Origin of the sequence: Haloferax mediterranei ATCC 33500, assembly GCF_000306765.2 — an archaeon.
Taxonomy (GTDB): domain Archaea; phylum Halobacteriota; class Halobacteria; order Halobacteriales; family Haloferacaceae; genus Haloferax; species Haloferax mediterranei.
In genome coordinates, this window is sequence record NC_017941.2 from 1,560,604 (window position 1) to 1,786,279 (window position 225,676).

General features: G+C 60.5%; 219 protein-coding genes, 5 tRNA genes, 3 rRNA genes and 3 pseudogenes (1 of these 230 cut by a window edge). 103 read left to right on the plus strand and 127 right to left on the minus strand.

Features of this window, described 5'->3' with window-relative positions:
* Positions 1–9: 9 nt before the first annotated feature.
* A complete protein-coding gene (locus tag HFX_RS08010) occupies positions 10–930 on the minus strand; it encodes an NAD-dependent epimerase/dehydratase family protein (RefSeq protein WP_004056787.1) in 921 nt (306 codons plus the stop codon).
* A gap of 165 nt (positions 931–1,095) precedes the next feature.
* Here HFX_RS08010 and HFX_RS08015 point away from each other — a divergent pair, with 165 nt between their 5' ends.
* Positions 1,096–1,629 carry an Rrf2 family transcriptional regulator gene (locus HFX_RS08015; protein WP_004056785.1) on the plus strand — a complete coding sequence of 178 codons (534 nt, stop codon included), beginning with the start codon at positions 1,096–1,098 and terminating at the stop codon, positions 1,627–1,629.
* A gap of 220 nt (positions 1,630–1,849) precedes the next feature.
* Here the strand turns inward: HFX_RS08015 and HFX_RS08020 are convergent, their stop codons facing one another.
* The 3 genes from HFX_RS08020 to cdd all read right to left on the minus strand — a co-directional run bounded on the left by HFX_RS08020 (position 1,850) and on the right by cdd (position 4,477).
* Complete coding sequence (locus HFX_RS08020) at positions 1,850–3,043, minus strand: NAD(P)/FAD-dependent oxidoreductase (RefSeq protein WP_004056783.1); 1,194 nt, start codon at positions 3,041–3,043, stop codon at positions 1,850–1,852.
* Between the two features lie 114 nt (positions 3,044–3,157).
* Positions 3,158–3,976, minus strand: a complete 819-nt coding sequence (locus HFX_RS08025) for a nucleoside phosphorylase (protein ID WP_004056780.1) — start codon at positions 3,974–3,976, stop codon at positions 3,158–3,160.
* 78 nt (positions 3,977–4,054) lie between these two features.
* Positions 4,055–4,477, minus strand: a complete 423-nt coding sequence (gene cdd / locus HFX_RS08030) for a cytidine deaminase (RefSeq protein ID WP_004056777.1) — start codon at positions 4,475–4,477, stop codon at positions 4,055–4,057.
* 126 nt (positions 4,478–4,603) lie between these two features.
* Here cdd and HFX_RS08035 point away from each other — a divergent pair, with 126 nt between their 5' ends.
* A complete protein-coding gene (locus HFX_RS08035; protein WP_179955335.1) occupies positions 4,604–4,855 on the plus strand; it encodes a DUF7520 family protein in 252 nt (83 codons plus the stop codon).
* 76 nt (positions 4,856–4,931) lie between these two features.
* The gene (locus tag HFX_RS08040; RefSeq protein WP_004056773.1) at positions 4,932–5,198 is read left to right on the plus strand and encodes a hypothetical protein; all 267 of its coding nucleotides are present in this window, start codon (positions 4,932–4,934) and stop codon (positions 5,196–5,198) included.
* Between the two features lie 23 nt (positions 5,199–5,221).
* Here the strand turns inward: HFX_RS08040 and HFX_RS08045 are convergent, their stop codons facing one another.
* Entirely contained in the window at positions 5,222–5,803 is a 582-nt protein-coding gene (locus HFX_RS08045) for a GNAT family N-acetyltransferase (protein ID WP_004056770.1), read from the minus strand.
* Positions 5,804–5,927: 124 nt separating this feature from the next.
* Here HFX_RS08045 and HFX_RS08050 point away from each other — a divergent pair, with 124 nt between their 5' ends.
* Positions 5,928–7,922: an AMP-binding protein gene (locus tag HFX_RS08050; protein ID WP_004056768.1), complete on the plus strand. Its 1,995-nt coding sequence runs from the start codon at positions 5,928–5,930 to the stop codon at positions 7,920–7,922.
* 27 nt (positions 7,923–7,949) lie between these two features.
* On the opposite strand, the gene HFX_RS08055 is transcribed toward HFX_RS08050, so the two are convergent.
* The 8 genes from HFX_RS08055 to HFX_RS08090 all read right to left on the minus strand — a co-directional run bounded on the left by HFX_RS08055 (position 7,950) and on the right by HFX_RS08090 (position 16,540).
* Positions 7,950–9,257 (minus strand): dicarboxylate/amino acid:cation symporter, encoded by a 1,308-nt coding sequence (locus HFX_RS08055; protein ID WP_014732331.1) that lies wholly within the window; start codon positions 9,255–9,257, stop codon positions 7,950–7,952.
* Between the two features lie 138 nt (positions 9,258–9,395).
* Positions 9,396–10,109 (minus strand): acyl-CoA synthetase family protein, encoded by a 714-nt coding sequence (locus HFX_RS08060; RefSeq protein WP_004056760.1) that lies wholly within the window; start codon positions 10,107–10,109, stop codon positions 9,396–9,398.
* Positions 10,110–10,205: 96 nt separating this feature from the next.
* Complete coding sequence (locus HFX_RS08065; protein WP_004056758.1) at positions 10,206–10,526, minus strand: cupin domain-containing protein; 321 nt, start codon at positions 10,524–10,526, stop codon at positions 10,206–10,208.
* Positions 10,527–10,605: 79 nt separating this feature from the next.
* On the minus strand, positions 10,606–11,760 hold the full coding sequence (gene dnaJ / locus HFX_RS08070) for a molecular chaperone DnaJ (protein WP_004056757.1): 1,155 nt from the start codon (positions 11,758–11,760) through the stop codon (positions 10,606–10,608).
* A 143-nt stretch (positions 11,761–11,903) separates the two neighbouring features.
* Positions 11,904–13,781, minus strand: coding sequence for a molecular chaperone DnaK (gene dnaK, locus HFX_RS08075; RefSeq protein ID WP_004056756.1), 1,878 nt, complete (start codon positions 13,779–13,781; stop codon positions 11,904–11,906).
* 213 nt (positions 13,782–13,994) lie between these two features.
* Positions 13,995–14,777, minus strand: a complete 783-nt coding sequence (locus HFX_RS08080; RefSeq protein WP_004056754.1) for an alpha/beta fold hydrolase — start codon at positions 14,775–14,777, stop codon at positions 13,995–13,997.
* Positions 14,778–14,916: 139 nt separating this feature from the next.
* Entirely contained in the window at positions 14,917–15,645 is a 729-nt protein-coding gene (gene grpE / locus HFX_RS08085) for a nucleotide exchange factor GrpE (RefSeq protein WP_004056753.1), read from the minus strand.
* Positions 15,646–15,793: 148 nt separating this feature from the next.
* Positions 15,794–16,540: a proteasome assembly chaperone family protein gene (locus HFX_RS08090; RefSeq protein ID WP_004056751.1), complete on the minus strand. Its 747-nt coding sequence runs from the start codon at positions 16,538–16,540 to the stop codon at positions 15,794–15,796.
* Between the two features lie 157 nt (positions 16,541–16,697).
* On the opposite strand from HFX_RS08090, the gene HFX_RS08095 reads away from it, so the two are divergent.
* The gene (locus HFX_RS08095; protein ID WP_004056749.1) at positions 16,698–17,639 is read left to right on the plus strand and encodes an RsmB/NOP family class I SAM-dependent RNA methyltransferase; all 942 of its coding nucleotides are present in this window, start codon (positions 16,698–16,700) and stop codon (positions 17,637–17,639) included.
* A complete protein-coding gene (locus HFX_RS08100; RefSeq protein WP_004056748.1) occupies positions 17,636–18,172 on the plus strand; it encodes a DUF7122 family protein in 537 nt (178 codons plus the stop codon). The genes HFX_RS08095 and HFX_RS08100 overlap by 4 nt, the downstream gene beginning before the upstream one ends.
* Positions 18,173–18,212: 40 nt before the next feature.
* Here the strand turns inward: HFX_RS08100 and HFX_RS08105 are convergent, their stop codons facing one another.
* Entirely contained in the window at positions 18,213–19,715 is a 1,503-nt protein-coding gene (locus HFX_RS08105; protein ID WP_004056745.1) for a DUF790 family protein, read from the minus strand.
* Between the two features lie 135 nt (positions 19,716–19,850).
* Between HFX_RS08105 and HFX_RS08110 the strand changes: the two genes are divergently transcribed.
* Positions 19,851–20,243 carry a hypothetical protein gene (locus HFX_RS08110; protein WP_004056744.1) on the plus strand — a complete coding sequence of 131 codons (393 nt, stop codon included), beginning with the start codon at positions 19,851–19,853 and terminating at the stop codon, positions 20,241–20,243.
* Between the two features lie 6 nt (positions 20,244–20,249).
* Here the strand turns inward: HFX_RS08110 and HFX_RS08115 are convergent, their stop codons facing one another.
* The gene (locus HFX_RS08115; protein WP_004056743.1) at positions 20,250–21,608 is read right to left on the minus strand and encodes a DEAD/DEAH box helicase family protein; all 1,359 of its coding nucleotides are present in this window, start codon (positions 21,606–21,608) and stop codon (positions 20,250–20,252) included.
* A 143-nt stretch (positions 21,609–21,751) separates the two neighbouring features.
* Between HFX_RS08115 and HFX_RS20020 the strand changes: the two genes are divergently transcribed.
* From HFX_RS20020 to HFX_RS08130, 3 genes are all read left to right on the plus strand, one after another.
* Positions 21,752–21,901: a hypothetical protein gene (locus HFX_RS20020; RefSeq protein WP_014732335.1), complete on the plus strand. Its 150-nt coding sequence runs from the start codon at positions 21,752–21,754 to the stop codon at positions 21,899–21,901.
* Between the two features lie 139 nt (positions 21,902–22,040).
* On the plus strand, positions 22,041–23,162 hold the full coding sequence (locus HFX_RS08125) for a pyridoxal phosphate-dependent aminotransferase (protein WP_004056741.1): 1,122 nt from the start codon (positions 22,041–22,043) through the stop codon (positions 23,160–23,162).
* 130 nt (positions 23,163–23,292) lie between these two features.
* Positions 23,293–24,858, plus strand: a complete 1,566-nt coding sequence (locus HFX_RS08130) for a Na+/H+ antiporter NhaC family protein (RefSeq protein WP_004056740.1) — start codon at positions 23,293–23,295, stop codon at positions 24,856–24,858.
* A 28-nt stretch (positions 24,859–24,886) separates the two neighbouring features.
* Here HFX_RS08130 and HFX_RS08135 read toward each other — a convergent pair whose 3' ends face one another.
* The 3 genes from HFX_RS08135 to HFX_RS08145 form a co-directional block, all read right to left on the minus strand.
* Positions 24,887–25,648, minus strand: a complete 762-nt coding sequence (locus HFX_RS08135) for an Lrp/AsnC family transcriptional regulator (protein WP_004056739.1) — start codon at positions 25,646–25,648, stop codon at positions 24,887–24,889.
* Between the two features lie 76 nt (positions 25,649–25,724).
* Positions 25,725–26,138: a DUF5367 family protein gene (locus HFX_RS08140; RefSeq protein WP_004056738.1), complete on the minus strand. Its 414-nt coding sequence runs from the start codon at positions 26,136–26,138 to the stop codon at positions 25,725–25,727.
* Positions 26,139–26,207: 69 nt separating this feature from the next.
* Positions 26,208–27,224, minus strand: a complete 1,017-nt coding sequence (locus tag HFX_RS08145) for a CapA family protein (protein ID WP_004056737.1) — start codon at positions 27,222–27,224, stop codon at positions 26,208–26,210.
* A gap of 171 nt (positions 27,225–27,395) precedes the next feature.
* Between HFX_RS08145 and HFX_RS08150 the strand changes: the two genes are divergently transcribed.
* The 3 genes from HFX_RS08150 (at position 27,396) to HFX_RS19655 (ending at position 29,371) form a co-directional block, all read left to right on the plus strand.
* Positions 27,396–28,595: an ABC transporter substrate-binding protein gene (locus HFX_RS08150; protein ID WP_004056736.1), complete on the plus strand. Its 1,200-nt coding sequence runs from the start codon at positions 27,396–27,398 to the stop codon at positions 28,593–28,595.
* A gap of 165 nt (positions 28,596–28,760) precedes the next feature.
* Positions 28,761–29,189: an ester cyclase gene (locus tag HFX_RS08155; RefSeq protein ID WP_014732338.1), complete on the plus strand. Its 429-nt coding sequence runs from the start codon at positions 28,761–28,763 to the stop codon at positions 29,187–29,189.
* Between the two features lie 38 nt (positions 29,190–29,227).
* On the plus strand, positions 29,228–29,371 hold the full coding sequence (locus tag HFX_RS19655; RefSeq protein WP_155844681.1) for a hypothetical protein: 144 nt from the start codon (positions 29,228–29,230) through the stop codon (positions 29,369–29,371).
* Positions 29,372–29,615: 244 nt separating this feature from the next.
* Here the strand turns inward: HFX_RS19655 and HFX_RS08160 are convergent, their stop codons facing one another.
* The 3 genes from HFX_RS08160 to HFX_RS08170 form a co-directional block, all read right to left on the minus strand.
* On the minus strand, positions 29,616–30,791 hold the full coding sequence (locus HFX_RS08160) for a redox-regulated ATPase YchF (RefSeq protein ID WP_004056734.1): 1,176 nt from the start codon (positions 30,789–30,791) through the stop codon (positions 29,616–29,618).
* A 93-nt stretch (positions 30,792–30,884) separates the two neighbouring features.
* Positions 30,885–31,754, minus strand: a complete 870-nt coding sequence (locus HFX_RS08165) for a DUF4349 domain-containing protein (protein WP_004056733.1) — start codon at positions 31,752–31,754, stop codon at positions 30,885–30,887.
* Positions 31,755–31,874: 120 nt separating this feature from the next.
* Positions 31,875–32,726: a polymer-forming cytoskeletal protein gene (locus HFX_RS08170; protein ID WP_014732339.1), complete on the minus strand. Its 852-nt coding sequence runs from the start codon at positions 32,724–32,726 to the stop codon at positions 31,875–31,877.
* 121 nt (positions 32,727–32,847) lie between these two features.
* Between HFX_RS08170 and HFX_RS08175 the strand changes: the two genes are divergently transcribed.
* Positions 32,848–33,051, plus strand: a complete 204-nt coding sequence (locus HFX_RS08175; RefSeq protein WP_004056731.1) for a DUF5800 family protein — start codon at positions 32,848–32,850, stop codon at positions 33,049–33,051.
* Positions 33,052–33,157: 106 nt separating this feature from the next.
* Here HFX_RS08175 and HFX_RS08180 read toward each other — a convergent pair whose 3' ends face one another.
* The 5 genes from HFX_RS08180 to HFX_RS08200 all read right to left on the minus strand — a co-directional run bounded on the left by HFX_RS08180 (position 33,158) and on the right by HFX_RS08200 (position 37,254).
* On the minus strand, positions 33,158–33,955 hold the full coding sequence (locus HFX_RS08180; RefSeq protein WP_004056730.1) for a hypothetical protein: 798 nt from the start codon (positions 33,953–33,955) through the stop codon (positions 33,158–33,160).
* 71 nt (positions 33,956–34,026) lie between these two features.
* Positions 34,027–35,157: a DUF3179 domain-containing protein gene (locus HFX_RS08185; protein ID WP_049917404.1), complete on the minus strand. Its 1,131-nt coding sequence runs from the start codon at positions 35,155–35,157 to the stop codon at positions 34,027–34,029.
* A 114-nt stretch (positions 35,158–35,271) separates the two neighbouring features.
* The gene (locus tag HFX_RS08190; protein ID WP_004056728.1) at positions 35,272–35,958 is read right to left on the minus strand and encodes a dolichyl-phosphate hexose transferase; all 687 of its coding nucleotides are present in this window, start codon (positions 35,956–35,958) and stop codon (positions 35,272–35,274) included.
* A gap of 129 nt (positions 35,959–36,087) precedes the next feature.
* Positions 36,088–36,420 (minus strand): hypothetical protein, encoded by a 333-nt coding sequence (locus HFX_RS08195; RefSeq protein WP_004056727.1) that lies wholly within the window; start codon positions 36,418–36,420, stop codon positions 36,088–36,090.
* A gap of 78 nt (positions 36,421–36,498) precedes the next feature.
* Positions 36,499–37,254 carry a ribonuclease H-like domain-containing protein gene (locus tag HFX_RS08200; RefSeq protein ID WP_004056726.1) on the minus strand — a complete coding sequence of 252 codons (756 nt, stop codon included), beginning with the start codon at positions 37,252–37,254 and terminating at the stop codon, positions 36,499–36,501.
* Positions 37,255–37,366: 112 nt separating this feature from the next.
* Here HFX_RS08200 and HFX_RS08205 point away from each other — a divergent pair, with 112 nt between their 5' ends.
* The 9 genes from HFX_RS08205 (at position 37,367) to HFX_RS08240 (ending at position 46,760) form a co-directional block, all read left to right on the plus strand.
* Entirely contained in the window at positions 37,367–38,071 is a 705-nt protein-coding gene (locus HFX_RS08205; RefSeq protein WP_004056725.1) for an SOS response-associated peptidase, read from the plus strand.
* Positions 38,072–38,275: 204 nt separating this feature from the next.
* Complete coding sequence (locus HFX_RS08210) at positions 38,276–39,862, plus strand: SGNH/GDSL hydrolase family protein (RefSeq protein ID WP_137685671.1); 1,587 nt, start codon at positions 38,276–38,278, stop codon at positions 39,860–39,862.
* Positions 39,863–39,923: 61 nt separating this feature from the next.
* Positions 39,924–41,120 carry a hypothetical protein gene (locus tag HFX_RS08215; protein ID WP_004056723.1) on the plus strand — a complete coding sequence of 399 codons (1,197 nt, stop codon included), beginning with the start codon at positions 39,924–39,926 and terminating at the stop codon, positions 41,118–41,120.
* Between the two features lie 135 nt (positions 41,121–41,255).
* Positions 41,256–42,770: a hypothetical protein gene (locus tag HFX_RS08220; RefSeq protein WP_004056722.1), complete on the plus strand. Its 1,515-nt coding sequence runs from the start codon at positions 41,256–41,258 to the stop codon at positions 42,768–42,770.
* 59 nt (positions 42,771–42,829) lie between these two features.
* Entirely contained in the window at positions 42,830–43,030 is a 201-nt protein-coding gene (locus HFX_RS08225; protein WP_004056721.1) for a hypothetical protein, read from the plus strand.
* 1,446 nt (positions 43,031–44,476) lie between these two features.
* Positions 44,477–44,923: a DUF5805 domain-containing protein gene (locus HFX_RS08230; RefSeq protein ID WP_004056720.1), complete on the plus strand. Its 447-nt coding sequence runs from the start codon at positions 44,477–44,479 to the stop codon at positions 44,921–44,923.
* Positions 44,913–45,962 carry a tyrosine-type recombinase/integrase gene (locus tag HFX_RS08235; protein ID WP_004056719.1) on the plus strand — a complete coding sequence of 350 codons (1,050 nt, stop codon included), beginning with the start codon at positions 44,913–44,915 and terminating at the stop codon, positions 45,960–45,962. Before HFX_RS08230 ends, HFX_RS08235 begins: the two co-directional genes overlap by 11 nt.
* 298 nt (positions 45,963–46,260) lie before the next feature.
* Positions 46,261–46,428 carry a hypothetical protein gene (locus HFX_RS20025; RefSeq protein WP_014732343.1) on the plus strand — a complete coding sequence of 56 codons (168 nt, stop codon included), beginning with the start codon at positions 46,261–46,263 and terminating at the stop codon, positions 46,426–46,428.
* A 14-nt stretch (positions 46,429–46,442) separates the two neighbouring features.
* Complete coding sequence (locus tag HFX_RS08240) at positions 46,443–46,760, plus strand: amphi-Trp domain-containing protein (RefSeq protein ID WP_004056718.1); 318 nt, start codon at positions 46,443–46,445, stop codon at positions 46,758–46,760.
* Between the two features lie 13 nt (positions 46,761–46,773).
* Here the strand turns inward: HFX_RS08240 and dpsA are convergent, their stop codons facing one another.
* The 3 genes from dpsA to HFX_RS08255 all read right to left on the minus strand — a co-directional run bounded on the left by dpsA (position 46,774) and on the right by HFX_RS08255 (position 50,024).
* Positions 46,774–47,319, minus strand: a complete 546-nt coding sequence (gene dpsA / locus HFX_RS08245; protein ID WP_004056717.1) for a DNA starvation/stationary phase protection protein DpsA — start codon at positions 47,317–47,319, stop codon at positions 46,774–46,776.
* Positions 47,320–47,466: 147 nt separating this feature from the next.
* Entirely contained in the window at positions 47,467–48,807 is a 1,341-nt protein-coding gene (gene glnA2 / locus HFX_RS08250; protein ID WP_004056716.1) for a gamma-glutamylputrescine synthetase, read from the minus strand.
* A 2-nt stretch (positions 48,808–48,809) separates the two neighbouring features.
* Positions 48,810–50,024 carry an ABC transporter substrate-binding protein gene (locus HFX_RS08255; protein ID WP_004056715.1) on the minus strand — a complete coding sequence of 405 codons (1,215 nt, stop codon included), beginning with the start codon at positions 50,022–50,024 and terminating at the stop codon, positions 48,810–48,812.
* 345 nt (positions 50,025–50,369) lie between these two features.
* On the opposite strand from HFX_RS08255, the gene glnA2 (HFX_RS08260) reads away from it, so the two are divergent.
* Positions 50,370–51,710: a gamma-glutamylputrescine synthetase gene (gene glnA2 / locus HFX_RS08260; RefSeq protein ID WP_004056714.1), complete on the plus strand. Its 1,341-nt coding sequence runs from the start codon at positions 50,370–50,372 to the stop codon at positions 51,708–51,710.
* A gap of 100 nt (positions 51,711–51,810) precedes the next feature.
* On the opposite strand, the gene HFX_RS08265 is transcribed toward glnA2 (HFX_RS08260), so the two are convergent.
* The 8 genes from HFX_RS08265 to gvpA all read right to left on the minus strand — a co-directional run bounded on the left by HFX_RS08265 (position 51,811) and on the right by gvpA (position 59,382).
* Positions 51,811–53,241 carry an MATE family efflux transporter gene (locus HFX_RS08265; RefSeq protein ID WP_004056713.1) on the minus strand — a complete coding sequence of 477 codons (1,431 nt, stop codon included), beginning with the start codon at positions 53,239–53,241 and terminating at the stop codon, positions 51,811–51,813.
* 17 nt (positions 53,242–53,258) lie between these two features.
* The gene (locus HFX_RS08270; RefSeq protein WP_004056712.1) at positions 53,259–54,092 is read right to left on the minus strand and encodes a polysaccharide deacetylase family protein; all 834 of its coding nucleotides are present in this window, start codon (positions 54,090–54,092) and stop codon (positions 53,259–53,261) included.
* Positions 54,093–54,343: 251 nt separating this feature from the next.
* Complete coding sequence (locus HFX_RS08275) at positions 54,344–55,015, minus strand: RraA family protein (RefSeq protein WP_004056711.1); 672 nt, start codon at positions 55,013–55,015, stop codon at positions 54,344–54,346.
* 99 nt (positions 55,016–55,114) lie between these two features.
* Positions 55,115–56,302, minus strand: coding sequence for an ABC transporter substrate-binding protein (locus HFX_RS08280; RefSeq protein ID WP_004056710.1), 1,188 nt, complete (start codon positions 56,300–56,302; stop codon positions 55,115–55,117).
* 134 nt (positions 56,303–56,436) lie between these two features.
* Entirely contained in the window at positions 56,437–56,859 is a 423-nt protein-coding gene (locus tag HFX_RS08285) for a gas vesicle protein GvpO (RefSeq protein WP_004056709.1), read from the minus strand.
* Positions 56,860–56,883: 24 nt separating this feature from the next.
* Positions 56,884–57,927 carry a gas vesicle protein GvpN gene (gene gvpN, locus HFX_RS08290; protein ID WP_004056708.1) on the minus strand — a complete coding sequence of 348 codons (1,044 nt, stop codon included), beginning with the start codon at positions 57,925–57,927 and terminating at the stop codon, positions 56,884–56,886.
* The gene (locus tag HFX_RS08295) at positions 57,924–59,069 is read right to left on the minus strand and encodes a MucR family transcriptional regulator (RefSeq protein WP_004056707.1); all 1,146 of its coding nucleotides are present in this window, start codon (positions 59,067–59,069) and stop codon (positions 57,924–57,926) included. The genes gvpN and HFX_RS08295 overlap by 4 nt, the downstream gene beginning before the upstream one ends.
* Positions 59,070–59,145: 76 nt before the next feature.
* Positions 59,146–59,382, minus strand: a complete 237-nt coding sequence (gene gvpA, locus HFX_RS08300) for a gas vesicle protein GvpA (protein WP_004056706.1) — start codon at positions 59,380–59,382, stop codon at positions 59,146–59,148.
* Positions 59,383–59,593: 211 nt separating this feature from the next.
* Between gvpA and HFX_RS08305 the strand changes: the two genes are divergently transcribed.
* The 10 genes from HFX_RS08305 to gvpM are packed head-to-tail and all read left to right on the plus strand — an operon-like array spanning position 59,594 to position 65,758.
* Positions 59,594–61,231 (plus strand): gas vesicle protein GvpD basic region 2 domain-containing protein, encoded by a 1,638-nt coding sequence (locus HFX_RS08305; protein WP_014732346.1) that lies wholly within the window; start codon positions 59,594–59,596, stop codon positions 61,229–61,231.
* 3 nt (positions 61,232–61,234) lie between these two features.
* Positions 61,235–61,813 (plus strand): PadR family transcriptional regulator, encoded by a 579-nt coding sequence (locus HFX_RS08310; protein WP_004056704.1) that lies wholly within the window; start codon positions 61,235–61,237, stop codon positions 61,811–61,813.
* Complete coding sequence (gene gvpF, locus HFX_RS08315) at positions 61,803–62,444, plus strand: gas vesicle protein GvpF (RefSeq protein WP_004056703.1); 642 nt, start codon at positions 61,803–61,805, stop codon at positions 62,442–62,444. Before HFX_RS08310 ends, gvpF begins: the two co-directional genes overlap by 11 nt.
* A gap of 3 nt (positions 62,445–62,447) precedes the next feature.
* A complete protein-coding gene (gene gvpG, locus HFX_RS08320; protein WP_004056702.1) occupies positions 62,448–62,699 on the plus strand; it encodes a gas vesicle protein GvpG in 252 nt (83 codons plus the stop codon).
* Entirely contained in the window at positions 62,699–63,349 is a 651-nt protein-coding gene (gene gvpH, locus HFX_RS08325) for a gas vesicle protein GvpH (RefSeq protein ID WP_014732347.1), read from the plus strand. Before gvpG ends, gvpH begins: the two co-directional genes overlap by 1 nt.
* Positions 63,346–63,834: a protein gvpI gene (locus tag HFX_RS08330; RefSeq protein ID WP_004056700.1), complete on the plus strand. Its 489-nt coding sequence runs from the start codon at positions 63,346–63,348 to the stop codon at positions 63,832–63,834. The genes gvpH and HFX_RS08330 overlap by 4 nt, the downstream gene beginning before the upstream one ends.
* Positions 63,831–64,175, plus strand: coding sequence for a gas vesicle protein GvpJ (gvpJ, locus tag HFX_RS08335; RefSeq protein WP_004056699.1), 345 nt, complete (start codon positions 63,831–63,833; stop codon positions 64,173–64,175). The genes HFX_RS08330 and gvpJ overlap by 4 nt, the downstream gene beginning before the upstream one ends.
* Before the next feature lies 1 nt (position 64,176).
* Positions 64,177–64,530: a gas vesicle protein K gene (locus HFX_RS08340; protein WP_004056698.1), complete on the plus strand. Its 354-nt coding sequence runs from the start codon at positions 64,177–64,179 to the stop codon at positions 64,528–64,530.
* On the plus strand, positions 64,523–65,491 hold the full coding sequence (gene gvpL / locus HFX_RS08345; protein ID WP_004056697.1) for a gas vesicle protein GvpL: 969 nt from the start codon (positions 64,523–64,525) through the stop codon (positions 65,489–65,491). The genes HFX_RS08340 and gvpL overlap by 8 nt, the downstream gene beginning before the upstream one ends.
* 6 nt (positions 65,492–65,497) lie before the next feature.
* On the plus strand, positions 65,498–65,758 hold the full coding sequence (gene gvpM, locus HFX_RS08350) for a gas vesicle protein GvpM (RefSeq protein ID WP_004056696.1): 261 nt from the start codon (positions 65,498–65,500) through the stop codon (positions 65,756–65,758).
* A gap of 3 nt (positions 65,759–65,761) precedes the next feature.
* Here gvpM and HFX_RS08355 read toward each other — a convergent pair whose 3' ends face one another.
* On the minus strand, positions 65,762–66,487 hold the full coding sequence (locus tag HFX_RS08355) for a hypothetical protein (RefSeq protein WP_004056695.1): 726 nt from the start codon (positions 66,485–66,487) through the stop codon (positions 65,762–65,764).
* A gap of 209 nt (positions 66,488–66,696) precedes the next feature.
* On the opposite strand from HFX_RS08355, the gene HFX_RS08360 reads away from it, so the two are divergent.
* The 4 genes from HFX_RS08360 to HFX_RS08375 all read left to right on the plus strand — a co-directional run bounded on the left by HFX_RS08360 (position 66,697) and on the right by HFX_RS08375 (position 70,129).
* Positions 66,697–67,308 carry an ArsR/SmtB family transcription factor gene (locus tag HFX_RS08360; RefSeq protein ID WP_004056694.1) on the plus strand — a complete coding sequence of 204 codons (612 nt, stop codon included), beginning with the start codon at positions 66,697–66,699 and terminating at the stop codon, positions 67,306–67,308.
* A 42-nt stretch (positions 67,309–67,350) separates the two neighbouring features.
* The gene (locus HFX_RS08365; RefSeq protein WP_004056693.1) at positions 67,351–68,355 is read left to right on the plus strand and encodes a hypothetical protein; all 1,005 of its coding nucleotides are present in this window, start codon (positions 67,351–67,353) and stop codon (positions 68,353–68,355) included.
* 398 nt (positions 68,356–68,753) lie between these two features.
* Entirely contained in the window at positions 68,754–69,713 is a 960-nt protein-coding gene (locus tag HFX_RS08370; RefSeq protein WP_014732349.1) for a hypothetical protein, read from the plus strand.
* Positions 69,714–69,739: 26 nt separating this feature from the next.
* Positions 69,740–70,129: a hypothetical protein gene (locus HFX_RS08375; RefSeq protein WP_004056691.1), complete on the plus strand. Its 390-nt coding sequence runs from the start codon at positions 69,740–69,742 to the stop codon at positions 70,127–70,129.
* Positions 70,130–70,159: 30 nt separating this feature from the next.
* On the opposite strand, the gene HFX_RS08380 is transcribed toward HFX_RS08375, so the two are convergent.
* The 3 genes from HFX_RS08380 to HFX_RS08390 all read right to left on the minus strand — a co-directional run bounded on the left by HFX_RS08380 (position 70,160) and on the right by HFX_RS08390 (position 74,269).
* Entirely contained in the window at positions 70,160–71,056 is an 897-nt protein-coding gene (locus HFX_RS08380; protein ID WP_004056690.1) for a hypothetical protein, read from the minus strand.
* Between the two features lie 81 nt (positions 71,057–71,137).
* A complete protein-coding gene (locus tag HFX_RS08385; RefSeq protein ID WP_004056689.1) occupies positions 71,138–73,225 on the minus strand; it encodes a coiled-coil domain-containing protein in 2,088 nt (695 codons plus the stop codon).
* Between the two features lie 210 nt (positions 73,226–73,435).
* The gene (locus tag HFX_RS08390; protein WP_004056688.1) at positions 73,436–74,269 is read right to left on the minus strand and encodes an MBL fold metallo-hydrolase; all 834 of its coding nucleotides are present in this window, start codon (positions 74,267–74,269) and stop codon (positions 73,436–73,438) included.
* A gap of 186 nt (positions 74,270–74,455) precedes the next feature.
* On the opposite strand from HFX_RS08390, the gene HFX_RS20495 reads away from it, so the two are divergent.
* Both HFX_RS20495 and HFX_RS08395 read left to right on the plus strand, forming a co-directional pair.
* Positions 74,456–74,578, plus strand: coding sequence for a hypothetical protein (locus HFX_RS20495; RefSeq protein ID WP_274520004.1), 123 nt, complete (start codon positions 74,456–74,458; stop codon positions 74,576–74,578).
* A gap of 123 nt (positions 74,579–74,701) precedes the next feature.
* Positions 74,702–75,151 carry a TIGR00725 family protein gene (locus tag HFX_RS08395; RefSeq protein ID WP_004056687.1) on the plus strand — a complete coding sequence of 150 codons (450 nt, stop codon included), beginning with the start codon at positions 74,702–74,704 and terminating at the stop codon, positions 75,149–75,151.
* On the opposite strand, the gene HFX_RS08400 is transcribed toward HFX_RS08395, so the two are convergent.
* The 3 genes from HFX_RS08400 to dph2 form a co-directional block, all read right to left on the minus strand.
* On the minus strand, positions 75,152–76,732 hold the full coding sequence (locus HFX_RS08400; RefSeq protein WP_004056686.1) for a DUF6293 family protein: 1,581 nt from the start codon (positions 76,730–76,732) through the stop codon (positions 75,152–75,154).
* A gap of 80 nt (positions 76,733–76,812) precedes the next feature.
* Positions 76,813–77,379 carry a hypothetical protein gene (locus HFX_RS08405; RefSeq protein ID WP_004056685.1) on the minus strand — a complete coding sequence of 189 codons (567 nt, stop codon included), beginning with the start codon at positions 77,377–77,379 and terminating at the stop codon, positions 76,813–76,815.
* Between the two features lie 104 nt (positions 77,380–77,483).
* Complete coding sequence (dph2, locus tag HFX_RS08410; RefSeq protein ID WP_014732352.1) at positions 77,484–78,518, minus strand: diphthamide biosynthesis enzyme Dph2; 1,035 nt, start codon at positions 78,516–78,518, stop codon at positions 77,484–77,486.
* A 214-nt stretch (positions 78,519–78,732) separates the two neighbouring features.
* Between dph2 and HFX_RS08415 the strand changes: the two genes are divergently transcribed.
* From HFX_RS08415 to HFX_RS08435, 5 genes are all read left to right on the plus strand, one after another.
* Entirely contained in the window at positions 78,733–79,008 is a 276-nt protein-coding gene (locus HFX_RS08415; RefSeq protein WP_004056683.1) for a hypothetical protein, read from the plus strand.
* A gap of 102 nt (positions 79,009–79,110) precedes the next feature.
* The gene (locus tag HFX_RS08420; RefSeq protein ID WP_004056682.1) at positions 79,111–79,764 is read left to right on the plus strand and encodes an alpha/beta hydrolase; all 654 of its coding nucleotides are present in this window, start codon (positions 79,111–79,113) and stop codon (positions 79,762–79,764) included.
* 81 nt (positions 79,765–79,845) lie between these two features.
* Positions 79,846–80,220: a YlbF family regulator gene (locus HFX_RS08425; RefSeq protein ID WP_004056681.1), complete on the plus strand. Its 375-nt coding sequence runs from the start codon at positions 79,846–79,848 to the stop codon at positions 80,218–80,220.
* 159 nt (positions 80,221–80,379) lie between these two features.
* Positions 80,380–80,997 (plus strand): MinD/ParA family ATP-binding protein, encoded by a 618-nt coding sequence (locus HFX_RS08430; protein ID WP_004056680.1) that lies wholly within the window; start codon positions 80,380–80,382, stop codon positions 80,995–80,997.
* Between the two features lie 26 nt (positions 80,998–81,023).
* Positions 81,024–81,647: an RAD55 family ATPase gene (locus HFX_RS08435; protein ID WP_004056679.1), complete on the plus strand. Its 624-nt coding sequence runs from the start codon at positions 81,024–81,026 to the stop codon at positions 81,645–81,647.
* A gap of 61 nt (positions 81,648–81,708) precedes the next feature.
* Here HFX_RS08435 and HFX_RS08440 read toward each other — a convergent pair whose 3' ends face one another.
* Both HFX_RS08440 and HFX_RS08445 read right to left on the minus strand, forming a co-directional pair.
* The gene (locus tag HFX_RS08440) at positions 81,709–81,975 is read right to left on the minus strand and encodes a hypothetical protein (RefSeq protein WP_004056678.1); all 267 of its coding nucleotides are present in this window, start codon (positions 81,973–81,975) and stop codon (positions 81,709–81,711) included.
* Positions 81,976–82,044: 69 nt separating this feature from the next.
* Positions 82,045–82,980 (minus strand): FKBP-type peptidyl-prolyl cis-trans isomerase, encoded by a 936-nt coding sequence (locus HFX_RS08445; protein WP_049917402.1) that lies wholly within the window; start codon positions 82,978–82,980, stop codon positions 82,045–82,047.
* A 153-nt stretch (positions 82,981–83,133) separates the two neighbouring features.
* Between HFX_RS08445 and HFX_RS08450 the strand changes: the two genes are divergently transcribed.
* The 4 genes from HFX_RS08450 to HFX_RS08465 are packed head-to-tail and all read left to right on the plus strand — an operon-like array spanning position 83,134 to position 86,036.
* Entirely contained in the window at positions 83,134–83,577 is a 444-nt protein-coding gene (locus tag HFX_RS08450; RefSeq protein WP_004056676.1) for a hypothetical protein, read from the plus strand.
* Between the two features lies 1 nt (position 83,578).
* Complete coding sequence (locus HFX_RS08455; protein WP_004056675.1) at positions 83,579–84,295, plus strand: DUF7546 family protein; 717 nt, start codon at positions 83,579–83,581, stop codon at positions 84,293–84,295.
* On the plus strand, positions 84,292–85,722 hold the full coding sequence (locus HFX_RS08460) for a hypothetical protein (protein ID WP_231512887.1): 1,431 nt from the start codon (positions 84,292–84,294) through the stop codon (positions 85,720–85,722). Before HFX_RS08455 ends, HFX_RS08460 begins: the two co-directional genes overlap by 4 nt.
* Positions 85,719–86,036 carry a DUF7410 domain-containing protein gene (locus HFX_RS08465; protein ID WP_004056673.1) on the plus strand — a complete coding sequence of 106 codons (318 nt, stop codon included), beginning with the start codon at positions 85,719–85,721 and terminating at the stop codon, positions 86,034–86,036. Before HFX_RS08460 ends, HFX_RS08465 begins: the two co-directional genes overlap by 4 nt.
* 20 nt (positions 86,037–86,056) lie before the next feature.
* Here HFX_RS08465 and HFX_RS08470 read toward each other — a convergent pair whose 3' ends face one another.
* The 7 genes and pseudogenes from HFX_RS08470 to HFX_RS19120 all read right to left on the minus strand — a co-directional run bounded on the left by HFX_RS08470 (position 86,057) and on the right by HFX_RS19120 (position 92,014).
* A complete protein-coding gene (locus HFX_RS08470; protein WP_004056672.1) occupies positions 86,057–86,287 on the minus strand; it encodes a hypothetical protein in 231 nt (76 codons plus the stop codon).
* 81 nt (positions 86,288–86,368) lie between these two features.
* Complete coding sequence (locus HFX_RS08475) at positions 86,369–86,599, minus strand: hypothetical protein (protein ID WP_004056671.1); 231 nt, start codon at positions 86,597–86,599, stop codon at positions 86,369–86,371.
* 17 nt (positions 86,600–86,616) lie between these two features.
* Entirely contained in the window at positions 86,617–86,877 is a 261-nt protein-coding gene (locus tag HFX_RS08480; protein ID WP_004056669.1) for a cytochrome C oxidase subunit IV family protein, read from the minus strand.
* 11 nt (positions 86,878–86,888) lie between these two features.
* Entirely contained in the window at positions 86,889–89,504 is a 2,616-nt protein-coding gene (locus tag HFX_RS08485) for a cbb3-type cytochrome c oxidase subunit I (RefSeq protein ID WP_004056667.1), read from the minus strand.
* A complete protein-coding gene (gene coxB, locus HFX_RS08490; RefSeq protein ID WP_004056665.1) occupies positions 89,501–90,328 on the minus strand; it encodes a cytochrome c oxidase subunit II in 828 nt (275 codons plus the stop codon). Before coxB ends, HFX_RS08485 begins: the two co-directional genes overlap by 4 nt.
* A gap of 203 nt (positions 90,329–90,531) precedes the next feature.
* Positions 90,532–91,862 (minus strand): annotated as a pseudogene (locus tag HFX_RS08495) (RNA-guided endonuclease InsQ/TnpB family protein).
* Positions 91,859–92,014 carry a DUF2080 family transposase-associated protein gene (locus HFX_RS19120; RefSeq protein WP_004056662.1) on the minus strand — a complete coding sequence of 52 codons (156 nt, stop codon included), beginning with the start codon at positions 92,012–92,014 and terminating at the stop codon, positions 91,859–91,861. The pseudogene HFX_RS08495 and the gene HFX_RS19120 overlap by 4 nt, the downstream one beginning before the upstream one ends.
* A 53-nt stretch (positions 92,015–92,067) precedes the next feature.
* Between HFX_RS19120 and HFX_RS19125 the strand changes: the two are divergent.
* A pseudogene (locus tag HFX_RS19125) lies at positions 92,068–92,224 on the plus strand (IS200/IS605 family transposase); the annotation flags it as partial.
* Between the two features lie 565 nt (positions 92,225–92,789).
* Here the strand turns inward: HFX_RS19125 and HFX_RS08500 are convergent.
* On the minus strand, positions 92,790–93,305 hold the full coding sequence (locus HFX_RS08500; protein WP_004056657.1) for a DUF6789 family protein: 516 nt from the start codon (positions 93,303–93,305) through the stop codon (positions 92,790–92,792).
* Between the two features lie 178 nt (positions 93,306–93,483).
* On the opposite strand from HFX_RS08500, the gene cyaB reads away from it, so the two are divergent.
* Both cyaB and HFX_RS08510 read left to right on the plus strand, forming a co-directional pair.
* Positions 93,484–94,041, plus strand: a complete 558-nt coding sequence (gene cyaB, locus HFX_RS08505) for a class IV adenylate cyclase (RefSeq protein ID WP_004056655.1) — start codon at positions 93,484–93,486, stop codon at positions 94,039–94,041.
* Between the two features lie 194 nt (positions 94,042–94,235).
* A complete protein-coding gene (locus tag HFX_RS08510) occupies positions 94,236–95,444 on the plus strand; it encodes a methionine adenosyltransferase (protein ID WP_004056654.1) in 1,209 nt (402 codons plus the stop codon).
* A 17-nt stretch (positions 95,445–95,461) separates the two neighbouring features.
* Here HFX_RS08510 and ppk1 read toward each other — a convergent pair whose 3' ends face one another.
* Positions 95,462–97,969 carry a polyphosphate kinase 1 gene (gene ppk1, locus HFX_RS08515; RefSeq protein WP_004056653.1) on the minus strand — a complete coding sequence of 836 codons (2,508 nt, stop codon included), beginning with the start codon at positions 97,967–97,969 and terminating at the stop codon, positions 95,462–95,464.
* Positions 97,970–98,199: 230 nt separating this feature from the next.
* Here ppk1 and thiI point away from each other — a divergent pair, with 230 nt between their 5' ends.
* The 3 genes from thiI to HFX_RS08530 all read left to right on the plus strand — a co-directional run bounded on the left by thiI (position 98,200) and on the right by HFX_RS08530 (position 100,238).
* Entirely contained in the window at positions 98,200–99,381 is a 1,182-nt protein-coding gene (gene thiI / locus HFX_RS08520; RefSeq protein WP_004056652.1) for a tRNA uracil 4-sulfurtransferase ThiI, read from the plus strand.
* 107 nt (positions 99,382–99,488) lie between these two features.
* Positions 99,489–99,743, plus strand: a complete 255-nt coding sequence (locus tag HFX_RS19135) for a hypothetical protein (RefSeq protein WP_014732357.1) — start codon at positions 99,489–99,491, stop codon at positions 99,741–99,743.
* 42 nt (positions 99,744–99,785) lie between these two features.
* Complete coding sequence (locus tag HFX_RS08530; RefSeq protein ID WP_004056651.1) at positions 99,786–100,238, plus strand: DUF5804 family protein; 453 nt, start codon at positions 99,786–99,788, stop codon at positions 100,236–100,238.
* 31 nt (positions 100,239–100,269) lie between these two features.
* Here HFX_RS08530 and HFX_RS08535 read toward each other — a convergent pair whose 3' ends face one another.
* A complete protein-coding gene (locus HFX_RS08535; protein ID WP_004056649.1) occupies positions 100,270–101,190 on the minus strand; it encodes a PLP-dependent cysteine synthase family protein in 921 nt (306 codons plus the stop codon).
* A gap of 159 nt (positions 101,191–101,349) precedes the next feature.
* Between HFX_RS08535 and HFX_RS08540 the strand changes: the two genes are divergently transcribed.
* Positions 101,350–101,730 (plus strand): thioredoxin, encoded by a 381-nt coding sequence (locus tag HFX_RS08540; RefSeq protein WP_004056647.1) that lies wholly within the window; start codon positions 101,350–101,352, stop codon positions 101,728–101,730.
* A 136-nt stretch (positions 101,731–101,866) separates the two neighbouring features.
* On the plus strand, positions 101,867–102,595 hold the full coding sequence (locus HFX_RS08545) for a hypothetical protein (protein ID WP_004056645.1): 729 nt from the start codon (positions 101,867–101,869) through the stop codon (positions 102,593–102,595).
* Positions 102,596–102,651: 56 nt separating this feature from the next.
* Here the strand turns inward: HFX_RS08545 and HFX_RS08550 are convergent, their stop codons facing one another.
* On the minus strand, positions 102,652–104,763 hold the full coding sequence (locus HFX_RS08550; RefSeq protein ID WP_004056637.1) for a thioredoxin domain-containing protein: 2,112 nt from the start codon (positions 104,761–104,763) through the stop codon (positions 102,652–102,654).
* A gap of 178 nt (positions 104,764–104,941) precedes the next feature.
* On the opposite strand from HFX_RS08550, the gene purD reads away from it, so the two are divergent.
* A complete protein-coding gene (gene purD, locus HFX_RS08555) occupies positions 104,942–106,228 on the plus strand; it encodes a phosphoribosylamine--glycine ligase (protein ID WP_004056636.1) in 1,287 nt (428 codons plus the stop codon).
* 82 nt (positions 106,229–106,310) lie between these two features.
* A complete protein-coding gene (locus tag HFX_RS08560) occupies positions 106,311–106,841 on the plus strand; it encodes an acyltransferase (protein ID WP_004056635.1) in 531 nt (176 codons plus the stop codon).
* A gap of 20 nt (positions 106,842–106,861) precedes the next feature.
* On the opposite strand, the gene HFX_RS08565 is transcribed toward HFX_RS08560, so the two are convergent.
* The 6 genes from HFX_RS08565 to HFX_RS08590 form a co-directional block, all read right to left on the minus strand.
* On the minus strand, positions 106,862–107,887 hold the full coding sequence (locus HFX_RS08565) for an ATP-binding protein (RefSeq protein ID WP_004056634.1): 1,026 nt from the start codon (positions 107,885–107,887) through the stop codon (positions 106,862–106,864).
* Positions 107,888–107,956: 69 nt separating this feature from the next.
* The gene (locus tag HFX_RS08570) at positions 107,957–108,571 is read right to left on the minus strand and encodes a hypothetical protein (protein ID WP_004056633.1); all 615 of its coding nucleotides are present in this window, start codon (positions 108,569–108,571) and stop codon (positions 107,957–107,959) included.
* Between the two features lie 201 nt (positions 108,572–108,772).
* The gene (locus HFX_RS08575; protein WP_394295036.1) at positions 108,773–109,570 is read right to left on the minus strand and encodes a mechanosensitive ion channel domain-containing protein; all 798 of its coding nucleotides are present in this window, start codon (positions 109,568–109,570) and stop codon (positions 108,773–108,775) included.
* A gap of 55 nt (positions 109,571–109,625) precedes the next feature.
* The gene (gene dacZ, locus HFX_RS08580; RefSeq protein ID WP_004056629.1) at positions 109,626–110,435 is read right to left on the minus strand and encodes a diadenylate cyclase; all 810 of its coding nucleotides are present in this window, start codon (positions 110,433–110,435) and stop codon (positions 109,626–109,628) included.
* 199 nt (positions 110,436–110,634) lie between these two features.
* Positions 110,635–110,997, minus strand: a complete 363-nt coding sequence (locus HFX_RS08585; protein WP_004056628.1) for a group I truncated hemoglobin — start codon at positions 110,995–110,997, stop codon at positions 110,635–110,637.
* Between the two features lie 724 nt (positions 110,998–111,721).
* Positions 111,722–111,804: transfer RNA gene (locus HFX_RS08590), tRNA-Leu, on the minus strand.
* A 116-nt stretch (positions 111,805–111,920) separates the two neighbouring features.
* Here HFX_RS08590 and HFX_RS08595 point away from each other — a divergent pair.
* Positions 111,921–112,229, plus strand: a complete 309-nt coding sequence (locus HFX_RS08595; protein WP_004056626.1) for a transcription initiation factor IIB family protein — start codon at positions 111,921–111,923, stop codon at positions 112,227–112,229.
* A gap of 10 nt (positions 112,230–112,239) precedes the next feature.
* Here HFX_RS08595 and HFX_RS08600 read toward each other — a convergent pair whose 3' ends face one another.
* The 6 genes from HFX_RS08600 to HFX_RS08625 form a co-directional block, all read right to left on the minus strand.
* Positions 112,240–112,449, minus strand: a complete 210-nt coding sequence (locus HFX_RS08600; protein ID WP_004056624.1) for a hypothetical protein — start codon at positions 112,447–112,449, stop codon at positions 112,240–112,242.
* A 29-nt stretch (positions 112,450–112,478) separates the two neighbouring features.
* Positions 112,479–112,982: a phosphopantetheine adenylyltransferase gene (locus HFX_RS08605; protein ID WP_004056622.1), complete on the minus strand. Its 504-nt coding sequence runs from the start codon at positions 112,980–112,982 to the stop codon at positions 112,479–112,481.
* An 87-nt stretch (positions 112,983–113,069) separates the two neighbouring features.
* Complete coding sequence (locus HFX_RS08610; protein ID WP_004056621.1) at positions 113,070–113,531, minus strand: winged helix-turn-helix domain-containing protein; 462 nt, start codon at positions 113,529–113,531, stop codon at positions 113,070–113,072.
* Between the two features lie 91 nt (positions 113,532–113,622).
* On the minus strand, positions 113,623–114,699 hold the full coding sequence (locus HFX_RS08615) for a glutamate--cysteine ligase (RefSeq protein ID WP_004056619.1): 1,077 nt from the start codon (positions 114,697–114,699) through the stop codon (positions 113,623–113,625).
* A 136-nt stretch (positions 114,700–114,835) separates the two neighbouring features.
* Positions 114,836–115,486 carry a fibrillarin-like rRNA/tRNA 2'-O-methyltransferase gene (locus HFX_RS08620; RefSeq protein ID WP_004056617.1) on the minus strand — a complete coding sequence of 217 codons (651 nt, stop codon included), beginning with the start codon at positions 115,484–115,486 and terminating at the stop codon, positions 114,836–114,838.
* On the minus strand, positions 115,483–116,322 hold the full coding sequence (locus tag HFX_RS08625) for an NOP5/NOP56 family protein (protein WP_004056615.1): 840 nt from the start codon (positions 116,320–116,322) through the stop codon (positions 115,483–115,485). The genes HFX_RS08620 and HFX_RS08625 overlap by 4 nt, the downstream gene beginning before the upstream one ends.
* 108 nt (positions 116,323–116,430) lie before the next feature.
* On the opposite strand from HFX_RS08625, the gene HFX_RS20615 reads away from it, so the two are divergent.
* The 8 genes from HFX_RS20615 (at position 116,431) to HFX_RS08655 (ending at position 120,856) form a co-directional block, all read left to right on the plus strand.
* Complete coding sequence (locus HFX_RS20615; protein WP_137685672.1) at positions 116,431–116,565, plus strand: rubrerythrin-like domain-containing protein; 135 nt, start codon at positions 116,431–116,433, stop codon at positions 116,563–116,565.
* A complete protein-coding gene (locus HFX_RS08630; RefSeq protein ID WP_004056612.1) occupies positions 116,562–116,984 on the plus strand; it encodes a hypothetical protein in 423 nt (140 codons plus the stop codon). Before HFX_RS20615 ends, HFX_RS08630 begins: the two co-directional genes overlap by 4 nt.
* 84 nt (positions 116,985–117,068) lie before the next feature.
* Positions 117,069–117,440: a hypothetical protein gene (locus tag HFX_RS08635; protein WP_004056610.1), complete on the plus strand. Its 372-nt coding sequence runs from the start codon at positions 117,069–117,071 to the stop codon at positions 117,438–117,440.
* 101 nt (positions 117,441–117,541) lie between these two features.
* Complete coding sequence (locus HFX_RS08640; protein ID WP_004056608.1) at positions 117,542–118,192, plus strand: DUF6517 family protein; 651 nt, start codon at positions 117,542–117,544, stop codon at positions 118,190–118,192.
* Between the two features lie 42 nt (positions 118,193–118,234).
* A complete protein-coding gene (locus HFX_RS20030; protein ID WP_004056606.1) occupies positions 118,235–118,387 on the plus strand; it encodes a hypothetical protein in 153 nt (50 codons plus the stop codon).
* Positions 118,384–119,367, plus strand: coding sequence for a magnesium/cobalt transporter CorA (gene corA, locus HFX_RS08645; protein ID WP_004056604.1), 984 nt, complete (start codon positions 118,384–118,386; stop codon positions 119,365–119,367). Before HFX_RS20030 ends, corA begins: the two co-directional genes overlap by 4 nt.
* A 223-nt stretch (positions 119,368–119,590) precedes the next feature.
* Positions 119,591–120,586 (plus strand): transcription initiation factor IIB, encoded by a 996-nt coding sequence (locus HFX_RS08650; protein ID WP_004056601.1) that lies wholly within the window; start codon positions 119,591–119,593, stop codon positions 120,584–120,586.
* A 90-nt stretch (positions 120,587–120,676) separates the two neighbouring features.
* Positions 120,677–120,856, plus strand: a complete 180-nt coding sequence (locus tag HFX_RS08655; RefSeq protein ID WP_004056599.1) for a DUF7836 family putative zinc-binding protein — start codon at positions 120,677–120,679, stop codon at positions 120,854–120,856.
* 43 nt (positions 120,857–120,899) lie between these two features.
* On the opposite strand, the gene HFX_RS08660 is transcribed toward HFX_RS08655, so the two are convergent.
* Positions 120,900–121,307 (minus strand): translation initiation factor IF-2 subunit beta, encoded by a 408-nt coding sequence (locus HFX_RS08660; protein ID WP_004056596.1) that lies wholly within the window; start codon positions 121,305–121,307, stop codon positions 120,900–120,902.
* Between the two features lie 251 nt (positions 121,308–121,558).
* Between HFX_RS08660 and HFX_RS08665 the strand changes: the two genes are divergently transcribed.
* Positions 121,559–121,795 carry a UPF0058 family protein gene (locus HFX_RS08665; RefSeq protein WP_004056595.1) on the plus strand — a complete coding sequence of 79 codons (237 nt, stop codon included), beginning with the start codon at positions 121,559–121,561 and terminating at the stop codon, positions 121,793–121,795.
* Positions 121,796–122,013: 218 nt separating this feature from the next.
* Here the strand turns inward: HFX_RS08665 and HFX_RS08670 are convergent, their stop codons facing one another.
* From HFX_RS08670 to malQ, 3 genes are all read right to left on the minus strand, one after another.
* Positions 122,014–122,424 carry a DUF555 domain-containing protein gene (locus HFX_RS08670; RefSeq protein WP_004056594.1) on the minus strand — a complete coding sequence of 137 codons (411 nt, stop codon included), beginning with the start codon at positions 122,422–122,424 and terminating at the stop codon, positions 122,014–122,016.
* Between the two features lie 87 nt (positions 122,425–122,511).
* On the minus strand, positions 122,512–123,426 hold the full coding sequence (locus HFX_RS08675) for a DNA-3-methyladenine glycosylase family protein (RefSeq protein WP_004056591.1): 915 nt from the start codon (positions 123,424–123,426) through the stop codon (positions 122,512–122,514).
* Between the two features lie 188 nt (positions 123,427–123,614).
* Complete coding sequence (malQ, locus tag HFX_RS08680) at positions 123,615–125,105, minus strand: 4-alpha-glucanotransferase (RefSeq protein WP_049917401.1); 1,491 nt, start codon at positions 125,103–125,105, stop codon at positions 123,615–123,617.
* 179 nt (positions 125,106–125,284) lie between these two features.
* Between malQ and thrS the strand changes: the two genes are divergently transcribed.
* Positions 125,285–127,213 carry a threonine--tRNA ligase gene (gene thrS, locus HFX_RS08685; RefSeq protein WP_004056587.1) on the plus strand — a complete coding sequence of 643 codons (1,929 nt, stop codon included), beginning with the start codon at positions 125,285–125,287 and terminating at the stop codon, positions 127,211–127,213.
* Positions 127,214–127,230: 17 nt separating this feature from the next.
* Here the strand turns inward: thrS and HFX_RS08690 are convergent, their stop codons facing one another.
* The 5 genes from HFX_RS08690 to HFX_RS08710 form a co-directional block, all read right to left on the minus strand.
* The gene (locus tag HFX_RS08690; RefSeq protein ID WP_004056585.1) at positions 127,231–128,664 is read right to left on the minus strand and encodes an alpha/beta hydrolase family protein; all 1,434 of its coding nucleotides are present in this window, start codon (positions 128,662–128,664) and stop codon (positions 127,231–127,233) included.
* 220 nt (positions 128,665–128,884) lie between these two features.
* Positions 128,885–129,310 carry a DUF2267 domain-containing protein gene (locus tag HFX_RS08695; RefSeq protein ID WP_004056584.1) on the minus strand — a complete coding sequence of 142 codons (426 nt, stop codon included), beginning with the start codon at positions 129,308–129,310 and terminating at the stop codon, positions 128,885–128,887.
* Positions 129,311–129,589: 279 nt separating this feature from the next.
* Positions 129,590–129,820 carry a hypothetical protein gene (locus HFX_RS08700; protein WP_004056582.1) on the minus strand — a complete coding sequence of 77 codons (231 nt, stop codon included), beginning with the start codon at positions 129,818–129,820 and terminating at the stop codon, positions 129,590–129,592.
* 1,038 nt (positions 129,821–130,858) lie between these two features.
* On the minus strand, positions 130,859–131,428 hold the full coding sequence (locus HFX_RS08705; protein WP_004056576.1) for a GNAT family N-acetyltransferase: 570 nt from the start codon (positions 131,426–131,428) through the stop codon (positions 130,859–130,861).
* Positions 131,429–131,859: 431 nt separating this feature from the next.
* Positions 131,860–131,933 (minus strand) — tRNA-Lys (locus HFX_RS08710).
* A gap of 132 nt (positions 131,934–132,065) precedes the next feature.
* On the opposite strand from HFX_RS08710, the gene HFX_RS08715 reads away from it, so the two are divergent.
* Complete coding sequence (locus HFX_RS08715) at positions 132,066–133,523, plus strand: DHH family phosphoesterase (RefSeq protein ID WP_004056574.1); 1,458 nt, start codon at positions 132,066–132,068, stop codon at positions 133,521–133,523.
* A 4-nt stretch (positions 133,524–133,527) separates the two neighbouring features.
* On the opposite strand, the gene HFX_RS08720 is transcribed toward HFX_RS08715, so the two are convergent.
* The 5 genes from HFX_RS08720 to HFX_RS08740 form a co-directional block, all read right to left on the minus strand.
* On the minus strand, positions 133,528–133,821 hold the full coding sequence (locus HFX_RS08720) for a PRC-barrel domain-containing protein (protein WP_004056572.1): 294 nt from the start codon (positions 133,819–133,821) through the stop codon (positions 133,528–133,530).
* Positions 133,822–134,025: 204 nt separating this feature from the next.
* Complete coding sequence (locus HFX_RS08725; RefSeq protein ID WP_004056570.1) at positions 134,026–136,227, minus strand: LUD domain-containing protein; 2,202 nt, start codon at positions 136,225–136,227, stop codon at positions 134,026–134,028.
* Entirely contained in the window at positions 136,220–136,723 is a 504-nt protein-coding gene (locus tag HFX_RS08730; protein ID WP_004056568.1) for a LutC/YkgG family protein, read from the minus strand. The genes HFX_RS08725 and HFX_RS08730 overlap by 8 nt, the downstream gene beginning before the upstream one ends.
* 80 nt (positions 136,724–136,803) lie before the next feature.
* Positions 136,804–138,648, minus strand: coding sequence for an Nramp family divalent metal transporter (locus HFX_RS08735; protein ID WP_004056566.1), 1,845 nt, complete (start codon positions 138,646–138,648; stop codon positions 136,804–136,806).
* 123 nt (positions 138,649–138,771) lie between these two features.
* On the minus strand, positions 138,772–139,410 hold the full coding sequence (locus tag HFX_RS08740) for a helix-turn-helix domain-containing protein (RefSeq protein WP_004056563.1): 639 nt from the start codon (positions 139,408–139,410) through the stop codon (positions 138,772–138,774).
* Positions 139,411–139,782: 372 nt separating this feature from the next.
* Between HFX_RS08740 and HFX_RS08745 the strand changes: the two genes are divergently transcribed.
* A complete protein-coding gene (locus tag HFX_RS08745) occupies positions 139,783–141,495 on the plus strand; it encodes an L-lactate permease (RefSeq protein ID WP_014732363.1) in 1,713 nt (570 codons plus the stop codon).
* Between the two features lie 107 nt (positions 141,496–141,602).
* Positions 141,603–144,683: an FAD-binding and (Fe-S)-binding domain-containing protein gene (locus HFX_RS08750; protein WP_004056559.1), complete on the plus strand. Its 3,081-nt coding sequence runs from the start codon at positions 141,603–141,605 to the stop codon at positions 144,681–144,683.
* A gap of 155 nt (positions 144,684–144,838) precedes the next feature.
* On the opposite strand, the gene HFX_RS08755 is transcribed toward HFX_RS08750, so the two are convergent.
* The 4 genes from HFX_RS08755 to HFX_RS08765 all read right to left on the minus strand — a co-directional run bounded on the left by HFX_RS08755 (position 144,839) and on the right by HFX_RS08765 (position 147,382).
* Positions 144,839–145,987 (minus strand): pyridoxal phosphate-dependent aminotransferase, encoded by a 1,149-nt coding sequence (locus HFX_RS08755; protein WP_014732364.1) that lies wholly within the window; start codon positions 145,985–145,987, stop codon positions 144,839–144,841.
* Positions 145,988–146,060: 73 nt separating this feature from the next.
* A complete protein-coding gene (locus tag HFX_RS19665) occupies positions 146,061–146,198 on the minus strand; it encodes a hypothetical protein (protein ID WP_155844680.1) in 138 nt (45 codons plus the stop codon).
* Between the two features lie 239 nt (positions 146,199–146,437).
* Positions 146,438–146,935 carry a GIY-YIG nuclease family protein gene (locus tag HFX_RS08760; RefSeq protein WP_004056555.1) on the minus strand — a complete coding sequence of 166 codons (498 nt, stop codon included), beginning with the start codon at positions 146,933–146,935 and terminating at the stop codon, positions 146,438–146,440.
* A 21-nt stretch (positions 146,936–146,956) separates the two neighbouring features.
* Positions 146,957–147,382, minus strand: a complete 426-nt coding sequence (locus tag HFX_RS08765) for a DCC1-like thiol-disulfide oxidoreductase family protein (RefSeq protein ID WP_004056553.1) — start codon at positions 147,380–147,382, stop codon at positions 146,957–146,959.
* 108 nt (positions 147,383–147,490) lie between these two features.
* Here HFX_RS08765 and HFX_RS08770 point away from each other — a divergent pair, with 108 nt between their 5' ends.
* From HFX_RS08770 to HFX_RS08800, 8 genes are all read left to right on the plus strand, one after another.
* Positions 147,491–149,842 (plus strand): DEAD/DEAH box helicase, encoded by a 2,352-nt coding sequence (locus tag HFX_RS08770; protein ID WP_004056551.1) that lies wholly within the window; start codon positions 147,491–147,493, stop codon positions 149,840–149,842.
* 137 nt (positions 149,843–149,979) lie between these two features.
* A complete protein-coding gene (locus HFX_RS08775) occupies positions 149,980–151,182 on the plus strand; it encodes a hypothetical protein (RefSeq protein WP_004056549.1) in 1,203 nt (400 codons plus the stop codon).
* Positions 151,183–151,261: 79 nt separating this feature from the next.
* Positions 151,262–152,425 carry an iron ABC transporter substrate-binding protein gene (locus HFX_RS08780; RefSeq protein ID WP_004056547.1) on the plus strand — a complete coding sequence of 388 codons (1,164 nt, stop codon included), beginning with the start codon at positions 151,262–151,264 and terminating at the stop codon, positions 152,423–152,425.
* A 12-nt stretch (positions 152,426–152,437) separates the two neighbouring features.
* A complete protein-coding gene (locus HFX_RS08785; RefSeq protein ID WP_004056531.1) occupies positions 152,438–154,033 on the plus strand; it encodes an ABC transporter permease in 1,596 nt (531 codons plus the stop codon).
* On the plus strand, positions 154,023–155,204 hold the full coding sequence (locus tag HFX_RS08790) for an ABC transporter ATP-binding protein (protein ID WP_014732365.1): 1,182 nt from the start codon (positions 154,023–154,025) through the stop codon (positions 155,202–155,204). Before HFX_RS08785 ends, HFX_RS08790 begins: the two co-directional genes overlap by 11 nt.
* Before the next feature lie 2 nt (positions 155,205–155,206).
* Positions 155,207–157,540 carry an ArnT family glycosyltransferase gene (locus tag HFX_RS08795; RefSeq protein ID WP_004056526.1) on the plus strand — a complete coding sequence of 778 codons (2,334 nt, stop codon included), beginning with the start codon at positions 155,207–155,209 and terminating at the stop codon, positions 157,538–157,540.
* Positions 157,537–157,704 (plus strand): hypothetical protein, encoded by a 168-nt coding sequence (locus tag HFX_RS19670; protein WP_155844679.1) that lies wholly within the window; start codon positions 157,537–157,539, stop codon positions 157,702–157,704. The genes HFX_RS08795 and HFX_RS19670 overlap by 4 nt, the downstream gene beginning before the upstream one ends.
* A gap of 91 nt (positions 157,705–157,795) precedes the next feature.
* Positions 157,796–158,224 carry a DoxX family protein gene (locus HFX_RS08800; RefSeq protein ID WP_004056525.1) on the plus strand — a complete coding sequence of 143 codons (429 nt, stop codon included), beginning with the start codon at positions 157,796–157,798 and terminating at the stop codon, positions 158,222–158,224.
* Between the two features lie 22 nt (positions 158,225–158,246).
* Here the strand turns inward: HFX_RS08800 and gghA are convergent, their stop codons facing one another.
* Positions 158,247–160,886 carry a glucosylglycerol hydrolase gene (gene gghA / locus HFX_RS08805; protein WP_004056523.1) on the minus strand — a complete coding sequence of 880 codons (2,640 nt, stop codon included), beginning with the start codon at positions 160,884–160,886 and terminating at the stop codon, positions 158,247–158,249.
* 77 nt (positions 160,887–160,963) lie between these two features.
* The gene (gene malA, locus HFX_RS08810; protein ID WP_004056521.1) at positions 160,964–163,060 is read right to left on the minus strand and encodes an alpha-amylase MalA; all 2,097 of its coding nucleotides are present in this window, start codon (positions 163,058–163,060) and stop codon (positions 160,964–160,966) included.
* 201 nt (positions 163,061–163,261) lie between these two features.
* Here malA and HFX_RS08815 point away from each other — a divergent pair, with 201 nt between their 5' ends.
* A complete protein-coding gene (locus HFX_RS08815) occupies positions 163,262–167,797 on the plus strand; it encodes a glycoside hydrolase family 15 protein (protein WP_004056519.1) in 4,536 nt (1,511 codons plus the stop codon).
* A gap of 572 nt (positions 167,798–168,369) precedes the next feature.
* Positions 168,370–168,849: an SRPBCC family protein gene (locus HFX_RS08820; protein WP_004056517.1), complete on the plus strand. Its 480-nt coding sequence runs from the start codon at positions 168,370–168,372 to the stop codon at positions 168,847–168,849.
* A 76-nt stretch (positions 168,850–168,925) separates the two neighbouring features.
* On the opposite strand, the gene HFX_RS08825 is transcribed toward HFX_RS08820, so the two are convergent.
* The 12 genes from HFX_RS08825 to HFX_RS08880 all read right to left on the minus strand — a co-directional run bounded on the left by HFX_RS08825 (position 168,926) and on the right by HFX_RS08880 (position 180,257).
* Positions 168,926–171,031 (minus strand): hybrid sensor histidine kinase/response regulator, encoded by a 2,106-nt coding sequence (locus HFX_RS08825; protein ID WP_004056516.1) that lies wholly within the window; start codon positions 171,029–171,031, stop codon positions 168,926–168,928.
* A 139-nt stretch (positions 171,032–171,170) separates the two neighbouring features.
* Positions 171,171–172,052: a DMT family transporter gene (locus HFX_RS08830; RefSeq protein ID WP_004056515.1), complete on the minus strand. Its 882-nt coding sequence runs from the start codon at positions 172,050–172,052 to the stop codon at positions 171,171–171,173.
* Positions 172,053–172,300: 248 nt separating this feature from the next.
* Positions 172,301–172,855, minus strand: a complete 555-nt coding sequence (locus tag HFX_RS08835; protein WP_004056514.1) for an FAD-dependent oxidoreductase — start codon at positions 172,853–172,855, stop codon at positions 172,301–172,303.
* 84 nt (positions 172,856–172,939) lie between these two features.
* Positions 172,940–173,692 carry a class I SAM-dependent methyltransferase gene (locus tag HFX_RS08840; RefSeq protein ID WP_004056512.1) on the minus strand — a complete coding sequence of 251 codons (753 nt, stop codon included), beginning with the start codon at positions 173,690–173,692 and terminating at the stop codon, positions 172,940–172,942.
* 150 nt (positions 173,693–173,842) lie between these two features.
* Positions 173,843–174,556, minus strand: a complete 714-nt coding sequence (gene queC, locus HFX_RS08845; RefSeq protein WP_004056510.1) for a 7-cyano-7-deazaguanine synthase QueC — start codon at positions 174,554–174,556, stop codon at positions 173,843–173,845.
* 79 nt (positions 174,557–174,635) lie between these two features.
* A complete protein-coding gene (locus HFX_RS08850) occupies positions 174,636–175,409 on the minus strand; it encodes a 7-carboxy-7-deazaguanine synthase QueE (protein ID WP_004056508.1) in 774 nt (257 codons plus the stop codon).
* The gene (locus HFX_RS08855; protein ID WP_004056500.1) at positions 175,409–175,885 is read right to left on the minus strand and encodes a 6-pyruvoyl trahydropterin synthase family protein; all 477 of its coding nucleotides are present in this window, start codon (positions 175,883–175,885) and stop codon (positions 175,409–175,411) included. The genes HFX_RS08850 and HFX_RS08855 overlap by 1 nt, the downstream gene beginning before the upstream one ends.
* Before the next feature lie 172 nt (positions 175,886–176,057).
* Positions 176,058–176,441: an acyl-CoA thioesterase gene (locus HFX_RS08860; RefSeq protein WP_004056498.1), complete on the minus strand. Its 384-nt coding sequence runs from the start codon at positions 176,439–176,441 to the stop codon at positions 176,058–176,060.
* 98 nt (positions 176,442–176,539) lie between these two features.
* The gene (locus HFX_RS08865; RefSeq protein WP_004056496.1) at positions 176,540–176,818 is read right to left on the minus strand and encodes a hypothetical protein; all 279 of its coding nucleotides are present in this window, start codon (positions 176,816–176,818) and stop codon (positions 176,540–176,542) included.
* A gap of 378 nt (positions 176,819–177,196) precedes the next feature.
* A tRNA-Tyr gene (locus tag HFX_RS08870) sits at positions 177,197–177,270 on the minus strand.
* A 139-nt stretch (positions 177,271–177,409) separates the two neighbouring features.
* Positions 177,410–179,566: a DEAD/DEAH box helicase gene (locus HFX_RS08875; protein WP_004056494.1), complete on the minus strand. Its 2,157-nt coding sequence runs from the start codon at positions 179,564–179,566 to the stop codon at positions 177,410–177,412.
* A 208-nt stretch (positions 179,567–179,774) separates the two neighbouring features.
* Positions 179,775–180,257, minus strand: a complete 483-nt coding sequence (locus tag HFX_RS08880) for a hypothetical protein (protein WP_004056491.1) — start codon at positions 180,255–180,257, stop codon at positions 179,775–179,777.
* Between the two features lie 1,502 nt (positions 180,258–181,759).
* Here HFX_RS08880 and HFX_RS08885 point away from each other — a divergent pair.
* On the plus strand, positions 181,760–182,962 hold the full coding sequence (locus HFX_RS08885) for a Cdc6/Cdc18 family protein (RefSeq protein ID WP_004056489.1): 1,203 nt from the start codon (positions 181,760–181,762) through the stop codon (positions 182,960–182,962).
* A gap of 193 nt (positions 182,963–183,155) precedes the next feature.
* Here HFX_RS08885 and HFX_RS08890 read toward each other — a convergent pair whose 3' ends face one another.
* Together HFX_RS08890 and HFX_RS08895 are read right to left on the minus strand one after the other, a co-directional pair.
* A complete protein-coding gene (locus HFX_RS08890; protein WP_445236886.1) occupies positions 183,156–183,995 on the minus strand; it encodes a helix-turn-helix transcriptional regulator in 840 nt (279 codons plus the stop codon).
* Positions 183,996–184,034: 39 nt separating this feature from the next.
* Positions 184,035–184,595 (minus strand): TATA-box-binding protein, encoded by a 561-nt coding sequence (locus HFX_RS08895; RefSeq protein ID WP_004056487.1) that lies wholly within the window; start codon positions 184,593–184,595, stop codon positions 184,035–184,037.
* Positions 184,596–185,271: 676 nt separating this feature from the next.
* Here HFX_RS08895 and HFX_RS08900 point away from each other — a divergent pair.
* The 5 genes from HFX_RS08900 to HFX_RS08920 all read left to right on the plus strand — a co-directional run bounded on the left by HFX_RS08900 (position 185,272) and on the right by HFX_RS08920 (position 191,880).
* Positions 185,272–186,744: ribosomal RNA gene (locus HFX_RS08900) — 16S ribosomal RNA — on the plus strand.
* A 97-nt stretch (positions 186,745–186,841) separates the two neighbouring features.
* Positions 186,842–186,913 (plus strand) — tRNA-Ala (locus HFX_RS08905).
* Positions 186,914–187,129: 216 nt separating this feature from the next.
* A 23S ribosomal RNA gene (locus tag HFX_RS08910) occupies positions 187,130–190,043 on the plus strand.
* 117 nt (positions 190,044–190,160) lie between these two features.
* Positions 190,161–190,282 (plus strand): 5S ribosomal RNA (rrf, locus tag HFX_RS08915).
* The 16S, 23S and 5S rRNA genes sit together here with 1 tRNA gene alongside, the layout of an rRNA operon.
* Before the next feature lie 380 nt (positions 190,283–190,662).
* Complete coding sequence (locus HFX_RS08920; RefSeq protein ID WP_004060431.1) at positions 190,663–191,880, plus strand: autotransporter outer membrane beta-barrel domain-containing protein; 1,218 nt, start codon at positions 190,663–190,665, stop codon at positions 191,878–191,880.
* A gap of 117 nt (positions 191,881–191,997) precedes the next feature.
* Here the strand turns inward: HFX_RS08920 and HFX_RS08925 are convergent, their stop codons facing one another.
* Together HFX_RS08925 and HFX_RS08930 are read right to left on the minus strand one after the other, a co-directional pair.
* On the minus strand, positions 191,998–192,411 hold the full coding sequence (locus HFX_RS08925; RefSeq protein ID WP_004060430.1) for a hypothetical protein: 414 nt from the start codon (positions 192,409–192,411) through the stop codon (positions 191,998–192,000).
* Positions 192,412–192,448: 37 nt separating this feature from the next.
* Positions 192,449–192,787: a hypothetical protein gene (locus HFX_RS08930; RefSeq protein WP_004060429.1), complete on the minus strand. Its 339-nt coding sequence runs from the start codon at positions 192,785–192,787 to the stop codon at positions 192,449–192,451.
* Between the two features lie 381 nt (positions 192,788–193,168).
* On the opposite strand from HFX_RS08930, the gene HFX_RS08935 reads away from it, so the two are divergent.
* Both HFX_RS08935 and HFX_RS08940 read left to right on the plus strand, forming a co-directional pair.
* A complete protein-coding gene (locus HFX_RS08935; protein WP_004060428.1) occupies positions 193,169–194,359 on the plus strand; it encodes a redox-regulated ATPase YchF in 1,191 nt (396 codons plus the stop codon).
* A 54-nt stretch (positions 194,360–194,413) separates the two neighbouring features.
* Positions 194,414–194,821: a hypothetical protein gene (locus HFX_RS08940; RefSeq protein ID WP_004060427.1), complete on the plus strand. Its 408-nt coding sequence runs from the start codon at positions 194,414–194,416 to the stop codon at positions 194,819–194,821.
* A 26-nt stretch (positions 194,822–194,847) separates the two neighbouring features.
* Here HFX_RS08940 and HFX_RS08945 read toward each other — a convergent pair whose 3' ends face one another.
* The 10 genes from HFX_RS08945 to thyA all read right to left on the minus strand — a co-directional run bounded on the left by HFX_RS08945 (position 194,848) and on the right by thyA (position 202,247).
* Entirely contained in the window at positions 194,848–195,453 is a 606-nt protein-coding gene (locus HFX_RS08945; protein ID WP_004060426.1) for a GNAT family N-acetyltransferase, read from the minus strand.
* A gap of 83 nt (positions 195,454–195,536) precedes the next feature.
* Entirely contained in the window at positions 195,537–196,850 is a 1,314-nt protein-coding gene (locus HFX_RS08950; RefSeq protein WP_004060425.1) for a 5'-deoxyadenosine deaminase, read from the minus strand.
* 127 nt (positions 196,851–196,977) lie between these two features.
* Positions 196,978–197,052: transfer RNA gene (locus HFX_RS08955), tRNA-Glu, on the minus strand.
* A gap of 84 nt (positions 197,053–197,136) precedes the next feature.
* Entirely contained in the window at positions 197,137–198,294 is a 1,158-nt protein-coding gene (locus HFX_RS08960; protein ID WP_004060424.1) for a metal-dependent hydrolase family protein, read from the minus strand.
* A gap of 143 nt (positions 198,295–198,437) precedes the next feature.
* A complete protein-coding gene (locus HFX_RS08965; RefSeq protein WP_004060423.1) occupies positions 198,438–199,265 on the minus strand; it encodes an MOSC domain-containing protein in 828 nt (275 codons plus the stop codon).
* A complete protein-coding gene (gene psmA2 / locus HFX_RS08970; protein ID WP_004060422.1) occupies positions 199,266–200,000 on the minus strand; it encodes a proteasome subunit alpha in 735 nt (244 codons plus the stop codon).
* Between the two features lie 192 nt (positions 200,001–200,192).
* Positions 200,193–200,372 carry an HVO_2922 family protein gene (locus HFX_RS08975; RefSeq protein ID WP_004060421.1) on the minus strand — a complete coding sequence of 60 codons (180 nt, stop codon included), beginning with the start codon at positions 200,370–200,372 and terminating at the stop codon, positions 200,193–200,195.
* Between the two features lie 104 nt (positions 200,373–200,476).
* Positions 200,477–200,683 carry a DUF4177 domain-containing protein gene (locus HFX_RS08980; protein ID WP_004060420.1) on the minus strand — a complete coding sequence of 69 codons (207 nt, stop codon included), beginning with the start codon at positions 200,681–200,683 and terminating at the stop codon, positions 200,477–200,479.
* Positions 200,680–201,240, minus strand: a complete 561-nt coding sequence (locus HFX_RS08985; protein ID WP_004060419.1) for a dihydrofolate reductase — start codon at positions 201,238–201,240, stop codon at positions 200,680–200,682. The genes HFX_RS08980 and HFX_RS08985 overlap by 4 nt, the downstream gene beginning before the upstream one ends.
* Positions 201,237–202,247, minus strand: a complete 1,011-nt coding sequence (thyA, locus tag HFX_RS08990) for a thymidylate synthase (RefSeq protein ID WP_004060418.1) — start codon at positions 202,245–202,247, stop codon at positions 201,237–201,239. The genes HFX_RS08985 and thyA overlap by 4 nt, the downstream gene beginning before the upstream one ends.
* A gap of 137 nt (positions 202,248–202,384) precedes the next feature.
* Between thyA and HFX_RS08995 the strand changes: the two genes are divergently transcribed.
* Positions 202,385–202,966: an MBL fold metallo-hydrolase gene (locus HFX_RS08995; RefSeq protein WP_004060417.1), complete on the plus strand. Its 582-nt coding sequence runs from the start codon at positions 202,385–202,387 to the stop codon at positions 202,964–202,966.
* A 120-nt stretch (positions 202,967–203,086) separates the two neighbouring features.
* On the opposite strand, the pseudogene HFX_RS09000 reads toward HFX_RS08995, so the two are convergent.
* Positions 203,087–203,371 (minus strand): annotated as a pseudogene (locus HFX_RS09000) (DUF5827 family protein); the annotation flags it as partial.
* 136 nt (positions 203,372–203,507) lie between these two features.
* On the opposite strand from HFX_RS09000, the gene HFX_RS09005 reads away from it, so the two are divergent.
* Positions 203,508–203,918, plus strand: coding sequence for a DUF7522 family protein (locus tag HFX_RS09005; protein ID WP_004060415.1), 411 nt, complete (start codon positions 203,508–203,510; stop codon positions 203,916–203,918).
* Positions 203,919–204,022: 104 nt separating this feature from the next.
* Here the strand turns inward: HFX_RS09005 and sod are convergent, their stop codons facing one another.
* The 3 genes from sod to HFX_RS09020 all read right to left on the minus strand — a co-directional run bounded on the left by sod (position 204,023) and on the right by HFX_RS09020 (position 206,868).
* Positions 204,023–204,622: a superoxide dismutase gene (gene sod / locus HFX_RS09010; RefSeq protein ID WP_004060414.1), complete on the minus strand. Its 600-nt coding sequence runs from the start codon at positions 204,620–204,622 to the stop codon at positions 204,023–204,025.
* Between the two features lie 132 nt (positions 204,623–204,754).
* Positions 204,755–205,363 (minus strand): DJ-1/PfpI family protein, encoded by a 609-nt coding sequence (locus tag HFX_RS09015; RefSeq protein WP_004060413.1) that lies wholly within the window; start codon positions 205,361–205,363, stop codon positions 204,755–204,757.
* A 56-nt stretch (positions 205,364–205,419) separates the two neighbouring features.
* The gene (locus HFX_RS09020; RefSeq protein ID WP_004060412.1) at positions 205,420–206,868 is read right to left on the minus strand and encodes a cryptochrome/photolyase family protein; all 1,449 of its coding nucleotides are present in this window, start codon (positions 206,866–206,868) and stop codon (positions 205,420–205,422) included.
* Between the two features lie 325 nt (positions 206,869–207,193).
* Here HFX_RS09020 and HFX_RS09025 point away from each other — a divergent pair, with 325 nt between their 5' ends.
* Positions 207,194–208,015, plus strand: coding sequence for a hypothetical protein (locus tag HFX_RS09025; RefSeq protein ID WP_004060411.1), 822 nt, complete (start codon positions 207,194–207,196; stop codon positions 208,013–208,015).
* Between the two features lie 45 nt (positions 208,016–208,060).
* Here HFX_RS09025 and HFX_RS09030 read toward each other — a convergent pair whose 3' ends face one another.
* Positions 208,061–208,738 carry a 6-hydroxymethylpterin diphosphokinase MptE-like protein gene (locus HFX_RS09030; RefSeq protein ID WP_004060410.1) on the minus strand — a complete coding sequence of 226 codons (678 nt, stop codon included), beginning with the start codon at positions 208,736–208,738 and terminating at the stop codon, positions 208,061–208,063.
* A gap of 188 nt (positions 208,739–208,926) precedes the next feature.
* Complete coding sequence (gene folP / locus HFX_RS09035; protein WP_004060409.1) at positions 208,927–210,075, minus strand: dihydropteroate synthase; 1,149 nt, start codon at positions 210,073–210,075, stop codon at positions 208,927–208,929.
* 192 nt (positions 210,076–210,267) lie between these two features.
* Here folP and HFX_RS09040 point away from each other — a divergent pair, with 192 nt between their 5' ends.
* Positions 210,268–210,849, plus strand: coding sequence for a hypothetical protein (locus HFX_RS09040; RefSeq protein ID WP_004060408.1), 582 nt, complete (start codon positions 210,268–210,270; stop codon positions 210,847–210,849).
* The gene (locus tag HFX_RS09045; protein ID WP_004060407.1) at positions 210,846–211,718 is read left to right on the plus strand and encodes an RNA methyltransferase; all 873 of its coding nucleotides are present in this window, start codon (positions 210,846–210,848) and stop codon (positions 211,716–211,718) included. The genes HFX_RS09040 and HFX_RS09045 overlap by 4 nt, the downstream gene beginning before the upstream one ends.
* A 33-nt stretch (positions 211,719–211,751) precedes the next feature.
* Here the strand turns inward: HFX_RS09045 and HFX_RS09050 are convergent, their stop codons facing one another.
* Complete coding sequence (locus HFX_RS09050; RefSeq protein WP_004060406.1) at positions 211,752–212,207, minus strand: MaoC family dehydratase; 456 nt, start codon at positions 212,205–212,207, stop codon at positions 211,752–211,754.
* 66 nt (positions 212,208–212,273) lie between these two features.
* Entirely contained in the window at positions 212,274–212,648 is a 375-nt protein-coding gene (locus HFX_RS09055; RefSeq protein ID WP_014732574.1) for a hypothetical protein, read from the minus strand.
* A gap of 163 nt (positions 212,649–212,811) precedes the next feature.
* Here HFX_RS09055 and HFX_RS09060 point away from each other — a divergent pair, with 163 nt between their 5' ends.
* A complete protein-coding gene (locus HFX_RS09060) occupies positions 212,812–213,732 on the plus strand; it encodes a M48 family metallopeptidase (RefSeq protein WP_004060404.1) in 921 nt (306 codons plus the stop codon).
* 1 nt (position 213,733) lies between these two features.
* Positions 213,734–214,264, plus strand: coding sequence for a hypothetical protein (locus HFX_RS09065; protein WP_004060403.1), 531 nt, complete (start codon positions 213,734–213,736; stop codon positions 214,262–214,264).
* A 28-nt stretch (positions 214,265–214,292) separates the two neighbouring features.
* Here HFX_RS09065 and gatE read toward each other — a convergent pair whose 3' ends face one another.
* The 3 genes from gatE to HFX_RS09075 all read right to left on the minus strand — a co-directional run bounded on the left by gatE (position 214,293) and on the right by HFX_RS09075 (position 218,018).
* Entirely contained in the window at positions 214,293–216,167 is a 1,875-nt protein-coding gene (gatE, locus tag HFX_RS09070; protein WP_004060402.1) for a Glu-tRNA(Gln) amidotransferase subunit GatE, read from the minus strand.
* Between the two features lie 47 nt (positions 216,168–216,214).
* The gene (locus HFX_RS20560; protein WP_081603731.1) at positions 216,215–216,490 is read right to left on the minus strand and encodes an HVO_2901 family zinc finger protein; all 276 of its coding nucleotides are present in this window, start codon (positions 216,488–216,490) and stop codon (positions 216,215–216,217) included.
* A gap of 118 nt (positions 216,491–216,608) precedes the next feature.
* Positions 216,609–218,018: a class II fumarate hydratase gene (locus tag HFX_RS09075; RefSeq protein WP_049917523.1), complete on the minus strand. Its 1,410-nt coding sequence runs from the start codon at positions 218,016–218,018 to the stop codon at positions 216,609–216,611.
* Positions 218,019–218,261: 243 nt separating this feature from the next.
* Here HFX_RS09075 and HFX_RS09080 point away from each other — a divergent pair, with 243 nt between their 5' ends.
* From HFX_RS09080 to HFX_RS09095, 4 genes are all read left to right on the plus strand, one after another.
* Positions 218,262–219,626 carry an ABC transporter substrate-binding protein gene (locus HFX_RS09080; protein WP_004060400.1) on the plus strand — a complete coding sequence of 455 codons (1,365 nt, stop codon included), beginning with the start codon at positions 218,262–218,264 and terminating at the stop codon, positions 219,624–219,626.
* Positions 219,627–219,651: 25 nt separating this feature from the next.
* Positions 219,652–220,725, plus strand: coding sequence for a carbohydrate ABC transporter permease (locus tag HFX_RS09085; RefSeq protein WP_004060399.1), 1,074 nt, complete (start codon positions 219,652–219,654; stop codon positions 220,723–220,725).
* Positions 220,722–221,681 carry a carbohydrate ABC transporter permease gene (locus HFX_RS09090; protein WP_004060398.1) on the plus strand — a complete coding sequence of 320 codons (960 nt, stop codon included), beginning with the start codon at positions 220,722–220,724 and terminating at the stop codon, positions 221,679–221,681. The genes HFX_RS09085 and HFX_RS09090 overlap by 4 nt, the downstream gene beginning before the upstream one ends.
* A gap of 63 nt (positions 221,682–221,744) precedes the next feature.
* Positions 221,745–222,884, plus strand: a complete 1,140-nt coding sequence (locus tag HFX_RS09095; protein ID WP_004060397.1) for an ABC transporter ATP-binding protein — start codon at positions 221,745–221,747, stop codon at positions 222,882–222,884.
* Between the two features lie 32 nt (positions 222,885–222,916).
* Here HFX_RS09095 and HFX_RS09100 read toward each other — a convergent pair whose 3' ends face one another.
* The gene (locus HFX_RS09100) at positions 222,917–223,180 is read right to left on the minus strand and encodes a BolA/IbaG family iron-sulfur metabolism protein (protein ID WP_004060396.1); all 264 of its coding nucleotides are present in this window, start codon (positions 223,178–223,180) and stop codon (positions 222,917–222,919) included.
* Positions 223,181–223,408: 228 nt separating this feature from the next.
* Between HFX_RS09100 and HFX_RS09105 the strand changes: the two genes are divergently transcribed.
* On the plus strand, positions 223,409–225,676 hold the 5' portion of the coding sequence (locus tag HFX_RS09105) for a methyl-accepting chemotaxis protein (RefSeq protein WP_014732573.1). The gene runs 36 nt beyond the window's last position; 2,268 of the gene's 2,304 nt are visible here — the first part of the coding sequence; it begins with the start codon at positions 223,409–223,411; the stop codon falls past the right edge of the window.

The following is a 225,676-nucleotide window of genomic DNA, read 5'->3' on the forward strand; positions in this document are numbered from 1 at the left end:
TTCTATCAATCAGTCGTCGAGGTACGGCTTACAGACGCGCTGGACGCCTTCCTCGAATGTAATTTCGGGTTCCCAGCCGGTTTCCTCGTGAATCTTCGTGCAGTCGGCCATCGTGTCGTGGACGTAGACTTCGAGGGGGTTTTCGATGTACTCCGGTTCGACATCGGTCCCGAGAACTTCGTTTATCATCTCGACCATCTCGTTGAACGAATAGCTCTCGCCCGTCCCGAGGTTGTAGATACCCTGTAGCCGGTGGTCCGCAGCGAGTTCGATACCGCGAACGATATCGTCGACGTGCGTGAAGTCGCGGGTTTGGGAGCCGTCGCCGAAGAGTTCCGGTGCCTCGCCGTTTGCGATTTTGTCGGCGAACTGTGCGATGGTGTTCGCGAACTCACCTTTGTGTTCTTCTGCGCCGCCGAAGCCCTGATACACCGAGAAGAATCGGAGACCGGCGAGTTGCATGTCGTAGTGGTTGTGGAAATACTCCGCATAGCGCTCGCGGGCGAGTTTCGACGCTTCGTAGCCAGTTCTGGCCTCGACCGGCATGTCTTCGGGAGAGGGTTCCGTCCGGGAACCGTAAATGGAGGACGTGGAGGCGTAGACGACGGTGTCACAGCCGTCGTTTCGTGCCTGTTCGACCGTGTTCACGAACCCCTCGACGTTGACGCGAGCACCCTTCGTGGGGTTTTCTTCGTGCATTTTGTACGACGACAGCGCTGCGAGGTGGAACACTACGTCCACATCCTCGGTCGGCAGGTCGTCGTCGAGGACGCTCATATCGTGGAACTCCACGGCATCATCGAGATTCTCGGGCGTCCCGAGGTAGAGGTCGTCGACCGCAACCACGTCGTTATCCGCAGCGAGGTGGTTTGCGAGGTTCGAGCCGATGAATCCGGCACCGCCGGTGACGAGGACTCGTTTCCCGTTCATATTCGACCGCACTCCCGTGAGGTGTATAGTGCTATCGACCGCATCCTGACCAAATAGCGGTCCAAAATGAACATTCATGAGTGGTTATTCGTCACAAAGTAGACGAACGACAGATTCGAGGCGTCATCCATCGGATTTAAGGACGTATGTAGCCAACCATTCTCCATGTCATCAATCGAGCTCACTTCGAGTCAGAAAACTATCCTTACCGCACTCATCAACCTCTACCGAGAATCTGAAGATGCGGTGAAAGGTGAAGACATCGCAGAAGAAGTCAACCGCAACCCCGGTACCATCCGCAACCAGATGCAGAGCCTGAAGGCACTCCAGCTTGTCGAGGGTGTACCGGGACCGAAGGGTGGCTACAAGCCAACCGCGAACGCCTACGAAGCGCTCGATGTTGACAAGATGGACGAGCCTGCGTCGGTTCCGCTGTTCCACAACGACGAACAGGTCGACGGCGTCAACGTCGACGGAATCGACCTCTCCAGCGTCCACCACCCCGAACTGTGCCGTGCCGAGATTCACGTGCAGGGCTCGGTCCGTGACTTCCACGAGGGCGACAAGATTCGTGTCGGCCCCACGCCGCTTTCGAAGCTCGTCATCGACGGCACGCTCGACGGTAAAGACGACACGAGCAACATTCTCATCCTGCGCATTGACGATATGCAGGCACCCATCGGCGAACCGCAGCACTGAACGCGCCGATATTCTCTCTCTCTTTTCTCTCTGAGCGACTGCTTCTTCGAGAGCGTCTCGGTGCCGTCCATATCGTCCGTCAGGACGGTATCGTCGTGTCACCGGAGAGAGCAACATAGCGCATACTCGCTGGGGAAATCAACTTGTGCGGGCAGTCAGGAAACGAGAAGAAACCGAGGAGAAAGAACGTAGAACCTGCGACAGTGAGCGTTTCGCTCGCTTACAGGTCGTTCCAGGCGGAGAGCGCGCGCTTCGGCGAGGTCACGTCGGAAATCCAGTTCGCGGCGATACCCTTCTTCAGCATCCGAGCGAGCGGACCGCCGAAGACGTTGACCGGGAACTCGCCGACGACGGGGAACTTCACGCCGTGAGCGACGGCGTCCTCACCGATGGAGATGACCGTCCCTTTGTCGGTGAACGTCCAGCGCTTGAGTGGTTTTCCGGCGATAGCGCGAGCGATGTTCTCGCCAGCAACGTCCGCGGCGTCCCAGGCGGCCTGCGCCGTCGGCGGGGCAACGTTGTCGGGGCCCTGCTCGACGAGGGCACAGTCACCGACCGCGAAGACGCGCTCGTCGCTCGTCTGGAAGTCCTCTTCGGCGAAGAAGCGGTGGGAACGCTCGTCCTGTTCGAGTTCGAGGTCCCGTGCTTCGGGCTGGCCGGTGATACCGCCGGTCCAGACGAGCACGTCGTAGGGGAGTTCCTCGGGTTCGACGTCCTCGCCGCCGCCGAGGAAGACCGTCTCCTCGTCGACCTTCGAGATGAAGTCGCCGGTCAGGATTTCGATGTCGAGTTCTTCGAGGCGGCGACGGAGTGCACCCTGCAGTTCAGGGTCGTTGCCGGGGAAGATTTCGTCCATCCCTTCGACGACCTGAATGTCGATAGGCGCACGGTTCATGTCGCGGTACTCTGCGACTTCGGCGGCGGTCTGGATACCGGAGAGACCAGCACCGCCGATAACGACCTTCGCGGGGTCGTCGCGGGAAGCGTCTTTGGCCGCCTGCTTGATGTCCTGGTGAATCTCGCGGGCGTCGTCGAGACCCTTGAGCTGGTGGGCGAACTCTTTGAGGCCCTCGATGCCGAAGAATGCGGTCGAAGACCCGATAGCGACAAGCAGGTAATCGTAGTCGACAGTGTCGCCGCCTTCGAGTTCGACGACGCGCTCGTCGACATCGACGTCCGTCGCGCGGCCCTTGACGAACTCCGTTTCGTTGGATTTGACTTCGTCGACGGGAATCGCGATGCTCGACTCGACGCTCGGGTCACGGATGCATCGGTGGACCTCGTGGAGGACGAGGTGGTAGTCGTGTTCGGCGACCCACGTCAGTTGTGCGTCGTAACCGAGTTCTTCTTCGAGGCGTTTTACTGCGCCGGCCCCGGCATACCCTGAGCCGAGAACGACGACCTGCGTGCTCATGTGGTCGTCTGTGCAGTCATCGGATAAAGGGGCTTTGAAACTCGCTCCCAATGCCGGGGGATTTGGGGGCTATACGCTCCGACGCGTCGAAATTCGGGTTCGACGGTTGTCGGATTATTCGAGGGTGAGACCGGCGTGCCAGCGGTCAACGCCGGCCTCGCGTTTGACCTCGTCCATCTTGGCGAGGAGATGGACCGCGAGGCTCGCCACTTCGGCCGCCCGCGACTCGCCTTCGGTGCGGAACTCGCCGGTGACGCGGTTCGCGTAGACCGAACAGACGGCACCGGCCCGAAGGCCGTAGACGTTCGCGATAGTCAGGAGCGCCGACGCCTCCATCTCGATGTTCTTGACGTTCGCGTTCTGGAGTTCCTCGACGAGCGATTCGGAGCCAGCAGCGCGGAACTCCTCGAATCCGGGTCGGCCCTGACCGGCGTAGAACGAGTCCGCGCTCATCGTCAGGCCGACGTGGTAGTCGTAGCCGAGTCGCTCCGCGGCGGCGACGAGGGCGGAGACGACCTCGTGGTCGGCCACGGCGGGGTAGTCCTCGCGGACGTACTCCTTCGAGGTCCCTTCCTGTCGGACCGCACCCGAGGTGATGACGAGGTCGCCGACGTTCATCTCCGGTTGGATAGCGCCGCACGAACCGACGCGGATGAAGGTATCGACGCCCACGCGGGCGAGTTCTTCGACGGCGATTGCCGCCGACGGACTGCCGATTCCCGTCGAGGTGACGGAGATGGGCGTCCCGTCGTACGTTCCCGTTGCGGTTCGGTACTCGCGGTGGTACGCTTTCTCCTCGTGGTCCTCCCACAGCGCGGTGACTTTGTCGACGCGCTCTGGATTTCCAGGGAGCAACACGGCGTCCGCGAGGTCCTCGGGACCGACTTCGAGGTGGTACTGAACCTCGTCGTTCGGGTCCTCACTATCGTTCATGCACGTACTCTCAGCGGAGCGGTAGAAATTCTTGCGTTCTTCGGAGCCGACGAGAACTGCGCCAGCGAAAGACGGAACTTACTCGTCGCGGTCGCGCTTTTCCGCGGCCGCTTCGAGCGTGTCGAGTGAAATCGTATCCGGCAGAAGTTCGCCCAACGTGTACTCGGCTGTCTCATCGCCACCGAGGTCGCAGATGACGGGAAGGTCTTCGTCGCAGAACTCCGCGAGCGTCTGACGGCACATTCCGCACGGGGTCACACCGTCGCGGGCACCCGAGGTGACCACGAGACGGGTGAACTCGGTGTGGCCGTTCTTGACCGCTTCGGCGATAGCGACCTCCTCGGCGTGGAGACTGTTCGAGTAGTTCGCGTTCTCGATGTTGCACCCGACGTACACCTCGCTGTCCGGTGTTTCGAGCGCCGCACCGACGGTGTACTCCGAATAGGGAACGTAGGCGTTGTCGAGCGCTTCGCGGGCGCGTTCGACGAGTGGTTCGGGCATGTGTCGCCGTGATTCGTGTGGGGTGGCTTAGTTCGTTCGTCTCTCGTATCCGGGGCCGTATCACCGCACCCTTTCGGCTCGTGTCGTCCCGCAAGCGACTATACCGTCCGGTTCCAACGCGCCGTCGTGAACGACAAATTGGGTGGACGACGGGTTCTACTCCTCATCGGCGTGAGCACCGTGCTCATTTCGGGGATTCTCGGCGTCTTCATCGGCGAGAGCGGCGGCCAAGTCGCCGCCGAGATATCGCTGTTCGGCCTCCTTTCGCTGCCGACGACGCCGCTTGCGTTCAGCGTCTACGGCATGGTCCTCTCCGTGGTCATCCTCGCGGTGCTGTTCGGTCTCGTCGAGTTCGCCTCTCGGATGGAACAGGCCTAATTTCGGTGTGCGACCGAGCGTGTAATCGCGGCCGAAAGGCGGACCGTTTTTGCTCGTCGGGACCGGACAGCCATCTATGGATGCGCCCTCGTCGACTACGGCATCGTCTTCGGCCGGTAACCCGTCGCCCGGGCCGCTCCCGGAAGAAGAGGGTGGCAAAAACCGGAAGCGCGCCGCGTTAGCCACTGCACCGTTTCTGGCGCTCGGCCTCGCCGACGTGGTGCTTATCTTGCTGCAGGGACTCCAACCCCTCTGGGGATTCGCCATCCTGCCGCCGATTCTCTTCTGTAGCGTGCTGTCGTGGATCGTCTTCAGTACAGACTTCCTCGACGACCGGACCTGAACCGACCGACCGTTTCGGACCGTTCAGCGACGCAGATTCGTGGAGTACTTCGTCGGCGTCTCCTCGTCGTAGCCGAAGTCTTCGGCCGTTAACTCCGGTTCTGCTGCCCCGGCAGATTTCGGGGCCGCGACCTTGAACCGCTCGCGGAGTCGCTCCGGCATCATGAACTTCCCGGGGTCGAGTCGGAGTGCAATCGCGTCGGGGTCGGCTTCTCTGACCTGTTCGAGTCGGCTTCGAAGCACTTCGGGGAGGTCGTCGGCGTCCAAGGCCTCGAAGCCGAACTGCGTACAGTAGCGGTGTGCCGACGAGAATCCGTACACGGTGTCGAATCCCTCGGCGCTGGCGCGGTCGACGAGTCGCTCGACGACGTGTGCGCCGACACCCTGTCTGCGCCACCGCTCCGGGACGCCGACGCAGGTAATCTCGCAAAACGGGGTGTCACCCTTGTGGACCCGAATGCGACCGAACCCGGCCTTTTCGTTCGACTCCTCGTCAAGCGCGATGACGTAGTCGCGGGAGCGGAAGGAGCCATCGTCAAGCCCGAGTTCCTCCAGCGAATCGAGCAACCAGACTTCGTCTCGGTTCTTGGCATCCCGGACGTACATACGTGAACATACCGCTTCGGGAGACAAAAACACCCCGGGCCAGTCCGTCGATTCCCGTCTCGCTTAGGGAACCAAAATGAAAGAACAGTAAAGATTGATGGTTATAGTCACAGTACGTCGATTCATGGACGTACCCGACACCGATACCGTGGTGCACGAACCGGACTCGGCGTTCGTCGAAGATGCCAACGTGACTCGATTCATGCGGGAACACGACATCGAGGACTACGACGAACTCATCGAACGGACGACGACCGAGGTGCCGGGTGTGAGCGCCTCCGGCGTCGACTGGTTTTGGGACGAACTCGTCGACTATCTCGATATCGAGTTCTACGATGACTACGACGAAGTACGTGACAATTCGGACGGCCCGCAGTTCACTCGCTGGTACCCCGGCGGCGAACTCAACATCGCCCACAACGTGCTGGACCGACACGCCGCCGTCGACTCCCCGAACCGAAACCGCGTCGCCTGTATCTGGGAGGGTGAAGACGGCGAGGTCGTCCAGCGGACCTTCCACGACCTGTATCAGGAGGCGAACCGCGTCGCCAACGTCCTCGAATCCTACGGCGTCGGCACCGGCGACACCGTCGGTCTCTACATGCCGATGGTCCCCGAAGTCATCTCCATCCTCTACGGCTGTTTCAAAGTCGGCGCAACCGCCGTCCCCATCTTCTCCGGGTTCGGCGTCGACGCCACCGCGACCCGTCTCGAAGACCCCGAGTGCTCGGTGTTGTTCACCGCCGACGGCTTCTACCGCCGCGGGTCGGAAGTCCGACTGAAGCCGACAGCAGACGAGGCCATCGAAGAAGCCGGATGCGTCGAACACGTCGTCGTCTACCAGCGGTTCGAGGATAGTAACGAGGACGTCCCGTGGACCGACGGCCGCGACGAGTTGTGGGCGAACACCGTCGACGAGGCCGACTCCGAATACGAGACGAAACACCTCCCCTCGGACGCAGAGTCGATGCTGCTCTACTCGTCGGGGACGACGGGGAAGCCGAAAGGAATCGTCCACACCCACGCCGGCGTGCAGGCTCAGACGGCCAAGGAGATTCACTTCGGCTTCGACCAGAAGCCCGAAGACCGCTTCTTCTGGGTCTCCGACATCGGCTGGATGATGGGACCGTGGACGCTCATCGGGAACCACACCTTCGCTGGAACCATCTTCATGTACGAAGGTGCGCCGGACCACCCGGAACCCGACCGGTTCTGGGACATGATAGAACGCCACCGTATCACCACCTTCGGCATCTCGCCGACCGCCATCCGCGCCCTGCGGAAGTACGGCGACGAAGCGGTCGACAAACACGACCTGTCGAGTCTGCGCCTCCTCGGGTCGACCGGCGAGCCGTGGGACCCCGAGTCGTGGATGTGGTTCTACGAGCACGTCGGCGGCGGCGAGGCACCGATTATCAACATCTCCGGCGGCACCGAAATCTGCGGCTGTTTCCTCATGCCGATGCCAACCCAACCACTCAAACCGTGCAGTCTCGGCGGCCCCGGACTCGGTATGGACATCGACATCGTGGACTCCGCGGGAGAATCTATCGCCGACACCCACGAGCGCGGCTTCCTCGTCGCCCGCGACTCCTGTCCGGCGATGACGAAAAGCCTCTGGTCCGGCGACGAGCGCTACCTCGACACCTACTGGTCGTCGTGGGAGAACCTCTGGGACCACGGCGACTGGGCGCAGAAGGACGAAGACGGCTTCTGGTTCCTCCACGGCCGTGCCGACGACGCCCTCAACGTGGCGGGTCGGAAGGTCGGCCCCGCCGAGGTCGAAGGCGCGCTCATCGAACACGACGCGGTGAATCAGGCCGCCGCCGTCGGTGCCGACGACGACACGACCGGGACCGCCGTCGTCGCCTACGTCGTCCTCGAAGACGACGTGGAGGAAAACGACGACTTGCGCGAGAAACTCCGCGGCGTCGTCGGCGAGGAACTGGGCAAGCCGTTCCGCCCGCGAGAGATTCTCTTCGTCGACGAGTTCCCGAAGACGCAGTCGGGCAAGATTATCCGCCGCGCCATCGCCTCCATCTACGCGGGCGAGGAACTCGGCGACATGAGCAGTATCGAGAATCCCGAGGCGCTCGAAAAACTCGAACAGGCGTCCTGAAGAGACGACTGCGCGTCGTTCTACTTTTCAGTCAGCTACCGACGGGACGATACCGTCACTCCACGCCTCAGCCGTGAAGTCGACCGCGCCGTTCCACTTCGCCACGACTGTCGTCACCGCGAGGTCGCCGGTCACGTTCACCATCGTCCGAATTCGGTCGAGGATGGGGTCGACACCCGCGACGAGGCCGACGATTTCGAGGGGCAATCCGAGTTGCGTGAGGACCAGGGTGAGCATGATGAGTCCGGACCCCGGTACCCCGGCGGTTCCGATGCTTGCGAGGACGGCCACCGCGACGACGGCGAACTGGTCGACGAGCGAGAGGTTCACGCCCATGATGTTGGCCGCGAAGATGGCGGCGACTCCCTGATACATCGCCGTCCCGTCCATGTTGATGGTCGCACCGAGCGGGAGCGAGAAGCCGTAAATACGCTCTTCGATGCCGAGGTTTTCGTCGGCGTCAGACATCGTGACCGGAAGCGTGCCGGACGACGACCGAATGCTCAGCGCCGTCACCATCGCATCGCGCGACCCGGAGAGGAATGCGAATGGCGAGCGACGGGCGAGTCCGACGACCAAGCCGCTGAGATAGACGACGCCGATGTGGACGACGGCGGCCACGAGCATCGTGCCGATGAGAAGCGAGAACGGCAGAATTGCGTCGACACCGGCCGTCCCGAAGACGTTCGCCATGAGTGCGAAGACGCCGATGACACCGAACTCCATCGCACCCCAGACGACTTTGTACATCGCCTCGGCCCCCGCGTCGGCAAGGTCGAAGAACGTCTCGATGCCGGACTTGACGGACTCGTCGTTCGTCTCCTCCCAGACCAGCGACAGGCCGAGTCCGAACACCACGACGAAGAAGATAGTCGGGAGTACGTTCCCCTCGGCCATCGCGCCCATCGGGTTCGTCGGGACGATGTTGAGGACGACCTCGACCGCGTTCGGTGCCTCGGCACTCTGGGCTTCGGCTTGAGCGAGAAGCTGTTCGAGTCCGCGGGACCCGGGGTCGACGAGGTTACCCACACCTAAGCCGATAGCCACCGCGAGGGCCGACGTGAACGCGTACAGGCCCACGACCTGTAACCCGACACGCCCGAGCGACGAGGGAGAGAGTTGCCGAACACCCATCAGAAGCGTGAACACCACGATGGGGACGATGAGCATCTTCAGCAACCGAACGAACAGGTCACCGATGGGCTTTAACTCGGTTGCGGGTTGTCCGACGACGAGGCCCAGAAGCGAACCCAACACGAACGCCAACCCAATTCGATAGACGATGCTAACAGAGCGGTACCGTCTCCATAGCGAGACGATGGCAGAATTTGACATGATACGTATTGTCACTAAGTGGATAACTGGGCGATAAGTGTATTGGCTAGACAACAGACATCGGTACAAAAGTTGAATCGAGATGCAGGATTTTTCTGAGATATCTAACTCAGATTCGAACGACGATTTTCCGGAGAGTCAGTCGTCGTCGAGAATCTCACCCGGTGCGACCGCATTCGACTCAGTTGCACGCTCGTCGATGATGATTGCCGCGTCCATGGGGTCGTCGTCAGCAGGGACGCGAATCGTCCCGCCGACGAGAAGTGGTGCGAGAATACCAGCAACGACGGTTCCGGGGTGCGAGAGGGAAGCGCGAACCGCAACCGTGTCGGCTTCGCCGAGGTCGTAGTCCGAGACGACTCGTTTCGCCGCATCGAGAAGGTCGCCGTGCGTGTACTCGCGGCCGTCGGCGACGAGTGCCACATCGTCGGGGGCGACGATTTCCGGGTGGACGGCGGGGTTCTCGCTCCAGACTTCCTGTTCCCAGTGAGTTGTCGTCGGCGAACTCGGCGAGCCGTTGTAGACGGCGAGTTTGTGGCCCGGCGGCAGGTCGAACTCGTCTTCTCGGGCGACATCCACGACGACAGCGCGGGCCTCCGAAGTCGGGTCGAAGGTCGTCACCGCGCCGAGTTGGGCTGCGCCGAGGAACGTCAACATCGGCTCCGGGAGTGAAACCGGTTCGACGGCGACGCGAGCACCCGTGCGGACGCCGAGGTAGCGAAGGACGTTTCCCGCCTTGTACGACGTGGTGATAAGGTCGTAGTACGTGTAGGTCCGGCCGGGGCCGTCGACCCGGAGGGCGAGTCGGTCGCTTCGCCTGTCACGGGCCATGAGGTCGCCGATAACGTCCATAGGCAGCCCTACGCGGGCGGTGTGAAAAAAGGCGACGAGGCGGCGGTCGGCTTCGGGGTGCGGTGCGATTCGAGCGAGTTCAACCGCATCAGCGACTCAGGGTGCGCCAGCGACGACGAACACGCATTCTTCGTCGCCGGTTCGGAGTTGCCGCGTATCCGTTGGAGAGACACGCACGGCGTCTCCGGGTTCAAGTTCGACCTCCTCGCCCTCGACGACGAGGGTCGCGGAACCCGAGACGAGGAAGTAGACCTCCTCGTGATTTTGGTGGGCGTGGTCGTGGCGTTTTCCTTTCCAGTTCGGGTCGCACTCGAAGACGGAAAACCCGAGTTGTTTACACTCCAGCGCGTCGCGCATGAAGTGTAGCCCGCCAGCGAGTTCGTCTACGTCTCGGTAGTTGACTTTCGTGTGCGACATTGTCTAACAGATGGGTGCGAGAACCCTTAACGTAGCGGCAAAAAACGAATCGGGGCGGAACGAAAGCGGTCGAAAGCGGTTACAGCGAGTTCTTGAGCTTCTGGAAGAGGCTCTCTTTGACCTCTTCGCCGCCCGCCTCGGCGAACTGCTTGAGCGCCTCGCGCTGTTCGCTGTTGAGGTCTTCGGGTGTGACGACGTGAATTTCGACGTGAAGGTCGCCGTTGCCGCGACCGTCGAGGTGCGGCATCCCCGCGCCGGAGACCGTAAAGGTCGACCCGCTTTGGGTGCCTGCCGGAACCTTCAGTTCCGCTTCGCCGTCGAGCGTCGGCACTTCGACAGTCGCGCCGAAGACGGCTTGCGGGAAGGAAATCGGGTGCGTGTACTGTAGGTCGTCGCCGTCGCGGTCGAACTCCTCGTGGTCGCGGACGTTGACTTCGACGAAAAGGTCGCCGTTCGGCCCGCCGTTCTCTCCGGGTTCACCCTCGCCGCGGTACCGGAGGCGCTGCCCGTCGCGGAACCCGGCCGGGATGGTGATGGTCACGTCGCGGGTGCGGCGGACGCGCCCGCTGCCGCGACACTCGGAACAGTCTTCACTGTAGGTCTTGCCCTCGCCGCCGCAGGCGCGACAGGTCGTCGTCTGCTGAACGCGGCCGAACGGCGTCTGCTGGACGGTCGTCTGCTGGCCGGAGCCGTTACACTCGGAACAGGTGTTCACGTCAGCATCGGCGGGGTGACCCTCGCCGTCACATTCGGGACAGACCTCGCGGCGACGAATCGTCACATCGCGCTCGACGCCGTGGTACGCGTCTTCGAGGTCGATGGTGATGCGCTGGGCGACGTCGCGGCCCTGTTGCGGGCGGCTACGTCGTTGACCGCCACCGCCGTTGAAGAGGTTGTTAAAGATGTCTTCGAAGCCGCCACCGCCCATCCCGCCGAAGGGGTTTCCGCCGCCTCCGAAGGGATTGCCCTGACCGCGGCCACCGCCGCCGCCACCGGCCCCGCGCTTTTGGGCCTGCTGGAAGCGTTCGTGGCCAAGTTGGTCGTACATCTGGCGCTTTTCGTCATCCGTGAGGACCTCCTTGGCCTTCTGAACCTTCTTGAACTTCTCTTCGGCGTCCTCTTCGTCGGACACGTCAGGGTGGTATTTCGCGGCCTTCTTGCGGTACGCGTTCTTGATTTGGTCTTTCGAGGCGTCCCGCGAGACCCCGAGCACGTCGTAGAAGTCCTCGCTCATCAGTTGCTATGGTGTAACCGGCGAAGGTATTTGAAAAGTACGTCTCCCGTATCGGCGAGCACGGGCGGCGTTAGAGCCGCCTCAACAGTTTCTTTCGACCGCCCGCACCGGGTCCCCCGGAAAGCCGGGGTGAGATAGTTCGATTACTCGTCGTCGTCTTCGTCGTCGAAGTCCGCGTCGGCGTCGACGAAGTCTTCAGGGTCGGCATCGGCACCAGGGCCATCGGCACCGCCGGGACCACCAGCACCGCCGGGTCCACCAGCTTGTGCCTGTGCCTGCTGCTGGTACATGCGCTTGCCAATCTCCTGCAGTTCCTTCGAGAGGTCTTCGGTCACGTCTTCGAGTTCGTCCGTACTCGCATCGTCGTCTTCGAGGACCGCTTCCACGTCCTCGATAGCCGCTTCGATGTCGGCGCGGAGTTCGTCGTCGACGTTCTCTTCGTTCTCTTCGAGGAGGGTCTCAGCGCGCTGAACTGCGCCCTCGGCCTCGTTTCGGGCTTCGACGGCGCGACGGCGTTCCTTGTCCTCTTCGGCGTGCTGTTCGGCCTCGCGCTGCATGCGGTCGATTTCGTCGTCGGAGAGACCAGCGCCGCCTTCAATGGTGATGGACTCGGCGTTTCCGGAGCCTTTGTCCTCGGCGGAGACGTTGACGATACCGTTTTCGTCGATGTTGAAGCCGACTTCAATCTGCGGCGTTCCGGCCGGTGCCGGCGGGATGCCCGAGAGCGTGAATTCGCCGAGGAGTTCGTTGTCTTCAGCCATCTCGCGTTCACCCTGGAAGACGCGGACCTGCACCGTCGTCTGGTTGTCGGCCGCGGTGGTGAAAATCTTCGACTCCTCGGTCGGGATGGTCGTGTTCTTCTCGATGAGGCGCTCGAAGAGACCACCCTTGACCTCGATACCGAGCGACAGCGGCGTCACGTCGAGGAGGACGATGTCGTCGACCTCGCCGCCGAGGACGCCACCCTGAATGGCCGCGCCGAGTGCGACGGCCTCGTCGGGGTTGACGGACTTCTTGGGCTCGGATCCGAGAATCTCTTCGACCTTGTCGAGGACCTGCGGCATGCGGGTCGAGCCACCGACGAGGATGACGTCGTCGATGTCGTCCTTGCCGTATCCGGCGTCTTCGAGGGCCTGCTCGGTCGGTTCGACGGTGCGGTCGATGAGGTCCTTCGTGAGCGACTCGAACTTCGCGCGGGTCAGGTCGTATTCGAGGTGGACCGGACCGGAGTCCGTCGCCGTGATGAAGGGGAGGTTGATGGTCGTCTCCTTGCGCGAGGAGAGTTCGATCTTGGCTTCTTCGGCCGCGTCCTTCAGGCGCTGGAGGGCCTGTCGGTCCTCGCGGAGGTCGATGCCGTGGTCGTTCTTGAACTCCGTGGCGAGCCAGTCGATGATTGCTTCGTCCCAGTCGTCACCGCCGAGTTCGTTGTCCCCGTTCGTCGCGACAACTTCGTAGACGCCGCCGCCGAGGTCGAGGACGGAAACGTCGAAAGTACCGCCACCAAGGTCGTAGACGAGAACCGTCTGGTTCGACTCGTCGTCGAGACCGTAGGCCATCGACGCTGCGGTCGGTTCGTTGACGATACGCTCGACTTCGAGACCTGCGATTTCGCCGGCGTCTTTCGTCGCCTGACGCTGTTTGTCGTTGAAGTACGCAGGGACGGTGATGACCGCCTTTTCGACCTCGTCGCCGAGGTAGTCTTCGGCGTCGCGCTTGATTTTCTGGAGAATCATCGCCGAAATCTGCTCCGGCGTGTACTCCTCGCCCTCGATATCGACAGTGTACCCGTCGTCGCCCATGTGGCGCTTGATGGAGCGGATGGTGTGCTCAGGGTTCTGGATAGCCTGGTTCTTCGCCGGCTTGCCCACCAAACGCTCACCATCGTCGGTGAACGCGACGACGGACGGAGTCGTTCGGTCGCCTTCTGCGTTCACAATAATCTCCGGGTCGCCGCCCTCCATTACCGCGAACGCGCTGTTCGTGGTACCGAGGTCGATACCCAGAATCTTGTTGCTCGCCATCTTGCCCGCAAATACCGTCTTTTGCCGGTTAAAGGTTACTAGATACTGCGACACACGGCGTGGAATAAGGTCGACGCCGTCATGCGATTATGAATTCTCGAATCGAAACAGGTCGGTCGATTTATGTAGAACCGCCTGACCCATTGCTTGTGCGATGAATAATCAATTATTCAACAATATTTGCGGGTGCGAACAGTGGTCAGCTGTCGCGGCTCAGTCTGCTGATTGTGGTCGTTCGGTTCCGTCACTCGCATTCTCAGTTGTGGGCGAGGTCGCTTCGGGACCGTCGGCAAGGACGGCGAGGACGCGCGAAAGCGTTCGTTCGCGCCCTTCGCTGGCGAAGAACTCGTGGCCGCCGTCGTAGGGAACGAGGTTCGATGCGGGCGTCCGGTCACCGATGGCGCGAACGTCGACGACGCGGTCCGAAAGGGAAGTGAACACGACGTCGTTCGGACTGAACGGTGGCAACGACTGCTGTGCGTCGTGAATCGTCCGAATGAAAGCAGGCGAGACATTATCCGGGGCGTCGGAGACTTCGGCAGCGAGTTTCAGTCCGCCGAGGTCCTCGCGGGAGATACCGCTGGAAATGAACGGTTTCGTCGTCGGAAGTCGGACGAGGAGCGGGAACAGAAGTCCGTCGAGTCCCGAAGTCGTCATTCCCCACCACGGACTCAAGAAGACGTTTCTGACCGCGAGGTCGAGATGGGCCGCGACGAGACCGCCGGTGCTGTGACTGAGGACGAGGTCGATGTCGCGGTCGACTACGTAGGCCCGAACTGGGTCCACGTACTGGCTGTCGAAGTCCCACCCGTTCGTCGGAAGTTCGACGGCGTGGACGTGATACCCGTCGTACGTGAGCCGGTCGATGAGCCACTCGACGCACTGATGTCCCGGTTTGTTTCCCCACCCGAGGACGAACAGGAGGTCGTCGTCGACGGGGTCACCGTGTTGGGTGACCCGGACGGTCGGACGGTGCCGGCGTGGACGGAGTCGCATGACGTAGTGATGGTGAGGTGAGAACAAAAGTCCTCGCCGGGATGTTCACGTCCTCACTGGGACGTTCACGCCCTCGCGGAGGTGATTCAACCCCTCGTCTCCGCGGTGAGGGGCTATTCGTCTTTGCTGCCGATGCTGGCTACTCTTTACTGACCGTAACTTGTGCGGCGCGGATGACCTTCTCAGCCATCTCGTAGCCGGGTTGGAACACATCGGCGATGGTGTCTGCGGGCTGGTCGCTCTCGACGCGCATCATCACTTCGTGGCGCGTCGGGTCCACGTCCGTCCCGGGTTCCGGGTCGATGATTTCGACGTTCTCGTCTTCGAGGATGCGGTCGAATTCCTTCAGCGTCGATTCGATGCCGTCGCGGATGTCGGCGTCCTCGTCTTGGTCGAGAGCACGGACGAGATTGTCTCGGACCGTCACGACGCGCTCGACGAAGTCCTCGGTCGCGCGCTCTTTGATTTGCTGTTGGCGCTTTTTCGCTCGCTTCTTGTAGTTCTGGAAGTCCGCCTGCGTACGCTTGAGACGCGATTCGAGGTCCGAAGCGGTCTCTTCGGCCTCGTCGCGTTCCGTTTCGAGGTCGGCGACGGATGCTTCGAGGTCGGCAACGCGCGCTTCGAGAGCCTCGACTTCGGCCGCGAGTTCGTCGTCGTACTCGGCCACACGCTCAGAGACAGTGACCGACTCGGCATCGCTTGACTCCGCTGTCGTCTCACCGGCCTGCTCGTCACCGGTCGATTCCTCAGGAGCCGCGTCGTCGGCCGCGGACGCATCCTCAGCCGCCGATGATTCCGCGTCAGCAGCGGTCTCGGTGTCGGATTCTGCGTTCGCTTCCGTGACCGACTCGGCAAAGTCGTCGCTCATGGGCGGGAGAAGTGTCCGACGCGGCTTAAGGGTGTAGACTGCCGCCCGGCCGAAACCTTTCTCATCGCTGCAGTGAGTTGTTGGGCGAATGGCAGTGGCTACTGGGAGGGCGAATAACGGTGGCTACTGGGAGGACAACCCTGGACGACTACTGATACATCCCAATCGGACGTGCTTGCGTACTCTCTTCGTCCGACTGCTGCATCCGCTGTGCCAACTGCTCTTTCGCCTGCCGAATCTCGCTCATTCTGTCGACGAGGTCATCAACGGGAACCTCGAATCCAACCAGCGGTTCGAGTCCGTTCTTGATGATGATACGAGCGGCTTCCGGGTCCGGGAACTGCGGGTCGGACTCGACGACGAGTCCGAGCGCGGGACGGCCGACTGCGACGGAGTTGCTCAAGAGTGCACCCGTCGGCCCCGATACGAGACCGGTCTCTGTCGGGCGACCGATACCGGCGTCTTCCAGTCGGTCGAGGACATCCCCCGTTCCGATGCCGTAGAGTTTCGGTGTATTCTCGGACCTCTCCCGCGCGATACCGGAGAGGAAGATCGGTAATATATCGAGTTCGTCGAACCACGGTCCGAGACACGTCGCGAGTTCGGTCGCCGCCTCGGGTCGAATCGGGGTGTCGCTCTGGAGAACGAGCAGGTCGTGTTCGGCATCGGCGTAGAGCCGAACCGGTGGATGAAGCTCCGAGTCTCCCTTCTGGTACACCGCCACCTCCGGGATACCGTCACAGAATGCATCGCCGTAATGAGTCATATCGAACTCCTCGACGAGATGGTCAGCCGCAATCTTCCCGACGAGACCGACGCCCGGGAGTCCTTCTACCAGTGTCGGGGAGTCGAGTTGGTCCGTAAGTTCATCGGCAAGGACGCGAATTCGTGCCATAGATAAACATTCACAGTCAGGTGAGGTAAATGCGACGGGGGAATGCGCACGACGGGTCGGACATGCCGGGGCTTCGGAAAGGATGCACCGGATACTCCGAAAGGACGCGCCGGCCACTCCGAAACCGACAAACGCGCCCGTGTGGAATCGGTAGTACATGAATCCGCTCCAGCGGTACGCGCCACTCGTGGACGACGAGGAGGCATTTTTAGCGGCCTGTGAGCGGCCGCTTCCGTCTGTCGTCCGCGTCAACACCATCAAGACGACGGTGGAGCGCGCCCGCGAAGCACTCGACGACGAGGGCGTCGCCTACGAACCGACCGACTGGCACCCCGGTATTCTGAAACTCGAAGAGAGCAGTCCGGGAACCAACTGGCCGTACTTCCACGGTTGGCTCCACGGCCAAGAGGAAGTGTCCGCGCTCCCGGCTATCGCGCTCGACCCGCAACCGGGCGAACGCATCTGGGACACCTGTGCAGCCCCGGGGTCGAAAACGACTCAAATCGCCGCCATGATGGACGACGAAGGCGTGCTCGTCGGCAACGATAACAACCTCGGTCGACTCTCGGCGCTTCGGCACAACGCCGAACGACTCGGCGTGACGAACCTCGTCGTGTCGAATCAGGACGCGCGTAACTTCTCGATGAAGCCATTTGGCGAGCGGACCCCCGAAGAGCCCGGGTCGTTCGAGCAGTTCGACCGCGTGCTCGTCGACGCGCCGTGTTCCTGCGAAGGAACCTGCCGAAAGAACCCCGACGTGCTCGACGAGTGGACGATGAACCACGTCGCCAGCGTCGCCGGTATCCAGAAAGGGATTCTCCGACGCGCCGTGCAGGTGACGAAACCCGGCGGGAGCGTCGTCTACTCCACGTGTACCCTCGCGCCGGAGGAGAACGAGGCGGTCCTCGACTTCGTCCTCGAACGCGAAGACTGCGAGATGGTCGAGTGGGACGTGCCCGATAACTTCGAAACGTCGTCCGGCATCACCGAGTGGGAAGACGAAGAGTACGACCCGTCGGTCACGAAAGCCCGCCGTGTCTACCCGCATCAGAACGACACGGGCGGCTTCTTCACTGCGAAACTGGAGGTCAACGCATGAAAGACGAGACCGCAGACGACGAAAACTGGGGCCAGCAGTTCGACCGCCTCCCGGAGACCGCCGAGGACCGCGTCGTCGAAGGTCGTCCCTCCCGAAACGAGGTCGTCGAGTGGTGGGAAGAGCGGTTCGGCATCGACCCGGCGACGTTCGACAGCTACACCTTCTGGGAGAAGGGCGCAGGGAAGATTTGGGCATTCAACGGCGAAGTCGTCGACCCCATTCAGGTGGAGGGTCTCGGGATGCGCATCCTCCGAACCCGTCAGCGACACTGGAAGCCCTCGACCAACGCGGTCCAGCGCTTCTGCCGCGACGCGACGAAGAACGTCATCGAACTGAGTCCGGGCGAGGCGAAGGCGTTCGTCGCCGGTCACGACCAACAACTCGACTGGTGGGAGGGTGACTGGGGCTACCTCACCGCCGCCCACGAAATTTCGGGTGATCTCGAACCCCTCGGCGTCGGCCTCTATCTCCACGGCGAACTCCGCTCGACCGTCCCGAAGGGTCGGCAAGAAGAACTCGTCAAACTCGACTAAGGCGACGCGCGACGCCGTCTGCGGCCGCGGCCGTTTCGCCCTACTTCTCTCGTACTGTTCCGCCAGTCAGACCCTCCCACTCGACGCGGTAGTCGAGTCGCGAAAGAACCGCGCTCGCGTCGTCGAGTCCGAAGTCCGCAAGGGTCGATTCGACCGCCGACAGCGACATCCCCGGTTCGACCTCCTCGGCGACCGAATCGAGAATCGTGGGGCGAACAAGCGTTCGCCCGACGAGTTCGTGCTCGGGGAAGCTCACATCCGAAAGTGCATCCACCGAAACGCCGCGAGCACCCGCGAGGTTGGCAAGCGAAACAACATCCTCGTCGGGAACGAGTTCCGCCGGAAGCGACGAGGCGGCGTCGGCGACGAGGTCGGCTTCGTACTCTCGGAGGACGTCAATCACGTCCTTCACGCGCACGGATTTGGTGTACGGGACGACGCGATGGTCACGGGCGGCGATTTCCTCACCCACGCCGAGGGATTCGTCCACCGCGACGACGAGTTCCACGTCCTCCACGTCGGCGAGTTGTCCCAGTTTCTTTTCGACGTACTCGGGGGTCCAGAAGCCCATGATTTCGAAGAAGACCCGGAACTCAGCATGGATATAATCGAACGCGAAGTCCGGAATCATCACGCTCGTCCCCGTCTCCAACGGTTCGGGTTCCCTGACGAGCGACCAATCGAGGTCGAGACCGCGGAACCGGGCGGCGAAGTCGGCCTCCACGTCGCTGTCGAAGCCGGGTTCGGCCATCGGGTCGACGCCCGGGACGGATACGTCGTCGCTCGTGAGCACCATTTCGCGTTCTGTCCCTCGGTCGTCGATAGTCGCCACGAGCCGCCACTCACCCGCGGTCGCAACCGACCGGAGCAGTCGGGCGAAAGCGGTTCCGTATCGACGGGTTCGCTGGAAGAGCGCATCCGGGCCGGTGACGACGACCTCCCGTCCTGCGTCGGTCTTCCGAACTTCGTACATCAGTCGCAGTCGCTTGACCGCCGAGACGACCGCCTTCGGGTCCGAACTGCGGACGCGAACCTCGGTCGCATCGAAAAGCGCCGTTTGGGCGAGCGAGAGATTGTACTGGGTGAGCAACTCGTCGGGCGTCCACCGCGGGTCGAAGTCGGCGAGGACCTGCTCCACTTCGCGGTCGGCGGTCAACGATTCGTCTACCGCGTCGGGAGTCGACCCGAGCGATGCGGCCGCGTGGTCGAGCGCCGCGTCTCGTTCGTCGGGCGTCGCCACGCCGCCGACTTCCATCGCCGCCTCGAACGCGGCGCGGCGGGCGCGAACTGGCGGGAGCGGTGCCTGCGTCTCGAAGACGGCTTCGCGGTCGAGCAGCGAGGCGAAGCCTCGGGCGAGTTTGAAATCGTCGGCCTCGGATTCGAGCGCTTCGAGCGCCTCATCGAGTGACCTTCGGGGCTCGCCGACGTGGCGCTGGAAGACGCCGATAGTCTTCGCGGCGAGGGGGCGGTCGCTCCGCGCTGCGAACTGTGGATGGTAGCCGCCGCCCGCTCTCGATACGCGAAGCAGGTCCTTCGTCAGCACGCTCGTCACGAGGCGGGCGCGGGACAAAAGCGACTCGGGCGACGGGGGAGCGTGGTTGTGAGAGAACCACGTGAGATGCGGGAAGGCCGAGTCGCGGACGACAAGGTTCATTGCGCCTCCGCCGGACGCCAGCGTATGGAGCGACGACGCCTCCTCGGACTGGTCGCAGTCGGTCTCTCGTCGGGTTGTCTCAGTGGACTCCCCGGTACGACGGGGCCACGAAACCCGCCCGAAGCACCGGCTGACAAGCCTCGCGAGACCCCCGAAGTCCCACCGGTCCGTATCTCCACGGTTGACTTCGAATCGACCGACGATGGCCGAGTTCGCGTCTTCGGCGAGGTCGTCAACGACGCCGGGTCAGAACGCGTCGCCACGGTCGAAGTCCGTATCGAGGTCGACGACGAGGAATCAGTCAAAACGAAGAAAGTGACCGTCGCGTCCGGTGGAAAGACCGCCTTCGAAACCGAGTTCGACGTTTCGTACGACGCCTTCAAAAACGGAGGCGAACTGAACGCTTCGCTCGTCTGAATCGGCTCACCGACGACGGTCTGCGACCCGTTCTTCCGCCGTTTCGACGCTCACGAGTTCGTAGAGCGTCGCGGTTATCCCGTCCGCTTTCGGGCGGAGAATGCGCCCGAGTCGCTGCGTGAACTCGCGTTCCGACCCCGACCCCGAAAGCAAGATGCCGACGTTCGCATCGGGCACGTCGACGCCCTCGTCGAGGACGTTGGCGGCGACGACAGTGTCGTAGGTGCCATCACGGAAACGGGCGAGAATCTCCCTCCGCTCTTTCGTCCCGGTTTCGTTCGTAATCGGCGGGACGAGAAACCGCCGCGAGATTCGATAGACGAGGTCCGTCGAGGCGGTGAAAATGATAACGCGGTCCTCGCGGTGGCGTGCGAGCAGTCGCGCCAGTTTGTCCACTTTCGCTTCGGAGTTCATCATCACGTCGCGGGCGCGCTGCTTGGCGAGAAGCGCCTCCCGCGCCCGCGGGTCGGTCCCCGAGCGCATCACGAGTTTCTGGTAGTCACTACCCGACTGCATCGACAACCCCGAACTCCGCAGGTAGTTCACGAACGTCGATTGCGCCTCGTCGTACGCCTCGCGCTCGTCGGCCGTGAGTTCGACTTCGACTCTGCGGACTTCGTAGTCGGCGAGATGTTCGCCCGCCAAATCGTCCACGTCGAGTCGGTAGACCCGCGGGCCGACGAGTTCTGCAACGCGCTCGTGTTCGCCGTCGGGGCGCTCGAACGTTGCCGTGAGTCCGAGACGAGCAGGGGCGGTGAGGAACCGCGGGATGTCCTGATACCCCTCGCCGCCGAGATGGTGAACCTCGTCGAAGACGACGAGACCGAAGTTGCCGCCCACGTCGTCGGCGCGGAGATACGCCGAGTCGTAGGTCGAGACCGTAATCGCCTCCTGCGTCTGTTCGCCGCCGCCGAAGCGACCGACAGGCACGTCGAACTCGGTTTCGAGTTCACGTATCCACTGGTCCTGAAGGTCGATGGTCGGGACGACAACCAGCGTCGGGACCGAGTGGGCAGCCATCGCGGCGACAGCGATGACCGTTTTCCCCGCGCCAGTCGGGAGTTCCACGACGCCGCGACTGTCGGCATCGAGCCACGAATCGAGGGCGGCCCGCTGGTACTCGCGGAGGTCGTAGGTGGTCGAAAGTGTGAGGTTCGCGGCGGCGGCAGGCGCAATTCGGTCCTCGAAATCGACGCCAGCGGCGGCGAGGGCATCCCGGAGTCTGGCGTAGGACATCGCGGGCGCTCGGTAGCCGCCGCTTCTCGGGTCGGCTTCGACGCGCGGCCGGTCGCAAAGCGCGGTGTCGGCCTCGGCGTTCTCGGTCTCGACGTGGACGGTTCCGTCCTCGAATCGGAGGGTCGTCACTACCGGCGGGTTGGCGAGGCGCGGTGATAAATCGACGGTCCCGAATGCGGCGATAAACCGACACTCCCGAGTGCAGCGATAAACCGACACTCCTGTGGACGATGGCCGAAGGTTCAAATCCGATGACGGGGCAACGAACCACCATGAGCGACGAACTCGAAACTGCCGTGGCGAAGTTCCTGAACGACTACAAGCGGGCGATGACGGAGTACGAGAAAGGCTACGCCGACGCCGACGCAACCCTGTCGGTCGTCGATTCGCACGTCGACGAGTTACGCGAGGCACAAGAGTAAGTCCGGGTAGTCGCAGACAGTGTGTCGGATAGTGGTTCGCCCAATTTCGACAGTGTGTGACAGACATGTCCATAAATCGAGTAGTTTGCATCGCCCATGCGTGGGAAGAACTATCCCGGATGCCGACACCGGATAGAATATGACGCACTTCTCCAACCGGGTGGAGCAAATTTCCATCAGCGGCATTCGCGAGGTATTCGAAGCGGCGAGCGAAGACGCCATCAACCTCGGGCTGGGACAACCGGATTTCGCGGCTCCCGACCACGCCAGACAGGCGGCTATCGACGCCATCGAGTCGGGTGAGGCGGACGGATACACCGAGAATAAGGGCATCCTGAGCCTCCGCGAAGCGATTGCCGACAAGCACCGTCGCGACCAGGGCGTCGACCTCGACCCCGACGACATCATCGCCACGGCCGGTGGCAGCGAGGCGCTCCACATCGCCATCGAAGCCCACGTGAACGAGGGCGACGAGGTCATCATCCCCGACCCGGGGTTCGTCTCCTACGATGCGCTGGCGAAGCTCGCGGGCGGCGAACCGGTTCCCGTTCCGCTTCGTGACGACCTGACGCTCGACCCCGCCGACGTGGAAGAGGCCATCACCGAGGATACCGCGGCGTTCATCGTGAACAGTCCCGGCAACCCCACGGGAGCGGTCTCACCGCCGGAGGACATCGAGGCGTTCGCCCGCATCGCCGACGAACACGACGTGCTGTGTATCTCCGACGAAGTGTACGAGTACACCGTCTTCGAGGGCGAACACCGCTCGCCAATCGAGTTCGCGGAAACCGACAACGTCGTCGTCGTCAACTCCGCGTCGAAGCTCTTTTCGATGACCGGCTGGCGTCTCGGCTGGGTCTACGGTTCGTCGCGCCGGGTCGAACGCATGGTTCGGGTCCACCAGTACGTGCAGGCGTGTGCCTCCGCACCCGCACAGTTTGCCGCCGAAGCGGCGCTCACCGGCCCGCAGGACCGCATCGACGAGATGACAGAAACCTTCCGCGAGCGTCGTGACCTCGTCGTCGACGGACTCGAAGACATCGGTCTGCACGTCCCGACGCCGAAGGGCGCGTTCTACGCCATGCCCGAGGTTCCGGAAGGGTTCGTTCAGGAGTGTATCGACCGCGGCGTCATCGTCGTCCCCGGCGAGGCGTTCGGCGAGAACGGATACGGCTACGCGCGCCTCTCCTATGCGACCGATACCGAGTCGCTTCGAGAGGCTATCGAGGTCATGCGCGAGGCGTACGACACGGTGGCCTGAAACCGAGAGACGGCTGAGGCCTGTCGATTGGAGGAATGGACCACGATAGGGTGGCACATTCAATACGTCTGATTCTTCGTGTTCGAAGTGGAAACTCTTAACTTAGAAACCCCGAGACAGGACATTTGTCATGTCCGCAGAGACATACGGGATTATCAGTCTGCTCCCGGCGCTTTTCGCCATCATAATGACGTTGGCGAGCAGACAGGTGCTCCTGTCACTTTTTACTGGTATCTGGATAGGTGCGACCATTCTGGTGGGATGGAACCCTATTGGTGGGGCGGCATACTCCCTTCAGTTGGTCATCAACAGTGTGACCTCGTCGTTTAACAGCAAACTCCTCTTGTTTACGTTCCTCTCGGGTGCGATGCTCGGGATGATCTTCCTCTCGGGTGGGATGAACGCGCTCGCAAATCGCATCATCGCTCGAATCAAGACGCGGAAACAGGCGGAATTGGGCACGGGCATCCTCGGGATGCTCATCTTCGTCGACTCCTACGCGAGTACGATGATTACTGGGTCGGTGATGCGGCCAATCACCGACAAGTTCGACATTAGCCGCGAGAAACTCGCGTATCTGCTCGACTCGACCACCTCGCCCGTGGTCAGCGTCGCCGTCGTCTCGACGTGGGTCGGCTTCGAAGTCGGCCTCATCAGAGACCATCTCAGTTCGATTTCCAGCGTCGATAAGAGTGCGTTCGTGGTGTTCCTTCAGAGCATCCCGTTCCGCTTTTACAGCCTGCTCGCGGTCACTCTCGTGTTCATTCTCATCGTGATGGACTGGGACTTCGGCCCGATGAAGCAGGCAGAAGAGCGCGCAAGAAACGAAGGGAAAGTCCTCGGCGACGACGCCGACCCCCTCATCGAGACGCGCGAAGAAGACATTGTCACGCCCGACCACGTCGATGCGCGCTGGTGGTACTTCGCCGCGCCCATCGTTTCCCTCGTCGCCGTCACCGGCTTCGGCCTGCTTTACTCCGGTGGGTGGCCGTCGAAGGCTCCCGTCGAAGCGCTGAAAGGTGCGGCTACCGCAGACGCAATTCTCTGGGGCGTGTTCTCGGCGTGCGCGCTACTCCTTGCGATTCTCGTGGGCCACGCCCGCGTCGAACTCGAAGACGTGAGCGACTCCATCTTCGAGGGCTTCAAGATGGTCATATTCCCCGTCGCCGTGCTCTCGCTGGCGTGGACTATCGGCTCTGTCAGCGAAGCGCTCGGCGTCGGTGACTACGTCGTCAGCATCTCGCAGGGCATTATCACGGCCCCAATGCTGCCCGCAGTCGTATTCATCACTGCGGCCATCATCTCGTTCGCTATCGGCACGTCGTGGGGGACGATGAGCATCATGTTCCCCGTTGTGATGCCGCTCGCGGTCCAACTCAGCGCGCCGCTTGCGGGTGCGACCGGCGCGATTCTCACCGGGTCGCTGTTTGGTGACCACTGTTCGCCTATCAGCGACACGACGGTTATGTCGTCGATGTTCGCCGGTGCGGACCACGTCGACCACGTCAACACACAGATTCCGTACGCGCTTCTCTGCGGGACAGTTGCGACGGGCCTGTTCCTCGCAAGTGGGTACGGCGTCAATCCGCTTGTGCTGCTTGGCGTCGGTGTCGTCACACTCTTCGTCGCCGCGTACTTCCTCTCTGAGCACGCTGACGTGAGCGTTCCGACGACGTTCGGGTCCTCGTCGGACTAACGCGAAGGCTTCCGACGAACGCGATTTTTTACGCGGTGTCCGACGAATCAGGAGACGAAAAAAGCTGAATCGTCGCTTCGTCGACGCCGCCGCGCGAAAGCAGCGTGACCACGTCGTCCGGTTCGATTGTGGTTGCGCCGCGTGGCGTGAGCACGTCGTCGTCGCGTTCGATAGAGACGACGAGCACGTCGTCATCGAGCAATTCGTCGTCGCCAATCTCCCCGAGTGTGCGACCGACGATTGGCGCGTTGTCGGCGACGACGAGTTCGACTATTTCTGAGCCGCCTGCGAGACTGACCACGTCAGCTAACGCTCCGAATCCGGGGCGCTCGTTCGGTCCGAAGGGGCTGTAAGGTTCGAACGACTCGCGCCGGACGAGGTTTTCGTCTTCGATGTCGAAACCGAGATTCGAGAGTTCGCGGCCGATGCGCGTCACGTCGTTCATGTCCTTGCCGACCGCAAGGACATGCAGGTTTCCGCGTCCAGAAAGCAGTTCGCGGACGTTGACGACGCCGGAAATCTCACGAACGAGCGTGGAGAGGCGCTCGCGCTCGGGGACCGGCGCAGTACAGACAAAGAGGTTTGTGAACCGGTGACCAGTCCGCTCGAAGTCGACATTAGCGTGATATCCGGAGATGATACCGTAATCTTCGAGTTGACGGATGCGGTTGCGAATCGTCCCCGGAGAGACGCTCACTTCGTCGGCAATCATCGGGGCCGAAGTCCCGCGTGCATCGTCCATCAACGCGTGGATGATCACCCTGTCAATCTCGTCGAGACGATAGTCCATACACTCCCGTCTCCTTCGAGGTCAAACAGGCTTCCCGTTTGCCGGTCGGGGGGCAGTGACGGTCCGGTAGCCGACGCTACCGAGCCACGAATCCTGCGACCAGTACCGTCGCGTAGGCTAACAGCAGCAGACCTCCGAAGAGACCGGCGGCGGCGAGGCTCATGTTCGGATAGACCACGGAGAACAGGGAGGTCGAGACGGCGTCGATGAGCATCCCTGGAACGACGAGGAGCACCGCAGCCTCGCGCTTCGCTCCACCGGAAAGACCGCGCCATCGGAAGATACCGACTGCCAGCGTCCACATCACGGGAACCGTCAAAGCGAACACAGCCGTCACGAGGAGCGGACGAGACGGGTCCAATACGAGTTGCCCGACGATTCGGAAGACGAAGCCGGCCATGAGTGCAACCGCAAGTCCAATGCCGAGAAGGATGCGCGCCTCGGACAGCGAGAGCCGAGTCGACGTGACGACCTGGGAACCAGTTTCCATACTCACTGTACGTGAACCAGTAGTATCAGCGTTCGCTGCGAACGGACCAAAGAGAGGTCCGCCTCAAACCTAAGAATCCGCATCCAGGGACACGCGCAATCCGTCTCCTTCGGTCTCGAATTCCGTATCGAACGACTCGGACCGCGTTCGCATCGTCTCGCGTGCCCACGAGGCGACAGCGGGGGGTGCACGGTGGACGGCGAAATCGTCGATTTCGGTCGGGAGCAAGCGAAGTTCGAGGAGCCGACCGTCCGAAGCGACATCGAACACGAAGAGGAAGCTCCGGTCGTTTCGAAGGTCCCCGTCGACAACGTAGTCGTCGACGAAGTCACCGGTGTCGTAGAGAATCGCCGACCCGTCGTACACCTCGACGCCCTGAAACACGTGCGCGCTGTGGCCGTGGAGGATATCGACGCCCTGGTCGACCAACCAGTGTGCGAACTCTTGGAACGACGACGGCGGATACTCGCGCATGTTCGGCCCCCAGTGCAGCGAAGCGATGAGAAGGTCCGGAACATCTTCAGCGGCGGTTTCGAGTGCGCTCTCGACACGTTCCAGACACGCTTCGTCGTCGGGGTCGATATCGACGTAGGCCGTGCCGGGAGCGTCGTCGGTGGCAGCGTACTCCGGCGTATTATCGGTGAACGAGACGAACGCCACGTCCAATCCGGCGACCTGAACGCGGGTTGGCGTCCACGCATCGTCCTCGGTCCGACCAGCCCCAGAAAACGAGATATCTGCCCCGTCGAGCGCGGAAAGCGTGTCTTCGAGCGCGACTGCCCCGTAGTCGAGGACGTGGTTGTTCGCGAGCGTCAGCCACGACACATCCACGTCCTGCAGGGCTGGAATCACCCACGCCGGGTCGGCGCGGAAGTGAAACGGGCGGTACGTGAGTTCCCATTTACTCCCGCGGGTCGAAAGACAGCATTCGAGGTTGATGAAGAGACCGTCGAGACCGGCGAGTTGCTCACGCATCGACCCCCACACCGCTTCCGGCGGTCGATGCTGTTGTTTCTCGTTTACGAGTCGGCCCAGCATCACGTCGCCGGTGAATCCGAGCCTGACGGACTCAGCTACGCGGCTCATACTGGACGAGAGGTGCGCGACGACTGTGAAGGCTTGTCAGGAATTCTGAAACGATGGCTGGCAGGCGAGACGTTCGTCGAGTGAACCCGCAGGTTGGCTGCTTCTGCGAGCGCCGACGCAGTCGGACATACAGTTCAAAAATCTTTTAATATTTTAGGTTGGCCTAAAATCATGGCAAATGACAATACGGTTCGTGACGCGCTGACCCGCCGTGATTACGTAAAATACGGTGGTGCAGCCATCAGTGGCGGCTTACTCGCTGGTTGTACGAGTGATGGTTCGCAATCAGCGACGGAGCAAGACACCGCAACGAGTACATCGACTGCAACAGCTACCGAGCAAGGTACGAGCGAAACAACGTCAACAGAGACGTCGTATTCTGTCACGATAGAACCGACGGGCGAAGTGACGTTCGACGCAGTTCCGGAGACGTGGGTCGCCGAGAACGCGAGTTGGGCCGATATGGGCGTCGCTCTCGGGATGGACAAGCCCAGTGCCGTCGTGCTTACCGGTGAGTACCGTACCTGGCACTACGAGGACATCCCCGGACTCTCGACGAGCAAAGACGAAATGGTCTCACTCTGGCAGGACGGCATCTCGAAGGAACTCTTCCTCGAACTCGATGCAGGCGTCCATTTCATCGACCCGAACTATATGACTAATCTCATTCCGAACTGGAAACGCTCCGATGTTGATGAGATGAGCGGTCAAGTCGCCCCGTTCTGTGGGAACACGAGCTTCTCGACCTACTCCTGGCACGAGGACTACCCATATTATAGCCTGTACGAGGCGACCGAGAAAGTCGCGCAAGTATTCCAGCGGATGGACCGATATCGGGCCCTCAAAGCGCTTCACGACAACTTCATCAGTGAAGTGCAAAAACGGCTCCCTCCGGAGAGCGAACGACCCGCGATTGCACTTTTCTCCCCTGCCTCGAAGGAGCCTGAGAAGTTCTATCCGTATCGGCTGGGCGAGACGACCGCCTACAAGCACTGGCACGACCTCGGTGTAAGCGACGCACTCGCCGGAACGGACATCCAGAGCTTTACGTCCGACCGTGGGTCCATCGATTACGAACCACTGCTGGAAATCGACCCGGGGATACTGATGTTCTACACCGACAGGCACTGGACGCGCTCGGAGTTCCGAGATACATACCTCTCTTTCCTGCAAGACCACAGTACGGCGAGTCAACTGACGGCAGTCCAAAACGGGGACGTCTATCCTGCAGGCGGGATGTATCAGGGTCCGATCAGCAACCTCTCAAAAACCGAACGTGCCGCCAAGCAGTTGTTCCCTGACGAGTTTTCGCAGGATGAGCAACTCTACGACCGACAACGCCTCGCGGATATTAGAGACGGGGCGGTGTAACCGCAACGAAGGCATACCCGAGATGGAGTTGCTGCGTGTCTTTGTTCCAGACCATCTTGAAATGAATCAGCCGCACTGTTAGATTGTGAAGTCATCGTGAATTCGACTCGAGGAAGAACTGGCATTGGGGGAACATGTTATACTTACTCGGAGCGTATGACTGATATGACAACTGTCGAACCTGATTCAAAGGAAGTCGCTCGCCGCTACGTCGAGGTGGTATGGAACGACGGCAACACAGAAGAGATGGACGAAATACTCACCGACCACCAGGTATACCACGACCCTACGGGAGACGGAGAGGAACCACTCTCAGAATTCAAGGAATTCATCGAGGGGTACCATCAGGCGTTTCCGGATCTTCAGTTCGCAGTGGATGACTACATCGCTGAGGACGATCTGGTCTCTTTTTGGGGCCGTGCGACCGGAACCCACGAGGGACCATTCATGGGTATCGAGCCAACGGGCAACCGCATCGATATCATGGGAATCAACGTCGTCCGTGTCGAAAATGGGAAGATTGCCGAGCGCTGGGCGAACTTCGACATCTTCGGCATGCTCCAGCAACTCGGACAAGAACCCCTCACCGGATAGCACCAGGGCACGAACAGCAGGCGTTCCAGACGCCGATATTGGGTGTTGCCGACGACATCTGCGGTCTCCACGCCCAACGTTACTCCTCTGCACAGTTGTCACTCTGGGCTCGTCCCGACGGACTTGAGCCGGACGTGCTCGACCGAGCGCTCTGGGCGGAGCGGGCGCTCGTCAAGATGTGAGCAATGCGCGAAACGCTCCACTCCCTCCCCGCTGCTGAGTACCCGCTGTGACGAGCCATGCTCGGCGAGTATCAGCAGTACCGGAAGGTGAGTTGATTAAGAGAAAACTGGCCATCCTCCAAAACGTTCATTCCCGAATCGGAGTATTCTGTATAGCGATATTGAATTTATCTGTTCCGAAGCAAACGAGAATCTGTCCCGATATAGGCAACTTAAACCCGCAGAAAAGACAATTGTCTGACTATTAATTCGCCGTCGAGACGATTTTGATGACGTCGCCCTCGCTCAGTTCGTGGTCTTCGGCGATGCGGCGTTTCGAGCGGGCGTCGACGGCGTGGAGATAGCCCTCACCGATGTCGGAGTGGACCGCGTAGGCGAGGTCGTGAGGGGTCGACGCACGCGGGAGCAGAAAGGCGTCGGGAAGAACGTTCCCGGTTCCGTCGGTCCATTTCGACTCGTTTTGGACCGGGTAGACCGTGATTCGGTCGAGTACGTCGTAGACGGCGGTGTCGATGGCTTCCTGAGTGCCGGTGCCGCCGTGTTCGGCCATCAGGTCGCGGATTCGTTCGAGACCCTTTTGTTGTGCACCGCTCACGTCGCCACGGAGTTCGAAATCGTCGTCGCCGGGGTGGTAGTCGATGATACCCGCCTCTCTCGCCCGGCGAAGGGCGAGTTCGCCGTCCGCCGTCGCGGCGATGACCGGCTTACCCGTTTCGGCGAGTCGTTCGAGGTTCTCCTCGGGTGCGATGTCCATCTTGTTGGCGACGAGGACGATGGGCTTCGTCCGCTGGCGAATCGCGCGGGCGAGTGTGACGCGGTCCTCGTCGGTCCACTCACGGGGGTTCGGCGGGTATTCGAGGTCCCGCAGGACGGCGGCGATATCGTACTCACTCGCACCGACGCCGGTCAGGAGGTCCGCAAGCGCGTCGTCCATGTCGAAATCCGGCGAGCGAGACTTCCGGACGACCGTCTCCCAGTTGCGGTGGACGATACCGGCCAACCACTGTTCGAGTTCCTCTTCGATGAAGTCGACCTCCTCTACGGGGTCGAACGTCCCGACTTCGACGGGTTCGCCCTCGGCGTTGGTTCCGCCGGAGGCGTCGACGACGTTGACGATGGCGTCGGCATTCGTGAGTTCGTCGAGGAACTGATTGCCAAGCCCGCGGCCTTCATGCGCACCGGGGACCAGTCCAGCCACGTCGACGAGTTCGACCGGAACGTATCGAATGCCGTCCTCGCAGTTGCCGCAGCGCTCGTCACGGTCCAGACACGGGCATCGAGTCCGCGCGTGTGTGACGCCGCGGTTCGCGTCGATGGTCGTAAAGGGATAGTTCGCTACGTCGACCTCCGCAAGCGTCGAGGCAGTGTAGAACGTCGACTTGCCGGCGTTCGGCTTACCGGCTAACGCGAGTGAGAGCATATGCGTGGACGAACGTCGTCAACGGGGAAAAACACTCGCCGTGGCGACTGAGAAAACTGGGAGACGAAGGGGAGACACCGCGCGGGGGCGCGGTCAGGTCGACAGTCGTCTGAACGCAGCGCGGCCGACAGCGTACATGCCGCCGCCGAGAACTGCCAGCAGGCCGCCGAAGACGACGATATACGGTAGGGCGTAGGCGAAGGCGACGACGAGCGCCCGAAGGGCGACGAAGACGCCGTTAACCGATGCGAGGAACGCCTGCAGCACCGGCACGTCGTACCACTGTGCCGGGCCGGGCGGGCGCTCGGAGAGCGAGACACGGACGGTCGAGAGGGCGACGCGGTCCTCCAGCGACTGTTTTTGTGCCTCCAGTCGCTCGATTTCGGTCTGTACGTCCGTGAGGCGTTTCTCGACGGCGAGTACGTCCTGAGTGGTGTTCGCGGAGTCGTAGAGTTCGCGGAGGCGGTCTCGCTGCGCACGGAGGTTGCTCAGTCGCGCTTCGAGGTCGACCAGTTGCTCGGTCACGTCCTCCGAATTCGTCTCGACGTGTTCGACCTCGCCGAGTTGCTTCGCGTCGGTCATGAACGCCGAAAAGTTATCGGAAGGGACTCGCACGACGAGTTGCCCGGAGCGGTAGGTCCCGCCACTTCGACGGTTCACGCGCTCGCTCGAATCACTGACGTACCCGCCGTACGACTCGGCGGTCGACTCAATCTCGTCTCGGCTGGTGTTGAACTCGTCGACAGTCAGTTCGAGTCGGCCGTTCCTGATGACCGCCCGCTTTTGGACTTGGGGGAGGTCATCGTCACCCTCAAGACTCGCGTCTTGGCTTTCGGGCGCACCCGAAGCGTCGGTGGAGAGACTCACCTCAGAACCTCCCGCATCGGCGTTACCCGCGCCCCCGGTACACCCGGCGAGGAGAACGAGGAACGCCACGACGAGAAGTTTTAATCGCTTATTCATACCCGGAACTCAACTTGGAAACGAATAATCGTTTGGTAGACACAAACAGGGATTGATGTTACCTGCGGTTCCGAAGTTCGTAAAGTTCGGCGAGTCGATTGACGGCGCGGTAGTGGCCGCCTACTCCGCTTCTCGGGGAAGGTTATCCCGGTGAATACGCATCTCGCCGCGGGCACGCATGGTACCGTCGACGTGGGCACCGGCTTCGAGAACGAGGTCGTTACAGGAGACATCGCCGAGAACTCGGGCACCTTCGTGAATTCGAACTTCACCGTTTCGGGTGGTTACGTCGCCGTGAATTCGGGTGCCGCGTCCGACGGAGATATCGTCGCGGGCGCGAAGGCTCCCGAAGACGTTGTTGTCGGCATCGAGGTCGATGGATTTCGCGCGGATATTCCCGTGGATTCGGCAGTTCGAGCCGACGTACGCCGGTGTCGAGACACGCCACGCGTCGTCGGAGACGGTCGCGTTCCGCGGAATCACGAGCGGGTCGTGCGGCGACTCACCAGCCAGCGTCTCTGCGAGTTCGTCCGCCGCTTCGTCCTCACCGAGATGCAGGAGTTGCGAGAGGACGATAAAGTAGAAGACGAGCGTCGGAATCGGGTTACGGATGACGATCCAGCCGTTTGCTTCGAATCCTTCTTCGATGTCCACGTCGTCGCCGATGTCGAGGTCTCCGGAGACCATGAGCCGACCGGCGATATGAACACGCTCGCCGAGATAGGCGTCTTCACCCACGAGGACATTCCCAGCAACATCGTCTAACAGGTCGAGTCGACAGTCGCCTTCCGCCTCGATGTCGCCGCCGAATGTGACGCGCTCGCCAGCGAGAACGTTTCGGCCGCGGACGCCGAACTCAACGGTGCTTTGGCCGCCGACAACGACATCCCCGTCGGTCACGAGGTCGTGCTCTTCGACCGTCGTCCCGTCGGGTATCTCGAGCGCTTCGAGCGGGTCCGTACCCAGTGACACGCTCCGAACCAACACCCGGGTCGTAATAAACCGTCCGCAAGACGAATGTCAGACGCACACGAGGTTCGGGATACCGTGACGACAGGATGTTTTTAAATATCCACGAAGAACAAAGAGAGGTATGACGATTCTCTCTTTCGACGAAGATGGCGTAGACGTGGTCTACGAAGGGACGGAATTCCGTCTCGAAAAGGAACTCATCGAGGAAGCCATCGGGAAGTCGTACCCCGACGTGACCGACCACGAGGTGCTAAAAATCGTCGAGAAGAATCCCTCGCTCGGCGGCGAACCGCGCCGCGTCCGCGACATCCTCAACTCGTCGTAGTCCTCTCGGTTGGCGTCACTCTCGGCGTCGGAATGGTTTGGCACCGACTCGACATCAATTAGACTCGTTCTGAACTCGGAGACCGTTAGATTCGCCTGCGCGATACTCAGGCCGAAGCGGCGGAGGCATCCACACCAGCACTGTCATCGCTTGACTGCTCGCCGCCCAGCACGTACCCAAGTACGAAGAGCGGAATACCGGGTGCGAGCGTCCCGATGGGACCGAGCGAGGTACCGCCGAGTACGTCTGCAAAGGCCGCGGTGACCATCACCGCGAGGAATACGCTGAGTGCGAGCGCCCACTTACGCTTTCGAGCCGCGACGCCGACGACGACGAGACCGGTTGCCGCGGGCACGACCGGGAGGTCAACGCCGCCGGAGAACGCCACCATCGAATCGAGAAGCGTCACGGCCACGTCGATGGCGAGTGCAACGCCGGGTATCGACAGCGAGGCGGCGATAGAGAGCGGTCTGAACGCACCGGTTCGGAGTGCTGCGACGCCGATACCGAGGACGCCCATCGAGAGGAACAGCGCCGTGAGAGTCAAGAGCGGCCCGAAGAGCGTCATGTTCTCGTCTGCCGCCTGAAACACTCGATACGTTTCGCCGTCGACCCGGACGTATCCGGAGAGTGATTCGAGCGACTCGGTAACGTCGTCTCGGTCGTCTCGGTAAATCGTCGCGTGACCGTCTTCGACGCCAGACCGGACCATTTCAGCCGCGGCTGGCGGGAGGTCATCGACATCAGTAATCGTCGATTCGTCGCCCGGCTCAGCGGGTTCAAGCGCGAGCGAGACGGCATGTTGACCGAGGTGCGAGTCGTACGCCAAACCGTAGGAACCGGCGGCACCGAGCGCCCCGAGGACGAGGACAAAGACGAGGAGGGAACGAGTTCGAGCGGACACGGTAGCCCACAGGTGACGGGATGAGTATAAGTCTCTTGTCACACGGTTGCAGTCGGAGAAGAAGAGTAGACTTACCGCCCGTATATCTCCGTGTCAGGGTTGAAATCGGCCCACGCGAACCAGAACATCGGGGAACGGTCGTTCGCCCGCGTCAACGTCGCGCCCTCGTGCGAGCCATCGAGTGCACGGCCCGTGAGGAGGTCCCACCGGGACCCGGCCGCAACGAGGGCGGAACCGTCGCGTTCGAACTCCGCGACGGAACCGTCGATGCGGCGGACGTAGGCGACGAGCGTCCCGTCAGTTGACGACGCGACGACGACCGGCAGTTCGCCGACAGTGTCGTTGACGACGCCGGCATTCTTCACTGCGTCGAGTGGGTACGCCCGCGCGACTCCGCCAGCAGTGATACCGATAACCGATGTTTTGGGGTGCATACGCTCGTCAACCTCGTCGTTGAATCCGATTCCGACTCTCCCCGACTGCCGATAGCTCGAGTAGGGATTCACGTCGTAGCTTCGGCTCTGTCGGCCGCGAATCGTGTCGGAGACGGGCGGTGGAACCAACACCTCGGTGTCGGGGTGCGACGCCTTCCATTCGCCCCACGTAGAGATGGTCGACGGGATGAGAGACAGCGTGTCGCCGGTACGCTCGCCGCGAATCGCAGTTGCGAGCACTTGACTCCACAGCGACTCGGTTCGAACGTCGTACATCACGAGGTCGGACATCCAGAGGTAGCCCGAGACACCGAAGTTAGTGGGTTCGCCAGCCACGAGTCTATCGGCGACGACGGCACTGCCACAGAGTGGGCAGTAGGTTACGACCACAGGGCGGTCATCGAACGCGTCGTTGGCGATTTCGTGCCAGTTCAGGATTGCGAGCGGGTACGCCCGTGCGATGCCGTCGAGTTCGACGCCGACGACCTCGAAAGAATCTTCGAGTGTGACGTTTACCTCGTCGAATCCGGACCAGTCGTCCGAGAAGACGGGAGCGGTAATGGCGGGAATCGCGTCCTTCGGTGCGCCACGGCGGAGTTCGTCTTTTGGGACGGGAAGGTCGAACGAACTGGTTCGAGTTGCGTTCGACCCACCGGCAGTACCGGGAGTGTCGGTGCTATCGGCACCATCGGCTGACTGGTTGTTCCCGAGACAGCCCGCCAGTGCGGATGTGGCACCGAGCGCAGCGAGGAATCGGCGGCGGTTCATACTCGTTATTCGCTCGAACCACCCATGAACGACGTGCGGTTTGGTGGCGAGGTGCACGACCGACAAGACGGCATAAAGCGTACAGAAAGCAGATTTCGGGCGGTATCGACGGCCTCAGAACCGGGCGCGTTCTTCGAGGCAGACCTTCACGATGGACTTCGCGATAGCAGCACCTCCGGCGAAGGGGTCGAGTTTGGTCTCACCGGCGCGTTCGCGGTACGGAATAGGTACCTCAGCAATCTTGTAGCCGCGCATCGCGGGTCGGATGAGCAGTTCGGCCGACAGCCCCGTGTTTTCCGTCCAGTTGATATCGTGAAGGAGTTCGCGGCGGTACGCCCGCATTCCGGTCGTCGTGTCGTGGACCGTCGCACCCATGAGGAAGCTTGCGAGGCGGGCGAATGCGATGTTTCCGAAGCGGTTGAGTGTGGGCATCGTCTCGGCACCCTTGGTGATTCGGTCGCCGGAGACCACGTCGTAGCCGTCGTTGATGAGGTCGAGGAACTTCGGAAGGTACTCCATCGGGTACGTATCGTCGCAGTCAGTAGTAACGACGACGGGGCGGTCGGGAGCGAGAACGGCGGCTTCGACCGCGACGCCGTAGCCCTGCGGTTCCTGTTCGATGACCCGAGCGCCCATCTTTCGGGCGATTTCGGGAGTCCGGTCGTCGGAACCGTCGACGCAGACGACTTCCGCCCGGCCGTCGGTGATGCGGTCGATGTCGGCCAAGACGGAGCCGATTGCTTGTTCTTCATTGTACGTCCCCATTACGACCGCGAGGTCGTCGAAGGTGTACTCACTCATTGCGCGGGGTTATCGACCGCTACTCTTGAGCGTTTAGGTTTGCCAAAACCGTGGATATTTGCCAGATTAGTAGCAATTCGCCGAGTCACCCGGCCAGTGGCAATTTACCGAGACGTGAGACGAGCGTGATTAGCTCAGTCCGCGCGGGTCTGGCTGGTCTTCGAGTTTCTTCGCGTGGTCGATGAGGTAGTCCATGAGGCGAGTCGCCGACGCTTCGACGTCTTCGAGGCCGTCCGTAGACTGACCGCTGACGCGAACGGACAGTTCGTAGAGGTCGAGTTCCACGTGCGGCACCGTCTCGTCACCGTAGCCGTTTTGCCCGTTCATCCCACCGTCGGCGGTTTGCTGACTCTCGCCGTTGACACGCCCGTCTTCGACGGTCGATTCGTCCGACTCATCGTCGGTTGGCTCGTCCGTCTCTCCGTCAAGCGTCGAGTTGGCCTCGGCCTCGTCGTCGGTCATGTGCGGCGCGTCGCTTCCGGGGATGAAAAAGGCGGGTGATTCCGTGACGAGACGAACGAAGAAGACGACGAGATGATTTCAGACGAGGTCGGTATCGAGACCGTCGCAGACGCGGTCGTGAAGTTTGCCCGTGACGGTCTCCATGAGGCGTTCGAGATTGACCGTGTCTTCGCGGTTGTACGAGACGAGGGTGTCGAGAGCCGATTCGTCGCCGCGTTCGTACTCGCGCCAGAGCCTGACCGCATCTCGGCCGGAGATATCGGGGCGGTCGCGGTCGATGCCGATGTCCTTCTCGATCTGTTTCAAGCCGCCGGTCAAATCGAGCGTCCGACACGGATACATGAGGTCGACGTGCGGAACATCGATAGAGAGGTCGAACGACGTTTCGAGGAAGGGTACGTCGAATCGTGCGCCGTTGAACGTCGCGATGAGCTTTGCGTCGGTAAACTGCTCACGGAGCGCATCGGCAGTCAAATCTTCGCCCCGAACGAGTGTCGTGGTTTCGCCGTCCTGATGGAACGAGACGGTCGTGACCGAATTGCGTTCTGCCGACAGACCGGTCGTCTCGATGTCGAAGAAACACGTCTCGTCGCGGAAATTCTCGTAGAGTCGCCAGCGCTCGCCAGACGGGAACGAGTCGTCGAAAAAGCGCGAGTTGCCGTCGTCGAGGTGCTCGTACGCGTCGGCGATGTAGGTCTCGATTCGGTCAGCCGTCTTCGCGCCGACGAGCGAGGAGTCGAACTCGTCCCAGTGTGTGACCCCGGATTGCCAGAGATTTCGCTCCGTCCGCTCACCCACGCCACGGACGGGGATGAAGCTGTTCTCGATTCGCATGTTCGAGTGGGAGATACCCGCAACCCTAAATGCGTCGTCGTCCGGTGAGCACAGCTGAGTTCGCAGTCCACCTGCCGCGAGCGTTTTACCCACACAATACCAATCCAGAGACATGTGTGGCCGATACAGTTTGTTTACGCCGCCCGAAGAACTCCGAGAACGCTTCGGGGCTGTTCCGACGCGGGAGTTGGAAGCGCGGTACAACTGCGCGCCCGGCCAAGAACTGCCGGTCGTGACTAACGAGGCATCCGACGAGTTTCGCTTCCTGAAGTGGGGCCTCGTTCCCTCGTGGGCCGAGAGCGCGAGTATCGGAAACGACCGCATCAACGCCCGCGCCGAGACGGTCCGCGAGAAACGGAGTTTCGCCGACGCCTACGAGTCGCGCCGGTGTCTCGTTCCCTCCGACGGTTTCTACGAGTGGGTCGACCGCGGCGAGACCAAACAGCCCTACCGCGTCGCGTTCGAGGACGACCGACCGTTTGCGATGGCCGGCCTGTGGGAGCGCTGGACGCCGACTACGAAACAGACTGGACTCGGCGACTTCGGGAGCGGGGGCCCATCCCGTGAGCAAGAGCCACTGGAGACGTTCACCATCATCACGACCGAACCGAACGACCTCATCTCGGAGTTACATCACCGGATGGCCGTCATCCTCGCACCCGACGAAGAAGAGACGTGGCTCCACGGCGGCCCCGACGAGGCGGCGTCGCTCCTCGGTCCGTATCCCGACGACGAGTTGACCGCCTATCCGGTCTCGACGCGGGTGAACAACCCCGCGAACGATACGCCCGAGTTGCTAGAACGGAGCGCAGGATAACGTGAGAAGCGGCGTCAAAGACGCGTTCGTGCCGTCGAGATCGCGTGACGCAACCCGTGTGGTGTGTGGGTAGTACGAGCACATACGTATTAGGGAAGAAACAGGAACACGTTGATTGTCATGGCAGTGAAATCTACTGTCATGGTGAATGTCAACAACAAACATGAATTCGGGAAGCCCATAACGGACGGGGGAACTCCGACGATGGTGGTTGTCGGTGATTCGGTCGCCTGGGGGCAAGGCCTCGTCCACGACAAGAAATTCGCGACCCGATTTTTTGATCGACTCACCGGCGGTGCCGCGTTACCCCGTGCGGCGATAAAGGCACACTCCGGTGCAGTCATTCGGTCCCGAAATGGGACCGGGAATCGTGACGTGGCTCTCAAGTTGGCGAACGCCAATGAACTCCAGTCAACGACCAGACAGGGCCACCACGAGTTTCCATACGGTCCATTAACGGTCCACGAACAAGTCGAGAGACTCCCGAATGATTACACCGACCAAGAGCGACCGGAGCGCCTCGACGTCAGCAAGGCGTACGGTCCCGATGAAACCGTAGATATCGTCCTCATCACAGCAGGAATCAACGACATCGGCGGAGGCAACATCAGCAATCCCTTCGGAGACCCGGAGTCGATAGAGAAGGCCGTCAGAGATAGCTGTTACAGCCGGATGAAGCGGCTTCTGCGCCGAACCCAACAGCGGTTCCCTGACGCGACGATCATCGTCACGGGATACCATCTGTTCTTGAGTACCGGTCCCGACGGGTCCGATATCGTTTCGAACGACGACCTCGCTGTCGGCCTTCAGGTACTGTTCGGGCTACTCAGCCGTCCGGCAGGGGCAGTCCTGGGGGCATTGTACGGCGCTGTCGAACTGAGCGAAGAGTTAGCTGCGGCACACGTAGAGTACTTCTACCAGCAATCAGCACACAATCTCCGCAAGGCAGTCACGGAGCAGGATAAGGCCAATACCGGCGCTTCAGTACTCTTTGCATCACCGAATTATAACCGGAGAAACGCGGCTGCCGCGGACGACCCGTGGGTCTGGCCACCACTGTCGCGAGGCGACCCAGCAGTTGCCTCGGAGCGGAGTGCAGTTTGTCAGGCGATGTCCGAGCCTCCAATCGAAGAAGACTCGGTTAAATGTCCAATCGCTCCGAGTCTGCACCCGAACGAGGCCGGAGCCGACGCGATAGCACGGGCGGTTCACGCGCGGTACGAGGAAGCGACCGGTCGCCGGTCCGTACGGAACGTCATCGGGAACCTGTCGGAAAACGGCGGGATATCGGGACCAACCAGCGTCCGGGAAGAACTGGAGCGGTTCGCGGGGGTTGACGGATTGATTGACCCTGCCGAAGGGCTTCGGACCTGTTTCAATCAACTCGTAGTCGACAGTATCCGTGTGGTCATCAAAACGAGTGATGACAGGGGTGCTGGGAATCAAAGTACGACCGTCTCACTCGACCTCGGGGCACTGACACGGAACCTCGACGATACCTTCGGCCAGCAGGGATTCAATCACGCGAATTTCAGCCAAGGAGCGAAGGATGACTTCACCATCGACCCATTACTCGACACCGGCTGGACCGAGCGTGACCCACTCCATCTCTGGGAGATTTCGAAGGTAGAACTCGAACAAGACCAATCAGAGTATACGGAGTTTATCGACAGCCAGTGGTGGAAAGTCGAGTCGTTTGCGCTGTATCTAAATGGGATTCGAGTGGTACAGGCGGGCCCGTTCGACCTCGATGGAGACGACTCACAGTCGTTCAACTACCCGAAGTCGTAGTGATTGATACGCGGCCGTGAATCTCCCAAAAACTATTATGATTATAAATTAATATGTTAACATGACACAGTTGAGTCTCAGACGCGACCTGTCGGGAGGCGACCCGGCGCACGGGGTTCGGCAGGTAGCGGAACACAGTGGATTAATCGAACCGTACTCGCTTCGAGCACTTCTCGGTGGGACAGTCGCCACAGGTGCTATCTGGCGAGGGTTCCACCATCGCTGGGAGTACAACCACCGACTCAATCGGTTCGGAAGTTACGTTCGCACGCGAGAAAACGGATGGGTCGTTGGTCACACAGCAGCGTCCGGGTCTGGACCGGATACCGCACACTTCGAGGACTTTTTCACTGCAGTCAGAGCACCGGGAGTTCGTTTCCAACAGGAGTCGGTCACCATCCCCATCGAGGGGTCGGAAGTGACGCGGATTCCGTTCTCAAAAGAGCAAACAATTCGGCTCGACACGCCGCTTGCTGACGATGAGTGCTGGACAGTCGTTCTCAACGGCTTCGATATCTCGTCCAAAGCGGACGCTGAGAAACTCATCCGTTTCGATGTCGAAGTTACGGACCGGACAGCCGAGAACAACGGAACCGAGATCCAGTTTACCATCGAGGGGTCCTTCGAAAGCGCTTGCCGCACCCCGGAATGTGAGACGCTCGAAGACCGCGTCAAGTACGAAATCGACGTCTACTCCCTCTTGATTCGGGGCGATGATGACACGCTAACAATCGCTGGGAGGGACCACGTCATGAACGGGTACGAATGGGGCGTTGGCGGCAGCGACGAGGAGATTCACAGCGAGAATCTGGGACCAGCAACTGCAACTGTCGACACCGTGGACCCGGACGCAGCCAAAAGCGTACTCGCGTTTGAGTCGATTTTAATTGATATCGACCAGATGGACCGAAGCGGCGTCGGTCACCCTGCACTCGCAACAGCAGAGGCAGTCCATCTCTTGGAGTGGAACACGGCAATCGAGAACCAGACACGTGGCAACGGAGCGGTCAGCGCCCGCGTACAACTCTTCTTTAAAAATTGGAGACAAGGAATGAAAGCTGCGCACATTCCACAGTCAGAATTCGCACTCAAGGACGCCGGACGAGCCAAATTTGATGTCGTAGTGAGGCATCTCCAATTCGACACTACTGCTGTTCACGAGCGAAAGGGACGAGCGGGAACCATCGATTGGGTTGGCCAGAATACCGACCCGAACAGCGCCGACGCACGAAAAGAATCGGAGATGACACTCGACTAACACTCGTCGCTGAGCAAGCGTCCCGCCAGCGGGGCCGAGACACCGTATAACGACCACTTTTGGATTCTTTCAGCATCGCCGGTTTGTGACAGTTTCCCCGAATGAACTTTGTGAGTGAGATACATATTAACAAACATGTCTCAGCCTGACATCCTTCTCGACGACGACAAGGTGAGCGTGGTTCGAAAGACCGTGGTGGGTGTCGACGAGAACAGTACGCCAGACATCGCGTTGAACCCGGATTCGGCCTCGCTCCGTCTCGGGGGTGGCGACGGAACCTACTCTGAGGGTGACCTGCGGTTGACCGACAAGGGGGGAGACGTTCGCATCCACGCGTCCGCGGGAGGAGGCGCATTCGACCGAGATACCACCAGAGTCCTCATCGGCGGATCAGATGGGAGTATCACCCTCGGGGCACAGGGTACCGACGACGAAAACACGGACATCGAGTTACTCCCGAACTGGGCCACGCTCCGTCTCGGGGGTGGCGGAGGGAGCCACTCCGACGGCGACTTACAGTTGACCGGCGAAGACGGAAGCGTCCGTTTTCATGCGTCTGCTGGCGGGGGAAGCTTCGACCCGAAAACGACTCGAATTTTGTTTCATGGTAACAGCGGCACGATGAGACTCGGCGCGAAGGGGCTCGAAGACGAGGATGGAAACGATATCGCGGACGTGGCGATTCGGCCCAGGTGGGCAGCACTAACCCTCGGCGGAGGCGGCGGTTCGAACTCCGACGGGGACATCAAACTACGCGACAGAGACGGAAAAACACGGATTCACTTCACGGGCGGGAAAGGCAACTCGTTCGATTCGACGCGCGTAGAAATCGACGGCAAAGACGGTGACGTGAAGATTTCAGCGAAGGAGGGACCCACATTCGGGCACCTCGGCTGTTCCGACCCTCCGGAACCGAACCAACTTCGGTACGTCGGGTCCGTCACGAAGGGTTCGCTCCAACTGGGTGGCACTGGCGTCGACGGGACGCTCGAACTTGACGACGTAGCCAGCGACAAGCGAATCCAGATCGGCGGCTACCGAACGGGAGACAATCCCAGTGCTTCGGTCGATGACCCCGCTACTCGCGTCCGAATAACGATGTATGGCGACCTCGAACTCGGTGGCGGCGGCGTTGGGGGGTCGATAGCCGTCACTGACGACCAAGATACGGAGACGATGACTGTCGACGGGACCTCGGCCGACCTCACTGTCGGTTCCTCAGGTCAAAACAGTACGAATGGACGCCTGTTCGTCGGCGGAAGTTGGGAACGGAGTGGCGTCGAAATCGAAGGCGACTATCTCGGCCTCGGCGTCGAAACCGACGAGTTCCGGTCACACCGGTCGATAGAACTGGATGGTGAGTATTCGACCATCGACGTGTACGACTCCGGAAACAACGAGCGGATCAATATGAGCGGCAATCTGGGCAGCATTGCACTCTCTGCTCTCTCCCAGAATGGGGGCACGTACCAATCAGTCACCCTCAGTGGCGATGCCGCCACGATTACGCTCTCCAATAGCAACAAGGACACCGTCGTGATAGATGGGGAGAACGGAGATATTCAGGTCGGCGTCATCCAGAGTCTGGTGAGTACCATCCAGGACCTCCAGAACCGGGTCGCAGGATTGGAAAATCGCGTGAGTCCATGAATCTAACAGCTAATAGCGAACTGTCGTAGCGAAATACAACCCCAAAAGAGGACGATAAGATGAAACTCGAAATCGAGATACCGGATAAGTACGCAGCAAAGTTGGACGATATCGAGGCCGTAGAACCCACGATTCGGGACCAAATCGAGATTGAGGTGCTGCCACAGGCGTTACGACTCATCAACGATACACACAGACAACTCCAACAACAAACCCGCAAGAACGGCCGTGTCGAAGCTGAGAGCGACACGACCGATTAATCGCTGGCGCAGCCAGTATTCCCGATTGACGGGTTGTTTTACCTAATCCAGACACCTGCCTCAGAGTGACGTTACTGTTTGCACCCCGGTGACATCTACCTTGCCGAGCGCTTCAAAGCGGAGTGGTACGGAGACGCGTGATTGCTCATTGTCTCCCTCCGTGGGTTGGTACGCTCGTTTTGACTAATTGGATATAGCGATATACAATATACACATTGGATTTCGAACAACGCAAATCACAACGTAGCGAATGGCCACCCCTAGAGAATCGAGAAATCAAGACCGAGAGCGGTGAAGAACAGCCTCAGTTCGCAGTCAACGCCCTCAGTCGCACTCGCAGGTCGGAAGGTGAAGACGAGCAACACCAGACAGTCTCTAAGTTAGCCCTTACATCGAGCGGACGGGCTCATCATCGAGCGAAGTTACTCGGAGAGAGTCGTAACTGGGCGCGAACCGAGCGAGACGACAACTGGGACGCGACCAGACCGGCCAGAGTCAACCGTCGGACACAGTTCCCGACGTGTCTAGCGATTCACGGAGAACGCAGCGCTGCCACAGTCACTGAGTGCTGATTCCGATAATGGCATCAAAGCAATCAGGAAAGCGCCACAGAGAGAGCCTAAGCGCCTCTCACAGCAATCCGGTTGAAACGGTAGGAACCCGCCAGTATACACTCGTGTCGGGCCACTTGCTTGCACGCTGTGTTCCAACCAAAGAACGCCAAACGTATCGTCGAGACCCACCCCGATTTGGTTCGTCTTTGTGTCCGAGTAGGACAATACCCCTGCAGTTGTGTTAGACGGAAAGTCAGTATATTACCAACAACAGTACACTAGAAAAGAAACTAACACGGAATATCTATTTTAACACGTGGGAGGCTCTGAATTTTCTAATAAATTTCTACTCGTCATCAGAAGGAATATTCGATAGGAATTGAGGCTCGGATTCGTCAAGTTGGCTAATAAAATACAAGATTCAATTCATCGTATATTTCAAATCTAATTACAGAACTAGTATAGAAGAAATAAGAAACGCGTCAAAGAGTACCTGTGGCAGTTTTGTAATAATTCAGAGAATTGTATCTCGAAATAACGAACCCGCTAGAAGTACATCTATCATCTGTTACTCCGGGGGTGAACGGGGCCAGAACAACTATCCAAATTATGGGACTCGTCACATAAATAGAACAATGTCTGGCCAATTCCGTTGTTCAAAAAAGAACTGAATTTTGGCGCATCCACAGATTCGCCCGAAACGGCCGAAATCGGTGGCATCGGTGGTGGAAGACTTATCTTAATTTGTGCATGCAGATAGGCAAAATGAGGGTTGCACTAATCACGATAAGTCCAATTCTGCGCCAAAAATCCACTAGTACAGATTCGGATAAACTCTCTTATTCTGGACTGTGCCAGTAGATTGAATATCACCCCCCGAGTCAACCCGACCATGAGCGACGAGGGCGACCGAGCGACGGTCCAAACCTACCTCCCGGCACACCAGAAGGCCATCTGGAAGGACCACGCCGACCGACTCGGCATGAGCCAAAGCGAATTTGTCAGGACTATGGTACAGGCAGGACGGGCAGATTTCGAGGTGCCTTCGAAAGGTGATGAGACAGCCGTAACCCCTGGGGTAGAAGGGGGTGAAACAGGCCTTCAGAACGACCATTCTAATCACACACATTCGCCTAGAAATAATGGTCGACTCGAAGACCGCGTTATCGAGACGCTGGCGACCGACTCACACCATTCGTGGGACGACCTCGTTTCGGCGTTGACGGACGACATCGAAGACCGTCTCGAATCGACGCTGCAAGAACTCCAGTCGTCCGGTCGAGTTGTGTACAGCGGTCGCCATGGCGGGTACACGCTTGCGGAGGACGATGGCCGCTGAGCGACCGGCCGATGTGGCCGACCCGGTCGGCTACTTTCTACAGGATATGACGTACCACGGGAAATCCGACCGGACTCGCGATGCGTACGAGCGCGTCCTTCGAGAATTTGAATCGTTCCTCGGCGACCCCTCGCGCAACCCCGCAGGAACCGCGCGGTCGGTCGACGAAGCCACCCACCGCGACTGCATGGCGTGGATACACACGCTCAGGAACCGCGCGGTCGCATCGAGTACAGTCGCAACATACGCCTCGTATCTCCACCGGTTCTACGCCTACATGGCCCAGGTCGGTGTGTTCGATTCCAATCCGATGGGTCTCGTGATGGAGGAGATGGACGAGCGCATCGACACCAATCCAGCGCGACGGGAGCTATCGGTACCGCAAATGCGGGAGTTTGTCCGCGGAATCCACCATCCACTGGAGCACGCACTGGTGGTGACACTCCTCAAGACGGGGATGCGCGTCGGCGAACTGTGCAACCTCGACCTTCGAGACCTTTCGCTCTCGGAGGATACACCGCTTGCCGATGTATCGACTCGCGCCACCCTCGATGGGCGAGGACCGTCGATATACGTCTCCGCCGACCCGAGCGCCGGGGGCGTCACGAACGGCGAGACGCGAACTGCCTCGAACAAGCGAAAACGCTCGACGGTTATCCCGGTGGACGACGAGTTGGAAGCTGTTCTCCTGCGTTGGCTGGCGATTCGACCGGATACGACCTCCCTCGCGGAACCGCTTTTCGTCGGGACCGCATCCGGGTGGGGAAAGCGACTAGTCCCAGACGCGGTCCACCACATCGTCACCTCGCACGCAACCGATGCAGGTTGGTACCGGACGGGCGGCGACCGAGAAGAGAACGTCACCCCCCACTACTTCAGGCACTTCTTCACCACGCACCTTCGCGACCGAACCGGGGACCGCGGCATCGTCAAGTACCTCCGCGGTGACGTCGCTGGCGACATTATCGACACGTACACCCACAATTGGGGCGATAGAGTCCGCGAGACGTACGAATCAAACGTATATTCACTACGCTAGATAGTGCCACCCATGTTTGGTGCCGAACTGATACATCGTATTTCGCTATATTTAATTTGGTGTCTGGATACCACTCGTGTATCGGAAAAAAAACGCAGGCACCCGCAACGAGGGTAACCGTGTTGAGCGACTCGATACACCGCTTCAACCTCTCAAAGCAGTCGAGACAGCACATCCAGCTCCGTAGACTGTAGTAATGTGTGAATCTCTCGGTGAACGACATATCACAGATGATCGAAGATGAGAGACCCGCCGCAAACCGCACTCTTTTTAGTTTAGGCCTACCTAAATCGATTCAATGACCACCAGTGCCCAGTCGCACTCGGAGACAACTTCGGATCAGGAGCCGCAACAAGGCCCTGAGATAGCTATCTGTGAGAGTCGCCCCGGCAAATCAGTTTTCCTCGAAGCAGGAAATACCGACGGATGGATTTCGAGTGACATGACCGTCGACGTGATTCGATGAGTGAGGAAAATTCAATGAGCGAAGAAACGGCGAGTGACGAAGAGACGTCTGCCACGACGGAGAGCGAACGAACGACCATTCGAACCGGACGCAAGTTCGACCAGGACTTCCGCCTCGACGCCAGTGACGCGGGCGAGTTTCTGATAACGCTCGGCGAACAACTTCGCGATGATGATGAACTGAAAATTGTCACCGACGAGTGGGAACTTCCGTTCGCGTTCGGTGAGCCTGTCGAACTCGAAATCGACTTTGACGGAGTCGGTGACCCCGAACTCGAAATCGAACTGGAACTTCCGGGGCGGACCGACGATAAACCACCCGAAGTAGAGTAGAAAGGTTAGACGGTCATTTCGTCGCAGATTCGAGGACAAGCGTGTCGTCTTCGAGGTAGTGGTCGATGACGTGGGTGTGCTCTTCGAGATCGACGAGTTGCTCCCGAAGCATTTCACCGGACGCGTAGTCGCCGAGCCCTTCGGCGAGTCCGATGTGTTCGCGGTAGCTTTCGATGATATCACCGTACATTTCGAGGTCGTTCGAGAGCGACGTGCGGATGTCGTAGACATCCTCGTCTTCGGCTTCAACCGTTGCGGCGTCCGAGAGTGTGGCCATACTGGCGTGTGGGACGCCCCCGAGCGCCTGAATACGCTCGGCGATGTCGTCAGCGGCTTCCTCGACATCCTCGTACGCCTCCTGGAGGAAGACGTGAATATCGAGGTGTTCTGCACCTTCGACGTTCCAGTGGTGCTTGTGGAGTTGGTGGTAAAGGACGTACGCGTCTGCGAGGTCAGTGTTGAGTGCCTCGATTACCTGTTCGGCTTTCTCTTCTTCGAGTCTAAGTGGGTTCTCACTGACGGTGTCGGCTTGCCGTCGGACTGTCTCTTGGGAACTCATCGCAACTGAAGGATTCGTGAGGAGAAGCCATAAAAGTTCACAGTAAATCATTGAAATCCAATCGGGCACGAGCGTTCGTCAACGCTGAATGTGTGTTAAGTGTCTGAAAAGTGCGGGGCCGAGATTGCGGATTCGAGTTACCGGACTTTAGAACGCCTCACGGTAGATGTCCTGTTGCCACGTGGCCGCGCTCGCAGTGAACACGTCCCATTCGTGCCGTTTGACCGTCAGATACGAATCGAACAACTGCTCGCCGAGGGCCTCCCGAAGTACCTCGTTTTTCTCCAGCGCGTCGAGCGCCTCACCGAGCGTCTGCGGGAGTCGTTCGATACCGCGCTCGTCCAGCAACTCGTCGCTACAGTTTCCGGGGTCTTCGTCGAGCGGCCGTCCCGGGTCAATTTCGTTCTGCACGCCGTCCCAACCCGCGGCCAAGAGTCCGAGTAACGACAAGTATGGGTTCGCCGTGTTGTCCGCGGGCCGGAACTCGATTCGTGTTGCGGTTTCGCGCTTGTTCGTCGGGACTTCGGGGACGCGGATTGCGGCTTCCCGATTCCCGATGCCCCAACATCCGAATGCCGCCGCACCGGACTGCGGTTGGAGTCGCGCGTACGAGTTCACGGTCGGCGACGTGAGCGCGAGCAACGCCGGGAGATGAGCGAGGACGCCGCCGACGAAGTGGCGCCCAGTCGAACTCAGCGCCCTGTCCGAGTCGGTCGGTGCGAACAGGTTCGTGTCGTTCCACAGCGAGAGGTTGATGTGGCACCCGTTCGTCGCGGTCTCGAACGGGAACGGGAGAAACGTGGTTTCGAAGCCGTGAGATTCGGCGATGGCAGCCACGGTCTCCCGGAGGAACACGTAATCGTCGACGGGGGTAAGTCCCTCCCGGTGTTTGGTGACGAGTTCGTGTTGGCCGGCGGCGTACTCCGGACAATGCTTTTTGACGTTAATCTGCTGGGCTTCGAGTGCGTCGATGGTCTCTAAGACGATGTCGTTGAACTCGCGCATACTGGCCGTCGCGTAGAGTCCGCGAGTACCGTGCGGCTCGTCGTCGCCGTCTTCCGAGGTGTAGAAGTGAAACTCGCTTTCCAGTGCGGTCGAAGGGACCACGTCGTCGTCCGCGAGCGTCGAGATGAACCCGGAGAGTGCAGACCGGGGGTCGGCCGCCCACGGCGTCTGGTCGTCGATTTCGTACAGCGAACAGCAGACGGCCGCGACGCTGTCTTCGTGGTCGAGCACGCGAAACGTCGAACGGTCTGGAACCAGTCGAACCTCGCCGACGGCGTCGAAATCGGCGTCTTTCACGCGCATGCCGAGCGCGTTGAACGACTGGATCAACTTGGGCAGTTGGATGCCGGATTCGAGCGCATCTTCGAGGTGCGCCCGCTTTACCGAATGGCCGTGAGTGTGCCCGTCATTGCCGACGTACAGCAGTCTGACGAGTTCGACACCGGCATCTTCGCACTGCGCAAGGATTGATTGGGGTTCCATGCTCAGTTTACGCCATCGGTGACGATTTCCGCGACGCGGTCGCGGTCGAAGAGCTGTTCGTCAGCCGGGATGTCCGGGTACGGCTCGCCGTTGACGTAGCCGGGCCACTCACCGAACTGCTCGGGGTAGAGTTGCTTGGCAGTCATCTCGATCTGGAAGAGGTTGAGAAGCGGGCCGTGTCTGCGCGCGCCCTGCGTGAACACGCGGCCTTCCTTGACTGCGGTCAGCTCTTTTGCGACCTCGTGGTTCTCTAAGTCCGCACGGATGTCGTCGATGTTGAAGTAGTCCGTCATCGGACCCAACACGAGAAGCACGTCCGGGTCGGCTTCCAGCAGAATCTCGTAGTCGAGTTTGATATTGCCGCCGTCCTCGCCGTAGCCCTCGCCGATTGCGGACGCCAGCGCGTCTGTCGTCTTCATCGGTCGGGTGTGCGCGGAGTAGTAGCCCGGGTGGTTCATCTTGTAGCCCCACATGTTGTCGTCGGAGCTCGAAAACAGCACCATCGCCGCGGTCGGGCGCTCGCTCTCCGGCGGGAGGTTCGATTCGATGTCCGAGACTAACGAGTCGTGAATGCTCGAAAGCGCCTCGTAGCGTTCTTCTTCTTGGAACACCTGCGCGACCTTTCCGAAGATTTCCCAGAGCGTGTAGTACTCGTACGAATCGACCCACTCCGCGGGGGGCTTCTGGTGGGTGTCACTGAACGTGTTTCCGAACCACGGAGCCACGTTTTGCTCGATTTCTTCGATGTCGCTCATGTTCCAGCCTTCCGCCGAATCGACCTTCGCGGGGTCGGCGAGGTGGATGTCGCTGTCGAGTTCGTAGAGTTTCTCCTTCGTCGGGGGCCACGAGGAGTAGATACCTTCCCAATCGACGGTGACGCCGTCGAGATGGTGGATAAAGTTGCTCCACAGCGACTGGTGGTACGAAGGCCCGTGCATGGCGTTTATCGCGTCGCCGTATCCGAGCGCGAGCGCCATGCCAGCGTGCTGGCCGAGAATCGTAAACACCGTCTCGGGGACTTCGTCGAACTCGACTGCGCCCATCGGGGCCATCGAGACCGTGTACGAACTACTGTCACCTTCAGACTCCGTTGCCGTCGCCGTCGCCGTTTCGGTCTGCGACGTCGATTCGGAAGCCGTCGTCGTCGAATCAGATGCGGCATCGCCGGTACAACCGGCGAGGAGGCCGCCGCCGATGAGTGCACCTCCGTATTTCATATACTCTCTACGTGTCGGTGAGTCTCGTGCCATACAATTTAGGCCAGCCTAAAACATTATATGGCTTTCGAAGTTTAGGTCAGCCAAAACCAGATTCGATCTGCTATGCCCTATAGCTGTCGATTGGAATACAGATTTGGCGAGGGACAAAACAAGATGGTCGACACGGAACACCGCGACCGCGACGCCGAACTCACGAGAAAACCAACCATCGGCTAATTGAAATCGGGGACAGACGCTGGGGGTTCTGCATTACGTCATCCAAGTCATCGCTCTCAATTTAGATCAGTAATTAGGGAGTCATACTTTTTAGGCTGGCCTAAAAATGTGAGTGGCGAGGAACTAATGAGCGACACATCGACCGTCAAATCCCAGTGCGAGGACCAGAACATCGACCTCATCAGACTGCTGTACGTCACCCCAAGCGGGGTGATTCAGGCCAACACCGTCGACGTATCGGAGGTCGATGCAGCCGTCGAAAGCGGGGTCACCCTTTCGGAAGTCATCCAAGTCTACGACGCGTTCGCCTGCCGAAACAGGAATAGTCGATTCGATGCCGTCGGTGAGGTACATCTCTGTCCCGACCCCGAAACGTTCCGGCCCCTTCCGTACGCGGACCGGGCGGGTGCGATGCTTTGCAACATCCGAACCCTCGACGGCGAACCGTGGGACGTCGACAGTCGGTCGTCGCTCCAGTCAGTCGAACGCGACCTCCGAGCGAAGGGACTCTCCCCACAGGTCGCATTCGAAAGCGAGTTCAGCCTTTTCAGCCGGGACGGGGACGGAAAGATAAACCGCGGCGACGAAGCGGGTGCGTACCGAACGGAGTCGATTCGAGGCACGCACGACGCAATCCTACACATCGTGGACGCGCTCAAAGCGCAGGGAATCGACGTGAAGAAGTATCATCCCGAGTTTTCGCCCGGAAAACACGAGATCGTCACCGGACACCATACGGGTCTCGAAGCCGCCGACGAACACCTCCTTCTCCGTGAGACGGTCAAGAGCGTCGCCGAGCAAGACGGCTATCAGGCGACGTTTCTCCCGAAGCCGTTCGACGACGGGACGAACGGGTGCCACATCAACGTCTCGCTGTGGAACGGAGAAAACCAGTTTTTCGACCCGAACCACGGCGATATAAGCGAAACCGCGCGGCAGTTCATCGCGGGTGTTCTCGACCACGCACCGGCAGTCCTCGCACTCACTGCACCGACAGTAAACTCGTACAGTCGGCTTCAACCGCGTCACGGCGCTGCGGGCTACATCTGTTGGGGATGGCTCAATCGGGAGGCCTTGATTCGAGTCCCCGCACCTGCACAGGGACGGGAAGCCGATTCGACCAGAATCGAGTTCCGCGGGGCGGACAACACGGCGAACCCGTACCTCGGACTTATCGGACTCCTCGCCGCCGGGAACGACGGTATCGAGCGCGAACTCGAACCGCCGGAGCCGGTTTCGGTCGACCCGTGTGACCTCACGGATGCACAGCGGACCGCAAAGGGAATCAAGCGACTCCCGCAGACGCTCGGTGAGGCGCTCGATGCGTTAGAGACAAACGAGGTATTGCGCGAGGCACTTGGTCCCGACCTCTTCGATGCGTACGTCGAAGTCAAGCGGAACCACTGGAAGTTGTTCACCGAGAGCGCGGGAGCGTGGCAACGGGAGCGACTCCGAAACCTCTACTAAAACGGCATCTGAGAACACGACCCTCGGGCTTGGGGTGCGGCCCGAGGTAGTCTGTACTGCTCGACGGCGACCGTCAGATTCGTACCGTTCCGACAGGTCGTCAGTCGCTCCCCACCGCGTCCGCCGGTTCGTGGGATGCGTCGTCGAGCGTGTCGATGGCGTTGTTTCGCCACGACCCGAGTCTGAACCACGCAAGCGCGAGCACCGCGCCGACGACGTTCGAGATGGCGATGGAAATCCAGACCCCGCTCGGGCCGACGGCCTGCGCGCCGAACCACGAAATCGGGAGTCGGATGATGCCCCGAGTAGTCAGCACGATGACGGCCGCGACGGTCGTCATTCCGACTCCGCGGAATCCGCCGACGAAGGTCCGTAACACGCCGATGAATCCGAACGTGGGGACGACCCAGTGGAGAAACGAGACGCCGAATCTGATGGTTGCCGGTTCGTCGGTAAAGAGACTCACAATCGGCCGTGCGGTGACCCACGTGAGGATGGCGATTGCGGTGAGACTACCGAACGCAATCACTGCGGCACGATAGTTGGTCGTCACGGCGCGGTCGAGTTTCCCCGCACCGATGTTCTGTCCGGTCATCGTTTCGACCGCCCGCGAGATGCCAACTGTTGCGAAACCGATTGTCGAGATGACTCGAATCCCGATACCGTATCCGGCGACAGCCGCCGTCGAGAAGGTCCCGACGATAACGAGAAGCAGGTTAATCGAGATACCCCGTCCCATCTGTTCGACGGACGTGGGAAGACCCGTCCGGGCGAGTCGACGACCCCAAGAGAGATTCGGCCGGAACTGGCGTAACTCGGCGTCGAGTCCTCTCGAGGACACGAATAGGAGGTAGAATCCCACGAGAGCCGCGAGACTCCGGGCGGTGAACGTCGCAATCGCGGCACCACGGATGCCGAGTTCCGGGACGAATCCCCAGCCGTAGATAAGAATCGGGTCGAGAAGTGCGTTAAGGGTAATCGAACCAATCATGACCGGAAGCGGCGTGATGGTGTCGCCGGACCCGCGCATCAGCGAGAGGAAGGCGACGAACCCGACGGTCGATGGTAAGCCGAGGGACATTATCTGCAGATAGGCGGTCGCGAAGCGGTGAACTTCTGGAGTAATATCATACAGCGTGAGGACGTCGTCGACGAAGAAAAAGCCGAGAACGCCGACGAGGGCCCCTGAAATCAGTCCGTACGTCACAGTTTGTGCCGCCGCGTGGGCGGCCCCTTCGTAGTCTTCACCGCCGGTCGCTTGGGCGACGTGAATACTGCCTGCGACGGGAAGACCGAAGCTCACAGAAAGGAGGAAATACGCGAGCGGATACGCGAGAGTAATCGCTGCTAGCGATGCGGTGCCGTACTGCCCGAGCCAAAACGTGTCGACGAGCGTGTAGACTGTTTGAATGACGTTCGTGATGATAACCGGCAGTGCGAGTATCCCGAGCGGCCGAGCAATCGACCCCGAGGTCAAATCGAGGTCGTCCTGGCGGGTGAAGATACTCACGAGCGCATTACGGATTCCCATTAGCTGACTCGCACCCGTTAGTTCGCCTCTTGTTCTTTCCAGTGGCGGGCCAGTTCGGCACAGGTTGCGACCCACGCGCCGTCGGTGTTAGTGACCGTTTCGAGCAGGTCGTCGAGCGCGTCAATTCGGCTGGCGCGACCGATGACCTGCGGGTGCATCGTCAGCATGAACATTCGTCCGCGGCGGTGCAGTCCCTCGAACTCCGCTTCCCACGTGTCGAAGACGGGACCGACAGGTGAGATTCCCGACTGGAAGTCGAACGTGGGCTTCATGTTGAATCCCCAGTAGACGAAGTCGTCGAGTAAGAAGTGGTTCGGTAGTTCGACGAGGGGATAGTCGTCGCGCAGGTACGGAATGTCGGTGTCCATCATCGACGAGTCGTATATCATCCCCACCTCCTCTGCCAGTTCCAGTGTTTGGTCGGACTGCCCACCGCGGTAGCCGAGCGGCGGTTCGCCGGTGAGGCCTTCGAAGAGTTCGACGGTTCGCAGAAACTCCGTTTCCTCGCGTTCTTTCGAGAGCGTCCGTGGATGGACGTGCGAATAGGTGTGATGTGCGATTTCGTGGCCGTGGTCGTGAATCTGTTTAATCGTCTCCGGCCACTCTTCTGCGACTCTTCCGGGAACGAAGAAGGTACATCGGCAATCGTGTTTGTCGAACACCTCCAGAATACGAGGGACGGCGACCGTCGGACCGAACTCACCGCGGAACTCGAATCGCCCGAAACCCTCTTTTTGTTTTTCACCTGCGCGCCAGAGTTGGCCAGCGTCGAGGTCGAACGTAAACGAAGCCGCAGACTGGTAGTCACCCCATGGAGTATCGTCAGTTGATTGCTGTTTAAACTGTGACATCGCCTATTTTTAGGCTGACCTAAAACTTAAAGGTTTTCGACAAGGAGAATGTGTTCCGAAAATAAGAACACAGAGAGGTCTCTATCGATGTGTTCGTCGAGGCTGACCGGCGGAACACATCAATACCGTGAGGTCAGACAGGACGTTTGAAATCTCGTAGAGACCTATCGTGGCTGACGTGGCAGTGGTGGTTAGTGACCTAGCCGGGCGGTCATCCGGTCGAAGGCACACTACACCCCGACGAATACGCCTTACGACAGGTCACGTTCGGCGATGCGGTCGTTCGCTCCCGAGATGTCGGCCAGCGACTCGCCCTCGTAGAGGCGGTCGATGATTTCGGATTCCGCCCCGTCGCCTCCAGTGTAGTGTTCGATAACGTGGTCGATTTCGTCCTGTGGGACGAACACGACGCCGTCTTCGTTACCGATTGCGACGTCCCCCGGCTGAACCACCGCACCGCCGACCTGCACGGGGACGTTGATGTCGCCACCCAAACTCTGACGCAAGCGATAGACCGTCCTGTTGGACCTTGCTCGTGCGAACACCGGGAAATCGATATCCCGGATTGCTGCCGTATCGGTCACAGCGCCGTCGATGACAACGCCCTGTGCGCCGCTCGCAACCGCCGCATGGGTGGTGACTTCTCCCCACGGTGCGTTCGTTTCGTGGCCGTCCATCTGGATGACGATGACGTCCCCCGGTTCGGCGAGTTCAGTCGCCTTGTGAACCATCGTCCCGTCGACAGGCGGAATCCGGACAGTGAGGGCGGAGCCGACGATGTTCGCCGAGCTTGCTGTCCGCATGAACCGCAGTTCCGGTGATGAGTGACCGAAGTGTCGGTGGTGTCCGAGTTCGTTCGGGTCCACTTGCTCAAGCGCGCTCAGTTGGTCATCACTGGGTCGGTCGAAGTTGTCGATTACCATCGTATCGTCCTCATGGTTCGCTACTAGTTTAGGTCAGCCTAAAAATTAAAAACTACCGGCCACAGAGAAACCAGCGGGGTAGTGAGTGTGGGTGTCGGCTCAGAACTCGCCTGTTACGATGTCAGCAACCCGTTGGCGGTCGAAGAACTCGTCTTCCGTGAAGACATCGGGATAGAGGTCCTGTGCGGCCTGTTCGAGTTGGAACAGGTACACAATCGGCCCCTGATACGGCGCGCCCGCATAGATTACTCGGTCGTTTTGTACAGCCTGCAGTTCGCTCCCGAGATCATGGTCCTTCATCGGCTGTACGAACTTCGACTCGAACTCCGCTTCCGTCAGTTCTCCGTGCTGTCGGATAGCGATGACCTCCGGGTCAACCTCCAACAGTGTCTCGAAGTCGACCTCGCTGCGGCTTTCGTGGAAGTTCTGTACGTCCGACTGCGCCAATGCATCGCGGACATTCAGTTCTCGCCATTGCTTGAAACTCGTCCCGGAATCCATCACAAACGGGAGGAACGTCTCCGGCGGACTCGACCGTGGATACAGAATAGCGACTTCCGGTCGCTCCTCGGGCAGACGCGACGTGACATCCGAGACGACCCGGTCGTGAATCTCTTTGAGGGCCTCGTATCGTTCCTCCTCTTGGAACACTTGCGCGAGTTTTTCGAAGGCCTCGTACATCGAGTACTTCGTGTAATCGTGCCACGAGTAGCTCCCGGAGAAGATCGTATTTCCGAGGAATGGACCGACGTTCTCGCTGATTTCGTCGATGTCCTCTTGTGTCCACTGAATCCGGTTGATCATGAAGTTCGGATCGATGATGTGGACATCCGCATCGAGTTCGTAGAATAGCTCTTTGTCGGTGCCATCCTGCCAGAGTTGTGTTAGTCCTTCACGATCGACGGAAACACCGGGAAGCTCATTATAATACCACGTCGCGAACCGCTGGCGGATACCCACCGCTTGCAGTCCGTCAGCCTGTCCGAGCGCGACGCCCATGTCTGCATAATCGCCGGTGAACGAAAACCACTTCTCGGGAACCTGATCGAAAGGTACCTCTCCGACTGGCTCCATCGTCACCGAATAGCTCGAATCCTCGGTTGTTGTCTCGGTGTCAGTCGTCTCTGTCTCAGTCGACGTACTCGGCGAGTTACTCTCCGTCGGCGTTGAGTCCGCCCCGTCGTCACCCAAACAGCCAGCAAACAATCCGCCACCGACGACTGCCCCGCCGTACTTGAGATATTCTCTCCGTGTTGGTTCCGTCCGTCGTCCGGAATCTCGGTCCATAGAGTTTAGGCTCGCCTAAACATATATGACCATTTCGAAGTTTCGGCTAGCCTAAATTCGTCGCCAACGCAGTGCCGAATGTACGAACGAAGGCGCGACAGCGCCGTTGTCTGGCTCTCGGCTGTTCCACTGAGTCACAGTTCTTCTTTCATGTCTCCGCGTCGATAGCGTTCCAAAAGCTCGTAGCCGGTGACGCTGCCCGTCGCGTCGAGCGTGATTTCGTAGCGGCCGATGATGTCCTGCGTGTCTGGCACGGCGTTACGTTCGACCAGTTCCACGACGGTACGCCAGCCATCGCCATTGGCCGCCTCGATTTTGATGATTCCCTCGAACTCGTATTCCAACAGTTCTTTGGCGGCTTCCCGCGCTCGGACCTGTGCATCACTAAGCCCAATTGTCGAATCCGGAGATTGATTTGACACCGCTTCGTCCGAAGCGGTCTGTTCGGGCGGCTCGTCGCGGGTACGCTTCGCTTCTGGACCCGACCCCACTTCGGCTGAAAGTCCCGCATTGTCGATGCCATCGTGATTGGCATGTTCATTCCCTTGGTCTGACATTATACTACCTATGAGGCTACTGCCTCAAGAAAGGGTCCCCTCCATGCCTTTGATCGTCGCTTCGACCTCGTCTCGTAACTCGTGGACATCACTGTGCTGAGCGACTTTCGAGGCCAACACGTCGACACAGATGTCGGTTAGTATCGACCGGTCGAGGTCGTCGACGGTCGTGAGACCCTCCGCAGCCATAATCGCCGCCCGGGTTCCGACGTTAACGTCGAGGCGCTCGCGCAACTCGCGCATTAGCCGGACGATTTGTTCTGTGTCCTCCGTGTCGAAATCGTCGACGTGGGCCCGGACGATTTCGACCTCGGTTTCTCTATCGTAGAAATCCAGATAGAGACCGACGAGTCGGTCGAGGAGTGCGTCCTGTGGCTCGTGAACACCGGCGTACTCTACCGAGTTCGAGGTCAGAATCGCTCGGAAGTCGGGGTGGACATCGACGTACCGCGATTTCCCCCGCTGACCCGGCAGTTCGAGCACGCCCTCTTCGAACACCGACAGCAGGACGTTGTTCGCGACGGGTTTCGTGCGGGAAAACTCGTTGTACACCAGCGTTGCCCCCTCCCGTACGGCGAGTGTAAGGGGGTTATCCACCCAGCGGTCCCGAACGATATCCTTGCTCTTGACGACATTGTGGACGTACTTGTCACGCTCCGAAATCCGCTCTTTTTCTGCGTACTCACCGACGAGGTCGCTAGTCGTCAGGTCAGCATCACCGTTAATCCAGACGACCGGGCGGTCACGCTCGCGAGCGACGTGCATCGCCAGCGCCGTCTTTCCGCAGCCGGTCGGGCCGATAAGGTGGACGGGGCGTCCAACGTCGAGCCACCGGCGCATGCGGGTTTCAACCTGCGTGACCGCCTCGGTCTCGATGAACGGTTGTTCTTCGGGGATGAACCGCTCGTCGAGCTTGCTCGTTCCGTTTTTCGTTCGGTGGGTCTGGTGATTTTCGAGACGGGTGAGTTCCTTTTCCGTCCGATTGCGTGCGTTCTTGTCCTGTTTTTCCCGGCGAGACGTGCGGATTTGTGAGCCTCGTACCTTCCGCTCACGTGAGCTGTTCGTCATGCTTTATCATCCGGGCGGAGTGGCACGTCCTCGCCGTACTCTTCGCGGTATTTCTTGATCGTCATGTCGTGTGTCTGAAGGTGGGGTTCTGTAATCGCCTGATAATATTCGCCGCACACCAGACACTGGACCATATCCTCTGGCGTCTCGTCGTCCAGGAACTGGTCGTCTTCTCTGACCGACTCCGATTGGACGTCTTCGTCGGCTTCTGTGTCCATCTCCGCACCGAACTCCATTTCTACCGTCTCGACTTCGGCTTCGGCTTCGACGTCATCTGCTTTCGAGTCCTCGTCTTCACCGTCGGGTTCTACGGAGTCTTCTATCGGAGGTATGTCTACCTCGGTCTCCGTGCCAGTCACGGCTGTTTCAGCCGCGTTGTTCAAGGGTGTCGCCATGGGAGCAGCGCCCTGCCCGTAGAAGTCGCGAGCGAAGGAGGCGAACGCTTCCTCAGTCGTTTCGAACGCTTTCCGGTAGTCCCCCATTTCTCGCTGGAAGGCAGCGATGTTGTCCAATAAGGACTGTACCTCGACGCCGTGAAATTCCTCTCGGTACTGGAGGAAGGCGTCAGCAACGTCTTTGTGACCATCGCGTTTTTCGGCGACAACGGCGTGGAACTGGTCGATGTCGGCACCGAACTCACTAGCGTAGCCGTTAAATTCGCCCTGCACAGAGACGAATTCCGACTGGAGTTCCGAAATCGCCGTCAGCAGGTCCGACACATCGCGAAGGGTAGCCACGTCGGTCACGAATGCATCCGCGTAGGCGTCGAACGCTTCGTGAGTTTCGTCCATCTCCGCCCGGAGGTCGTCTATTGCGGCGAGGAGGTCACTCACATCCTGCATCTCCGCGACATCTGTCGCGAAAATGTCGGCATACGCGTCGAAGGCGTCGCGTCGGTCAGCAACCGACGTATGGAAGTGCTCGACGTCGGCGGCGAATTCCTCACTGTATGCACGAAACGCATCGTTAGTGCTGTTCATCTCCGTCCGCAGGGTATCAATCCCATCGACGAGTTCGCTTACGTCTCGTTTATCGTCAACATCGGCAGCGAACTCGTCGGCATAGGCCGCGAACGCTTGCTGTACTTCCGCGAATTCCTCGCGGGTGGCGGTCATCTTTTCACGTTTGTCTTTGACACTCATAGTGGGTTCGAAAAATCGGTCGAGTAGCGTTACTTACAACCCCTGCGTCTCCGTTACGCACCGCAGAGGCGAGCTATCAGGCCTCAGGCGTAGGTGCCGCCTCGGCACCAGCGGTGAGTTCTGCTTGTTCGATCTTGGCGATTTCTTCGGCGTAGTGGAGGAAGGTGTCGACCGACGCGGCAACGACCCGCGCCTCGACGGTCAGAATCTCGATACCGACAAGGGAGATACGAGCCCACACGTCAACGACGACACCCTTGTCCAGTACGCGATCCAGAACTTCCGCCAGACTTGATGAATCGGGCTGAACCATGATTGATCTGGGTTATACCCATCTGAAAACGTGTTGGCAAGTAACAAAATCATTCGTGTTGGTTCAGCAACCGTTTCACCTCTCGTAATGAGTCAAACATCTAAGTAGTTTGGCAGAGATGAATGACACAGGTCGCCTTGACTGAGAGCATCACGCATCCCTTTCAAGCCGGTAAAGCAGCTCTCTGTCTCTCGACCAAAGTGCGTCATCCATGCCCCCACCAAACCCTGCCTACTCACCTACAGAACAACAAGGACGCGTGCTGTTTCCCCGTGAGGTCAGCCGCTTTTTTACTGGCGACCCAGGTCACACGCTGCTCGTTAACGGAGCGCCGGGAACGGGAAAGACGCTGTTCACGATACGCGGTCTCGACGTGTTAGAGCGCGATGGCGATGTTCTCTACGTGTCGACCCGCGTCGATCAAGACACCGTTCACGAGATGTACTTCAGAGAGCACTCCTCCCTCGATAAGACGCACATCCTCGACCTCTCTCAAGACCCGTTCGAGTTACCCTTAGACGTGGATGTCCCCTTCGAGAAGTTGGGGTTAGATTCGTTGCTCGAGTGGATTCAACAGATAAAAGCCGCGAGCAAACGGCTCACAATCGCCTTCGACAGTTGGGAGCTCATCTACGAGTATCTGGCCAGTCGTCACGACGATTCCCCGGATATCGAGACGGTAACGACCCAGTTGGTCTCGCTGGCCCGCCAAGAAAATATCCGGTTGTTACTCGTCTCGGAAACCGCCGATTCGTCGCCACTCGAATACATCGTCGACGGTGTCGTCACGTTGCAGGTCGCAGAAGACGAGCGGGGACGAACGCGCCGGTATCTCCGACTAGAGAAGTTGCGCGGAGTCCGTATTGGTAATCGACTACAGCCCATCACGCTCGCAGACGGGCAGTTTCAAGCGATTACACCCGTCGAATTACCGACCGTTCGGACGGGAGCGAACAACGGCACGTGGGAACCGCGCACTAACACCAAGGCAAAATTTTCGACCGGTATCGGTGACCTCGACCCCATCCTCTCGGGTGGGTACAACCGGGGAAGCGTGATTCACCTCGACTTGGGAACCGACCTCTCCCGCGACGCATGGAGCGTGCTAACGCTTCCGACCATCCGCAACTTTCTCGCCAACGAGATGGGCGTCGCCGTTGTTCCCCCGCGCGAGGGGAGTCCGGGGTTACTTCACAACGACCTGAACTCGGTGCTCACCCCCCGAGTATTTGATACGTACTGTCACGTCTTCGAGACGTATGCCGGTCCGTCCCGAAACAGGGGAACGTACGAGGAAGACGGGCAAGTCGAGACACCGCTCGATACGTCGCAGACGGCAACCCCATCCGATGCGGAGAGTCCTGTCGGAACCGAGACAGAGCTCTCAGAGAAGGTCGAGACGGAACTCTCAGAAGAAAATCCTCCTGCGCCGGGCGAGGTTGTGGATACTGAACGTTCCACGACAATCGGCAAGGAACTCGAGTCACCCGTCGAGGGAGGCCAACTCGATTACGAACCGTACATGGAATACGTCGAAGAGGTCCGAAAACAGAGCGATGGACCCCTGCTGCACGTCATCAGCATGGACACGGCGCGAACGGCGTTCGAGACTCGGTTAGGCGACTTCGCGAATTACGTCGCGCTCCACAACGACCTGGCGATTCTCATCACGAAACCAGGAACCGAACTCCGAAGGCGGGCGGACCGCGTCGCAGACATGCACTTTCGGCTAGAGCGGTCGGGCGAAGCCATCATGCTGTACGGCGAAAATCCGCTGACCCCGCTTCTCGGCATTGGTATCGACAGGTCACAACCGATTCCCGAAATCATTCTAACGGAGATGGTGTGACAGATGGAACGGCTCATCGAGGAACTTCGGAAAGAGATTAAAGCTGACACTGAAATGACATTCACCGTTTCGGATGTTGATTCGTTGCTTACGGCTGACTTCGAATCGAAACACACAGCCCACTCGGAGAGGGGTAATTCCTCGCCGCAGTACACAGAGACTCCGCTCACTGACGACGCGGTTGCCACGATGGATGGGTGGCTCGACGAAAGCTACCTCCACACGATAAACGACAAAGACGTCGTTGCGCAGTTAGACGAGATTTTACTGCTACTGATTGCTATCCGAGACGGTGCGTGCGGAAAAGAACTCCTTCAGGACATCCGTCGCTTGTTCGGCACGGACTTGAGTCCGGGTACCGTCTACCCCCATTTAAACGACCTTGCGGACGAGGGAATGCTCGACATGACCGAGTTAGCAAAGCGGAAAGTCTACCGGATTTCAGACGCAGAAGCCACCTTCGACACGGTCGAGCCAGCGGTGAATCGGCTGGTCACGTTTTCGCTCGTGCTGAAGGCGCTGATGATTGATTGTAACGCCCGCTACTTGCAGACCCAACGGAGTGAATCCAATGAGCGATAATCTGTACACTTACGGCGTCATCGAACAGGAAGACATCGAACTCGAAATCGACGGAGTAGCCGGAGCAGAGCGCGTCTACACGGTCGATTACCGGACACTATCGGCCGTCGTCTCCGACATCGACACGACGGACCCCGAACGCACTGACGAGGACGTGCAAGTGCACAATACCGTTCTCCAGCACGTACTGGAGTACGACGGTGGTCGGACGGTCGTCCCGATGAGTTTCGGGATGGCGTTCAAAAACGGGCGCACGTTGAAGGGGGTCATGCGAGGGGCACGGCGTGCCCTCCGAAGCGCGCTCAACGACATCGAAGGAACGGTCGAACTCGGCGTGAAAATCATCACTAGCTCCGAAGGCGGCGTGTCACACGACGCGATTCGGGCGGACATCGGTGACCGTCTTTCCGAGTTGAGCATCAACGAAACCGAGAACGACCTCTTTAGCGACCGGTTGGTAGTGAACAAGTCGTATCTGGTCGCACGTGACCGCCGAGACGACTTCGACGCCGCAATCGATACTATCGAAGAAGAGTACGGCGACGAGTTGACGGTTCAGTACACGGGACCGTGGGCACCCTACAACTTCGTGGATATTCACATCGGTGCCGACCAGCAGCGGGGGCGATAATGGATGTTCCTCGTGGACGACCTGCTGGTAAATCCGTTTCTCTCACTCTTGGACATCCTGCACACCATGGCACTCGATGAGATGAACGACATGGAAGAGATTCGAGACGAGATAAAGGAAAACCAACTGCTGTACGAAATCGGTGAGCGGTCGGAAACGGACTACCAGCAACGCAAGCAGCAACTCGAAGCACGACTGGAGACAGCCGAACGAATTCAGGCCCAAATGCAGGGCCGAATAGAGGTGAAACGCTGATGTCCCCCAACCTAAATGGACCTGGTGGTTCCGACGACTCAGACAGACCCGACGAACCTGACGACTCAGACAGACCTGACGAATCTAACAGCACCGGCAACCCCGACACCCCTGACGATAGACCTAACAAAACACCAGACAGGCCGTCCGACCATCCGAGCAGCTTGCTCGACCAGTTACGAGCCATCCTAGAGACACTTGCCGAAATTGAAGAGGATGGACACCGGCAGGGACATGGTCGTATCGACCGCGGAAACGCCCAAATCGACTACGACTACGAGGTCTCTTTTGGACTTGGACCCCGGTCGCGAAGGGGCAAGCCGAGCGACGAACCGCGGGTTGAAGCGCCCCGAACGGAGGGGACAGACAGTCAGCCCGAAGGCGAGAAATCGATTCACATCGAGACGCGAGAAACCGACGACGGCGAACGTGTCGTAATCGCGGACCTGCCCGGGGTGGCTGACGACGAACTCGACGTTACACTCGATGCTGACGAGTCGGCACTCGAACTGCGGACTGACGAGGGAATCGTCGGGCGCGTCCCGCTCGACCAGCCGGACGTGGAAATAACCGATGTGAGGCTCAGGAATCAGGTTCTCGAAATCCGGCTGACTCGGACGAACGAGTCCAACGGAAGTGAGTCTAAATGACTGGTAAACAACACCAAAAACACGAGCAGAAAGCGCGACAAGCACAGGTGAAAGCGCAGATTAACCGCGACAAGGCACGAAGCAAGCTTCTTCGACAGCGGGAAAAGCTCGCACGACGTCGGGCCCGCAATCGACGTCAGTCGGAAGTGCGGCGTGGAAATCAATCGAAGGCGCAACATGACACTCAATCGGAGACGCAACGAGGCACCCAATCGAAGTCGCAGCGTGACAACGAGACGGGCGGGACGAAGAATCCAACGGCACACTCGACGCTGCCACCACAAAAGACGAACGCCGAAAACGCGGTTCGAAACTCGCATTCGACGGTTCCGGAGCTACCTAAATACTCGTCTGTACCGGCCCGAGAGCGACTGTACGGGTTACGTCTCCACCGTGAAACGACCGCGAGCGAAGACAAATCGGTGACGGTAGCGGTGACTCGGGCACCCAAAGCCGAGCGCCAACGAGGAGGTGCCGACGAATGAGTGCTCCCAAACCAACGCGCTCGCAGGGTGACCTCGCCGAGATGCTGGAGATGTTGTTAGACAAGGGTGTGGTCATCAACGCCGATATTGCGGTCAGCATCGGGGACACGGAGCTGCTCGGCATCGAATTGCGGGCGGCCGTCGCCTCATTCGAAACCGCGGCCCAGTACGGTCTCGAATTCCCGACCGGAACAGACATGGAACGCGTCGAGGAGGCGGCGGGTATTTCGCCCGATGAATCACGCAGTTTGGACACACGGTCGGAATCGGAGCAGATGGACGAACTACCCGGAGAAGCGGGCGCGTCGGTATCGAATACAGCGCCACAGGAGGAAGAGTAACGTGGAGCTGGAAATCGGCGAAGACGGGAACGGAGAGGACGTTCAGGGCGGACTCACGGCGCTCGTCGTGACGGTTGTCGAACTGCTGGTCGAGGCGCTCGAACAGGAGGCCGTACGACGGATGGAATCCGGGTCGCTCTCCGATGCCGAAATCGAGCGACTGGGCCAGCAGCTACACGCCCTCGAAAAAGAGCTCGAAGGGCTGAAAGAACAGGAGAACATCGACGAGGCCGTCGACGACTTCAAAGATGACCTCGACCACGTCGTTCGCGACGCCATCGAACAACTCTCCGGTCGCGAAGCGAGACAGTCCCACGGTTCGTTATTCAACTCCGGTGGTGCGTCCAATGACTGAGCAGTCTTCGGGTTCGGCGACAGAGCAGGCGACAGAACAAGAGACAGCAAAACAAGAGACGGGGCGAAAGAACGAACAACCCGAAGAGCGGACGGTTACCGATGGGCGGTACCTGTACTGCCTGATAAACACGACGACCGCGGAGTCAGAGACAGGGTCGGAGCAGGAGTCAAAGGCAGGGTCGGAGCAGGAGTCAAAGGCAGGGTCGGAGCAGGAGTCGGAGCAAGCGACGGTTGACTGGTCTACGACCGGTGTCGACGACAACACCGTGTACGTCATCGAAGGCGAAAGCGTGGGTGCCGTCGTCCACGACTGCGAGCGGATATACGACACAGAAAGTCCAGAACAGGTGAAACAGTGGGTGCTCAGACACCAACACGTCGTCGACGCGGCGAGCGACGTATTCGGGACGCCGTTGCCGATGCGGTTCAATACGATTCTCGAAGGAGGCGACACGAGCGTCACCCAGTGGTTACACGAAAATCACGACACGGTCCGCGAGGAACTGACATCGTTCGCGGGTACGTGGGAATATCGGATTCATCTGTTCTGGGAGCCGTCAACGTTCGAAGCCCAAATCGAAGACGAGGACGACCAGTTACAGGAGTTACAGCAGCGTCAAGAAGAGGCCGGTTCCGGAAAGTCGTTTTTGCTCAAAAAACAGTACGATAAGCGACTTCGCGAACGAAAACAGAACCGTCGTGCCGAACTCACGACGACGCTGCAAGAGACAGTTCGCCCCGTCGTAAGAGAACTACTCAAACAGGGGTCCGGCTCACAACTCGCAGAAGATACCACCCCGACAAAAAAGGAGCAAGTCACGCGACTGGCAGTCCTCGCAGACGAAGAAAACGAAACCGTACTTGGTGACCGATTGGACGAAATCGTCGAGCAGGACGGAGTGAGCATCAAGTTCACCGGACCGTGGCCACCGTACACGTTTGCACCAGACCTCGGGTGAGACACGATGGAACCAACAAAAGACGAGACGCACGCCATTGTCGAGTTTGTCGACGTGCTGTTGCGCGACGGGGCCGTAATTCAAGCGGACGTAATCGTGACCGTCGCCGACATTCCCTTACTCGGAATTAGTCTCCGGGCCGCGATTGCCGGCATGACGACGATGACGGCGTACGGCATGTTCGAAAATTGGGATGCAACCCATCGACAGCGTTCGATGACCGGCGGGCGAACCATTCCGGTACCGAACGAAAAGAACGGCAAGTGATAGTTACGTCTCTGCGTCTACTTCGGAGGAGTCACCCTCGTTGGTTGGGAACGAAATGAGCAGATAGCCGCCCTCTAGGCGCCACATAACCGCTCCCTGAATCAGGTCGGAGATAGCGCTCGTGTCGATTGTTTCCTCGTGTGCCCCAGTGACCTCGACGTATCCAGCAGATTCTCGATATTCGACAGCGATGTCTTCCGCTTCGATTTCTTCGGAGAGGACGATAAACGTCTCCACTCGGTCGTCAAATGCAACCCAGTTGGCGTCAACCCACCCACTACTGTTCTGCTCCGGTTCGATATCCCGCATGTCGATGACGGTTTTGGAATGGTCCGGGTTAGTGCCGTAGTGCCGCTGGAGCGCCCGGCGAGTGAGGAACGCTCGCTGGCAGGTTGCACATGTCCACCGCTGTCTACGGCGTCCCTCCTGGGTTTGACCTCCGGGTGACCGACCGCGGCCCGGTCGGATACTAACCCCACGGCGTGAACGCCGAGGAGACCGCGATGCGCCGTCTATCTCGCTCACGTCGACATCGAAGACAGCATCCCACTCGACGTCGTCTCGTTCAGACAACTCCTGTATGTCTGACAACACACCTTGGTCAATGCCAAGGAAGTGAGACAGTGCTTCGAGGTCCGGGGCGTCGCCATCATCGTCCTGTAACCGCCGTAATGCGTCGGGGTCGATGCCGAAGAAACGCGCAATTAATTCGAACGGGTCAATCGCCATGGTAACTATCCACATCCTACACAATTAGTTACGATGACAGTACTACCGGCGAGACGGCGGAATTGACAGCGTTAACCACATTCTTACTATCGTACTCGTCGTGGGTTTAGATAACAAAGCGGTACGAACCAGCGCACTGAGTGGACTCAAGTGACTCTTTGACTCATACTCGACTCTTTATTCTCGGAGCGATAACGACGCCCGAGACCGTGAGTTCGTTGCTTCCGCTGAAGCCAGCAGCCGAATCGATTCGAGATAGAGAGTTAGCACCGAATCTCGTCGCACTCGACGACCCAGCGGCCGACGATGTTCTCTCAGCGCTATCGTCAGAAACTTCGAGACAACTCCTTGCCGCCGTCTACGACGACCCGCGTCCAGCCTCCGAGTTGGCCGATGCGCTCGATACGACCGTTCAGACCGTTAGTTACCACCTCGACCGTCTGATGGACGCCAACCTCGTCGAGCCGGTGACCACGTGGGTCTCGGCGCAGGGGCGAGAGATGGCAGTCTACGGACCGACCAGCTCAGCCGTCGTTCTCTTTGCCGGAGCGGAGCGAACCAAACCTCGGCTCGCATCGGGACTCCGGACGCTCGTCACCGGGGTCGGCGCAACGATGGTCGGGAGCTTCCTCGTGCAGGTGTTGTGGACCAGACGACAACCGCGCCCGCGAGTAGTTCACGCACCGGGGTCCGCCGACATCTTCTCTCCCGCGTTCTTCGCCGGATATCTCGATGGACCCGGTGCACTCGTCCTCGCCGTCGGCGTACTGTTGACACTCCTCGTGAGTATCGCAGTCGTGTGGACTCAAAGACGCGTTTGAGTCTTACAGAGGGTAAAGTCATCCCCGTTCGTCGTGGAAAGTGTGCAACGAAGAACCTTCATCGCTGCTGCCGGGTCCAGTCTCGCAGCGGCACTTGCAGGCTGTACCGCAAGCGCAGACGACGAAAACGGCGACTCTGATGACTCGACACCCGACCCGACGCCGGAGCCCACCGACGCGGTCACCGTCGAGACGGGCGAACGACTCTCCGCGGTCGTTGGAGAGGCTCCCACGAACACCGACGGGATGCTAAAGCCGTATCACGTTCGGCTCACGAACCCCAAATCGAAGCCGTGGACCGCAAAAATCGACGTGTCGCCCGCGCTCGGGAACAGACACGTCGAAACCTACGAACTCCAGACCGACGCGACCGTGTCCGTCGCCCTTCGTCTCCCCGCCGAGTACGAGGTCACCGTGACTGACGTTCACGCGGAAACGACGACGACCGAGACGTTCACGCCTGACGACTTCGACTGCAACGAATCGTGGACGGCGTTTTCGCCCGGTGACGGCGAGATATCGGTCTCCGGTGGGTCGACGCGAATGGCCTGCCAGCCGCCGGTTATCCCCGCAGACGACTCGGTTTCCGTCTCGGTCGGCGACGGCTCGCTGCCGGACGACATGACCAAACCGCACTCCGTGTCGATTTCGAACCCGCCTGCAGAGTCCGAAAAGACCGAAGCGTCGAACGAGTCTGAAGAGTCAAACGACCCCAAAAAGCTCGAAACAGTCACGCTCTCGCTCGAAACGGACGAGGAAGCGGTCGCGTTCGGCGGAACGTATCAGCTAGAACCGGGTGCACGTCTCGACGTGGCGCTGACCGAGGCCCGGAAGTACGTCGCGAAGGTCGAACGCGGTGCCGACGGTGACGGCGAACAAGCCACTAAATCGGTCGACATCAAGGAGTCGAACTTCGACTGCAACGCGTCGACGACCGCTATCTCCCTCCAGGCGGACGGCGGAATAAAGGCAGCGACGATGTCGACGCTGATGTACTGTGGCGATATAGAGGGTAACGAGTCGAACGAGTCGAACGAGTCGAACTAAAGCCACAACCGTTCCTGAGCAGCGATTGTCTCACAGCGATACCGGGTGCCAAATTGAATTCGACTCAACGTGGTGTCGAAGCAAAGTGACATTCTCCTCGCCGTAAACGGCGTTCACGAGATTTCCCACGCATGGGGAATACTAGTTATAGTAGCGTTTGCAAGTCATTGTACACTCGATCGACCGCTGTCGTGCGGCCGGGTGTGTAACCAGTTGCAAACGCTACTATAGTCGTCGTCACCAGAAGACGTGGTTCTGATTGCTTACTCCGGAGAGAGGCAACACTCTCCGGCAGAAGGTCGTTTGAGTAATCCGTGTAATTCAGTCGGCTATCTCTTATAACCTGTTGTTCAATCAACATGACAAATAATATGTGTTATAGGCATGTGTTGGCGACTATGAAGAAGAAGATTAACAGAAGGTCCTTCGTAAAGGGAATCGGCGCATCAGTAGTCTTCGGCTCCGGAGTTGCTGCTGCAGACGATCAGTCTGAGAACAGTACCCAGACAAAGAGTTCAGGAAGCCCAGCAGGAATCGCTGCGGTTGATAACGACAAACAACTGCCGATATATGCAAAAGGGCGCTCAATTCATAAGTATCGGTCAAACGGGGACACATACACGTATACCCACAAATTCACTAGTAGTGACCTGAACGAGAGGTACGGTAACCCAGTTATTGAGTTTGAACCGGAAAAGATTCCCAAGGAGTGGCTATCCGATGATATTAAAAAGAAAGAAGCGAGTGCGATTTCAGTCGCTGATAAGCTGGTAATCGGGACAGCGAAAGAACATAACAACGCTGAAAAGAAGATCCACCAGATTCGCCGTGCCAGTAGCGGAGATGCGACTACACAGACACACCTCATCGATGAGATTCCACTGTATCACTACAAATCGTCGTCCGATGCCCGCGACAAACAGGCACGGAAGGGACCAATCAATATTGGGTGGGAGGATATAGGCTCGGCAGGGAGTGTAAAATCATTCTTAGAAGGGACGTGTAACTGGACTCAGTACGATTGGTTGCCTGAAGAACCCCGCTACATAAACGATGACGGGACGGTAAAGAGTACTGCAGAACACGTGATGGACCGTATCCAATTCACAAAACAGTGGCACGTGAGGTTATACAATATCGGCCATGACACATACGATGTAATTGGACAGGCTCATCGAGATCCGTTGAACCATAATCAAGGGGTCAAAGTCGACAATTGGCATTTCGACGATGCAAGGGAGGAAATCGTTGGCTGTTGGATGGATAATTCCTCCCGATACCCAGCACGGTCTAGCCTCAATAATGGCTCCGACTGGGAGTCCCACAATGGCAATATCGCAATGCTAAGGACTCAGTAGGGCCATAATCCACACGATAGTAAACCATGAATAAACGAATTGGAATCGCAGTAGCTATCGGGGTTATTAACGCGGTTATTGTCTATTTCAATGGGTATTATCTACTGAATTTGTCTATGGATGCTGAAGGTCCCCAACTCTTCCTCTATAAATTCCTTCAGATATTCGGCATGTTTGTCTTAGGTGCAGGTTCATCTTATCTACTTCTCCAATACAAGCTGCTACTCCCAGGGATATTGACCACTGTATTTACATCCTACAGCCTTTACGACCATTTCTCACCCTCCATGGAGAGTTTCACACCGCTTTATCTCGGTGTTTGGTTCGTTTTTGTCATCTTCGTTGGCATTGTTGCCATCCTCGAGTATGGCATCCGAAGAGGACTCTCCATCTATCCACCAAACCCACTAATATAGAATTGCAGTTCTGATTCTTTTTGCGCTCGATTAGACCGCCAGTTCGGTCTCTAACTCCGGCGACGAAATCACCCGTTTAACCGTCTCGGCTGCGGGTGTCGCCTCTGCGACGTTCTCCATCAGGACGGTCTCGCTCGGGAAGAGGTTCTCACCGAGGACCAAGCCGTGTTCGCGGGCGGTCGAACCGGTCATCGTGAGATACACGCCGAGACCGGTCTCCGCGATGGCAGCCTCTTCTTCCGGTGCACCGTTGGGGTACGCGAAGGTAACGTCGTCGAGACACCGTGTCCCGAGGACCGCCTCGACGAGTCGCTCGTATCGCGGCGAGATACACAGGTCACCCGCGTAATCGGCGACGAAGTCCCGGTCGAGGTCCGAACCCGGTGGGAGGATTTCGGGGTCCGCCATGAGCGTGTGATAGACCGTGTCCCCGAGTCCGGAGACGACCCGAACGTCGGTGTCCATCGGGTCGATACGGGAGTTCACGTCCTCGATGCTGCCGAGACCGTCAGGTCGGAGTTTGACGACCTCTTCGAGAACGAGGTCGGCGCTGTCGAACCCGAGCCCGAATTCATGGGTTCTGAGCGCTCGAAACGGCTCTTCTCGGCCGACGAGGTGGATATTCACACCGTCGAGTTCGAAGACGACGCTGTCGAAGACGATGCGCCGCGGCATCCCGTCGCGGTCGTCGCGCAAGAGTGTGTACTCCGGCGCGGTCGGGTCCGCGAGGTCGCTGTAGTCCGCGAGTCGCTCGTACACGTCATGTTCCGGATGGGTATGGCCCTTCGTGACCGACTTCTCGAATCGGAGAGTCGAGGTGATTTCGTCTGCCACCTGGGCGATGCTCTCGGTCGTGGCGAACCGTTCGAGCACCGCTTCGAGGGGGCGGCCCTTCCGCGGAACGGCGACGCGCACCGTCTCTGTCATCAACGGATGGATGTGGTGGCCCGCTAAACAGATTGCGCTTCGGGAAAACGCTGTTCGAGTGTGAAATCGAGCGACGGTCGCTTACTCGTCTACCGGTTCGCCGCCCATCCCGGTCCCGAACGCACCCGCGAGGCGTTCGCGGAAGGTTTCGAGTTCGGCGACGGTTTCGTTCAGGTCGTCGATATCGGCACGGAGGTCGTCGATGTCGTCGCCAGCGGCAACGTCTTCGATACGCTCCTGAACGTCCGAGAGGCGCGAATCGATGGATTCGCGCGTGTCGACGATATCCCCGTCGAGCGAGGCGATATCCTCTCGAATCTCTCCGACTTCGTCGTGGAGTGTCGATGCGGTCTCCTGCGCATCGGTCGTGTCGCTCTCGACGCGTTCGAGTCGGTCGGTCGTCTGGGTGAGACGATTGGAGAGTGTATCGAGCTGTTCGCGAATGGAGCCGAATTCGCCCTCGCGCTCGGAGAGCGTCGATTCGATGCTATCGAGACGGGCGGAGCCAGCCTGAATGTTCCGCGAGGCGTCTTCGAGACGTTCGTCGTAGGTATCCAACTGGTCGTCGTAGCCCTCCAGACGCGCATCGTGGCTTTCGAGCTGTTCGTCGTAACCCTCCAGCCGTTCGTCGTGTGCTTCGAGCGTTTCAGCTTGGTCGTCCAGTCGGTCGCCCTTCGAATCGAGGTCAGAAGAGAGGGCTTCGAGCCGGCCGTCGTGGTCGTCGAGGCGGCTCTCCGCATCGGCGACCTTCGATTTGACCCGTTCGCTCCGTTGGTCGACGGTGGCGATTGTCTCTTCCGCCGATTCGAGGCGCGAGGTGGCGTCGTCGACCGACTCGACGGCTCCGTCGACCATCGAGTCGAGTGCTTCGAGGTCCTCGCGGAACTCGGCCATCTCGTCGCGGAACTCGGAGACGAGTTCGTCGGCCGTGCCCTCCTCGTCGATGAACTCGGCGAGCGCGTCGGAGTACGCCGCGAGGTCTTCCATCTGCGACTGGAGTCGGCGGATGCGGACGTCGGTGCTGCGGCGGGTCTCGGCGTCGACGGCCTCACGCAGAACCTCGAGGTCCGACTCGTCCGCCGAACCACTGCGAATCTCGGCTGCGAGTGCGGAGACGAGTCCGCCCTCAGCGGCTGCAGGTGCCGAGCCTGCGCCGGCAGCGGTGGTTGTAGTGTCGGTGTCAGTCGTTGTGGCGGTGTCGGCTGTCGTTGTGGCGGCGTCGGCTGTCGTTGTGGCGGCGTCGGCTGTCACCGCATCGTCAGTCGCCGTAACGTCTTGGGTAGCGTCTTCATCCGCAGCGTTTGCGGCGTCTACTTCAGCGTCCGCGTCGCTGGCAACGTCGGGTTCTTCGAGGTGGGCGGTCACTGCCGGTGACGTGTCGTCTGCAACCGCTCGGGGACCGGGTTCGTCGGATACCGCTCCATCGTCGAGAATCTCCGCGTCGGGTGACGGCTGGGAGATAGTGTCGTCGGCGCCGACAGTGTCGTTACCTGCGTCGGCAGCGGTTTCATCGTCTGCCCCGAAAGCCGCAGCGAGGTCGTCGTCGGTCGGCGTGTCGCCAACTCGGGCGTCGCCGGTCGGGGAATCGCCAACCGGAGCGTTCCCGGTTGGTGTCTCGTCGGTCGACTGAGCTTCGGCAGCCACCTCGTCGTCCGCGTCGGCGTGTTGGTCGATGATTTCCCCCTCATCATCGTCCGTTTCCTCGTCGGCCTGAAGCGGCGCGCGGTTTCCGGCGAGCACGTCGCGCACCAATTGACTGCGGTCCTCCCCAAGGATGTCGTCGATGTCTTCGGGGTCGATACCGCCGTCGACCGGAATCCGTTCGAGCGTCGGCTCTTCGAGGAAGTTGGTGCGGTCGTGGCCGTCGGTGATTCGGATACCGTAGACCGTGACGAGTTCTTCGCCGGGTTCGAGCGTCCGCTCGTACTCGACGCGGTGGTCCTTGTAAGCGGTCCAGTTGTCGCTCTCGAATTCGGGGTGGAAACCCACGCTCTCCATCGGGAACGACTCCGGGATTCGGTCGATAACTCGGATGCGGGTCGGTTCGTCTCGCGACGAGTTGATTACGAACTTGATTGCAGGAACGGGAAACTCGTCGGCGGCGAAGGTCTTTTGGACCGTAACTTCGCCGTCCGAGACTGATGTAACCCCTTCGGACTCGCGACTCATGGCCGCCACTTTCCCGACATACATTATAAAACAACCGGGGAGAGGCAACCCAAGTCGCCGCTGTCTGCCGATTCGTCGGTCTCGAATATGCGACTGTCTGCGAGCGAGAACAGTCAGCGTGAAAGTAGGTGACGACGATGTGAGAACAAGTCGGCGCTGGAACCGAATAAAAAGAAAGCAGTAGCGGGTAGACAGGGCGGGGAGCGTAGTTTACAGGTCGACGCGGTCGCCGATTTCGACGAGTTCGAGTGAACGGGGCGCATCGAAGCTCTTTGCGTGGTGGTGCAGCACCTTCGGGTCCGAGGTCATGCCCTTCCACATATCCCAGTGCGAGGGAAGTAGTCGGTCGATGTCGAGGTCGTTCGCGGCCTCGATAACCTGATTTTCGTCGTTGTACCACTTCGTCCGAACGGGTTCGCCGGTCTGTTTGTCCGCAATGTTGGCGATGGTACCGAATGCGAGGACACCGAGGTCGATGTCGTAGCGGTCGCCGAGGTCGACGAATTCGTCGGACGGCTTGGTGTCGCCACCGTGGAAGAACGTCCCGGACTCGTGTTCGAAGACGTACGAGACGGGATGGGTCGCATCGGGGTCGTAGGCGGGTTCGACGTGAACCGTAAACTCGCCGATTTCGATAGTGTCGCCCTCCGTAACCTCCTCGAACTGGTCTTCAGAGAGGTCGTAATCGTCCAGCCACGCCTCGTCGTCGTAGGCGACCGAAAGTGAGTCGTCGGGGGCGACGAACGTCGCGCCCGTGTTTTCGAGGATTGGCGCTTGACTCGGACCGTGGACGTGGTCAGTGTGTTCGTGCGTGGCGAGGACCGCATCGGCCTCGGTCACGTCCTCGGGGTCGAACGGAACCGGAACCATGCGGACCGTCCGCGGCGGGTCGCCGAGTCCGACGTAGGGGTCGATAAAGACCGTCGTTCCCTCACTTCCCTTGAGTACGAAGCCGTTGCAACCCAGATACCAGATGGCAACCGTCTCGGGGTCGGCCGATTCGACCGCCCGCGGGAGCCAGTCACTCCAGTCGCTGACTGTCATAGAGACGACTCCTTGTGCCGGGAGACTAAGCGTTGCGTTCTCGGCGATAGAAAAACAGGACGAAAGCGCGTCTCCGATTACCAATTACTGACAACCTATGTCACAATAGACTACCGCCATATATTGGTAGTATAAGGTTCTACCCCGGCAAACTATTTAGTGGATGCACCCGTCGTTGGAGACATCATGTCAGGCGCTCATAAGCAGACGGCAGATTTCTCGTCGATGGCCCAGACGATGCGTGCGTGTTCCACGTGGGAGCCGGTTTCCCCCCTCGACGACGACGCACAGCGAACAGACGATTACTAACGCGAGTTTTTCCGTCGACTTCGACCGTCCCAGTCGAATCGCCCTCGATTTTATACGCGATGGAGCAGAGCTACCTCCTGTGATACGCTTCGAAATGAAGTCTTCGCGCGAGAGGGCGAATCCGTGCGCGTGAGTGTTATCGGCGGGAGCACCGTTCCCACGCCGATAGAGTCCCTCGCAGAAGACGTCGGCCGACTCCTCGCACAGCGCGGCCACACCGTCGTTTGCGGCGGACTCGGTGGCGTGATGGAGGCTGCGTGTCGCGGTGCGAAAGACGCCGGCGGGACGACTATCGGAATCCTGCCGGGTGAGGACCGAGACGAGGCCAACGAGTTCGTCGACCTGCCTATCGTAACCGGTCTCGGACACGCGAGAAACGCGCTCGTCGCGATGAACGGCGATGCAGTCATCGCCATCGACGGGGCGGGCGGAACGCTCTCAGAGATTGGTTACGGGAGTGTGTTCGACCGACCAATCGCCGGTCTCAAAACACAGCAGGTCGGGGCGCTCGACGGGTTCAAGTCGTGTGAAACCCCGGAAGAGGCGGTCGAGTTTATCGAACGCGAAGCGTAGTCAGTCGAGGTCGCGCTCGACGCAGTCGCGGAGTACGTCGTCGACGACGGTCTCACAGAAGGATTCCCAGTCGGTAGTCTCGCCCCAGAGTTGCCCCGCATCGGACGGTTCGAGCGCATCTCGACCGTTCCGCCGCTCGCGCGTACGAACATAGCCGTTCGCACAGAGTGCCTCGACAGCAACATCGAGACGCGGGCGCAGCGCGTTCGACAATCGTTTTTCGAATCGGTCGCCTTCTTCGCTATTCCGAGCGATGCGCACACAGAACGATTCGAACGACGACCACGAGTCTTCGTCCCGTGCGCCAGCGACGATACCGTGGTGTTCAGCGCGCTCGCGGAGATTCGCGGCAACCGCACGTCGGGTTCGGGGGCGCGACCGTGGCGGGCCGGTCGCCAACACGTGAAGCACGGTCGCTTCGAGGTCGCCGAGCGGTGAGAGCGTGTGACTTTCGAGCGTCAGCGTCGAGTCCCCGCCCACAAGTCCGTTTTCGTCGATTTCGGCGAGTCGGGTTCTCACCTCGTCGGCTCGGCGAACGAGTTCGTCCGTCGTCTCCGAAACCGGTTCCGCGGCGGACGAGAGGTGCATCCGCGCGTCGAGATACGCGTCGAGGTGCGCTTCGAATCGGTCGAGCGAGTCGAAAAGCGAGATAGTCGCCTCGTCTTCGAACTTCCCGAAGCGGGCCTCACAACTCGTTCGGAAGCGAGCGAGCAGTTCGTGTGGGTCGTCTTCGACCGGTGAGAGTAGTTTCGTCTCGGCGTCGAGCCACGATTCGAGAGCGTCGAGAACCGCATTCGGGTCGCGCGTGTCGGACGGGTCAGGACGCGGTTGGTCGGTTTCAACGAGGTCCACGAGCTGCTCGCGGGCGCGGCCGACGTAGGAAGTCATGGCACCGAGCGGGGAGCCATCCCTCGAACTCGAAACGCGTGCGGGTCGGCTCTGACGCTGCCCGCGAGACTCACCGCTCGCCTCGGCAAGCGCGTGGCGAAGGTCGGACAGTGCGATACGAAGCGGTTGGGCGACGGCCGCGGCCGCCGGACCGTCGGCGACACGCTGAAATTCGGACAGTGCCGAAGCAGCGGTCTCCGCTTCTCCGACGAGACCGCGGAGGTCCGAAATAGCGGCGAGGTCACGGCGGTCTGTGGCCGGGACGGTCAGGATAGTGATAGTCGCGCGGTCAACCTCGCCGCCGTCGACGAGGGCCGTTCGTGCGGCGTAGAACGCAGCGGCGACCTGTGGTGGTGCGCTGGCGAGGTTCACGTGAACGTTGCTATCAGTGGTCGTCTCGCGCAACAGGCTGGTCGTTGCGGCGTACAACTCTGTGAACGGCGCATCGAACGGAAGTCGTGTTTCGTCGACGGTGGCGTCGTGACGCCGAGAGAGTTGCTCGATAACGGTCTTGGCGACGTGTGCACTGGTCCGCGGAGCACCAGCTGCACAGTCGTCCGGGTCGCGACCCTGCTCGGGGTCGGCCTCGTCACGGACCAGACGAACCCGGTCGGCGTCGAAGTCGCCGGCTTCGAGCGGGGTGACGACCCGCTGGACGTCGAGTCCAAGGACGGAAAGGTGGGTCGTCGGCATCTATCTGTCTCATTCGCTACCGGTACCCTGAATGTTGTGGTGATTTCCCCGGCTGTCGTGGCAAAAATTAGTTTTTGGTGTCAGGACAGGGATAGATACGCGTTACGACTGACGACACCGAGTCCGAGTAGGTTAACAATGAACAGGACGAGCGCACCGAAAACAGGAATAATCGAGAGGAACGCGGTTCCAACTGCGCCGACGACGAGCGCCACGCCGAGCGATGGAGAACGCCCCGTAACCGGAGTCACGACGATAGACCCGAACAAGACAGTTGCAACGGCACTGCCGACAACGATTAAGATCACGAATGCCAGAGACTCCAGCAGCACGAGGAGGATGCCGAGAAGCGGGATTAAGGAGCTCGCAATAATTCCAATCACCACTGCGACAAGGATACCGAAACCCCAGGCAATCGACCGACCGGGAGCGCTCCGGACTTCAGCTATCGAGCCGCGGGTGTACTCGGGGGCGGCGGCGACGAGAATCCCACCGACGACGAGATTGATGGCGAAGTTGACACCAGCACGGGCCATCGGTGAGATTTCTGGTGTAGACCCGAAGTTCTGTGCGGCGGCCGTCCCCGCGAGCGCGAGAACGCCGAGGAGGCTCAGGAGGGTTGGAAGTGATTTTCGTGGAGGGACCATGAATGACCGTGAATGGGCCGACGGCATAGGTATTCTGTTTGATACGTCTTGAAAACGAGAGAGAAGTCAGAACGGAGTCCCGGAGCGAGAGACGCCCGGTTATCTTACCACGTACCGTGGAAGGTGTCGAACTCGAGCGAGTCGAGAGGTTCGTCGCCGACGGCGATGCGGTACTCCTGCGGTGTGAGCATCGGCTTGTGGAAGCGCGGGCCGTCGTCGGTCGTGATGCGCGGGCACCCCGTGTTGACGAACGCGTCCATGTCGAAGTTACGCAGGCGGTCCGGCGTCACCTCGTCCATGGTAATGAGATAGGCGTTTTCGTTGTCTTCGAGAATCTTCTCAGCGATTTCCATGCGACCCTGACCGATTTTGGTGCAGAAGATGACGCCCCACTTTTCGGCGTCCATCGCCTTGTGAACCGAGGCGTAGCGCTGCTTCATGAACTTCCGCGTGTCGGCGATAGTGACGACATTGTTCACGGGGTCGGCGATGACGACGTTCTTTTCGGGGTGCTCCATGGCGAGGCCGAGCGGGTGGAACTTGCCGCCGCCGACGTAGAGCACGTTGTCCGCGGGGATGTCCGCAGAAGCGTAGTTGCAGCCGAGCACCTGTCCTTCGTAGGTGAGGCGGTCGTCGCCCTTGCGGGTCTGGACGGTGTAGCCGCGCTCTTCGAGCCAGTCGCACATGTCCTCGAACCGGTTCATATGCTGGGCCGTGGTGACGAGACCGACCTCGTCGCCTTCGAGTTCGTCGAGGGCGTCCTCCATGATGGGGAACGGGTCGACGTTGGAGAAAAGCGGGACGTAGATAATCTTGTCAGACTCCTTCATCGGCGAGTGGCCGAAGTGGGCGAACACGTCGGTTCGGCGCATGAGGTAGGTGTCAAGGTCGCACGCGCCGTAACACGGCTGTCCCGAGAGCATGAACGTCACGTCGTCGTCACAGAGCTGTCGGAGGTCGTCGGCGACCGCCGGGCCGCGGCGCTTCAGTCCTTCGGGGAACTGCAGACCGACGCGCTTGGCGTCTCGTTCTTCGATAGCTTCGACGATGCGTTCGAGTTCGTAGTCCCACTCCCGGTCGTGCTTGAGCGACATCCCGGTATTTCGAAGGTCTCCCTCCGAGGAGGCGTCCTGACTCATTGAAGCCCCCTAACGGACGAAGCGGTTTAACGACGGTGTTTTCCCACGATTGAGCGTCACACACCCGCACACAGACGGGTTTCATCGAAATGTCGTGACCGCGGGGCCGGCTGAGCCGACACGCTCCGAACGTAACCGACGTACTCCACACGCTCGTGCAATCGTCTCGTCACCCCCCGGAGGTGATTACCGATATGGTAACATATCAAAGCACATGTCACACGACACCAATGAACATGATGATAGCACCGAGCACAGCCACGAATCCATCGATGCCGAACATATCCACGAAGCGACCAGTGGCGAGCCACTAACCGAATGTCCGGCCTGCGGAAAACCCATCGAGGGTGTGGACGACCTCGAACGCGGTGAGACGGTCCCCGAAATAACCTCGATGGAGAAGCGCAGCGTCATGGTCGGACGGAAGTCGAACGACCTCTGGATGTGTGAAGGATGCGGAGCAACTCTCGGTGTTCGCATTCGAGATTAATTCCTGAGTAGGCATCCCATAACGGGCAGAATTGGACTGGTGTCACCCGGTTACACTCCCGCCACTCGGGGGTTGAAGCCGAACGACGGCTTACTCCCATTCATGACTGAGATTCCACTCGAACACGTTCACGTCGAACCGTCGGAGCCGGGTGATGGGCCGGGGCCTGCGGTCGTGTTGCTCCACGGTCGCGGGTCGAACGAACAGGACCTACTCCAGATTTCACGGCGATTTCCCGACCACCTTCACGTCGTGAGTCTTCGCGCTCCCGACGAGCTACAAGGAGGGTACACGTGGTACGACCTCGACCTCTCCGCGGGCGGGCTTCACCAGAGTCAGCCCCACGCCGAACAGTTCGAGCGGTCGCGCGAACTCGTACGCGAGTCCATCGAGGGGGCTATCGCCGAGTACGACCTCGACCCCGAACGAATCGGTCTGCTCGGGTTCAGTCAGGGGGCCATCGCCAGTCTCTCGCTCCTGCTCGACGACCCCGACGACTACGCATGGGTCGTTGCTCTCCACGGCTATCTGGCCGAGTCGCACGCCGACCTCGACCCGGATGGAGTTTCCGGGAAGCCTGTCTTCATCGGTGCGGGTGAGATGGACCAAATCATCCCGGCATCACGAGCAGAACGCGCCGCCGACCGACTTCGCGAACTCGGCGCGGACGTGACTTCGAACGTGTATCAAGTCCCCCACGGTATCGGACCAGACGAGTTGGCCGACGTCGTTTCATTCGTGGAAACACAGGTCTGAAACCCGTGTACTTCGCCCTTCAGCAACCCGCGCACTTCGCCCTTCGGCAGGTTGAAACCGTTTGACGCCTAATCCGCGACTATGAGCACGCAGACGACGCGGCTCGAAGAACTCGGGCGCGAACTCGGCGAAGCCATCGCCGACCATCCGAAGTACGAAGCGTACGAGGAGGCGAAGGCGGCCGTCGAAGCCGACGACGAGGTACAAGAACTCATCACCGAGTTCAATCGACTCCGCGAGGAGTTCAACGTGGCCCGTCAGATGGGTGAGGCAACACAGGAGGGCCTCCAGAAGGTCCAAGCCGCCCAAGAGGAACTCCACTCCAAACCCGTGATGGAGGAGTATCTCCTCGCGCAGGCCGAACTGGTCGGCGAGTTGGAAAAGGTGAACGAGGCTATCTCCGAGCCGCTTTCGGTCGATTTCGGCGGCGAAGCCGGCGGTTGCTGTCACGACTGATAGGGACTGTCGTCTCGGCGCAGCCGACCCTTCGTTCCTCGGTTCTCCGCACCGTAGTTTCGCCATCTTACCTCAGCTTCGCCGTTCTGTACTTCGTGTTCTCCAGACCACACCGCGTTCGCCGTAGATTCAAATACCAAACCGGGACCATCCCGGACTATGTTGGCAATCGCGGGCGGTAAGGGCGGCAGCGGCAAGACCACCACGACACTCGGACTGGCGAGTGCGCTCGACGGTCCCGTTCTCGCGGTCGACGCCGACAGGGACATGCCGAACCTGCACACCATGGCCGGAGTCGAACGCCGAAACAAGGCAGAGACAAGCGGTGTCGTTCTCGAACCGGACGTTCACCCGCACCCGACTGACCCGACAGTCTCGGTACTTCCGGCCCCGAGCGGAACCGACGACGATGCCTTCGAGCGATGGCTGGAGTCGGTCGCAGCAGACGACCGAACCACGGTCGTCGACTGTCCGGCCGGAGCGGGACCCGACGCCGCAACACCGCTCCGCGTCGCCGACGGCGTCATCGTCGTCACGTCGTTGTGTGCACCGGCGCTCCGCGACGCGGCCAAGACGGCGGCGATGGCGCGCACGCTCGGAACACCAGTCGTCGGATGTGTGGTCACGCGCGCGCGAGTAGCCCCGGAGGCAGTGAGCGACCTCATCGGCGCGCCGATGCTGGGAACGGTCCCGGACGAAGCGTCTCCAGTGCTCACTCAACCGACAGTTCAGTCCGCCTATCGTCGGATTGTAGACAATATTTCGGGGAAGAAGTAATATGAGTGAATGTCTTAGCCACGGGCATGTCTCGACTGGCGACCGGTATCGATATTCTCGACCGTCAACTCGACGGTGGGATTCCGGCGGGGAGCATCGTCCTCCTCACGGCCGACCCGGCCAGCCAGTCCGAACTCTTCTTGTACGAACTGACGACCACCCGTGGGACGCTGTGGCTTACGACTCTGCGCTCCGAAGTCGCCGTCGAGGATGCACTCGAGCGATGCCCCGGCCCGACGGGAAACCCGACTATCCGTAATGTGGGCGGTGATGCACCGCTCGACACGGCGAACAAACTCGTGCGCGACCTCCCAGAGAGGGCGAACCTCATCATCGACGTGGTCGATATTCTCGAACGAAACGAGGGGCCGCGCTACCGAAAATTCCTCAACGTCCTCCAGACGCATATGGTCAATACGCGTGGACTCACCATTCTCCACGGTCTCAAAGGCGAGACAGTACCCGATAACCGCGACCTGACGGAGCACATGGCCGATATCGTGTTCGACCTCGACACGAACATCGACGGCTCGGAGATAGAAAATCGGCTTGCGGTTCCAAAATTCCGCGGCGGTCGGGCGCTCGACGAGACCATCAAACTTCGACTCGCAGAGCGGGTTTCGGTCGATACCAGCCGTGACATTGCCTGAATAGGAGGACGAAACCGCTGGGCCGACGATTGGCTGGCGACGCCGATAGTCACCCGGCGATTCAGAACGCGAAGAATCCGAACGTGCCGAGCGTGACGACTGCGATGAGTGCCATCCATACGCGCGCCGAGAGCGCCGCGCCACGGCTAAAGACGTACGCGAAGTACGGAGCGAGCGGAGAGAGACGGTAGACAAGCGAAACTTCGACGTTAGCACCGTATTTGAGTGCCAGCGTCAATACGACGGTACAGAGACCGGCGACGAGTGCGACTTTCACGTCGGTGAAGTCACGGAGGTCGTGCGTCGCGGCGTCGTCTGGCGAAGCCATAGCTACGAAGCGGTCGGAAGGCGAGTATCAAGAAGCCGCCGATTCACGAGGAGCGGCGGGGATGCTCGCTTACTCTTCGTCCGCGTCGTCGAGTTCTGCGGCGAGTTCGTCGGCGTCGATGTCGACGTCCTCGATTGCCTCTTCGATGTCAGCGCCGCCTGCGCCGCCCATCATACCACCGAGACCGCCCATGCCGCCCATGCCGCCTTCGATGGTTTCCTGGACGATGACGCGGTCGATGTCGAGACGCTGCATGATGTCCTGCGCAATCTGCTGCTTCGAGAACATCCACTGCTGGTTCATCGTCATCTGCGGCGTCGCCTCGATGTAGAGCGTGTCCTTCTCGACGGTGACGGTCTCCGTCTCGGGTTCGGCGTCTTCGTCTTCCTCGTCGTCGGACTCGACAACCTGCTCTTCTTCGACTTCGTCGGTCTGGACCCAGACCTCAGGAGCCTGCTGGAGGTACATGCCGAGCAGGCCGGAGGCCTGCTCTTCGCGGTCGTCGACAAGGTCGAGAACCTCGTACTCGTATTCGAGGTCCTTGCCCGCGAGGGGGTGGTTGAAGTTGACGCGGGCGCGGCCGCCGATGATGGTCTCGAGGCGACCCTGCTCGCCGTCGATGGTGACCTGCGCACCGGGGTAGCGGTCGTCCTCGTCGATCTTGTTGGCGCTGACCGTGCGCACCTCGTCCTCGTCGTACTCGCCGAAGGCGTCGGCGGCCGGGATATCGACTTCACCCTCGTCACCGACTTCGGCACCCGTCAGGGCGTCGTCGACCTCGGGGAAGACGTGACCGGCACCAACGATAACGACGCGAGGCTCGAATTCGTAGCCCTCGACGTCGATTTCGGCCTCTTCGGCCACTTCTTCACTCGTGGTGTCGACGACGTCGCCGTCTTCAACCGTCCGAACCGTGTACGCGAGGCGAACGAAGTCGCCGTCCTGAATACCGGACTCGACCTCTTCATCGACCTGCTCGGCCTCCGCCTGCTGTTCGTCACTCATACACGCTACGTGACTCGTGCGACCCTTAAGAATCACGTTTCGCCGGCGGGACGTTTCGACACGGACGCCCATCGTAAAATCGACCCCGAGACCCTGTGTGCGGCGAATCGTTTATATCAGTGTCAATAGTTATAATACTAGTGGTGTGTTCACATGGCACAGACAGTCTTGTTCGTCGGGTTTCTCCTCGCGGTCGTACTGCTGGCGCTCATCGTGCTCTTCACCGCTCGGGGGTGGCGGCACTACACTGTCAGCGCCGTTCCTGCCGGAGGCGGTCCGAGTCAAAGCACCGACAGGCAGTGGTCTGACGACCCGACGGTACTGTCGCTCATCTTCCTGCTCGTCGCGCTCGGCTTCGGCGCGGTTGCAGTGTTGTTCATCGGCGGAAGCGGAATCCCAGAGGGAGTGACGAACGCTGCGGGCACCACTCTCATCGTCGCTACGGTCACCGTCACCGTTGCCTACCTCTTTTACGGGACGTACCACGCCGCACGGGGAAGGGGGCTAAAGCGGTCACAGGCGGCGCTCGCGGGGTCGTGGGTACTCGGATTACTGTTCACTATCGGCGTCACACTCCGACTGTTGGGTCTTCTCTGAGATGGCACTACCCTACAGCAGTCGCACCGACGCTCGACAGATTCCGACGGCGTGGTGGCTCGCGGTACTCGGTTGGTTCGAAGTACTCGCCGTCGCCGCGTACCTCCACGCCGCGCCAGTCCGTGTGGACAGTCTGCGATACGTCCTCTATCCGTTTATCTGGATAAACGTCGGCGTCGTGGCCGTCCTCTGGACGGACCTCCCGAAAACAACCCGCCGCGTCCGACTCGGTGCCGGTGCCGTCGCCGCCGCATACTTCCTCGTGCTCGCGTTTCTCGCGGGGTTACTCTCCGTGAACCTCGGTGCACTCGTTGGTGGTGGGCACGTTCACACCGCCGGACGCGTCGCTGGTCACGCCGCAGGCTGGCAGTTCTCGCTCGGTGCGCCGGGATGGGGGCCGCGAGTCGGCTACGCCGGGGAGGTCGTGTCCGCAACCTTCGTTCCCTACCGCGTCGTCGGCTACCTCGCGCTCTCGTACCTCGTCTACGCCGCCGTCCTCGACACGGCTCGGACAGCGCTTTCAGGTGCGTTGGGACTGGTATCGTGCGTCGGATGTACGTTCCCGCTCGTCGGCGGTCTCGCTGCGGGCTTGGCCGGCGGAACTGGCATCGTGAGCGCACTTCGCGCCCTCTCGGTCGACGTTTCGACAGTGGTGTTCGTTGTTGCGGTGGCCGCGCTCGTGTTCGGACCAGCGGCGATGGGACGGTCACAACGATGAGTCGCAACCCGACATCGTGGGCAGCGTCACGGTCAGCAACGAATTCGGTGCTACAGCGCGTTCTCACCGCGCTCACGGTGCTGGTGGTTTCGCTCGTCATTCTCGTCCAACCGGTTGCTGCGCACGCTGGGTCGCTCGCCGGGTCGCTCCAGTCCGCTCCCGCGCCGTTCTGGCTCGTCGTCGTCTCCGGCGGCGGCGTCGTCTGCGTCTCGTTTCTCCTCTCGGCGTTCGTCACTGACGATGAGACACTCGACGTGTTCACCCGATTCGGCGTCCGCGTCGACAGGTCGGTGAAATTTGTCGGAGCGGCAGTCCGCCTTTTCGGAGTCGCTGCACTCGGTGCCGTCATCGGATTCGCACTGGTTGGACCGACCGTTGCAATCGCAAACCTCGGCGTCCTGCTCGTCTGGGTCGGCTGGTGGGCGGGGTTCACCATGCTGACGTACCTTGTCGTGGACGTGTGGCCGCTCGTGAACCCGTGGCGGACGCTCGCGTCGGAACTGCACCGCCGGGTTCGGGCGGTCCGTCGCGCGTCCCGCCCGTATCCGTCTCGCATCGGGGCGTGGCCGAGCGTCGTCGGACTGCTCGGACTCGTCTGGCTCGAAGTCGTCAGCCCGCTCGCCGCGAATCCGCGGTCGCTTGCGGCCGTTGTCATCGCCTACTCCCTCGTGACCATCGTCGGTGCGGCCGTCTACGGTGATTCGTGGTTCCAACACGTCGACCCGGTAGCTCGCGTCTTCCGATTGTACGGTCTCCTCGCACCGGTACAACGAACCGGCGACGGACTCTCGGTTTCCTTCCCCGGGTCGTCGCTGGCGCGCTCCCGAGAGAAGTTCGGCACCGACGACGTGGCGTTCGTCGTCGCGCTCCTGTGGGTGACGACCTTCGACGGGCTGGTCTCGACCGTCGCGTGGAGTCGTGTCCTCGACGCCGTGGCACCGGTTCCGGCGTGGGCCGTGAATTTCATCGCCATCCTCGCCGGCTTTCTCGCGTTCTTCGCCGGCTACCGGTTCGCTTCTCGCACCGCTCGGCGAAGCGCCGACACGTACGTGACGGCCGAGTTCATCGCCGGATGGTTCGCACCCGCGCTCGTCCCCATCGCGGCCGGGTACCATCTCGCGCATTTCCTCGGGTACGTCGTCGGTCTCGCGCCGGTGCTGGCGACAGTCGCGCTCAGCCCACTGTCGCCGCCGGCGAATATCTCGGTTCTCACCGTGCCCGCGTGGTTCGGCGGCCTCCGACTCGCGTTCGTCGTGCTGGGACACTTGCTGTCGGTCTGGGTGGCGCACACCCGCTCGTTTGACGTGTTCCCCGGTCGGCTGCAACCACTCCGAAGCGAGTATCCCTTCGTCGTCGTCACGGTCTGCTACACGATGGCGAGTCTGTGGGTCGTCGCGCAACCGACCGTCGGGGGTGTTGCAGGATGAGTGCACACGATGGCAGGCCGTCGTCGGCCGACGAGCATCGCCGAGCGGTCAGCCCAGAAACAGCCGTTCCCGACGACGAGACTCCCGCTGCGACCTGCCCGTACTGCGCCCGCCCGTTTCGACAGGCTCGGCTTTGCGACCTACACGTCGGTGAGATGCACGAACAACGTTCCGAGGAAGAAGACGCCGCCTACCGAGACGCCGTCGAGGCCGAAGACGAGGACCTCTTCCGGTATCACCTGAAGGTCGCCGGCGCGCTGGGGGTCGTCTTCACGGCGCTGTTTCTGCTCGCAGTCGTCGGCTTCAGTCTGTGAGTCGAGCGGCAGTACGGTATTCACGCCTCCATCTGTTCGTGCTCGTGTTCACCGGCCGTCCCCGACTCGCCCGATGGCTCGGGCAGGCGCATCACAACCGCGGTGAGCACGCCGACACCAACCAGTGCGATACCGCCACCAATCGCGATTATGAGTTCGGATGCACCGGCCGCCTCCGAGATGAGAAGTACTGCGAGTCCGACGACGACAGCACCGAACGCGATTGCGAGCGCGAGCGAGTTCTGTTTCATGTTCAGTGTTACCATTCCGATGTCAAAGAAAGTATGCGCGTTTGCGGGACAGCGTGGGGGATTCGAATGCGATATCGTCGGTCAGGCAGTATTTTCGCCGCCTCTCGCCGCGGCAACGACCAGCGCGAACACCGCGAGTGCGATGACGAAACCGGGGCCGACGACGAGCGGTTCTGTGAGACGGCCGGGGACGACGCGGGTCATCATGACAGTCACGCCGACGCCGACGGGGACCGAAAACAAAAGCGCGTAGGCGACTGCGACGAGCGTCGGCGTCGAGTGGTCGGCGTCAGCGTCGGCACCGGCGTCCAAATGGTTCCCGGACACGGTTACAGGAGCGAGTACGATGCCGCGAGGGTGAGCGCCAACGCCGCCGCGAGACCGATACTGACGAGGTACGTCAGCGAGCGCGGTTCGAAGCGGAGGTGCTGGAAGTACGCCGCGACGAGCACCGCCTTCCCCGCCGAGAGGACGATGATGATGCCGAAGGCCGTCCAGTAGTTCAGCCCCGCGAACTCGACGAGCACCTGAATCGTCGCCGAGACGAACAACACCACGTAAATCGCCGTGTAGAGTTTTGTGGACACCATTTTCGGTTACCTCACAGGATGTAGAACAGCGGGAAGAGGAACAGCCAGACGATGTCGACGAAGTGCCAGTAGAGACCGAAGTACTCCACCGAACGGCTGTCTTCGAGGTACGCGCCTCTCCATGCGCGTGCAGTCAGATACAGTGCGATGACGAGTCCCGCGATGACGTGGGCGGCGTGAAGCCCGGTCGTGAGGAAGAACGTCGAAGACCGGACGTTCGTCGAGAGCCAGATTCCCTCGTGGAAGAGGTGCTGCCACTCCAGTCCCTTGTTGACGAGAAAGCCGATGCCGAGGACGAACGTCGCTCCGAGGCTCGTCACGAGAGCCAGCTTGTGTTTCTTCTCCGCCGCGACGAGCGCGAGCACGACGGTGAAACTGCTCGTAAGCAGGATGTAGGTGTTCACGAGGCCCGGTATCGGGTCCGACGGAATCGGCTCCCATCCGGTCCAGCCGAAGGCGAATCGGGTGAAGACGTACGCCCCGATGAAGCCGCCGAACAGCACCACGTCGGAGGCGAGGAATATCCACATCCCGACTTTGCCGTTGTCGATGCCGGAGAAGGGCCACGCCTCTCCTTCCTCGAAGACCGGGCCGTGGAACGGCTCTAAGCCCATGGCGACGAGCGACCCGAGCGTGACGCCGCCGCCGACGACCGCCGTGGTCGCGTAGGCTGCGCCGGTCATGCCAGTTGGGAACGTCGCTTCTTGGAGCGGCGAAAGCCCGAGGAGGACGAGGAACGCACCCAGTGAGAGCACGAACGGCCAGATACTCGCGTGGCTCGGCCCCTCGACATCGGCTGTCTCCATCGTGGGCTCGTACTCCGTCGTGACCGCCGTGTGCGGCGAGGTTGCGACGCCGCCGTCTGACGCTGTCGTCCCGCCGTCCGACGTTGCAGTCCCGCTCCCGTCTGTGGCTGTAGCGCCGTCGCCCGACGTGTCCGGTTTTCGGTCGCGGATGAACGAGAGATGGCCGTCGCGGTAGGTCGGCGTTCCCTCGAAGTTCTCCAGCGGCGGCGGCGACGACACGGCCCACTCCGCGGTGGTCGAGTACTCCCACGGGTTGTCTGGCGCGGGGTCGCCGACGAAGGCGCTCTTGAACAGATTGTAGAACATGATGAGAAAGGACAGGCCGAGGACGAACCCGCCGACGGTGGCGAGTTGGTGCCACGGGGCGAGTTCGGGCGCGTAGTCGAAGACGCGCCGCGGCGTCTCCCACGCGACGAAAAGCGGGAAGTACAGCAGGTTGAATCCGACGAAGTAGACCGCGAAGTGGAGTTTTCCGAGGAACTCGTCGTACATCCGCCCGGTCATCTTCGGGAACCAGTAGTAGAGGCCGCCGATGAGCGCCGTGACCCCGCCGACCATCACGTAGTGGAAGTGCGCGACGACCCAGTAGGTGCCGCGGAACTCGTAGTCGAGGACGACCGCGCCGAGGAAGACGCCGGTGATGCCGCCGATGATGAACAACAGGAGCGCGCCGAAGACGAACAGGAACGGCGTGGTGAAGCGTATCCGCCCCTTCAGCATGGTGTAGATGAGCGCGAACACCATCAGGTCGAACGGCAGCGAGATACCGATGGTGGTTATCATAAACAGCGTCTTCACCTGGAGGTTGATGCTCGTCAGGAACATGTGGTGCATCCAGACCGCGAAGCTCTGGATGGCGACGAGGACCATGGCGATGATGAACCACTTCCGGCCGACGATGCGGCGACCCGTGAACGTCTGGAACACCTCGGCCATGACACCGAGCGCCGGGAAGAACACGATGTACACCTCGGGGTGGCCGAAGAACCAAAACAGGTGCGTCCAGAGGAGCGCCCCCGCGGGAGATTCCATCGCGAAGTAGGTCGTCCCGAGAAGTCGGTCCGACGACAGCACCAAGAGCGCGGCCAGAAGCGCCGCGAAGGCGAAAAGCATCATCCAGACCGTCAGGAGAATCGTCCAACTGAAAAGCGGCATATTACGGAGCGTCAACCCCTCGGCACGCATCCGATGCATCGTCGTCAGGAAGTTGACTGACGAAACGGTGACGGAGGCGACGAACAAGACGAGCGCCAGCACTGCGGTCGAGGCCCCGACATCCGGCGTAAACGTCGGGACGCTCAACGGCGCGTACATCGTCCAACCCCCGGAGAACGTCCCCCCTTGGAAGAACGAGGCACCGAAGAGAATGCCGGAAAACAGATACAACCAGTAGCTTAGTGCGTTCAGTCGGGGGAACGCAAGGTCTTTTGCACCCAGTTGGAGCGGAACGATGTAGTTGGCGAAGCCGAAGGCAAAGGGCGACAGGAACCAAAAGACCATCAGTAGCCCGTGCGCCGAAACGGCCTGATTGTACGCGAGCGGCGCGAGAATCGTCTCGGCCGGCGCTCGCGGGACCAACAGTTGGATGCGCATCAACCACGCGAGGACGCCGCCGAGCACGAGGAAGAAAAGCGACGTGACGATGTAGAGAATCCCCACGTCCTTGTGATTCGTCGTGACGAACCAGCGTTTGATGCTCCCGGTCCCCGGGAAGTCGTGGCCGTGGTCGTGGTCGTCGTCGACACTCGCCTGCCCCGAAGCCACGGCTTCATCGTCGGTTACTGTGCCACCGTCAGTTCGTTCTGGGTTCGTATCGCTCATGACGACACCGTGGATACTCGGATGTTAGTCGTACTCTCGGCTGGCTGGGTGCTGTTGTCTGTATTCTCGACAGACTGAGTGCTGTTCGCACTCCCGGATGATTGGGTGCTGTTCGTACTCTCAACTGACTGGGAACCATTCGTACTCTCGTACCACTCCTGGTACTCGTCAGGCGGCATGACGATGACCTCCGCGGACATGTACGAGTGGCCCGCGCCGCATAGCTCGTAACACTCTGCAGTGTAGGTCCCCGGCTCGTCGGCGGTGAACCACGTCTCCGTCTCTTGGCCGGGTATCGCGTCGGATTTGACGCGCAACTCCGTGATACCGAAGTTGTGGAACACGTCCGCTGAAGTCAGTGTCAGTCGGATGGGCGTGTCGGCTGGAACCCTGAGAACGCCATCTGTGGTGTGCCCGTTCGGATACGTAAAGCGCCACCCGAACTGATAGCCCTCGACTTCGACATCCAACGACTCCTCAGCAGACGGTCCCTCTTCGACGTACAAAAGCGTCAGATACGTCCACGAAATCAACGAGATAACGATAATCATGCTCATGAAAAACGAGGTGAACAACTTCCGACCGCCGCCGCCACCCGACGGAAGTTCACCGAGGGAAGGCCGACGTTCGTCGTCGACCGTTCCATTTCCCGAACCGAATCGGTACTTGTAGGCGTTATACAGCATGTACCCCACGACGACGACACCGACGAGGGTTCCGAGAAGCAAGAACACCTCGAAGATGCTATCGAAGACGACCGCACGCGTTCCCCTCGGAACGAGACCACTCTGAAGCGAAAGCGAGCTACCGAATACGTGTTCCATGACCATTGACAACACCACCCACATAAATTAATTAACGTTCATGATGATTACTGTTTCGGAGAAATCGAAGGCCGCACGGCGGTAAACTCGGGTTTGCGGTCAAGAGGCGGAGCGACCGGGAGGAAAAACAGGAAGGGTCGACGGCTGACTGCGAGCGATACCAGTGAACCGCCTCGGGGTCGATCCCCGAGGCTTCCCGTGGTTTAGTCGGACACTCCCACGCGACCATCGGCCTGATAGCCTCGGGCGGTCGGGTGGGTCACGGTCGGGGCGTCCACGGCCCCCGATACCTGCCGTCTCAAAGTCGCAAAGCGACTTTGCGGGCTGCACAAGAGCTCCGCTCTTGTGAACGTCGCACCTTCCTGACTTGGGGAAGGCTGTTGAGAGCAGGCACATTCCAATCGAGTTGCTTGCTGCCTTTGACGGCGATATTGACGCTTGCACTACGGTCACTGTGGTCTTGATGCCCACACGACCGACACTTGAACCGCTTCTTGTTGCGGTTCGCACGCTCCGTATGACCGCACATCGGACACCGCTGACTCGTGTACTCGGGATTAATCCACGCGGTTGGGATGCCCTCGAACGACGCCTTGTACGACGTATAGAACTGAAGGGCGCGGAACGGGAGGTGGTGCAAGCGTCGGTTCATCCGCGTGCCGTAGTCGATACTGTCGCGCATCTCTTTGAGGTCTTCAAAGACGATACACGGCTTCTCAAACTGACGGCTCCACTCCACGATGTGACGGCTCACTTTGTGGAGTCGGTCACGGACAAACCGTTCCTCACGCCCTTCCAGCGTGTCGTGGATGCTGTCTTTCCCCGCGTTCTGGACGCGCTTTCGCATCGTGAAGTAGCGGTGGCGCTCGAACTTGATTTCGGGGAAGTCGATGACCAACGTGTCCTCGACGCCATCCTCAGAGAGTACAGTGAGGGCCACGTTGTCCTCGTTCACGTCCACGCCCACGACAGTCCGTGAGTCGTGCTTGTCTCGAACGGTCTGCTTGGTGTTGGTGACGTTGACGTGCAACTCGGGGTTCTCGTTGTGGAACAGGGCTTCCGCCGTCCCAATCTTCCACTCGTCGCTTTCGAGTGCGGTATTGAGAATATCGAGGTGAGCGTCACTCCCATCGAGGACGCCCTTTACGTGCTTGTACGGCTTCGCACTGATACAGAACGCCACGTCGCCATCGTCGGTGAGCGACAGGTTGTATCCCTCCTCGTAGTTCGCACGAAGCGGGTACGCACCGTCCTTGGTGTGACTCGGGAGTCCGAAGTCGTCGTACTCGTAGTAATTCTCCATCGTGCCGAGTGCTTTGGCGACGACGCGCTGAGTCGTGTTCTTCACGAGGTTGGCGTCGTCGGCCACGAGGTCTGGAATCACATCCCAGTCAACGCCTTCTTTGGCGAGGTGGATGGTTTCATTGTACACCGAGCGGGCTTCGAGGGTGGCGTCGTACAGCAGGCCCTCGTTGTCACTCTGAATGTCGAGTTGGAAGTCCAGAGTTTTGATGAGGGACTGTGCGTTGGTCATTCTTCGTCTTGTTCGGTGGGTTCTGAGGTTCGGACGACTTTCACGTCGGCTCCACGCCAACGTTTGGGGACAGTGACGTGGGCGCTGTTCCCGAACGGTTTGACCTCACCGTCGAGAACTTCCTCACCGTCGATTTCAAAGCGGTTCGACATACAAATGTATATATTTTGGATATACTTAATTGTGTTGGAGGTGTGGTGTTGATATGGGCGAGAAGCGGTCGAACCACACGATGTACAACGTCAACTATCACTTCGTGTGGTGTCCGAAGTCAAGCAAAGCGTAGCTTTGCGTACCTCGCGGAGCTTCGCTCCGCTCAGTACCGCCACGCGATTCTCGAACCAATTGAGGACCCGTTGGAGGATTGAACGGTATATCGAGCGAACAGAACACGTCTAAGTGTCGGCTTCAGCCTCGGGGTCAAGTCAAGGGAAATCAAAGATTTCCTGTATCCAGCAAACCGCAGAGCGATTTGCGAGACCCCGAGGCACTCGCCTTGTTTCCTCTGTAGATGGTAGCACAGTCCCTCTATTCAGGGGTGAACCGTGAAACTCGCAGTAAATACAGCAATACAGAAATAGACCCCTTAGTACAGAGATAAACTCCCTAGAGGAGTCCTGAGAAACCAATGATGAGGAGTAGAACCCCTAAGCCACGATACACCCAAAAGATTGCAGTGGATTTCTCGGATTGTTTGGGACGAGAACTACGAAGAAAATCAAATCCGAATTTATGGATTCTCCGAGGGATGAGAATATAGGCTATCCCAAGGAGTATGGCTATTACGTATCCAATCTGCTGCAGACTGTTCATATCCGATATCTGTATTATATGCCAATAGAATTACTGATATATCGAATCGACTGATTCAGTTCCAAACCTTGTGAATAAAGAAATTATAGTACCAACTACTGACACTCGCGGAGGTTACACCTCGTGTTGCGGGATTCCCACAAATCGGTCGAGGGTGTATCCGAGGGCGAGGCCGTAGACCCAGTGGGCGAGAAGCGAGAACACGATGAACGAGGCGGTGACGAACACGTCAGCGCCCGGCCAGAACGCCGGAACGAACCCGGCCCAGTACAGCGTCGCAAACGAGACGCCACGGAGGTATTCGGGCGACTCCGGCGGGAGAAACGCCCCGACGACGACGAACGTCACTGGCAGGGCCACGACACCGCCGATACCGAATAGGAAGACGCCCAAGAGGAGCGTCGGCTCGTAGCCGAAGAACGCCGCGAACCCGGCGAATCGCGTGATTGGCTCGGTGACGAACAGCCCGAGCAAATCGGGAATGCCGACGAGGACGGGAAGCATCAGGACTGTTCCGATGAACCCACCAGCCATCGCAGTGACGATAACGCGACCCGTGATTTCGGGGTCGACCGTCTCACCGGCATGTTGCTCTACCGTTGTTGCCGTCGTCGGGGTCTCTTGGCTCATGTCCTCGTCATAGTACAACACGAGTCATGATAAAAGGTGACAAATACCACAATATGGAGGGGTTACAGCTTTCCGTGCAGACTCCCGGAGAGACCTCACTCGTGGCTAAAGCCGTCGGCTTCCGCCTTTCGTCGGTGAGTCACCGATGTTTTTGCCGTTTGGATGCACTCACGAGACCATGTACGAAGTCGAAGTCAAGGTTCGTGCCGACCACGAGACGATTCGAGAACAACTCGAAGCGTCGGACGCCGAGCAAGTAAACCGGGTCGAACAGACGGACATCTACTACAACGCCCCGCACAAGGATTTCGCGGAAACAGACGAAGCGCTTCGACTCCGGCGGGAGTCGCGCTACGAGGACGACGAGGTTGTCGACGAAGTGACAGTAATTACCTACAAAGGGCCGCTGGTGGACGAATCCTCGAAGACCCGCCGCGAGTACGAAACCGGTGTCGACGACGGTGAGACGATGGACGCCATCTGTGAGGCCGTCGGGTTCGAACCCACCGCGACAGTCGAAAAGGAGCGCGAGCGATTCGAACTCGACGGCTATACCGTCTCGCTCGACGCAGTCTCCGGTCTCGGAGAGTTCGTCGAGGTGGAAGTCGAGGTCGAGTCCGGCGTCGACGCGGCGCGCGAGGGAGCATTCGATGTCCTCCGAAAACTCGATGTCGACCCCGACGACCAGATTCGGACGTCCTACCTCGGGATGCTGCTCGGTGCGCCCGAAGAGTGAGCATGAAAAGTGAGTGCGAAAAGTGGGCACGAAAAGATAACAGCGGGACAGAGACACAACGAAATCGGTGGAAACACTCGTATTCGCGCGGCCGGTGGCAAATACTGTCGATTTATGGATAATGCCCAGTAGTAATACGCTATTCAAGGAAGGTTTCCGCAAGTTATAGAACCGCCCGCCGGGTACACCCGGCAATGACCGACCGAAACATCCGCCTCGAATCCGCCGACAAGCGCGCGGTCGAGGACCAGGAGGTCGAAATTGTCGAACGGAAGGGAATCGGGCACCCGGACTCCATCTGTGACGGTATCGCCGAAAGCGTCTCCCGGGCACTCTCGAATCTCTATCTCGACCGTGTCGGAAAGGTTCTCCACTACAACACGGACGAGACGCAACTCGTTGCTGGTACCGCGGCACCCGCCTTTGGCGGCGGCGAGGTTATCGAACCAATCTATCTCCTCATTGTCGGCCGTGCGACGAAAGAGTACGATGGGCAGAAGATTCCCGTCGACTCGACCGCACTCCGCGCCGCCCGCGAGTACCTCAACGAGAACATCCCCGGACTCGACGTTGGCACGGACATCGTCGTCGACGTGAAACTCGGCGAAGGCTCCGGCGACCTGCAGGACGTCTTCGGCGAGGAGACCCAACAGGTCCCGATGGCGAACGACACGAGTTTCGGCGTCGGCCACGCCCCGCTCACCGAGACGGAGCAAATCGTCCTCGAAGCCGAGTACGCCCTCAACGGCGCGCGCTACGGCGACGACCACCCCGAACTCGGACAGGACATCAAGCTCATGGGCAAGCGCGAAGGCGACGTTATCGACGTGACCGTCGCCGCCGCGATGGTCGACAGCCACATCGACGACATCGACGACTACATCGAGGCCGTCGACAACGTACGCGAGTTCGTCACCGACCTCGCCACCGAGTACACGGACCGCGAGGTCAACGTCGAAGTCAACACCGCCGACGACTACGAGGAAGGCTCCATCTACCTCACGACGACCGGCACGTCCGCCGAGCAGGGTGACGACGGCTCCGTCGGCCGCGGGAACCGCGCCAACGGCCTCATCACGCCGAACCGCCCGATGAGCATGGAAGCGACCTCCGGCAAGAACCCCGTCAACCACATCGGGAAAATCTACAACCTGCTTTCGACCCACATCGCCGAGACGGTCGTCGCCGAAGTCGACGGCATCCGCGACCTGCAGGTCCGCCTGCTCTCGCAAATCGGCCGCCCCATCGACGAACCCCACGTCGCAGACGCGAAGGTCATCACCGAAGAAGGCGTCACCATCGCCGACATCGAAGACGAGGTTATCGCGACCATCGACCGCGAACTCGCCAACGTGACGGACATCACGCGCCGCACCATCGAAGGCGAACTCACCACCTTCTGAGCGCGGGCGAACCCGCGTTATTTCGCGTCCGAATCGTAGTACTTCTCGATGAGCTTCGCGGCCGCGGCGGCCGTCTTCCGATAGTCGCGGTCGCCGTCGGGCGTCCGAACCGCGTACTCGTAGTGCCCGCTGTTCGGGACGTACCACTTCTCGGGGAACTCGTCGAGGACGTGCTGTGCGTCGCCGTTACTCGGCGCGCCGGTTGCAGCAGCCACACTCGGAATGGCTTCGGCGACAGCCACGCTCGGAACGGTTTCAGCGACCGTCGTCCGTTTAGTCACGACGGAAACCGTATCGGTATCAAGCGACCGCGGTTCCGGAACGTCTCGCGGTGTCATGACCGTCGGGCTGGATTCGACGAGGAGCGTCTCGGGAACATCCGGGTGTGACGCTGGCATTCCTCGGTGGACGCCGGGTCTACTCGATGCGCCGAGAACCTGATTCATCAGAATCGACTGCATGGTGACCGTGTGGCCGTTTTCCGGCGACAGTTGGTCGTACGAGCCGTCGGCGTTCATCTCCCACGACTTCCGGTTGTCGGCGAATCCGAGTTCGAGGATGAATCGGAGTTGCTCGCGGATGTCGGGGTCCTCCACGGGCGCGATGGCCTCCACGCGCTTGTCGAGGTTCCGCGTCATCCAGTCGGCCGACCCGACGTAGTACTCCGGGTCGCCGGCGTTTTCGAAGTAGAAGATGCGCGAGTGTTCGAGAAAGCGGTCGACGACGCTTCGAACCGTGACCGTCTCGGAGAGGCCCTCGATTCCGGGACGAAGCCGACAGATGTCGCGGACGAGCAGGTCGATATCGACGCCAGCCATCGACGCTTTGTAGAGTTCTTCGACGATGCCGGGGTCTTCGAGCGCGTTCATCTTGGCGACGATACGGGCGGGGCGACCCGCCGCCGCGTGCTCCGCCTCGCGGCGGATACACTTCGTGAACTCGTTTCGCATCGTTACGGGGGCGATGAGGAGTTTGCGGAACTCCTCGTCGAGCGAGGGTCCGGTGAAGAAGTTGAACACCTTGACGAGGTCCTGTCCGATGTCGCGGTCGGCCGTGAGGACGCCGAGGTCGACGTAGCCTTTCGCCGTCCCGGAGTGGTAGTTACCGGTGGCGACGTGCGAATAGAGGCAAACGCCGTCTTCTTCCTCGCGGACGACGAGCGCGGTCTTGGTGTGCGTCTTCAGTCCGATGGTTCCGTAGGCGACGTGAATACCCTCTTCTTCGAGTTTGTGTACCCATTCGAGGTTGTTCTGCTCGTCGAAGCGGGCTTTGAGTTCGACCATCGCCGCGACCTGCTTACCGTTGTCGACGGCGTCGATGAGCGACTCGATAATCTTCGAGTCTGATGCCGTGCGGTAGATTGCGGCCTTGATAGCGAGGACGTTCGGGTCGTTCGCGGCCGCGTCGAGGAACTCCTGAACGGTGTCGCCGAAGGAGTGGTACGGGTGGTGCAACAGTACGTCCTTGCGCCGAATCTCGTCGAAGATGGTGTCACCGTCACCACCCACGTCGTCGGCGTCGGTGTCCGCGAATCGAGAGTGTGGTTGCGGCGTCCACGAGTCGAGAGATAGGTCCGGCCGCGAGAGGTCCGTGAGGTCCATGAACTCGCGGTAGTCGAGCGGACCCCGAAGCTCGAACACCTCACGTTCATCGAGGTCTAACTGCTCGATGAGGAGTTCCCGCGCCGACTCCGGGGCGTCCGCTTCGATTTCGAGGCGCACCGCGGTCGCAAAGCGGCGCTGGTCGAGGACTTCCTCAATCATATCGATGAGGTCTTCGGCGACCTCCTCGTTTCTTCGGACCTCGGCGTTCCGTGTCAGTTTGAACACCGCGGTGTCCACCACCTCGACGTTCGGAAAGAGCAAATCGAGGTTCGCGCGGATGATTGCTTCGAGGAGGACGTAACGAACCTCGTCGCCGTCGGTCTCGACTTCGACGAGTCGCGGCCGGTTCTGCGGAATCTTCACACGGGTGAACGTCAGGTCGTCGTCGCTGTCGTCACCTCTCGTGATGACCGCGAGCGAGAGCGAGAGATTGGAGATAAATGGAAACGGGTGGGCCGGGTCGAACGAAAGCGGCGTGAGCACCGGGAGGACAGACACCTCGAAGTACTCGCGCATCTCCGACTGTTGGTCGGGTGTTAGGTCGTCGTAGTCGCAGATATGGATACCCTCGGCGGCAAGTGCGGGACGAATTTCCTCGCGGTAGCACGCCGCCTGCCGTTCGAACAGAGGTCTTGCCTTGTCGATAACCTCCTCCCACTGTTCTTGGGGTGTCCGGCCGTCTGTTGTCTGTTCGGTGACACCAGCGTCTATCTGTTGTTTTAGCCCGCCGACGCGTTTCATGAAGAACTCGTCCAAGTTCTTCGTGAAGATAGCGAGAAAGCGGACCCGTTCGAGGAGCGGGTTCCGGTCGTCCAGTGCCTCGTTGAGCACGCGGGACTGGAACTCCAGTTGACTCAACTCGCGATTGAGGTAGTACTGCGGGTCAGAGAGGTCGATGGTATCGGTCGACTCGTCGGTCATTGGCATCGGTGGGTGGGGAGAGAATTCGGCAGACTGTTCGGCGGGTGTACGACACAGAGAGAGGGAGAGACCTATTAAGTAATTTATATGAGAACCACCGCTGACTACGGTTCAGTAATTGACACTATGTGTGAATATATAATAATAATATATTTGCTGACAGCTATCGTCGAGACGGCTGTCAGTCCCGGAAACGAGACGCTGAAGAGTCCCCACGGGAAACACTGAGTGTGAACGAGACGGCGCACGTCGTCCTCGTCGGCTACGGCGAGGTGGGCACCAAGAGTTCGAGCGTTCGGGCGAAGATGGAGAGTCTACTCCGGACCAACTTGCAAGCGGTCCTCGACGACCGCTCGCTTTCGGGACACGTCGACCGGGAGTGGTCGCGGATTCTCGTCCGCGACCCCGACGACCCCGAGGCAGTCGCCGCCGCGTGCGCCGAAGTGCCGGGCGTCGTCTGGGCGCGACCGTGTATTGCCTGCGCGCCTGACCTCGACGCTATCGTATCGACGTGCCGCGACCTCACTGTGGACCACCCCGATGGAGCCAGTTTCGCCGTCGACGCCGACCGAATCGGCTCGTCGGAGCAACACGACTTTTCCAGCAGGGACATCGAACGCGAGGCCGGAAGCGCCGTCGTCGACGCCACCGGCGCACCCGTCGACCTCGACAACCCCGAGCGGACGTACCGCGTCGAGTGCCGCGAAGACACTGCGTATCTCTCCGCCCGGCGATTCGACGGTCCCGGTGGCCTCCCACTCGGAACGCAAGGAAAGACGATTTCGCTCGTCTCCGGCGGCATTGACTCGCCTGTGGCGACGTGGGAACTCATGCGCCGCGGCTGTGAAGTCGTTCCCGTCTACATCGATTTAGGCGACTACGGCGGGGCGGACCACCGCGCTCGCGCCATCGAGACGGTTCGAACTATCGCCCGTCGTGCACCCAACGCCAACATGCGAGTCCACGTCGTTCCGGCCGGTGACGTGGTCCGACGACTGATGGACACTATCGAAGACACGCGAATGCTCTCGCTTCGACGCGTGATGCTCGCCATCGCCGCCGAGGTCGCCGCCGACGAGCACGCCCACTCTATCGTCACCGGCGAGTCGCTGGGGCAGAAATCCAGCCAGACCGGTGGAAACCTCGCGGTCACCGGGGCCGCCGTAGACCTTCCCGTCCACCGACCGCTCTTGACCCGCGACAAGACGGATATCGTCGCCGAAGCCCGCGAACTCGGGACCTACGACGACTCGACGCTCCCGGTCGGCTGTGAGCGAGTTGCGCCGAGCTACCCCGAGACGAACGCCTCACTGGCCGCCGTCGAAGCCGCCGAACCCGCCGACCTGTTCGACCTCGCCGCCGAGGCCGCCCACAAACGGACTGTCGTATCGCTGGACGACGACATCAAGTAGTGTGCGAACGTCCAACACAATTTTGAATTAGCGACTGTTCAGATTTGTTTCGGATGGTAGATTGCACAAAAATGGATTTATTTACCGTGAGTTCGACGGTTTTTTCCATGTCACGAACATCGCGTTTCGGCCGCAGTCATCCCGGCCCGGAGTGGCGAATCTCACATCGGGCGACGCGGACCGACTGGAGCGATGCCGTCGAGCGATGTGCGACGTGTCACACCGATATCGACATGCGCGAAGCCCACTATCAAGTAGTCCTCGACCGGGATATCGACCACTCCGGAAAGCTCTCTTTCGAGCGCCAGCGCGTCGTCTTCTGCGACGAAGCCTGTGCCGACCAGTGGGAGTCTCACGCCTAAGTACCGGAACCGCTTTACCGAATCCGGACCGTCCATTTCGACGTGACGCAGGTCTGTATCGTCGGAGCCGAAGATGTCCACCTCCAGTACGAGTTGTTGTCGAGAGATACGGCCCGGGCAGCGCTCTCGACGTACGACATCTCCGAACCGTTTGAGAACTCGCTTTCTATCGAGACGGTAAGCCTCGGCGCAGCCGTCTCGCTCCTCAACGACCTCAACTGGTATCTCGTCCGCTTTGCCGCGTTCTCGCTGATTCTCGAACCATCTGTCTCCACTGACGAGTGGCTCTCACGCGACCTCGCTCGAAAGGTTCGAGACGGACAGGTGCAACCCGAAGCGACCGGCGACCATCTCGCCATCTACGGCGTCGAAGACCAACGACTCGTCGAACCGATGTACGTGACCCGAGTCGACGGCTCCGTCCCGGAGTACGACCTCAGAGACGTGGACGAAACGGTCGTCGTCAGGGTCGGCGAAGACGAATTCGGCCGGTAAACCGAACGAGAAGTACGGAAGAACCGTTTCGCTATTCTTCGACGTCGAACATCCCGGTCGACATGTAGCGCTCGCCGGAGTCCCAGAAGACCGTCACCACGAGCGGTTGGTCTTCTTCGTCAGCATCGGGGTCGGCGAGGCGTTCGGCGACCCGCTTTGCCGCGAGGAGCGACGCGCCGGAAGACTGGCCGACGAGAATTCCTTCCTCGCGGGCGAGTCGGCGGCACTCGGCTTCTGCATCTTCGAGCGCGACGATTTCAAGGTCGTCCAGCAGGTCGGTATCGAGGTTGGGGCTGACGAAGCCCGGACCCATCCCCTGGAAGTCGTTGTCGCCGACTTCGTGGCCGGAGAGCACGGCGCTTTCTTCGGGTTCGACGCCGACAACCTGCATCGACGGGAACTCCTCTTTGAGGCGACTGCCGTTACCCGAGATGGTGCCGCCGGTGCCGATACCGGCGACGAAGGCGTCGATTTCCCGGTCGTCGATTTGGTCGAGAATCTCTTCGGCGGTCGTTCGGTAGTGCGCGTTCGGGTTTGCGGGGTTCTCGAACTGCCGAAGTTGGTACATCCCGTCGGCTTCGAGTTCGTCGGCGCGGTCTTTGGCGTCGGCGATACCGCCGTCGACGAGTTCGATAGTCGCCCCGTAGGCGCGCATAATCCGCCGGCGCTCGGGGGACATCGACTCCGGCATGACAATCGTCAGGTCGTAGCCTTTCGCCGCCGCGACGACGGCGAGTCCGATTCCGGTGTTCCCGGATGTGGGTTCGACGAGGTGGTCGCCCGGCGAGATGTCACCCGCCTCCTCGGCCGCTTCGACCATCGCCTTCGCGGGGCGGTCCTTCGCCGACCCACCCGGGTTCTTCGACTCTATCTTCGCCGCGATGGTCGACCCAGCGGGTGAGTCGACTCGGACCAGCGGCGACCCGATAGCGTCGAGGATACTATCGTCCATCGACTCTCGATTCTCGGTGCGAGCCTAAACGACTGGCGGAGGCGGATGAAACGGCCACGTTTCTGGCTTCCGTAGAACGTGGAAATACGAACGACGGAGCGGGCGGCGAGCCCCGCCGTGAGCGTACCCGTTAAATCCGCTCGGACGGTAGACCGGCACATGGCCGAAGCCGAGACGCTCGAAACGATGCAACCGAATCCCGCGTGGGACGCCGCATCCTACCCGGACGTGGTCGACACCCTCGCCGCCGGAGACTACACGTTCAACGTTTGGGGCGGCGACTGGTGCGGCGACTGTCGGAGCCAACTCCCCGACTTCGCCGCGGCCCTCGACGCCGCCGGCGTCGACGCCGAGCGAATCGAACACTACCCGGTCGAGAAGGCCGACGACGGGTCGAAAATCGGCCCGCTCGTCGAGGAGTACGGTATCGAGTTCATCCCGACGGTCGTCGTCGAGGAAAACGGCGAGGAAGTCGCTCGATTCGTCGAAAACGAGGACGTTCCGATTGCGGTCTACCTCGCCGACGAACTGTCGAACTGAGCGCTGGCGGTTGTTTTCCTTCCGCAGTGTCGGTGGAGTGATACGAGACGGCCGAGTATGCCGACTAGATGAGACGAAGACAGGTCCCCGTGTCGCTCGGAGCAGACGGCAAACGCGTATTGGTTGGTGTCAGCTAATGACCGACGAGGAGAGGGAGCCAGCGCACTACATCCTCGATAGCGACGACTACGGCCGCGACGTAGAGACCGTCTTTTCGGAAGTACTGCCCCTCGCACACACCGTACGTGTTGAACTCGACCGATACTGGACCGTCGAGGACGATGGCGGCGAACAGTGTGCCGCGGTTCTCTCGTCGCTGAAATCTCTCGGCCCGGAGCGGCCCGACGACCGAACGTACCAGTTCGCCCTCAATGAGGAGGGAACGGACGTGCTCTTTGCGTTGCTCGATGTGGCACAGACGTTTGCAGGGAGTAGCTTCGTATTTCGACTCAAGTTACTCGACGAGACGGGCGCTGAACTGCTACAGACGATTCCGCACGAATCGTCGGTGTCGGGGAAGTCCCCGCCGTTGCCCGCTGAAACGGTCGGGTCCATCCAATCGGCGCTGGCCGACAGAACCGCGATGTTCGTGGAATTCGGTGTCCGGGAGCGGTGGGAAACAGACGAGTACGCTTACCGACTCGCCACGACCGACATCGTGGAATCGTCGCTCGACGGGAAGACGAGTCGGACGCTCTGTTCTGCGCTCACGACGAACAACCTCCGTATTCAGGACGGGACGACGTTGGTGTTCGATACGTGGCAGGGAGAGAAAATCGTTCACTGCGTGACCCCTGAACGCGCCGAACGAGTCGCCGAAAAAATCAGAGAGTTACGACGGCGCTACGACGGCCATCGCCTCTGACGACCTGACGAGCCTCGTTGCAGTCTCAGGCGTCGTCGCCTACGGTTTCTCCGCCCTCAGGCGTCGTCGCCCGCGGTGAACCACGCCAGCGCCTCGTCGATGTCGTGGGTCGGCGCAGAGCAGGTGAAATTCTCGCAGGCGTAGACGGTCGGTTCGCCATCGGTCGCCTCGCGGGCGGCCCAAATCGGCGGAGCCTCGTCCAGTTCGAGTTCGTCGAGCCACGCGTCCAGTTCGTCGTCGGTTGCGGGTCGGCGAGAGACGACGAGACCGGGGAGGTAGCGCGAGGCGATGGTTTCGCGCCACTCGTCGGGCATCTCGTCGGCGGCGACGGTGAGTTCCGGGACGCCGCTGGCGGCCTTTTCGGCGGCGAGGACGAGCGAGACGTGTTCGAGCGGGCTACCGCGAACGCGGTTGGCGAAGGATTCGAGGACTGCGTCGGCGGCATCGCCGAAGCCAGCGTCCGGCGCGAAGTGTTCGAGGTCCAAGAACAGCGACGTGGCGACGCCGAGACTCGACGGCGTGGACTGGTCTGTCGCCTCCTGTGGGCGCGTCACCAGTGCCTCACCGCTTTCTGGTGTGAAGTAGAGCGTTCCCGCGGCATCGTCGTAGAACTCGCGGTGGGTCGCCCGCGCGAGGTCGATAGCGAACGAAAGCGGTTCGAGGTCGCCGGTCGCCTGATAGAGGTCGAACGCACCGCGCGCGAGGAAGGCGTAATCTTCGAGGTAGCCGTCGCCTTTGACCTCGCCGTTCATCACGCGCCGCGAGAGCGTTTCGGACGCCTCGTCCCAGAGGTGTTCGCGCACGAAGTCGAGAGCACGGCGAGCGTCGTCGGCGAGCGAGTCGTCGGTGAGGGCGACTGCACCCTGCGCGAAGGCCGAAATCATCAGCCCGTTCCAACCGGCGAGCACCTTTTCGTCGCGGGCGGGTCGCTCGCGGTCTGTGCGGGCCGCGAAGAGTTCCTCATGAGCCTCTTCGAGTCGCTCTTCGACTTCGGATTCAGTGAGGTCGTACTCCTCGGCGAGGTCCGCGGTGGTCGCCGAGACGTTCAAGACGGTCGTCTTATTTTCGAAGTTGCCGCCGGGGGTGACGCCGTAGCGGTCACAGAAGAGGTCGGCTTCGAGTTCGGGAAGATGGCTTCGCACGTCTTCTGGCGTCCAGACGTAGAACGTCCCTTCCTCGCCGCCGGACTGGGCGTCGAGGGTGGCGAAAAAGCCGCCGTCGTCGTGCGAGAGTTCCCTGCGGACGAACTCGAACGTCTCGCGGGCGACGGTCGCGTACGACTCGTTTCCGGTGAGGCGGTAGGCATCGAGGTAGCGAGACGCGAGGCCCGCCTGGTCGTACAGCATCTTTTCGAAGTGCGGAACGGTCCACTGGCGGTCGACACAGTAGCGATGAAAGCCGCCGCCGAGGTGGTCGCGGAGACCGCCGTTAGCCATCGCGTCGAGGGCTTCGACCGCTACGTCGAGGGCTTGGCGGCGGCCGGTGATGGCGTAGCCGCGGAGCAGCGCGTCGATACGCCCCGGTTGCGGGAACTTCGGGCCGCCGCTTCCGAAGCCACCGTGGTCGCGGTCGGCGGCGCGCAGGGCAGCTTGAACGGTCTGGTCGAGAATCTCTGAACCGGGGGTCTCGCCGGTGGTGTCCGGCGTTTCTTCGAGTCGGTCGGTGATGGCGTGGGTCCACTGCTCGGCGCGGTTTTCTATCTCGTCGCGGTCGGTCCGCCACGACTCGGCGAAGCTTTCGACGAGGTCGCGGAAACCGGGTGCGCCGCGGCGCGGTTCGGGCGGGAAGTACGTCCCGACGAAGAACGGTTTGCCCTGCGGCGTGAGCCACACCGAAAGCGGCCACCCGCCGCCGCCGGTGACGAGTTGGCAAATCGTCTGATAGATGCGGTCGAGGTCGGGGCGCTCCTCGCGGTCGACCTTCACCGGGACGAAGTGTTCGTTGAGCACCTCGGCGATTTCCGGGTCGGAAAAGCTCTCGTCGGCCATGACGTGGCACCAGTGACACGCCGAGTAGCCGATTGAAAGGAAGATGGGCTTGTCCTGCTCGCGGGCCGCTTCGAGGGCTGTTTCGTCCCACGGTTGCCAGTTAACCGGGTTGTCCGCGTGCTGACAGAGGTACGGGCTTTGCTCCTCGTCGAGTCGGTTGCGTCCCACCGGGTCGGTCATAGTTCGAGTTCGGTACTCCGAGAACTAAAGCGGCGTGGAGACGGCCGTTCGAGCCACGATTTGGGGGTGGCTTTGCGACCGAACCGCCGATAAGGACGAGTACAAGTAAGCACAATTGTGCTTATTTCTCTATGGCTGAAGGGCAATCTTTACACTCTCGTGCGCAGGGTATGCGGGTATGAGCGAGACCGTCCTCCTCGTTGGTGGCGGCGGCCGAGAGCACGCGATTGCCCGTGCACTCGCCCCCGATTGTGACCTGTACGCCTGTGCGAGCAACCGAAACCCCGGCATCGCCGACCTCGCCGATGGATTCGAGACAGTCTCGGAAACGGCGGCGGACGACATCGTCGCCTACGCCGAGTCCGTGGATGCGACACTCGCAATCGTCGGGCCGGAGTCCGGACTGGCGGCGGGCGTCTCCGACGCCCTCGACGCCGCCGGAATCTACACCTTCGGCCCGCAGGAAGCAGAGGCCCGCATCGAGACGGACAAGGCGTTCCAGCGCCGGTTCATGCGCGACGAGGAGATTCCGGGCAATCCCGACTTCGCGACCTTCGACGACATGGAGGCCGCCTGCGACTACATCGACGAGTACGACGGCGACCTCGCGGTCAAGCCCGCCGGTCTGACCGGCGGCAAGGGCGTGAAAGTCATCGGCGACCAGGTGACACCCGAGGAAGCGAAGGAATACCTCCGCGACTCGGACTACGACCGCGTCGTACTCGAAGAGCGACTCGTCGGCGAGGAGTTCACGATTCAGGCGTTCGTCGCCAACGGCGAGTTCCGCGTCAGCCCCGCCGTACAGGACCACAAGCGCGCCTACGAGGGTGACGAGGGGCCGAACACCGGCGGCATGGGTAGCTACACCGACGTGACGCCCTCGCTGCCGTTCATGGATGGTGAGGACTACGACGCCGCAGTTGAGGTCATCGAGGCTGTCGTCGACGCGATGCCCGACTACAAGGGTATTCTCTACGGCCAGTTCATGCTCACTACTGAGGGACCGAAGGTCATCGAGTTCAACGCCCGGTTCGGCGACCCCGAGGCGATGAACACGCTTCCAGTGCTCGAAACGCCCTTCCTCGACGTGCTCGTGGCCGCCCGCGAAGGCGAGTCACTCCCCGAACTCGAATTCGCCGAGAAAGCGACCGTCTGCAAGTACGCCGTCCCCGAAGGCTACCCGACGGACCCTAAGGCCGGTGCGAAGATAGAAGTCGAGGTGGACGACGACGCCGGTGCGCTCCTCTTCTACGCGAGCGTCGACGCCCGCGACGACGGTCTCTACACGACCACTTCGCGCTCCTTCGCCGTCGTCGGCCACGCCGACAGCATCTCGCAGGCCGAACAGATTGCCGAGGACGCGCTCGCAGACGCGGGCGAGGGCTTCCACATCCGCCACGATATCGGGACCGAATCACTCGTCCAGCAGCGTCTCGACCACATGGCCGAACTCCGCGGCGAGTAATCGAATCGCCGCGGCGGCGCTCACAGTTCGTTTTTGTCCGTATTGCGAGGGCGCTTTTATGCTTCCAGTCTAATCGACGGTCGTGACCGACGACACCGAGGAAACCGCCCCGCGACACGACCGTATCGACCACCACCCGACGCCCGGACCGCTCAACTCGCTTCAGTACTGGACGGACGCGAAGCCCGTCTGGCGCGTGATGCTCAACTACGTGTTCGTCCTCATCGCTCGCATCGCGCCGTCGCTCAAGATTCGAAATTGGGCGCTCAGGCGAATCGGTGTGACCGTCGGAAGGGGCGTCTCGTGGGGGTTGGAGGCGACGCCGGACGTATTCTGGCCGGAACTCGTCACCGTCGAAGACCACGCGATAATCGGCTACGACTCGGTCATCCTCTGTCACGAGTTCCTCCAAGACGAGTACCGGACGGGCGAGGTCGTCGTCGGCGAGCGCGCGATGGTCGGCGCGAAAGCGACCATCCTTCCGGGCGTCCGCATCGGCGAGGGCGCACAGGTCGCGGCGAACTCGCTCGTCACGCGGGACGTGCCAGCGGGAGAGACTGTTGCCGGGGTCCCCGCGCGACCGATGTCCGACGGACTATCTGACGACGACTGAACGACCGCCGAGGGTGCGAGTCAGTCGATAGCTGTCGGTTCCTGAAGTCGGATACAGAATACGGCGCCTTCGTCATCGTTGTCTTCGACCCAAATGGTGCCGTTGTACGACGAGATGACGTTGTCGGCGAAAAAGAGGCTGATACCCGTCCCGTGATGGAGTTGGTCGTACTCCTCACGACCGAAGATAAGGTCACGCTGTTCTTCTGGGACCCCCGGCCCGTTGTCTGCGATACGGACGATGACGTGGCCACCGTCGCGCTTGACCGAAATTTCGACTTGTGGCGTCTCTTTGTCGTTGTGCGTGACTGCATTTTCGAGGACGCACTCGATTGCTTCCCCGAGGAGGTCGTCGGCGATGACCTCGACCTGGGGGAACGGTCCGAATTCGAACTCGGCGTCCGGAAATTCGATCATGGTGTCGACGATTTTGTTGTTCAACACTACGTCGAGTTTGACCGGGTGATTAGACACGTCGTGAGACCGTTCTAAGTGCTCGCGGAGGTCGCGCGCCCGTTCTGACTTGTGGACGATGTCGAGGACTTTCTCTTGGACGAGTTCGAGTTCTTCGAGCGCCTTCTCGTCGTCGAGTCGGCTGGCGACCTGTTGGGTGTAACCGTAGATGACATTGAGTTCGTTCCGGAGGTCGTGTCGGAGCAGGCGGTTCAGCACCTCGGAGGCGTTCTCGTAATGTCGTTGTTTTGTCGTGTCTACGAAGAACGCGAGGATACCTTCAACGTCGCCGCTGACGACCATGGGCGTCGCAAAGCCCTGTCCGTAGACGACCTGCTGGTCTTTCCGTCGTGCCATGAACTCGCCGGACCACGTCTCACCGGAAATCATCTGCTCGACGATTTCGTAGTACACCTCCTCGTCGGCAGCGATGAGTCCGACGGATTCACCGATGATATCGTCGAACTCGTAGCCGAGGAAGTCGAGACCGGCGTCATTGATATCCCGGAAAGCGAAGTTCGTGTCTGCAATCAACATGGGGATGTCCGCGCTTCGGAAAGCCTCACGGTACAGTTCCGGGTCGGTATCCTCCATGTTAGCTCTGGAGAGACGATTCGACCACCAATACTTATTTTCGGCGGTCGTGGTATCGCCGAAATCATATCAACTAGTTCTCAGATCAAATAACCGATGGTAGTACTGGGCGACGATATCGAGAGTCGAAGTGACATCTCGTTCGGGGCCCTCTCGAACCCACCCGTCGTGGCGACTTACTCCGGCGACGAAGTACCGAGCGAGGTTATCGATGGTTTCGTCGTCCGCCTCCGGGACCATGCGTGCGACCTTGATTCGGTGTGCTCGCCGAGCAATCGTTTGCCAGTTGTCGCGCCGTTGGCCGTGAAGCCGCCAGAATCGAGTGTGAAGGACAGCGTACTCCGAGTCCATCTCGAGTTCGTCGCAAACCACTTCGAGGAGGTCCTGAACGTCGCTCCAGCGTGGGTCGTCGTTGATGGAGACTATCTCGGGGATTTCCGCGGGGGAAGAGACGAACACGTCGTCCGAGACATCGTGTTCGAGACACTCGTCGAACGCTGCTCGGTTTTCGATTTCGTCCTGAAGAAACAGTGCACGCATGAATAACTCGCCAGCGTATGCAGCACGAGACGCAGGAACGTCCGGAAATTCAGCTTCAAACGCCGACGACATATAGTCTACTGCGTGTGCAGCAGCGGACTGCGCAGCGTCGAAATCGCAGTCGGTGAGGTGCGTCTCCCGCATATCTTGAAAGTAGAACCCCCTGAGAAGAGTTTCAGCTACCTCAACAGCACGTGGAGAGGGAGATGCAATATTTAGGGGAGGGAGATTCTGCGTCATCGTATTCAGGAAGTCCGATATGAGACAATCTGCGGACCACTTCTAAACTGTTATGGTAAACGTATGACAAAATTAGAATCGGCCGAGTTACATATCTGGGTTTGGTTATCTAACCCTTCCGACACCATCCTCGAACACGCGAGCGTTGGGGATGATGAACACCTCATCTTCGGATTCGACGTGAGTGACGAACATATCGAATTCCTGAACGACACCGCGAATCTGGCCGACGACAATCTCGTCGCCGATGCTGTACGGTTGGGTGAAAAGCAGATACGTCCCAGCGGCACCGGACCTGAGGAGGTCACGAAACGCGACAGCGCTGAGAACGATGAGAGCCAGCATATACGATGCGAGGAGGACGATAAGCGCGAGCGTAGCGACACCGATCTGTGAGAGTGCGACAAGCGACGCGAGGAAGAAGATCGTGTACTTCGCGAGCGACGGGATGATGTTAACCTGTGGAAGCTTTACTCCCCGAAACCGTTCGGTGACGAGGAGTTCGACTTTGTCGCCGATGACGACACCGACGATGAGCACTAAGATAGCGACGAACAACTGCGGGAGGATGCCTGCGGTGACGAGCCAGAAACGGTCGGCATAATTGACACCGGCAAAAGAAAGCGCGGCGAGAAGTGAGGCACCGAGGACGAAATATCGGGTGAGCCACGAGATGATTTCGACTGTCGAAGTCTCGAAGTCCCGAGCGGTCCGTTCGAAGGCAGTTCCTTCGATGGCGTCCGGAACGCCGATTCGAACGAGGAGTCGCTGGACAAGCGTCCCCGCCGTATAGGCGAGAATCAACCCGAAGACCAAGATGATGAGGACGCCCACGAATCGAAGCCCCACGGCCTGGATGAGTTGGTCGACGATACCGTTGTCTGACTGAATAGGGACCGACATCTGTGTGTAAAGGACCGACGACTCGGCGGGAAGCGTCGAGGCGGACCCGTTCATCTCAGTAGGCCTCCGGGTCGATTTCGAGAATCATTTTGCCACCCTTAAACGCGCGAACGAGACCGTCAGACTCCGAGAGGACGATTGCTGTGGCGTTGGTATCGCGGGTGATGGCACCACCGGCCATGTGGCGTGCGCCGAGGCCTTTCGGGATGTCGACGCCCTCCGCCGAGGGTTCGAGGTAGCGGTACGCGGAGACGATTTTCCCCGAGTCAGAGATGACGAACGCGCCGTCAAGCCGCGAGAACTCCTTGAGCATCACGTTCACAATCGGGTCGCCGACGTAGACGTGGGATTTCTCGAACGGGTTGTACGAGAGCGGACGGGACTTGTTCATCACCTTGCCCGCGTCGCCGACGACAAACAGTGCGCCGACGGGTTCACCCTTCTGTCCCTTCTTGCCCAGTTCGATGGCGACTTCGAACACGTCGCGGATGACGCCGGGGTCGGCCCGTGAATTCGCGAAGAGGTCGTAGATGCCCGAACGCATGTTCTCTTCGACGCGAACTCTGACAATTGAGTCCGGGTCGCCGTCGAAGATGCCAACGTTACAGGCGATAGTGTCACCTGCCTCGACGATACTCTGTTCCATCGCACCTTCGACACCGAAGCGAATGCGGTCTTTGACGTTCTGGAACTGAAGCGGGAGTTCCACGAACGTCTCGGCTTCGAGCGTGTTCTCAGGAGCGATGACGACCGTCGGGACATCAGCCTCGTCGAACCGCTCGTAGTGCGAGTGGCTCGGCGTGAAGAGGAATAGCCCGTCGACATCTGCCACGAGGTCACCCAATAATTCGGATAGCGCCGCCATTGGTGGAGACACACGCTGAGTGAGAAAAAGGGTTGTGTCGTGTCTGACGTGTGGCGTGCAGTTCATTACGATAATCAGACACGTAATCTGTCCTTTTAGATAGACGTGGGCCAAAAATTACGAATTCGGGCTTATCACCGATTTCTGGAATTTATAATTTTAAGTGACACGAACCAGTGGTCCGCCCGGGTATCCCATTTTATTGATTGAGAATCGGTGCTCGGAGCGCCGTCACTTCGTCGAGAATGGTTTCTCTGTTCGATTCGTCGACCCCGTTGGCACGAAGCGCAGATTCGAGGTGCTTCGCGATGGCGTCGAAGTCCTCACCAGAGAGGTTGAGGTGTTCGTGCGCTTCACGCATATCTCGACCGTCGTACTCGACGGGACCGCCGGCGACCGCACTGATGAACTGGACCTGATGGGCGTGCTGTTTCGCCATGTCCATATCGTCGAAATAGTGCGCAACCGTGTCGTCGGCGAGGACGCGGTCGTAAAAGTCTGATACGACTGCTTCGACGGCCTCTCGGCCACCGATTTCGCTGTAGATAGACTGCGTTTGCATCCATCCGCGAGTTGGTCATGTGAATAGTAAGTTTAGCCCCGAACAAATTCGGGCTTGTTTTAAGTAATGACGGGGAGGGGAGTTTAAACGCGAATTGTTACCATGCCTCTATTTTTGGGGTACTTGGCAGTGACTGGGGGAGGGTGGAGTCGGGCAGAAAGTTGAAACACGGAGAGCAAGCGGTCGAGCGAGTCACCCGAGACCTCGAACGTTCGCCGCGGCTGTTTCGGGCTACTCGGCCCACAGCCCACTAGTCGTTGGCAACGGTACATCGCTTGGCGGCATCAGCGTCGGCCGGTGTGACAAGGAGAAGCAGGAAACCACCGTACCTATGTCGAAGACCCCCGCTTGACGACCACAGCGGTCCGGCACAACGCCTCATCGACAACCCCACAAGATAGATAGTTCCATCGACGGAGCTTCCACTATGTCCCGTAACACGATTGTTTCGTGGTAGACCTTTGCCCTCTTCATCCTCATTCCACCGCTGGCCATCGCTGCAATCGTCCTCTTTCCCCTCACGCTACTTGTCGTGTTCTGGCTCTATTACCGAGGGAAACACAGGGCAGTGCGTGCAAGACACGGTGAATAGCAATGCGCGAGACAGGGTTCGAACCGGACCGAGATTCGCTTTGCTCGTCTCGTAGGGTTCGAACCCCTCGTTACGATTTTCGTCCTCGCTGTCGCTCACGGCTTCGCCGTTCGCGGGTGCTCGGACAGAAAATGCGCGGGACAGGGTTCGAACCTGCGAAGGTCTACACCACAGCGTCCTAAGCGCTGCGCCTTTGGCCACTTGGCTACCCGCGCTCGATAGGGTAACGCACCCTTCACCCGCACATTTCCCGCAACATCATATAAACGTCACGAGGAACATCGACCGGTTCCGCCGCGGAGATTATGTGCCGGGAGTGAGAACGACAGTCATGTACAGCGCCCGAGACCAACGAGACAACGAAGAGTGGTTGGCGAGCATCGACGCCGCCGCCGACAGTCTCGAACTCGGAAGCGAGGCCCGCTCGTACGCCTCGGATATGTTTCTCACGCAGCTCCCGGACGAAGACCGCTCCAAAAAGGCCGTCGCAGCAGCGAGTCTCTACGCTGGCGCGCTTATCGCGGGCGAAGAACGCTCGCAGACCGCCGTCGCGGAGACGATGGACGTATCGCGGCTCAGCATCCAACAGCGGTGGAAAGACCTGCTCCGCGAGGCCGGATTCCGCCCGCCGAGTTGGTGAACGTCGACCGTCACTCAGCGGACTCCCCTGTCGGCCCGTACCGACGGGTCAACGCGGCGTAAGTTGCCGCGATAGCGACGATACCGGCGACGATACCCGCCGGAATACCGACGAAAAGAGAGAAGAAAATCCACCGAGCGACGACCTCGGTGACGGCGATACCGACGAGAAACGCGGTGGTGGTGCCAACGACGAAGCTCGCGAACAGCGGATGACGCATAGACGACACTACATCCGAGAACCAGAAAACTATTCGTCGCCTGTCGGCGGCTTCCGACCGCGACCGTCCCGCTTCGGCGTGAGGTTTCCGTGACGGTCAATCTCGCCCATGACGATGCGAGTCGACGAAATCCTGTCGCCGTCTTCGGCCGGAACGTGCTCGACAACCTCGATTTGGAGGGGCTTCAGTCCCTTTTCCTCGCGGATCTGGTTAACCCGCTCGCCACCCGTCTTCGTCTCGGGTGAGACGATGAGCGCGTCGAATCCCGGTTCGGTTGCGATGCCGGTCGGTTCTTCCAGTGTACGGACCTCGAACTCGCGGTCGTACTCGTCGGCCAACGGTCGAAGCTCTGTTTCGAGGCTGGTTTTTCGTGTCTCGAACGGACGAACGTAGCGGTCGACGTGACGGGTCTGTGGCGCGAGTTCGTCGCTCGTAAGTCCGACCGTGACATCGCCCAATTCGAATGCTCGCTCGAATAGTGCGAGATGTCCATCGTGGACAGGGTCGAACGTCCCGCCCAGCGCGACGTGCATACTCTCGGGGTGGGTGCCCCACGACTTAAGCGGGTCGGGTTAGCGGAGCGACAATCGTCGAACGAACGAGTGACTGCAGGTCGGTTCTCACTCCTCTCGGACAGTGATAGTGACCGGCTCGGTCTCGTCCGAACCGTCGGTGCCGAGGTGTCGGTCGAGATTGAACACGGCGTTCAACTGTTCTTGGACCTGTCCGGAGACGCCCTTGACGAGGTCGCTCGGCGCGATGGCGACGTACTCGTAAGGGTTGTTGCCCGCGCCGGAACTCTTTCGCTTGCGACGCTCGACAGTCTCGTCTTCAGTGAGTTCGGCGAGGGCCTCGCGTACGGTACTCGGGTAGAGACCGGTTCCCGCCGCGACCTCTTCGCTCGTCGAGTGAGGGTGCTGACGGAGATACACGTAGATACGCGCTCGTGTCTCGGTGTCGAGAATCCACGCGAGCAGATCAACCAGTCCATCATCGAACTCGGAGATTGCACAGTCCGCAGGTCCCGTATGTTCTTCCGCTGTCGAATCCGCACTCCCCTTGGTAGTCTGATCCGCAGTCATTTGTTCTACGGAGAAGGTCAAAACTCAGGTCCTAAAAAATGTTTCCTGTCGGGCGCGATAGTCCGGGGAGACAGCCCCGAAAATCGGCGTATCAGTCGAGTGTGAGGTACTCACAGAGCGCGTCGGTTCCGGATTCATCGTGGATACGTCGCTGGATATTCGCTCCCGATTCGGCAGCGAAGAGGGAGCGAAGGCCGTTTATATCAAGCCGGTCGGACTCCGTCTCGACAAACGATTCGAGGCTGACAACGCCCTCGGAGTTAGGGGTGATAAAGCTCGCATCTCGGCCGTGGCGGGTTGCTCTCCACTTGTTCTCGTCGAGTATCTCCCGTCGAACGTCTGTCCTCGATTCTCCCGACTCGTACCGGTCGGCGAGGTTCAAAACGAGTGTGTAGACGTACTCGACGAAGTCGACCACTCGGTCGGGGTCGGTCTGAGCGTCCGGGGTTCGAATCTCGACCGTTCCGTGGCCCGTGTGAGGGCGCACGTCGTACCAGAGTTCTCCACGGTCGTCTATCGACCCGTGTTCGACCATCCGGCGTTCGAACTGCTGGTAGTCGTCAAAATCGTCGAAGGCGGTCGGCATCCCGGTGTTCGGAAGGTTCTCGAAAATTTTGGCGCGCGCAGATGCGAGTCCCGTATCGAAGCCGTTCCAGAACGGAGAGTTAGCAGAAAGCGCAAGCAGCGGTGCGAGATACCACCGGAGTTCGTTCGCAATCCAGACGGCTTTGTCCGCATCGTCGATGCCGACGTGGACGTGAAGCCCGGCGGTCGTGTTTCGGTGCTGTGGATACTGAATTCGGTCGAGTTGCGCCTGATACCGGGGTTTTGTCGCGTGGTCGAGTTCGCGCCACTTCGCCACGGGATGAAGCCCGGCCGCAGCGATGCGGTACCCGTGGTTCGACGCGTGGTCGACGAGCGCCTCACGAACCGATGTAACGGCGTCAGCAACCTCAGAAAGGTCCTCGATAAGAGGCGTCTGTGTCTCGATAGTGAACTCGAACAGTTCGTGGTCGAGTCGCCCTGAGAGCAGTTCCGGGGGTTCCGGTCCGTAAACCAAGTCGTCGATGCCAGACGTGGGACGACCGTCGGCATCGACGATGTAGAACTCCTCTTCGACGCCGAGCGTACCCATCCGGTCGAAGGCATCCGCCGACCCTAGTTCCATCGCAACGCCGTTAGACGCCCCGAATTAAAAACATCGTGGACCCCGGCGAACGCGTCAGACGATTATGACCTGCAAATAGCGGGCTTAAACACCACCTAACCGGTCTCGCTCGGGAATGGCTGGAATATGAGTTCCCTCACTCCGGCCGTGCAACGATACCGAGGTGGTCCGCGTGGAATCGGTCGAGGCGCCCGGTTTCGAGGATTTCGTAGGCTGATTCGAGTTCGTCGAGGACGTCGTCGAACACGTCGTCGGGGTCGGCGGTCACGTCTTCACTCCGGGCTTTGACGGCCATCAAGAGCCGCCCGTCGTCAGCGAGGAACTGACGGTTGCGGACGGCGACGGTGGCCTGTCCGCGGGTCGCCACGTCCATGACGAGGCAATCGATGCCGGATTCGACGACGTGTGCGTAGGATTCCGGGTCGCGCGCGTCCTTGAGAAGCGGGAAGAGATTGTCCCGGTCTTCGGCGACGCCGACGAGGTCGCGAACCGGACGAGGCGCGAACTCGACTGCGTACGTCGGCCCGGCGAAGTCGGCGACGTGCGAAACCGTCGTCCCCGACGCGGCACCGAGATAGAGCACCGTCTCACCGCCGACGAGACCCGTGTCCATGTCGAGTTCGAGCATCGCGCCGAGTTTCGACCGACCGGCGTCCCACGCGCGCCAACCGTCGGAATCGACCGGCTCGCCGTAAACCGGTTCGCCCCGCGTCGAGAGTCGTTCACGGCCGTCGAAGGTCCGGCGCTCGACGCCAGCCGGAAGCTCCTCAGCTTGCTCGTCGCTCATTGGTCATCCTCCTCGTCGCGGGCGCGAATCGTCGCCATGCGCTCGGCGAGTTCGTCGTGAATCTCTGGACGATAATCCCCTGAGTAGTGGTCGATACGGGCCGCAATGGAGAGTTTTCCGGCGAACGCGCGGGCGGCCGACCCGCGGTCCTGTGGGCGCGTCCCGTGGACGTACTCGTGGGTGAAGATGACGCCGTGTTTGGGCGATGTAGCTCGGCCCTTCAGGTGTGCAAACAGTGCGTCTTCGGCACCGAGCACCTGCACGGTGCCGCTGGGCGCTTTGGCGAGGCTGTCGAGGCCGCCAGCCAGCGAGATGAGACGCGCCGCGAGAACTGGACCGGCCATCTCGGCGAGGTTCGGTGCGGTCGTGGGTGCACGTTCTTCGATGAACGTACGGAGTTGGTCACGTTCGTCGAGGAGGTCGACGGCGCGGGTCGCATAGGAGACAACGCGCTCTTCGGCCGCCGTCGATGGGTCGCGCTCGGCGATGTCGCGGACGCCGTCGAGGCCGCGCGGGACATTTTCGTAGAGCGTTCCCGCCCATTCGACGACGCGTTCGGCGAGTTCGTTGGCAGTTCGTTCAGCGTCGTCCATCGCGCGCACCGCGTGGGCGAGTTGCACGTCGTCGGCGCGCTCGCGCTCGGCCACTGCGTCGCGGGCGGCAGCGAGCGTCGCCGAACGGAGTTTGGCGTAGTAGTCGGTCTCGTCGGCAGCGAACCCGTCTTCGACGGCCTCAGCGGGCCATTCCTCGGGGGAATCGGTGCGCCCCTCTCGGATGCGCTGTGCCCCCGATTCGGGGTTGTCAGGGTTCGCGCCGGCGAACCATGCGTCTGTCATACTGGCGGATTGCGCCCCATCCGGGTAAAAGGACACGGACCCACGAGCAGTGGTATACCCCACGTACCGTGGTAAGTTTTAACACACCGTGTTGCGTACGAATGGTCGATGGAACGGGCATCGTACGTCTGTCGTGAGTGTCAAACGACCGTGAGCGCCGCATCGTACCGTGCAACCTGCCCACAGTGCAGCGGCGAACTTCGACCCGCGTCGGTGACTGGTCACCGGCAGGCCGGAGATTGAACGGGACACACGGGTCGTCCGACCCGAGCGTCATTCGCTCGATTGCAGTGACGACAGACGACCTCGTGACCGCCCTCGAAGCGAACCGGCGAGGAAGTCAACCCGTCGTCCTCCGCGTAACACCGCCCTTCTATGGGCGGATGCGAGCGCGTATCCACCTCACCGGCGGTGAGTCCTCAGACTACGGTGACCCGTCACCACTCCACCTCGACCCGCACGTGTTCGTGGCGGACAGCGCTCCGTCCTATCCGGAAGTCGATGAGACCCGACCAGACCCTTACGAGATTGACGAACACCACGAGCGCCACACTGAAGCCGTACAGGAGTGGCGTACGTCGATTCGGGAGCATCTCCGCGACTCGGTCGACATTCCGACCGAGGATGGTCCGCACGAAGTCGAGGTGAAGTATCTCGGATGAGTCGCGAGCGTAACGCAGGTAATTCTCGCCTGAGACAATCGCTGGGAGCGAACCATTTTTTCAGCGTCGCATACACCTAGCGACATGAGCACCGACGAGTACCGTCGCGGCAGGGCGGTCGAACGCGAGCGCCAAGGGAAACAGCGACCGGTTCGCGGCCGGTACCGAGGCGTATTGCCTATTATTTACGCTATTGGACTCGTCATATTCACCGTCGTCTCGCTTTACATCGGCCCGGAACCGGCGTTCGCCGTCTATCTCGTCACCCACGTGTTCTACGCGGGTCTCGTCCGCGCCGATATCAACTCGCTCCGCGGACAGGGTATCGAATGGGGGCTTTCGCGCCATCTCTGGTTCGGCGCGGCGTTCGCCCTGCCGTTCGTCGCCCCCGCGTACTACCTCTACAGTAGACGCGTCATCCGCCGCGAAAACGAGTCGCGGGAACTGGTTGCGTAATCAGCGACCGTAACAGGGCCAGCAACCGACCAACAACTGACAATGGGCTGTCTCCTGTGTAGCCACCGAACTTATACCCGGTGAGCGGAAACTCCGGAACAATGACTTCCAGACGTACGGTTGCGACCCTCGCTCTCGCAGCGCTCATTGTCATGAGTGGCTGTATCGGGTTCTTGACGGGCGAAGAGTCGCTCACGTTTGAATCCGAACCGGCCGCGACCGATTCGACAGTCGCATCGAATACCGGGTATTCGACGAACGGGACGCAGACGTTCCAGGTGAATCGCACGCTGAGCGTCGCCGGTGCAGAGCGTCAGGTCGCCGCCAGTAACCACATGACGACGTACGAGAAGTCCATCGACCTCGGCTTCTTCGGCGAGGCCAAACTCGGCATGTTTAGCGTCATCTCTACGCCTGCCGTGGAAGTCGCTGGCAAGGCACGGAACCCAATCGGCGACTACTCTAACGACCAACTGGTCGGACTCGTCGACAGCCAGTATCAGGGACTCAAGGATGTCGAACAGGTGAGTTCCCGGGATGTACAGATGCTCGGTGAGCAGGCCAACGTAACCAAGTACAGCGCCACCGCGAAATTCGGTGGGCAAGACGTCGATGTGTACGTCCACGTGACTAAGGTCCGCCACAATGAGGACTTCATCGTGGCAATCGGCATGTATCCACAGCAACTCGACGGCGAGGAGAAGAATATCCTCGAACTGATTCGCGCTGTCGAACACCCGTCCGAAGCATAAACTCAGACAAGCCTTTTTCTCGTTGACGCGGGTCGGTACACTATGACTCGCGTGCGGACCGCAGGTATCGGCGTTACAGTACTCGGCGTGGTCGGCTACGGTGTGGGAACGTTCTTCGCGTATCCAGGTCGCGCATTCTCTGTGACAGCCATGATGGTCGGAATCACACTGTGGGCTATCGGAGGAGACGCATGATTTCGGCACTCGTCTACGATGACGGTGGGGTGACGAACTACGATGAGACGGAGCTAAACGCAGCGCGCAACGCTGAGGGAACGACGTGGGTTCGAGCGACTATAGCGGACGATTTCGAGCGCGTCGCGGAGACGTTCGGAATCCACCCACTAACCGTCGAAGACGTGCGGAACGACTCCCGTCCCAAGACCGAAGAATACGACGAGTACACGTTCGTCATCGTCCGAGTGGCGATACTTCGGAAAGGAGAGCAGATATTCGAAGAGGAGGTTCAGACGAACCCCGTCGGGCTCTGTTTCGGTGATGATTGGCTCGTCACCCTCACACGTCAGGAGTTAACGCCCATTGACAGAGTGTGGGAGGCCATCGAACAAGAGAAACGTCGGATGCTCCGATTTGGACCGGACTTCGTGGCCTACCGCGTCGTCGACCGGACCGTCGACGAGTACTTCGACCTATTGGATGAAGTTGGAGAAGAAATCGAACTCATCGAGGATAGTCTCTTAGAGGGAGCAAACCCAGAAGTTCTCGAAGGGTTGAATGCAGTCAGACGTGACCTACTCTCGTTTCGAAAAACGGTGTGGCCCACACGTGAAGCCGCAGGCGTACTCGCCCGTGGCGACCCGGAGTACGTCCGCGAGGAGACAGAGAAATACTACCGGGACGTATACGACCACCTCGTCGAAGTAGTCGACCTCACGGAGACGTACCGCGAACTCGCACGCGGAGCCCGAGATATCTACCTAAATACGCTTTCGCAGTCCACAAACGAGGTGATGAAGACGCTCACCGTCGTCGCAACTATCATCCTCCCGCTCACGCTCGTGGTCGGAATCTACGGGATGAATTTCGACCCCACCGCGTCAGCGTTCAATATGCCCGAACTCGGCTGGGAATACGGCTACGTGGCCACGATGCTCGGAATGGCTCTCGTCTCGACGATCTTACTCGTCTATTTTCAGATAGAGAACTGGCTCTAACTGGACGAAAGAGATTTACTACCCGAATTTTTGTGTAGGACGGCCTGTTTTCGCCCTCGTCAAACCGGAAAAGCAACGACATCGTGCGGTTTGTCCACATGGTATCGGCGAAACATTTATATGAGTTTCGAACTTACTGTTGGTAAGGCCAGTCCAAGCCGGATTATTCTTTCGTCTTCTAAGGGCCTTCCGGCCGAGACGTATCAGCGCCTACCACCCCACAATGAGCGATATTACCACCCGAACCTACAGTACCGACGCAAAGGCCCGGGACGTAACCTCCCGCGAGTCCGAGCAAGACGAGCGACAGGAAGAAGAGGAACAGGTATGCCCTGAGTGTGGCGGCAATCTCGTCCAAGACGACGAACACGGCGAAACCGTCTGTCAAGAGTGTGGTCTTGTCGTCGAGGACACTGTCGTCGACCGCGGTCCCGAGTGGCGCGCATTCGACGCCTCCGAGCGAGACAGCAAGTCTCGCGTCGGTGCGCCGACCACGAAGATGATGCACGACAAGGGGCTTTCGACCAACATCGGCTGGCAGAACAAAGACGCCTACGGCAAGTCCCTCTCGCCGCGCCAGCGCGAGCAGATGCAGCGTCTCCGTACTTGGAACGAGCGCTTCCGCACTCGCGACTCCAAGGAACGGAACCTCAAGCAGGCACTCGGCGAAATCGACCGCATGGCCTCGGCCCTCGGTCTCCCGGAGAACGTCCGCGAGACCGCATCGGTCATCTACCGCCGTGCCCTCAACGACGACCTGCTCCCCGGCCGTTCCATCGAGGGCGTTGCCACCGCGGCGCTGTACGGTGCCGCCCGCATGGCGGACACCCCTCGCTCGCTCGACGAACTGGAGAAAGTCTCCCGCGTCGATAAGATGGAACTCACCCGGACGTACCGCTATATCGTCCGCGAGCTGAAGCTCGAAATCAAGCCCGCGGACCCCGAACAGTACGTCCCGCGGTTCGCCAGCGAGCTCGACCTCTCCGACGAGGCGGAGCGGCAGGCACGACAGCTCCTCCGCGACGCGAAAGAGACGGGTATCCACTCCGGTAAGTCGCCGGTCGGTCTCGCCGCCGCCGCGGTCTACGCGGCCGCCTTGCTCACCAACGAGAAGGTGACCCAGAGTGAGGTCTCGAAAGTCGCCGACATCTCCGAAGTGACTATCCGAAACCGCTACAAGGAGCTTCTCGAAGTACAGGACGGAAGCCTGCTCGGATAAGTGGGTTGGGTGGGCTCGGTGGCCCGTGCTTTTTCTTAATTATGCGAAACCGTGACAAGATTTATCCGCACTCCCAGAGCATATCCGGGTATGGTTGAAGCGTTCGTCCGACTCTTGTGCCCCGAATGTGGAAAGGACTGGGAGACGAATCCGACCGAACTCCCCGCTCACCGTGACAACTTCTCGTGTCAGGGATGCGGAGTGACGCGGCGTACTGCTGAATTCATGCGAACGGAGCGTGACCTCCAGACGCTCAAACAGTTCGAGTAAAACCAGAGTGTACGTGGGACAGTAAGGAAAACAAGTCGAATTTTCAGATATCAGGAATGGCAGAGAGCGCACCGCACGCGTCACACTTCAACACGTCGGCACCCTGTTCGGTGACTATACGCGTGTCAGGCGAACCGCACTCACTGCACAGAACGAACGACTCGACATAGTCTTCGAGTGCCTCGGCGATTCGGCGCTGCCTAAACTCGCCGGTAAACCGTGCTCGCCCCTTGTCGTCAATCTGCGCGCTCGTCCCCAGTTCTGACTGGAAGAACTTCACGACGTGGTCTGCATCGCGTGCGAGTCGGTCGTACGTCTCCGCGAAGTTCTCGTAGACCGTGACGTTGCCCTCCTGCCGGACCGTCGGGTCGGGGACGGTAAAACGGTCGCCACTTTCTGCGACATCCGGCGTCTCCGAAAGCGCCCGGTCCAATTGCTCGTCGTAGTCCATACTCGAATGTACACACAGCACCGCCTAAAATATTCACGACCACCTGACGGTGCGCGCGCTACATAGCTATATAAATGACTCATGATATTCTCCCGTGATTCTCCACCGATGACCGCAAACACAAAACTAATTGAAAGAGTTCAAACAGTAAATTTCCCGTGAGACACCCATAATCGGCGGTTTAAGCAGGACGGGTGCTAACGTGACTCAAGATAATACTATATCCCTCCGGTCTCAAGCCGTGTTTGCTCATGAAGAAGCAGGAACTCATCCACCTGCACGGCCTGCTCGCAGAAGTGCACACCCAGATTGAGGCGTGGGAAGACGAGAAATTCAGTCTTGCCGAGTATAACGAACTCGGCGTACGACCGACATCTATCCACAAATCTAAGACGGACCACAAAGCAGCCGTGTTTAAATTGGCAAAAGGAATCACCGGAGCGATGCGCGAAGCCGAACCAGAACCAATCGCTCCACAAGCCGACTGAATCGAGACAAGAAACGCGTTCTCCTCCACGAAGTAACAAACAGAGAGCGACTGCGTCGTCGTCTTCGACGCGCTGCCGCTCGCGAGCAACGGCTGTGTGGTTTCGGAAGATGCAGGTGGGCGAGTTTCAGAAGCTAGCCAGTCCGAGTGTTTAGGGAAGTAGCAAGCCCGAGTGTTTAGATGGGAAGTCTGTTACGCCGCCACAAAACGTGTGACCGTTCAGCGGTCTTCGACCAGGTCGTCGAAATCGGGAATGAGGTCTTCATCGGTACCGTCGCCGTCCGTCTCTTTCGGTTCGTCGTCGAGCCGCTCGACAGAGAGTACCTTTAGTGGAATGTTTTCGAGACGCTCCCCAATCTCCTTGCGAGCGATTCGAGATGCGTGTTCTTCCTGTTCGACGTTGAACACAGTCATTTCGAGTTCGAGCGCGACGAGGGCTTCGTCCGCGACGATAAACACAGGAAGCGAGTCGTCACTCGGGGCAGTGCGGGAACCCATGTTTATTTCGACGTATTTCAGGTCGGGGTTGAGCATCTCACCCGTTTTGGAGATGGCGATACGAATCGCCTCGTCTTCGGTTTCCACGTCGTACACCGGGACCGCGGCCTCGACGACGACTCTGCAGTCCATGGTCAGTGTGAAATTGTACCGCGAAGGGTATCAACCTTCTTACCACACCGGTTTTGCAGGCTCTCCTACCCCGCCAAACGGAACGTACTATTCGCCGCCGGACCGGAGATAATGGAACACGTAGGTCTGTGTGTACCCGGCGTATTCGCCGCCGAGTCGGTCCCGAATGGCACGTGAGGTCTCAGTGTAGTTGCCCCGGTCGCAGTCCGGATAGTGGTCTTCGATTGCGGAGCGAATCCACGTGTCGAGCGGGACGGCTTCGAGATAGTCGAGCGAGAACAAGAGTATGCAATCGGCTACCTTGTCGCCGACACCGACGAAGTTCGTCAGGTAGTCGCGGGCGTCCTCGTAGTCGCGTCCGAGTGCTTCCGAGGGCGTCGCTTCGCCCGTCGCAACCATCTCGGCCGTCCGCTGGACGTAGGGGGCGCGATAGCCGAGGCTGAGGTCACGCAGTTCGGCCTCTGTGGTCTCGGCGAGACGTTCTGGTGTCGGGTAGGCGTAGTACGTCTCACCGTCGAACTCGACGGCCTCGCCGTAGGTCTCGCGGAGACGCGACTGCATCCCGAAGATTCGCGAGACGCGCATCTGCGCCGAGCAAATGAACGAGATGAGACAGCCGAACGGCGGGTCGCGGACGAGACGCATGCCGGGGTAGGCGTCGTAGGCCCGGCGAACCAGCGGTTCGTCCGGCATCGCGTCGACGATTGCGTCGAGGTCGTCGTCGAGACGAAGGAGGTGCCGCAGCAGCGGGACGGCGTCGAGGTTCGACTTCCATTCCAGTGTCCCGTCCATCTGCCGGACGCGGACAACCGCTGATTCGTCCGAGACGCCGTCGAGGGGCGGCACAATCGTCTGGTACCACGCGTCCCCGCCGTGGGCCGCGTCACGTTCGTACATCTTTCCGTCGGGGCGGTCCCAGAGGTACGTCTGACCGCTCTCTAAGGTCGACTGGAGGTCGAACGCGCCGTCGAGGGTCGCGAGGTCAATGACACCCGTCTCCATCGCTTCGACGTTGGGCGCGAGGGATTTGCGGGTTTCGATGATGGCAGGTGCAACGTGCGGGTTTCGGTGGCGACCGATACGACGTGCGGATTTCGATGCGGTGGGCGAGACGTGCGGATTTCGATGCGGTGGGCGAGACGTGCGAATCGAATAGCAACAGACGCGCGGAGAAAAAAACGAATCTCGATTCAGTTACGGATGTGGAGGTCCGTCAACTCGGCGAGACGGGCCGAAACGTCGTCGTCGAGGCCTTCACGGGTGACGCGCCATTCCCAGTTTCCGTTCTGCGTGCCGGGCGTGTTAAACCGGGCGCGGGAGTCGAGTCCGAGGAGGTCCTGTACCGTGGTGAACGCGAGCACCGACGCCGAGTTCCAGACGGCGTCGATGATAGACCAGTGAATCTCGGAGCCGTCGGCACCGATGTTGTAGTGGAGACAGTCGCGGGTGTGGTCGTCCAGCGACTGGTAGTAGCCGACGAAGGTATCGGTGTCGTGTGTCGAAGTGTAGGCGACGGAGTTCTCCGGGTAGTGCATCGGCTGGTACATATCACCCTCGCGGCACCAGTCGGCGTACTGCGGGACGCGCATACCGGGGAACGCAAAGCGGTCGCGCAGGTCGACGAGCGAGGCGTCGAGGAAGCCGAGGTCTTCGACGATGAAGGGGAGTTCGCCCAGTTCGCGTTCGACCGTCTCGAAGAAGTCGTGGCCGGGCGCGTCGCGCCACTCGCCGTCTTCGGGGTTGTCCGACGAGGCGTCGATGGCCCAGTACTCGTCGAAGCCTTTGAAGTGGTCGATGCGGGTCACGTCGACGAGGTCGAACAGGCGACGAAGTCGGTCAAGCCACCAACTGTAGTCGTCCTCCTGAAGTGTGTCCCAGTCGTACAGCGGGTTGCCCCAGCGCTGGCCGGAGTCGTTCGGGTTCGGCGGGACGCCCGCAACGACGGCCGGTTCGTGCGACTCGGTGAGGTCGAAGGCTTCCGGGGCGGCCCACACGTCGGCGCTGTCGAGGGCGACGTATATCGGGAGGTCGCCGACGAGGGTGACGCTCTTCTCGTCTGCGTATGCCGCGAGGTCGCGCCACTGTTCGTCGAAGCAGAACTGGACGAACTCACGGTAGCGAATCTCGTCTTCGTGCTCGTCTCGGGCGCGAGCGAGTGCATCGGGGTCTCGCGTCTTCAATTCCGTCGGCCAGTCTATCCACGCGCCCTCGAACTCGTCTTTCAGGGAGGCAAACAGCGCGTAGTCTTCGAGCCAGTGCGCCTCCCGCTCGCGAAAGGCTTCGAATGCGTCGCGGTCGTCCTCGGAGGCGTCTTCCTCGAATCGGTCGAAAGCCGTCCGAAGGCGCGAGCGCTTGTAGTTGCCCACGCGTTCGTACTCGACGGCGTGGTCATCGAAGTCGGGGACCGGTTCGAGGTCGTCGGCGGTCAGCCACCCGCGGGCTTCGAGGTCCGTGAGGTCGACGAGAAGCGGGTTGCCGGCAAACGAAGAAGCCGACTGATAGGGGGAATTCGCATGTACGGGAGAGGTCGGACCGAGCGGGCAGAACTGCCACATCGACTGCTCCGCGTGGGCGAGGAAGTCGACGAACGCGTGGGCACCGTCGCCGAGGTCGCCGATGCCGTGCGGCCCGGGCACTGACGTGACGTGCATGAAGACGCCACTCTGTCGAGAAAATCGCATACTCACGGATTCGGTGGCCAACCCCATTGGAACTTTGGGTCAGATACCGATTCGAACCGGGCGAGTGGTAAACGACTGCGGCTTATACACGCTAACAATCGGCATGAAACTACCACAAACGGGTGTCTTTCGCGCTCGTCTCAACAACACTTATTCTCCCCCGTCGGTTTCGTGCGCGTATGAGTGATATCGCTGTCATCCTCCCCGACGGAACGGAGCTTTCCGTCGAGGAGGGTGCGACGGTGCGAGATGCCGCGTTCGAAATCGGCCCCGGTCTCGGCAAGGACACCGTTGCCGGCGTCGTCGATGGCGAACTCGTGGACAAGGAGACGCCTCTCCACGACGGCGCGAATCTCGTCATCGTCACCGACCAGTCCGACGAATATCTCGACGTGCTTCGCCACTCGGCGGCCCACGTCTTCGCACAGGCCCTCCAGCGCCTCTACCCCGAGGCCAAACTGACCATCGGTCCGTGGACGGACGACGGCTTCTACTACGACGTGACGGACGTCGACCTCGAAAAGGAGGACCTCGAAGCCATCGAAGACGAGATGCGGAATATTATCGAGGAAGACCTCGACATCGAGCGCACCCTCATCGACCGCGAGGAAGCCCTCGAAAAGTACGCCGACAATCCCTACAAGCGCGACATCCTCGAAACCGAGGCCGCCGGTGACGACGAGCTTTCGTTCTACCAGCAAGGCGAGTTCGAAGACCTCTGTAAGGGTCCGCACGTGGATTCGACGGGCGATATCGGCGCGGTCAAACTCCTGAACATCTCCGCCGCCTACTGGCGCGGCGACGAGGAAAACGACACGCTGACGCGCGTCTACGGGACGGCCTTCGAGTCCGAATCCGAACTCGAAGAGTTCCTCGAAATGCGCGAAGAAGCCGCCGAGCGTGACCACCGCAAACTCGGACAGGAACTCGACCTGTTCTCGATTCCGAGCGTCACTGGTCCCGGTCTGCCGCTGTACCACCCCAACGGGAAGAAGGTCCTGCAGGCGCTGGAGACGTACGGTCGCGACCTCAACGAGTCCTACGAGTACGACTACGTCGAGACGCCGCACCTGTTCCGCACGGAACTGTGGAAACAGTCGGGCCACTACGACAACTATCAAGACGACATGTTCCTCCTCGACGTGAACGACGAGGAGTACGGCCTGAAGCCGATGAACTGCCCCGGCCACGCGACCATCTTCAAGCAGGGAAGCTGGAGTTACCGCGACCTGCCGGTTCGCTACGCCGAAAACGGGAAGGTCTACCGGAAGGAACAGCGCGGCGAACTCTCCGGTCTCTCGCGTGTCTGGGCCTTCACCATCGACGACGGCCACCTGTTCGTCCGCCCTGACCAGATCGAACAGGAAGTCGAGGACATCATGGACATCATCCTCGAGGTGCTCCAGACGTTCGACCTCGACTACGAGGTCGCACTCGCCACGCGCCCCGAGAAGTCCGTCGGGTCCGACGAAATCTGGGAGCAAGCCGAGTCGCAACTCAAATCCGTCCTCGAAGACAGCGAGATGGACTACTTCGTCGAAGAGGGTGACGGTGCCTTCTACGGACCGAAAATCGACTTCTCGTTCGAGGACGCCCTCGGCCGGAAGTGGGACGGCCCGACGGTCCAACTCGACTTCAACATGCCCGAGCGCTTCGAACTCTCCTACACGGGCGAGGACAACGAGGAACACCGTCCGGTCATGATTCACCGCGCGCTCTACGGTTCGTTCGAGCGCTTCTTCATGGTGCTCATCGAGCACTACAACGGCAAGTTCCCGACGTGGCTCGCCCCCGAGCAGGTCCGTATCCTGCCCATCTCGGACGACCAAATCGACTACGCCGAATCCATCAAGGAGGACCTCGGCGACTTCCGCGTCACCATCGAGGACCGCTCGTGGACGCTCGGCCGGAAGATTCGCGAGGCGCAGACGGACCGCGTCCCGTACATGATTATCGTCGGCGGCAACGAGGAAGAAGCCGGCACCATCTCCGTCCGCGACCGCAAGGAACGCGAGACGCAGGACGTGAGCGTCGAGGAGTTCCGCGACCACCTCGTCGGCGAAGTCGACGACCAGCGCGTCGAACCCGGCTTCCTCGACGAAGAATAACTCGCCCGCTGTTTTCGTCAGACTGAGACCGTCTTTCGCTCGTCTCGCACCGCCGCGTCGAGTTCCCGTCTGACCGTCGTTTGGAACTCGGACCCACGAATCAGGTTCGAGAGCACGCCGAAGTGGCCGCAGTTCCACTCGCGGCGGTTCGCTTCGGGCACGCTCCATTCATCGAGGAGTACGCGCGCTGTCCGCGTCGGGGCGATTTCGTCTCTCGTCCCGATAAACGAGAAGACACGGTCGGCGTCGAACGAGGGTTGTTTCGGCGGGTTCAGAAGCGGTGCGAACTCGTGAAGCACATCGCCGGTCCACCCTGCGGCGTCGAGCGCGCTGTCGATATCGAGGAGTTCAGTGAGCCTTCCGACGAGAAGCGTCTGGTCGATAGCGCCCGGCATCCCGACAGGGAACAGTAAGTCGGGTCGCATCGATTCGGGCCAGTCGCCGCAGCGACCGCCAACGTGGAGCGCGGTAATTCCGCCGAGACTGACACCGCCGACGCCGACGGTCGGTGCTCCCTCTGTTCGCGCCCAGTCGACGAGCACGGCAGTCTCCAGCGCCGCGGCCGAGTAGAGAGTGAAAAAACCGACCGGCGCACGGGCGATATAGGGTTCACCGCTGTATCGACCGAGCAGTTCGCGTCGGCCGTGCCACGGCGCGTCGGGGAGAATGACACGGTATCCCTCGGGTGCGAGCGTCCGCGCGAGGTACTCCTCTTCGGGCCAATAGACGAGTTGGTCGTTGAACATTCCCAACCCGGAGTGGAAGACGAGCGTCGGAAGGTCGTCGTCCACGTCGGCGGGTTCGTACACCCGTGCCGTGGCACGGTCGCTGAGGTGGGGTGACGGAGAGTTGAATCGAAGCAGATACTCGACTGTTCCCGGTCCGCGGACGGTTGCGGAGCGTTCGACGCGGGGGAACTCCTCTGTCGCTCTGGCCTCGGTGAACCCGTAGAGTCGCTCCGGTTCGGCGATTTCGTGGTGCCATCGAGTCCGAGCGTCGTCGGGATTCGGCATCTCGAACTGTACCGATGGAACGAGGTGTTCTTTCGCGAGGAATCCAAAGATGTCCGTCGGTTTCGCCCGCTTCTGCGATATCTTTCGGCGTTCGCGCTCGATAGCGACCCGCTCGTCCGGCAGCGACTCGTAGCCGTCCCAGAAGACGCTCTCCCAGCGCGCCATCGTCTCGTCGTACTCCTCGCGGAGTTGGGCGTACGCTGCGAGGGCACGCTCGATTCGGTCGTGGAGGTGGGGCGCGGGTGGTGCGCCAACTTCGTGGAGGTACGCTCTCGGTCCCTTCCCGAGTGCGGCGTCGGCGGCGGCCCGTGCGCGGACGACGGCGAACTCGCGGGGGAGCGAACGGATTTTAAACGCCTCGAACGGCCGGGTGGTAAGTAGCCGCCCGACGGGGGAGACCATGAGTCGGTGCACTGCCGGGGTTTCGAGGTGGTCCATACCGTGTGGTACGTGTGACATGATTATGACCCTAGGCCCGAAGTGGGTCGAACCAGAGCGTCAGCGATATCGATGCGTTAAATCAAATATTGCTATATTAAATAGTAGATTCGGAACAAACAGAGGTCGAAGTAGCTGTGGGCTTAGTGGGCCAGAGAAAGTCGAGTGGGAAGATGGAACGTAACTCCGGGGCTTCCGGAGGTAGCGTCCGATAGTCGGGTTACTCGTTGTGTTCGCTCCATCCACCGCTATCGACCACCTCGAAGAGTTTGCGCCAGTTCTCGTCGGATTCACTCTCCGGCAGTTGGTCGCGCAGTTGCTGGAAGTCCGACGGGGGAACGAGCGTGCGCACGAGGTCTATGATAACTCGCGCGTGGTAGGCGGCCGCTGCCGGGTCCGTCTGTTCTATCTCGCTGACGCGAGAGACGAATTCCGTCCAGTCGAAGTGCTGGCTGTGTTCGTGGACGGCACCGGTCATGTACCACTTAATCTCCATCGGAAGCGACGCCGCGAGGTCTTCGGCGGACTCCGCCGGGATTCGCTGCCCGAGTGTCATCAATGTCGCTCGAATCGCACGGACCGTCTCGCCGGTCCCCGGAAGTTCGAGTCTGTGCTGTACTTCTCCTGTGAATTCATCGAAGTTCATGGTCCGACACCAATAATTCGTCCACCACGAACCTAAATCACTAGACCATTTTCCTCGTGAGAGGACTCGAGCAGTTCGAATCCGAGACTTTCCCATCTTGAATGTAATCTCGCACGCGATGAATCCGGTCGAAGCGTTCCTCGAAGATACGAAGGCGGCCACCGACAGTGAGTTCAGACAGGACGACAGCGCTCGGGTCCAACTCGTTGATGTACTTCGGAAGGAGGAAAGCGATACCCCCAGCGCGAGGAAACCTCGTCGTTCACGACGAGGAGGATGTCATGGTCCGACCAGAAACTTTGCACCGAGCACGAGGACACCAAAGAGTCCGAAAAGCACCGCACCCGCGACGACATCCGAACCGAACAACACTCCGAAGTCGGGAGTGAGAGCGGCGATGAACCGGTCTATGTCGAAATGGTCCTCGACGCCGATAGTTAGTCCGAAGACCCCCGCAACGAGAAGCGTGATGAAAAGGAGAATGACCCCGGTCCGGTCGCTTTGATTCATACCACAACCACTGGCTGCTTGTGTTATATACTCACGCTATGGTGTCATCGCAATCAAGTGCGATTTGCCGAGCGAGGTAGAATGACACTCCAACAACAATTATACGAGGAAGTACCGTAGGAGACGTATGGTTAGTCAAGCGTATCAATTGGGGCTTCTGCTTGTGGTTTTTGGCGGATTTCTCGCAACTAATAGCTCCGGGAAGCCTGCAGTCCTTGGGATTACTGCAATGCTCTTTGGTCTGCTCATTGGTGTCCTCGGCATTGTACACGAAGGATTACCCAACCGAAATCGGACGACCGATTCACCGGAGATTGCACCTGACAAATAGATTCCAACAGAGTCGCGTCATCTTAATTCGTCACACGTTGAGCCGATTTTACATCCTCAGACAGCACACTCAGACGTGCGCGTCAATGTGTTGATACTCGTCAGACTACTTCGACTATTGGCTAATCGCAAGACAGCGTTGAGTCGCGTTAGTCTCGTGTTGAACTAAGAGTGGTATTTCGGGGGTCCCAGAAGGTTCTAGTCGCTCTATTACGTATATCCAGACGCATCAGACACTCGCTGGAGACTATGGTTCCATCGAAAGTAAGGTAGTGGGCCGGACGCGATTCGAACCCAGACTCGCTCCGCTCGCTGGAGAGTGTGACCAATACCTGTGAAGCGACACAGCGGGCTCACACGGTAAGCAGATGTCCCTCAAGCGTTAGTCCTATGCCGTCCGAAAAGACTCGATAACGTGGACTCGCTTGAACGATGTCTCCATAGACGCCGTGAGAAGCGGATGGACGTGAGTCCGGACATACTGAACAAGCACTACGACCAGCGAACCAAGGAAGAAGAAATAGAGGCGCGACGGGACTACTTCGACGGTCTATAGAGGTGTCAGAATCGGTCAGATGGAAATAGGTTCCAGAAGCACTTGAGGAGTTACTTCTGTTGAAACATTTGTCCAATGATAGTTTGTTTAGGTCGTGCTGAATACAGGACCCATATCTTGTACAGGAGGCCAGAAGCTACTTCGTTACCTCGTCAAGTTTCCAGTACCTCGCTGGTGCCTTCCCATTCCTCAGCAAGTAGGCCATAGCGTTCGACATCGACGTATTCTCCGTTGGCGAATTGTGCTTGACGAGCAGTCCCTTCATGGACGAACCCGAGACGTTCACAAAGAGACGTAGAATCCTCGTTTGGGGCCATCGTGGTAGCAGAGATACGGTGCAATCTGAGATCTTGGAATCCGTATTCAAACAGGTGTGCGCTAGCTTCGAGGGCGTATCCTTCTCCCCACGCCTTCGGATGGAACCAGACGCCGAAGTTCGCGTATCCATCCGTGTGGATAATGGGGTAGAGTTGTACTGACCCAATTGGCTCTCCCGAGAAGTCGCCGTCGTTCGGAATGACGAGTAGAGAAACGTTGTCTCCGTCGTGTTCTCTTGGCCAAAGCTCGTCTCGGTAACGATCTTCGGTGTACGGGGTACTGAACAAACTGATGTATTGGCGGACTTTCGGATGGTTCACTCCCTCTCTGAGGAACTCGATGTCGTCTTCTTCAGGGGGCTTGAGTTCGAGACGGTCGCACTCGATGAATGTTGGTCTTGACATGATGTATCTATGGCTGCAGGTTAACTAACGGCTATTCGGAAGAACTCGAAGCTGACGGCCCTCGATTGGATTAGGAGGCGACAGTCAACTCAGAAGCAGGAAGAAACGGTCATCTTTCAGCTCTATTATCAATTATTTGAACGAGTTGATAAAAGCGTTATGGTCAATCCTATCTGAACTGACCCATCTGCAAGATACACCCTCTATATTCAGCACGCGTTTTCTATCAGATTTCGAGGAATTCGTACCACATAGAGCGGGAGAACGTATTATTGACCGATGAAAACCGCGCAACGGCGTCACTGTCCGCTATCCAACGTGACGAACTCACCTCTGAACGACACCTCAGAGCAGGCTCTATGTAGCGAAAAACGGAATTACCACGCGATTCGCGCCCGATTTGATTGGACGGGAATCGCGCGGCCTACAAGTGGGCCGGACGCGATTTGAACACGCGACCGTCTGATTAAGAGTCAGACGCTCTGCCTAACTGAGCTACCGGCCCTTGCAATCTCTCGTAACTCCCGGTAGGTAAAATGACTTTCCTTTTTGTACGACGACGGCAGGGACGCACACACCGCGAGAAGAGAACAAACGGTGGGTGTTAAGTGTCGCCCGGCCGGAGTTGCGGGCAACGATGAGTGCAGGCGTCAGTGTGTCCTCGATGTCCACGTACGCGATACTCGGCTGCGGCAGCGTCGGGCACGCAGTGGCTGAGGAACTGACGGACGAGGGAAAAGATGTCCTCATTCTCGATAAGGACGAGAGTCGCGTCGAAGCCCTGCGCGACCAGGACTTGAACGCGCAAGCGACGGACATCGCCGACTCGGAACTCGCCGATGCCGTCGCAGGGCGGGATGTGATTCTCATTCTCTCGTCGGACGTGGAGGCCAACAAGGCCGCCGTGTCGACCATCCGTGGCCGTGACGACGACCAATTCATCGTCGTCCGCGCGTCCGACCCCGTCTCCGAGGACGAACTGACGGAACTCGGTGCCGACGTGGTCATCAATCCCTCCGAAGTTATCGCCGACTCTGCGCTCCGAAGTGTCGAATCCGGTGAGTTGGAGTACAAGGCGCGACAGCTCGCGGACCTCCTTCGAGAGACCGACCACGGACTGGCCATCCTCACACACGACAATCCCGACCCCGATTCGCTCGCGTCTGCGGTCGCACTGCAGGCCATCGCCCGCGAATACGACGTTGACGCCGACATTCTCTACTCCGGTGACATGGGTCACCAGGAGAATCGGGCGTTCGTGAACATCCTCGGTATCGAACTCACGCCGCGGTCCGATGCGAAACCGCTCGAAGAGTACAGCTCCGTGGCCCTTGTCGACCACATGAAATCAGGGATGCCCGACCTCGGGGAGGTCGACATCACGGTGTTCATCGACCACTTCGAACCGGACGAGGGCATCGATGCCCGCTTTACCGACGTTCGCCCGAACGTCTCGTCGACATCGACGATTCTCACGAAGTACATCCAGGAGTTCGACCTCAGCCCCTCGCAGGAGGTCGCAACCGCGCTCCTGTACGGTATCCGCGCCGAGACGCTCGATTTCAAGCGAGACACGACCCCGGCCGACCTGACCGCGGCGGCGTACCTCTACCCCTTTGCCGACCACGACACGCTGGAGAAAGTCGAGTCGCCGTCGATGTCACCCGAGACGCTGGATGTGCTCGCTGAGGCCATCCAGAACCGGGATGTACAGGGTTCGCACCTCGTCTCGAATGCCGGGTTCATCCGCGACCGAGACGCCCTCACACAGGCGGCACAGCATCTCCTGAACTTGGAGGGTATCACCACCACGGCCGTCTTCGGCATCGCCGACGACACTATCTACCTCGCCGCGCGGTCGAAAGATATCCGGATGAACATTGGGAAGATTCTGAGTGACGCCTTCACCGGTATCGGCGAGGCTGGCGGCCACTCCACACAGGGGTCGGTCGAGATTCCGCTCGGTATCTTCACCGGTATCGAGTCGAGCGACGACAACCGCGATACGCTCTTACAACTCACCGAAGAAGCAGTAACGCGCAAGCTCTTCCGTGCAATGGGTGTGGAGGGCGGCGAGAGCGGAAACGGGAGTTAGAACGTCACGCGATAAGCGATTCTTCGTCTTCTTCGGGATTCTTCAGACGCTCGATAACGTCGTTGATGAGGATAACATCGCCGACAGCACGGACCCACCGATACGGGATGAGTACGCCCTTTCCGGGTTCGATTTGATTGCGAAACAGTTCGTCGTTCAGGGCTGTCAGCGCGAGTCCGGTGACCGTCTCGTGGTCTAAGTCGAGGCGGACATCTTCGACCTCGCCGACGAACACACCGTTGTTCGAGTAGACCTCACGGCCTACGAGCGTCGTAATCTCTTCGGGCGTCCCGTCCATATCCGCCAACATGGGATGCCGGGTCTTAATTGTTCGTAGCCCGCGGCTTGCGGCGCAGACACACGGCAGACGAGCGTCCGACATCGGCGAAAAAACACCGGAAAATCCGGATTCGAGTATCGAAAAATCTGCCGGGAGTTTCCACATCGGCCGATAGATATTTCGGTGAGAATCGGTGGAAATTACCACCGACACGCGCCGGTGTTACCGCTGCGGCGCGACGAGTTGAATCGGGTGCTGCGACGGTCGGCGAAGCAGCGAGTCGAGTTGTTCGAGACACGAGGTCCCGCTTGCGACCACGGTTCGGTGTTTCGTCTCGTCGGTCTGGAACTGACCCTGTAGCTCCGACCCGACGTCGACGCTCAGTTCGTAGTATTCGGACTTGTACCCGAACGACCCGGCCATTCCGCAGCACTCCACGTCAGAGGTGACTACGTCGTAGCCGAGACGCGAGAGAACGGCTTCGGTGTGGCCTTCGAGTCCGAGCGTCCGTTGCTGACAGTGGCTGTGGTAGGCGACTTCCTCGCTGTCGGTCGTCGCGAGCGCGTCGGCATCTACACCGTTTTCGAGCAGGCCGAAGACGTACTCCATAACCTCGTAACTGGCCTCGGAGATGCGCTGGAACGATTTTTCGGGGAGGAACTTCTCGTACTCGGTTTGGAACATTGCGAGGTCGGACGGCTCGATGACGACGATATCTCTGCCGTCGTCGATGTGTTCCGCAAGCCCGGCGTACACGTCGTGAGCGTGGTCTTCGGCGGTCGCAATCATCCCTTGCGAAAGCGGGGCGCGGCCCGACGACCGAACGTCGGGAACGACCACGTCGACGCCGAGCGCTTCGAGAGCGCGAACAGCGGCTTTCCCGCGTTCGACCTGTACGTGGTTCGTGTACACGTCCGGGTAGAGAACGGCAGTTCGCGTCGGGTTCTCGACGTGCGAATTTCGGGCGTCGAACCAGTCTTTCAGCGTCTCGCGCTGGAAGGCGGGGAGTTCGCGCCGGGCGTCGATACCGAGGAACCGCTCCATAAGGTCACGAGAGACCGACAGTTGCGAGGCCCAATTCGAGAGCGGAGCGAAGAAGCTCCCGACCTTCGCGGCCGTCTCGAAGTTGCCGAAGAAGCGCTTTTGGAGGCTGACGCCGCCGGGTTCTTCGTCCGGGGTGAGTCCCTCGACGAGCCAATCGACTTCCGAGGCCTCGCCGCGGTTTACGCGGTCGCGGACGACCGTGTTTATCCACGGGATGTCGATTTCGACCGGGCAGGCCGTAGTACACCGACTACACCCGGTACAGAGGTCGTTGAACTCGGCGGCCGTGTCGAGTCCTTCGACGCCCGCTTCCCACCCGGTTCCGATGCCGCCGGAGTAGGTCTCGCCGCCGAAGGCGTGGCCGCCGACGTGCTGGAAATTGGCGCAGACGTTCGAACACGCCGAACACCGGATGCAGTAGAGCGTCTCACGCAACTGGTCGTCGTCGCGCATGTCCATCCGGCCGTTGTCGATAAGGACGAGATGGAACTCGCGGTCGGTCTCGGTTTCGGTGAGCGGCGTGTCCGGGTCGTCGAAGTCGACGGTCGGCGATTCGACCGGTGGCGTGAGAAGCGAGATGTAGGACGTGATGTCCTGTCCCGTCCCGGACTTCCCGATAAGTTCGACGAAGGGTTGGAGGTCTTCGACGGTTGGAATAATCTTCTCGACACCGGCGACCGCGACGTGGGTGTCCGGCACGACGGCGGTCTTTCGGGCGTTCCCTTCGGATGTGACGAGCGCCATCGTACCCGTGTCGGCGGTGATGAAGTTCGCGCCGGTCATCCCCACGTCGGCGTCCTCGATGAGTTCACCGAGTTGCTCGCGGGCGAACATGGTGAGTTCTTCGGCCGTCTCCAGCGGTTCGTCCGGCTCGAACGTCTCGTTGAACAGGTCGGCGATGGCCTCCCGCGACTTGTGGATGGCGGGGGCGACGATATGTGACGGCGAGTCGTCGGCAACTTGTAGGACCCACTCGCCGAGGTCGGTCTCGACCACGTCGATGTCCGCGGCTTCGAGTTCGTGGTTGACCTCGATTTCTTCGGAGGTCATCGACTTCGACTTGACGACGCGTTCGGCGTCCTTGTCCTCACAGACCTCTCGAATGTAGCGGTTCGCATCCGCGTCGTCGTCGGCGATGTAGAGCGTCCCGCCGTTCGCTTCGACGGTTTCGCGGAGTTGGTCGAGCAGTTCGGGAAGTCGCTCGATGGCGTCTTCCTTGATGGCCCGCGCCTCGGATTTTAGCCCCTCGTAATCGTCGAGCGTCTGGACGGACTCGTACCGTCCCTCGTTGAATCCGCGGGTGCTCGTGCCCACCGCATCACCCTCGGTTTCCATCAACTGTCGAATCTTCGCCGCCTTCGCCTCGCGTGCCTTACTCATCGAGAATCACCACGTGAACGTCTTTGGGACCGTGCGCACCCTTCACCAGTGCGCCCATGTCGGCGGTGGCGCTCGGGCCGGTGGCGATAATCGCCGAGGAGTGTCCCGTGCGGAACTCCTCGCCCAACCACTCGAACGCCTCGGGCATGCCGGGGACGATATCCGATTCCTTGAGAACTGCGACGTGTCGGTCCGCGAACAGACTGACAGGTTCAACGCCGTCAGGTGTGCCCTGCACGACGACGCTTCCGTAGTCCGCAATTCCGATGCCCGCTGCCGTGATGCCGGCGTTCGCCGCTCGGAGGTCTGCGGGAGTCGGGTCGGTGTTCACCCACGACGGAAGTTCGACACCGTCGTACGGAAGTTCGACCCCCACAGTTGGTTCGTCACAAACCTCGTTGAGAACGTCGGCCAGCCCATCGACAGACGTGTGTGTCCAGCCTACTTCGAGTCGTTCGAGAGAGTCCTCGAACGTTGCAACCGTGCCGGTTGACATACGTTCGAATTGCTTGTTCTACATAATCGTTCTTAGGGTTCGAACAGCCAGAGATAGTTAATTATGAAGAATTTGGCGTATCAGGAGAACCACCCAGATGCCTCGTCAGCATCCGGGACCGTACCAGCGGCCGCGCGCTTTCCTGCGGCGGACTTGCTCACCGTGTAGGCCTGTGCGGTGAGGTACATCGCCCAGAGGGCGTACCCGCCAGCACCGCTCCCGAGAATCGACGGGGCCGTCTCGAATGCTGCAAGCCCGAAGTTCGTCAGCGACGTCCCGATGAGAAGGACGCTAAAGTAGCCGTAGAATCCCGTCGCCCACCACATTCCGAGAACGCGACCCCATCCGGGTTGGAGATGTTCGGGCAGTCGCGTCGTGTTCATCACGAGAACGAGCGCGGTGTAGGGCCACATCATCACACCCGACATCGCGGCCCCGACGACGAGAAAGAAAAACGGCTCTTGCCCCTCGAACGGTGAGGTGAAAAGCAGGATGATGATGACACCCCAAGCGCAGAACGCGGTGAGGAGTCGCCAGAAGAGCTTCGGAAGGTCCCAGCCAGCCTCGCGCCCGTAGGATTCGTAGAGCGCGTCGGCGCTGTTCCGAACGAACGACTCGACGATGGCGTACTCGGTGGTAAAGAGCGCGACGAAGAGAACAGCGAACACGAGGAACGAACCGAGAGGGCCGAGAAGCGGGACGACATCGCCGAGCCACATCTGAATGGCGTTCGTCGTTGTCCCCGGCGAGTACTGGATGGCGACGCTCATGAGCGCCGGGGCGACGACGAGCAAGCCGAGGACGAACGTCAGGAGATGTTCGAGTTGGACGACCCGCCACCACCCGCGCCACCGACGGAGGTTCGTCACCGTCGGCCGGAACGTAAAGCCGTCGCGTTCGATTGGTTCCGGGTCGTCACCGCGAAGCGGATTCTTCACTCGGCCCTGGTAGTTGCCCATGCCGTATCCCTTCTCGCGCATCCAGAGACTCTGCGAGAGGTTGAGATAGCCGCCCGCGCCCGCGAAGGCGAGACCACCGAGGAATACGGCGATATCGATGCCTTCCGGGAGCGTCCCGACCGACCCCGTGGCGGCGGGAATATCGGCGAACTCGACCCACGACCCGCTCACAGCGACGAGCATCAGGGCCGCGCCGATGGCGACGAACAGCAGGCCGATTTGGAACACTTCGACGACGTTGTACATGACCGACGAAATCTGGTACGAAAGCCAGATGGCGGCCATCAACCCCGCGGCGATGAGCTTCCAGGTAGCGATAGAGAACCCGAAGATAGCAACAGAACCATCCAATCCGAAGGCTGTTGCAGCGACCTGTGCTGCACCGGCGGCCCACCCCGGCCACCCGAGACTGATGAGGCCGCCGATGAGGAACGCCCACGGCCAGTACGTTCCCACGCGCGCGAACGCGCGGAAGATGCTTTCTCCCGTAGCGAGCGTCCAGCGCTGAAGTTCGGTGTTGATGAGAAACTGCGTGAAGATGCCGACGATGAACGCCCAGAAAACGGTCCACCCGAACTGCGCCGTCAAGACGGGCCAAAACAGCGTCTCGCCGCTGCCGAGCGAGGCACCGAGCATGATGGCCGACGGACCGACGACGTGGCCGACACGGGGAACGCGCGGAAGGTCGGTGATACGGAACGACCCGCCGGTTCCCGTTTCAGGGTACTCCTCCGAGTCGGGTGACTCGTCGAGGTCCTCGTATCGAAGCGGGAGGTACCACGTCCCGCGGTACTGTTTTCCTTCGACCTCCGAGGCGTAGACCTCGTCACCACCGGTTACGCCGCCTTTCGGTGTCTGAGTCGAATCCGAAGCACTCGGGTCGGCAGGAGAGTCCGACGCTCCAGCGTCGGGCGAGTCCTCCGGGGACTGTCCCTCCGCGTCAGAATCGGGCTGACGGCCGCTCATCGGGCGACACGCTCCGCGATGGCTCTGTCAACCGGGAAGTCGAGTGACATCGGTGCGTCGGCCGAGACTGTGGCCCGATGCCGTATAAATTCGTAGGGTGGGGGCAGTGTTACGACGCCTGTCTTATCCACCGAGGAAGTGCCAGATGTGTCCGCGTTCTTCCGGCGGGTCGACCCCCGGCAGTTGTTTCAGCGCGGGTTGGATTGCGTTCCACCAGCCCTCGGCCGACTCGAATCCGGCCGGATAGTCGTAGTACACGTCGCGGAGGAAATCCGCCTTCTTCGCCTCCGGGTGGTCGGTCAGGTACTCGTAGGCGGCAGAAAGTGCTTCCCGCCGGGCGTCGAGCATCGGGCCGCTTCCCGGCAAATCCGCCCGTTCGATGGCGTTCGAGACTGCTGGCGGGTGGTCGAGGTTGTCGTCCGATTCGTCGGCGACAGGATTGCCACCGGTAGTGGTGTCTAAACGAGATTCACCCGCCGGCGTGGCGGGACGTTCGTCTGAAACCCCAGTCAACGGAATCCACCAGACGCGGCTTCGGGCACCGACTTTCCGGGTTGCGAGGTCACCGCGTTCTTCGAGTTCGTTCAGCTTGTTGTGTGCCGTTCGGCGCGAGCAGTCGAGTTCCTCCATTACGTCCGTCGCCGTGAGCGGTCGTGCGGCGTCGTCCCGAGCCTCGAATACCTCCAACACCGCGTCGAGAGGGATGCGACCCACGTACTGTCCGTGCTCGTTTCGAGGGCGCGCGCGAGACTCATCCTCCATGAATTATCCTTTGCATACGAGGGCATAAGCCTTTACACACCAATGAAATCCCAATCAATACGTGTGAATTGGCCGGTTCACACGTGTACAGTGGTTAAGTTCAACGACTCGTTTGCGAAATTATCCGAATTCGTGAATAGCCACGATAAACAGTGTCACGCCCAAATTCGTGTGTTTAACGCGCTATTTGGGTCGATTCACACGAGTGAAGTGGAGTTCGAGGTCAGAGGGAGAACGAAGTAAAGAACTGTCATGAATAGCGACGAACGATAGATATATATCACAATCAATCTGTATCAGATTCCACGATGCACCGCATCAGGCACGAAGCTGGAATGGCACAGGCTGGAACGAACTGTGGAGGTGTACAGCATGGTTAGTGCAACCAATGTACTTATCGCGCTGTTGCCACTTTTGACCATCGCGTATCTCATGGTCGGTCGGTACTGGCCCGCGACGCGGGCGATGCCGGTCGCGTGGGGCGTAGCAATAGTAGCAGGATTCTTCGGTTGGGGCATGACACCGACGTGGATTGCCGCCGCGACGATTAACGGATTCATCACCGCGTCGAACATCCTCTACATCGTCTTCGGGGCAATCTTGCTCCTGTACACGCTCAAGCAGACGGGCGCGTTCGACTCCATCAACGACGGATTCGCGTCCATCAGCGAGGACCGCCGTGTGCAGGTCGTCCTGCTTGTGTTCCTCATGGGCTCGTTCATCGAGGCTGCTGCCGGGTTTGGCACGCCGGCAGCAATCGTCGGTCCGCTCCTCGTCGGCCTTGGCTTCCCGCCGCTGGCCGCCGTCGTGGTCGCCCTCACAGGTAACCTCATGGCGATTACGTTCGGGGCGGTGGGCACGCCGCTCATCATCGGCATGATCGACATCTTCGACGACGTACCGGTCATCACGACCGCACTGGACGCACAGGGCATGGGCGTCGAACAGTGGGTCAGCGAAATCGCCGTCTTCGCCGCGATGAATCACGTCGCTGTCGGCATTCTGCTTCCCTTCATCGGCGTCGCCATGATGACGCGCTTCTTCGGCGAGGAGAAGTCCATCAAGCCGGCACTCGAAGTGCTACCCCTCACGCTCTTCGCGTGGGCGTCATTCTCCGTCCCGTACTTCCTGACGGCGTACTTCCTCGGTCCGGTCTTCCCCGGACTCGTGGGCGCGATGGTCGGACTGCTCTTGACCGTCTCCGCGCTCAAGGCCGGCTTCTTCCACCCCGACGAGGAGTGGGACTTCGCACCGCAGTCGTCGTGGCCCGACCACTGGGTCGGTGACATCCAACCCGGCGAAACGAGCGACCGCGACGGTGCGGTCGCCGCCGACGGTGGCGTTGTCCAGCAGATGCCGCTCTGGAAGGCATGGACGCCGTACGTCCTCGTCGCGGGACTCCTCGTCCTGACCCGTGTCTTCACCCCGTTGACGGGGTTCCTGAAATCGAACCTCGTCATCCAGTCGGGGGACCTGTTGGGTACGGGTCTGAGCGGTAGTTTCGCACTCCTCTACCTGCCCGGCGCGGTGTTCCTCGTGGTCCACGCCATCACCATCGGTCTCCACAGCATGGACGGCAAGCAGGTCAAAGCGACGTGGGCAGAAACCATCGAGAAGGTCACCCCGGCCGTCGTCGCGCTGTTGTTTGCGGTTGCGACGGTGCAAATCATGCTCCAGTCGGGCGCGGCAACGGGCAGCGACAGCATGCTTATCGTCCTCTCCGAGGGTATGGCCGGCATCGCTGGCGGCATCTACCCGTTCTTCGCCGCCTTCGTAGGCGCGTTCGGCGCGTTCCTCGCAGGGTCGAACACTGTCTCTGACATCCTCTTCGGGACCTTCCAGTACGGTGTCGCAGACCAGATCGGAACGTCGAAGACCGTCATGCTGGGCGCGCAGGCGGTCGGCGGTGCAATCGGGAACCTCATCGCCGTCCACAACGTCGTCGCCGCGCTCGCGGTCGTCGGCCTCGTCGGCGAAGAGGGTCGGGTCATCCGCCTCGAACTCATCCCGCTTCTGTACTACGGGACCGCTACCGGAATTCTCACGCTGCTGTTCAGCTACGTGCTGTTCCCCGGCGTGTTCTAATCGGTGGCTGCTTGCAGGTCGAACCGCTCACGAACGGGAAGGAAAAACACCCGTTCCCGGGTGCCTTTTACCTTTCGCGCAAACCGACACTATAAGAGAGCTAATCAATGGCATCCAACACGCACGAACCGGCCGCTGACCCCTCGCTGGAGGGCGACTTCGACTACGTCAACGACGACGTAGCACGGCCAGGGCTGGTCGAAGACCTCGAATCCATCGTCGAGGGCGACGTGCGATTCGACACCTACACGAGGACACTGTACGCAACCGACGCATCCGCATACGAGAAGCTACCCATCGGCGTCGTCATGCCGAAATCGACGGCCGACGTGGCGGCGGTGATGGAGTACTGCGACGAGCGGCAGATTCCCGTCTTGCCCCGCGGCGGCGGGACGAGCCTCGCCGGGCAGACGGTCAACGAGGCGGTCGTTCTCGACTTCATTCGCTACATGGGCGAGGTCGAGGAAATCGACCCCGAAACGGGGACGGCGACCGCTCAAACCGGCGTTCGACTCGGCGAACTCAACGAGGAGTTAGCACCACACGGGCTGAAGTTCGCGCCCGACCCGGCGTGGGGCGACCGCTCCGCGCTCGGTGGCGCTATTGGCAACAACTCCACAGGGGCACACTCGCTGAAGTACGGCAAGACTGACTACTATATCGAAGAACTCGAAGTCGTTCTCGCTGACGGCACGGTGACGACGTTCGGCGAAATGAGCGTCGACGAACTCCGCGAGCGCGGCGACGCTGACGGCACACTCGAAGAACGAATCTACGCGAAAGTCCTGCAGATACTCGACGAGGAAGCGGACGAGATTTCGAAGCGCTACCCCGACCTGAAACGCAACGTCTCGGGGTACAACCTCGATATGCTCGTCGACGAGATGCGCGGCGAGCGTCGCACGCCCGACGACACGGGCATCGACGAGGAGTGGAAGGCGGGGACAATCAATCTCGCCCGCCTTCTCGCAGGCAGCGAAGGGACGCTCGCCATCGTCACGAAGGCGACCGTCTCGCTCGAACACATCCCGGAGACTGCCTCTGTCGCACTTCTCACCTACGACGACGTGATAGACGCCATGCACGACGTCGCACCCATCCTCGAACACGAACCCGCCGCCGTCGAGGTCATGGACGACGTGCTTCTCGACCTCGCGCGCGACACCGCGGAGTTCGCGGACGTGGTCGGAATGCTCCCCGAGGACACGGACTCGACGCTGCTCGTCGAGTTCTACGCCGACAGCGACGAGGCGGGCAAACAGCAGGTCGCAAATCTCATCGAAGACCGCGTCGTCGACCCCGACGGAACCGAGTTCGACCCGGAAGACGGGGCGGCCTCGGTGACAGAGAAAGAACGTCGTGCGACCGACTTCATGGAGGCACACGACGCCGATACGCGCGCGAAGTTCTGGAAGATGCGCAAGTCTGGCCTCCCGATTCTCCTCTCGCGGACGACCGACGAGAAACACATCGCGTACATCGAGGATACCGCCATCCCTGCAGAGAACCTCCCTGCGTACGTCTCCGACTTTCAGGACATCCTCGACGAACACGACACGTTCGCATCCTACTACGCGCACGCGGGCCCGGGAGTACTCCACATCCGCCCGCTCGTGAACACGAAGACGGTCGAGGGCGTCGAGACGTTCGAGGCCATCGCCGACGAGGTGACTGACTTGGTCGTCAAGTACGGCGGCTCGGTCTCCGGCGAACACGGCGACGGTCGCGCGCGGACGCAGTGGAACCGGAAACTGTACGGTGACCACCTCTGGAACGTCTTCCGCGACCTCAAGACCGCGTTCGACCCCGATTGGCTCCTCAATCCGGGGAACATCTGCGGCGACTACGATATGACCGAGAACCTGCGGTTCTCGCCGGAGTACGACTTCGAATCCGGATTCGAACCCACGCTGAACTGGGACAACGACAACGGCTTCGAGGGCATGGCCGAACTCTGTCACGGCTGCGGTGGCTGTCGCGGTCAGCAGTCCACGGTCGGCGGCGTCATGTGTCCGACCTTCCGGGCATCCGAAGAGGAGATTCTGTCGACTCGCGGGCGTGCTAACATGCTCCGACAGGCCATGAGCGGCGGCCTTTCGGAGGAGGAGATGTTCACAGACGAGTTCGTCGACGAGGTGCTCGACCTCTGTGTCGGCTGTAAGGGCTGTTCGAAGGACTGCCCGAGCGAGGTCGATATGGCGAAGATGAAAGCCGAGGTGATGCACGAGTATCACCAGCGCAACGGCTCTAGCATCCGCGACAAAATCTTCGCCAACATCGGTACGTTGTCGAAACTCGGGTCGACGTTCGCACCCCTCGCCAACGCGATGACGAAGATTCCCGGGGCACGGACGGTGATGGAGAAGACCATCGGCATCGCCAAGGAGCGAACCCTGCCGAAGTTCCACGCGACGAGCTTCGTCGAGTGGTTCGAATCGCGCGGCGCGTCGACTATCGCGGAGCAACAGGCCGACCGCAAGGTGCTGTTGTTCCCCGACACCTACACGAACTACAACCACCCCGAAGTCGGGAAAGCGGCGGTGAAGGCGCTCGAAGCCGCGAACGTCCACGTCCGCATTCCCGACGGCGTCGCCGGGTCCGGTCGGCCGCCACACTCGAAGGGCTTCCTCGATAAGGCTCGCGCCGACGCCACGCAGAACGTAGAGGTACTCGCGCCGTATCTCGACGAGGGTTGGGATATCGTCCTCTGTGAACCCTCGGACGCCGTGATGTTCCAGTCGGACTACCTCGATTTGCTCTCCGGCGACGACGTAGAGGCCGTCGCGGCCAACTCCTACGGCGTCATGGAGTACTTCGACACGTTCCGTCTGGACCAGAACCTCTCGTTCCTCCCGCAGGATGACTACCTGACGTATCACGGCCACTGTCATCAGAAGTCCACGAAGAAGGACCACCACGCGGTGGGCGTCCTCCGCCGCGCGGGCTACGACGTGGACCCGCTGGACTCAACGTGCTGTGGGATGTCGGGGTCGTTCGGCTACGAGGCCGAACACTACTCCATGTCGAAGGCCATCGGGAACGTCCTCTACGACCAGGTGGCCGAAAGTCCGGGCGACGTAGTCGTCGCACCCGGCGCGTCCTGCCGGACGCAACTCGAAGACATGCCCGGTGCCGACGAGGAACCGCCGCATCCAATCGAGCTGCTGACGCACGCCATCGAGGCGTAAGCGAGCACTCGGTTCGAAATCGGGACACGCCGAGAGACACAGAACCAACGCACGGGTCGGCGCACGCCGACGCAACGGCTGGCAAAATACAACACGGGCCGACCGGGCTGGGCTGGGCTGGGCTGGCTTGGTCGATTCTCTTTTCGTTCGAAGAATTACGCTGTGAGTTCGTCCAGCACGTCGCCGAACACGTCGAGTGCGGTGGCCATCTCCCCGGGGTCGCCGCCGAGCGAGATACGGAAGGCGTCCGGGAGGTCGAAAAAGCGACCGGGAACGACGAGCACGCCCTGGTCCCACGCGGCATCGGCGACCTCGTCGCCGTCGCAGTCGTCGTGTTCGAAGAACGCGAACGACCCGCCAGCGTGGATGCGACCCGAAAGGGACGGCTGGCCAGCAAGGAACGATGCGAGCAGTTCGTGATTGGTCGAGAGCTGGTCGCGGGCCGCGGCCTCGATTTGGTCGCCGTGATGGAGGGCGCGCTGGGCGAGTTTGGTGCTCGGGGTGGCAACAGACGGGAGATACATCGAGGCAGAGCGTGCCCGTTCGATGACTGCCTCCGGTCCGATTAGCCACCCGACGCGCAGACCGCCGAGACCGTAGAACTTCGTCAGCGACCCGGTGATAACGGTTTTCGGCATCCCCGCTGCGGTGACGCCGCCAAACGGACCGTCTGTTGCGGGGTCGATGTACGGAGCGTACACTTCGTCGACGAGTAAGTATCCGCCAGCTTCGGCCGCGGAGTCGGCTACCTCTGCCAATTCGGCGCGCGGGGTGAGCTCCCCCGACGGGTTGTGCCGGTTGGTGACGATAGCGTACGCAAACGAGTCGGTGGCAGCGCCGTCGATTCGGCTTGGTTCGAGTTCATAGTCGAACTCGGGCGGCCGAACGAATCGGTCGACACGAGCGCCCAGTGCTTCGGGAGTCGCCAAAAGCGGCTGGTAGCCCGGCTTCTCGACGAGAACCTGCGGGCGAGCGGAGTCCACAGAGTTGTCGGAATCGTCGGCATCGTCGGCATCATCAGGCACCTCGGTGGCGAGGTCGAGTAATGCGGAGGCGGCAAGGAAGTTCGCATGTGAGGCACCTGCGGTGACGAGAACCGAGGACTCGGGGACATCGTATCGACTTGCGAGTTGCCCGACGAGCGTCTCGTCTTCCGGGTCGGCGAGGTCGGCGAGAACCGGCGGGACGACGGAGTCATCGTGACGAGCCACGTTGAGGTCGCTCGTCGCGAGGTCGTGGGTCGCCTCACTGGCACGCCCGCTAATCCACTCGAGATAGGGGATTGCAGGAAACGTCGTCGTCATCAGCACTGCTTCGCAGTCGGTCCCGTAAGTCATTGGGGTTCCGGCGGGTCAAACGAACGGAATCGGCGACGGGTCACTCATCGGTGAACGACCGGAGCGGGAGCAGTGTTGCGGTTTCCGAGGTGAACGACGTGAGCCGAGAGAGCGCCGCGAGCACGTTGACCCGCAGAGTGAGTACATCAAGTACCTCGTCTGCCTCGGGGCGGACCATACGATAGCGTTCAAACGTCGGAGTATTTAAGAGATCGGAGAATCCAGGGTTTGGAAATAAAAGTGAGCAAAAGACATATATAATATTATTCAGCCAGTGAGCATCGTAGGCGATAGATGAAGTAAAGCAGGTCGCACGAATACGGTCTGGTGCCGGGGTGCCTCTGACAACCGGCTTTGTCACCTGAACCGGGGTGCCCGGTCCGGTTCAGGCGGCAACGAGGGAGACGCCTATCTCCCTCAATTTTCACCTCTAAATGCCGATACAGCGGTCGACGCGGCCGTTTCTGCGTCTCGGTGTCGCGTGAGATGCGCTTTACACGAACAGTCCGACGAGCCGAAGCCACCGATTGCCGGTGGCCCGAGTTCCGAGGCGACGGCGCACTCCGCGTCCCGGTCGGTGACGCAGATAACCTCCACAAGTTCGACGTCAGGGTGGCCACCGAGATAATCTACGTGCCAGTGGCGAGCATCGTGTTCCCCGCGTGCGACGCGTCGGTGTCTGAGGACGCGACGAAGCCCGCCGGAGCCGAACGCGCTCCCGACGTAGACGTATCCGCCCGCCGGAAATTGACACGCACCGAGCGCACCGACTTCGATAGTCGTCTCGGGAACCGCGAAGACCAGCGCGTAGGTTCCCGGTGGAGCTGCTGCATCGAGGTCGAGCGGGTCGTCGCCGGTACCGAGAGCGGCAGGGTCAAGCGAGTGGACCGATAGCTGTCGATGGGGGTCGGACATTACCAGAAAGCGCTGTTGCGGCTACGAAAGTTCCTCGGGCTGTGGCTCCGCGTGTTCGACGAGCACGTCGAATAGGTCGGTCGCGGCAGGTGCCATTTGATAGCTGCTGTGTACGTCATCCGGGTCGCGGCCGCGGCCGCTGGCGACGCCGACGACTTTTGCGATGGTGTTGTAGTTGTCGCGGACGAGGCTCCCGAGGAGTCCCGGCATCCCCGCTCTGTCGGTGAGTTCTTTCGCGGCGGCGCGGCCCGCGTAGACGCGGCCCTCGTTGTTGTCTGCGAGCACCATCGCGAAGGGGACCTCCTCGAACTGGGCCGCCAAGAACGTTTGCGCGGCGTCGTCGTACCAAGAGATGGCTTCCACGTCGTCGAGACGCTTCAGCGCCGTCGCGGCGACAGAGCAGTAGGGACACTCGCCGTCGTAGATGAGCACCGCGTCCGGGTCCATATGCTTGCGTCGGGGCGCAGAGAACAAAAGTGGCTCGCAGGGAGAATTTCGTGTGAACAAGTAACAATAGTACGACAGCGTTAGGTCGGCGAGGTCCACAGTGGGCGTGTGGACGACCTCATCGAGTGGCTTCGAGCTAGACCGTACTACGAGGGACAGATTCAGTCCCACCGTCGGTTCGATGCGCGCGACTCCGCGTTCGACGATGTAGACCTCGAACCGCGATTAGCGTCAGCCCTCGAAGACCGCGGTATCGACCGTCTCTATCGTCATCAGGCCGAGGCGGTCGAAGCCGTCCGCGACGGCGACAACGTGGTGCTCGCCACACAAACCGCGAGTGGGAAGAGCCTCGCATACACCATTCCCGCCTTCGAGCGGGCGATGGACCACGGCGGACGGACGCTCTATCTCGGCCCGCAAAACGCGCTCGTCGCCGACCAACTGGAGACGCTCTCGGACCTCGCTCACGGCCTCGGGTTCGGGAGTCGCGTCTCGGCCGACCAGTACACCGGTCGCCTGTCGAAATCCGAGAAGCGCGAGGTCAGAAAGCGAATGCCGACGGTTCTGCTGTCGAATCCCGACATGATTCACTACGCGCTGCTCCCGCACGCACACCGCCTGTGGGAGTGGTTCTTCTCGTCGCTCGAAACGGTCGTCATCGACGAGGTACACGGCTATCGCGGCGTCTTCGGGAGTCACGTCGCGCTCCTGCTTCGGCGACTCAAACGCGTCTGCGAGCGCTTCGGGTCCGACCCGCAGTTCATCTGCTGCTCTGCGACTATCGGCAATCCCGTCGAACACGCTGCGCGCATTACAGGCGAGCGGGAAAATTCGTTCGCGCTCGTCGACGAGGACACGAGCGGAACCGGTGAGACACACTGGTTGCTGTGGAATCCACCGGAGTACGAGAACCCCGACGCGGGTGGGTCAGGACGCAGACGGTCGGGTCACGTCGAAACGAAGAATCTCTTCGTCGACCTCGTGGCGCGCGGCCACCAGACGCTCGCGTTCACGCGCGCTCGACAGGCCGCCGAGCGGTACGCCTCCGAGAGTGCGAATGACCTCCGCAGTCGCGGCGAACACGGACTGGCGGGCGAGATTGCGGCATATCAAGCCGCGCTCACCCACGACCGGCGGCGAGAAATCGAGGCGGGTCTCCACGACGGCGACATCACCGGCGTCTGGAGCACCAATGCACTCGAACTCGGCGTCGACGTGGGTGGCCTCGACGTGGTCCTCATTGACGGCTATCCCGGTACCCGAATGTCGGCGTGGCAGCAAGCCGGGCGGGCCGGTCGAGGGGACAGACCCGCGCTGGTGGTTCTCGTCGGCGGCGAAGACCAACTCGACCAGTACCTGCTGAACCACCCCACCGAATTCTTCGACGGCGACCCGGAGCGAGCGGTCTCGGACCCGGAAAACGACCACCTGCTCCCCAGCCACGTCGCCTGCGCCGCCGCCGAAAACTGGCTCTCGACGGACGACGACACGTACTTCGGCGATTCGTTCCCCGACGTGGTCTCCGACCTCGAAGGTGAGGGAACGTTGGCGCGGCGGGATACTGACAAGGGAGTTCGGTGGACCCACGACGGCGGCGGAAGCCCGCAACACGCCATGAGTCTCCGAACAATCACCGACCGCGAGGTCCAGCTTATGGATTCGCGGAACAACGAGACTATCGCGAAACTCGCATTCGACGACGCACTTCGGGACGCTCATCCCGGCGCAGTGTACCACCATCAGGGCCAGACCTACGAGGTCGCCGACCTCGATTTGGACCGCGACGTCGCCCGTCTGCAACCGACGTGGGCGGACTACTACACTCGCGTCCTCCACGACAAACACATCACCGTCGAACGGGATATCCTGTCGAAACCGCTGTCGGCGCGGTCGGACGTGGAAGTCAGATTCGCCGAGGTGACGATGCGGAAGCAAATCACCGGCTTCGAACGCCGCGACCCGAAGCGCGGGACCACCATCGGCCAACAACTGCTCGACCTGCCGGAGACGAGCCTTCGGACGAAAGCGCTGTACTTCACTGTCCCCAGCGACATAGAGTCCGAGATGCGCAAGTTAGGTAGTTCCCACGAGAAAGGGAGCGACTACGCGTTTAACGGCGGTATCCACGCCGCAGAACACGGAATGATTTCGCTCTTCCCGCTGACGCTCCTGTGTGACCGCGGCGACATCGGTGGCCTCTCGACGCCATATCACGACCACACGGGCCAATCGACTATCTTCATCTACGACGGCCATCCCGGCGGCGTCGGCCTGACTCGCGCTGGCTACGATATCGTTGAGCGCCTGATGCGACAGACGGCACGCCTCATCGACGATTGCGACTGCGAGGCTGGCTGTCCGTCCTGCGTCCAGTCGCCGCAGTGTGGGAACGCGAACGACCCGCTGGCGAAAGAGACCGCAGCCCTGCTGTTGGAGTCGCTGACGGGAATCTCGGAGTGACCGTTTCGAAGTCGCCGGTGGATGACGAAGCGAACGTTCGGAGTTACGGGGGGATGGCAAATCGAACGTTTCGGACGTCTGAAGGGTTTGAGACGGGACCAACAGGTACTTTTGGTCAGCCTAAAGTCATACAGACAATGGAATCGGATATCTGTGTCGTCGTTCCGACCATTCGGGAGTACGAGTGCATGCGGTCGTACTTCGACAACGCCCGCGCACACGGCTTCGACCTCGACCGGCTGTTCGTCCTCCTCGTGACGGAGGACTTCTGCGACACCGAGGGGATGGTGGCGATGCTCGACGACGAAGGGGTTTCGGGGGCAGTGTTCGACGAGTCGGCCCGTGAGGAGTGGTACGCCGAGCAGGGGATTTCTGAGTACTCGCACCTCGTCCCGGCGGCGAGTCACGCACAGACGAGTTTCGGCCTCTTGTACATGTGGGCACACCCCGAGTTCGAATACGGGTTCTTCATCGACGACGACACCCTCCCGCACGACGAGTGGGACTTCTTCGGTCGGCACATGGAGAACCTCCACCGTACCGACGAGGTGGAGTCGGTGTCGAGTAACGAACGGTGGGTGAACGTCCTCTACCAGAACGCCGACGAACACGGACTGTACCCACGCGGGTACCCCTACTCGGCGATGGGCGAGACGGTCGAGACGGACACCCGCGAACTCCGCGACGTGGTCGCCTCGCAAGGCCTGTGGACCAACGTGCCGGACCTCGACGCCGTCCGCATCCTGATGGACGGCGACCTCGAAGGGCAGGCACAGACCCGGACCGATTTCGACGACTTCGACGGCGACTTTGTCGCCGAACCGGGCCAGTATCTCACCGTCTGTTCGATGAACCTCGCGTTCAAGCGCGAGGTCATCCCGGCGTTCTACCAGTTGCCGATGGACGACAACGAGTGGGAAGTCGGCCGCTTCGACGACATCTGGTCGGGCGTCTTCCTCAAGCGCGCCGCGGACGTGCTGGGCAAAGATGTCCTCACCGGCTATCCGCTCTGCGAACACAACAAGGCCGCGCGGCCGACGTTCGACGACCTCAACAACGAGGTACCGGGCCTCGAACTCAACGAACACCTCTGGGAAGTCGTCGATGCGGTCGGCGAGATCGACGAGCGAACCTCGTCGGCCCACCGGATGCAATCCGGTGACGACGCCGACTCCTACGCCGCGGTGTTCGAAGCGATGGCGGACGCGCTCGCCGACGGCGACTGGTCCGACTATCGAAACGGCGAGTTCTTCAATTACGTCGGCAACCATATGCAAGACTGGCTGGACTGCCTGGACGTGCTTGCGACCCGAAAAACAGCTACCCCCGCTGACGACTAACCCCTCCTATGTTCTATTTCTGTAACTTCACCCTTCGAACCGGTAGGTATAAATGTTTTAGGGTAGCCTAAATCAATATATGCAAGATCACGACCGGGAGCTTCGCGGCCACGGTCGTCGTCGGTTCATTGCGACGGCGGCGGCGCTTGGTCTCGGCTCGCTCGCTGGCTGTGCCGGACTCGGCGGCGAAGACGAGACGACGACCGAATCCGGCGGCAACGAGACGGTTGAGCAGATCGGCTCCGGGCGCTCTCCGTTCGGCGACCGCGAGATTACCGGCGGCGTGTCGGTGGCCGATATGCCGGACCTCTCGGGCGAACTGACGCTTTACTCCGGGCGCGGAGAAGCGCTCGTCGGCGAACTTATCTCCTTTTTCGAAGACTACTACGACGACTTCACCATCCGTCCGCGGTACAACTCCGCGGCCGAACTCGTCAATCAGATTCAGACGGAAGGCCAAAACAGCCCCGCCGACGTGTTCTTCTCCGTTAACGCGGGGTCGCTCGGTGCGTTGAAGGACGCCGGACGGACACAGAAACTTCCGAGCGAGGTTCTCGACCTCGTCCGCGACGAGTTCCACGACCCGGACGGCCAGTGGACCGGTACGTCTGGACGCGCCCGGACTGTCCCGTTCAACACCGACCAGTTCGACGAGTCGGAGATTCCGGACGACATCATGAAGTTCCCGGAGACCGAGGCGTTCCGCGACAACATCGGCTGGGCCCCGACGTACTCGTCGTTCCAGGCGTTCATCACCGCGATGCGCGTCCTCGAAGGCGAGGAGGCGACCAAGCAGTGGCTTCAGGGGATGCAGGACCTCGGTGTCACCGAGTTCAAAGACGAGTTCCTCGTCTCGCAGGCCGTCGCCGACGGCGAAATCAGCGCTGGCTTCGCCAACCACTACTACATACAGCGCATCCTCGCCGGTCGCCCGAACGCGCCGCTCAAAACCGCGTTCACTTCGGGTGACGCCGGGTCTATCTTCAACGTTGCAGGCGCGCTTGTCCTCAATACGGCTGACGATGCCGACCTCGCGAGCAACTTCGTCCGACACCTGCTGTCGGCAGAGGCGCAGGACTACTTCGCGCGGACGACCTTCGAATACCCGCTCGTCTCGGGTGTCGACCCCATCGGCGAACTTCCGAGTATCGACGAACTCAACCCGCCGGAAGGACTCGACCTGACGCAGCTTTCGGACCTCGAAGGAACCGTACGACTCTTGCGTGAGGTGGGCGTGCTCTGAGGTGACCCACTGATGGCGACCGAACAGCGGACGACGACTGGGGGAGGGGACGACGAGCAACCGCTCGGACTGACAGTCGCGAGCGGTGCCGTCGCCGCCGCCGTCATCGTCCCGCTGTTGTGGCTCGTCGAATCGGCGCTCGAAGTCGGACTGTCGGATGCGCTGGCACTTCTCACGCGCCCGACGACGGTGCAAGTGTTCTTGAACAGTACCGTCCTCGTCGTCCTCGTGACCGCCGCGTGTATCGCACTCGGCGTTCCCCTAGCGTACCTCACCGTCCGAACCGACCTCCCGTTCAAGCGTTTCTGGACAGTCGCCGTCTCGTTACCGCTCGTTATTCCGAGTTATATCGGCGCGTTCACGTTTGTGTCCGCGTTCGGCCCGCGGGGTGTACTTCAGCGTCTACTTGCGCCGCTCGGCATCGATTCGCTTCCGGAAATTTACGGCCTTCCCGGTGCCGTGTTGGTGCTGACGCTCTACACCTATCCGTACGTGTTCATCACCACCCGGGCCGCGTTGAAGTCGATGGACACCACGCTCATCGACGCCGCGCGGACCCTGAACCATTCCCGCTGGGAGGCGTTCAAGCGGGTGACCATCCCGCAGATTCGCCCGGCAGTCGCCGCCGGAGCGCTCCTCGCCGCGCTCTATGCCCTCTCGGACTTCGGTACGCCGGCCATCATGCGGTTCGACGCGTTCACGCGCGTCATCTACGTCGAGTTCGGGGCGTTCGGCCGCGACACCGCGACACTGCTTTCGCTGCAACTCGTCGCCGTGACGCTCGTGATTCTCACGCTCGAATCGCAGATTCGCGGTAACGAGCGGACGACGACCGGCGGCCGCTCGGGGAGTGTCATGAAACTCGGTCGCTGGAAATACCCTGCGGTCGGGTTCGCAGCACTCGTCGCCATTGTCGCGCTGGTCGTCCCGATGGGTATCCTGCTCACGTGGCTGGCGGAGGGCGTCGCCGAAACGGGCCGGTCGCTCGCCTTCCGGCCCGAATACGCGTTTAATTCCGTGCTTGTTTCCGCCGCGACCGCGGGCGCGGCGACTATCGCGGGTCTCCCCGTTGCGTATCTCGCCGCACGCCACTCCTCGCGGCTAAGTTCTCTCTTCGAGCGCGCGACCTACATCGGCTACGCGGTGCCGGGCGTCGTCCTCGGTCTCGCGCTCGTCTTCTTCGGCAGTTCGTATGCGACACCCATCTACCAGACGCTCTATCTCCTTGTCTTCGCCTACGTTATCCGCTTCCTTCCGCAGGCCATCGGGTCGCTCCGGGCGTCGTTCCTCCGGGTTGACCCTACCCTGCCGGAAGCCGCGCGAACCCTCGGGGAGACCCCGACCGGAGCATTCCGTCACGTGACGCTGCCCCTCGTCGCGCCCGGCCTGTTCGGCGGCGCGGCACTCGTCTTCCTGACTACGATGAAGGAACTGCCCGCGACGCTCATGCTTCGTCCGTCCGGGTTCAAAACGCTCGTGACGCACATCTGGTCGGCCCACGAACAGGGCTACTTCGGCCAAGCCGTGGTGCCCGCGCTCATCCTATTGTTCGTCTCGGGGCTATCGATGCTCATCATCATCAGACAAGAGGGATACGATGTCAAATAGCACACTCAAAACGCAAGACCGTTCGAACCACCATCAGTCCTCACAAACCGATATGACCGCCGGTTCCGATTCCGACGCCGACACCGACATCGTCCTCGAACTCGACGGCGTTTCGAAATCCTACGGCAGCGAGTCGGTCATCGACGACCTGTCTATCAGCGTCAAAGAGGGCGAAATCCTCACGCTACTCGGTCCCTCGGGATGCGGGAAGACGACGACGCTCCGACTCATCGCCGGTCTCGACCATCCGAACGAGGGTGCGGTTCGACTAAACGGAACAGTGGTCTCCGGCAACGGAGTCCTCACTGCGCCCGAAGAACGCGGCGTCGGCGTCGTATTTCAGGAGTTCGCGCTGTTCCCGCATCTCACTGCATCCGAGAACATCGCCTTCGGGCTGAAAGACCTCGACAAAGCGGACCGCGAGGCCCGCGTGGGGGAACTGCTGGACCTCGTCGGGCTTGAGACGCAGGGCGAAAGCTATCCCGATGAACTCTCCGGCGGGCAACAACAGCGGGTCGCCCTCGCCCGCTCGCTCGCGCCCGAACCGGAGATTCTGCTCCTCGACGAACCCTTCTCGAACCTCGACGTGGACCTCCGCGTCCAGATGCGTGAGGAGGTTCGTCGCATCCTCAAGGAGGCGGGCGTCACAGCGGTTTCGGTTACCCACGACCAAGAAGAGGCGCTGTCCATCTCGGACCGCGTCGCCGTGATGAACGACGGCGACCTCGAACAGATTGGCGAACCCGAACAGGTCTTCCAGCACCCCGAATCGCGGTTCGTCGCCGGTTTCCTCGGCTACGCTGGTTTCCTGCCGGGCCGCGTCGATGGTGACGCGGTCAAGACGGAACTCGGGACAGTCGGCCGCGACCAAATTCACGGACTCGCACCCGAGTACGACGAGACCGACATCGACATCCTCGTCCGCCCGGACGACGTGTCCGCCCACGCCTGCGATGGCGAAGGCCACGGCGAGGTCGTCGGCAAGCGCTACCTCGGGCCGACCATCCTCTACGAGGTCGAACTGGACGGCGGCGACGACCTGCTTTGCATGCACAACCACGACGAGACCGTCCCGACCGACGGTCGCGTCGAGGTGTCACTCGATGCGGGCCACGAACTCGCGTGGTTCCCGCGCGAACAGCGCCCCGACCCCGGCCAGTACTCGGACTAAGGATGGGGAAACGAGGCTCACGACTCACCGATATCGACCTCCCGTTCAGCATCGACCGCTTGCGCACACGCGGGTTCTCGTTTGGCATCGACCGCCAGCGGACGCGCCACCGACTCGCCGCACTCGCCGTCTCGCTTCTCGTCGGTCTCGTCGTCACATGGCTGGCGGTCGACCTCTTTCCGTACCACACGGTCAACGACGACGAAGGTGTCTACCTCACGCAGGCGGCGATGCTCTTGGAGGGCAAGCTATTTCTCTACCCCGGAGCGCTCGCGGAGGCCGTCAGGCCGTGGTTCTTCATCGTTCAAGAGACCGCGAGCGCACCCGGTGGGGTCCAACTGTACTCGAAGTATTCGCCCGCGGTTCCGGCGCTGTTCGCCCTTGGTCTCGCCGTCGGCTTACCGAATCTCGTCTTGGGCGGCGTTGCCGCGGTGACCGCAGCACTCGTCTATATCCTCACCGCAGACATCTTCGACCGCCAAACAGGCATCGTCGCGGCGGGCCTCCTCGGCCTCTCGCCACTGTTCCTCCTCACGTCGGCGACGTTCCTCGCGTACGCGCCGACGACGATGCTCAATCTCGGGTTCGCCGTCTGCTACGTCAGGGCTGCCCGCCGCGATTCGTCGGGCTACGCCGTCGTCGCAGGCACGCTCATCGGTTTCGCGCTCTTCGCGCGGCCCTACACTGCGCTCTTGTTCGCCCTCCCGTTCATAGGACACTCCCTGTGGGCGCTTGCGACCGCCCAGCGAGTCGGAACGGGCTGGGCCGTCTTTCGCCGATACGTCGCTATTGCCCTTCCCGGACTGGCGTTTGTCGGGCTGACGCTCGCCTACAACGCAATCGTGACGGGTGACCCGCTTACGTTCCCCTACATCGCGTTCGCTCCGCACGACGGCATCGGGTTCGGCAGGCGAGAAATCCTCGGCTACGACATCACCTACACGCCCGCAATAGGGGTCGAAACGGCTATCGAAGCGCTCGATATGCTCACAACTCGGTGGGGACCGATGGGATGGTTCGGGACCATCGCCGCCCTCGTCGGCGTCGGACTCACGGTCTCCCGGTGGTGGGGGCACGCGACCGGTCGAAACCGCCGCGGGAGCGACCGGAGACGACATCACGGACTCGGCGGTCGCGACCGCGCGTTTGTGGAACTCTCCGACGACGCGCTCGCCGCCGTCGTCGCCGGGGTATTCGGGTCGGTGTTCCTCGGTAACGTCTACTTCTGGGGGACGCACAACGGACTCCGGAACGGGCTTATCGACCTGCTCGGACCCTTTTACCACTTCGACGCGCTCGTCCCGCTCGTCGTCTTCGGCGCAGCGGGACTCGTTGGCTGTTTCCGCATCAGCACCCGATTCGCTCACCGCCGCTTTTCGGCTTCCGAAGCCCGCGGCGTCGTGTTCTCGGTCGTTCTCATCTCGGCGCTCGTTGCTGGCGGCGTCACTCTCGACGCCGTCGACGACCCCTACGACGAGAACCACCTTCGAACTGAGAACTTGGCATCGACCTACGAACCGCTCATCGAAGCAGGGTTCGAGGACCCACCGCTCACCCCGTCAGTTCCGAGCACCGGTGGGGATACGGGCGTCGGCGGAGCAAACGACTCGAAGGCGCTCGTGTTCCACCCCGACCCCTACGGCGACTGGTCGGCCCACCCGTTCCAGACGCTCCGCAACGACCCCGGCTTCGACGGGCCGGTCGTCTACGCCATCGACGACGGGGCCGAACAGGATTTCACCGTCCTCGACGCGACGAACCGAACGCCGTACCGATTCACCTACCGCGGGTCGTGGACCGGTGCGGAAGACCCGGTCGAACCGGAACTGACCCGCCTCGACGTGCTCTCGGGCGAGCGCGTCGGTGCGACGACGACTCTCGGCGCACCCGATGGCAGCAACACGGTCTCCGTCCGCGCCGAGACGGAAGAGGGGTACGCCCGCTACGACGCGCCGATGCGCGAGAACCTGACCGTTGATTGGGCGATGACGCCCGATGGGGTATTCGTCACGAATTTCCCGAACGCAGCCGGTCCCGACCGAGTTCCAATCCCAAACGGGACGAGCGAGGTCCACCTCGTCGTCACCTACGTTGGCGACTTCGGCGAGACGGTTACGTACCGACAAACCGCCTCTGTGGAGCGGTCTGGTGGGGTCATTCGGGTTATCTGGCCGCCGGAGACGCGGGTCTGTCGGTTGACCACCGACTGCGGAACCGAGGGCCAGTGGGTCGGTCCCGATGGCGACTACCTGCCCGGTGTGTCGGTGGAGATGAATGCGACAGTTACCAACGGGTCAAGTGAGCGCGTCACCGATGTGACGAGGAGCGCGGCGTGACCGTCGTTACCCGCGAGCGAATCGTCGGCCTGCTCGTCGCTATCGTCGTCGCCGAGGCGCTGTTGTTCGTGACGCCGTCGGGGCCGCTGTATTCGATTCCGATTCTCGTCGGTGCAGTGGTGTTCGGGCTTTGGGTCGGTCGGGTGTTGGAGCGAAGGGGATAGTTGGCACCAAATCACCGGATACACACCCAGTGCGATGGACCTGATTCGGTGAGACAAGCCTCTTTGGCTATCGTTCCAACCATGAGACAGCATGAAAAACGAGACCGTCAGCGCACTCGCTCGGGTCAAGCGACCCCTCTGCTACGTGATGGGAATTTTCTACATCGTTGCGGGCGTGATGCACTTCGTCGACCCGGAAGTGTACGTCCAACTCGTTCCGCCGTCGTTCCCGGCGGCGCTCGAACTCGTGTATATTTCCGGGATAGGCGAAGTCGCCCTCGGCGCAGGCGTGTTAGTTCAGCGAACTCGACGTCTCGCCGCGTGGGGACTGATAGCCCTGCTGATTGCCGTCTTCCCGGCAAACGTCTACATGGCGACCCACGACGTCGTGCTCACGGGCGCGCCCGAGTTCATGCGGAACCCCTCCGACGCGGTAAGCTGGGCGCGACTCCCGCTTCAGGGCGTCCTCATCCTGTGGGCGTGGTGGTACACACGGCCGATGTCCGGCGATTCGCGCTGAGCATCGGTCGGTCGACTGTTTTCTACAGTTCGCGCCGCCAGACGATTGCCTCGCCGTTGTCGAGTTCGACAGCAGACGGGTCGGTACTGGACGACGACTCCTCGGCACCGGGTGCGACTAAGGCCGGTTCCCAGCCGTCGGTCGGAATTTCGGGCGCGTTCTCGTCCTCGGCGGCGTCTTCGGCGAGATATTCGGGAGAGGTATCGACTGTGACACCTTCCATGTTCGCGGCGAAGAGCAGTTGTTCGTCTCCCGCAGGGGAGTGACGGAAACCGTAGTAGAGAACCGTTCCGTCGGTCGGATGGCGATAGCTGAAGTAGTCGTCGTCCTCGTCTAAATCGGCGAGGAGCCACGGGCGGTCGTGACGGAATTCGCGGGTTTCGAGGCGGAACTTCATTCGCTCGTCGTCCTGTTCGTCGTGCCAATGGCTCAGGTTGGCGAACTCGTGAACGTCGCGCATCCACGCGTAGCTGTACGCTTCGAGGTCGGCGGCGGAAAGGTCGTCGCCGAGCGGTTGGTCCATCGCCGAGAGCATGTCGGCCATCACGTCGAGGTCGTAGTCTGTGGCCTCGACGGCGGCCGAAAGCGCGTTCATCCACACTAGAAGTTTGTCGTTCGATTCGAAGCCGAGGTCCTTCACGCGGCGGAAGAATCGGTCGTCGTCGAAATCCTCGTCGCGGACCTGCCAGTAGCAGAACTTCGATTCGTCGGAGACGACCTTGACGTTCCACGTCAGGTCGGTATCGCGGACGAACCCCCACGGGGCGCGCATATTGGCGTGGGCAAAATCCATCGGGACACCCGGCAGGAAGCAGTGGAACAGCATGGAGGAGGCCGCGTTGTCGTAGGCTTCGTCTATCGTATCGGGGTAGTCCTCGCCGAGATAGGGATTGACCGGCGACTGGTTGAACTCGACCGTCGGGTCGATTTGCGTCCCGCGGCGAACGGTGTCGTGATTGGCGACGCCCGTCAACCAGTTGCCTCCGAACTCGCCGACTTCGCGGACGCGCCACCACTTCGTCGCCCAGAAGGTGAGAAGGGCGGGCGTGTTGTGCGCGAACGTGATAGGCGACCACTGGAACGAGTGAGGATGCTGTTCGATGAGGGTGCGATACGACGCCGCGAGTTCCCAATCTACTCGCGGCCACGGGCGACCGTCCTCGTATATCATCCACGGACGGTACTCCGTACCGGCGACTTCCTGCGTCACGCGGTCCATCTCTGCGAGGAAATCGTCGTCGTGGTACATCTCGCCGGTTTCGGGGTCGTAGGAGGTAAAATCCTGTGCGCCGTCGACGCGGATACCATCGGCACCGAAGTCCATCTTCCGACGCTGCATCTCCAAGAAGACGGCCCGAGCGGTCGGTTCGGTGTAGTCGAGGTGCTTACCATACATCCCCGGGCCGAGGATGTAGCGGTCGTTGAGGAGTTCCGCACCGCGGTTGTCAGCGTGGCCGAGCGCCACGTCGAAGACGACTTTGACCGGTCTCGGAAGGTCGTGGCAGGCGGCAATGAAATCCACGAGTTCGTCCGGGCGACCGGTTTCGAGGATGGCCGGGTTCGGCGCGGAGAAAGCGCTGACGACGATATCGTAACCCCAGTTTATAATCTCGGGACGGGCAACCTCGACGGTGAGTTTATCGTCGGACTCTCTTTGTTCGTCCGACGAACCTTCGCTTGTGGAGATGTCGGCGGATTCTCTCTGTTCGTCCGACGAACCTCCACTCGCTTCGCTTGTGGAGGTGTTGGCGGATTCTCCCTGCTTGACGGACCAGAAGTCGTGTTGTTCCTTGTTTTCGGTCAGGGGTTCGAGGGGCATTACCTGAATCCCGTCGTAACCGGCGAAGGCGCGCTCCCACGGTTCGAGTGCGTCGCCAGCGCGTTGCTTCCCGGCGATATCCTCGTAGACCTCGGCGAGACCTGCGAGCGACCCGCGTTCGGTCGCGGTCCCCGGATGAATCTCCAGCATGCTCGTCGCTGGGTCGATACGCGGGAGACCGTCGTCTTCGGTCGTAGAGACGCGTTCATCCTCGGTGCCGAGTGCTTCGAAGTACTCGCGGTCCGTACGAGTTTCGTCGAGGACGCCCACGTCGTAGACCTCGGCGGGCGCGAAGGCACCGAACGGGACGGAGTACGAGACGGGGTCCTGAATCGTCTGTTCCTCGCCGTTTTCGTCCTCGTAGACGAGTTGGTACAGGGAGCCGAGCGTGCCGCGCGTCCCAGTTCGGACGCCTCCAACGACGGCCCAGTGGTACTCACCGGCGCGGCGCACGGAGACGCGGTCACGCCGGAATGAGACTTCTCGGTGGTCGGTCTCGCCGGGGTCGAGGTCCGCTGGCGAAGTCAACAGTTCGAGTTCGACTGCGGACTCGGGAACGTCAGCGTCGACGATTTCCGGCGTCCAGAAGCCGAACTCGACGGTTGCAGTGTCAGCGTCGGCACCGGTGTTGGTGTCAGTGTCGGCACCAGTGTTGGTGTCAGTGTCAGCACCGGTGTTGGTGTCAGTGTCGTCTTCGGGGGCGACGTGTGCTCCGAGGCGGGTTGCGAGTTCTTTGGCGGCCTCGAAGGCGTCGTCGTGGCTCTCGACGGTCGTCTCGTACCACGAGACGAGGTCGTCGGTGCGGTCCGAAAGCAGGGTCGGGGGAGCGTATCCTGAGCTCATCGTGTGTCGGGTGGTCAGACGGGGTCGGGACGGTACAGCGCGAACGGTGCTATGCGGACGGGCAACGTCGAGCGGTACTACACGAGCGGGCAAATCGCCACGTCGTCGACGCGGAGACCGCCCTCAGCAGCGATGGAGTCGCCGGAGACGAGGTCCGTGGCGTCAACGTCGAGGTCGCCGATATCGACCGTCACGGAACCATCGCCGAAGTGCAGGAGACAGAGGTACGAGCCGTCGGCGTGGTCGCGGACGAATGCGACGGCACGGTCGGAATCGGTCTCGTAGTCGATGCGGCGGAACGACCCGCCGTACCTGAGCGCGGGTGTTTCGTCGCGTACCTCGATGAGTCGCTCGTAGTGTTCGCGGATATCGTCGCGGGCGTGCTCCCACGAAAGGGCGTCGCGGCGGCCACGCTGACCGATTTCCTGACCCCCGTAAATCATCGGCACACCGGGGAGCGTAAAGAGCGCGCCCGCGCCAGCCAGCGCTTCGGATTCCCCGCATTCGACGATGTAGCGGGTTTCGTCGTGGTTTTCGAGATAGAGCATGAACGCCGCGTGGTCGGGGAAGCCGACTTCTGCGCGCTGGTCGATGGCGTCGAGGATTCGCTCGGCGGGGGCGTCGCCGCGGCCGACCTGTCGAAGGACGAAGTACAGCGTCGTGTCGAAGTGCATGTCGAACATTCCCTCGTGGAAGTCGGCGATGTACGGGATGGTCTCGTCGAGGAGGAGGAAGTCTGAGTCCTTCGATTTCACGCGGTCGCGTATCTCCTGCCAGAAGGTGTCTGGCACGGCCCAGGCCATGTCACACCGAAAGCCGTCGACGATTTCGGCCCACATGTCGACCGCATCGAGTAGATAGCGTCGAACATCGAGATTTCGGTGGTCGAAGTTGGCGATGTACTCCCAGTCGAAGTACGTCCCCGGTTCGCCGTTTTCTTGCCACTCGTACCAGTCGTAGTAGTCCGAGTCGGGATTCTTGTACGCGTCTTTGAAAAACGGATGTTCGCGCGCGGAGTGGTTGAGCACGAGGTCGAAAAGGACCTTCATCCCGCGGTCGTGGGCGGCTTCGACGAACTGCTCGTAGTCCTCACGGGAGCCCAGGTCCTCCGCGATTGAGTAGAAGTCCACGATGTTGTAGCCGTGCGGCGCGTGGTCGTTCTGGAGAACGGGAGTCAGCCACAGGCAGTCGACGCCGAGCGATTCGAGGTAGTCGAGTCGGTTTTCGAGCGCCTCGAAGGTGTTTTCGACCTCGTCATCGCCGACATCGCCAGACTGCGTCTGGCGGTCCGACGAACCTTTCTCGTCGACACCGGAGGTGTAGCCGCGAACGTAAATTTCGTAGAGCGTTACCTCCTGTGCCCACTTCGGCGGGTCGTTGGGACGGGCAACGGAGACGCGCTGTCCGCCGGAACCGTCGCTCTTGGCCGTGCTCTCAGTGTCGTTCGTCTCACCCTCGGTAGTTGCACCCTCGTGTTCGGCTTCACCCTCGTGTTCGGCTTCCGCGACGCCGCCGTCGGTGATGGCGTCGCGTTCGACGGTCACAGTGTCTGGGACGCTGTACGTCTCGTCGAGGGCGACGCCGTGGACGCGAAGTCGGTCGCCGATAGCTGAGACGGGGATGCGGAGTTCCCAGCCGTCCGTTTCGACGGCGGACCGATTCACGTCGTCGCGGTCGTCGACGACGAATTCGACGACGAGGTCGTCTCGGTCGGTATCACTATTCGGATTCGGCTGCGGGTCGGCGCGGACGACGACAACGCCGTCCTCGACGGTCGCATCGAGACGAATACGGGGACGGCCGCCGTCACCCCGCTGGGCTTCGCCAGCACCGCTGCCGGAACCGGAGGCACCACCGCTGAACTGAGTTGGCCGGGCGGACCCACTCTGTCCGCTGAATCCACTGAATCCGCTCATACCGCTCTCGCCGCTTCTGACCGACCCAGACGGGAGGTACGAACCGGGGAACACACGAACAGTGAGCGTGTGTGGCCCGTCGGGTGCGTCGAGTTCGAGGACGTAGCTCCCTTCGGCATCGGGAGTAAACTGGACGACAGGAGTGCCTTCTTCGAAGTCGAGGCTGCTCGCGACGGGGGCACTGCGTACGTGCCACTCGTAATCAGCGTCGGGGTTTGGGTTCCGCGGGGCGAGTTGGACGGACTCACCGACGGCCATGAATTGCGGCGGACCTGGGTGATGCATACACTCAATGAACGTGCCGGGAGACTTTGAGTTTACTCCCGTGAGAATACTTGTTTCGTTACGAGACGGCTTCTATCCCGTCACCGTGGAGTCTGTCGAATTCATAGCAGAGAAGAGATAAAAACGGGTGTCCGAGCAGCCAATACTTATGGTTCGGGGCCAACGTCTACCTCTATGCGACTTCGGACCGCGTTAAACGAATACAAACTCGACCGAGGTGGACGCTTTCCAGAAGAGTGTCAAACCTCGGGCGGTGCGTTTTCGGGCCACGGGGACCGGCTTGTTTACGTCGGCCTTGACGGGTCTCTCCGGGACTACTCGTCTGCACTTTCAGGTCTCTATGGTATTGACCGCTCCCGGTTCGGTATCGAGACGAACGGTGAGACACACTGGTTCGACGAACTCGAATCCGTTCGTCAGCACTACTACCGCGAGACGACGCTCGTCGAAACCGAGTACGACGCCGGCGAGTACACCGTCCACCAGTACGACCTGACGCTCGGTCGGGCCCACGTGACGCACGTCGAACTTCGCGGTGCGATTCCAACTGACGCACACCTGACTGCCTTTCTCACCTTTGCTCCAGAGGGGCGAGAGACCCGCGTCGGCCGACTTATCCACGAAGAAGGCGGGCCGAACGGGACGCAGGCGGTCGAGGTGTTCCACAGGAACGAACACGACTACGTCACGGCTTCGACCGGTCTCGACGACGTTCGCGGGCAGATTCCCGAGCGGTTCGACGAGATTCTCTCCGATGACACGTTCGACTTCCCGCGAGAGGCCGTTTTGGACCGGTACGAAGACACCCATTTGTCCGGCGATGTCGTCGTCAGCGCCCCGCTCGAACAGGAAGGTCGGGCCGCACGGACGACGCTCGTCACTCAGCTATCAGACCACGGCGAGATGGCTCGCTCGGAGGCGCTCGCAGACCTGCAACACTGCTCGGTCCAGCACGCCACGGCTGACGCGCTTCGCTCCGCCGCTCGCGAACAAGCGGAAGTGTTCGTTCCAGACGAGACGCCGCGCGAACGCATCGTTCGAGCCGACCTCCGTGCCCTCTCACTCCTGACTGCGCCGAGCGGCGCTCGCATCGCTGGCCCTGAGTTCGACCCGTTTTACGCCCACTCCGGCGGGTACGGCTACACGTGGTTCCGCGACGACGCCGAGATTTCGCTGGCGCTCGCGCGCGCTGACGATGAGTTCTCACTCACCCTCGGCGACCGACTTTCGACGAGCGCCGAGTTCTACTGCGATACGCAACTCCACGACGGCACGTGGCCCCACCGCGTCTGGGCTGTCGACGGGAGCATCGCACCCGGCTGGGCACACGGCCGCGTCGAGGGCACAGGCGACGAGGAGTATCAAGCAGACCAGACGGCAAGCGTCGTGGCGTACCTCGCGACGCTGCTCTCGGAGCGCCGTGACGAACTCGACGACGAACTCGTCGGGCGCATCCGGTCGGCCATCACAGCAGGCATCTCAGGACTCGATAGCAGTCTCGAAGACGACGGACTTCCGATGGCCTGTCAGAACGCGTGGGAGAACATGAGCGGTCGGTTTACCCACACGGCCGCGACATTCTTACGAGCATATTCGACCGTCGCTACCGCACCCGTGAACGAAGAACTGCGCGAGCACGCGTCGACACAGGCGAAAACAGTCTACGACGGTCTCGACAAACTCTGGTCGAAAGAGCGGTCGGTGTACGCCCTCCGTCTCCACGGTGACGACAACGTAGACGACCGACTCGACTCGGCCACCTTCGCACTCGTTGACGCCATCGACGCCTACGCCGACATCGAGGAAATCGACTCGAAGACGGCCAATCGCCTCGTCAAGCACATGTCCGCGACCCTGAAGGGCCTGTATCGGAACCCTCGGGGCGACGTGGCCGGTCTCGTCCGCTTTGAGGACGACTACTGGCGCGCAGACGGACAGGAAGGCGAGAAGGTTTGGTCCGTCGCCACCGCGTGGGGAGCAAACGCCGCCGTGAAATTCGGCCTCCTCTGTGACCGCCTCGGCAAGGACGGCCGCCGGTTTATCGAGCGGGCGACGAACCTCTACGAACTGCTGCAACCCGACGGTCCGTTCTCGACAGGTGCGGACTATCTCGCCGAACAGGTGTTCGACGACGGCAGTTTCGACAGTGCTGCACCCCTCGGCTGGCCACACGCGATTCGGATGGAGACGACCGCGATTCTCGCCGAAATCGACGCGCTTCCGGCACCGAAGCCAGCACCGACTGGCCCGGAGAACCGGCCGCGTTGGACGACCGGCGAAAAGTACGGTATCGGAACGGTCGCCGACCACGATACCGACGACCCCTCGCGCATCTGGTTTACACTGACGGAAGGTGCACTCACCGAAGTTCGCTTCCCGCGGGTCGACCTGATGAATCTCAGGACGCTCGACTTCCTCGTCGTCGACGCCGACCCGAAATCCGAGTACACGGCCCGGACACACAACGAGACCCGTCGAGACGACCACGCCGATACGGTCGAACGACGGGTCGAAATCGTCGAAGACGATGCGCTCGTGTTCCGCCACATCATCACAGAAACGGGCGACGGTCGCGGTCACGAATGGGAACTCACCGTCGAGTACGCCATCGACCCCGAACACGACGCGATGCTCGCTGATGTGCAGTTCGAGGCACTCGACGACGGCGAGTACGAGCTGTACACCGTCGCCGACACGGCCCTCGCCAACACCGGCGCGAAGGACCGTGGACTCCGCCTCGGCGAACTCGGAAGTTACCACCTCGTCGCCCGCGACGCGGGAGCGTTCGACGCCAATGACGGAAACGAACCGCTTCTCATCGACCAGAACGGCCGTAAGTACAGCGTCGCTATCGCGCTCACCACCGCCGGTCGGTTCGAGTGGTCCACTGTCGGCGTCGCCGGTTCTCGATACCTTGCGGACTTTTTCTCCAAAGGGACGCTTCCGGCCCCACAAGAGCGCGTCGACGACGAGAACGTCGTCCTCGTCGGCCGTATCGGTACCGGCTCCGACCTCTCGGAGACGCTGGCGCTCGGCTTTGCCGAACACGCCGACACCGCCGCCGCACTCGGCGAGGCCGCCGGTGCACTGACTCGTGGCTACGAGACGGTTCGGTCGGCCTACACCGACTCGTGGGCCGACTTTCTCGCGGATAAGACGCTGCCCGATTCGGTCGCCAACGACGACGGCCTCGCCGCGCAGTACAAGACCTGTCTCATGAGTCTGCGCGCAGTCGAGGACAAGACCTACCTCGGCGCGGGTATCGCCTCACCGTCGGTTCCGTGGGGCGAAGTCGTCCCCGCCGAAGAGGCCAAAGGGTACGGTTACAACTTCGTCTGGTCGCGCGACCTCTATCAGGTCTTTACCGTCTTCGAGGCCGTCGGCGACATCGAGACGGCCATCGACGCGTTGGAATACATCTACACCTACCAGCAGGACGACCGTGGGTTCATCCCGCAGAACACCTACCTCAACGGGCGGACTCGCTGGGGCGGCGAGCAGATGGACAACATCTCGTTCCCGCAGGTGATGGCCTACATGCTCACCGAACACGGTGTCTCTTTCGACGACGTGGACTACGACTACGTCAACGTCAAGCGCTCTGCGGACTACGTCGCCCGGAACGGGCCGCCAACCGCACAGGAGCGCTGGGAGGAAGAAGCCGGCTACTCGCCGTCATCCATCGCCGCCGAAATCGCCGGACTCGGCTGTGCGGCCGCCATCGCACTCGACGAGGGTCACGAGGAAGACGCACTCGTCTGGTTAGCACTCGCAGACGACTGGGCCAAGCGTGTCGGCGACTGGACGGCAACCAGAACCGGGACCGACCGGAACACACACACCCCGTACTACGTCCGAATCACCCGCGACGGCGAACCCGACGCCGGACACCTTCGGACGCTCGCGAACAACGGGCCGACACTCGACGAACGCGAAATCATCGACGGCGGCTTCCTCGAACTGACGCGTCTGGGCATCAAACCCGCGGACGACGAGATTATCCGAAACTCGGTGAAGGAAGTCGACGAGACGATTCGCGTCGATACGCCGCACGGCCCGGCGTTTTACCGCTACAACGGCGACGGCTACGGCGAACGCGAACGCGACGAAGAAGGCGCACCGTGGTCCATCGACGCCAAAGGGAAGGGTCGACTCTGGCCCATCTTCACCGGCGAACGCGGCGAGTACGAACTCCTCGCGGGAACCGAAGAGGGTCCCCTCGAACCGTCGAACCTGCTTCGGACGATGGCTGCCTTCGCCAACTCCGGGCGGATGCTCGCCGAGCAGGTCTGGGACCGCGAACACTCGACGGCCTACAACTGGCAGTTCGGTGAGGGGACCGGCAGTGCGACGCCACTGGCGTGGTCGATGGCGCAGTTCGTCCGCCTCGCACACGGTATCGACGCTGGCGAACCCGTCGAAACGCCTGCATTCCTGCGCGAGCGCTACGTCGAGAGCGACCGACCGTCAGGTCCGACGCTCCGCGTGAGCACGCGTTTCAAAGGCGACAAACTCGTCGTCTCCGGACAGACCGACGCCGCCGTCGTCGCCGTGAAAACGCCGGGCGAGACGACGCTTGTCGAACCCGAAAACGACACGTTCGAAGTCGAAGTCGCAATCGAGTACGGCGAAAACCAAGTGACCGTCGCCGCCGCAACCGACACCGACCTGACGAAGGCCGGAACGACCGTCTCGCGGTTCACGCTCTAACCGGGGGCAACAGCCGAATTAGCTCGGCTCTCGGTCCGGTCACAGTCTTACTTTGGTTCAATAATCCCGCGTCGGTTCTCTTTCAATTCCGTCACGGTCTCAGTTCCGTCTCGGCCTCATTTCGGTTGAGGTGGCGAGTAGCTGACTCGCACGTCCTCAACCGTGTTCACACCATTGGTAACATTGGGTGTGAAAAATCGGGCGCTTCTCACTCTTGCGGAGAAAATTCTAACGTCAAAAAGGTGGTTCAGATCTGACATTCGATAGAACGTGCAAAATAGTTAATATGAATCTCGTCTAAGGTGTTAGTGCCGCGACACGTGTCGTGGCTGTGGACCAACACTCGGCCGCCATCTAGCAGCCAGCCCAAATTCCAGCATGGCCGGATGTTGCCCGTGTCCATCCGCGCGGTTCGTGCCTCGGGAGTTACCGTGCGGGCGAAGCCGCTCTCATGAGCGGCGGCTTTTCGACGATTAGGAAGCACCACCCCACACCGACGAGCGACAGTCTCAGCTCTCGCATTTTGATACCCTGCCAACACGACTTTTCTACCTCGACCCTAACGGAGGAGTATGCCAGTCTATCAGCGTCGAACCCGCGTCGCTGCCCCGCTCGAACGCGTCTGGGAGTTCCACTCTGATACCTCCGGACTGAAAGCGCTCACGCCGACGTGGATGAACCTCGAAATCGAGGCCGTTCGAGGACCGGACGGCGAAGAGAACCCGGATGAACTCGTCGCTGGAACGGACATCGAGATGTCGATGCAACCGTTCGGCATCGGACCGCGCCAGCGATGGACCTCACGCATCCTCGCGCGTGAAGCAAACGAGAAAACGGCGTGGTTCCGCGACGACATGGTCGATGGTCCGTTCCGGAACTGGGTACACACCCACCGATTCCGTGCCGACGGCGATGAGACGGTTCTCGAAGACCGCGTCAAGTATACACTTCCGTGCGGTCCGCTCGGTGACCTCGCGGGTGTGTTCGGCGGTCTCGGGCTCGAACCGATGTTCCGCGCACGCCATCGAGAGACAAAAGCATACCTCGAATGATAAAATCATACCTCGAATGACAAAAGCATACCTCTCAGAAATTACGTTGGCGTAGCGGTTCGACAGACCAGAACGGTCAGTCGTCGCTGAGTGAGAACCGAGGTTCGACCTCGGAGCGGACACCGCCGATATCGAACTCGAAGCGCGCACCGCCGAGGTCCGATTCGGGTTCGGTGACCTCGATGTCCCAGCCGTGAGCCTCGACGATACTCTCGACGATAGAGAGACCGAACCCAGTCCCGGATTTAGAGGTCGTGTGTCCGTGTTCGAAGACGGTTTCGCGTTTGTCCGCCGGGATACCAGGGCCGTTATCAGCAACGTAAAAGCCTGACTGCGTCGGGCCGACACGGACGACGAGTTTGTCGTCTTCACTGGTGGACCGATGACCGTCTGCCGAACCGTTTTCGAGAGTAATTCCGGATGGTGCGTGGTCTTCCGCCGAACCGTTCTTAGCGGCGTCATCGGATGGAGTCTGGTCTGGTGTGCCGTGCTCAACAGCGTTCCGAAACAGGTTCTCGAACGCCTGCTGGAATCGCCCCTGGTCGGCTTGCGTCATCCCGAGACCATCTTCGACGACGAGAACCGCGTTGTCTCCAGTATCGACTGCTTTCCACGCCTGTTCGGCGACATCCTCAATCACGACCGAGTTCGTCTCACCGACCTTTCGACCCTGTCTCGCGAGCGAAAGCACGTCGTTGAGGAGTGTCTCCATGCGGGAGATTCCATCCAGTGCTCGGTCGAGGTAGGTCACGTCGTCTTCTTCGCGGGCGAGTTCGGCAAATCCCTTTGCGACGTTGAGCGGGTTTCGAAGGTCGTGCGAGACGACGGAAGCGAACTCGTCGAGTCGGTCGTTCTGTCGGCGTAGTTCGCGCTCTCTGCGCTGTCGGGCGAGCGTGTGCGTGATGTTGTTCGCGACCGACCGCAGGAGGTCGACCTCGGTGTCCGTCCACGACCGGTTCGTTTCGACGACGTCGAAGAGGACGAAGCCGACGAAGGACCACTTCGAGACCATCGGTGCGGCGACGAACCCACCGGTTTCGGTGCCGGTGAGCAGTTGCTTCGTGTTCGACGCATCCGGTGGAAGGTCCGAAACACAGTGAAGGGGCACGTTCTCGAAGCGGTGAAGTCGCTTGAGTAGCCAACTGGCGTCTTCAAGCGAAATGCGCTCCGGGTGGCCGGTGTCACAGTCACTATACCAATTGTGCACACAGGCGGCGACGTTCGTCTCGTCGTTGTAGAGGTAGACCGAGCAGCGGTCGAGGTCGGCAACCTCGCTGACCGTCTGGAGCGTCCACTCTATTTTCGTGCCGATTTCGTCGGCTTCAGCACTCATCAGTGACGTGGAGGTGTCCAAGACAGCGTCTTTCAGTCGCGTTTCGTAGCGGAGTCGATTGCGGCGGCGACGACGCTCAGTTACGTCCTGGAGCGTACCGATGACAGCCGATTCGTCGTCTTCGGTGGGACGGAGCGCGAGGTGCCCCTCGCACAGTAGTTCGTCGTCGTGTGGGTATGCCGGGCCAGACGAGAGAACAGCCTCGAATCCTTCGGTATCCGGTTTGTCGGGGTCGACAACCTTCACAAACGCGTCGCGGATTTCGTCTCCCGAGTCCGCAGCGAGGTCGGCGAAATGCTGACCGAGAATGTCCTCTCGTTCGTAGCCGGTGAGACCACAGAACACCCCGTCAGCAGACGTAAACCGTCCCTCGCTGTCGAGCGAGTAGACGCCGCTGTCGAGGACTTCGATTGCGGTTCCGTACCGCTCGGATGCCGCCTTCGCACGGTACTGTGAGACGGCGTTGACTACGCGGTTGGCGAGTACGGTGTACTGGTCAGTTCCCGTATCCTTCTGCATGTAGTCGGTGGCCCCGACGCGGAAGGCATCACGAGCGACTTCCTCGGAGCCTTTGCCGGTGAAGAGAATGAAAGGGAGGTCGGGGTGTTCGGCCCGAACCGCTCGGAGGAATTCCAGTCCGTCGATGTCCGGCATGTCGTAGTCCGAGACGACACAATCGATCCGTTCTTGACGGATTCGTTTGAGTGCGTCTGCACCCGAGTTCGATGTCGACACCGAGAGGTCCACGTCGCCCGCCTCACGCTCCAGATAAATCGAAACGAGGTCCGTGAGACTCGGTTCGTCGTCAACGTGGAGGACGCGAACGTCTACTCCCGACCCGTCGTCCATACCGACTAGCCTCTACTCATCCTAATGAGCGTTGTGACGTAGTTATCAAGCTCGATAACAAATAGAATAAAACACGGGTGAAGTGGCATTTCTGGGCAATGAAACAGTTATCTAATTTGTCAAAATTGGGCGTGAGAGATTACGACGCCGTAATATAGATTCCAAAGAGGACGACGGCTCCACCGAGAACTGTCGGAAGTGTCGGAATCTCAGTAAGGAGAAATAGCGCAAGAATCGTACTTCCGACAGGTTCGCCAAGTAGCGACACGGAGACGACGCTCGATTCGAGGTGTGCAAGTGCCCAGTTGATAACAGTGTGTCCAAAAATACCCGGACCGAGCGCCATCCCGAGGAACAAGAGCCACTCACGGAGAGGATATCCTGCGAGTGGGTCACCACGGGCGAGTGTCACTGCGAGAAGTGTAACCGCGCAAACGCTGTAGACGACGACCACGTATGGAACGAGTGCGACTCGACTGCGGACGCTTCGACCGGTAAGGACGTACGCGGCCGCTGTCACGGCACCGACGACGGCGAGCCCATTGCCGAGAAGCGGCCGTGGCGCACTGCTCGGAGCGAGGAGGTCGGAAACGGACATCAACACCATTCCGGCAAGGGCGACTCCGATACCAATGGTCGTTCGTCGACTCACGCGCTCGTCAAGGAACGCCCACGCGCCGACCGCGACAAAGAGCGGTTGCGCCTGCACCAGCGTCACGCTCGCGGCGACTGTCGTATGGTTCAGGCTCTCGAACCACGACGCGAAATGAGCCGCGAGGGCGACGCCCGCACCACTCGCAGCAGCGAGGTCACGGTGCGAAATCGTCGCCAGTACGCCACGATGACGGATGAGTGCGACTGGTGCGAGAAGGGCGACGGTGAACACGACGCGGTAGAACGCCTTTACGAGACTCGGTGCGGTACTCCATCTGACGAGGATTGCGCTCGTACTAATCGCGAGTATCGCAACGCCGAGACCGGCGAAGGGGGAGATTGGACCGTCGAATTCGGACGTGGTCACACACCGCACGATGGGAAGTGGCGGCTTACCGCTTGCGGCTTGGGCGTCGACTCCGGTGGCGTGCCAGTCGTTACTAGGGTCATGTTCGTGAAGACGGATGTCGTATCATGAAGACGAGTGTTGCATCCATGAAGACGGATGTCGTATGCGTGAAGACAGATGTCGTATCATGAAGACTGCCGTCGTATGCGTGAAGACTGCCGTTGTATGCGTGAAAAAGTCTGAAAATAGGTCGTCGCTGGAGCTGCCTACTTCGCGTCCGCAGGCGTGTCGAAGTCGTGGAAGTGTTCACCTTTCTCCTTCGTCAGAACGTTGAGTGCGGCGGCCGCGCCGTCACCTGCTGAGATGATGGCCTGCCACTCCTCGGCGCGGACCATCGCACCCGTCGCGTACACGTCCTCCATACTCGTCTCCATCGTCACGTCGACATCGACGGTCCCCTCGTCCGTGAAGTCACAGCCGAGTGCCTCCGCGAGGTCGCGGTTCGCGCCCGTCGCAAGGACGACGTAGTCTGCCTCGTAGTCTGACCCGTCCGCCGTGACGACGAACCCGTTTCCGGACTGTTCGACTGCGGTCACTTCCGCCTCGTGGAGTTCCGCACCGAAGCCTTCGACTTGCTCGCGGGCGTCTTCGACGAACTCGGTACCATCCTTCGACTCGATACCGAGGTAGTTGAACAGGTGCGCCTTGTGAAGCCACGTTTCGTCCGTGTCGAACACATCCACGTCGAGACCGTTCTTCGCAGTGAACAGTGCTGCGGAGAGTCCTGCGGCGCCACCACCGACGACGATTACGTGTGCCATGTCAGTACATGACGCTTCGCAAATAGTTGAGGATTTGGGCCGCCGACATTCGTGTACGCGACCTGCGGAATAGCCACCACCTCCCTACCGCTTTCGTGCCCGAATCAGCGCCTTCGGATTGTCGAACGAGATGACCGAATCGGCGTCGAACTCCACTTCGAACAACGCCTTTGCCTCCGCGGATGACTCGCGGAACCGACGTTCGAGTTCCGCCCGGTCGTCGGGTTCGACGCCAGTTCGTTCAGTCCACGCGTCGAAGTCGAGCGTGATTGTTGCTCGTTCGACTGCCTCGACCTCGAACCCAGCGGCCTCGAACCAGTCGCGCCACTTCGAGACGGGATACAGTTCGACGTGCGTCGGGTCGCGGAGAACTTCGATGCCATTGAGGAAGTCCGCGAGTGCAGTGTCTTCAGGCGCGACGTTGTCTTCGAACGCGAGGACGCCACCCGGTTCGAGAACCCGTGCAGCCTCGGCGACGAACGCTTCCGGGTCAGGGAAGTGGTGCGCGGCGACACGGCAGGCGACGACGTCGAACGAGTCATCCACGAACGGCACTCGCTCGGCGTCAGCGACGACTCCAGAGACGGGGTACTCGCGGACTGCGGTAGCGACCATCTCGGGAGCAGCGTCGGTGGCGATAACGGTCGGAACGCCAGCCTCGGCTATCGCCCCCGCCGTGTGACCGGCACCCGCCGCGATGTCGAGGGCTCGCGTCGCACCGCGACACCACTCGGCCAGTGTCTTTCGGTCCGTTCCGAGTCGGTGGACCTCGCTCTCGAAGTACGATTCGGCGGCGCTCCCGAAGTGAGCCGCAGTGTGACGTTTCTCGTCGCTCATGACTGAAAATTGACTCAGCCTGATAAAAGACGCGCGTGGTGACAGTTGGTTTATGTTCCGTTCCGTTGCTGCCGGGAGACGCTACGGCGTGACCGTCGATGCAGGCTTACTCGGCGTCCACGTCTCGGCTACGGTGGCTACGTATTCGGGTTAGGCGTCCACGTACTCAGGACGCTCGGCGTACGGAATCGGGTCGCGTTCGCCGAGGTTCTGGAACGCCTGCAGGCGGAACGCACAGGAATCGCAGGTGCCGCAAGCGGGTTCTTCGGCGCGGTAGCACGACCACGTGTGCTCGAAGGGAACGCCGAGTTCGAGACCGCGGCGGGCGATATCTGTCTTCGCATCGTGGACGAAGGGTACTTCGAGCGAGATGTGCGTGTCGGGTTTCGTGCCGACATCGACCATCGTCTCGAACGCATCGAAAAACTCGGGACGACAATCCGGATAGCCCGAGTAGTCCTCGGAGTGTGCGCCGACGAAAACAGCGTCACAGTCGTTGGCTTCGGCGTAGGAGACGGCCATCGACAGGAGGTTCGCGTTCCGGAATGGGACGTAGGAGGTGGGGACTTCGTCGGACTCCATGTCGGCGTCTTCGACCGCCATCGAGTCGTCGGTGAGGGACGACGCGCCGATTTGTTTCAGGTGACTCGTCTCGATGTGAAGGAAGTCGTTGGCGTCGAGTTCGTCTGCAAGCGCACGAGCGCACTCGTACTCCTTCGATTCGGTTTTCTGCCCGTACGAGGTGTGGAGCGCGTAAATATCGTATCCGCGTTCCTTGGCTTCGTAGGCGGTCGTCGCGCTGTCCATGCCGCCGGAAAGGAGGACGACGGCGCGTTTCTCGTCGGTGTGAGTGTTATCAGTCATTCTCGTCGGTGTGGGTGTTGTCAGTCATGTGTGTGGCGTGTTCAAAACCCAGTTTTCAGTAACTCCGTTCGCGGGCGATTCACGTCTCAGGGGCGTCGTTCCAGAGGTCGACGTGGAGGCGCGGCGTGTAGCGGTAGCCGAATTCCGCCGCGAGATCGGCAACTTCGGTTCGGGTGCGGGCGAGCGCCTCGCGGGTTTGCCCCTCTGGCATGAGAAGTACGTCGCTATCTCGGACTTCGCGGGCGGTGACGCCGCGTACGTCCTCGACGAGCGCTTCGATTTCGGGGAGGTCATCACGGCCAGTGACGACGAATTTGAGTTGGAAGTCGTCGGCGTGGTCGACCAGCGAGGCGAGCGAGTCGAGGTTGACACGAGTTGCTTCGTGTTTTTCCGTCCAGACGCCGGGGTCGGTGTCGTCCGGAGCGTTCTCGGGTGTCGGCGTCGACGACGCGAGTTTGGGGCTGATACTCGCCAAATCGACTGGTGCGTCGGTTTCGAGTGTTCCGTTCGTCTCGACGGTGAGATGGTACTCGCCGGCGAGCGCCGACAGAAGCGACGTGGTCTCGTCGTGGATAAGCGGCTCGCCACCGGTGACGACGACGTGGTTCGGGTCGAGCGCGTCGACTTCGGCGACGATTTCCTCGACGCTCATCCACGCGTGTGTCGGTTCCCACGAGGTGTGGTACGAGTCGCAGAACCAACAGCGGAGGTTGCACCCGCTCGTCCGAACGAACGTACTCGGAACGCCAGCGAGTTTCCCTTCGCCCTGAAGCGACGCAAACAGTTCGTTGATGGGAAGTCGCTTACCGTCTGCATCCGTGTCGGGTCGGTCGACGGAATGAGAGACGGGCATTAGAAGCCAGCGCAGAGTTCGGATGTCTCGCTGATTTCGACGGAAACCGTCGAAACGGTGTCTGGAAGCGCCGACAGAAGTTTCTCTTCGAGGATAACAGCCATTACTTCAGCCGTCGGCGGCGAATCGAGGACGACCATCCCGTCGGCGTCGCCGGACCGTTCGAACGCATCGACAAGCGGGTCACCGTCCTCGACGAGGAAGCGGTGGTCCCACTCGTCGATAATGTCAGTCACGACTCCTTTGTCGACGACCCAACCTTCGTCGGTGAGTTCACCGACGATACGGACGGCTATTTCGTAGTTATGGCCGTGTGGCCGACTACACTTGCCGTCGTGGTGGAGGAGGCGGTGGCCGGCGCTAATTCTAATCGGCCGGTCGCGACCGATGTGGAGGACGCGCTCACCTGCCCGGGACAGCGGGGTCTCGGCGTCTCCATCCGCCTGTTGTGTTTCACTAAGTGTTCCCCGAGGCATATCACAAGATTATCACGAGACTATTTAATACTCTTGTCTCAACTCCGCCGTGCGTATCTAGCCTACAAGTTAGACATAACGACAGGTAGGATAATGATTCTGTCGGAGAAATGACCCGTTAAAGGCAGTGTTGTTGAATGTTGTCGAAAGTGATTGTGTTGTTTCAGTTCGACTACGGGTGGGCGGCTATCGCCTCACGCCACGAGTCCGGAACACGAGTTGGGCGGCCGGCCTCGTCCATGGCGACCTGAACCGTCTCGCCGGTGGCGACGACTTCGCCCTCGTAGGAGATTTCGTAGTAGAGTGGGAAGCTTTTCCCGCCGATTTCGCCGGCTTCGACTTTGACCTCAGCGGTTCCGACACCCTCGATGGGCGCGCGATAGTCGAGTTCGAGGTGAGCAACGACGATATGGGGGTCCGACAGCGGGACGCCCATTACTTTCTCAAAATACCCAACGCGGGCCTGTTCACAGTACGTCGCGTAGACGGCGTTGTTCACGTGCCCGAACGAATCGTGGTCACGAAAGCGAACTTCAACTTCGGTGACGAAGCTCATTGGACTGCGGGACACGGGCAAACGGTATAGCATCGGCGGTTCGTCGTGCGGTGAAAAGCGAGCGACCTGTGTAGATGGGGAACCGCTTCCAGCGAGGCTCAGTTGGCCGTCGTGGCAGAGGAGTCGGGAGGAGAGACGCGTCGGCCGTGGAGTGCAACTGCCTTCCAGACATTCGAGCGCGAGCCAGCACGAACCATCTCGATTGGGACGCGGGCACCCACAGGAAGCGATGCCAACGTGTTGCGGATGCGTGTGGACTCGTACGCGACGAGGTGTCGTGTCTCCTTGGTCTCGTGTAACTCGACAGTCATCGTCCAATGGTCGTTCATTTCGACACGGATGTCCACCAATACCGGTGCAGAAGCGAGGGTCGTCATCAGCGATAGATTCGAACTCGCCCGCCATAAGCCGTTATAATACTGATATCGCCGGATATGGTATCTACATACTAGACATGACGACACCCCATTACGGGGGAGTCACCAACATTCGTTCACGGAGAGTCACCAACACTCGTACTTAAACTACATTCGCAGGCGGCGTCAGAAAGGAGTGCGCTCTCCCCGATTTGAACTCACTCGCAACGCTTCGCGTTGCTCGCTGCTCAAACCGGATCGAGACGGACGTTTCACTGCTCACGTTGTTCGCAGGAAAAGTCCGCTCTCCCCGATTTGAACTCAGTCAGACGACGCGTTCACTTCGTTCACGCGCTGCGACTGACTTGCTCAAACGGCTCGACCGGATTTGCAAGCAAATCCGCTCTCCCCGATTTGAACGGGGGACAAGCCGATCTACAGTCGGCTGCTCTGCCAGGCTGAGCTAAGAGCGGTCAAGAGAATCTGAGTCTACGGTTGGACTTAAGAATTCTCATTCGAGACGAGAAGCGCCCGACAGAAGTCCGATAGATGACGAGACGAGTTAGTCGTCGAGACGGGGGATGAAGGGACGGAGACGACCCGTCGAGACTGTCACTCGGTTAGCTCGGTCTCCGGAGAGTCCGAACCCGACCCGTCTGAATCGGGCGAGTCATCGTCATCACTCAGGTGTTTGGTCGACTCACGGTCGTCCGAACTGGTTTCGCGGACGCGAATCCCTTTGCCCGCGAGGTGCTGCATCTGCCGCTGTGCGAAGTCCTCCTCGCTCGTTCCGCGAGTGGCGAGCACGTACATGAGTGCGCTCCCGGCGGGTCGCATGGTCCGACCCGCGCGTTGGGAACCCTGCCGACGAGAACCACCGAGTCCGGAGGCGACGATGGCGAGTTCGGCGTTCGGGAGGTCGATTCCCTCGTCGCCGATACGGGAGATGACGAGCGTGTCCAAGTCGCCGTCGCGGAAGGCTTCGAAGTACGCCTCTCGGCGGTGGTGTCTCGTCTCACCGCTGACGAACGGCACGTCAAGTGCCTCGGAAATTTCCTTACCTTGATCGAGGTAGTCGACGAAGACGAGTGTCTTCGAATCGGCGTGGCGGGCGCGGAGTCGACGAATCTCGAATATCTTCCCGGGATTCATCGCGGCGAGCATGTAGCGTTCGCGCCCGTCGCTAGCTGCCCACTCGTTGCGCGCCATGTCGTCTCCCCAGCCAACATAGCGAATCTCGACTTCCGGCTCCTGAACGTAGCCCGCGTCGAAGAGTTTGCCCCAATCGGTCCCGATTGGCGGGCCGATAAGCGTGAAAATCTCGGCTTCTTTGTCGTCCTCGCGGATAGGGGTCGCAGAGAGGCCGAGGCGGTGTTTGGACTGGAGGTTGGCACTTCGCTGGAAGACGCGACTTGGGATGTGGTGGGCCTCGTCGTAGATGATGAGCCCCCAGCGACGCGAGTCGAATAGCGAGCGATGGCGGTCCATCCCGGCAGTCTGGTAGGTTGCGATGGTTACGGGTCGTATCTCTTTGGAGCCACCGTGGTACTCGCCGATTTGGTCGGCAGAGAGGTCGGTCGTCGAGCGCAATTCCTCGCGCCACTGTCGAGCGAGTTCGCGACTGGGAACGAGAATCAGGGTCTCACCGCCGACAGCACCGAGCGCGCCGATTCCTGCAATCGTTTTCCCCGCTCCCGGTGGACCGACGAGAACGCCTGCACGCTGGTCGAGGAAGCGGTCAACCCAGTCTTGTTGATAGTCGCGGAGAGTGACGCGAAGCGAGACGTCGAGTTCCTCGCCGTCCTCGAGGTCTCGGTCGTCTTCGACCGGGTACCCTGCGTCGTAGAGGATGCGTTTGATAGCCGCGATTTCCTCGTCTCTGACCCACGACTCGGTATCGGAGATAGGTGCGTAGACCTGATTCTCATCGAGTTTCTGAAGCGCGACGTTGCCCATCAGGCTCTCGGTGGCGGCTTCGAGGACGGTGTATCCCTCCTCGTGAGAGTAGAGGCGGAACTGATGAGCGCGCTTCCATTGGTCTTCGACCCACGATTCGAGATGTGGCGACCGTTCGGGGAGGACGGACCGAAGCATCGCAAGGAGGTCCTGTACATCGTCGAACGGTGCCTGCCACACGTCCTCTTGACGGATTCGGTAGAGATACCCTCGGCCTCTCCCTTCGCGGTCACCGGTGGTGTCGGCGAGGTGAGCGAACTGCGAGAGTTGTGCTCGTGTGTACTGCGTCGGGTTGTCGACGATGATTTCCCTGCGCTTCGGGAAGAGAACGACTCGTTCGCGCGATGCGAGTCGTCCCCACTCGGTTGGATACCAGACGAGCGGGTCAGTCTCGACGTTCACTTTCTGGACCCGACCAGCGTCGACAAGTTCATCGAGTCCCTCCATTGCATCCGCCTGTGTCACGTCGAGGCGACGAGCAACCTGTTGTGCGGTCACGACCGGTCGTCCCTCCGCTTCGAGGGCTTCGTAGAACGAGGCGAGAGAGACGCCATCAGCCGGTTGGCTGTCGTCTGGTACCGAGGCGTTGGTTACGTCGGCGAGGCGGTCGAGTACGTCACCAGTGGTAGAGTACGACGGTTCGAGGGTAGAATTAGACGGGTCGGCGATATCGTTTGATGGCTCAGTAGTGGAACCCGACGGTTCAGTAGTGGAACCCGACGGTTCAGTAGTAGAATCCGATGGCTCGGAGACAGTACCCGAGGTATCTGACTCGTCTGGGGGTATCTCTCGGTCCTCGTCCTCAGCTGTCATCGAATCCGAATACGGACGCAACGGGGAAACGGCTTGCGACACAGGGAACCGTACGAGAAACTAGTGTGTGACGAAACCAGAGAAGCATCGGGGGAAGAGACAGTAAACCAGAAGCATCGAGGGAAGAGACAGTGTATGACAGCACAGAGTGTGCGGCAAAGTGCAGGGCGTGTCTGACAGAACGTAGAAAGTGCTGGGTTCGCTGGATTCACCGAGACGTACTCGACTGGGCGGGAGCCATTTGGTCGAAGACAGATCGGAGGCTGTCGTCGATGGTGAGGAACTCGGGGAACTCTTCGAGCGTTCGGAGTCCATCGAGGTAGACGTACTCGACTGGTTCGGGGGGTATCTCTTCGAACACCTGTACGGGTCCGTGGTCGGTCAAACCGATGAACGGGCGACCATCACGGTCCGTCTGGGGTGTCAGTTTGTGTTCGAGATAGAGCGTTGCCATGGCGAGCGCGCTCGCCAATGGCACTTGTCCGGGCGTCAGTTGCCACGTGACATCTCGGGATTCGTACTGGACAGTCGTGACGTACCCGTCGTCGAAGCGAAAGCAGTCGACGATTTCTCCGGGGCGAGACCACCGCGTCTCTACCTGGCGTGACCACTCGAGAGACCACTCTTCCTGCCCGTCTCCTATCGGTATTGCCTTGCGAAGACGCACCCACACACGACCGAGTGCATGCATGAATAACCGGTTCGTTCTCCGGGGTAATTGCATTGACGCCAACTGAACGACACAGTCTGTCTCACTGGAGAGTCACGATTGCACGGTAGTCGGTTACACACCTCGTTTCCGGTGAATTGTTGGGGGAAGGCCTGTCCAGTGTTAGAGATGAGTCGGCAGAACTGCAGTCGCTTTTCGTCGCACTCTATCGAGAACGAACTGAACCTGCTTGTGGTGCTTCTCGTGATGCGTCACGTGATGCTTTCTTCGACACCTCGCTTCCGGTGAATCGAGAGAATGACAGAGACAGGCAGAGACACCACGTTTCCGGTGAATTGGAACAAAAGTTGTATGTAGAATATTCGGTGATGGCGGGGAGGAGATACTGTGTTGACACGATAACTCACACGATAGCCCTAGTTGAATACGTACAGTTGTGAGGGGGAACGTTGTAGCGCTGACAGACACCGGGTTTCCGGTGAAACGGAGAGAAAGGGAAGGGAGTGGTCGTTGCGGATTACCGTGTGAGCGAGGATACAGACACACCGGGTTTCCGGTGAACGGGTAATGGGTACCAGACGGTCCGAGAGTATCGAGAAGTCGGGTTCAAAGGATATACTAGACGTTACCCGAGTGAACCGGACGGCCGAATCGGTCCACTTATAACCCGCACACCAGGTTTCCGGTGAAACATCGTTTTGTAGGCGGTTTAACCCGTGAAAACAGGGGTCGACCGAATACAGGAGAACACACCGGATTTCCGGTGGAATGTCAGCGGTTCTTGCAGTTTTTGAGACCGTATTTGTTCTGTTTGTGCTGTGCATCGGTTCTGTCGTTCAGGCCCTATTTTCGCTGTGTATAGAAACCATTAAATAGTTCATTTGTGTTACCGACCATTGATACACTCGTATACAAGAAACTACTCGATACTCGAGTAGTGTTCGAGTCGAATTTGTCGTTTGTTATTAGCTGGAACGGCTACTTCTCGACCCGGTTATAGCGTCCAAGTAACTCCAAGTGATGCCAAGTGCCACCAAGCAGTATTGGGTAGTTCCGAGTGGTACCGAGTGGTGCTAACCGATGCCAAGCAACGCCAAGCGACGTTATCCAATTCGAATCGGCTCTAAGGAACCAGCATGGGTTAACTGGAGAATTACCGCGTAGTGGACCGCGAGCATTCCCTTCGACGCGGTGTCCGTCCGTCCCTAAACTGCGTCCAACGCCGTCTCTCACAGGGCCATTTCTCATCTCCACTTCTCCCATCTTGTGACTTGGCGGAGTCGACGCTAGAAGATATTTTCCGACCTTCTAGCACCGCGTTGCTTGCTAGTACGGCCGTACACGACTCTTGTAGTTTGCTCATAGCGTCAGTGAGGGTCCCCCACACCGTGTTTCCGGTGAACTAATACCTTCGTTTCGTGTGGACGGGTAACGGAGGTTCGTGGGTGTTCACCGGAAATGTGGTGTGTGTGTGCTGCATCGAATGGTAAGTCCTTTCACCGGAAACGTGGTGTGTTGCGAACATGCCTAACGCCAGCGACGACCTCTTCACCCGAGAGGACCCTATCTTCGCCAACAAGGAGTTGTTGGAGATTAACCATCTCCCGGGTGAGGGTCGCATCGTCGGTCGCGACGACGAAATTTCGAGCCTCGCGACGGCGGTGAATCCAGCTATCTTCGGACAGAGCCCGAGTAACGTTCTCATCTACGGGAAGACGGGAACCGGAAAGTCGCTCTGTGCCAAGTACGTCTCACAGCGCCTCGTCGATACGGCCGAAGAGGAAGGCGTGAAAGCGACGTTCGCATACGTCGATTGCGCACAGGATACCACCGAAACACAGGCGGTCCAGACGATTGCCGACAGCGTCAACGACACTGCCATTACAGGCATCAAAGTTCCAGATAAGGGACTTTCGACCTCGACGTACTACAAGCGACTTTGGCGTATCCTCGATTCACTCTACGACGTTGTTCTCATCATCCTTGACGAGATTGACAAGTTGAGCGACGACGACATTCTCATGCAACTATCGCGGGCTGGCGAGGCCGGAAAAATCGCTGGCTGTAAACTCGGCGTCATCGGCATCAGTAACAAGATTCAGTACAAAGACCGAATGGACGAGCGCGTAAAGTCCAGTCTCTGCGAACGTGAGTTCGTCTTCCCGCCGTACGACGCAAATCAGCTCCGGGACATCATGGATGCACGGAGCGACGCCTTCCGTGATGATGTCTTGGACCCGTCGACGATTCCCCGTGCTGCTGCACTCGCTGCTCGCGAACACGGTGACGCGCGAAAGGCAATCGACATTCTGCGTTACGCGGGCGAAATCGCACAGTCGATGGGAGCGAGTACAGTCAAAGAGAATTTCGTCACGCAAGCGCGCCAGCGCGCAGAGACTGACCGATTCCGTGAACTCATCCGTGGGTCGACGCCACACTCCCGGTACGTGCTTCAGGCTCTCGCTATTCTTTCATTGTCCAACCAGCAACAAGACGGTTTCCGGACGAGTCGTGTGTACGAAGTCTACGAGAACATCTGTCGACAACAAGGCTCAGATAGCCTGTCACTTCGACGGGTCCGAGATCTCCTAAAAGAACACGCATTCCTCGATATCATCGAGCAGTCCAAACACAGCGGTGGCAGCGCTGAAGGAAGTTACACGAAACACCAACTTCTGGAAGACCCGGATGTAGTAAAAGACGTCCTCACAGAAAACACGGACTAGGGGCAGGGGCTTCGACCGGGTGTCGAGGGCCGAATTGTATACGGGGGACACTGCACCGCTGCACCTGTTGTTCTGCAGGACGTCAACTTATAATTTGTTGCGGTATTTTGTGACTGTAATAATCACGTGTGACCGACCCAGTCACTACTTTGGAACTACTATAGCCCCCACACTGAGCAGGTCGGGTGGAATGTTACTCCATCATGCCTGTCGATTGTACTTCGTCGATGGGAGTGGACGCGAAGTGGATTGACTCGTATAACTCTTCGACCCATGAGATGACTTCGGGTTCGTCGCCGTCGACGAGCGCGACCATATTGTTGTGTTCGTCGTACGCTGCGACGACGCCGTGACCGTCGACGAGGAGGAGACCGAACTCCAAGTCTTCATCGGTGATTCGAAGTTCGAACTGGTCGAGGTCCCGTGCACGTTCGAACGCCTCGGGATACGCGGTCCTTGACCGTTCGAGGACGCTTTGATCGACAATAAGCTCCATTTGCGTGTGCTCGCCCAACACTGCCTCTGCGGATTCATTGAATACTCGACTCACGATGGGCGCCACACCACGAAATTGGTCGACTGGTTCGTCCCCGAGTACAGTGAGATATCGGTTGAGTGGTGCGTGCGGGTCGTTACTCACGGCGGTCGTGATGTTCATCTGGTCGAGGACGCTCGAAGGGATGTCGTCGGATGCGGAACCCGCGTTCGTCAGGAATTCACGCATTCGCTCTGCCCGCTCGACGGTCGTACGAAGCTCCTGGTATCGGTCGTAGACCATCTCTCCACCGGGGGTAAGTCGGTACAAGCCGTCTGCTTTCTCGACCCATCCCCGGTCACAAAACCCTGCAAGTGTTCGTTGTGCTGTCTCTCGAGCACAGTCACAGATGTTTGCGAGGTCCGTTGGACGACGTGGTTCTACCGCTAGTGTTCGTAAAATCGCTTCTCGGCTCTCGGATCCAACGAGAAATGCCACGTCCTCCCGCGTGTTCATATACGGTCGTTCGACTGTTCGACATTTCACGTTTGCGGGCATCCACACACGCGATAGAAGAAACAGAAATTCTGAGAGCGTCTATCCGAGAAGCCCGAGTGCGTCGATACGCTCGACGATTTCCTCGACAGCGGTTTCTGCGTCGTCGGTACGCTTGCCACCGGTGATGACGATTTTACCGGAGCCGAACAGGAGAATAACGACCTTTGGCTCGTCCATCCGGTAGACGAGACCGGGGAACTGTTCAGGCTCGTACTCAACGTCCTCGAGGCCGAGTCCGATTGCGAGTGCGTTCAGGTTCAGATTGTGTCCTAAGTCGGCGCTGGAGACGATATTCTGGACCGTGATCTCCGGTTCGTCGTCGACGGGGATCTGTAGCTCACGAAGTTTGTCGAAAATTATCTCGAGTGCGTCGTGCACGTCGTCGATGCTCTTTGCGCCCGTGCACACGATCTTTCCGGAACGGAAGATGAGCGCTGCAGCCTTCGGGTCCTGTGTGCGATAGACGAGACCTGGGAAGTTATCGGGGTTGAAATCCGCACCGGGGAGGTCGTCCGCGAGGGCTTCGAGGTCGAGCTCTTGACCGATCCCGGTCGATGCGACTACGTTTTGAATCTCGATGGAGTCTGCCGGCCCACTCATTGCTCGCACGTGAATCATACCTCTGTCCTTATAAAGCGACCCGTTATAAACGGACTTCAACCGAGCCTACTGTTCTATCTACATGCGTGCGCGAAACTAATACATTGATTTCGTACGGCTATGTATTGATGTCACGCAAAATCGAGCGTGAAGTTATGACATTACTCGTGTCTATTTTTATCATGGAGCTACTAAATCAACGGCCTTTTATGTAACCGTGGCATTGGAAGTAATGTGAAGAAGCGCACGGGGGCACTCCCCCCGAAGGCTTCGTCCGAACGCCCTTCCGACCCAACGGTCGTCTGGCGCCCACCGGGATGACACACCTTCCCGGGGCTGCCAACGATACGACGGCCTTAAGTGGTCCAAGGCATTTCGGAATAATGCGAACGACACACCGCGATTGCGGGGCGATTCAACGCGTCCCGCCTCACCGGATGCGACCGAACTCGGTTCGATGGGTTTAAACCCATCAATCGCCTCGGTTCAAATCCGAAGGACATGAGGATTCCGCCCCTGCGGTACGCCGCAAGACGGTATCTGATGTTAGCCCTAGTAGTTCGGTGACATCCGAACGGATGTCATTCGAACTCGGACCTTTGAACGGTGATTTGACAGCAATACGCTGCCATTCACCCGCCAACACCCCGCGACCAGGTTTAAATGGTCGCGACCCATTCCGGTTGATCCTGCCGGAGGTCATTGCTATTGGGGTCCGATTTAGCCATGCTAGTTGCACGAGTTCACACTCGTGGCGAAAAGCTCAGTAACACGTGGCCAAACTACCCTACAGAGAACGATAACCTCGGGAAACTGAGGCTAATAGTTCATACGGGAGTCATGCTTGAATGCCGACTCCCCGAAACGCTCCGGCGCTGTAGGATGTGGCTGCGGCCGATTAGGTAGACGGTGGGGTAACGGCCCACCGTGCCAATAATCGGTACGGGTTGTGAGAGCAAGAACCCGGAGACGGAATCTGAGACAAGATTCCGGGCCCTACGGGGCGCAGCAGGCGCGAAACCTTTACACTGCACGCAAGTGCGATAAGGGGACCCCAAGTGCGAGGGCATATAGTCCTCGCTTTTCTCGACTGTAAGGCGGTCGAGGAATAAGAGCTGGGCAAGACCGGTGCCAGCCGCCGCGGTAATACCGGCAGCTCAAGTGATGACCGATATTATTGGGCCTAAAGCGTCCGTAGCCGGCCATGAAGGTTCATCGGGAAATCCGCCAGCTCAACTGGCGGGCGTCCGGTGAAAACCACATGGCTTGGGACCGGAAGGCTCGAGGGGTACGTCTGGGGTAGGAGTGAAATCCTGTAATCCTGGACGGACCACCGATGGCGAAAGCACCTCGAGAAGACGGATCCGACGGTGAGGGACGAAAGCTAGGGTCTCGAACCGGATTAGATACCCGGGTAGTCCTAGCTGTAAACGATGCTCGCTAGGTGTGGCACAGGCTACGAGCCTGTGCTGTGCCGTAGGGAAGCCGTGAAGCGAGCCGCCTGGGAAGTACGTCCGCAAGGATGAAACTTAAAGGAATTGGCGGGGGAGCACTACAACCGGAGGAGCCTGCGGTTTAATTGGACTCAACGCCGGACATCTCACCAGCTCCGACTACAGTAATGACGGTCAGGTTGATGACCTTACCACGACGCTGTAGAGAGGAGGTGCATGGCCGCCGTCAGCTCGTACCGTGAGGCGTCCTGTTAAGTCAGGCAACGAGCGAGACCCGCACTTCTAATTGCCAGCAACAGTTTCGACTGGTTGGGTACATTAGAAGGACTGCCGCTGCTAAAGCGGAGGAAGGAACGGGCAACGGTAGGTCAGTATGCCCCGAATGAGCTGGGCTACACGCGGGCTACAATGGTCAAGACAATGGGTTGCTATCTCGAAAGAGAACGCTAATCTCCTAAACTTGATCGTAGTTCGGATTGAGGACTGAAACTCGTCCTCATGAAGCTGGATTCGGTAGTAATCGCATTTCACAAGAGTGCGGTGAATACGTCCCTGCTCCTTGCACACACCGCCCGTCAAAGCACCCGAGTGAGGTCCGGATGAGGCCACCACACGGTGGTCGAATCTGGGCTTCGCAAGGGGGCTTAAGTCGTAACAAGGTAGCCGTAGGGGAATCTGCGGCTGGATCACCTCCTAACGACCGAGACCACCCCGACGGGGTGGCTCAACGCTGATTTCCGAGTTCACACAATGACACCCGTTCGGACACCTTAGAACTACTAGGGCTAACACGGGCCCATAGCTCAGTGGTAGAGTGCCTCCTTTGCAAGGAGGATGCCCAGGGTTCGAATCCCTGTGGGTCCATAGTAAGCAGTACTCCACTCCCGAACAATCGTGCCCCTTAAGTGGGGCAAGACAGTTCGGAAGAATGGATACTGACGACAGATGCACCATCCCGCGCAAGCGTGGTTGGGAAGGGTCGAAAACACGCCTCGGCTATCTCCGAGGGTGTTTGATGAAACCGTGTGTACGTGCAATCCAGGCGTCCACTGGACCCGTTCTCCGGGTCACAGTGACTATATCAACTGGCTACTGTGCCAGCTGGTGGATAGCTCGGCTCGAGAGCCGATGACGGACGTGCCAAGCTGCGATAAGCCTCAGGGACCCGCATGGAGGGAAAGAACTGAGGATCTCCGAATGGGAATCCCCACAGCAATTGCCTAGCGCAATGGGGAACGTTCCGAATTGAAACATCTTAGTAGGAACAGGAAAAGAAAGCAATCCGCGATGTCGTTAGTAACGGCGAGTGAACGCGATACAGTCCAAACCGAAGCCTTCGGGCAATGTGGTGTACGGACTACCCATAACGGACCTGGAATTCACACGAAGTCTCCTGGAACGGAGCGTGATACAGGGTGAAAACCCCGTAGTGTGAAGGAAAGATCCCGGGGTTGTTCCAGAATAGCGGGGGTTGGATATCCCTCGTGAATTACGCAGGCATCAACTGCGAAGACTAAACACTCCTCGAGACCGATAGCGAACAAGTAGCGTGAGCGAACGCTGAAAAGCACCCCGAAAAGGGCGGTGCAATAGGGCTTGAAATCAGTTGGCGATAGAGCGATATAGCATACAAGGTCGTCTGACGAATGACCTAGAAGCGATTCTACAGTAAGACTCAGACGAAGCCGATGTTATATCGTACGTTTTGAAAAACGAACCATGGAGTGCATCTGACTGGCGAGTCTAAGGGGAGAACCCCCGGAGGCATAGGGAAACCGATACGGCCGCAGTCTTTGACCAGGGCCACCGTCTTCAAGGGCGGGGAGCCAACCGGATGCGACCCGAAACCAAGTGATCTACGCCGGAGCAGGGCGAAGCGTGGCGAAAGCTGCGTGGAGGCCCGTTAGAGTTGGTGTCCTACAATACCCTCTCGTGACTCTGGTGTAGGGGTGAAAGGCCCATCGAACTTGGCAACAGCTGGTTCCAACCGAAACATGTCGAAGCATGACCTCTGATGAGATAGTCCGTGAGGTAGAGCGACCGATTGGGAATCCGGCCTCCGAGAGGAGTTCGCTTCCCTGTCAAACTCCAAACTTACGGACATCGTAGACTCAGGGAGTCCGGTGTGCGGGGTAAGCTTGTGCACCGTGAGGGAGACAACCCAGAGCCAGGTTAAGGACCCAAAGTGTGGATTAAGTGTGATCGAAGATTGTCTCGAGCCCTAAACAGCCGGGAGGTGAGCTTAGAAGCAGCTACCCTCTAAGAATAGCGTAACAGCTTACCGGCCGAGGTTCGAGGCGTCGAAAATGATCGGGACTCAAATCCACCTCCGAGACCTGGCGGCGTGCTATTTAGCACGATTCCGTAGGTTGGCATACTGCATGGACGGAAGTACGGGAGAGATCTCGTATGGACCGTGCAGCAACGAAAATCATGGTCTCAGTAGCAGCGAGAGTCGGGTGTGAACCCCGACGACCTTACGCGCAAGGGTTCCTCGGCACTGTCAATCAGCCGAGGGTTAGTCGATCCTAAGTCTATCCGTAATTCGAAATAGATGAAAGGGAAACTGGTTAATATTCCAGTACCTTCTTGCAATAAACGTCGACGCTTTAGGAAACACCGAGCGGGGCCTTCGCCCCGTCGAATCACCGAACTTCGTGGAAGCCGTAATGGCACGAAGCGAAAGAATGGTGAGATAGGGAAACTCGGCGGTACCTAGAGCCCGTGAAAAGACAAGCAAGAAGCTCGTACCGAGATCCGACACAGGTGCGCTGGCAGAGTAAGCCAAGGTCTGTCGGGATCAACCGACGTTAGGGAATTCGGCAAGTTAGTCCCGTAAGTTCGCGATAAGGGATACCTGCTCTTGATAGAGCAGGTCGCAGTGACTCGGACGCTCCGACTGTCTAGTAACAACATAGGTGACCGCAAATCCGCAAGGACTCGTACGGTCACTGAATCCTGCCCAGTGCGGGTATCTGAACACCCATTACAATGGGACGAAGGACCCGTCAACGGCGGGGGTAACTATGACCCTCTTAAGGTAGCGTAGTACCTTGCCGCTTCAGTAGCGGCTTGCATGAATGGATCAACGAGAGCGTCACTGTCCCAACGTTGGGCCCGGTGAACAGTACGTTCCAGTGCGGAGTCTGGAGACCCCCAAGGGGAAGCGAAGACCCTATAGAGCTTTACTGCAGGCTGTCGCTGAGACGTGGTCGCTAATGTGCAGCATAGGTAGGAGCCGTTACACAGGTACCCGCGCCAGCGGGCCACCGAGGCAGCATTGAAATACTACCCGTTAGTGACTGCGACTCTCACTCCTGGCGGAGGACACCGGTAGCCGGGCAGTTTGACTGGGGCGGTACGCGCTCGAAAAGATATCGAGCGCGCCCAAAGATTTCCTCACGCGAGTCGGGAACTCGTGGAAGAGCGCAAGAGCAAACGGAAGTCTGACAGTGACATTCCCAACGAGTGTCGCTGACGCGAAAGCGTGGTCTAGCGAACCTACGAGGTTCATTCATGGGACCCGTAGATGACAGAAAAGCTACCTTAGGGATAACAGAGTCGTCACCCGCAAGAGCACATATCGACCGGGTGGCTTGCTACCTCGATGTCGGTTCCCTCCATCCTGCCTGTGCAGAAGCAGGCAAGGGTGAGGTTGTTCGCCTATTAAAGGAGGTCGTGAGCTGGGTTTAGACCGTCGTGAGACAGGTCGGCTGCTATCTATTGGGGGTGCTAAGGAACTTGACGTGAACGTTCGTATAGTACGAGAGGAACTACGAATGGGTGCCACTGGTGTACCGGTTGTCCGAGAGGGCAGTTGCCGGGCAGCTACGCACCGCAGGGTAAGAGCTGAAAGCATCTAAGCTCGAAACCTACACGGAAAAGAAGTTCCACTGAGGTCACTCGTAGAAGACGAGTTCGATAGACTCGGGGTGTACGTGTCGAGGCAACGAGACATTAAGCCCGCGAGCACTAACAGACCAAGCCACATTCATACGCACTGAACCCGTGAGAACGGGTCCAGGCGCAAACTGGATTGCACGAACACACGATATATACGGCCCGTCCGATACTGGTGTATTGACAATGGTTCGATTCCATTGATCGGCATTACGGCGGCCAGAGCGGTGAGGTTCCACCCGTACCCATCCCGAACACGGAAGTTAAGCTCGCCTGCGTTCTGGTCAGTACTGGAGTGAGCGATCCTCTGGGAAATCCAGTTCGCCGCCCCTACTCATATAGCCCACTGGACACTGTCCAGTGGGCTTTTTTCATTTATAGCGAGCAGTCAGACTGCTCGCACATACTACTCACCCCCCAGCTGCAGCACTCGGGTGAACACGCAGCGGCCCCTCGTCGAGTGACAACGATAGGGGTCTCTAGACTGGATTGCACGTCGAGACAACGTTGCTACCGGAACTCCGAAGAGGAGGGCAACCACGATTCGGCAGAGGAACTCGTGGACTAGCTCCCGCAGCCGAATTCCCCGATAAAATCGGGGAAATCGACAGGCGGAAGCCCGATTCAGAATCCGTTGAATGGCATGAAATTCAGCGAAAACCGGGGTTACGATTACCCCCTTTTACCGTATCAGGGTCGGAAGTGGAGGTTGCATGCGCGGCAGCAAACACATCACCGCAGTCATGGTCGTTGCGATGCTGACCGTCGCGATGGTCCCCGGGACCGTCGGTGCAGCGAGCACCGATGCCCTTCAGGTTGGCGTCACGCAGGACGCCGAGACGGGCAACGCGACGGTGACTGTGACACGGAATAGTTCGGCCGTCGAGAACGCGACGGTCCTCGTGGAATCGAGCGGAAACTACACCGGTAACGGGACGTACGAGACGGATGCAAACGGTACCGTCGAACTTCCCAACCCGAGCGAGCACGTGAACGCGACGTTCACTGTTACTGAGGGGAACAACACGACGACCGAATCTGTTGACCTCATCCCGCTCGACGAGTCGCTCGACATCACCGTCGAGGCAGACGATGCCAACGACACGATAACCGCAACCGTCACGCAGTACGGTGAAGCAGTCGAAGGTGCGTCGGTTCAGGTCAACGGCACCAGCTACGACAACGGCACCTACGAGACGGACGCAAACGGCACCGTCAGTGTCGCCGAGCCGACGACCACGACGAATCTCACGTTCGTCGCCACCGACGGGAACCTCACGGCTGAGTCGACTATCTCCGTCGAGGCAGACGACCTCGGCGTTTCCGTCGCACAGGACAGTAACGCGTCGGTCACAATCACCGTGACCGAAGACGGCGAACCCGTCGAGAACGCGTCGGTCACCGTCAGCGGGAACTACACGGACGCGGGTGAGTACGAGACGGATGCAAACGGTACCGTCGACCTCTCCGCACCGCTGCAAACCGTTACGGTCGACGTAACCGCGGAACACAACGACCAGACCGCAGAGACGACCGTCACCCTGGAGGGTGAGGTCGCCGAAGACGACCCATTCGGACAACTCGTCAGCAGCTTTGTCGAGCGTCTCAAAGACAGTGGCTTCGATGGCCCGATGGGTCAGGCAGTCTCCGACTTCGTGACCGAGAACAACCCGGGTAACGCGGACGACAAGCGCCCGGACCACGCCGGCCCGAAGAACAAGACTGACGACACGTCTGCGGGTGACGATGCGCCGGGCAAGTCGGACAACGCCGACAAGCGCGGCCCGCCGGAGCATGCGAACAGCGACAAGAAAGATGCGGAAACCGAGTCGACCGAGGAAGAATCTGATTCCGATGACTCGGATGAAGAGACCGCAGAAGAAGACGACAAGCGCGGCCCGCCGGAAGACGCTGGTCCGAAGAACAAGTAAAGCGTCGAACGGAGGCCGACTTCAGTAACGAACATCCACCGGACGAGTACCGCGGGTCAGAGGCACCCCACTCGCACGCCCCCGCCCGTCGCTGTCAGAGGTCGGCGGTCGGGACTCTCACTCGTCCGGTTCTATTCTCTCAGTATTCACGTCAGCGAGCACACTTGCTTGTGACGGCGTAACGTCGAACCGCCGGACAGCAAGGCGTGCGCCTGCGACCACGAGGTCGGTATCGACGCGCGCCGGAACGCCACTCGGATACCACGCCGAGTCATCGGTCGCTCGCACTGCCGAACGAAGCGAGTCACGGAGACGGCGGTGTGCGAACAGGGTTGAAATGAACGTGAGCGACGCTGCAAGGGCAACGCCCCCGCCGTCAAACGAAGCGTCACTCGTCTCTCTGCGTGCCGTTTCGAGCGCACCGGCGACCGCAAACGACTGTCTCGCGTGGTCGTCGTCGGTGAGCGCGCGGGAGAGAGCGGTGTTTTGTATCTCTCGAATCGCCGCTTCGGTAGTTGGTTCGGTAGTCATCGAGGTATGCTGTTTTCAAACGAGCGTTGCAAACCGGTCACGCATCGTCGAACGACGGAACACGCAGGCTATGGTCGACGACGGTCTTGTCGGGCTGAAGCGAGACCGTCCCGAGAAACACCGTCTCGCCCTCGGGTGCGTTCGTCGCGATAGTCCGGAGGGCAGCCTGCTGGTCGAGGTGTTCCCACGTGACGCGCTCGACGAGTTGTTGAAACGCATCGGGGTCGGTCCACCCCGAGTTGATGTCTGACGGGACGTTGACGACGAACCGAAGCTCAGTTTCGGTGACGTGGATACCGACGCCGAACGTGTCTGCATCCGCTTTTGTGCCCGCTTCTGATGTGCCATCCGTGCCCGTCTCGTCCCGGTCGGTCATTAGCGGGTGTCGGTGGTGTGAGGACAAAGATGCACCGGAGGACAAAGAGGCACTAGTGGACATAGAGGCACCGAATGCTATTACACTCGGAGTCTCCGGATTCGTATTTTGCATTCTTGGTCTCCGGATTCGTATCTTGTATTCTTGGTCCCCGGGTTCGTCTGCTTCATTCGGGACCTTCGTACTCGTTTGTTGTACCCAAAGTCCCCTACTCGCATAGGCGTCGGAATGTGCTATTTGGAAGTATGTCTTCGGTGGTCGGACCCCGGGAGTCGAATCCACGGAACCCGCCTCTACGACTGCGACAGCGTGGCATTTACACGCATACGCGGACGAACGTCGAACCGTTATTAGCGTTCGAGATACCAGTCCGACCAACGAATGAGTTACAAGATTGGTCTCGTCGGAAAACCATCCGTCGGGAAGTCAAGTTTCTTCAATGCGGCGACGATGAACGACGTGCCTGAAGGCGCGTACCCCTTTACCACCATTGACCCATCTATCGGGGAGGCATACGTCCGCGTCGAGTGTGCGGCCCCCGAATTCGACGAATCGTGTACACCATCGGTCGGCTACTGTTCCCACGGGATGCGTTACGTCCCGGTCAAACTCGTCGACGTTGCGGGGCTTATCCCCGGAGCGCACGAGGGGAAGGGCCTCGGAAACCAGTTCCTGACCGACCTCAACGAGGCGGACGTGCTCGTCCACGTCGTCGACTTCTCCGGCGAGACGGACATCGAGGGCGAAGCCACGGAAGGCCACGACCCCCGAGACGACATCGACTTCCTCGAAAACGAACTCGACATGTGGTATCTCGGCATCCTCGAGAAGGGTATCGACCGATACCGCTCTGGCTACCACGGCGAGGAAAAGGACATCGAAGTCGACCTCGCAGAGCAGATGTCTGCGTTCAAGACGAACAAAGACGAAATCAAGCAGGTCATCCTCTCTTTGGATATCGGACTCGACCCCGACGAGTGGGACGACGAGGACAAGGCTGAACTCGCCCGCGAGATTCGAAAGCGGACGAAGCCGATAATCATCGCGGCGAACAAGATGGACAAGCCGGTTTCGCAGGAGAACTTCGAGGAAATCACGACCGACGAGGACTACGAACACCTCACGTTCGTCCCGACCAGCGCGCACGCGGAGAAGGCACTGAAGAATGCGGACGAGGGCGGCGTCGTCGATTATCGCCCCGGCGACGACGACTTCGACATCGTCGGCGACGTGAGCGACGAACAGGAAGCAGGTCTCGAACAGATTCGCGAGTTCGTCACGGAATACGGCGGCACGGGCGTCCAGCAGTCCCTGGAGAACGCGCTCTTCGACGTAATGGGTGCCATTGCCATTTTCCCCGGCAGCGCAAACGGAAAGAGTGACTCACAGGGCGTCTTCCGCGATTGTTTTATCCTTCCCGAAGGGTCGACGACCGAGGACTTCGCGTACCACCTGCACTCGGACATTGGCGACGGTCTCCTCCACGGTATCGACTGCCACTCGAAGCGCCAAATCGGCTCGGACCACGAACTCACCCACCGCGACGTCGTCGAAATCGTCTCGACGAACTGACCGTCACGGACCGCAACCGCAACACGGTTATACGCGTGGATTCAGGTCCCGGATATGGGTGAGGCCGAAACGGCGGCAGCAACACTCGATGTCGAGATTGGGGGTCTCGGCGGAGAAGTGACGCTTGCCGATCTGTTCCCGTCTACGTGGGTTGAGTCGCATTGTGACGCGACATCTATCAGTGAATTCGTCGAACAAAGTGGGTTCGAAGTCTCCGACCAGGAGTCGTTCGAATCGATTCCGTCCCACAAGTGGGACCGGTACGTCGATTTACACACTGAATTCGATGACTGGCAAGCGATGCTCTCTGCCGGTGTCGAACGGTACGTCCTCGAACGGACGGACCCCGCTGAAACGAACTCGGGAGTATCGACAGCGGAACCCGAGTCAGCAGAGAGCGCCGAGTCAGTCGAGGGGGGAGAAGCAACCGAGAGAGAAGAATCGGTCGAGGCGAGCGTCTGACCGTTCGGTGACAGACGAAACGTAACTCAGTTCTGTGCGGCGTCGCCGACCGCTGCGGTGCCGCGTGCGAGTGCATCATCCCACCACTCACGAGTCTGCGCAGTCGCGACCGACAGTGGTTCGTCAGGGTTGTCCGGACGCGGACCGAGAGTGAGTCGCCACCATTCGACGTCGTGCCACTCGTCGTGTTTGTAGCCGACTTCGTCGAACCGGCCGACACACTCGAAGCCGAACGACTCGTGGAAGGCGATACTCGCCGGATTCGGTGTCGTCACGACGGCGAAGGCGGTCGCGTAGCCCTGCTGTTCGAGGATGTCCAAAAGAGCCGTGTAGAGTCCACGTGCAACGCCTCGACGTTGGAATTCCGGGTCGACGTAGACTGAGGTCTCGACTGCCCACTGGTAGGCGTCGCGCTTTCGGACAGGTCCGGCGTAGGCGTATCCGGCGAGGTCGCCATCGACTTCGCAGACGAGCCACGGGTGGTGTGTCTTCTTTTCGAGTTTCGATTCGAGGTCGGTGACGCTCGGCGGGTCGTACGCGAACGTAATCGCCGTCTCTTCGACGAATGGCTCGTAGAGCGTCCGAATGACGGGGAGGTCGGACTCCGTGACGGTCCGGAGGCGAACAGTCATGACTCAGGAGCAGTCGTGTGAAGAGAAAGGTGCGACGATGGCGGCCGTTCTCGCAAACTACCTGTTCGATTCGGTGCTGCGACTCAGTTGGTAGTCGGCGCTGCGTCGATGCGCTCGGCGACTTCCTGTGCCCGTTTCCGGATGTCGGTCGCATCCGCGCGGACGTGTTCTCCATCGTCGTAGAGGACATCGCCGTCAATCATCGTGAACACCACGTCGTCGCCGTGGGCGGAGAAGACGAGGTGCGACAGGACGTCGTGTATCGGCGTCGCACGGGTGAGGTCGGTCGTGAGACCGACGACATCGGCCTTCCACCCTTCGCGGAGACAGCCGACGCGGTCGAATCCGGCGGCTTTCGCGCCGTTTCTGGTCGCCATCTCGAACACGGTCGCTGCGGGCGTGCTCGTCGGGTCGAACGAATCGACTTTCTGGAGGAGGCTGGCCTGCCGCATCTCGGTGAAGGGGTCGAGCGTGTTGTTACACGGCGGGCCGTCGTTGCCGAGTGCGACGTTGATGCCGCGGTCGAGATAGTCCGGAATCGGTGCGATTCCCGAGGCGAGTTTCATGTTCGACGACGGGCAGTACGTGACGTGCGTCCCGGTCTCGGCGAGAACCTCGCGTTCGGACTCGTCGGTGTGGACGCAGTGTGCGAGGACCACGTCGTCGCCAGTGAGTCCGACCTCGTCGAGCCAGTGGATGTTTCGCATCCCCGTCTCGGCTTCGACGGTTGCGACTTCGTCGCGGTTCTCGCTCGCGTGGGTGTGGATACGGACGCCCTCGTATGCATCTGTGAGTTCTCGCACGCCGCGAAGGCAGTCCTCGGAACAGGTGACGGCAAAGCGCGGCGTGACCGCGTACTGGATACGGCCGTCGAAGGTGTCGTGATAGCGCTCGATGAGTCGCTTCGACTCGGCTAGCCCCGCATCCGTGTCCTCCTGGAGGTCGTCGGGCGCGTTCGTGTCCATGAGGACCTTCCCGATTCGGCCGCGGATTCCCATCTCGCCGGCCGCCTCAAATGCCTCTTCGGCGTGACGAACCGAGAGGTGGTCGACGACCGTCGTCGTCCCCGATTCGATGAGCTCGAGATAGCCGAGTTCTGCGGCGACTCGCATCCCGTCGGCGTCGAGTCCGGCCTCCATCGGGAGGACGTGGTCGAACAGCCAATCGAGAAGTGAGGTGTCGTCGGCGATACCTCTTCCGAGCGACTGCACAGAGTGGACGTGCCCGCCGACCAGCCCCGGCGCGATAACGTCGAATTCGCGTCGCTCGTGGTCCGGATACGTTTCAGTGAGCGTCGCTCGCTCTCCAACTGCGATGATGCGGTCGTCGTCAACGACGACGGCACCGTCTTCGATGATGGTAGACGCGTCTGCGACCACCGTTCCCGCAAGTAACATCCTCATTCGGGTAGTAGAGCCGGGGTGAAATAGGTAGGGAACTGGATTCGACTCGAAATGTCCCTTCCTCCGCACGTTTGGAACCAAAACACGCTCGCTGTCGCTCGCGGGTCAGAGTTGGGAAAAGTGCTCCGTCAGGGATTCGAACCCTGGTCATCACCGTGAGAGGGTGATATGATTGGCCGGACTACACCAACAGAGCACGTTGGTACATCCTTTGTTATTGCGTGTGATTGTAAAAGGCTATCGCTTCAAAACGGCCGTGAGACCGCCTGCCGTGTTGCGATTAGACGACCTGCTTGCCTTCTCGATACACCTGCTGGACGGTCCGCCACGCACTCGGGTTCACGCTCGGGTCGTCTTCGAGGACGACGAGGTCCGCGATGTAGCCCTCGGCGACCTTCCCGACATCATTTAATCCGAGGAGTTCCGCGCCGCCAACGGTCGCGGCTTCGAGGGCTGCCTCAGGTGAGAGTCCGTACTCGACCAGCAACTCCATCTCGCGGAGCGCGTTTTCGCCGTGCTCGTTGAATGGTGTCCCCGCGTCGGTCCCCATCGCAATCTTCACACCCGCGTCGAGGGCGTGGTCCCACGCGACTTCGAAGCGCTCGGCCGCATCTTCGGCCTTTGCGACCGCCGCCGCCGGGATACCGGCTTCGATACCGTGCTCGACGATTTCGTGGGCTGCGGACGCCGTCGGAACCCAGTACGTTCCGCGTTCGACCAGCAGGTCGGCCGCCTCCTTGTCCATGAACATCCCGTGTTCGATACTCGTGATACCGGCGCGTGCAGCGTTTTTAATTCCCGATTCGCCGTGGGCGTGGGCCGCCGTCGGGACTCCCTTCGCGCTCGCGGCGTCAACGAGTGCGCGAATCTCCGCTTCGGTGAGTTCCGGCGCACCGGTGACGGCTCCCTCGGTGAGGACGCCGCCTGTCGCCATGCACTTCACCACGTCAGCACCGCGCTTGAGTTGCTCGCGGGCTGCCTTTCGAACCTCGTCTGGACCGTCGGCTTCGCGGCCAAACCAGTGACCGTGGCCTCCGGTCATCACGATGTTCTCACCAGCGGCGAGGACGCGCGGACCCTCTAGTTCGCCGCTCGCGACGGCTGCCTTTGCACTCGTCGCCAACTCGCCCGGTGCCCCGAGGTCTCGAACTGTTGTCACACCGGCTTCGAGCGTCTTTCTGAGATTGCTGGCGGCCCGGTAACAGGCTCGTTCGACCGACTCCTGCTGGTAAGTAGCTACGTCCGCTCGACTGTCCATCATTAGATGGACGTGGGCATCGACAAGTCCGGGGGCGACGACCAACCCTGTGACGTCCCGTGTCTCACCTTCGACTTCGTCGCCGACAGACTCGATTCGCCCGGTCGACTCGGCTACGACCACGTTTGCCTCGCGAACTCCATCGGCATCGACGACCCGTGCACCGGTGAGTGTGAACATGCATCTCACAAACCGGGGAAACCACCTAAAGGCGTGGGTGTCGGTGAAGTGAAACGAAGAAATTACCTCGGTCGGCACATCGCCGCCCAATCAACTCACCAACCAATCAACTAATTGACTAATCAACTCACCAACCAATCAACTCAGTCGGTGAGTACGTCTCCGACGCGAACCGCATCCCTAACCGAAAGCGTCTCTCCCCACGATGATTCAGCAACTGTGGTGTTGACCATCAGTCTGAAGTCGTGATTGAACCAGTCGCCGCCGGACCACTCGGGCAGCGTCTCGCGGCGCTTTGTCATGAATGTCTCGCGGAACCCCGGCGTCCCCTCGCCGGTATCCGGATTGCGGGTCGGTACGGCACAGCGCTGGCAGGGGTTGACTCCTTCGAAGGTGGCGTCTCCGACGGTGAATTCGACGGTCGTCTCCCGGCGGTCGAACAGGTGGTCCTCCCAGAACGGGTCGGGGGCGTCGAATTCGAGGTTCGGTCGGAGTCGACGGCGCATCTCGTCTGTGTCGATGCCATCGAACCACGAGGCGACCGTTTCGATGGTTGCTGTCGAGATAACAGTCGGCCCGCTTGCAGTGGTATCGTCGGGGAACCCACCGGCAGGGTCTCGCCGGAGTTCGACCGCGTAGCCGAAGTACTCCGAGAGCCACTCGCCCGCTTCGTCGGTTGGTCCGCGATAGTCATCGAGACCGGGAGCGCGGAGGTGGACAGTCCCATCTTCGAGGGAGACCGAACTACGGATTCGGTGAACCGCTCGCTCGCGTTTTCCGTTGACGTAGTTGCCATCCTCGTCGAAGATGGCGTACTCTCGGTCGCCGCGAAGCCCGCCGTTTTCGACGATTTCGGCCCGGTCGACGAATTCGGGGTCAAGCGATTTTACGGGGTAGACGGCGATTCGGTCGAGTACTACACCGCCTGCTTCGGCCCCCGTACCGCGTTCACCTGTGCTCCTGTTTGTCATTTACTCCTCTTCTTCCTCGTCTTCGTCGGTGACGTCTGCAAACACTTCGGCAGCGGTGTCCTCGTCGACGATTTCGTAGCCCGCTTCGGACACCGTCACGATATTCAGTTCGTGGCTTTCGAGTTCGGTGTCAGCTTCGAGAAGCGCCTTGACGGCGAGTGTGAGCCCGTCTTCCAGCGACAGGTCGTCGGAGTAACCCGCTTCGAGTGCGGACTGGACATCGTCGCGGTGGCCGCCAATGGCGACCGCCTTCCACTCCTGTGGCGTTCCCGAGGGGTCCGCCGCGAACAGGCGACCCTCCCCGTTTTCGACGCCGCCGATAAGCAGAGACGCACCGTAGGGACGGATGCCGCCGGACTGCGTGCTCTCTTGGATGTTATCGGTGATGGCCTTCGTAAGCGCCTCGACACCGATGGGTTCGCCGTAGCGGAGGCGCTCGCGCTGTGCGGTCGTCCGGGCGAAGTCGACGAGTTTGCGCGCGTCGGCGACGTGACCGGCGGTGGCAGCACCGAGAGCATCTTCCAGTTTGTGGAGTTTCTCGATGCTTTCTGCTTCCATGAGCTTCGACTGCGTGGCGCGGCGAGCGGCGAGAACGACGCCGTCAACCGTCCGGACGCCGAGAACCGGCGCGCCCCGTTTGACGGCTTCGCGGGCGTATTCGACCTGATAGATGCGGCCGTCGGGTGAGAACAGAGACGTTCCGCGGTCATACGCCTGCTTGTCGTTTCGGTTCATCGTGCGACCTCCTCGCGCGCGTCGGCGACGTTCGTCATTACTCCCTGGTCCGTTCCGGAGGCGGAAAAAGCCTCCACACCCGGCATGGGTGTGGGGTTCATTCAGACTGGTCGTTATCCGTCGATTGCCGCCGCTACTCAATCGTCGTTCGTCGCATCAGCCACCAATCCAATCCAATCCAATCCAATCCCGTTACTCCTCGACGACAGGTGCCTCCGGTGCGTTCTCCTTGACGCTCTCGATACCCTGTTCGGCATTCTGCTTCGACGAATACCCCTCGCCGGAGTCAGCGATGATGTTTCCGTTGTCGTGGACGAGCCGCCACCGCCACTCACCTTGCGAATCAGCATACAATTCGAAGTGTGCTCCCATACCCACGGATACGACGGCGACAAACAAATGTCATTCGGCCATCAATCACGAGAGAAAAGTGCCGTCGTCAACCGGTTGAATGCTCCCGATTACGCCCGTTCGGTCTATTTCTTCGGTCGCTTGAACACGAGCGCGGTCTGTCCGGTCCCCGCACCGGCGGGGCGCGAATCACTGATTGTATCGACGAGTTCCCACTGCTCGTCACCGAGTGAGTTCAATGCATCCTCCATCGGCGCGGTGTCGCCGCTGAACAGACCGCCATCGGCGGTTCGAATGATTTTGTATTCCCAGCGAGTGTCGGCCCCGGTCATCGTGCTCCCTCCGATTCGGCCACGTCACCGCGACGCTCGTACTCGACAAACGAAAAGCCGTCGCGGTCGTCGCGGTCGACTTCGAACCACGACGTTTCGTCTCCGGTGTCGCGCCACTCCGGGAAGTACGTGTCTCCCTCGTACGCCTCGTCAAGTTCGGTGAGAATCAGTCCCGAAGCTCGGTCGAGGAACTGCTCGTAGACGGTTGCACCACCGACGACGTACACCGTCTCGACGCCCATGTCGTCCGCTGCGGCTTCTGCGGCCGTGACTGCCTCGTCAACCGAGTCGACCGTCTCCGCTCCCGCTGGGAGGTCGAGGTCGCGGCTCGTTAGGACGATGTTCCGTCGACCCGGAAGCGGACCGTCGATTTGCCTGGCGATGCTCTCGTAGGTCGTCCGACCCATGACGACGGGGTGGCCCATCGTCGTTGCCTTGAAGTGTTTCAGGTCCTCGGGGAGGTGCCACGGCATGTCGCCGTCGCGTCCGATAACCCTGTTTTCGGCGACGGCGGCGACGAGGACGAACCGTACCGAGTCGTCCGTGTGCTCGCTCATTCGGCCACCGCGAAGCGAATCCCGTCGGCGGGGTCGTAGTCTCGCAGGACGATATCGTCGAACGTGAGCTCCGACAGGGGCACGTCGGCCACATCGAGTGTCGGGCGCTCGCGCGGTTCGCGCGAGGCCTGCAACAGCAGTCCGGGGACGTGGTCGTAGTCCTCTTCGCCGTCGGCTTCCTCGGGGGCCGCGTCGAGAAGCCACTCGCGCACGTCGAGGTACTCTTCAGGTTCCGTCACATCGGAAAGGCGGGTCTGGAGTTCGTCGAGGTGGTCGCCGTACCACGCACCGCGCTCGCCGGTGCCGCAGTAGACGTGCGCATCGACGATGGTGTGGGCGAATTTCCCGAGTTCGAACCCGGTTTGCTGGGCGACGACCTGCGCGAGAATCGCGTACGCCGCAAGGTTGAACGGAACGCCGAGTGCGATGTCGCCGGAGCGCTGGGTCAGATGGAGATTGAGGCGGTCGCCCTGCACGTTGAAGACGAACGTGTAGTGACACGGCGGAAGCATCGAAACCGCCGCGTTCGCCGGGTGCCACGCGTTGATGACCATCCGGCGGGAGTTCGGATTTTCTTCGAGCGTGTCGAGGACGTAGGCGAGTTGGTCGAAGGTTCCCTCGTCGTTCATCCAGCGGTGGTCGTCGTCGGGCCACGCCTCGCCCGGCAGGCGGGCGTCGGGGTCGTCCTCGGGAACCGGGTAGCGCCGCCAGAAGCGACCGTAGGCCGTATCGAGGTGTCCTTCCTCGTCGGCCCACGCGTCCCAGATGCCCGTCTCCTCGCGGAGGGTGCGAATATGTTCCTCACCGGAGAGGTACCACAGGAGTTCGTGGATGAGCGAGTTCCAGCGGAAGCCCGAGAGGTCCTTCGTGGTGAGAAGCGGAAAGCCCTCCTGTAGGTCGACTTCGTAGTGCTTCGAGAACCCGGAGATGGTGTCTACACCCGTCCGATTTGGTTTGTACTGCCCGGTGCCGAGAACGTCTGTCACGAGGTCGAGATATTGGCGCATTGGTGGTTGAGAGGTGCCCGAAAGCAGGCGCTCGTTGTTGTAGATTTGGTTGCTTCATCGTATAAGTCATCTCGGGAACTGTCCTGCCAGTCTGTTCTCCCACAACATCGAAGACCCCCCTGAACGTACCCCTGTTCATGATTCGAAACCTCGCGAAGGGAGTTCGAACCTTCACGAGCAACGTGTTCCTCGTTGAAGGAGAAACGACTGCCCTCGTCGATACCGGGGCCAACTTCGACGTAATCCCCAGCATTCGTGAGGTAACAGACGACCTCGATACAATTTATATTACTCATACGCATCCCGACCACATCGGAAACACCGACGCCGTCCGCGAGGCGTTCGACGTGGAAACGTGGGGCTACGACGCCGACAACCTCGCGGTCGACAACAGAATCGAAGACGGCGAGCGCATCCAAATCGGCGACGACGTGTACGAAGCCATCCACACGCCGGGGCACAAAAACGACCACCTGTGTTTCTTCTCCCAGGGGTCGGGCATCTGTTTCGCGGGCGACCTCGTGTTCGCCAACGGCGGGTTCGGCCGAACCGACTTACCGGAAGGCGACCGCGAGGCACTCATCGAGAGTATCGACCGCCTGCGCGAGGCCGTCGGGGACGACCTGCGCGAGATTCACGTCGGTCACGGGTCGAGCATCGTGACGCGGCCGCAAGACGACCTCGAACTTGCTGCTCGGGCGGCGCGGGTGAATCGCTAGGCGGCGGCTGTTGCCACCACTGTTGGGCTATTACTCCTCGTCGTCTGCTGTCTCTTCGTCCACTTCTCTCTCCGCTTCATCTTCTCCCGCTTCACCTTCCCCCACTTCGTCTTCTCCCGTTTCCTCTTCGTCTGGGACGGCATCCGGGTGAAGTCCGAAGAACCCCGGTTCGTCGCTTCGGGGGTCGTTGATGACGAAATCGTTCTGATTGGCGATAATCCACGGGATGGTCCACTGGATGATGCGGTTTTCCGTCTCCTCGTTGAGGTCGGCTTGGACGGGCAGGCCCTGCATCAGTCGCGCGATTTCGGCGACCGTGTACATGTAGTCCGGGTCGAGAATATCCGCCGGTTCGTACAGGAGATATCCGTAGAGCGTCTCGAACTCGTCTTTCGGCTTGGGCATACCGCCTGCTTCTTCGCGGACGGGCAAAACCCCGGCGACCCGTCGCTCACAGAACCTCACGCGATGGACTCGACGCTGTGTGGTTATCTGGCATACATGGGCATTTTTTATTACTGCCGAGACGAGGTACCAGATGATGAGCGACACGCTTGCCAAATTCGTCGATGTTTTTCGCGACTTCGGTGGGGATGACCTTCGGGACGTGTGGATTTTCGACCATCATAGCTACGACCATCTCTATCTCAGAGACGACATCGCCGTCGCCCTCGACTCAGTCGACGTATCTCGATTCGTCGACAACGAGCGCTTTGGATACGTCACGAGGGACACCTACGAAGTGTTGTACTACGCCGACTACAGCTACACTGTCCGCGGGTTCGACACGTTCGAACAGTTCCGAACCTTCGTCGGCGACGAGCCTATCGGCCTGTTCGCTGGCTTCGACCGGGGGGTGGCAGGACGCGATTTCGCTACACTGAACGACCGAATTCAGGCACTGGCCGACGAGCACGACGTTTCAGACCTGCTCGACGGTTCCGATAACTAACGGTAGCCCCGAGATAACGCCATCCCCGTTTCACAGGCTTTTGGTGCGAGTGCAGTCGCTCTCGGCGTGTCGCGGTCGAAAGAAATGTCAGGATATTCTGGGTTTTACTCGAAGCGCTCGAGGGCCTGCTCGTAGCGTGCTGCAGGGACGTCCCAGTCGACGACTTCGAAGAATGCCGAGATGAAGTCGCCGCGGGCCGGGCCGTAGTCGTGGTAGTAGGAGTGCTCCCAGACGTCCAGTGCGAGAATGGGGTGGGAGCCCCAGAGTGCGCCCTGGTCGTGCTTGTCGACGACGACGTTTCGAAGCTGGTTCGAGAACGAGTCGTAGACGAGGAGTGCCCAGCCACCGGCGGCACCGGCTGCGGCTTCGAATTCGCCCTTCCAGGCGTCGTAGGAGCCGAAGTCTTCAGCGATGCGGTCTGCGAGCGCTCCCGCAGGCTCGTCGCCACCTTCGGGCGACATGTTCTGCCAGAAGAGGTCGTGGAGAATGTGTCCACAGCCGTTGTGGGTGACGTTGCGAATCGCGCCGGCGGACGAGTCGAACTCGCCTGCTTCGCGGTTGGCTTCGAGGGTTTCCTCAGCAGCGTTCCAGCCGTTGACGTAGCCCTGGTGATGGGTGTCGTGATGCCACGTCAGCACCTGCTCGGAAATGTGCGGTTCCAGTGCGTCGTACTCGTACGGAAGTGGGTCGAGTTCGTAGCTCATAGTGGATAACCTGCGTATTTAGGGTCAGAGGGAATCCTGTTAAATCTTGAGGAATGGTACGGTAACATAGAACACCTTCTTTCGGGCCGCAGTCTCCCGATTCTCGGATTTTGACACCGCCGATTTCTCGCCCTATTTGTCGCCAAATGGGTTGGTCTTGCGTTCGTACTCGATTTCGGTTGCAATTTGGTCGGCGACTGCTGTGCCGAACTCGCGTTCGACAATGTGAAGCGACAGGTCGAGACCCGATGTGACGCCGCCCGCTGTGAGTACGTCGCCATCATCGACAATCCGTGCGGAAACTACGTCGGCGGCCGTCTCACGAAGGTCCGAAATTGCGTCGCCGTGCGTGACCGCAGGGCGACTATCGAGTATCCCTGCGCGGGCGAGGAGCATCCCGCCGGTACAGACGCCAGCGACGACCGTTCCTTCCTCGTGAAGTGTCGAGATAGCTTCTGGGATGGCTCCCTTTTCGGCTTCGGCCCACGCACTCTGTTCGGCACGCGAGTTCCAGCCACCACCGGGAACGATGAGAAGGTCGGGACGGTCTGATTCTGGGTTGAGGACGCCGTCGACGCCGACTCGCATGCCGTGGCTCGCGGTCACGAAATCACGGTCGTCCAGCGTGAGAAGTTCCGCCTCGCAGTCAGCACCGAACACGCCGGCGTTCTGGAACACTTCGAAAGGCGCGACGGCATCGAGTTCGTCGAAGCCGTCGTACAGAAGGATAGCAACGTGCATGGTCCGGCAGTCGGTCCGCAGGAAGATAGACATGGTGTACTGCGGCAAACCAGCGGTCAGTCGTCGCCGCGAGCCGTCTCGAACATTGACAGCGCCATCTCGCGGCGCTCTGCGTGGTCGACAATCGGAGCAGGATAGTTCGGAGCGACGCGGTCACGTTCGGTCTCACTTATTTCGTGCCACTCGTGGATGGTGCTGGCGGCCACGCCCTCCAACTCCGGCACGTACTTCTTGATGTACTCTCCGTCCGGGTCGTAGCGCTCGCCCTGCGTCATCGGGTTGAAGATGCGGAAGTAGGGTTGAGCATCGGTCCCCGTCGATGCGGCCCACTGCCATCCGCCGTTGTCGTTGGCCGTGTCGTGGTCCGAGAGATACTCACGGAAGTGGTCGTAACCGTGTCGCCAATTGCACAGGAGGTCCTTCGTGAGGAACGACGCGACAATCATCCGGACGCGGTTGTGCATGTACGCCTCTTTTTTCAGTTGGCGCATCCCGGCATCGACGATGGGGTAGCCGGTGCGGCCTTCTTTCCACGCCGCCAGTTCGTCAGAGTCGTCGCGCCACTGGATGTCGTGTTCGTACTCCTTGTAGTTCTCCGTCACGACGTTCGGATTGTACCGAAGGACGTGAGCGTAGAATTCGCGCCACGCGAGTTGTGACTGGAACGTCTCGACAGATTCGTCTTGCTCGCCGCCGACTCCCTCGCGGGCCTCGGCAGTCGCGGCGTACACCTCCCGAATTCCAATCGTACCGAACTTGAGGTCCGTCGAGAGTCGTGACGTAGCGTTTCGCGCCGGATAGTCGCGGTCGTCGGCGTACCGATAGATAGCATCCTCACAGAAGTCGGCGAGTCGCTTTCGCGCCGCGTCCGTGCCCGCGGAAACGATGTCGGCCGATGGCTCGTCGAAGCCGAGGTCGGAAATCGTCGGAAGGTCGCCTACGGCCACATCGAAATCGGCGTCGGAAAGAGTCTCTGAAGCGGCTTCGAGCACCGCCGCGTCGACAAGCGAATCCGCGTCGGGTTCCGGATACGGGTCCGGCTTGTCGCGGTCGCGCCACTTCTTCCAGAAATACGTGTACACCGAGTAGGGGTCCCCTGCGTTCGTCGTAATGCTCCCCGGCGGGTGGAATATAGCGTCGTGAACCGACTCGTAGGAGACACTAGCGTCGTCGAGCGCCGACCGAACGTTGGCGTCGCGTTCACGGGCTACCCCCGAGTAATCCGTGTTCCACACGACACCGTCGGCTTCGAGTGCTGCTGCGACAGCGGGGACGACTGCCTTGGGGTCACCGTGTGCGACGAGGAGGTCGCTTCCGAGCGACTGGTACGACGCGCGAAGCTCGGCAAGCGCGTCGAGCATGTACCGGACGCGCGGGGAACCGGCGTGTTCGAGCACCGCCTGGTCGAACACGAAAAGCGGGGCGATGGGTCTCGCCTCGGCGGCCGCTGTAAGCCCCCGGTTGTCTACGACTCGCAGGTCGCGCCGGTGCCAGTGCAGTTGCATAGCCGCGCTTCAGGCCGGAAGAAACGTCAATGTGGCGGCAGTTACGGTCACGATGGATTCGAACGGCGGGCCGTAGTCGTGCATAACTGGTGCTTAGCCCACACAAAACACACAAAACGACTCCCTACTCGGTCAAAAACCTCGTTTACACAGTTCCGGATACTAATTGGTACGCATCTGGTCAAATAGCGGACCGCCCTAAAACGCTGACTATCGAGTGTAATATGATGTTATCTGTCGATTTCTGACAGCCCCGTGTATTTACGTTCTAGCTATCTGGTGTACCCGGTCCATACCAATACGATATGAGACCCACAGTGTAGGTATGTCCGGGCGTCGTCTCTTCACCGATTTCACAGTGCGCCAGCCACTGCTCGGGAACCCAGTCACGTTTCCTCTCCTTCTTTTGACAGTCGTCTCGGGTGCATTCGGATGGCTCGTGTGGGAGCCGTACGGCGTGCTCTTCGGTGTGCTCCCTCCAGCAGTCGTCTTCAGTTTCGCATTCATCGAGGTGTCCTCTTCACAGCCGCCGAGCCTCCCGTCTGCACGGCCGTCACCGCCGACCACACTCGACGGACGTGTCGACCTTGCGACTGCGCTGTACTCTGCGGGCATCTTCGATGCTGACTCGGAGCACCAACTTACGCTCTCGGAGCAGTTTGGCGATGACTGGCGCGAACGAATGGTCGAGGTAGACGGTCGTGAGCAGGATAGAGAGGCGCTCGCCGCCTTGCTTGGTGTCGACTCGTCTAGAGTCGAAATGGACTGGGACGAACACGGGTTGTTCGCACAACTCGACCACGGAACCGTCGGTCGCTGGTCATCGCGCGCTGCCTTCGTCGCCGACCTCACAGCGGTCAGGACGTTCCGTCGACACTACCCCGAGTGGTGGAAATTATCAACCGCGGACCGTAACCGGGTCCTCGGTGCACTCCGGTTGAGCCTTCGTACCTGTCCGACCTGTGATGGAACAGTCGAAGTCGATACTGACCGAGTTAGTGCGTCTGGTAGCAGCACACAGCAGCACATCTCCGCTCGGTGTCGCGGATGCAACGCCGAACTCTTCGACGGTGTCGTCGATAAGTCGGACCACGAGATGTCGGGAACGGATTCCGATACGGGCGTTCAGCCTCATAGCACGCGGTGAGGAACGATTTGAACCAGAATCAGTTTTGAACCAGAACCGCTCGCCTTACGGAAGCGGGTCAATCTCGTCTCGACGGCCGTCGAGCACGGAAAATTCCTCGTCGCGGCGGCGTTCGAGCCATTCGAGCAGGCGCGCTGCCCACTGCAGTTTCTTCGCTTTCATCTCGTCGACTGCGGGGTCGTCGAAATCCCATCCAGCGAACACGAGTCGGCCTGCACCGAGTTCGTCGGCGATGAATGCCGCCCGGTCGCCGTCGGTGAAGCCGCCCCAGTTGACGACAGGACCGACGGGTGCTGCCTGCGTCGTCCCGAGGACGTGTTCGTCGTCGAATTTCGGAACCCACTCGCGGATTTCGGGAACGTTGTCGCTGTGTGCCGCCGCAGCGACCGGAATCCCGGATTCGGTTAATTCGACCGCAGTCTGCGGATTTTTATCGATGTCGGTCACCATCAAGTCGAGGTCGTAGCCCGCCTCTCGAACCACGTCGGCGGCGGTCGAAGCGGCGACAACTACGTCAGCGTCGTCGAGACGGTCGAGTTCGTCGGCGAGCGTCGAGGCCGCTCCACAGATGGCGACTGTCTGTCCGTCCCAGTCGAGGCGGTCACGGTCGAACGGCGTAACGAGGCGCGCAAGCACGTCTCGGGCCGTTTCGTCGCCCGCTCTGTCGAACCCGAAGTCATCGAGAATCTGCTTGTAGACAGGTTCCCAGTGTGTAAATCGCATGGTATGGCTGTCGCTCAGAATGTAACTGTATGGGCCGGAATGGCACTCGTGTACCCCTACCCGCGTGCCCTTCCGGCGTCCACAGGACCGTTTTAGAGTCGGATGGTATAAGTTTTCTCTTAGTCGAACGGTCAACGTCTGCCGGTCGTCAGACGAAATTGTCTGTTTATATATGGATTTCGGGGTGCTCAGTTGACCGTCTGTGTCATTGTCTCTAACGCTGCTTCGAGAGCCGGCGAGGCGTCGGCGACGACGTGTTCGAGTCGGTCGAGTGCTGCGGGCGTACCGATGAGGAGCGCACCCGTCGAGCCCGTGTCGCCCCCGGCCAAGACGGCACCTGCGTCGGCAGCGGCGGCGGCGAGTTCTTCCCGGTCGTCGGCGCTGAGCCCTTCGAGTTCGAAGACGCGGGTGACACTCTCGGTAGCGAAATCTCGGTTTGCGCCGATTCGGTCGAGATGCCGGGCGGCTTCTCTGGGCGTCGTTACGTCCAGTTCTTCGACGGAAACGTCGCCGGGTTCGCGGACGCGCCGGCGTTTGAACTCGTGGCCGATGAGCGCCGCATCGCGCGTCTCTCGTACGTCGTGAGTTCGAATGATGTGTGCACCGCGTTCGACCGCCATCGACGTGGCGGCAAGGCTAACGGGAAGCGCGTCTTCGGTCGACCGGCCAGCAACGTCGCGGAGGAAGTTCTTCCGATTGATAGAGACCAAAATGGGGTAGCCGTATCCGCGGAACTCACGGAGGCGGTCGAACGTCTCGCGGTCGTGTTCGAGGGTCTTTGCTTCCGACCAGCCGCCGAACGCCGGGTCGACGATAGTCTTGTCGGTGAAACCGTTGCGTTCGAGCGCGTCGTAGATATCATCGACTTCTTCGATAGCGCCGGGACAGGTGAGGTCCGGCGGACTCGCCATCTTGGCCACGGCGGCGTCGAACTCCTCGCATACTCGCGGCATCTCCGGGTCGGCGAATCCGCAGATGTCGTTGACCATGTCGAAGCCTTGTTCGAGTGCCGCCTCCGCGACCTCGTGGTACCGCGTTTCGATAGAGAACACGGCGTCCCCGGAGACGTGGTCGAGGACCGAAAGCGCCGTGTCGAGGCGTTCGAGTTCGTCTTCGGCCGAGAGCACGTCGAGTCGCTTGTTCGCCGATTCGAGGCCGACATCGACGATATCAGCACCCTCGTCGATGAGTTCGCTGTCGACGTACTCGGCGGCCTCGCTCGGGTCGTTGAACACGCTCGGCTTGTACGGAGACTCCTTCGAGACGTTCAGCACACCCATGATTCGCGGTGGGTGGTCGTCGCCGATTTTGAGTCCTGCCGCATCGACGGTTCGCATATCCGTGGGTTGGACCACACGAACATATGCAGACCGGTCGCGGAATCCGCTCTGTTCGTTTTGTTTCTCGTCTCTCGCCGCTCGCCTCTCACCGCTCACTGCTCACTTCTCGCCGCTCGCCGCTCGCTGCTCGTCTCGGGTGACTGACCGGCATCACGTCCTTTTTATCCGTCGCTCGGCTATCATCGGACCATGGCGAAGGTCAGCGTCGGACTCCGTGGATGGCGATTCGAGGAGTCCGAGATATTCTCCGAGGACGGCGAGTTCAAACCGCTCGACGAGATTCCAGAGGACTCACGTAAACGTCTCGTCCGCCTCATCTCACTCGTCGAAGAACCGTGTGATGCCTGCTACCTCATCCACGGTGACGAGGAGATTCACAAATGCCGTCAGGCGAGAATCGTCTACGGCGAACCCGGAGAGGAAGCGCTTCTCTGTGACCAGCACGAACCGGACTTCCTCTACTGGTTCCGCGAGGAAGGCGGCCGGGACTTCGTCGGCGACGTCGTGTTCGCCGATGCTTTCCACGAGTGGTTTGCAGACGGCGGCCGCGCACCCGACGGCTACGGCGGCTTGGAGCACGTCGATACTGACCCCGACGAACTCCCGTCGCCGCCGGATGCAAACGAGATACAACGCCGCCTCGAAGCGAACTTCGAAGGCGAGCGTATCGACATCCGCGACTACGACCCCAATCCGGACGAAGACGCCACGCCGCTCAGTGAAGACGACCTCGACGGCGTCGACCTCGACGCGGACTACCCGACGAAATGAGCGGCGAGCAGCATTCAGACGCCGACACGTGCGACGACTCGGACGCAACTCGCGTCTCGGACGAAGCACACGCCACGGACACGGCAACCGGGACGGACGAGGACAACGTATCCGAGGCGGACGAGGACCACGAGTTCATCGTCGTCGTCGTCGACCCCAAGACGCCCGGTAACGTCGGCACCATCGCCCGGGCGATGAAGAACTTCGGCATTTACGACCTCAGACTCGTCAATCCGCCGCCGCTGGACCCCGACGGAGAAGCCTACGGATTCGCCGGGCACGCCCGCGAAGACGTGCTTCCCAACGCAACCGAAACGACGCTCGAAGAGGTCGTCGAGGAGTACCACACCATCGGAACGACTGCCGTCTCCCACGAGGATTCCACCCGTCACATCCGCTACCCGTTCAAGACACCGGTCGAAATCGCCGACTCGCTGGAGTCGGTGAAGACCAAGACCGCGCTCGTCTTCGGACGCGAGGGAACCGGACTCGACAACGAGGAGCTTGCGATGCTCGACGAAGTGTGCTGTATCCCCGCTGACGGGCGGTACCCCGTCCTCAATCTCGGACAGGCGGCGACGATTCTCATGTACGAACTCCGCCGATTCACAGTGGAGGAGACGCAACTCCCCGACGTGGAACGCGAGCGCGCCTCAGAAGCCGAAATCGACGTAGTCTACCGGTTCTTCGACGACTTACTCGATGCAATCGACTACCGCGAGCACAAGCGGGACAAGACATCGCAGATGATGCGCCGACTCATCGGCCGCGCGCACCCGACAGAACGTGAGGCAGCGACGCTCACGGGCGTCCTCCGCCGCGCGGCAGAGCGCGTCCGCGACCCTGACCGCTTCCGCGACGACGACTGAGTCGCTCCGACTATCCCACCGCCCGACTGCCGATTACTCCTCGTTTCGCCGGACGAACATCACGAGACCGACGAACGAACACACTTTCTCGATTTCGCCGGATTCGCGTTCTGCATAGGTCGTCGTCCGAATCTCCGCGAGTCCGCGGTCGTCGGTCTCGACGGTCGTCTCCAGTACTTCGTTTTCGATGGTGAGCGTGTCGCCGGGATAGACGGGGTTCCACCAGCGGAGTTCGTCAACGCCTTTCGCCCCGAGTGCGGCAGAGTCGCGGAGGAACCCGTCCACGAGCAGGCGCATCGTCATGGCCGTCGTGTGCCACCCGCTGGCGATAACACCGCCGTACATCGACTCCGCTTCGGCCCGCTCGGGGTCGGTGTGGAACCACTGGGGGTCGTACTGCTCGGCGAACTCCAGAATCTCCGCCTCTGTCACCTCGTAGTCGCCAAACTCGTAGGTGTCGCCGACGGCGAGGTCTTCGAAGAATCGCATGCGCCTCGTTTCGTCCGGGGGTATCGAGAAAGTAGCGGTGTCTGGAACCGCTTTGTTCGATGTCTCTTACGGCCCTTCCCCGTAGAGAACGAGTAGCAACGTGAGGAAGAAGAACGTGGACACGAGGAGGAGGGAAAAACTGAGCCACCGCTTATTTGTGGGATTCGAGTACACGGCGTATCCTGCGAGGACGGGGAGCGTAAAGTGGATGAGAATGTCGAGGTACGAGGCCGCATTGGGTAGCCCAGCAGGATGGAGTATCAACACCGTTAGCAACACGGAGAGGACGGATAATCCACTGCTAAGGAGTGTGAGCCGTGACCGTAGTCCGACAGCTGCGGCAGCCAACCCCGAGTACAAGAAGTAAGAGAGAAACCGTGCACCGAGCACGAGTGCGACGGCGACGGGGTCCGAAAATTGGTTCGTGAACCACTCAAACACGTCCCAATCGTCGTTCTCAAGCCATTTATGCGTTTTCAGTGTCACTTAGTGGGTATAACGAACAGTTGCGCTGGGATGCATACCATTCCCCGACAACTGTTTCCAACTGGATGTCGTAATTTCCGGCGAGATGGCCCCGTCCTCACGCCGTTCTCGCCTCCCGATGGTGCTCATCGGCGTTACGATACTCGCGTTCTACCTCCTTCTTAGCGCCCTCAGTGCCTTCGCGGTGCTGACGTTGTGGCAACTTCGTCCGGACCCGGTGACGGCCGCGCTCGCCGGTGTCAGCATTGCTGTCGTCCTCGGCTACGTGAGCTTTCGATTCGGCACGGTTCGGCTGCTCAGTCAGCTTGACGCGCGGAACTTGACGCCGAGTGAGTCGCCGTCGGTGTACCGACTCCTCGAACGCCTCTCCGACGAGATGGGTATCGAGCCGCCGACGCTGAAAGCCGCGCACTTCGCCGCCCCGAACGCGATGGCGCTCGACCCGATGGGTCGCGACGTGGTCGTCCTTGACGCCGCGCTCTTTCGACTCCTCGACGTGGACGAGTTCGAGGCGTTGCTGGCGCACGAACTCGCGCACCTCGAACGGAAAGACGGGCTCGTGCAGTCGCTCGTCGCGAGCGTCCTTCAGACGTTCGTCGGCGTCGGCTACTTGTTCGTCTCGCCGGTGACGTTCTTCATGACGGGCGTCGCACTCGGCTCGGCGTGGATTCGCGGGCGGCCGTCGGAGTGGGACCAGACGGTTCCGGGGCGAATTCGGTACCACCTCGTCTCGCTCGTCGGCGTCTTCGGATTCGGCTTCACCGTTCTCATCCGCTCGCAGTCACGCAAGCGGGAGTTTGCCGCCGACGTGCGGGCCGCCGAGGTGACGGGTGAGCCGCTGGCGCTCGCCTCGGCACTCCGGAAGTTAGAACGGGCAGCGCGGCCGCAGTTCGGGCTGTCACCGCTGTGGGTCTACGGCGAAGTCGAGGTCGAAGACTCGGTTTCCGACCTGCTTTCGACGCATCCCTCGACCGACGAGCGCGTGGAGCGACTGGCCGCGATGGCCGACGAGTCGATGACGCGAATCGAGGTGCAGTGAGATGCCCGGTTCACCCGACCCGGTACTCGGCAACTGGCTCCTCACTCACGTCGTCGCCGTCGTCGCCGCGCTCGCGACCGTCGGCGTCGTGTACGCGACTCGAACCCGGAGCGCCCGCGGTTACCTGACGTCCCTGCTTCTCGGGGCTGGCTACGCCACCGCGACGCTCGCCGTCTGGACCGCGGCGCGGCTCGTAACCGGTGCGTTTCCCTCTGGCTTCGAGAATCCGGTCACTGCGGCCGGATTCCTCGGGCTCGTGTTTCTCCTCCTCGCCGGATTCGTCGTCGTCGCCGCACTGTTGTTCGCCCGGTTTGGTCTCGTCATTCCCCTCATCGGCCTGTTCGGCATCACGGAACTCGTTTGGTGGGCGTTCCTCCACGTCCGCGGCGAGACCGACGCGCTCGGGATGTTCCTCATCTTCGGGCCGCTGTTTCTGGTTCTCCTCGTCGCCGTCTCGGTCGTCGAGTACGCGGGGCGACGGCTCTGGTCGCGGTTCGGGAACGGCGGCGGAAGCGGCCGCTCGACGGTGTGAGAAACAGGTAAAATCGAGAGTGACCGCTTCAGGCCCGCTTTTGAATCTCTTCGCGGAGCACGTCGCTCACGACGCCGCCGTCGGCCTTGCCGCGGAGTGCGCCCATCGCTTCGCCCATGAGCGCGGAGAACGCGCCCATACCCTGTTCTTCGACCTGCTCGGCGTTTCGGTCGACGACTTCCGAGATTGCCTCGCGGACTTCGTCCTCGGAGACGCCGGAGAGACCCGCTTCTTCGACCGCTTCTTCGGCGGAGAGGTCGGGGTTCTCGGCGATGGTCGAGAGCACGTCGTTGACGCCCTCTTTGGCGAGGTCGCCGTCTTCGACGAGGTGCATGACGGCGAGTAGGTGCGCGTCGGTGAGTTCCTCGACGGCAACGTCGTCACGGCGGAGTTCCGTAACCGTCGATTCGAGGAGGCCCGCGGCGAACGTCGCGTCGATACCCTCGTCGACCGCCTGCTCGAACAGCGGCATCTTGCGGCCGTAGGCGACCTGCTCGGCGAGACCGGCGTCGAGACCGAATTCGTCCTGATAGCGGTCGACCTTCTCCGTGAGGAGTTCGGGCGTTTCCACGTCGCTGGGGTCGAGGTCGACGGGGATGACGTCCGTCTCGGGGTACATCCGAGCCGCGCCGGGAAGCGGACGAAGGTAACGCGTCGTGCCGTCGTCGTTGGCACCGCGGGTCTCTTCGGGGACTTCCTCGATGGCGACTTCGGCGCGCTCGGCGACAGCCTCGATGGAGAGGTCGGCCGTTTCGGGGTCGTCGGCGACGATAGCAACCGCGTCCTCGGGTCCGGCACCGACCGCCTCGCGGAGCGCGTCGACTTCGTCCTCGGTGACGCCGTAGGCTGGGAGTTCGTCCGTATGGAAGATGCCGCCCGCGCCGTGACGCTTGGCGTGGTCCGAAAACTCGGTCCCGAGACGGCGGTCGGGCTGGAGTTCGCGGCCGACGAGACCGTCGAAGCCGTAGAGCGGGACGCCCATGACCTTCCCGCCGGAGTCGAGTGCGCCCTTGATGACGCCGGAGTCGCTGTCTTCGAACACGTCGGTCACGTCGGTTACGTCGCCGACTGAGGCGTCGCGAGATTGGAGTTCGTCGCGGATTTCGACGAGTTCTGCCTGACGGCCGACCTCGAAGCGAACGATTTCGTCGATTTGGTCGAGTGCCTGCACGCCCTTGATTTCGACACGCGCGCCGTCCGCGATGGAGACGTTCACGTCCTGTCGGATAGTCCCGAGTCCGCGCTTTACCTTCCCGGTCGAGCGCAGGAGCATGCCGATGGTTTCGGCGGCTTCGCGTGCTTGTTCGGGCGAGGAGATGTCCGGTCCGGTGCCGATTTCGACGAGCGGGATGCCGAGTCGGTCGAGGCTGAAGAGGACGCCGTCGTCGCGCTCTTCGATGCGCTGGGCGGACTCCTCTTCGAGCATGAGGTCGACGACGGAGACTGGCCCGTCGCTGGTCTGTAGTTCGCCTTCCTGCGCGATAAGCGATGAGCGCTGGAAGCCGGACGTGTTCGACCCGTCGATGACGAGTTTGCGCATGACGTGCGCCTGGTCGACGACGTTCATGTCGAGCAGTTCGGCGATTTGCATCGCTACCGTGCGCGCCTCGTGGTCGAGACCGTGCGGCGGTTCGTCGTCTTCCTCGACCAGACACGTCGTGTCGTAGGCGAGGTACTCGAACTCGCGTTCGACGCGACTCTCTTCGAGCGCCGCCTCGTCGAGTTCGCCCAGTTCACTCTTCGTCGGGTGCAGGAAGCGCGTGAACGTCCGCGCCGCGTCGTCAGGCTCGCGGAGCTCCGTGGGACACCCACAGAACAGTTTCGTCGCGGTATCGAGCTGCTGGTGAATCTCCAGCCCCGCGACGAGACCGAGGTCCTCGTAATCGTACTCGTACTCGCTCATTGGTACTCCCTGCGTTCGGGGGAGGTAAAAAAGGATTCAGTCTGCAGTCAGCATCGTCGGAGTCCTTGACCAATCCCTTCTACCTCTTCACACTCCGGACAGACGTATGTCCACCCGTCTGTCGTCGCCCGCCCCTCGGGAAATACGGCTCCACAACCTCGACATTCCAACATGTCTCGTCCGTGGACCCGCTGCTCTTGCAGTCCGGCCATACTCGTATAATTGTTCAAATCAAGCTTCAAAATACCGATTTTTGAGGTTTCGTGAGTGTATCCATCGCGGTTACAACTGTCACGGCGACGCGGTACTGTGATTGCTACCATACATCGAGTAAATCCAACGTTCGTCAAAAACCGAAATCAGCGAACTAGTTGCGTGCTTGACCCGTTACGCTGACACTGTACTAACGGCGGAACTACCAAAAACTAGACCTTTTGTCCTTCAGTCGTCGCCGAGGATACCGCGATGGGTCATCTTTTCGGGGTCGAGAACCTCGTCGGCTTCGTCCTCGGTGAGGTAGCCTTCGTCGACGGCGACCTGTCGGACCGTCTTGTCTTCGGCGAGTGCCTTCTTAGCGACCTTCGAGGCCTTGTCGTAGCCGATTGCGGGGTTGAGCGCCGTCGCCAGCGCCATGGACTGTTCGACCTGCTCCGCGCAGTGGTCCTCGTTGGCTTCGAGTTTGGCGACGAAGCGCTCGGCGAACACTTCGGAAGCGTTCGTGAGCATCTTCGCCGATTCGAGGAAGTTGTGCGCGAGGACGGGCTTGTAGAGGTTGAGGTCGATTTGACCTTCTGCGGCACCTGCGGCGACCGCAGCGTCGTTGCCGACGACCTGCTTGTGGACCTGGTTGACCGCTTCCGCGACGACCGGGTTGATTTTGCCGGGCATGATGGATGACCCGGGCTGGTTTTCGGGCTGTTCGAGTTCACCGAGCCCGTTGCGCGGGCCGGACGCGAGCAGGCGGAGGTCGTTGGCAATCTTGTTGAGCGAGCCGGCGACGGTACGGAGCGCGCCGTGCGCCTCGGCCATCGCGTCGTGGGCAGCCTGCGCTTCGAAGTGGTTGTCGGCCTCGCGGAACTCGACGCCGGTCTCTTCGGTCATGTACGCGGCGGCTTTCGCGGGGAACTCGGGATGCGTGTTGAGACCCGTCCCGACGGCGGTGCCGCCGAGTGCGAGTTCGCCGAGGTGTTCGCGGACGTTCTCGACGCGGCGGATGCCCTTTTCGACCTGTGTGCGGTAGCCGCCGAACTCCTGACCGAGACGGACCGGCGTGGCGTCCTGCAGGTGCGTGCGGCCGGTCTTGACGATGTCGTCGAACTCGTCTTCCTTGTCGCCGAGGGACTCGGCGAGCGTCTCCAGTGCGGGAAGGAGGTCCTTCTCGACGGCTTCGAGCGCGGAGACGTGCATGGCCGTCGGAATCACGTCGTTCGAGGACTGGCCGAAGTTGACGTGGTCGTTCGGGTGCACGACGCGGTCACCGATACCCTCGCCCATGAGTTCGGCGGCGCGGTTGGCGATGACCTCGTTCGCGTTCATATTCGACGAGGTGCCCGAACCGGTCTGGAAGACGTCGACCGGGAACTGGTCGTCGAGTTCGCCAGCGATAACCTCGTCTGCGGCCTCGACGATGGCCTCGGCGACATCCTCGTCTATCATGCCGAGGTCGCGGTTCGCCTGTGCGGCGGCCTTCTTCGCCACGCCGAGCGCGCGGACGAAGCGCCGACCGAACGTGATACCGGAGATGGGGAAGTTCTCGACTGCTCGCTGCGTCTGTGCGCCCCAGTAGGCGTCGACAGGAACGTGCATTTCTCCGAGGCTGTCCCGCTCGATTCGATAATCATCGTCTCCCATGATTCGGGCGTCGTCGTGGAATGAGGTAAAATCCATTGGTCCGTGTCCGTCTGTGTCACGAACCCCGCGAGCCATTCGTGTCTGAATAATTATCAATTGCAGCTGTAGAACAATGCAGATCCCCGATTTCGATGAATAAACGGCCTGATTCGTAAAAATTTACTCAATTATGAATTGTCGATGAGGAAGATTTAAGTATTCCGTGTTGAATCGTTTGAGTGAACCTGTCACGGACTATCAATCATGACTGATACACCAGACGCAGACGACCTCTCTCGACGGACGTATCTCAAGCTCGCTGGCGGTGCAGGAACCGCGACGCTTCTCGCCGGATGTACCGGCGGTGGCGACGACTCGACGACTGAGACCACCGAGGAGGGAACCGGTGAGACGGAGACGACCGAGCAGTCAGGCGACGACTCGGGAACTGAGTACAACGCGCTCGAGGTCCAGCACTGGTGGACCGGCGGCGACGGTGGTGCCGCCATCCAGGCGCTCTTCGAGGGCTTCAAAGAGGAGTACCCGGACATCGAAGTGACGGAGAACCCCGTTGCGGGCGGTGCCGGACAGAACCTCCACGCAGTCATCAAAAAGCGCATCCTCAACAACAACCCGCCGAGTTCGTGGCAAGCGTGGCCCGGCGCGAACCTTCAGCCGTACACCGACGCGGACAAACTCGAAGACATCGAGGAGTCCGTCTGGGGCCACAACGACATGAAAAACGCCTACCTCGACGGCCCGAAGGAGGCGGCCCAACCGGCGGGCAACTACGTCACCGTCCCGCTGAACATCCACCGACTGAACAACCTCTTTTACAACGTCGAAGTCGTCGAGGATGCAGGTGTCGACCCCGCGAGCATCGACTCGCCGAGCGCGCTCGTCGACGCGATGGCGAAAGTCGAAGAGGCAGGTTACGTCGGCATGGCACAGCAGACGAAGTCCGCGTGGTCGACCGGTCAACTCTGGGCACAGGTACTCCTCGGCGAGTACGGTCCGGACGTGTACGCCGACGTGACCGCTGGCAACGTCGAAGCCAACGCCGACGCCGTTCGCAACTCGCTCGACATCGTGAAGCAGTTCTCCGAGTACTACCCGAACGACGCAGGCTCTATCTCGTGGCAGGACGCCAACTCGAAGCTCATCGAGGGCAAAGCGGCGTTCTTCCACCAGGGCGACTGGGCCGCGGGCATGTACCGCGGACAGGACGGCTTCGAGTACGAGACGCACTGGAACCACGTTCCCTTCCCGGGAACCGACGGCGTCTACGCACTCAACATGGACTCGTTCCCGATGCCGACGAACAACCCATCGCCCGAGGCGACGAAGGCGTTCCTCCGCTACGTCGGGTCGGTCGACGCACAGGAGCGATTCAACCCGAAGAAGGGCTCTATCCCGCCGCGGACTGACGTGCCGAAGGACGCTTTCGGACCGTTCCTCCAGAACCAGATGGACGACTTCGCCAACTCCGAGGCACAGCCGCTTTCGATTCAGCACGGTCTCGCCGTCGCGCCCGACGCGCTCACCGCCTTCGGCGACGCGATGTCCTCGTTCATCTCCGGCTACGATGTCGAGGCCGCTTACGCCGACATAAAGGCGGCATTCGAGTAAGGCACACACCCATCACCTTTCGATAATGTCACTTCACATCCTCAAGCGACTCCTAGGCCGTGACCGGGACGACGGCCCGCCGGTACGCACCGACGGCGGGACGACTTCGACCGGCGGCGAGGCGTCCGCCACTGACGAGTCCGACCTCGGCGCGCTGCTGTCGTTGCTCCGCGAGAGCGAGGCAGTCCAGTCCGCACCGTTCTGGCTCCCGCCGTTCCTGCTGATGGGCTTTTTCGTCTACGGCGCAATCGGCTGGAACGTCATCATCTCCTTTACCGATTTCGCGGGGTTGCAACTGCCGGCGTACGACCCCTCGGCGTTCGACCTGGAGATGTATCGCCGCGCCTTTTCGGACGGTCAGTTCTGGGCCGCAACCCGGAACACGTTCGTGCTTCTCGTCTCCTTTACGGCGCTTTCACTCGGCGGTGGTCTCGGTCTCGCAATTCTCATCGACCGGGGCATCCGCTTCGAAAACTGGTTCCGTACCATCTACCTGCTGCCGTTCAGCCTGTCGTTCGTCGTGACGGCGGTGTTCTGGCGGTGGATGTACAACTTCGACTCGGGCGTCATCAACGTCGTCCTCCGGGGGGTCGGCCTCGACTTCCTCGCGTCGAAGTGGCTCGCAGGGGGCGTCGATTTAGGTCTCCTCGGAGCACTCCCGCTTGTCCCCGAGACGCTGCAGTTCAAACTGTTCGCCGTCATCTTCGCGCTGCTCTGGCAGTTCAGCGGCTACGCGATGGTCGTGTATCTCGCGGGCCTTCGCGCGATTCCGAGCGACCAGTACGAGGCCGCGCGAGTCGACGGTGCGTCGACCCTGCGGATGTACCGCCGGGTCATCCTGCCGCAACTCCGCGCCTCGACGGTGAGCGCCGCAGTCGTGCTCATGGTGTTCGCGCTCAAGGCGTTCGACTTCCTGTACGTCATGTTCGGGAACAACCCGGGCCCGACGGCAGACATCCTTTCGACGATGATGTACCGACAAGCATTCGCAGCAAACGAGTGGGCTTACGGCTCTGCCATCGCCGTCGTGCTGTTCGTCGTTGCGTTGGCCGTGGTCGCGCCCTACCTGTACGGCGAGTACCGCCGGGGTGAACTATGAGCGTCCGCGACGACCTCGCAGACCGCTTTGGCGTCGACTTCGAAACCATCGACCCGGTTCGCGTCGTTCTCTACACGACTCTCGTCGGTCTCATCGCGTTCTACCTCTCGCCCCTCGAGTCCGGACTGATGACCGCGCTGAAGACGGAAGCCGAGTTCGCCACGTCGCCGCCTTTCGTACCGCCGACGGTCGACGGCTTCACGCTCAAACCCTTCGGCGTCGCCCTCGACACGCTGTCGTCGGCCATCCTCAACAGCATCATGCTGGCCGTGCCGGCGACGATTCTGTCGGCGCTCCTCGGAAGCTTCGCGGCGTACGGTCTCACGAACTTCGAGTGGCGCGGCCAACTCGGCGTCGTCACGCTGTTCATCGCGGGTATCTTCATCCCGTACCAGGCCGTGTTGATTCCGCTGTCGCGGCTCTGGGCCATCGTGAACACGAAAGAGTTGCTCGCGCCCGTGCTCGACATCACGGTGTTTTCGGCACAGGTGCCCGTCCTCGGGACGGTCGAACTCGCCACGCACCCGCACTACGCGAGCATCATCAACCTCATCATTACCCACGCGGCCTACGGCATCCCCATCACGACGCTCCTGTTCCGGAGTTACTACAAGAAACTCTCGACGGAGATGCTGGAAGCCGCCCGCCTCGACGGTGCGAGCGCATTTACGGTCTACCGACGTATTGTACTCCCACTGTCGACACCGATGTTCGCGGTGACGCTCATCTACCAGTTCACGCAGATCTGGAACGACCTGCTGTTCGCGCTGGTTATCATCCCTTCGGGGTCCGGTCCCGCGGCGGTGGCGACCATCGCGCTCAACGAACTGACCGGTGGCATCATCCAGACGTTCAACACGCAGATGGCCGGCGCGTTCGTCGCCGCTCTGCCGACGTTGCTCGTCTACGTCCTGTTCGGCGACAAGTTCGCAAAGGGGGTCGCGGGCGAAGCATGAGCGCCGCGCCCACCCACTCCAACGTAGCACCGCAGACGACCACCACGACACGCACACAGACCCATGGCTGACCTCACACTCGACCACGTATCGAAGTTCTTCGACGATGGCGGCTCCAAAGTCGTCGCCGTCGACGACGCCTCCGTGACCATCGAGGACGGCGAATTCCTCGTCCTCGTCGGTCCTTCGGGGTGTGGTAAATCGACCACGCTCCGCATGATTGCCGGACTAGAAACCGTCTCGGAGGGCCAGATTCGACTCGGCGACGAACGGATGGACAACCGCCCGCCCCGCGACCGGGACATCGCGATGGTGTTCCAGTCGTACGCGCTCTACCCGCACATGTCGGTTCGGGGCAACATGCGATTCGGCCTCGAAGAATCGACCGACATGGCCGACGCCGACATCGACGCAGTCGTCGAAGAGACCGCCGACATGCTCGGCATCGCCGACCTGCTCGACCGCAAACCCGGCGAGCTCTCCGGCGGCCAGCAACAGCGCGTCGCACTCGGTCGCGCCATCGTCCGCGACCCGGAAGTGTTCCTGATGGACGAGCCGCTTTCGAACCTCGACGCCAAGCTCCGTTCACAGATGCGGACGGAACTCCAGCGCCTGCAAGAAGAACTCGGCGTGACGACCGTCTACGTCACTCACGACCAGACGGAGGCGATGACGATGGGCGACCGCATCGCCATCCTCAACGACGGCGAACTCCAGCAGGTTGCCACGCCGTTGGAGGCGTATCACCGCCCGGCAAACCGCTTCGTCGCGGGCTTCATCGGCGAACCGTCGATGAACTTCTTCGAGATGGAGGTCCACGGCGACACCCTCGCCAACGACACCTTCACGTACGACCTGTCTCCCCGCTCGAAAGAAGCAGTCGAAGGAACCAGCCGTGTCACGCTCGGTATCCGTCCCGAAGACGTGGAACTCGTCTCGGATGACGAACTCGACCACACCTACGAGACGAGCGTCGACGTGGTCGAACCGATGGGTAACGAGAACGCGGTCTACCTCGAATTCGGTACCGAACGGCGCTTCGTCGCCACCGTCGGCGGGATGCGCCGGGTCGAAGCGGGCCAATCGGCTGTCGCTCGCCTTCCCGAAGAAGCTATTCACCTGTTCGATGCCGCGACCGGCGAAGCGCTCCAGAACCGGTCGCTGGAATCGGCAGACCTCGCAGAACCCGAACCACGGGCCTGAGCGGCAACGTCTGCAACTGCTTTTTTCGCTGGCTACTCGTCCAGCGCCGCGTACTCCTCGGGCGTGTAGGTCTTCAGCTCCATCGCGTGGATGTCGGTCGTCATGTGGTCGCCGAGCGCGTCGTAGACGAGTTGGTGCTGCTGGACGAGCGACTCCCCCTCGAAGGCTGGCGAGACGACGACGGCGGCGTAGTGGTCGTCTTCGTGGTCTTCGTCGACCGTCCGTGGACGGGAGACGGTCGCGTCGGCGTCTTCGATGTTCGATTCGATAAGCTCCTCGATAGCTTCGATTTCCATGTGCGTATTCGGGGCGGGCGCTGGCAAAAAGCGTCCGGGAACGACGTTCGTGTTCCGCGCTATACTATGGCACAAGAAAACACTACACAGTGGGTTTGTTTAGTGGTTTGATATGTGAGATGAGCTATCTAACCATTCGAGAGATGCTATCGACACTCCAGATAGTATATTCTCGAATTAGATAATTTCAACCGGGCACTTATCGTAGCCACATGGGTCCATTCCGTAATGCGACTTGCCCGCCGATTGGACCAACTACTTCCGGACATTATCAGAGATAGTTTTCTTCGGAAACTTGCTCTCGGCTTTGCGATGACGCTTCTCATCGTCGCCGCCGCGGGTGGGGTGACATATTTCACCGTCTCCGAAGAGTTGACACAGAACAGGCAAGCGGAACTCGAAGCCACGGCTGGCCAGCACGCTGGGCAGACCGAAGGGTGGTTCCGAGAACGCGCACAGACCGCGCGGATGCTCTCACAGTACCAAATGCTCCGGACTGGGGACCACGAGGAGATATCGAAGTTCTTCGTCGAAGAACGCGAGAAGCTTCCGGACGACGTCCGTGCGATTCACTTCGTCAACAGCGAGACGAATACGGTTATCGCCAGTTCGTCCGAAGTTCGCCGCGGTGGAAGTGCCGTTCCGGGTGACGTGACGTTCATCACTGGTTCGCTCGACGTGAGTTTGTACGACCCGACCGCGACCACTGAAGTGTACGAACGCCCCGGTACACAGCTCGTCTCGTTCGTGAGCGCCGTTCCGGGACTCGCAGACCGCGCAATCGTCATCGAAGCCAACGCTACGGGGCTGACCGGAACGTTTGAAACCCCCGCTGAAGGGAGCTTTACGTCGCTCGTCTCGATGAATGGCGCGGTCGAAGCCGGTACCGGTCCACTCGCCGGTGACGACTACCCCGCAACCGAGTCGGAGGCGCTCGCCCTCGCCCTCGACGGCGAACGCGGCGTGAAGACCGTCGCTGCGAACGGCGTCCTCGACGAAAAACACCTCGTCGCCTACGCACCGGCGGGTGAGAACATGGCCGTCCTCGTTCACGTGCCGACGGCCAGCGCCTACTCCCTCGGCCGAACAGTCGGTATGCTCGTTGCCGCGCTGGTGCTCGTCGTCCTCTTTTCCCTCGCCGGATTGGGTGCAGTCGTCAACGCCAACACCGCCGTGCCGCTCGCGTCGCTTGCCGAGCGTGTCGGACGACTCCGTGACGGCGACCTCGACGTAGACCTCCCGATGTGGCGAACCGACGAACTCGGCGCTGTCGTCGACGGTATCGACGACTTACGGACCGACCTCCACGAACAGCGGTCGGACGCGGAGGCATACGGAGAACGCATTAGTCGCGCCGCAGACGGCGACCTCTCGGTTCGGTTGCCGACCGACTCGACCAGTCGGGACATGCGCGTCGTCGCCGAATCGTACAACGAGATGATGGATGCCGTAGAATCGACGGTCGAGTCCGTCTCAGCCTTCGGCGACGAAGTCACCGCCCGCAGCGACGACGTGGCGCAGGCAACTGCGGAAGTCCGCGATGCGGCCGACCAAGTTGCCCGGTCGGTCGAGCAAATCTCCGGCGGGGCCGAAGAACAGACCGACAACCTCGTCGCGCTCTCCGGCGAGATGGACGAACTCTCGGCGTCGGTCGAACAGGTCGCGGCGGCCGCAGGTGACCTCTCGACGCTCTCTGCGGAGGCCGCCGACCGAACCGAAAACGGGATTCAGGTCGCATCAGCCGCCCTCTCGGGGATGGACGACATCCGTGAGGAGACCGACAAGGCGGTCGAAGAGGTCGAAGCGCTGGACGAACGCCTCGCCGAAATCGAGTCGATTACGGATGTCATCTCCGGTATCGCGGAGCAGACCAACATCCTCGCGCTGAACGCCTCTATCGAGGCCGCGCGCGCAGGCGACGCCGGCGAAGGGTTCGCCGTCGTCTCCGAGGAAGTCAAGCAACTCGCAGAAGAGAGTCAGGAGTACGCAGAGACCATCGCCGAACTCGTCTCCGACCTGCAGGACCAACGAGACGCTGTCGTCGAGCGAATCGACGAGATGCGCGACCGCGTTACCGAGGAAGCAGATGCGGTCGAAAACGCCATCGACTCACTCGACGGCGTGGTCGACCGAGTCGAAGAGACTCACCACAGCGTCTCCGAGATAGACCGCGCGACCGACGAGCAGGCCGACTCCGCACAGGAAGTGCTGGCGATGGCCGACGAAGTGGCTGGTATCGGCGAGGAAACGACGAGCGAAGCCGAGAGCGTCTCGGCCGCCGTCGAGGAACAGGCCGCCCGCTTGCAGGAGGTCGCGGCGGTCGCAACTGACCTCGTCGAGAGCGCGGACGACCTCGACGACGCACTCGCGCAGTTCGACACCGATGCTGCTTCGGCTGTCGACTTTGACGCTACCGCCGCCACTGACGTTGCTACCGCCGACGACATTGAACTCGACTTCGACCACGAGAACGCCGAAACGGACTCTGCGGGCGAC

Excerpts from the sequence above, each read along its gene's own strand:
- HFX_RS09060 (WP_004060404.1), top strand. The coding sequence starts at position 212,812 with ATGGTGCTCATCGGCGTTACGATACTCGCGTTCTACCTCCTTCTTAGC.
- HFX_RS09075 (WP_049917523.1), bottom strand. The coding sequence starts at position 218,018 with ATGGGAGACGATGATTATCGAATCGAGCGGGACAGCCTCGGAGAAATG.
- psmA2 (WP_004060422.1), bottom strand. The coding sequence starts at position 200,000 with ATGAACCGAAACGACAAGCAGGCGTATGACCGCGGAACGTCTCTGTTC.
- HFX_RS08185 (WP_049917404.1), bottom strand. The coding sequence starts at position 35,157 with ATGAACCGCCGCCGATTCCTCGCTGCGCTCGGTGCCACATCCGCACTG.
- thrS (WP_004056587.1), top strand. The coding sequence starts at position 125,285 with ATGAGTGATATCGCTGTCATCCTCCCCGACGGAACGGAGCTTTCCGTC.
- HFX_RS08750 (WP_004056559.1), top strand. The coding sequence starts at position 141,603 with ATGGCATCCAACACGCACGAACCGGCCGCTGACCCCTCGCTGGAGGGC.
- gvpL (WP_004056697.1), top strand. The coding sequence starts at position 64,523 with ATGACTGAGCAGTCTTCGGGTTCGGCGACAGAGCAGGCGACAGAACAA.
- HFX_RS20615 (WP_137685672.1), top strand. The coding sequence starts at position 116,431 with ATGGAACGGGCATCGTACGTCTGTCGTGAGTGTCAAACGACCGTGAGC.
- HFX_RS08985 (WP_004060419.1), bottom strand. The coding sequence starts at position 201,240 with ATGAGCGAGCACACGGACGACTCGGTACGGTTCGTCCTCGTCGCCGCC.
- HFX_RS09020 (WP_004060412.1), bottom strand. The coding sequence starts at position 206,868 with ATGCAACTGCACTGGCACCGGCGCGACCTGCGAGTCGTAGACAACCGG.
- queC (WP_004056510.1), bottom strand. The coding sequence starts at position 174,556 with ATGACTGATAACACTCACACCGACGAGAAACGCGCCGTCGTCCTCCTT.
- HFX_RS08655 (WP_004056599.1), top strand. The coding sequence starts at position 120,677 with ATGGTTGAAGCGTTCGTCCGACTCTTGTGCCCCGAATGTGGAAAGGAC.
- purD (WP_004056636.1), top strand. The coding sequence starts at position 104,942 with ATGAGCGAGACCGTCCTCCTCGTTGGTGGCGGCGGCCGAGAGCACGCG.
- HFX_RS08660 (WP_004056596.1), bottom strand. The coding sequence starts at position 121,307 with ATGGACTACGACGAGCAATTGGACCGGGCGCTTTCGGAGACGCCGGAT.
- HFX_RS09015 (WP_004060413.1), bottom strand. The coding sequence starts at position 205,363 with ATGCACGTTGCTATCCTTCTGTACGACGGCTTCGACGAACTCGATGCC.
- HFX_RS08210 (WP_137685671.1), top strand. The coding sequence starts at position 38,276 with ATGGTGGTTGTCGGTGATTCGGTCGCCTGGGGGCAAGGCCTCGTCCAC.
- HFX_RS08415 (WP_004056683.1), top strand. The coding sequence starts at position 78,733 with ATGTCACACGACACCAATGAACATGATGATAGCACCGAGCACAGCCAC.
- HFX_RS08380 (WP_004056690.1), bottom strand. The coding sequence starts at position 71,056 with ATGACAGAGACGGTGCGCGTCGCCGTTCCGCGGAAGGGCCGCCCCCTC.
- HFX_RS08925 (WP_004060430.1), bottom strand. The coding sequence starts at position 192,411 with ATGACTACCGAACCAACTACCGAAGCGGCGATTCGAGAGATACAAAAC.
- HFX_RS08100 (WP_004056748.1), top strand. The coding sequence starts at position 17,636 with ATGAAAGACGAGACCGCAGACGACGAAAACTGGGGCCAGCAGTTCGAC.
- HFX_RS08785 (WP_004056531.1), top strand. The coding sequence starts at position 152,438 with ATGGCGACCGAACAGCGGACGACGACTGGGGGAGGGGACGACGAGCAA.
- HFX_RS08285 (WP_004056709.1), bottom strand. The coding sequence starts at position 56,859 with ATGTCAGACCAAGGGAATGAACATGCCAATCACGATGGCATCGACAAT.
- HFX_RS08975 (WP_004060421.1), bottom strand. The coding sequence starts at position 200,372 with ATGGGAGCACACTTCGAATTGTATGCTGATTCGCAAGGTGAGTGGCGG.
- HFX_RS08540 (WP_004056647.1), top strand. The coding sequence starts at position 101,350 with ATGGCCGAAGCCGAGACGCTCGAAACGATGCAACCGAATCCCGCGTGG.
- HFX_RS08080 (WP_004056754.1), bottom strand. The coding sequence starts at position 14,777 with ATGCGACTCCGTCCACGCCGGCACCGTCCGACCGTCCGGGTCACCCAA.
- HFX_RS08230 (WP_004056720.1), top strand. The coding sequence starts at position 44,477 with ATGAGCGACGAGGGCGACCGAGCGACGGTCCAAACCTACCTCCCGGCA.
- HFX_RS20030 (WP_004056606.1), top strand. The coding sequence starts at position 118,235 with ATGACTCGCGTGCGGACCGCAGGTATCGGCGTTACAGTACTCGGCGTG.
- HFX_RS08400 (WP_004056686.1), bottom strand. The coding sequence starts at position 76,732 with ATGCCGACGACCCACCTTTCCGTCCTTGGACTCGACGTCCAGCGGGTC.
- HFX_RS09040 (WP_004060408.1), top strand. The coding sequence starts at position 210,268 with ATGGCGAAGGTCAGCGTCGGACTCCGTGGATGGCGATTCGAGGAGTCC.
- HFX_RS08815 (WP_004056519.1), top strand. The coding sequence starts at position 163,262 with ATGCGACTTCGGACCGCGTTAAACGAATACAAACTCGACCGAGGTGGA.
- HFX_RS08215 (WP_004056723.1), top strand. The coding sequence starts at position 39,924 with ATGACACAGTTGAGTCTCAGACGCGACCTGTCGGGAGGCGACCCGGCG.
- HFX_RS08435 (WP_004056679.1), top strand. The coding sequence starts at position 81,024 with ATGTCTCGACTGGCGACCGGTATCGATATTCTCGACCGTCAACTCGAC.
- HFX_RS08135 (WP_004056739.1), bottom strand. The coding sequence starts at position 25,648 with ATGGACTATCGTCTCGACGAGATTGACAGGGTGATCATCCACGCGTTG.
- HFX_RS20560 (WP_081603731.1), bottom strand. The coding sequence starts at position 216,490 with ATGGTAGCAATCACAGTACCGCGTCGCCGTGACAGTTGTAACCGCGAT.
- HFX_RS08950 (WP_004060425.1), bottom strand. The coding sequence starts at position 196,850 with ATGTTACTTGCGGGAACGGTGGTCGCAGACGCGTCTACCATCATCGAA.
- HFX_RS08605 (WP_004056622.1), bottom strand. The coding sequence starts at position 112,982 with ATGCACGTCGCGCTGGGCGGGACGTTCGACCCTGTCCACGATGGACAT.
- HFX_RS09045 (WP_004060407.1), top strand. The coding sequence starts at position 210,846 with ATGAGCGGCGAGCAGCATTCAGACGCCGACACGTGCGACGACTCGGAC.
- corA (WP_004056604.1), top strand. The coding sequence starts at position 118,384 with ATGATTTCGGCACTCGTCTACGATGACGGTGGGGTGACGAACTACGAT.
- folP (WP_004060409.1), bottom strand. The coding sequence starts at position 210,075 with ATGCGAACCGTCGATGCGGCAGGACTCAAAATCGGCGACGACCACCCA.
- HFX_RS08145 (WP_004056737.1), bottom strand. The coding sequence starts at position 27,224 with ATGAGCCGCGTAGCTGAGTCCGTCAGGCTCGGATTCACCGGCGACGTG.
- HFX_RS08255 (WP_004056715.1), bottom strand. The coding sequence starts at position 50,024 with ATGAAATACGGAGGTGCACTCATCGGCGGCGGCCTCCTCGCCGGTTGT.
- HFX_RS08735 (WP_004056566.1), bottom strand. The coding sequence starts at position 138,648 with ATGAGCGGCCGTCAGCCCGATTCTGACGCGGAGGGACAGTCCCCGGAG.
- HFX_RS08615 (WP_004056619.1), bottom strand. The coding sequence starts at position 114,699 with ATGGAACTAGGGTCGGCGGATGCCTTCGACCGGATGGGTACGCTCGGC.
- HFX_RS09085 (WP_004060399.1), top strand. The coding sequence starts at position 219,652 with ATGTCACTTCACATCCTCAAGCGACTCCTAGGCCGTGACCGGGACGAC.
- HFX_RS08960 (WP_004060424.1), bottom strand. The coding sequence starts at position 198,294 with ATGTTCACACTCACCGGTGCACGGGTCGTCGATGCCGATGGAGTTCGC.
- HFX_RS08730 (WP_004056568.1), bottom strand. The coding sequence starts at position 136,723 with ATGTCAACCGGCACGGTTGCAACGTTCGAGGACTCTCTCGAACGACTC.
- HFX_RS08480 (WP_004056669.1), bottom strand. The coding sequence starts at position 86,877 with ATGGTGTCCACAAAACTCTACACGGCGATTTACGTGGTGTTGTTCGTC.
- HFX_RS08190 (WP_004056728.1), bottom strand. The coding sequence starts at position 35,958 with ATGAGTGAGTACACCTTCGACGACCTCGCGGTCGTAATGGGGACGTAC.
- HFX_RS09090 (WP_004060398.1), top strand. The coding sequence starts at position 220,722 with ATGAGCGTCCGCGACGACCTCGCAGACCGCTTTGGCGTCGACTTCGAA.
- HFX_RS09095 (WP_004060397.1), top strand. The coding sequence starts at position 221,745 with ATGGCTGACCTCACACTCGACCACGTATCGAAGTTCTTCGACGATGGC.
- HFX_RS08425 (WP_004056681.1), top strand. The coding sequence starts at position 79,846 with ATGAGCACGCAGACGACGCGGCTCGAAGAACTCGGGCGCGAACTCGGC.
- cyaB (WP_004056655.1), top strand. The coding sequence starts at position 93,484 with ATGTACGAAGTCGAAGTCAAGGTTCGTGCCGACCACGAGACGATTCGA.
- HFX_RS08500 (WP_004056657.1), bottom strand. The coding sequence starts at position 93,305 with ATGAGCCAAGAGACCCCGACGACGGCAACAACGGTAGAGCAACATGCC.
- HFX_RS08800 (WP_004056525.1), top strand. The coding sequence starts at position 157,796 with ATGAAAAACGAGACCGTCAGCGCACTCGCTCGGGTCAAGCGACCCCTC.
- HFX_RS08715 (WP_004056574.1), top strand. The coding sequence starts at position 132,066 with ATGAGTGCAGGCGTCAGTGTGTCCTCGATGTCCACGTACGCGATACTC.
- glnA2 (WP_004056714.1), top strand. The coding sequence starts at position 50,370 with ATGAGCGACACATCGACCGTCAAATCCCAGTGCGAGGACCAGAACATC.
- dnaJ (WP_004056757.1), bottom strand. The coding sequence starts at position 11,760 with ATGAGCGAGGACTTCTACGACGTGCTCGGGGTCTCGCGGGACGCCTCG.
- HFX_RS08545 (WP_004056645.1), top strand. The coding sequence starts at position 101,867 with ATGACCGACGAGGAGAGGGAGCCAGCGCACTACATCCTCGATAGCGAC.
- HFX_RS08065 (WP_004056758.1), bottom strand. The coding sequence starts at position 10,526 with ATGTCGCACACGAAAGTCAACTACCGAGACGTAGACGAACTCGCTGGC.
- gvpA (WP_004056706.1), bottom strand. The coding sequence starts at position 59,382 with ATGGTTCAGCCCGATTCATCAAGTCTGGCGGAAGTTCTGGATCGCGTA.
- HFX_RS08835 (WP_004056514.1), bottom strand. The coding sequence starts at position 172,855 with ATGGCACACGTAATCGTCGTCGGTGGTGGCGCCGCAGGACTCTCCGCA.
- HFX_RS08620 (WP_004056617.1), bottom strand. The coding sequence starts at position 115,486 with ATGAGCGACGAGCAAGCTGAGGAGCTTCCGGCTGGCGTCGAGCGCCGG.
- HFX_RS08635 (WP_004056610.1), top strand. The coding sequence starts at position 117,069 with ATGAGCACCGACGAGTACCGTCGCGGCAGGGCGGTCGAACGCGAGCGC.
- HFX_RS08705 (WP_004056576.1), bottom strand. The coding sequence starts at position 131,428 with ATGTCAAGACCAACATTCATCGAGTGCGACCGTCTCGAACTCAAGCCC.
- malQ (WP_049917401.1), bottom strand. The coding sequence starts at position 125,105 with ATGCGATTTTCTCGACAGAGTGGCGTCTTCATGCACGTCACGTCAGTG.
- HFX_RS08090 (WP_004056751.1), bottom strand. The coding sequence starts at position 16,540 with ATGGCACGAATTCGCGTCCTTGCCGATGAACTTACGGACCAACTCGAC.
- HFX_RS08850 (WP_004056508.1), bottom strand. The coding sequence starts at position 175,409 with ATGCCCGTCTCTCATTCCGTCGACCGACCCGACACGGATGCAGACGGT.
- HFX_RS08550 (WP_004056637.1), bottom strand. The coding sequence starts at position 104,763 with ATGACCGACCCGGTGGGACGCAACCGACTCGACGAGGAGCAAAGCCCG.
- grpE (WP_004056753.1), bottom strand. The coding sequence starts at position 15,645 with ATGAGCGACGACTTTGCCGAGTCGGTCACGGAAGCGAACGCAGAATCC.
- HFX_RS08865 (WP_004056496.1), bottom strand. The coding sequence starts at position 176,818 with ATGACGACCCTCGCTTCTGCACCGGTATTGGTGGACATCCGTGTCGAA.
- HFX_RS08445 (WP_049917402.1), bottom strand. The coding sequence starts at position 82,980 with ATGAGTGACGAACAGCAGGCGGAGGCCGAGCAGGTCGATGAAGAGGTC.
- HFX_RS08595 (WP_004056626.1), top strand. The coding sequence starts at position 111,921 with ATGTACAGCGCCCGAGACCAACGAGACAACGAAGAGTGGTTGGCGAGC.
- HFX_RS08675 (WP_004056591.1), bottom strand. The coding sequence starts at position 123,426 with ATGGAGACGGGTGTCATTGACCTCGCGACCCTCGACGGCGCGTTCGAC.
- HFX_RS08980 (WP_004060420.1), bottom strand. The coding sequence starts at position 200,683 with ATGACCGGGGCCGACACTCGCTGGGAATACAAAATCATTCGAACCGCC.
- HFX_RS08330 (WP_004056700.1), top strand. The coding sequence starts at position 63,346 with ATGACTGGTAAACAACACCAAAAACACGAGCAGAAAGCGCGACAAGCA.
- HFX_RS08920 (WP_004060431.1), top strand. The coding sequence starts at position 190,663 with ATGCGCGGCAGCAAACACATCACCGCAGTCATGGTCGTTGCGATGCTG.
- HFX_RS08640 (WP_004056608.1), top strand. The coding sequence starts at position 117,542 with ATGACTTCCAGACGTACGGTTGCGACCCTCGCTCTCGCAGCGCTCATT.
- HFX_RS08010 (WP_004056787.1), bottom strand. The coding sequence starts at position 930 with ATGAACGGGAAACGAGTCCTCGTCACCGGCGGTGCCGGATTCATCGGC.
- HFX_RS08890 (WP_445236886.1), bottom strand. The coding sequence starts at position 183,995 with ATGCCCGCAAACGTGAAATGTCGAACAGTCGAACGACCGTATATGAAC.
- HFX_RS08485 (WP_004056667.1), bottom strand. The coding sequence starts at position 89,504 with ATGAGCGATACGAACCCAGAACGAACTGACGGTGGCACAGTAACCGAC.
- HFX_RS08060 (WP_004056760.1), bottom strand. The coding sequence starts at position 10,109 with ATGGACGTTATCGGCGACCTCATGGCCCGTGACAGGCGAAGCGACCGA.
- gvpF (WP_004056703.1), top strand. The coding sequence starts at position 61,803 with ATGAGCGATAATCTGTACACTTACGGCGTCATCGAACAGGAAGACATC.
- HFX_RS08045 (WP_004056770.1), bottom strand. The coding sequence starts at position 5,803 with ATGTACGTCCGGGATGCCAAGAACCGAGACGAAGTCTGGTTGCTCGAT.
- HFX_RS09065 (WP_004060403.1), top strand. The coding sequence starts at position 213,734 with ATGCCCGGTTCACCCGACCCGGTACTCGGCAACTGGCTCCTCACTCAC.
- HFX_RS08125 (WP_004056741.1), top strand. The coding sequence starts at position 22,041 with ATGACGCACTTCTCCAACCGGGTGGAGCAAATTTCCATCAGCGGCATT.
- HFX_RS08625 (WP_004056615.1), bottom strand. The coding sequence starts at position 116,322 with ATGACAGACGCATGGTTCGCCGGCGCGAACCCTGACAACCCCGAATCG.
- HFX_RS08740 (WP_004056563.1), bottom strand. The coding sequence starts at position 139,410 with ATGGAGGATGAGTCTCGCGCGCGCCCTCGAAACGAGCACGGACAGTAC.
- HFX_RS08650 (WP_004056601.1), top strand. The coding sequence starts at position 119,591 with ATGAGCGATATTACCACCCGAACCTACAGTACCGACGCAAAGGCCCGG.
- HFX_RS08155 (WP_014732338.1), top strand. The coding sequence starts at position 28,761 with ATGACAACTGTCGAACCTGATTCAAAGGAAGTCGCTCGCCGCTACGTC.
- gatE (WP_004060402.1), bottom strand. The coding sequence starts at position 216,167 with ATGAGCGAGTACGAGTACGATTACGAGGACCTCGGTCTCGTCGCGGGG.
- HFX_RS08390 (WP_004056688.1), bottom strand. The coding sequence starts at position 74,269 with ATGACAGTCAGCGACTGGAGTGACTGGCTCCCGCGGGCGGTCGAATCG.
- HFX_RS08535 (WP_004056649.1), bottom strand. The coding sequence starts at position 101,190 with ATGGACGATAGTATCCTCGACGCTATCGGGTCGCCGCTGGTCCGAGTC.
- thyA (WP_004060418.1), bottom strand. The coding sequence starts at position 202,247 with ATGCGCCAATATCTCGACCTCGTGACAGACGTTCTCGGCACCGGGCAG.
- HFX_RS08305 (WP_014732346.1), top strand. The coding sequence starts at position 59,594 with ATGCCCCCACCAAACCCTGCCTACTCACCTACAGAACAACAAGGACGC.
- HFX_RS08025 (WP_004056780.1), bottom strand. The coding sequence starts at position 3,976 with ATGAACGATAGTGAGGACCCGAACGACGAGGTTCAGTACCACCTCGAA.
- gvpN (WP_004056708.1), bottom strand. The coding sequence starts at position 57,927 with ATGACGAACAGCTCACGTGAGCGGAAGGTACGAGGCTCACAAATCCGC.
- HFX_RS08855 (WP_004056500.1), bottom strand. The coding sequence starts at position 175,885 with ATGCCTCGGGGAACACTTAGTGAAACACAACAGGCGGATGGAGACGCC.
- HFX_RS08875 (WP_004056494.1), bottom strand. The coding sequence starts at position 179,566 with ATGACAGCTGAGGACGAGGACCGAGAGATACCCCCAGACGAGTCAGAT.
- gvpJ (WP_004056699.1), top strand. The coding sequence starts at position 63,831 with ATGAGTGCTCCCAAACCAACGCGCTCGCAGGGTGACCTCGCCGAGATG.
- HFX_RS08880 (WP_004056491.1), bottom strand. The coding sequence starts at position 180,257 with ATGCATGCACTCGGTCGTGTGTGGGTGCGTCTTCGCAAGGCAATACCG.
- HFX_RS08780 (WP_004056547.1), top strand. The coding sequence starts at position 151,262 with ATGCAAGATCACGACCGGGAGCTTCGCGGCCACGGTCGTCGTCGGTTC.
- HFX_RS08965 (WP_004060423.1), bottom strand. The coding sequence starts at position 199,265 with ATGACAAACAGGAGCACAGGTGAACGCGGTACGGGGGCCGAAGCAGGC.
- HFX_RS08755 (WP_014732364.1), bottom strand. The coding sequence starts at position 145,987 with ATGACGACGACGTTTCCTGCAATCCCCTATCTCGAGTGGATTAGCGGG.
- HFX_RS09005 (WP_004060415.1), top strand. The coding sequence starts at position 203,508 with ATGAGCGACACGCTTGCCAAATTCGTCGATGTTTTTCGCGACTTCGGT.
- HFX_RS08765 (WP_004056553.1), bottom strand. The coding sequence starts at position 147,382 with ATGGACCCGGACGCGGTGCTCATCTACGACGGCGAGTGTCCCTACTGC.
- HFX_RS08760 (WP_004056555.1), bottom strand. The coding sequence starts at position 146,935 with ATGTCCGACCCCCATCGACAGCTATCGGTCCACTCGCTTGACCCTGCC.
- HFX_RS08450 (WP_004056676.1), top strand. The coding sequence starts at position 83,134 with ATGGCACAGACAGTCTTGTTCGTCGGGTTTCTCCTCGCGGTCGTACTG.
- coxB (WP_004056665.1), bottom strand. The coding sequence starts at position 90,328 with ATGGAACACGTATTCGGTAGCTCGCTTTCGCTTCAGAGTGGTCTCGTT.
- dnaK (WP_004056756.1), bottom strand. The coding sequence starts at position 13,781 with ATGGCGAGCAACAAGATTCTGGGTATCGACCTCGGTACCACGAACAGC.
- HFX_RS08820 (WP_004056517.1), top strand. The coding sequence starts at position 168,370 with ATGCCAGTCTATCAGCGTCGAACCCGCGTCGCTGCCCCGCTCGAACGC.
- HFX_RS08825 (WP_004056516.1), bottom strand. The coding sequence starts at position 171,031 with ATGGACGACGGGTCGGGAGTAGACGTTCGCGTCCTCCACGTTGACGAC.
- cdd (WP_004056777.1), bottom strand. The coding sequence starts at position 4,477 with ATGCCCGAACCACTCGTCGAACGCGCCCGCGAAGCGCTCGACAACGCC.
- HFX_RS08790 (WP_014732365.1), top strand. The coding sequence starts at position 154,023 with ATGTCAAATAGCACACTCAAAACGCAAGACCGTTCGAACCACCATCAG.
- HFX_RS08205 (WP_004056725.1), top strand. The coding sequence starts at position 37,367 with ATGTGTGGCCGATACAGTTTGTTTACGCCGCCCGAAGAACTCCGAGAA.
- HFX_RS08235 (WP_004056719.1), top strand. The coding sequence starts at position 44,913 with ATGGCCGCTGAGCGACCGGCCGATGTGGCCGACCCGGTCGGCTACTTT.
- HFX_RS08940 (WP_004060427.1), top strand. The coding sequence starts at position 194,414 with ATGGGTGAGGCCGAAACGGCGGCAGCAACACTCGATGTCGAGATTGGG.
- HFX_RS08600 (WP_004056624.1), bottom strand. The coding sequence starts at position 112,449 with ATGCGTCATCCGCTGTTCGCGAGCTTCGTCGTTGGCACCACCACCGCG.
- HFX_RS08460 (WP_231512887.1), top strand. The coding sequence starts at position 84,292 with ATGAGTCGCAACCCGACATCGTGGGCAGCGTCACGGTCAGCAACGAAT.
- HFX_RS08225 (WP_004056721.1), top strand. The coding sequence starts at position 42,830 with ATGAAACTCGAAATCGAGATACCGGATAAGTACGCAGCAAAGTTGGAC.
- HFX_RS19135 (WP_014732357.1), top strand. The coding sequence starts at position 99,489 with ATGTCACGAACATCGCGTTTCGGCCGCAGTCATCCCGGCCCGGAGTGG.
- HFX_RS08280 (WP_004056710.1), bottom strand. The coding sequence starts at position 56,302 with ATGGACCGAGATTCCGGACGACGGACGGAACCAACACGGAGAGAATAT.
- gvpH (WP_014732347.1), top strand. The coding sequence starts at position 62,699 with ATGTCCCCCAACCTAAATGGACCTGGTGGTTCCGACGACTCAGACAGA.
- HFX_RS09050 (WP_004060406.1), bottom strand. The coding sequence starts at position 212,207 with ATGCGATTCTTCGAAGACCTCGCCGTCGGCGACACCTACGAGTTTGGC.
- ppk1 (WP_004056653.1), bottom strand. The coding sequence starts at position 97,969 with ATGACCGACGAGTCGACCGATACCATCGACCTCTCTGACCCGCAGTAC.
- HFX_RS08015 (WP_004056785.1), top strand. The coding sequence starts at position 1,096 with ATGTCATCAATCGAGCTCACTTCGAGTCAGAAAACTATCCTTACCGCA.
- HFX_RS20495 (WP_274520004.1), top strand. The coding sequence starts at position 74,456 with ATGTCAGGCGCTCATAAGCAGACGGCAGATTTCTCGTCGATGGCCCAG.
- HFX_RS08690 (WP_004056585.1), bottom strand. The coding sequence starts at position 128,664 with ATGGACCACCTCGAAACCCCGGCAGTGCACCGACTCATGGTCTCCCCC.
- HFX_RS08695 (WP_004056584.1), bottom strand. The coding sequence starts at position 129,310 with ATGAACTTCGATGAATTCACAGGAGAAGTACAGCACAGACTCGAACTT.
- dpsA (WP_004056717.1), bottom strand. The coding sequence starts at position 47,319 with ATGAGTTCCCAAGAGACAGTCCGACGGCAAGCCGACACCGTCAGTGAG.
- HFX_RS08055 (WP_014732331.1), bottom strand. The coding sequence starts at position 9,257 with ATGTCAAATTCTGCCATCGTCTCGCTATGGAGACGGTACCGCTCTGTT.
- HFX_RS08355 (WP_004056695.1), bottom strand. The coding sequence starts at position 66,487 with ATGGCGATTGACCCGTTCGAATTAATTGCGCGTTTCTTCGGCATCGAC.
- HFX_RS08935 (WP_004060428.1), top strand. The coding sequence starts at position 193,169 with ATGAGTTACAAGATTGGTCTCGTCGGAAAACCATCCGTCGGGAAGTCA.
- HFX_RS08175 (WP_004056731.1), top strand. The coding sequence starts at position 32,848 with ATGACGATTCTCTCTTTCGACGAAGATGGCGTAGACGTGGTCTACGAA.
- HFX_RS08265 (WP_004056713.1), bottom strand. The coding sequence starts at position 53,241 with ATGGGAATCCGTAATGCGCTCGTGAGTATCTTCACCCGCCAGGACGAC.
- HFX_RS08840 (WP_004056512.1), bottom strand. The coding sequence starts at position 173,692 with ATGAGCGACGAGAAACGTCACACTGCGGCTCACTTCGGGAGCGCCGCC.
- HFX_RS20020 (WP_014732335.1), top strand. The coding sequence starts at position 21,752 with ATGAGCGACGAACTCGAAACTGCCGTGGCGAAGTTCCTGAACGACTAC.
- HFX_RS08405 (WP_004056685.1), bottom strand. The coding sequence starts at position 77,379 with ATGGTCCCTCCACGAAAATCACTTCCAACCCTCCTGAGCCTCCTCGGC.
- HFX_RS08200 (WP_004056726.1), bottom strand. The coding sequence starts at position 37,254 with ATGCGAATCGAGAACAGCTTCATCCCCGTCCGTGGCGTGGGTGAGCGG.
- HFX_RS08465 (WP_004056673.1), top strand. The coding sequence starts at position 85,719 with ATGAGTGCACACGATGGCAGGCCGTCGTCGGCCGACGAGCATCGCCGA.
- HFX_RS08885 (WP_004056489.1), top strand. The coding sequence starts at position 181,760 with ATGCCTAACGCCAGCGACGACCTCTTCACCCGAGAGGACCCTATCTTC.
- glnA2 (WP_004056716.1), bottom strand. The coding sequence starts at position 48,807 with ATGGAACCCCAATCAATCCTTGCGCAGTGCGAAGATGCCGGTGTCGAA.
- HFX_RS08795 (WP_004056526.1), top strand. The coding sequence starts at position 155,207 with ATGGGGAAACGAGGCTCACGACTCACCGATATCGACCTCCCGTTCAGC.
- HFX_RS08440 (WP_004056678.1), bottom strand. The coding sequence starts at position 81,975 with ATGGCTTCGCCAGACGACGCCGCGACGCACGACCTCCGTGACTTCACC.
- HFX_RS09030 (WP_004060410.1), bottom strand. The coding sequence starts at position 208,738 with ATGCGATTTACACACTGGGAACCTGTCTACAAGCAGATTCTCGATGAC.
- HFX_RS08165 (WP_004056733.1), bottom strand. The coding sequence starts at position 31,754 with ATGAATAAGCGATTAAAACTTCTCGTCGTGGCGTTCCTCGTTCTCCTC.
- dph2 (WP_014732352.1), bottom strand. The coding sequence starts at position 78,518 with ATGAGTCAGGACGCCTCCTCGGAGGGAGACCTTCGAAATACCGGGATG.
- HFX_RS08745 (WP_014732363.1), top strand. The coding sequence starts at position 139,783 with ATGGTTAGTGCAACCAATGTACTTATCGCGCTGTTGCCACTTTTGACC.
- HFX_RS08270 (WP_004056712.1), bottom strand. The coding sequence starts at position 54,092 with ATGTCACAGTTTAAACAGCAATCAACTGACGATACTCCATGGGGTGAC.
- HFX_RS08455 (WP_004056675.1), top strand. The coding sequence starts at position 83,579 with ATGGCACTACCCTACAGCAGTCGCACCGACGCTCGACAGATTCCGACG.
- HFX_RS08570 (WP_004056633.1), bottom strand. The coding sequence starts at position 108,571 with ATGCGGGAGACGCACCTCACCGACTGCGATTTCGACGCTGCGCAGTCC.
- HFX_RS08670 (WP_004056594.1), bottom strand. The coding sequence starts at position 122,424 with ATGGACTGCAGAGTCGTCGTCGAGGCCGCGGTCCCGGTGTACGACGTG.
- HFX_RS08585 (WP_004056628.1), bottom strand. The coding sequence starts at position 110,997 with ATGCAAACGCAGTCTATCTACAGCGAAATCGGTGGCCGAGAGGCCGTC.
- HFX_RS08295 (WP_004056707.1), bottom strand. The coding sequence starts at position 59,069 with ATGAGTGTCAAAGACAAACGTGAAAAGATGACCGCCACCCGCGAGGAA.
- malA (WP_004056521.1), bottom strand. The coding sequence starts at position 163,060 with ATGGCCGTCGGTGAGTCCGTCCAACTCGCCCCGCGGAACCCAAACCCC.
- HFX_RS08860 (WP_004056498.1), bottom strand. The coding sequence starts at position 176,441 with ATGAGCTTCGTCACCGAAGTTGAAGTTCGCTTTCGTGACCACGATTCG.
- HFX_RS08945 (WP_004060426.1), bottom strand. The coding sequence starts at position 195,453 with ATGACTGTTCGCCTCCGGACCGTCACGGAGTCCGACCTCCCCGTCATT.
- HFX_RS08665 (WP_004056595.1), top strand. The coding sequence starts at position 121,559 with ATGAAGAAGCAGGAACTCATCCACCTGCACGGCCTGCTCGCAGAAGTG.
- HFX_RS08470 (WP_004056672.1), bottom strand. The coding sequence starts at position 86,287 with ATGAAACAGAACTCGCTCGCGCTCGCAATCGCGTTCGGTGCTGTCGTC.
- HFX_RS19120 (WP_004056662.1), bottom strand. The coding sequence starts at position 92,014 with ATGTCGAACCGCTTTGAAATCGACGGTGAGGAAGTTCTCGACGGTGAG.
- HFX_RS08775 (WP_004056549.1), top strand. The coding sequence starts at position 149,980 with ATGGAATCGGATATCTGTGTCGTCGTTCCGACCATTCGGGAGTACGAG.
- HFX_RS08565 (WP_004056634.1), bottom strand. The coding sequence starts at position 107,887 with ATGGAGGATACCGACCCGGAACTGTACCGTGAGGCTTTCCGAAGCGCG.
- HFX_RS08150 (WP_004056736.1), top strand. The coding sequence starts at position 27,396 with ATGGCAAATGACAATACGGTTCGTGACGCGCTGACCCGCCGTGATTAC.
- HFX_RS08220 (WP_004056722.1), top strand. The coding sequence starts at position 41,256 with ATGTCTCAGCCTGACATCCTTCTCGACGACGACAAGGTGAGCGTGGTT.
- HFX_RS19665 (WP_155844680.1), bottom strand. The coding sequence starts at position 146,198 with ATGGTCCGCCCCGAGGCAGACGAGGTACTTGATGTACTCACTCTGCGG.
- gghA (WP_004056523.1), bottom strand. The coding sequence starts at position 160,886 with ATGAGCTCAGGATACGCTCCCCCGACCCTGCTTTCGGACCGCACCGAC.
- HFX_RS09025 (WP_004060411.1), top strand. The coding sequence starts at position 207,194 with ATGTCCGGGCGTCGTCTCTTCACCGATTTCACAGTGCGCCAGCCACTG.
- HFX_RS09080 (WP_004060400.1), top strand. The coding sequence starts at position 218,262 with ATGACTGATACACCAGACGCAGACGACCTCTCTCGACGGACGTATCTC.
- HFX_RS08160 (WP_004056734.1), bottom strand. The coding sequence starts at position 30,791 with ATGCTCTCACTCGCGTTAGCCGGTAAGCCGAACGCCGGCAAGTCGACG.
- HFX_RS08420 (WP_004056682.1), top strand. The coding sequence starts at position 79,111 with ATGACTGAGATTCCACTCGAACACGTTCACGTCGAACCGTCGGAGCCG.
- HFX_RS20025 (WP_014732343.1), top strand. The coding sequence starts at position 46,261 with ATGACCACCAGTGCCCAGTCGCACTCGGAGACAACTTCGGATCAGGAG.
- HFX_RS08700 (WP_004056582.1), bottom strand. The coding sequence starts at position 129,820 with ATGAATCAAAGCGACCGGACCGGGGTCATTCTCCTTTTCATCACGCTT.
- HFX_RS08375 (WP_004056691.1), top strand. The coding sequence starts at position 69,740 with ATGAATAAACGAATTGGAATCGCAGTAGCTATCGGGGTTATTAACGCG.
- HFX_RS08275 (WP_004056711.1), bottom strand. The coding sequence starts at position 55,015 with ATGGTAATCGACAACTTCGACCGACCCAGTGATGACCAACTGAGCGCG.
- HFX_RS09100 (WP_004060396.1), bottom strand. The coding sequence starts at position 223,180 with ATGGAAATCGAAGCTATCGAGGAGCTTATCGAATCGAACATCGAAGAC.
- HFX_RS08930 (WP_004060429.1), bottom strand. The coding sequence starts at position 192,787 with ATGACCGACCGGGACGAGACGGGCACGGATGGCACATCAGAAGCGGGC.
- HFX_RS08370 (WP_014732349.1), top strand. The coding sequence starts at position 68,754 with ATGAAGAAGAAGATTAACAGAAGGTCCTTCGTAAAGGGAATCGGCGCA.
- HFX_RS08110 (WP_004056744.1), top strand. The coding sequence starts at position 19,851 with ATGGAGCGACGACGCCTCCTCGGACTGGTCGCAGTCGGTCTCTCGTCG.
- HFX_RS08725 (WP_004056570.1), bottom strand. The coding sequence starts at position 136,227 with ATGAGTAAGGCACGCGAGGCGAAGGCGGCGAAGATTCGACAGTTGATG.
- HFX_RS08995 (WP_004060417.1), top strand. The coding sequence starts at position 202,385 with ATGATTCGAAACCTCGCGAAGGGAGTTCGAACCTTCACGAGCAACGTG.
- HFX_RS08240 (WP_004056718.1), top strand. The coding sequence starts at position 46,443 with ATGAGCGAAGAAACGGCGAGTGACGAAGAGACGTCTGCCACGACGGAG.
- HFX_RS08720 (WP_004056572.1), bottom strand. The coding sequence starts at position 133,821 with ATGGACGGGACGCCCGAAGAGATTACGACGCTCGTAGGCCGTGAGGTC.
- HFX_RS08895 (WP_004056487.1), bottom strand. The coding sequence starts at position 184,595 with ATGAGTGGGCCGGCAGACTCCATCGAGATTCAAAACGTAGTCGCATCG.
- HFX_RS08095 (WP_004056749.1), top strand. The coding sequence starts at position 16,698 with ATGAATCCGCTCCAGCGGTACGCGCCACTCGTGGACGACGAGGAGGCA.
- HFX_RS08430 (WP_004056680.1), top strand. The coding sequence starts at position 80,380 with ATGTTGGCAATCGCGGGCGGTAAGGGCGGCAGCGGCAAGACCACCACG.
- sod (WP_004060414.1), bottom strand. The coding sequence starts at position 204,622 with ATGAGCTACGAACTCGACCCACTTCCGTACGAGTACGACGCACTGGAA.
- HFX_RS08575 (WP_394295036.1), bottom strand. The coding sequence starts at position 109,570 with ATGTCGGTCCCTATTCAGTCAGACAACGGTATCGTCGACCAACTCATC.
- HFX_RS08385 (WP_004056689.1), bottom strand. The coding sequence starts at position 73,225 with ATGAGTCGCGAGTCCGAAGGGGTTACATCAGTCTCGGACGGCGAAGTT.
- HFX_RS08195 (WP_004056727.1), bottom strand. The coding sequence starts at position 36,420 with ATGACCGACGACGAGGCCGAGGCCAACTCGACGCTTGACGGAGAGACG.
- HFX_RS08130 (WP_004056740.1), top strand. The coding sequence starts at position 23,293 with ATGTCCGCAGAGACATACGGGATTATCAGTCTGCTCCCGGCGCTTTTC.
- gvpG (WP_004056702.1), top strand. The coding sequence starts at position 62,448 with ATGTTCCTCGTGGACGACCTGCTGGTAAATCCGTTTCTCTCACTCTTG.
- HFX_RS08050 (WP_004056768.1), top strand. The coding sequence starts at position 5,928 with ATGGACGTACCCGACACCGATACCGTGGTGCACGAACCGGACTCGGCG.
- HFX_RS08610 (WP_004056621.1), bottom strand. The coding sequence starts at position 113,531 with ATGACTGCGGATCAGACTACCAAGGGGAGTGCGGATTCGACAGCGGAA.
- gvpM (WP_004056696.1), top strand. The coding sequence starts at position 65,498 with ATGGAACCAACAAAAGACGAGACGCACGCCATTGTCGAGTTTGTCGAC.
- HFX_RS08020 (WP_004056783.1), bottom strand. The coding sequence starts at position 3,043 with ATGAGCACGCAGGTCGTCGTTCTCGGCTCAGGGTATGCCGGGGCCGGC.
- HFX_RS08310 (WP_004056704.1), top strand. The coding sequence starts at position 61,235 with ATGGAACGGCTCATCGAGGAACTTCGGAAAGAGATTAAAGCTGACACT.
- HFX_RS08140 (WP_004056738.1), bottom strand. The coding sequence starts at position 26,138 with ATGGAAACTGGTTCCCAGGTCGTCACGTCGACTCGGCTCTCGCTGTCC.
- dacZ (WP_004056629.1), bottom strand. The coding sequence starts at position 110,435 with ATGGCGGCGCTATCCGAATTATTGGGTGACCTCGTGGCAGATGTCGAC.
- HFX_RS08040 (WP_004056773.1), top strand. The coding sequence starts at position 4,932 with ATGGATGCGCCCTCGTCGACTACGGCATCGTCTTCGGCCGGTAACCCG.
- HFX_RS08510 (WP_004056654.1), top strand. The coding sequence starts at position 94,236 with ATGACCGACCGAAACATCCGCCTCGAATCCGCCGACAAGCGCGCGGTC.